This window comes from Bacillus sp. LJBS17 (assembly GCF_019334685.1).
In the GTDB taxonomy this organism is placed as follows: domain Bacteria; phylum Bacillota; class Bacilli; order Bacillales; family Bacillaceae; genus Bacillus; species Bacillus subtilis.
The window spans coordinates 2,180,441-2,403,614 of sequence record NZ_CP079759.1 but is presented as its reverse complement, the minus strand read 5'-3'; the positions used below and the strand labels follow the sequence as shown (position 1 = coordinate 2,403,614).

Annotated in this window: 259 protein-coding genes, 2 other RNA genes, 1 pseudogene and 3 riboswitches (2 of these 265 cut by a window edge); of the genes and pseudogenes, 208 read left to right on the top strand and 54 right to left on the bottom strand. The window is 42.8% G+C overall.

Going from position 1 to position 223,174, the window contains the following annotated elements:
- From spoIIAB to lysA, 10 genes are all read left to right on the top strand, one after another.
- A protein-coding gene (gene spoIIAB, locus KXZ66_RS12350) for an anti-sigma F factor (RefSeq protein WP_003230452.1) crosses the window boundary here: on the top strand, window positions 1-142 show its end. Its footprint begins 299 nt before the window's first position; 142 of the gene's 441 nt are visible here — the last part of the coding sequence; its start codon lies beyond the left edge, outside the window; the stop codon is at window positions 140-142.
- Window positions 143-153: 11 nt separating this feature from the next.
- Entirely contained in the window at window positions 154-921 is a 768-nt protein-coding gene (sigF, locus tag KXZ66_RS12345; protein WP_003230458.1) for an RNA polymerase sporulation sigma factor SigF, read from the top strand.
- Between the two features lie 126 nt (window positions 922-1,047).
- A complete protein-coding gene (gene spoVAA / locus KXZ66_RS12340) occupies window positions 1,048-1,668 on the top strand; it encodes a stage V sporulation protein SpoVAA (RefSeq protein ID WP_015714205.1) in 621 nt (206 codons plus the stop codon).
- Entirely contained in the window at window positions 1,658-2,083 is a 426-nt protein-coding gene (spoVAB, locus tag KXZ66_RS12335; RefSeq protein WP_003230463.1) for a stage V sporulation protein SpoVAB, read from the top strand. Before spoVAA ends, spoVAB begins: the two co-directional genes overlap by 11 nt.
- Before the next feature lie 12 nt (window positions 2,084-2,095).
- Window positions 2,096-2,548 carry a stage V sporulation protein AC gene (gene spoVAC, locus KXZ66_RS12330; protein WP_003223947.1) on the top strand — a complete coding sequence of 151 codons (453 nt, stop codon included), beginning with the start codon at window positions 2,096-2,098 and terminating at the stop codon, window positions 2,546-2,548.
- Between the two features lie 12 nt (window positions 2,549-2,560).
- Window positions 2,561-3,577, top strand: a complete 1,017-nt coding sequence (gene spoVAD, locus KXZ66_RS12325) for a stage V sporulation protein AD (RefSeq protein ID WP_003230465.1) — start codon at window positions 2,561-2,563, stop codon at window positions 3,575-3,577.
- Window position 3,578: 1 nt separating this feature from the next.
- Window positions 3,579-3,929, top strand: a complete 351-nt coding sequence (gene spoVAE / locus KXZ66_RS12320) for a stage V sporulation protein AE (RefSeq protein ID WP_003230467.1) — start codon at window positions 3,579-3,581, stop codon at window positions 3,927-3,929.
- Between the two features lie 7 nt (window positions 3,930-3,936).
- Window positions 3,937-4,548, top strand: a complete 612-nt coding sequence (gene spoVAEA, locus KXZ66_RS12315) for a stage V sporulation protein SpoVABEA (RefSeq protein WP_003230469.1) — start codon at window positions 3,937-3,939, stop codon at window positions 4,546-4,548.
- On the top strand, window positions 4,499-5,980 hold the full coding sequence (gene spoVAF, locus KXZ66_RS12310) for a spore germination protein SpoVAF (RefSeq protein ID WP_120028334.1): 1,482 nt from the start codon (window positions 4,499-4,501) through the stop codon (window positions 5,978-5,980). Before spoVAEA ends, spoVAF begins: the two co-directional genes overlap by 50 nt.
- Window positions 5,981-6,085: 105 nt before the next feature.
- Complete coding sequence (lysA, locus tag KXZ66_RS12305) at window positions 6,086-7,405, top strand: diaminopimelate decarboxylase (RefSeq protein ID WP_004398851.1); 1,320 nt, start codon at window positions 6,086-6,088, stop codon at window positions 7,403-7,405.
- A 29-nt stretch (window positions 7,406-7,434) separates the two neighbouring features.
- On the opposite strand, the gene KXZ66_RS12300 is transcribed toward lysA, so the two are convergent.
- The gene (locus KXZ66_RS12300) at window positions 7,435-8,307 is read right to left on the bottom strand and encodes a DUF1002 domain-containing protein (protein ID WP_219144577.1); all 873 of its coding nucleotides are present in this window, start codon (window positions 8,305-8,307) and stop codon (window positions 7,435-7,437) included.
- A gap of 256 nt (window positions 8,308-8,563) precedes the next feature.
- On the opposite strand from KXZ66_RS12300, the gene KXZ66_RS12295 reads away from it, so the two are divergent.
- A complete protein-coding gene (locus tag KXZ66_RS12295) occupies window positions 8,564-8,995 on the top strand; it encodes a peptidylprolyl isomerase (protein ID WP_219144576.1) in 432 nt (143 codons plus the stop codon).
- Between the two features lie 135 nt (window positions 8,996-9,130).
- Here KXZ66_RS12295 and KXZ66_RS12290 read toward each other — a convergent pair whose 3' ends face one another.
- Window positions 9,131-9,343 (bottom strand): spore germination protein, encoded by a 213-nt coding sequence (locus KXZ66_RS12290; RefSeq protein ID WP_003230479.1) that lies wholly within the window; start codon window positions 9,341-9,343, stop codon window positions 9,131-9,133.
- 163 nt (window positions 9,344-9,506) lie between these two features.
- Between KXZ66_RS12290 and KXZ66_RS12285 the strand changes: the two genes are divergently transcribed.
- A complete protein-coding gene (locus KXZ66_RS12285; protein WP_021481576.1) occupies window positions 9,507-9,713 on the top strand; it encodes a zinc ribbon domain-containing protein in 207 nt (68 codons plus the stop codon).
- Here KXZ66_RS12285 and KXZ66_RS12280 read toward each other — a convergent pair.
- Complete coding sequence (locus KXZ66_RS12280; protein ID WP_219144575.1) at window positions 9,656-9,892, bottom strand: hypothetical protein; 237 nt, start codon at window positions 9,890-9,892, stop codon at window positions 9,656-9,658. The two genes, KXZ66_RS12285 and KXZ66_RS12280, sit on opposite strands and share 58 nt — an antisense overlap.
- A gap of 267 nt (window positions 9,893-10,159) precedes the next feature.
- Between KXZ66_RS12280 and sipS the strand changes: the two genes are divergently transcribed.
- The 7 genes from sipS to ribT all read left to right on the top strand — a co-directional run bounded on the left by sipS (window position 10,160) and on the right by ribT (window position 15,623).
- Window positions 10,160-10,711 (top strand): signal peptidase I sipS, encoded by a 552-nt coding sequence (gene sipS, locus KXZ66_RS12275; protein ID WP_219144574.1) that lies wholly within the window; start codon window positions 10,160-10,162, stop codon window positions 10,709-10,711.
- Between the two features lie 234 nt (window positions 10,712-10,945).
- On the top strand, window positions 10,946-11,290 hold the full coding sequence (locus tag KXZ66_RS12270; protein ID WP_003230488.1) for a hypothetical protein: 345 nt from the start codon (window positions 10,946-10,948) through the stop codon (window positions 11,288-11,290).
- 120 nt (window positions 11,291-11,410) lie between these two features.
- Window positions 11,411-11,555: riboswitch (FMN riboswitch) on the top strand.
- A gap of 129 nt (window positions 11,556-11,684) precedes the next feature.
- The gene (gene ribD, locus KXZ66_RS12265) at window positions 11,685-12,770 is read left to right on the top strand and encodes a bifunctional diaminohydroxyphosphoribosylaminopyrimidine deaminase/5-amino-6-(5-phosphoribosylamino)uracil reductase RibD (protein WP_213419097.1); all 1,086 of its coding nucleotides are present in this window, start codon (window positions 11,685-11,687) and stop codon (window positions 12,768-12,770) included.
- A gap of 10 nt (window positions 12,771-12,780) precedes the next feature.
- Window positions 12,781-13,428 (top strand): riboflavin synthase subunit alpha, encoded by a 648-nt coding sequence (ribE, locus tag KXZ66_RS12260; RefSeq protein ID WP_014480161.1) that lies wholly within the window; start codon window positions 12,781-12,783, stop codon window positions 13,426-13,428.
- 14 nt (window positions 13,429-13,442) lie between these two features.
- On the top strand, window positions 13,443-14,639 hold the full coding sequence (locus tag KXZ66_RS12255) for a bifunctional 3,4-dihydroxy-2-butanone-4-phosphate synthase/GTP cyclohydrolase II (RefSeq protein WP_219144572.1): 1,197 nt from the start codon (window positions 13,443-13,445) through the stop codon (window positions 14,637-14,639).
- A gap of 32 nt (window positions 14,640-14,671) precedes the next feature.
- Window positions 14,672-15,136 carry a 6,7-dimethyl-8-ribityllumazine synthase gene (gene ribH / locus KXZ66_RS12250; RefSeq protein ID WP_003223915.1) on the top strand — a complete coding sequence of 155 codons (465 nt, stop codon included), beginning with the start codon at window positions 14,672-14,674 and terminating at the stop codon, window positions 15,134-15,136.
- Window positions 15,137-15,248: 112 nt separating this feature from the next.
- Window positions 15,249-15,623 (top strand): GNAT family N-acetyltransferase RibT, encoded by a 375-nt coding sequence (gene ribT / locus KXZ66_RS12245; RefSeq protein WP_003223910.1) that lies wholly within the window; start codon window positions 15,249-15,251, stop codon window positions 15,621-15,623.
- A 215-nt stretch (window positions 15,624-15,838) separates the two neighbouring features.
- On the opposite strand, the gene KXZ66_RS12240 is transcribed toward ribT, so the two are convergent.
- Window positions 15,839-16,363 carry a DUF309 domain-containing protein gene (locus tag KXZ66_RS12240; protein ID WP_187001796.1) on the bottom strand — a complete coding sequence of 175 codons (525 nt, stop codon included), beginning with the start codon at window positions 16,361-16,363 and terminating at the stop codon, window positions 15,839-15,841.
- A gap of 280 nt (window positions 16,364-16,643) precedes the next feature.
- On the opposite strand from KXZ66_RS12240, the gene scpA reads away from it, so the two are divergent.
- From scpA to aroD, 15 genes are all read left to right on the top strand, one after another.
- Complete coding sequence (scpA, locus tag KXZ66_RS12235; protein ID WP_003246108.1) at window positions 16,644-17,399, top strand: segregation/condensation protein A; 756 nt, start codon at window positions 16,644-16,646, stop codon at window positions 17,397-17,399.
- Window positions 17,389-17,982, top strand: coding sequence for an SMC-Scp complex subunit ScpB (gene scpB, locus KXZ66_RS12230; protein WP_003223904.1), 594 nt, complete (start codon window positions 17,389-17,391; stop codon window positions 17,980-17,982). The genes scpA and scpB overlap by 11 nt, the downstream gene beginning before the upstream one ends.
- A gap of 54 nt (window positions 17,983-18,036) precedes the next feature.
- Complete coding sequence (locus tag KXZ66_RS12225; RefSeq protein WP_014477219.1) at window positions 18,037-18,576, top strand: YpuI family protein; 540 nt, start codon at window positions 18,037-18,039, stop codon at window positions 18,574-18,576.
- A gap of 122 nt (window positions 18,577-18,698) precedes the next feature.
- Window positions 18,699-19,847: a D-alanyl-D-alanine carboxypeptidase DacB gene (gene dacB, locus KXZ66_RS12220; protein ID WP_014480157.1), complete on the top strand. Its 1,149-nt coding sequence runs from the start codon at window positions 18,699-18,701 to the stop codon at window positions 19,845-19,847.
- Entirely contained in the window at window positions 19,835-20,425 is a 591-nt protein-coding gene (gene spmA, locus KXZ66_RS12215; RefSeq protein ID WP_004398980.1) for a spore maturation protein SpmA, read from the top strand. The genes dacB and spmA overlap by 13 nt, the downstream gene beginning before the upstream one ends.
- A gap of 4 nt (window positions 20,426-20,429) precedes the next feature.
- Window positions 20,430-20,966 carry a spore maturation protein SpmB gene (gene spmB / locus KXZ66_RS12210; RefSeq protein WP_003230509.1) on the top strand — a complete coding sequence of 179 codons (537 nt, stop codon included), beginning with the start codon at window positions 20,430-20,432 and terminating at the stop codon, window positions 20,964-20,966.
- A gap of 91 nt (window positions 20,967-21,057) precedes the next feature.
- Window positions 21,058-21,792, top strand: a complete 735-nt coding sequence (gene rluB / locus KXZ66_RS12205) for a 23S rRNA pseudouridine(2605) synthase RluB (protein WP_004398815.1) — start codon at window positions 21,058-21,060, stop codon at window positions 21,790-21,792.
- Window positions 21,793-21,886: 94 nt separating this feature from the next.
- Window positions 21,887-22,426 (top strand): thiol-disulfide oxidoreductase ResA, encoded by a 540-nt coding sequence (resA, locus tag KXZ66_RS12200; RefSeq protein ID WP_003230513.1) that lies wholly within the window; start codon window positions 21,887-21,889, stop codon window positions 22,424-22,426.
- Window positions 22,423-24,051, top strand: coding sequence for a cytochrome c biogenesis protein ResB (gene resB / locus KXZ66_RS12195; protein ID WP_038429221.1), 1,629 nt, complete (start codon window positions 22,423-22,425; stop codon window positions 24,049-24,051). Before resA ends, resB begins: the two co-directional genes overlap by 4 nt.
- A 19-nt stretch (window positions 24,052-24,070) precedes the next feature.
- Window positions 24,071-25,246, top strand: a complete 1,176-nt coding sequence (gene resC / locus KXZ66_RS12190) for a cytochrome c biogenesis protein ResC (RefSeq protein ID WP_032726062.1) — start codon at window positions 24,071-24,073, stop codon at window positions 25,244-25,246.
- Between the two features lie 80 nt (window positions 25,247-25,326).
- Window positions 25,327-26,049, top strand: coding sequence for a DNA-binding response regulator ResD (gene resD, locus KXZ66_RS12185; RefSeq protein ID WP_128747152.1), 723 nt, complete (start codon window positions 25,327-25,329; stop codon window positions 26,047-26,049).
- On the top strand, window positions 26,046-27,815 hold the full coding sequence (resE, locus tag KXZ66_RS12180; protein ID WP_021481567.1) for a sensor histidine kinase ResE: 1,770 nt from the start codon (window positions 26,046-26,048) through the stop codon (window positions 27,813-27,815). Before resD ends, resE begins: the two co-directional genes overlap by 4 nt.
- A gap of 203 nt (window positions 27,816-28,018) precedes the next feature.
- Window positions 28,019-28,603 (top strand): RNA polymerase sigma factor SigX, encoded by a 585-nt coding sequence (gene sigX / locus KXZ66_RS12175; RefSeq protein ID WP_003230521.1) that lies wholly within the window; start codon window positions 28,019-28,021, stop codon window positions 28,601-28,603.
- A complete protein-coding gene (gene rsiX / locus KXZ66_RS12170) occupies window positions 28,539-29,645 on the top strand; it encodes an anti-sigma-X factor RsiX (protein ID WP_219144571.1) in 1,107 nt (368 codons plus the stop codon). The genes sigX and rsiX overlap by 65 nt, the downstream gene beginning before the upstream one ends.
- 111 nt (window positions 29,646-29,756) lie before the next feature.
- Entirely contained in the window at window positions 29,757-30,524 is a 768-nt protein-coding gene (gene aroD / locus KXZ66_RS12165; RefSeq protein ID WP_219144570.1) for a type I 3-dehydroquinate dehydratase, read from the top strand.
- Window positions 30,525-30,565: 41 nt separating this feature from the next.
- Here the strand turns inward: aroD and serA are convergent, their stop codons facing one another.
- Window positions 30,566-32,143: a phosphoglycerate dehydrogenase gene (gene serA, locus KXZ66_RS12160; protein ID WP_219144569.1), complete on the bottom strand. Its 1,578-nt coding sequence runs from the start codon at window positions 32,141-32,143 to the stop codon at window positions 30,566-30,568.
- Window positions 32,144-32,351: 208 nt separating this feature from the next.
- Window positions 32,352-32,486, top strand: a riboswitch (FMN riboswitch).
- 153 nt (window positions 32,487-32,639) lie between these two features.
- Between serA and fmnP the strand changes: the two genes are divergently transcribed.
- Window positions 32,640-33,212, top strand: coding sequence for a riboflavin transporter FmnP (gene fmnP / locus KXZ66_RS12155; protein ID WP_219144568.1), 573 nt, complete (start codon window positions 32,640-32,642; stop codon window positions 33,210-33,212).
- A 39-nt stretch (window positions 33,213-33,251) separates the two neighbouring features.
- On the opposite strand, the gene KXZ66_RS12150 is transcribed toward fmnP, so the two are convergent.
- On the bottom strand, window positions 33,252-33,500 hold the full coding sequence (locus KXZ66_RS12150) for a ferredoxin (RefSeq protein ID WP_003225461.1): 249 nt from the start codon (window positions 33,498-33,500) through the stop codon (window positions 33,252-33,254).
- A gap of 265 nt (window positions 33,501-33,765) precedes the next feature.
- On the opposite strand from KXZ66_RS12150, the gene KXZ66_RS12145 reads away from it, so the two are divergent.
- The 17 genes from KXZ66_RS12145 to fni all read left to right on the top strand — a co-directional run bounded on the left by KXZ66_RS12145 (window position 33,766) and on the right by fni (window position 49,629).
- Window positions 33,766-34,824, top strand: coding sequence for a YpbB family protein (locus tag KXZ66_RS12145; protein ID WP_219144977.1), 1,059 nt, complete (start codon window positions 33,766-33,768; stop codon window positions 34,822-34,824).
- A complete protein-coding gene (locus tag KXZ66_RS12140; protein ID WP_017695904.1) occupies window positions 34,817-36,307 on the top strand; it encodes a RecQ family ATP-dependent DNA helicase in 1,491 nt (496 codons plus the stop codon). Before KXZ66_RS12145 ends, KXZ66_RS12140 begins: the two co-directional genes overlap by 8 nt.
- 26 nt (window positions 36,308-36,333) lie before the next feature.
- Entirely contained in the window at window positions 36,334-36,936 is a 603-nt protein-coding gene (locus tag KXZ66_RS12135; protein WP_014477208.1) for a CPBP family intramembrane glutamic endopeptidase, read from the top strand.
- Entirely contained in the window at window positions 36,887-37,618 is a 732-nt protein-coding gene (locus tag KXZ66_RS12130; protein WP_161621655.1) for a LysM peptidoglycan-binding domain-containing protein, read from the top strand. The genes KXZ66_RS12135 and KXZ66_RS12130 overlap by 50 nt, the downstream gene beginning before the upstream one ends.
- 62 nt (window positions 37,619-37,680) lie before the next feature.
- Window positions 37,681-38,124, top strand: coding sequence for a YpbF family protein (locus KXZ66_RS12125; protein WP_003230531.1), 444 nt, complete (start codon window positions 37,681-37,683; stop codon window positions 38,122-38,124).
- An 86-nt stretch (window positions 38,125-38,210) separates the two neighbouring features.
- Complete coding sequence (locus tag KXZ66_RS12120; RefSeq protein WP_003230532.1) at window positions 38,211-38,990, top strand: metallophosphoesterase; 780 nt, start codon at window positions 38,211-38,213, stop codon at window positions 38,988-38,990.
- A 158-nt stretch (window positions 38,991-39,148) separates the two neighbouring features.
- Window positions 39,149-39,733 carry a genetic competence negative regulator gene (locus tag KXZ66_RS12115; protein ID WP_003230533.1) on the top strand — a complete coding sequence of 195 codons (585 nt, stop codon included), beginning with the start codon at window positions 39,149-39,151 and terminating at the stop codon, window positions 39,731-39,733.
- A gap of 155 nt (window positions 39,734-39,888) precedes the next feature.
- Window positions 39,889-41,163 (top strand): NAD-specific glutamate dehydrogenase, encoded by a 1,275-nt coding sequence (gene gudB, locus KXZ66_RS12110; protein ID WP_003230536.1) that lies wholly within the window; start codon window positions 39,889-39,891, stop codon window positions 41,161-41,163.
- 108 nt (window positions 41,164-41,271) lie between these two features.
- On the top strand, window positions 41,272-42,246 hold the full coding sequence (locus KXZ66_RS12105) for a YpdA family putative bacillithiol disulfide reductase (RefSeq protein ID WP_038828568.1): 975 nt from the start codon (window positions 41,272-41,274) through the stop codon (window positions 42,244-42,246).
- A gap of 119 nt (window positions 42,247-42,365) precedes the next feature.
- Window positions 42,366-43,022: a glutamic-type intramembrane protease PrsW gene (gene prsW / locus KXZ66_RS12100; protein ID WP_014480144.1), complete on the top strand. Its 657-nt coding sequence runs from the start codon at window positions 42,366-42,368 to the stop codon at window positions 43,020-43,022.
- Between the two features lie 138 nt (window positions 43,023-43,160).
- Window positions 43,161-44,078, top strand: a complete 918-nt coding sequence (gene sleB, locus KXZ66_RS12095; RefSeq protein WP_015714181.1) for a spore cortex-lytic enzyme — start codon at window positions 43,161-43,163, stop codon at window positions 44,076-44,078.
- 34 nt (window positions 44,079-44,112) lie between these two features.
- Window positions 44,113-45,465 (top strand): germination protein YpeB, encoded by a 1,353-nt coding sequence (gene ypeB, locus KXZ66_RS12090; protein ID WP_029726759.1) that lies wholly within the window; start codon window positions 44,113-44,115, stop codon window positions 45,463-45,465.
- 93 nt (window positions 45,466-45,558) lie between these two features.
- Window positions 45,559-46,212, top strand: a complete 654-nt coding sequence (dgrA, locus tag KXZ66_RS12085; RefSeq protein ID WP_041849975.1) for a cyclic di-GMP receptor DgrA — start codon at window positions 45,559-45,561, stop codon at window positions 46,210-46,212.
- Window positions 46,213-46,256: 44 nt separating this feature from the next.
- Complete coding sequence (locus KXZ66_RS12080; protein WP_021481556.1) at window positions 46,257-46,433, top strand: YpfB family protein; 177 nt, start codon at window positions 46,257-46,259, stop codon at window positions 46,431-46,433.
- Window positions 46,434-46,511: 78 nt separating this feature from the next.
- Complete coding sequence (gene cmk / locus KXZ66_RS12075) at window positions 46,512-47,186, top strand: (d)CMP kinase (protein WP_041849974.1); 675 nt, start codon at window positions 46,512-46,514, stop codon at window positions 47,184-47,186.
- A gap of 232 nt (window positions 47,187-47,418) precedes the next feature.
- Window positions 47,419-48,567: a 30S ribosomal protein S1 gene (gene rpsA, locus KXZ66_RS12070; protein ID WP_014477197.1), complete on the top strand. Its 1,149-nt coding sequence runs from the start codon at window positions 47,419-47,421 to the stop codon at window positions 48,565-48,567.
- A 12-nt stretch (window positions 48,568-48,579) separates the two neighbouring features.
- Window positions 48,580-49,629: a type 2 isopentenyl-diphosphate Delta-isomerase gene (fni, locus tag KXZ66_RS12065; protein ID WP_041850191.1), complete on the top strand. Its 1,050-nt coding sequence runs from the start codon at window positions 48,580-48,582 to the stop codon at window positions 49,627-49,629.
- Window positions 49,630-49,671: 42 nt separating this feature from the next.
- Here fni and KXZ66_RS12060 read toward each other — a convergent pair whose 3' ends face one another.
- On the bottom strand, window positions 49,672-49,803 hold the full coding sequence (locus tag KXZ66_RS12060; protein WP_003225499.1) for a YpzI family protein: 132 nt from the start codon (window positions 49,801-49,803) through the stop codon (window positions 49,672-49,674).
- A gap of 77 nt (window positions 49,804-49,880) precedes the next feature.
- On the opposite strand from KXZ66_RS12060, the gene KXZ66_RS12055 reads away from it, so the two are divergent.
- The 36 genes from KXZ66_RS12055 to ypjB all read left to right on the top strand — a co-directional run bounded on the left by KXZ66_RS12055 (window position 49,881) and on the right by ypjB (window position 81,690).
- A complete protein-coding gene (locus KXZ66_RS12055) occupies window positions 49,881-50,480 on the top strand; it encodes a YphA family membrane protein (RefSeq protein WP_003230560.1) in 600 nt (199 codons plus the stop codon).
- Window positions 50,477-51,370 (top strand): YIEGIA family protein, encoded by an 894-nt coding sequence (locus KXZ66_RS12050; protein ID WP_003230562.1) that lies wholly within the window; start codon window positions 50,477-50,479, stop codon window positions 51,368-51,370. Before KXZ66_RS12055 ends, KXZ66_RS12050 begins: the two co-directional genes overlap by 4 nt.
- The gene (locus KXZ66_RS12045; RefSeq protein ID WP_038828580.1) at window positions 51,367-51,561 is read left to right on the top strand and encodes a capping complex subunit for YIEGIA; all 195 of its coding nucleotides are present in this window, start codon (window positions 51,367-51,369) and stop codon (window positions 51,559-51,561) included. Before KXZ66_RS12050 ends, KXZ66_RS12045 begins: the two co-directional genes overlap by 4 nt.
- 153 nt (window positions 51,562-51,714) lie before the next feature.
- A complete protein-coding gene (gene engA / locus KXZ66_RS12040) occupies window positions 51,715-53,025 on the top strand; it encodes a ribosome biogenesis GTPase Der (protein WP_021481550.1) in 1,311 nt (436 codons plus the stop codon).
- A 17-nt stretch (window positions 53,026-53,042) separates the two neighbouring features.
- A complete protein-coding gene (locus tag KXZ66_RS12035) occupies window positions 53,043-54,080 on the top strand; it encodes an NAD(P)H-dependent glycerol-3-phosphate dehydrogenase (RefSeq protein ID WP_049141265.1) in 1,038 nt (345 codons plus the stop codon).
- A gap of 337 nt (window positions 54,081-54,417) precedes the next feature.
- Window positions 54,418-54,621 (top strand): DUF2768 domain-containing protein, encoded by a 204-nt coding sequence (locus KXZ66_RS12030; protein WP_014480133.1) that lies wholly within the window; start codon window positions 54,418-54,420, stop codon window positions 54,619-54,621.
- Between the two features lie 21 nt (window positions 54,622-54,642).
- Entirely contained in the window at window positions 54,643-55,377 is a 735-nt protein-coding gene (locus KXZ66_RS12025; RefSeq protein ID WP_032726047.1) for a hypothetical protein, read from the top strand.
- 180 nt (window positions 55,378-55,557) lie between these two features.
- Window positions 55,558-57,036, top strand: coding sequence for a stage IV sporulation protein A (gene spoIVA, locus KXZ66_RS12020; protein ID WP_014480131.1), 1,479 nt, complete (start codon window positions 55,558-55,560; stop codon window positions 57,034-57,036).
- 373 nt (window positions 57,037-57,409) lie between these two features.
- Window positions 57,410-57,688, top strand: a complete 279-nt coding sequence (gene hbs, locus KXZ66_RS12015) for a non-specific DNA-binding protein Hbs (RefSeq protein ID WP_003153447.1) — start codon at window positions 57,410-57,412, stop codon at window positions 57,686-57,688.
- A gap of 187 nt (window positions 57,689-57,875) precedes the next feature.
- Window positions 57,876-58,448, top strand: a complete 573-nt coding sequence (gene folE / locus KXZ66_RS12010) for a GTP cyclohydrolase I FolE (protein WP_003225516.1) — start codon at window positions 57,876-57,878, stop codon at window positions 58,446-58,448.
- Window positions 58,449-58,469: 21 nt separating this feature from the next.
- The gene (gene mtrB, locus KXZ66_RS12005) at window positions 58,470-58,697 is read left to right on the top strand and encodes a trp RNA-binding attenuation protein MtrB (protein WP_003230576.1); all 228 of its coding nucleotides are present in this window, start codon (window positions 58,470-58,472) and stop codon (window positions 58,695-58,697) included.
- A 163-nt stretch (window positions 58,698-58,860) separates the two neighbouring features.
- Entirely contained in the window at window positions 58,861-59,616 is a 756-nt protein-coding gene (gene hepS, locus KXZ66_RS12000) for a heptaprenyl diphosphate synthase component 1 (RefSeq protein ID WP_219144976.1), read from the top strand.
- Between the two features lie 6 nt (window positions 59,617-59,622).
- The gene (gene menG, locus KXZ66_RS11995; protein WP_003230580.1) at window positions 59,623-60,324 is read left to right on the top strand and encodes a demethylmenaquinone methyltransferase; all 702 of its coding nucleotides are present in this window, start codon (window positions 59,623-59,625) and stop codon (window positions 60,322-60,324) included.
- Between the two features lie 25 nt (window positions 60,325-60,349).
- Window positions 60,350-61,312 (top strand): heptaprenyl diphosphate synthase component II, encoded by a 963-nt coding sequence (gene hepT, locus KXZ66_RS11990; protein ID WP_003246013.1) that lies wholly within the window; start codon window positions 60,350-60,352, stop codon window positions 61,310-61,312.
- Between the two features lie 115 nt (window positions 61,313-61,427).
- Window positions 61,428-61,877, top strand: coding sequence for a nucleoside-diphosphate kinase (gene ndk, locus KXZ66_RS11985; protein ID WP_010886554.1), 450 nt, complete (start codon window positions 61,428-61,430; stop codon window positions 61,875-61,877).
- 236 nt (window positions 61,878-62,113) lie between these two features.
- Complete coding sequence (gene cheR / locus KXZ66_RS11980; protein ID WP_014477188.1) at window positions 62,114-62,884, top strand: protein-glutamate O-methyltransferase CheR; 771 nt, start codon at window positions 62,114-62,116, stop codon at window positions 62,882-62,884.
- 74 nt (window positions 62,885-62,958) lie between these two features.
- Entirely contained in the window at window positions 62,959-64,131 is a 1,173-nt protein-coding gene (gene aroC, locus KXZ66_RS11975; RefSeq protein ID WP_049141273.1) for a chorismate synthase, read from the top strand.
- Window positions 64,131-65,219 (top strand): 3-dehydroquinate synthase, encoded by a 1,089-nt coding sequence (gene aroB / locus KXZ66_RS11970; RefSeq protein WP_021481545.1) that lies wholly within the window; start codon window positions 64,131-64,133, stop codon window positions 65,217-65,219. Before aroC ends, aroB begins: the two co-directional genes overlap by 1 nt.
- A complete protein-coding gene (gene aroH / locus KXZ66_RS11965) occupies window positions 65,216-65,599 on the top strand; it encodes a chorismate mutase (RefSeq protein WP_219144567.1) in 384 nt (127 codons plus the stop codon). Before aroB ends, aroH begins: the two co-directional genes overlap by 4 nt.
- A gap of 216 nt (window positions 65,600-65,815) precedes the next feature.
- Window positions 65,816-67,363 (top strand): anthranilate synthase component I, encoded by a 1,548-nt coding sequence (trpE, locus tag KXZ66_RS11960; RefSeq protein WP_049141275.1) that lies wholly within the window; start codon window positions 65,816-65,818, stop codon window positions 67,361-67,363.
- Entirely contained in the window at window positions 67,335-68,351 is a 1,017-nt protein-coding gene (gene trpD, locus KXZ66_RS11955) for an anthranilate phosphoribosyltransferase (RefSeq protein ID WP_014480124.1), read from the top strand. Before trpE ends, trpD begins: the two co-directional genes overlap by 29 nt.
- Window positions 68,344-69,096 (top strand): indole-3-glycerol phosphate synthase TrpC, encoded by a 753-nt coding sequence (gene trpC, locus KXZ66_RS11950; protein ID WP_219144566.1) that lies wholly within the window; start codon window positions 68,344-68,346, stop codon window positions 69,094-69,096. The genes trpD and trpC overlap by 8 nt, the downstream gene beginning before the upstream one ends.
- A 4-nt stretch (window positions 69,097-69,100) precedes the next feature.
- A complete protein-coding gene (locus KXZ66_RS11945; protein WP_163116763.1) occupies window positions 69,101-69,748 on the top strand; it encodes a phosphoribosylanthranilate isomerase in 648 nt (215 codons plus the stop codon).
- Entirely contained in the window at window positions 69,729-70,931 is a 1,203-nt protein-coding gene (trpB, locus tag KXZ66_RS11940; protein WP_021481540.1) for a tryptophan synthase subunit beta, read from the top strand. Before KXZ66_RS11945 ends, trpB begins: the two co-directional genes overlap by 20 nt.
- Window positions 70,924-71,727: a tryptophan synthase subunit alpha gene (gene trpA / locus KXZ66_RS11935; protein ID WP_021481539.1), complete on the top strand. Its 804-nt coding sequence runs from the start codon at window positions 70,924-70,926 to the stop codon at window positions 71,725-71,727. The genes trpB and trpA overlap by 8 nt, the downstream gene beginning before the upstream one ends.
- 10 nt (window positions 71,728-71,737) lie before the next feature.
- On the top strand, window positions 71,738-72,820 hold the full coding sequence (hisC, locus tag KXZ66_RS11930) for a histidinol-phosphate transaminase (RefSeq protein ID WP_219144565.1): 1,083 nt from the start codon (window positions 71,738-71,740) through the stop codon (window positions 72,818-72,820).
- Window positions 72,821-72,868: 48 nt separating this feature from the next.
- Entirely contained in the window at window positions 72,869-73,984 is a 1,116-nt protein-coding gene (locus KXZ66_RS11925) for a prephenate dehydrogenase (RefSeq protein ID WP_014480118.1), read from the top strand.
- Between the two features lie 10 nt (window positions 73,985-73,994).
- The gene (gene aroA / locus KXZ66_RS11920; RefSeq protein ID WP_219144564.1) at window positions 73,995-75,281 is read left to right on the top strand and encodes a 3-phosphoshikimate 1-carboxyvinyltransferase; all 1,287 of its coding nucleotides are present in this window, start codon (window positions 73,995-73,997) and stop codon (window positions 75,279-75,281) included.
- A 334-nt stretch (window positions 75,282-75,615) separates the two neighbouring features.
- Window positions 75,616-76,887 carry a tetratricopeptide repeat protein gene (locus tag KXZ66_RS11915; RefSeq protein WP_021481536.1) on the top strand — a complete coding sequence of 424 codons (1,272 nt, stop codon included), beginning with the start codon at window positions 75,616-75,618 and terminating at the stop codon, window positions 76,885-76,887.
- 71 nt (window positions 76,888-76,958) lie between these two features.
- On the top strand, window positions 76,959-77,498 hold the full coding sequence (locus KXZ66_RS11910; protein WP_015251820.1) for a ReoY family proteolytic degradation factor: 540 nt from the start codon (window positions 76,959-76,961) through the stop codon (window positions 77,496-77,498).
- Between the two features lie 54 nt (window positions 77,499-77,552).
- On the top strand, window positions 77,553-77,999 hold the full coding sequence (locus tag KXZ66_RS11905) for a YpiF family protein (protein ID WP_014480115.1): 447 nt from the start codon (window positions 77,553-77,555) through the stop codon (window positions 77,997-77,999).
- Between the two features lie 142 nt (window positions 78,000-78,141).
- Window positions 78,142-78,645: a Rieske (2Fe-2S) protein gene (locus KXZ66_RS11900; protein WP_003230627.1), complete on the top strand. Its 504-nt coding sequence runs from the start codon at window positions 78,142-78,144 to the stop codon at window positions 78,643-78,645.
- A gap of 1 nt (window position 78,646) precedes the next feature.
- Complete coding sequence (qcrB, locus tag KXZ66_RS11895; RefSeq protein ID WP_003225560.1) at window positions 78,647-79,321, top strand: menaquinol-cytochrome c reductase cytochrome b subunit; 675 nt, start codon at window positions 78,647-78,649, stop codon at window positions 79,319-79,321.
- Between the two features lie 34 nt (window positions 79,322-79,355).
- Complete coding sequence (locus KXZ66_RS11890; RefSeq protein ID WP_003225562.1) at window positions 79,356-80,123, top strand: menaquinol-cytochrome c reductase cytochrome b/c subunit; 768 nt, start codon at window positions 79,356-79,358, stop codon at window positions 80,121-80,123.
- Between the two features lie 110 nt (window positions 80,124-80,233).
- Window positions 80,234-80,827: a lipoprotein heptaprenylglyceryl N-acetyltransferase LhaT gene (locus KXZ66_RS11885; RefSeq protein ID WP_021481535.1), complete on the top strand. Its 594-nt coding sequence runs from the start codon at window positions 80,234-80,236 to the stop codon at window positions 80,825-80,827.
- Window positions 80,828-80,895: 68 nt separating this feature from the next.
- Window positions 80,896-81,690 (top strand): sporulation protein YpjB, encoded by a 795-nt coding sequence (ypjB, locus tag KXZ66_RS11880; RefSeq protein WP_219144563.1) that lies wholly within the window; start codon window positions 80,896-80,898, stop codon window positions 81,688-81,690.
- Window positions 81,691-81,731: 41 nt separating this feature from the next.
- Here the strand turns inward: ypjB and KXZ66_RS11875 are convergent, their stop codons facing one another.
- On the bottom strand, window positions 81,732-82,604 hold the full coding sequence (locus KXZ66_RS11875) for a YitT family protein (protein WP_003230635.1): 873 nt from the start codon (window positions 82,602-82,604) through the stop codon (window positions 81,732-81,734).
- Window positions 82,605-82,743: 139 nt separating this feature from the next.
- On the opposite strand from KXZ66_RS11875, the gene KXZ66_RS11870 reads away from it, so the two are divergent.
- From KXZ66_RS11870 to KXZ66_RS11785, 18 genes are all read left to right on the top strand, one after another.
- Window positions 82,744-83,079: a nucleotide pyrophosphohydrolase gene (locus tag KXZ66_RS11870; RefSeq protein ID WP_004398044.1), complete on the top strand. Its 336-nt coding sequence runs from the start codon at window positions 82,744-82,746 to the stop codon at window positions 83,077-83,079.
- An 11-nt stretch (window positions 83,080-83,090) separates the two neighbouring features.
- Complete coding sequence (gene dapB, locus KXZ66_RS11865; RefSeq protein WP_003230638.1) at window positions 83,091-83,894, top strand: 4-hydroxy-tetrahydrodipicolinate reductase; 804 nt, start codon at window positions 83,091-83,093, stop codon at window positions 83,892-83,894.
- A gap of 15 nt (window positions 83,895-83,909) precedes the next feature.
- A complete protein-coding gene (mgsA, locus tag KXZ66_RS11860; RefSeq protein WP_014477171.1) occupies window positions 83,910-84,323 on the top strand; it encodes a methylglyoxal synthase in 414 nt (137 codons plus the stop codon).
- A complete protein-coding gene (gene bshB1 / locus KXZ66_RS11855) occupies window positions 84,316-85,026 on the top strand; it encodes a bacillithiol biosynthesis deacetylase BshB1 (protein ID WP_015383958.1) in 711 nt (236 codons plus the stop codon). Before mgsA ends, bshB1 begins: the two co-directional genes overlap by 8 nt.
- Window positions 85,023-86,156 carry an N-acetyl-alpha-D-glucosaminyl L-malate synthase BshA gene (bshA, locus tag KXZ66_RS11850; protein ID WP_219144561.1) on the top strand — a complete coding sequence of 378 codons (1,134 nt, stop codon included), beginning with the start codon at window positions 85,023-85,025 and terminating at the stop codon, window positions 86,154-86,156. The genes bshB1 and bshA overlap by 4 nt, the downstream gene beginning before the upstream one ends.
- 4 nt (window positions 86,157-86,160) lie before the next feature.
- Complete coding sequence (locus KXZ66_RS11845) at window positions 86,161-87,354, top strand: CCA tRNA nucleotidyltransferase (protein ID WP_021481532.1); 1,194 nt, start codon at window positions 86,161-86,163, stop codon at window positions 87,352-87,354.
- A complete protein-coding gene (locus KXZ66_RS11840) occupies window positions 87,339-88,316 on the top strand; it encodes a bifunctional biotin--[acetyl-CoA-carboxylase] synthetase/biotin operon repressor (RefSeq protein ID WP_003230650.1) in 978 nt (325 codons plus the stop codon). The genes KXZ66_RS11845 and KXZ66_RS11840 overlap by 16 nt, the downstream gene beginning before the upstream one ends.
- Window positions 88,317-88,561: 245 nt before the next feature.
- Window positions 88,562-89,395 (top strand): 3-methyl-2-oxobutanoate hydroxymethyltransferase, encoded by an 834-nt coding sequence (panB, locus tag KXZ66_RS11835; RefSeq protein WP_003230652.1) that lies wholly within the window; start codon window positions 88,562-88,564, stop codon window positions 89,393-89,395.
- A 1-nt stretch (window position 89,396) separates the two neighbouring features.
- Window positions 89,397-90,257: a pantoate--beta-alanine ligase gene (gene panC / locus KXZ66_RS11830; protein ID WP_024571841.1), complete on the top strand. Its 861-nt coding sequence runs from the start codon at window positions 89,397-89,399 to the stop codon at window positions 90,255-90,257.
- Window position 90,258: 1 nt separating this feature from the next.
- Complete coding sequence (panD, locus tag KXZ66_RS11825) at window positions 90,259-90,642, top strand: aspartate 1-decarboxylase (protein ID WP_003225586.1); 384 nt, start codon at window positions 90,259-90,261, stop codon at window positions 90,640-90,642.
- Window positions 90,643-90,767: 125 nt separating this feature from the next.
- Window positions 90,768-93,563, top strand: a complete 2,796-nt coding sequence (dinG, locus tag KXZ66_RS11820; protein WP_219144560.1) for an ATP-dependent DNA helicase DinG — start codon at window positions 90,768-90,770, stop codon at window positions 93,561-93,563.
- A gap of 142 nt (window positions 93,564-93,705) precedes the next feature.
- Window positions 93,706-93,876 carry a YpmA family protein gene (locus KXZ66_RS11815; protein WP_003225588.1) on the top strand — a complete coding sequence of 57 codons (171 nt, stop codon included), beginning with the start codon at window positions 93,706-93,708 and terminating at the stop codon, window positions 93,874-93,876.
- An 8-nt stretch (window positions 93,877-93,884) separates the two neighbouring features.
- Window positions 93,885-94,370 carry a cell wall elongation/penicillin-binding protein regulator TseB gene (tseB, locus tag KXZ66_RS11810; RefSeq protein WP_014477164.1) on the top strand — a complete coding sequence of 162 codons (486 nt, stop codon included), beginning with the start codon at window positions 93,885-93,887 and terminating at the stop codon, window positions 94,368-94,370.
- 22 nt (window positions 94,371-94,392) lie between these two features.
- Window positions 94,393-95,574: an aspartate transaminase AspB gene (gene aspB, locus KXZ66_RS11805; RefSeq protein ID WP_003230667.1), complete on the top strand. Its 1,182-nt coding sequence runs from the start codon at window positions 94,393-94,395 to the stop codon at window positions 95,572-95,574.
- A 143-nt stretch (window positions 95,575-95,717) separates the two neighbouring features.
- Complete coding sequence (gene asnS, locus KXZ66_RS11800; protein ID WP_004398777.1) at window positions 95,718-97,010, top strand: asparagine--tRNA ligase; 1,293 nt, start codon at window positions 95,718-95,720, stop codon at window positions 97,008-97,010.
- Between the two features lie 92 nt (window positions 97,011-97,102).
- The gene (dnaD, locus tag KXZ66_RS11795; protein WP_004398499.1) at window positions 97,103-97,801 is read left to right on the top strand and encodes a DNA replication protein DnaD; all 699 of its coding nucleotides are present in this window, start codon (window positions 97,103-97,105) and stop codon (window positions 97,799-97,801) included.
- 18 nt (window positions 97,802-97,819) lie between these two features.
- The gene (gene nth, locus KXZ66_RS11790; RefSeq protein ID WP_077671383.1) at window positions 97,820-98,479 is read left to right on the top strand and encodes an endonuclease III; all 660 of its coding nucleotides are present in this window, start codon (window positions 97,820-97,822) and stop codon (window positions 98,477-98,479) included.
- Entirely contained in the window at window positions 98,476-98,970 is a 495-nt protein-coding gene (locus KXZ66_RS11785; protein WP_219144559.1) for a YpoC family protein, read from the top strand. Before nth ends, KXZ66_RS11785 begins: the two co-directional genes overlap by 4 nt.
- A gap of 75 nt (window positions 98,971-99,045) precedes the next feature.
- Here the strand turns inward: KXZ66_RS11785 and KXZ66_RS11780 are convergent, their stop codons facing one another.
- Window positions 99,046-101,787 (bottom strand): PBP1A family penicillin-binding protein, encoded by a 2,742-nt coding sequence (locus tag KXZ66_RS11780; RefSeq protein ID WP_219144558.1) that lies wholly within the window; start codon window positions 101,785-101,787, stop codon window positions 99,046-99,048.
- 21 nt (window positions 101,788-101,808) lie between these two features.
- Window positions 101,809-102,429 (bottom strand): Holliday junction resolvase RecU, encoded by a 621-nt coding sequence (gene recU / locus KXZ66_RS11775; RefSeq protein WP_219144557.1) that lies wholly within the window; start codon window positions 102,427-102,429, stop codon window positions 101,809-101,811.
- Between the two features lie 40 nt (window positions 102,430-102,469).
- Here recU and KXZ66_RS11770 point away from each other — a divergent pair, with 40 nt between their 5' ends.
- Window positions 102,470-103,432, top strand: coding sequence for a DUF2515 domain-containing protein (locus KXZ66_RS11770; RefSeq protein WP_021481527.1), 963 nt, complete (start codon window positions 102,470-102,472; stop codon window positions 103,430-103,432).
- Window positions 103,433-103,456: 24 nt separating this feature from the next.
- On the opposite strand, the gene sspM is transcribed toward KXZ66_RS11770, so the two are convergent.
- A complete protein-coding gene (gene sspM / locus KXZ66_RS11765) occupies window positions 103,457-103,561 on the bottom strand; it encodes an acid-soluble spore protein SspM (RefSeq protein ID WP_003225606.1) in 105 nt (34 codons plus the stop codon).
- A gap of 198 nt (window positions 103,562-103,759) precedes the next feature.
- Here sspM and KXZ66_RS11760 point away from each other — a divergent pair, with 198 nt between their 5' ends.
- Window positions 103,760-104,005, top strand: coding sequence for a DUF5446 family protein (locus tag KXZ66_RS11760; protein ID WP_021481526.1), 246 nt, complete (start codon window positions 103,760-103,762; stop codon window positions 104,003-104,005).
- Window positions 104,006-104,050: 45 nt separating this feature from the next.
- Complete coding sequence (locus KXZ66_RS11755) at window positions 104,051-104,422, top strand: YppE family protein (protein ID WP_021481525.1); 372 nt, start codon at window positions 104,051-104,053, stop codon at window positions 104,420-104,422.
- A 38-nt stretch (window positions 104,423-104,460) separates the two neighbouring features.
- Here the strand turns inward: KXZ66_RS11755 and KXZ66_RS11750 are convergent, their stop codons facing one another.
- On the bottom strand, window positions 104,461-104,649 hold the full coding sequence (locus KXZ66_RS11750) for a YppF family protein (protein ID WP_003230690.1): 189 nt from the start codon (window positions 104,647-104,649) through the stop codon (window positions 104,461-104,463).
- A gap of 187 nt (window positions 104,650-104,836) precedes the next feature.
- Between KXZ66_RS11750 and KXZ66_RS11745 the strand changes: the two genes are divergently transcribed.
- Window positions 104,837-105,214: a YppG family protein gene (locus tag KXZ66_RS11745; protein WP_004398696.1), complete on the top strand. Its 378-nt coding sequence runs from the start codon at window positions 104,837-104,839 to the stop codon at window positions 105,212-105,214.
- A gap of 20 nt (window positions 105,215-105,234) precedes the next feature.
- Here KXZ66_RS11745 and KXZ66_RS11740 read toward each other — a convergent pair whose 3' ends face one another.
- On the bottom strand, window positions 105,235-105,654 hold the full coding sequence (locus KXZ66_RS11740; RefSeq protein WP_219144556.1) for an Hsp20/alpha crystallin family protein: 420 nt from the start codon (window positions 105,652-105,654) through the stop codon (window positions 105,235-105,237).
- Window positions 105,655-105,791: 137 nt separating this feature from the next.
- Here KXZ66_RS11740 and KXZ66_RS11735 point away from each other — a divergent pair, with 137 nt between their 5' ends.
- The 9 genes from KXZ66_RS11735 (at window position 105,792) to KXZ66_RS11695 (ending at window position 113,157) form a co-directional block, all read left to right on the top strand.
- Window positions 105,792-106,298 (top strand): PTS sugar transporter subunit IIA, encoded by a 507-nt coding sequence (locus tag KXZ66_RS11735; protein WP_120028600.1) that lies wholly within the window; start codon window positions 105,792-105,794, stop codon window positions 106,296-106,298.
- 102 nt (window positions 106,299-106,400) lie between these two features.
- A complete protein-coding gene (gene mrfA, locus KXZ66_RS11730) occupies window positions 106,401-108,650 on the top strand; it encodes an ATP-dependent helicase MrfA (protein WP_219144554.1) in 2,250 nt (749 codons plus the stop codon).
- A gap of 15 nt (window positions 108,651-108,665) precedes the next feature.
- Window positions 108,666-109,907 (top strand): metal-dependent exonucleaseMrfB, encoded by a 1,242-nt coding sequence (mrfB, locus tag KXZ66_RS11725; RefSeq protein ID WP_219144553.1) that lies wholly within the window; start codon window positions 108,666-108,668, stop codon window positions 109,905-109,907.
- A 100-nt stretch (window positions 109,908-110,007) separates the two neighbouring features.
- Window positions 110,008-110,136: a hypothetical protein gene (locus KXZ66_RS11720; protein ID WP_003230707.1), complete on the top strand. Its 129-nt coding sequence runs from the start codon at window positions 110,008-110,010 to the stop codon at window positions 110,134-110,136.
- 83 nt (window positions 110,137-110,219) lie between these two features.
- Window positions 110,220-110,447, top strand: coding sequence for a spore coat protein CotD (cotD, locus tag KXZ66_RS11715; protein WP_010886551.1), 228 nt, complete (start codon window positions 110,220-110,222; stop codon window positions 110,445-110,447).
- A gap of 88 nt (window positions 110,448-110,535) precedes the next feature.
- Window positions 110,536-111,081 carry an SLOG family protein gene (locus KXZ66_RS11710; protein WP_038828609.1) on the top strand — a complete coding sequence of 182 codons (546 nt, stop codon included), beginning with the start codon at window positions 110,536-110,538 and terminating at the stop codon, window positions 111,079-111,081.
- A 75-nt stretch (window positions 111,082-111,156) separates the two neighbouring features.
- On the top strand, window positions 111,157-111,453 hold the full coding sequence (gpsB, locus tag KXZ66_RS11705; protein ID WP_003225629.1) for a cell division regulator GpsB: 297 nt from the start codon (window positions 111,157-111,159) through the stop codon (window positions 111,451-111,453).
- 65 nt (window positions 111,454-111,518) lie between these two features.
- An RNA gene (rnpB, locus tag KXZ66_RS11700) (RNase P RNA component class B) lies at window positions 111,519-111,899 on the top strand.
- Window positions 111,900-111,999: 100 nt separating this feature from the next.
- Window positions 112,000-113,157: a THUMP domain-containing class I SAM-dependent RNA methyltransferase gene (locus tag KXZ66_RS11695; protein ID WP_021481520.1), complete on the top strand. Its 1,158-nt coding sequence runs from the start codon at window positions 112,000-112,002 to the stop codon at window positions 113,155-113,157.
- Window positions 113,158-113,209: 52 nt separating this feature from the next.
- Here the strand turns inward: KXZ66_RS11695 and KXZ66_RS11690 are convergent, their stop codons facing one another.
- On the bottom strand, window positions 113,210-113,362 hold the full coding sequence (locus KXZ66_RS11690) for a YpzG family protein (RefSeq protein WP_010327933.1): 153 nt from the start codon (window positions 113,360-113,362) through the stop codon (window positions 113,210-113,212).
- Window positions 113,363-113,525: 163 nt separating this feature from the next.
- Between KXZ66_RS11690 and KXZ66_RS11685 the strand changes: the two genes are divergently transcribed.
- Window positions 113,526-113,717: a hypothetical protein gene (locus KXZ66_RS11685; RefSeq protein ID WP_003246090.1), complete on the top strand. Its 192-nt coding sequence runs from the start codon at window positions 113,526-113,528 to the stop codon at window positions 113,715-113,717.
- 102 nt (window positions 113,718-113,819) lie between these two features.
- On the top strand, window positions 113,820-115,745 hold the full coding sequence (locus KXZ66_RS11680) for an ATP-dependent DNA helicase (RefSeq protein WP_014477152.1): 1,926 nt from the start codon (window positions 113,820-113,822) through the stop codon (window positions 115,743-115,745).
- Window positions 115,746-115,786: 41 nt separating this feature from the next.
- On the opposite strand, the gene kduD is transcribed toward KXZ66_RS11680, so the two are convergent.
- Both kduD and kduI read right to left on the bottom strand, forming a co-directional pair.
- The gene (gene kduD / locus KXZ66_RS11675) at window positions 115,787-116,551 is read right to left on the bottom strand and encodes a 2-dehydro-3-deoxy-D-gluconate 5-dehydrogenase KduD (RefSeq protein ID WP_049141306.1); all 765 of its coding nucleotides are present in this window, start codon (window positions 116,549-116,551) and stop codon (window positions 115,787-115,789) included.
- A 1-nt stretch (window position 116,552) separates the two neighbouring features.
- Window positions 116,553-117,380: a 5-dehydro-4-deoxy-D-glucuronate isomerase gene (gene kduI / locus KXZ66_RS11670; protein WP_015251844.1), complete on the bottom strand. Its 828-nt coding sequence runs from the start codon at window positions 117,378-117,380 to the stop codon at window positions 116,553-116,555.
- Window positions 117,381-117,601: 221 nt separating this feature from the next.
- On the opposite strand from kduI, the gene kdgR reads away from it, so the two are divergent.
- The 14 genes from kdgR (at window position 117,602) to exnP (ending at window position 132,240) form a co-directional block, all read left to right on the top strand.
- The gene (kdgR, locus tag KXZ66_RS11665) at window positions 117,602-118,621 is read left to right on the top strand and encodes a pectin utilization transcriptional regulator KdgR (protein WP_015383935.1); all 1,020 of its coding nucleotides are present in this window, start codon (window positions 117,602-117,604) and stop codon (window positions 118,619-118,621) included.
- A 37-nt stretch (window positions 118,622-118,658) separates the two neighbouring features.
- Window positions 118,659-119,633, top strand: a complete 975-nt coding sequence (gene kdgK / locus KXZ66_RS11660) for a 2-dehydro-3-deoxygluconokinase (RefSeq protein WP_015251846.1) — start codon at window positions 118,659-118,661, stop codon at window positions 119,631-119,633.
- Window position 119,634: 1 nt separating this feature from the next.
- Window positions 119,635-120,225, top strand: a complete 591-nt coding sequence (eda, locus tag KXZ66_RS11655; RefSeq protein WP_029726795.1) for a bifunctional 4-hydroxy-2-oxoglutarate aldolase/2-dehydro-3-deoxy-phosphogluconate aldolase — start codon at window positions 119,635-119,637, stop codon at window positions 120,223-120,225.
- Window positions 120,226-120,269: 44 nt separating this feature from the next.
- Entirely contained in the window at window positions 120,270-121,262 is a 993-nt protein-coding gene (kdgT, locus tag KXZ66_RS11650; RefSeq protein WP_015714144.1) for a 2-keto-3-deoxygluconate transporter, read from the top strand.
- 112 nt (window positions 121,263-121,374) lie between these two features.
- Window positions 121,375-122,880 (top strand): carboxypeptidase, encoded by a 1,506-nt coding sequence (gene ypwA / locus KXZ66_RS11645; RefSeq protein WP_219144551.1) that lies wholly within the window; start codon window positions 121,375-121,377, stop codon window positions 122,878-122,880.
- Between the two features lie 141 nt (window positions 122,881-123,021).
- Window positions 123,022-123,121, top strand: a riboswitch (purine riboswitch).
- Window positions 123,122-123,211: 90 nt separating this feature from the next.
- Window positions 123,212-123,796, top strand: a complete 585-nt coding sequence (xpt, locus tag KXZ66_RS11640) for a xanthine phosphoribosyltransferase (RefSeq protein WP_032726019.1) — start codon at window positions 123,212-123,214, stop codon at window positions 123,794-123,796.
- Window positions 123,793-125,109, top strand: a complete 1,317-nt coding sequence (gene pbuX / locus KXZ66_RS11635; RefSeq protein ID WP_029726797.1) for a xanthine permease PbuX — start codon at window positions 123,793-123,795, stop codon at window positions 125,107-125,109. The genes xpt and pbuX overlap by 4 nt, the downstream gene beginning before the upstream one ends.
- A gap of 72 nt (window positions 125,110-125,181) precedes the next feature.
- Window positions 125,182-126,279, top strand: a complete 1,098-nt coding sequence (gene bpsA / locus KXZ66_RS11630) for a type III polyketide synthase BpsA (protein WP_015714140.1) — start codon at window positions 125,182-125,184, stop codon at window positions 126,277-126,279.
- A gap of 3 nt (window positions 126,280-126,282) precedes the next feature.
- On the top strand, window positions 126,283-126,789 hold the full coding sequence (gene bpsB / locus KXZ66_RS11625) for an alkylpyrone methyltransferase (protein WP_004398552.1): 507 nt from the start codon (window positions 126,283-126,285) through the stop codon (window positions 126,787-126,789).
- Window positions 126,790-126,859: 70 nt separating this feature from the next.
- Window positions 126,860-126,949, top strand: coding sequence for a Fur-regulated basic protein FbpC (gene fbpC / locus KXZ66_RS11620; RefSeq protein WP_100069434.1), 90 nt, complete (start codon window positions 126,860-126,862; stop codon window positions 126,947-126,949).
- A 175-nt stretch (window positions 126,950-127,124) separates the two neighbouring features.
- Window positions 127,125-130,706, top strand: coding sequence for a dynamin GTPase (gene dynA, locus KXZ66_RS11615; protein WP_219144549.1), 3,582 nt, complete (start codon window positions 127,125-127,127; stop codon window positions 130,704-130,706).
- A gap of 64 nt (window positions 130,707-130,770) precedes the next feature.
- Window positions 130,771-131,028, top strand: coding sequence for a YpbS family protein (locus KXZ66_RS11610; RefSeq protein ID WP_219144548.1), 258 nt, complete (start codon window positions 130,771-130,773; stop codon window positions 131,026-131,028).
- 74 nt (window positions 131,029-131,102) lie between these two features.
- Window positions 131,103-131,249 carry a hypothetical protein gene (locus KXZ66_RS11605; RefSeq protein WP_219144547.1) on the top strand — a complete coding sequence of 49 codons (147 nt, stop codon included), beginning with the start codon at window positions 131,103-131,105 and terminating at the stop codon, window positions 131,247-131,249.
- 100 nt (window positions 131,250-131,349) lie between these two features.
- Window positions 131,350-132,240 (top strand): 5'-3' exonuclease ExnP, encoded by an 891-nt coding sequence (gene exnP, locus KXZ66_RS11600; protein WP_003230763.1) that lies wholly within the window; start codon window positions 131,350-131,352, stop codon window positions 132,238-132,240.
- Window positions 132,241-132,247: 7 nt separating this feature from the next.
- On the opposite strand, the gene sspL is transcribed toward exnP, so the two are convergent.
- From sspL to KXZ66_RS11585, 3 genes are read right to left on the bottom strand one after another with little or no spacing between them, the layout of a single operon-like run.
- The gene (gene sspL / locus KXZ66_RS11595; protein ID WP_003218255.1) at window positions 132,248-132,376 is read right to left on the bottom strand and encodes a small, acid-soluble spore protein L; all 129 of its coding nucleotides are present in this window, start codon (window positions 132,374-132,376) and stop codon (window positions 132,248-132,250) included.
- A 41-nt stretch (window positions 132,377-132,417) separates the two neighbouring features.
- The gene (locus KXZ66_RS11590; protein WP_015251853.1) at window positions 132,418-132,816 is read right to left on the bottom strand and encodes a reverse transcriptase-like protein; all 399 of its coding nucleotides are present in this window, start codon (window positions 132,814-132,816) and stop codon (window positions 132,418-132,420) included.
- Window positions 132,816-133,505: a queuosine precursor transporter gene (locus KXZ66_RS11585; protein ID WP_014477139.1), complete on the bottom strand. Its 690-nt coding sequence runs from the start codon at window positions 133,503-133,505 to the stop codon at window positions 132,816-132,818. Before KXZ66_RS11585 ends, KXZ66_RS11590 begins: the two co-directional genes overlap by 1 nt.
- Window positions 133,506-133,587: 82 nt before the next feature.
- Between KXZ66_RS11585 and KXZ66_RS11580 the strand changes: the two genes are divergently transcribed.
- Together KXZ66_RS11580 and KXZ66_RS11575 are read left to right on the top strand one after the other, a co-directional pair.
- The gene (locus tag KXZ66_RS11580) at window positions 133,588-134,268 is read left to right on the top strand and encodes a ribonuclease H family protein (protein WP_021481511.1); all 681 of its coding nucleotides are present in this window, start codon (window positions 133,588-133,590) and stop codon (window positions 134,266-134,268) included.
- On the top strand, window positions 134,261-134,443 hold the full coding sequence (locus KXZ66_RS11575) for a zinc-finger domain-containing protein (protein WP_004399003.1): 183 nt from the start codon (window positions 134,261-134,263) through the stop codon (window positions 134,441-134,443). The genes KXZ66_RS11580 and KXZ66_RS11575 overlap by 8 nt, the downstream gene beginning before the upstream one ends.
- 27 nt (window positions 134,444-134,470) lie before the next feature.
- Here the strand turns inward: KXZ66_RS11575 and KXZ66_RS11570 are convergent, their stop codons facing one another.
- Complete coding sequence (locus KXZ66_RS11570; RefSeq protein ID WP_004398863.1) at window positions 134,471-134,740, bottom strand: DUF2564 family protein; 270 nt, start codon at window positions 134,738-134,740, stop codon at window positions 134,471-134,473.
- Window positions 134,741-134,894: 154 nt separating this feature from the next.
- Between KXZ66_RS11570 and degR the strand changes: the two genes are divergently transcribed.
- A complete protein-coding gene (degR, locus tag KXZ66_RS11565) occupies window positions 134,895-135,077 on the top strand; it encodes a transcriptional regulator DegR (RefSeq protein ID WP_003230774.1) in 183 nt (60 codons plus the stop codon).
- A 51-nt stretch (window positions 135,078-135,128) separates the two neighbouring features.
- On the opposite strand, the gene cspD is transcribed toward degR, so the two are convergent.
- From cspD to metA, 4 genes are all read right to left on the bottom strand, one after another.
- On the bottom strand, window positions 135,129-135,329 hold the full coding sequence (gene cspD, locus KXZ66_RS11560; RefSeq protein WP_003153604.1) for a cold-shock protein CspD: 201 nt from the start codon (window positions 135,327-135,329) through the stop codon (window positions 135,129-135,131).
- A 15-nt stretch (window positions 135,330-135,344) separates the two neighbouring features.
- Complete coding sequence (locus KXZ66_RS11555; RefSeq protein WP_120028300.1) at window positions 135,345-135,491, bottom strand: hypothetical protein; 147 nt, start codon at window positions 135,489-135,491, stop codon at window positions 135,345-135,347.
- A gap of 80 nt (window positions 135,492-135,571) precedes the next feature.
- The gene (locus KXZ66_RS11550; protein ID WP_003246153.1) at window positions 135,572-136,720 is read right to left on the bottom strand and encodes a diglucosyl diacylglycerol synthase; all 1,149 of its coding nucleotides are present in this window, start codon (window positions 136,718-136,720) and stop codon (window positions 135,572-135,574) included.
- 230 nt (window positions 136,721-136,950) lie between these two features.
- Window positions 136,951-137,856 (bottom strand): homoserine O-acetyltransferase MetA, encoded by a 906-nt coding sequence (metA, locus tag KXZ66_RS11545; protein WP_064671093.1) that lies wholly within the window; start codon window positions 137,854-137,856, stop codon window positions 136,951-136,953.
- A gap of 341 nt (window positions 137,857-138,197) precedes the next feature.
- Between metA and KXZ66_RS11540 the strand changes: the two genes are divergently transcribed.
- The 10 genes from KXZ66_RS11540 to KXZ66_RS11495 all read left to right on the top strand — a co-directional run bounded on the left by KXZ66_RS11540 (window position 138,198) and on the right by KXZ66_RS11495 (window position 146,519).
- Entirely contained in the window at window positions 138,198-138,680 is a 483-nt protein-coding gene (locus tag KXZ66_RS11540) for a glutathione peroxidase (RefSeq protein WP_015251858.1), read from the top strand.
- A gap of 15 nt (window positions 138,681-138,695) precedes the next feature.
- On the top strand, window positions 138,696-139,313 hold the full coding sequence (gene hdhQ, locus KXZ66_RS11535) for an Mn(2+)-dependent (deoxy)ribonucleoside pyrophosphohydrolase (protein WP_064671094.1): 618 nt from the start codon (window positions 138,696-138,698) through the stop codon (window positions 139,311-139,313).
- A 59-nt stretch (window positions 139,314-139,372) separates the two neighbouring features.
- Complete coding sequence (locus KXZ66_RS11530; protein ID WP_160244935.1) at window positions 139,373-140,506, top strand: conserved virulence factor C family protein; 1,134 nt, start codon at window positions 139,373-139,375, stop codon at window positions 140,504-140,506.
- Between the two features lie 288 nt (window positions 140,507-140,794).
- A complete protein-coding gene (ilvD, locus tag KXZ66_RS11525; RefSeq protein ID WP_043857695.1) occupies window positions 140,795-142,471 on the top strand; it encodes a dihydroxy-acid dehydratase in 1,677 nt (558 codons plus the stop codon).
- 106 nt (window positions 142,472-142,577) lie between these two features.
- Window positions 142,578-143,012 carry a bacilliredoxin BrxA gene (gene brxA / locus KXZ66_RS11520; RefSeq protein WP_003230794.1) on the top strand — a complete coding sequence of 145 codons (435 nt, stop codon included), beginning with the start codon at window positions 142,578-142,580 and terminating at the stop codon, window positions 143,010-143,012.
- 41 nt (window positions 143,013-143,053) lie between these two features.
- Window positions 143,054-143,827, top strand: a complete 774-nt coding sequence (locus KXZ66_RS11515; protein ID WP_014480074.1) for a class I SAM-dependent methyltransferase — start codon at window positions 143,054-143,056, stop codon at window positions 143,825-143,827.
- Between the two features lie 259 nt (window positions 143,828-144,086).
- Entirely contained in the window at window positions 144,087-144,698 is a 612-nt protein-coding gene (locus tag KXZ66_RS11510) for a YpjP family protein (protein ID WP_049141327.1), read from the top strand.
- Window positions 144,699-144,715: 17 nt separating this feature from the next.
- Complete coding sequence (locus tag KXZ66_RS11505) at window positions 144,716-145,249, top strand: phosphatidylglycerophosphatase A family protein (protein ID WP_003230797.1); 534 nt, start codon at window positions 144,716-144,718, stop codon at window positions 145,247-145,249.
- A gap of 142 nt (window positions 145,250-145,391) precedes the next feature.
- Window positions 145,392-145,898 (top strand): dihydrofolate reductase DfrA, encoded by a 507-nt coding sequence (gene dfrA / locus KXZ66_RS11500; RefSeq protein WP_049141329.1) that lies wholly within the window; start codon window positions 145,392-145,394, stop codon window positions 145,896-145,898.
- Window positions 145,899-146,519: a lysophospholipid acyltransferase family protein gene (locus KXZ66_RS11495; RefSeq protein WP_049141331.1), complete on the top strand. Its 621-nt coding sequence runs from the start codon at window positions 145,899-145,901 to the stop codon at window positions 146,517-146,519. It abuts the gene before it with no gap.
- A 39-nt stretch (window positions 146,520-146,558) separates the two neighbouring features.
- Here KXZ66_RS11495 and KXZ66_RS11490 read toward each other — a convergent pair whose 3' ends face one another.
- Window positions 146,559-147,200: a PAQR family membrane homeostasis protein TrhA gene (locus KXZ66_RS11490; protein ID WP_049141332.1), complete on the bottom strand. Its 642-nt coding sequence runs from the start codon at window positions 147,198-147,200 to the stop codon at window positions 146,559-146,561.
- A 20-nt stretch (window positions 147,201-147,220) separates the two neighbouring features.
- The gene (locus KXZ66_RS11485) at window positions 147,221-148,216 is read right to left on the bottom strand and encodes a sigma 54-interacting transcriptional regulator (protein ID WP_004399025.1); all 996 of its coding nucleotides are present in this window, start codon (window positions 148,214-148,216) and stop codon (window positions 147,221-147,223) included.
- A 248-nt stretch (window positions 148,217-148,464) separates the two neighbouring features.
- Here KXZ66_RS11485 and ilvA point away from each other — a divergent pair, with 248 nt between their 5' ends.
- From ilvA to KXZ66_RS11450, 7 genes are all read left to right on the top strand, one after another.
- The gene (ilvA, locus tag KXZ66_RS11480; RefSeq protein ID WP_003230803.1) at window positions 148,465-149,733 is read left to right on the top strand and encodes a threonine ammonia-lyase IlvA; all 1,269 of its coding nucleotides are present in this window, start codon (window positions 148,465-148,467) and stop codon (window positions 149,731-149,733) included.
- A gap of 85 nt (window positions 149,734-149,818) precedes the next feature.
- Window positions 149,819-150,070: a DUF2535 family protein gene (locus KXZ66_RS11475; RefSeq protein WP_014480066.1), complete on the top strand. Its 252-nt coding sequence runs from the start codon at window positions 149,819-149,821 to the stop codon at window positions 150,068-150,070.
- Between the two features lie 147 nt (window positions 150,071-150,217).
- Window positions 150,218-150,799 (top strand): cytochrome c oxidase assembly accessory protein ScuA, encoded by a 582-nt coding sequence (gene scuA, locus KXZ66_RS11470; RefSeq protein ID WP_003245947.1) that lies wholly within the window; start codon window positions 150,218-150,220, stop codon window positions 150,797-150,799.
- Between the two features lie 77 nt (window positions 150,800-150,876).
- Entirely contained in the window at window positions 150,877-151,644 is a 768-nt protein-coding gene (locus KXZ66_RS11465) for an SGNH/GDSL hydrolase family protein (protein ID WP_003245956.1), read from the top strand.
- Between the two features lie 9 nt (window positions 151,645-151,653).
- Window positions 151,654-152,217 (top strand): YpmS family protein, encoded by a 564-nt coding sequence (locus KXZ66_RS11460; RefSeq protein ID WP_015251867.1) that lies wholly within the window; start codon window positions 151,654-151,656, stop codon window positions 152,215-152,217.
- Window positions 152,218-152,229: 12 nt separating this feature from the next.
- Window positions 152,230-152,424: a protein YpmT gene (gene ypmT / locus KXZ66_RS11455; RefSeq protein WP_014480063.1), complete on the top strand. Its 195-nt coding sequence runs from the start codon at window positions 152,230-152,232 to the stop codon at window positions 152,422-152,424.
- A 71-nt stretch (window positions 152,425-152,495) separates the two neighbouring features.
- Window positions 152,496-153,833, top strand: a complete 1,338-nt coding sequence (locus KXZ66_RS11450) for an MATE family efflux transporter (protein ID WP_049141338.1) — start codon at window positions 152,496-152,498, stop codon at window positions 153,831-153,833.
- Window positions 153,834-153,882: 49 nt separating this feature from the next.
- Here the strand turns inward: KXZ66_RS11450 and KXZ66_RS11445 are convergent, their stop codons facing one another.
- A complete protein-coding gene (locus KXZ66_RS11445) occupies window positions 153,883-154,308 on the bottom strand; it encodes a MarR family transcriptional regulator (RefSeq protein WP_004398634.1) in 426 nt (141 codons plus the stop codon).
- A gap of 131 nt (window positions 154,309-154,439) precedes the next feature.
- Here KXZ66_RS11445 and msrA point away from each other — a divergent pair, with 131 nt between their 5' ends.
- Window positions 154,440-154,973 carry a peptide-methionine (S)-S-oxide reductase MsrA gene (msrA, locus tag KXZ66_RS11440; RefSeq protein ID WP_014477117.1) on the top strand — a complete coding sequence of 178 codons (534 nt, stop codon included), beginning with the start codon at window positions 154,440-154,442 and terminating at the stop codon, window positions 154,971-154,973.
- Window positions 154,974-155,408: a peptide-methionine (R)-S-oxide reductase MsrB gene (msrB, locus tag KXZ66_RS11435; protein ID WP_049141340.1), complete on the top strand. Its 435-nt coding sequence runs from the start codon at window positions 154,974-154,976 to the stop codon at window positions 155,406-155,408.
- A 43-nt stretch (window positions 155,409-155,451) separates the two neighbouring features.
- Here msrB and KXZ66_RS11430 read toward each other — a convergent pair whose 3' ends face one another.
- Window positions 155,452-156,477: an SDR family NAD(P)-dependent oxidoreductase gene (locus tag KXZ66_RS11430; protein ID WP_021481497.1), complete on the bottom strand. Its 1,026-nt coding sequence runs from the start codon at window positions 156,475-156,477 to the stop codon at window positions 155,452-155,454.
- A 370-nt stretch (window positions 156,478-156,847) separates the two neighbouring features.
- Here KXZ66_RS11430 and KXZ66_RS11425 point away from each other — a divergent pair, with 370 nt between their 5' ends.
- Window positions 156,848-157,996, top strand: coding sequence for a phytase (locus KXZ66_RS11425; protein ID WP_038828637.1), 1,149 nt, complete (start codon window positions 156,848-156,850; stop codon window positions 157,994-157,996).
- A 70-nt stretch (window positions 157,997-158,066) separates the two neighbouring features.
- On the opposite strand, the gene cgeB is transcribed toward KXZ66_RS11425, so the two are convergent.
- Both cgeB and cgeA read right to left on the bottom strand, forming a co-directional pair.
- A complete protein-coding gene (cgeB, locus tag KXZ66_RS11420; protein WP_049141341.1) occupies window positions 158,067-159,020 on the bottom strand; it encodes a spore maturation protein CgeB in 954 nt (317 codons plus the stop codon).
- Between the two features lie 6 nt (window positions 159,021-159,026).
- A complete protein-coding gene (cgeA, locus tag KXZ66_RS11415; RefSeq protein WP_032726000.1) occupies window positions 159,027-159,428 on the bottom strand; it encodes a spore crust protein CgeA in 402 nt (133 codons plus the stop codon).
- Between the two features lie 249 nt (window positions 159,429-159,677).
- On the opposite strand from cgeA, the gene cgeC reads away from it, so the two are divergent.
- The 14 genes from cgeC to KXZ66_RS11345 all read left to right on the top strand — a co-directional run bounded on the left by cgeC (window position 159,678) and on the right by KXZ66_RS11345 (window position 170,064).
- A complete protein-coding gene (cgeC, locus tag KXZ66_RS11410) occupies window positions 159,678-159,938 on the top strand; it encodes a spore maturation protein CgeC (protein WP_161619433.1) in 261 nt (86 codons plus the stop codon).
- 64 nt (window positions 159,939-160,002) lie between these two features.
- The gene (cgeD, locus tag KXZ66_RS11405; RefSeq protein WP_163136302.1) at window positions 160,003-161,283 is read left to right on the top strand and encodes a spore maturation glycosyltransferase CgeD; all 1,281 of its coding nucleotides are present in this window, start codon (window positions 160,003-160,005) and stop codon (window positions 161,281-161,283) included.
- Between the two features lie 28 nt (window positions 161,284-161,311).
- A complete protein-coding gene (gene cgeE / locus KXZ66_RS11400) occupies window positions 161,312-162,091 on the top strand; it encodes a spore maturation N-acetyltransferase CgeE (RefSeq protein ID WP_128441667.1) in 780 nt (259 codons plus the stop codon).
- Between the two features lie 43 nt (window positions 162,092-162,134).
- Window positions 162,135-162,284 carry a YjcZ family sporulation protein gene (locus KXZ66_RS22595; RefSeq protein WP_015251877.1) on the top strand — a complete coding sequence of 50 codons (150 nt, stop codon included), beginning with the start codon at window positions 162,135-162,137 and terminating at the stop codon, window positions 162,282-162,284.
- Entirely contained in the window at window positions 162,278-162,433 is a 156-nt protein-coding gene (locus tag KXZ66_RS11390; RefSeq protein WP_015714119.1) for a hypothetical protein, read from the top strand. Before KXZ66_RS22595 ends, KXZ66_RS11390 begins: the two co-directional genes overlap by 7 nt.
- On the top strand, window positions 162,414-163,748 hold the full coding sequence (locus KXZ66_RS11385; RefSeq protein WP_161621643.1) for an aspartate aminotransferase family protein: 1,335 nt from the start codon (window positions 162,414-162,416) through the stop codon (window positions 163,746-163,748). Before KXZ66_RS11390 ends, KXZ66_RS11385 begins: the two co-directional genes overlap by 20 nt.
- Window positions 163,749-163,754: 6 nt before the next feature.
- A complete protein-coding gene (locus tag KXZ66_RS11380; protein ID WP_032725995.1) occupies window positions 163,755-164,444 on the top strand; it encodes a CoA transferase subunit A in 690 nt (229 codons plus the stop codon).
- Window positions 164,429-165,082 carry a 3-oxoacid CoA-transferase subunit B gene (locus KXZ66_RS11375; protein WP_219144546.1) on the top strand — a complete coding sequence of 218 codons (654 nt, stop codon included), beginning with the start codon at window positions 164,429-164,431 and terminating at the stop codon, window positions 165,080-165,082. Before KXZ66_RS11380 ends, KXZ66_RS11375 begins: the two co-directional genes overlap by 16 nt.
- 8 nt (window positions 165,083-165,090) lie before the next feature.
- Window positions 165,091-166,401: a peptidase gene (locus tag KXZ66_RS11370; RefSeq protein WP_010886532.1), complete on the top strand. Its 1,311-nt coding sequence runs from the start codon at window positions 165,091-165,093 to the stop codon at window positions 166,399-166,401.
- The gene (gene ablB, locus KXZ66_RS11365) at window positions 166,379-167,206 is read left to right on the top strand and encodes a putative beta-lysine N-acetyltransferase (RefSeq protein WP_021481488.1); all 828 of its coding nucleotides are present in this window, start codon (window positions 166,379-166,381) and stop codon (window positions 167,204-167,206) included. Before KXZ66_RS11370 ends, ablB begins: the two co-directional genes overlap by 23 nt.
- A gap of 28 nt (window positions 167,207-167,234) precedes the next feature.
- Window positions 167,235-168,650 (top strand): lysine 2,3-aminomutase, encoded by a 1,416-nt coding sequence (gene ablA / locus KXZ66_RS11360; RefSeq protein WP_004399420.1) that lies wholly within the window; start codon window positions 167,235-167,237, stop codon window positions 168,648-168,650.
- On the top strand, window positions 168,647-168,925 hold the full coding sequence (locus tag KXZ66_RS11355) for a YokU family protein (RefSeq protein WP_004399539.1): 279 nt from the start codon (window positions 168,647-168,649) through the stop codon (window positions 168,923-168,925). Before ablA ends, KXZ66_RS11355 begins: the two co-directional genes overlap by 4 nt.
- Window positions 168,926-169,011: 86 nt before the next feature.
- Window positions 169,012-169,236: a YozE family protein gene (locus tag KXZ66_RS11350; RefSeq protein WP_003231160.1), complete on the top strand. Its 225-nt coding sequence runs from the start codon at window positions 169,012-169,014 to the stop codon at window positions 169,234-169,236.
- A gap of 147 nt (window positions 169,237-169,383) precedes the next feature.
- Window positions 169,384-170,064, top strand: coding sequence for a hypothetical protein (locus tag KXZ66_RS11345; protein WP_014480050.1), 681 nt, complete (start codon window positions 169,384-169,386; stop codon window positions 170,062-170,064).
- On the opposite strand, the gene KXZ66_RS11340 is transcribed toward KXZ66_RS11345, so the two are convergent.
- Window positions 170,061-170,204, bottom strand: coding sequence for a hypothetical protein (locus tag KXZ66_RS11340; RefSeq protein WP_003231164.1), 144 nt, complete (start codon window positions 170,202-170,204; stop codon window positions 170,061-170,063). The genes KXZ66_RS11345 and KXZ66_RS11340 overlap by 4 nt on opposite strands.
- Before the next feature lie 118 nt (window positions 170,205-170,322).
- Between KXZ66_RS11340 and KXZ66_RS11335 the strand changes: the two genes are divergently transcribed.
- The 3 genes from KXZ66_RS11335 (at window position 170,323) to yodL (ending at window position 171,562) form a co-directional block, all read left to right on the top strand.
- On the top strand, window positions 170,323-170,499 hold the full coding sequence (locus tag KXZ66_RS11335) for a YozD family protein (protein WP_003231166.1): 177 nt from the start codon (window positions 170,323-170,325) through the stop codon (window positions 170,497-170,499).
- 76 nt (window positions 170,500-170,575) lie between these two features.
- Window positions 170,576-171,187 (top strand): phosphatidylglycerophosphatase PgpB, encoded by a 612-nt coding sequence (gene pgpB / locus KXZ66_RS11330; protein ID WP_004399336.1) that lies wholly within the window; start codon window positions 170,576-170,578, stop codon window positions 171,185-171,187.
- A gap of 60 nt (window positions 171,188-171,247) precedes the next feature.
- A complete protein-coding gene (yodL, locus tag KXZ66_RS11325) occupies window positions 171,248-171,562 on the top strand; it encodes a shape determination protein YodL (protein WP_004399431.1) in 315 nt (104 codons plus the stop codon).
- Between the two features lie 39 nt (window positions 171,563-171,601).
- Here the strand turns inward: yodL and KXZ66_RS11320 are convergent, their stop codons facing one another.
- Window positions 171,602-171,727, bottom strand: a complete 126-nt coding sequence (locus tag KXZ66_RS11320; RefSeq protein WP_003231174.1) for a hypothetical protein — start codon at window positions 171,725-171,727, stop codon at window positions 171,602-171,604.
- 202 nt (window positions 171,728-171,929) lie between these two features.
- Between KXZ66_RS11320 and deoD the strand changes: the two genes are divergently transcribed.
- Window positions 171,930-172,631, top strand: coding sequence for a purine-nucleoside phosphorylase (gene deoD, locus KXZ66_RS11315; protein ID WP_003241589.1), 702 nt, complete (start codon window positions 171,930-171,932; stop codon window positions 172,629-172,631).
- 82 nt (window positions 172,632-172,713) lie between these two features.
- Window positions 172,714-173,535 carry an LD-carboxypeptidase LdcB gene (gene ldcB / locus KXZ66_RS11310; RefSeq protein WP_163136304.1) on the top strand — a complete coding sequence of 274 codons (822 nt, stop codon included), beginning with the start codon at window positions 172,714-172,716 and terminating at the stop codon, window positions 173,533-173,535.
- A gap of 70 nt (window positions 173,536-173,605) precedes the next feature.
- Here the strand turns inward: ldcB and KXZ66_RS11305 are convergent, their stop codons facing one another.
- Together KXZ66_RS11305 and KXZ66_RS11300 are read right to left on the bottom strand one after the other, a co-directional pair.
- Window positions 173,606-173,857 (bottom strand): hypothetical protein, encoded by a 252-nt coding sequence (locus tag KXZ66_RS11305; protein WP_014477099.1) that lies wholly within the window; start codon window positions 173,855-173,857, stop codon window positions 173,606-173,608.
- An 87-nt stretch (window positions 173,858-173,944) separates the two neighbouring features.
- Entirely contained in the window at window positions 173,945-174,646 is a 702-nt protein-coding gene (locus tag KXZ66_RS11300) for a class I SAM-dependent methyltransferase (protein WP_014480045.1), read from the bottom strand.
- 152 nt (window positions 174,647-174,798) lie between these two features.
- Between KXZ66_RS11300 and ctpA the strand changes: the two genes are divergently transcribed.
- Window positions 174,799-176,199, top strand: coding sequence for a carboxy-terminal processing protease CtpA (gene ctpA / locus KXZ66_RS11295; protein ID WP_219144545.1), 1,401 nt, complete (start codon window positions 174,799-174,801; stop codon window positions 176,197-176,199).
- A 33-nt stretch (window positions 176,200-176,232) separates the two neighbouring features.
- Here the strand turns inward: ctpA and KXZ66_RS11290 are convergent, their stop codons facing one another.
- Both KXZ66_RS11290 and KXZ66_RS11285 read right to left on the bottom strand, forming a co-directional pair.
- The gene (locus KXZ66_RS11290) at window positions 176,233-177,723 is read right to left on the bottom strand and encodes a sodium:solute symporter family protein (RefSeq protein ID WP_124073014.1); all 1,491 of its coding nucleotides are present in this window, start codon (window positions 177,721-177,723) and stop codon (window positions 176,233-176,235) included.
- Entirely contained in the window at window positions 177,723-177,923 is a 201-nt protein-coding gene (locus tag KXZ66_RS11285; RefSeq protein WP_003231189.1) for a DUF3311 domain-containing protein, read from the bottom strand. The genes KXZ66_RS11290 and KXZ66_RS11285 overlap by 1 nt, the downstream gene beginning before the upstream one ends.
- 183 nt (window positions 177,924-178,106) lie before the next feature.
- Between KXZ66_RS11285 and KXZ66_RS11280 the strand changes: the two genes are divergently transcribed.
- Together KXZ66_RS11280 and KXZ66_RS11275 are read left to right on the top strand one after the other, a co-directional pair.
- Window positions 178,107-179,018, top strand: coding sequence for a ring-cleaving dioxygenase (locus tag KXZ66_RS11280; RefSeq protein ID WP_049141178.1), 912 nt, complete (start codon window positions 178,107-178,109; stop codon window positions 179,016-179,018).
- Window positions 179,019-179,033: 15 nt separating this feature from the next.
- Window positions 179,034-179,636 (top strand): alpha/beta hydrolase, encoded by a 603-nt coding sequence (locus KXZ66_RS11275; RefSeq protein WP_003231194.1) that lies wholly within the window; start codon window positions 179,034-179,036, stop codon window positions 179,634-179,636.
- Between the two features lie 42 nt (window positions 179,637-179,678).
- On the opposite strand, the gene KXZ66_RS11270 is transcribed toward KXZ66_RS11275, so the two are convergent.
- Window positions 179,679-180,287 (bottom strand): nitroreductase family protein, encoded by a 609-nt coding sequence (locus KXZ66_RS11270; RefSeq protein ID WP_021481484.1) that lies wholly within the window; start codon window positions 180,285-180,287, stop codon window positions 179,679-179,681.
- Window positions 180,288-180,416: 129 nt separating this feature from the next.
- On the opposite strand from KXZ66_RS11270, the gene yodB reads away from it, so the two are divergent.
- Window positions 180,417-180,755, top strand: coding sequence for a transcriptional regulator YodB (gene yodB, locus KXZ66_RS11265; RefSeq protein WP_004399427.1), 339 nt, complete (start codon window positions 180,417-180,419; stop codon window positions 180,753-180,755).
- Between the two features lie 406 nt (window positions 180,756-181,161).
- Here yodB and KXZ66_RS11260 read toward each other — a convergent pair whose 3' ends face one another.
- Window positions 181,162-181,551 (bottom strand): tautomerase family protein, encoded by a 390-nt coding sequence (locus KXZ66_RS11260; RefSeq protein WP_021481482.1) that lies wholly within the window; start codon window positions 181,549-181,551, stop codon window positions 181,162-181,164.
- 369 nt (window positions 181,552-181,920) lie between these two features.
- Here KXZ66_RS11260 and KXZ66_RS11255 point away from each other — a divergent pair.
- Together KXZ66_RS11255 and KXZ66_RS11250 are read left to right on the top strand one after the other, a co-directional pair.
- Window positions 181,921-183,253 (top strand): annotated as a pseudogene (locus tag KXZ66_RS11255) (gluconate:H+ symporter).
- 84 nt (window positions 183,254-183,337) lie between these two features.
- On the top strand, window positions 183,338-183,574 hold the full coding sequence (locus tag KXZ66_RS11250) for a hypothetical protein (RefSeq protein WP_004399366.1): 237 nt from the start codon (window positions 183,338-183,340) through the stop codon (window positions 183,572-183,574).
- Window positions 183,575-183,607: 33 nt separating this feature from the next.
- Here the strand turns inward: KXZ66_RS11250 and gerT are convergent, their stop codons facing one another.
- On the bottom strand, window positions 183,608-184,081 hold the full coding sequence (gene gerT / locus KXZ66_RS11245) for an Hsp20/alpha crystallin family protein (protein WP_049141177.1): 474 nt from the start codon (window positions 184,079-184,081) through the stop codon (window positions 183,608-183,610).
- A gap of 98 nt (window positions 184,082-184,179) precedes the next feature.
- Between gerT and rarD the strand changes: the two genes are divergently transcribed.
- From rarD to bshB2, 4 genes are all read left to right on the top strand, one after another.
- Complete coding sequence (gene rarD / locus KXZ66_RS11240) at window positions 184,180-185,076, top strand: EamA family transporter RarD (protein ID WP_021481479.1); 897 nt, start codon at window positions 184,180-184,182, stop codon at window positions 185,074-185,076.
- 75 nt (window positions 185,077-185,151) lie between these two features.
- A complete protein-coding gene (locus KXZ66_RS11235; RefSeq protein WP_049141176.1) occupies window positions 185,152-185,430 on the top strand; it encodes a hypothetical protein in 279 nt (92 codons plus the stop codon).
- Window positions 185,427-185,777 carry a YojF family protein gene (locus KXZ66_RS11230; RefSeq protein ID WP_003231213.1) on the top strand — a complete coding sequence of 117 codons (351 nt, stop codon included), beginning with the start codon at window positions 185,427-185,429 and terminating at the stop codon, window positions 185,775-185,777. Before KXZ66_RS11235 ends, KXZ66_RS11230 begins: the two co-directional genes overlap by 4 nt.
- Before the next feature lie 18 nt (window positions 185,778-185,795).
- Window positions 185,796-186,461 carry a bacillithiol biosynthesis deacetylase BshB2 gene (gene bshB2 / locus KXZ66_RS11225; protein WP_003231215.1) on the top strand — a complete coding sequence of 222 codons (666 nt, stop codon included), beginning with the start codon at window positions 185,796-185,798 and terminating at the stop codon, window positions 186,459-186,461.
- Window positions 186,462-186,486: 25 nt separating this feature from the next.
- On the opposite strand, the gene rsbRC is transcribed toward bshB2, so the two are convergent.
- Window positions 186,487-187,335, bottom strand: coding sequence for an RsbT co-antagonist RsbRC (gene rsbRC, locus KXZ66_RS11220; protein WP_070547459.1), 849 nt, complete (start codon window positions 187,333-187,335; stop codon window positions 186,487-186,489).
- Between the two features lie 15 nt (window positions 187,336-187,350).
- Window positions 187,351-188,709, bottom strand: a complete 1,359-nt coding sequence (locus KXZ66_RS11215) for an MATE family efflux transporter (RefSeq protein ID WP_021481475.1) — start codon at window positions 188,707-188,709, stop codon at window positions 187,351-187,353.
- Window positions 188,710-188,974: 265 nt separating this feature from the next.
- Between KXZ66_RS11215 and cdaS the strand changes: the two genes are divergently transcribed.
- The 8 genes from cdaS (at window position 188,975) to odhB (ending at window position 200,597) form a co-directional block, all read left to right on the top strand.
- Window positions 188,975-189,598: a cyclic di-AMP synthase CdaS gene (gene cdaS, locus KXZ66_RS11210; protein ID WP_072174170.1), complete on the top strand. Its 624-nt coding sequence runs from the start codon at window positions 188,975-188,977 to the stop codon at window positions 189,596-189,598.
- A gap of 235 nt (window positions 189,599-189,833) precedes the next feature.
- Window positions 189,834-191,051, top strand: coding sequence for a macrolide family glycosyltransferase (locus KXZ66_RS11205; RefSeq protein WP_041849927.1), 1,218 nt, complete (start codon window positions 189,834-189,836; stop codon window positions 191,049-191,051).
- 381 nt (window positions 191,052-191,432) lie between these two features.
- The gene (cwlS, locus tag KXZ66_RS11200; RefSeq protein ID WP_041849926.1) at window positions 191,433-192,677 is read left to right on the top strand and encodes a D-gamma-glutamyl-meso-diaminopimelic acid endopeptidase CwlS; all 1,245 of its coding nucleotides are present in this window, start codon (window positions 191,433-191,435) and stop codon (window positions 192,675-192,677) included.
- A 92-nt stretch (window positions 192,678-192,769) separates the two neighbouring features.
- Window positions 192,770-193,360, top strand: a complete 591-nt coding sequence (locus tag KXZ66_RS11195) for a superoxide dismutase family protein (RefSeq protein WP_021481471.1) — start codon at window positions 192,770-192,772, stop codon at window positions 193,358-193,360.
- A 63-nt stretch (window positions 193,361-193,423) separates the two neighbouring features.
- Window positions 193,424-194,338 (top strand): AAA family ATPase, encoded by a 915-nt coding sequence (locus tag KXZ66_RS11190; RefSeq protein ID WP_072174166.1) that lies wholly within the window; start codon window positions 193,424-193,426, stop codon window positions 194,336-194,338.
- Between the two features lie 10 nt (window positions 194,339-194,348).
- Window positions 194,349-196,265: a nitric oxide reductase activation protein NorD gene (locus KXZ66_RS11185; protein ID WP_049141173.1), complete on the top strand. Its 1,917-nt coding sequence runs from the start codon at window positions 194,349-194,351 to the stop codon at window positions 196,263-196,265.
- A 228-nt stretch (window positions 196,266-196,493) separates the two neighbouring features.
- Window positions 196,494-199,328: a 2-oxoglutarate dehydrogenase E1 component gene (gene sucA, locus KXZ66_RS11180; RefSeq protein WP_049141172.1), complete on the top strand. Its 2,835-nt coding sequence runs from the start codon at window positions 196,494-196,496 to the stop codon at window positions 199,326-199,328.
- A 15-nt stretch (window positions 199,329-199,343) separates the two neighbouring features.
- Entirely contained in the window at window positions 199,344-200,597 is a 1,254-nt protein-coding gene (gene odhB / locus KXZ66_RS11175; RefSeq protein ID WP_014480026.1) for a 2-oxoglutarate dehydrogenase complex dihydrolipoyllysine-residue succinyltransferase, read from the top strand.
- Window positions 200,598-200,646: 49 nt separating this feature from the next.
- Here the strand turns inward: odhB and KXZ66_RS11170 are convergent, their stop codons facing one another.
- A complete protein-coding gene (locus KXZ66_RS11170) occupies window positions 200,647-201,612 on the bottom strand; it encodes a bile acid:sodium symporter family transporter (protein WP_021481467.1) in 966 nt (321 codons plus the stop codon).
- Window positions 201,613-201,830: 218 nt separating this feature from the next.
- Between KXZ66_RS11170 and KXZ66_RS11165 the strand changes: the two genes are divergently transcribed.
- On the top strand, window positions 201,831-203,168 hold the full coding sequence (locus KXZ66_RS11165) for a sodium-dependent transporter (RefSeq protein ID WP_004399312.1): 1,338 nt from the start codon (window positions 201,831-201,833) through the stop codon (window positions 203,166-203,168).
- 32 nt (window positions 203,169-203,200) lie between these two features.
- Here KXZ66_RS11165 and KXZ66_RS11160 read toward each other — a convergent pair whose 3' ends face one another.
- The 3 genes from KXZ66_RS11160 to dhaS form a co-directional block, all read right to left on the bottom strand.
- Window positions 203,201-204,046, bottom strand: coding sequence for a superoxide dismutase (locus KXZ66_RS11160; protein ID WP_049141171.1), 846 nt, complete (start codon window positions 204,044-204,046; stop codon window positions 203,201-203,203).
- Complete coding sequence (sqhC, locus tag KXZ66_RS11155; RefSeq protein WP_049141170.1) at window positions 204,036-205,934, bottom strand: sporulenol synthase; 1,899 nt, start codon at window positions 205,932-205,934, stop codon at window positions 204,036-204,038. The genes KXZ66_RS11160 and sqhC overlap by 11 nt, the downstream gene beginning before the upstream one ends.
- Before the next feature lie 100 nt (window positions 205,935-206,034).
- On the bottom strand, window positions 206,035-207,522 hold the full coding sequence (gene dhaS / locus KXZ66_RS11150) for an aldehyde dehydrogenase DhaS (RefSeq protein WP_015714095.1): 1,488 nt from the start codon (window positions 207,520-207,522) through the stop codon (window positions 206,035-206,037).
- Window positions 207,523-207,751: 229 nt separating this feature from the next.
- Here dhaS and KXZ66_RS11145 point away from each other — a divergent pair, with 229 nt between their 5' ends.
- Both KXZ66_RS11145 and KXZ66_RS11140 read left to right on the top strand, forming a co-directional pair.
- Window positions 207,752-207,955, top strand: coding sequence for a DUF6501 family protein (locus tag KXZ66_RS11145; RefSeq protein WP_003231245.1), 204 nt, complete (start codon window positions 207,752-207,754; stop codon window positions 207,953-207,955).
- Between the two features lie 355 nt (window positions 207,956-208,310).
- Entirely contained in the window at window positions 208,311-208,655 is a 345-nt protein-coding gene (locus tag KXZ66_RS11140) for a PH domain-containing protein (protein ID WP_003220141.1), read from the top strand.
- A 93-nt stretch (window positions 208,656-208,748) separates the two neighbouring features.
- Here the strand turns inward: KXZ66_RS11140 and KXZ66_RS11135 are convergent, their stop codons facing one another.
- On the bottom strand, window positions 208,749-208,982 hold the full coding sequence (locus KXZ66_RS11135) for a hypothetical protein (RefSeq protein ID WP_003231251.1): 234 nt from the start codon (window positions 208,980-208,982) through the stop codon (window positions 208,749-208,751).
- Window positions 208,983-208,987: 5 nt separating this feature from the next.
- Entirely contained in the window at window positions 208,988-209,251 is a 264-nt protein-coding gene (locus KXZ66_RS11130) for a hypothetical protein (RefSeq protein WP_004399338.1), read from the bottom strand.
- A gap of 66 nt (window positions 209,252-209,317) precedes the next feature.
- Here KXZ66_RS11130 and yocM point away from each other — a divergent pair, with 66 nt between their 5' ends.
- A complete protein-coding gene (yocM, locus tag KXZ66_RS11125; protein WP_049141169.1) occupies window positions 209,318-209,794 on the top strand; it encodes a salt stress-responsive protein YocM in 477 nt (158 codons plus the stop codon).
- Here yocM and KXZ66_RS11120 read toward each other — a convergent pair.
- On the bottom strand, window positions 209,781-210,005 hold the full coding sequence (locus tag KXZ66_RS11120; protein WP_219144544.1) for a hypothetical protein: 225 nt from the start codon (window positions 210,003-210,005) through the stop codon (window positions 209,781-209,783). The two genes, yocM and KXZ66_RS11120, sit on opposite strands and share 14 nt — an antisense overlap.
- A gap of 77 nt (window positions 210,006-210,082) precedes the next feature.
- Here KXZ66_RS11120 and KXZ66_RS11115 point away from each other — a divergent pair, with 77 nt between their 5' ends.
- From KXZ66_RS11115 to KXZ66_RS11090, 6 genes are all read left to right on the top strand, one after another.
- Window positions 210,083-210,415 (top strand): hypothetical protein, encoded by a 333-nt coding sequence (locus KXZ66_RS11115; protein ID WP_014480020.1) that lies wholly within the window; start codon window positions 210,083-210,085, stop codon window positions 210,413-210,415.
- Window positions 210,416-210,489: 74 nt separating this feature from the next.
- Window positions 210,490-210,981: a TraR/DksA family transcriptional regulator gene (locus KXZ66_RS11110; protein ID WP_049141167.1), complete on the top strand. Its 492-nt coding sequence runs from the start codon at window positions 210,490-210,492 to the stop codon at window positions 210,979-210,981.
- A 151-nt stretch (window positions 210,982-211,132) separates the two neighbouring features.
- On the top strand, window positions 211,133-211,759 hold the full coding sequence (azoJ, locus tag KXZ66_RS11105) for an FMN-dependent NADH-azoreductase AzoJ (RefSeq protein ID WP_003231260.1): 627 nt from the start codon (window positions 211,133-211,135) through the stop codon (window positions 211,757-211,759).
- A 236-nt stretch (window positions 211,760-211,995) separates the two neighbouring features.
- Window positions 211,996-212,182, top strand: a non-coding RNA gene (ssrS, locus tag KXZ66_RS11100) — 6S RNA.
- Between the two features lie 141 nt (window positions 212,183-212,323).
- Window positions 212,324-214,099, top strand: coding sequence for a DNA helicase RecQ (gene recQ / locus KXZ66_RS11095; RefSeq protein WP_049141166.1), 1,776 nt, complete (start codon window positions 212,324-212,326; stop codon window positions 214,097-214,099).
- Between the two features lie 247 nt (window positions 214,100-214,346).
- A complete protein-coding gene (locus tag KXZ66_RS11090) occupies window positions 214,347-215,210 on the top strand; it encodes a LysM peptidoglycan-binding and 3D domain-containing protein (protein ID WP_021481459.1) in 864 nt (287 codons plus the stop codon).
- A gap of 607 nt (window positions 215,211-215,817) precedes the next feature.
- On the opposite strand, the gene desR is transcribed toward KXZ66_RS11090, so the two are convergent.
- From desR to KXZ66_RS11065, 5 genes are all read right to left on the bottom strand, one after another.
- Window positions 215,818-216,417: a two-component system response regulator DesR gene (gene desR / locus KXZ66_RS11085; RefSeq protein WP_004399356.1), complete on the bottom strand. Its 600-nt coding sequence runs from the start codon at window positions 216,415-216,417 to the stop codon at window positions 215,818-215,820.
- A gap of 18 nt (window positions 216,418-216,435) precedes the next feature.
- Window positions 216,436-217,548, bottom strand: coding sequence for a two-component sensor histidine kinase DesK (gene desK / locus KXZ66_RS11080; RefSeq protein WP_015251908.1), 1,113 nt, complete (start codon window positions 217,546-217,548; stop codon window positions 216,436-216,438).
- 119 nt (window positions 217,549-217,667) lie between these two features.
- Entirely contained in the window at window positions 217,668-218,726 is a 1,059-nt protein-coding gene (gene desE / locus KXZ66_RS11075; RefSeq protein ID WP_004399588.1) for a Delta(5) desaturase DesA, read from the bottom strand.
- A 161-nt stretch (window positions 218,727-218,887) separates the two neighbouring features.
- Window positions 218,888-219,865, bottom strand: a complete 978-nt coding sequence (locus KXZ66_RS11070; RefSeq protein ID WP_072174096.1) for a S66 family peptidase — start codon at window positions 219,863-219,865, stop codon at window positions 218,888-218,890.
- Between the two features lie 63 nt (window positions 219,866-219,928).
- Entirely contained in the window at window positions 219,929-220,426 is a 498-nt protein-coding gene (locus KXZ66_RS11065; RefSeq protein WP_038829952.1) for an N-acetyltransferase, read from the bottom strand.
- 170 nt (window positions 220,427-220,596) lie between these two features.
- Between KXZ66_RS11065 and KXZ66_RS11060 the strand changes: the two genes are divergently transcribed.
- Window positions 220,597-221,379 (top strand): VLRF1 family aeRF1-type release factor, encoded by a 783-nt coding sequence (locus KXZ66_RS11060; protein WP_015251912.1) that lies wholly within the window; start codon window positions 220,597-220,599, stop codon window positions 221,377-221,379.
- A 136-nt stretch (window positions 221,380-221,515) separates the two neighbouring features.
- The gene (locus KXZ66_RS11055; protein WP_003231280.1) at window positions 221,516-222,052 is read left to right on the top strand and encodes a DUF420 domain-containing protein; all 537 of its coding nucleotides are present in this window, start codon (window positions 221,516-221,518) and stop codon (window positions 222,050-222,052) included.
- 89 nt (window positions 222,053-222,141) lie between these two features.
- Here KXZ66_RS11055 and KXZ66_RS11050 read toward each other — a convergent pair whose 3' ends face one another.
- The gene (locus tag KXZ66_RS11050) at window positions 222,142-222,819 is read right to left on the bottom strand and encodes a lysozyme family protein (protein ID WP_003231283.1); all 678 of its coding nucleotides are present in this window, start codon (window positions 222,817-222,819) and stop codon (window positions 222,142-222,144) included.
- Between the two features lie 194 nt (window positions 222,820-223,013).
- On the opposite strand from KXZ66_RS11050, the gene czrA reads away from it, so the two are divergent.
- A protein-coding gene (gene czrA, locus KXZ66_RS11045; protein ID WP_003231284.1) for a Zn(II)-responsive metalloregulatory transcriptional repressor CzrA crosses the window boundary here: on the top strand, window positions 223,014-223,174 show its 5' end (the start). It continues 163 nt past the right edge of the window; only the first 161 of its 324 coding nucleotides appear in the window; it begins with the start codon at window positions 223,014-223,016; its stop codon lies beyond the right edge, outside the window.

Here is a 223,174-nt window from a genome sequence, read left to right as displayed (position 1 = left end):
GCCTGAGCTTGAGCGCTCTGGAATGGGCTTTACCATTATGGAAAATTTCATGGATGATGTCAGTATCGATTCATCGCCTGAAATGGGAACAACGATTCGCTTAACAAAGCACTTATCAAAAAGCAAAGCGCTTTGTAATTAAGGAGATTTGTTATGGATGTGGAGGTTAAGAAAAACGGCAAAAACGCTCAGCTGAAGGATCATGAAGTAAAGGAATTAATCAAACAAAGCCAAAATGGCGACCAGCAGGCAAGAGACCTCCTCATAGAAAAAAACATGCGTCTTGTTTGGTCTGTCGTACAGCGGTTTTTAAACAGAGGATATGAGCCTGACGATCTCTTCCAGATCGGCTGCATCGGGCTGTTAAAATCTGTTGACAAATTTGATTTAACCTATGATGTGCGTTTTTCAACGTATGCAGTGCCGATGATTATCGGAGAAATCCAACGATTTATCCGTGATGATGGAACCGTAAAGGTATCAAGGTCATTAAAAGAGCTTGGAAACAAAATCCGGCGCGCGAAGGATGAGCTTTCGAAAACACTGGGCAGAGTGCCGACGGTGCAGGAGATCGCTGACCATTTGGAGATTGAAGCTGAGGATGTTGTACTGGCCCAAGAGGCGGTAAGGGCTCCATCTTCGATTCACGAAACCGTTTATGAAAATGACGGAGATCCGATTACCCTGCTTGATCAAATCGCTGACAACTCAGAAGAAAAATGGTTTGACAAAATTGCGCTGAAAGAAGCAATCAGCGATTTGGAGGAAAGGGAAAAACTAATCGTCTATCTCAGATATTATAAAGACCAGACACAGTCCGAGGTGGCTGAGCGGCTCGGGATCTCTCAGGTGCAAGTTTCCAGGCTTGAAAAGAAAATATTAAAACAGATCAAGGTTCAAATGGATCATACGGATGGCTAGTCTGCAGTGCAGGCTAGCTTTTTTGTGTGCAAAAGCGTGGTAATTTATGGTCTTTTCGAGCGGATGAATGAGAACAAAATCGAACCACATACTACATATATAACCACCGAAAGATGGTGATCAATGATGGAACGACGAATATTTATCCGGCTTCGCCACCGGGTGCTGGCACATCCAGGGGATATTATTACCGTTGGAGATGCCGCGCAAATAGAAGGGCAGCTTCAGCTGAAAAAGAAACTTTCGGCTATGCCGCTTTATCAGGTGAGCGAAAAAGATAAAAATATCGTAATTCTGGATATCATACAAGTCCTCAGAGCCATTCATTTACAAGATCCGACACTTGATGTTCAAACCGTAGGCGGAGCAGAAACCATTGTTGAAATTCAATATCGAAAGCGAAATTTATCAACGGTTCTATTTATCGGTGTCTGGCTGCTTCTGTTTATTGGATCGTGTCTTGCCATCATGAACTTTCATGAGGATGTAAGCATGAGAGATGTTCATATCGCACTATATGAAATCATAACCGGAGAGAGGAATGACTATCCATATTTGCTTCAAATCCCATACAGCATCGGTTTGGGACTGGGGATGATCGTGTTTTTTAACCACATATTTAAAAAGCGCCTAAATGAAGAGCCCAGCCCGCTGGAGGTTGAGATGTTTAACTATCAGCTTGATCTCGATCAATATGTGGCCATGCATGAGAATCAAGAAACCATAAAGGATCTGCATGATCGTTAGTGTATTGTTCATTATTTTTGTCGGGCTCGGCGGAGGCATAACGGTGGGGGCGGGTTTCGTTGCTTTTTTAACCGTAATGGGAATCATTCCGCGGCTGATGCAGCTCACCAAAACAATGAGATTTGTTCAGGCTTATGAAGCGGCTGTTATTCTTGGCGCGGTTTGCGGGGGATGGGAGACGCTTCATATGAATCATCTTTATCTAACAAAATGGATAGCTGTGCCGGTCGGGCTTCTGGCAGGTTTGTTCGTCGGGATGCTAGCGGCTGCTCTTACAGAGGTTTTAAATGTCCTGCCAATTTTGGCAAAACGAATCGGGCTCAGAAGTAAAATCATTATTCTGTTAATGGCCATCGTGATTGGGAAAATCGCGGGATCCTTATTTCATTGGCTGTACTTTATTGACCATTCATAAGGAGGTTTCAAGATGACAAACATAAAAGAAAATTACAAATCAAAAGTGAAAACATATCAGCCTAAGCCGCCTTACGTCTGGAACTGTGTAAAAGCCTTTTTAGTGGGCGGACTGATTTGTGCAATCGGGCAAGGTCTGCAAAATTTTTATATCCATTTTTTTGATTTCAATGAAAAAACTGCGGGGAATCCAACAGCTGCAACGCTGATATTAATTTCTGCCCTGCTTACAGGGTTCGGCATCTATGACAGAATCGGACAATTCGCAGGCGCAGGTTCAGCCGTACCTGTCACAGGTTTTGCCAACAGTATGGCAAGCGCGGCTCTTGAATATAAAAGCGAAGGATTAGTGCTTGGAGTAGCGACAAATATGTTTAAACTGGCAGGAAATGTTATTGTTTTCGGAGTTGTAGCTGCATACATCGTTGGAATGATTCGGTTTGCTTTTGAGAAACTGATGTCATAGGAGGAGAAGAAAATGAAATTAACAGGAAAGCAAACCTGGGTATTTGAACATCCCATATTTGTCAACTCAGCGGGAACGGCAGCAGGACCAAAGGAAAAAGACGGACCGCTCGGCTCTTTATTTGATAAAACCTATGACGAAATGCATTGTAATCAAAAAAGCTGGGAAATGGCGGAACGGCAGCTGATGGAAGACGCTGTTAATGTTGCGCTTCAAAAAAACAATCTGACAAAAGATGATATTGACCTATTGCTGGCAGGCGACTTGCTGAACCAAAACGTGACGGCTAACTATGTGGCAAGACACTTGAAAATCCCATTTCTTTGTATGTTTGGCGCCTGTTCAACATCAATGGAAACAGTGGCTGTCGCATCAGCCTTAGTTGATGGCGGGTTTGCCAAAAGGGCACTCGCTGCCACCAGCAGTCACAATGCAACTGCGGAAAGACAGTTTCGCTATCCGACAGAATACGGAGGCCAAAAACCGGACACTGCTACCTCCACTGTAACCGGAAGCGGTGCAGTTGTCATCAGTCAGACACCGGGTGATATCCAAATCACAAGTGCGACTGTCGGAAAGGTTTCTGATTTAGGAATTACAGACCCTTTTGATATGGGATCGGCTATGGCTCCGGCTGCAGCTGATACGATTAAGCAGCACTTTAAAGATCTCAACCGGACAGCGGATGATTATGATCTAATCCTGACAGGTGACCTGTCAGGCGTCGGTTCTCCAATCGTAAAAGACATCTTAAAAGAAGATGGATATCCAGTCGGCACAAAGCATGATGATTGCGGGCTTCTGATTTACACTCCGGATCAGCAGGTCTTTGCCGGGGGGAGCGGCTGTGCTTGTTCAGCGGTTGTCACCTACTCTCATATTTTTAAGCAGCTGAGAGAAGGAAAATTAAACCGTGTATTTGTCGTAGCGACCGGGGCACTATTAAGCCCGACAATGATCCAGCAAAAAGAAACCATCCCGACTATCGCCCACGGGGTTGTATTTGAGCGTGCAGGAGGTGCATCTTAACATGGACTACCTTTTGGCTTTTGTCTGCGGCGGGGCCATTTGTATCGTCGGCCAGCTGCTCTTGGATATTTTTAAATTGACGCCAGCTCATGTCATGACATCATTTGTTGTAATCGGTGCAATATTAGATGGTTTCGGCATTTACGATAAATTTATTGAATTTGCCGGAGGAGGCGCCACCGTTCCGATCGTCAGCTTCGGTCACAGTCTTCTGCACGGCGCCATGCATCAGGCGCATATACACGGATTTATCGGAATCGGCATGGGGATTTTTGAGCTGACCTCGGCCGGTATCTCAGCCGCTATTCTTTTCGCCTTTATCGTAGCTGTTATTTTCAAACCGAAAGGATAATGCCGACATGACGACAAAACGCAAGGTCATACTGGTAACAGACGGGGATGTTTATGCCGCTAAAACAATTGAATACGCCGCAAGCAAAGTGGGAGGTCGATGCATTTCACAATCAAAAGGGAATCCTTCCACCCGCAGCGGCGCCGAGCTTGTCAAGCTGATCGCCTCAGCACCGTATGATCCTGTATTTGTCATGTTTGACGACTCCGGCCTTCAAGGAGAGGGTCCGGGAGAAGCCGCTCTAACCTATGTCGCAACCCATCCGTCTATTGAAGTGCTCGGTGTGATTGCGGTCGCGTCAAAAACACATCAGGCTGAATGGACCAGGGTCGATGTAAGCATTGACCGCAATGGAGAAATAACTGAATACGGCGTCGATAAAGTCGGGGAAAGAGAATTTGATGACCACAGAATGAGTGGAGATACAGTCTATTGCCTTGATAAACTTGATCTCCCGCTTATTGTCGGTATCGGGGATATCGGCAAAATGGGCAGAAAAGACGATATCTCAAAAGGGTCGCCAATCACCATGAAAGCGGTCGAGTTTATTTTAGAAAGGAGCGGGTATCATGCCGGACCACAAGGAAGAGAAAATTCGGGTTTATCGGAATCCAGCTAAAAATGAAGAGTATTTCAAAAACCGTGTTGGGATGGGGACGAGCTATGATGTAGGTGTTCGCAAGCTCACGATTTTAGATAGAGAGATCCAGCTTTACTATCTAAATGGATTATGCGATACAGCCTATATTATTCATTTAATGAGAGAGCTTGTGGCCATTAACAATCGGAAAGAAGACCCTGAAGAGCTGGTCGACATCGTCGAAAACAGGCTGCTTAACGCCCAGGTCGAAAAAGTAAAAACCTTGGATGAAACCACCGACCAAGTGCTGTCTGGGCTCGTCGCTGTCATTGTTGAAGGTGCAGGCTTCGCATTTATAATTGACGTCAGAAGCTATCCGGGCAGAAACCCGGAAGAACCTGATACGGAAAAGGTAGTCAGAGGAGCCAGAGACGGATTTGTTGAAAATATCGTCGTCAATACGGCCCTTCTCAGAAGGCGGATCAGAGACGAGCGCCTTCGAGTCAAGATGACTAAAGTTGGTGAGCGGTCAAAGACGGATTTAAGCATTTGTTATATAGAAGATATAGCTGATCCGGATCTGGTTGAGATCGTAGAAAAAGAAATTGCATCCATTGATGTCGATGGATTAACAATGGCAGACAAAACTGTCGAGGAATTCATTGTTAATCAAAGCTATAATCCTTTTCCGCTCGTGCGCTATACAGAAAGACCGGATGTGGCCGCAAATCATGTTCTAGAAGGCCATGTCATCATTATAGTGGACACATCGCCGAGTGTGATCATTACCCCGACGACTTTATTTCACCATGTGCAGCATGCTGAAGAATATAGGCAGGCGCCTTCAGTCGGGACCTTTTTAAGATGGGTAAGATTTTTCGGTATTCTTGCTTCTACTTTATTTCTTCCGATCTGGTTTCTCTTTGTGCTTCAGCCTGATCTGCTCCCGGACAATATGAAATTTATCGGTTTAAATAAAGATACGCATATCCCGATCATCCTGCAGATATTTTTAGCTGACTTAGGAATCGAGTTTCTCAGAATGGCTGCCATTCACACCCCGACGGCTTTATCGACAGCAATGGGTTTAATTGCCGCTGTTCTGATCGGGCAGATTGCGATTGAGGTCGGCCTTTTTTCTCCTGAGGTAATTCTGTACGTCTCACTTGCGGCGATTGGAACCTTTACGACGCCTAGTTATGAATTAAGCTTGGCAAACAAAATGAGCCGTCTTGTCCTCATGATACTCGTTGCCTTATTTCATATAAAAGGGCTCGTCATCGGATTTACAGTGCTAATTATTGCCATGGCAAGCATCAAATCCCTTCAGACACCGTACTTATGGCCGCTGATTCCCTTTAACGGAAAGGCGCTGTGGCAGGTTCTTGTCCGCACAGCGAAACCTGGCGCAAAAGTAAGACCCAGTATCGTTCACCCCAAAAATCGTTTAAGACAGCCTACCAATTCATAATCGCATTGAAACTGACTGAAGAGTATGATAATGTATGTCTTAATTATGAAGGGACAGTCCATAAAACTGTCCTTTCATCCATAAGCGGAGAAAGAGGGAATGACATTGTTCTTACACGGCACAAGCAGACAAAATCAACATGGTCATTTAGAAATCGGAGGTGTGGATGCTCTCTATTTAGCGGAGAAATATGGTACACCTCTTTACGTATATGATGTGGCTTTAATACGTGAGCGTGCTAAAAGCTTTAAGCAGGCGTTTATTTCTGCAGGGCTGAAAGCACAGGTGGCATATGCGAGTAAAGCATTCTCATCAGTCGCAATGATTCAGCTCGCTGAGGAAGAGGGACTTTCTTTAGATGTCGTATCCGGAGGAGAGCTATATACGGCTGTTGCGGCAGGCTTTCCGGCAGAACGCATCCACTTTCATGGAAACAATAAGAGCAGGGAAGAACTGCGGATGGCGCTTGAGCACCGCATCGGCTGCATTGTGGTGGATAATTTCTATGAAATTGCGCTTCTTGAAGACCTATGTAAAGAAACGGGTCACTCCATCGACGTTCTTCTTCGGATCACGCCCGGAGTAGAAGCGCATACGCATGACTACATTACAACGGGCCAGGAAGATTCAAAGTTTGGTTTCGATCTTCATAACGGACAAACTGAACGGGCCATTGAACAAGTATTACAATCGGAACACATTCAGCTGCTGGGTGTCCATTGCCATATCGGCTCGCAAATCTTTGATACGGCCGGTTTTGTGTTAGCAGCGGAAAAAATCTTCAAAAAACTAGACGAGTGGAGAGATTCATATTCATTTGTATCCAAGGTGCTGAACCTTGGAGGAGGTTTCGGCATTCGTTATACGGAAGATGATGAACCGCTTCATGCCACTGAATACGTTGAAAAAATTATTGAAGCTGTGAAAGAAAATGCTTCCCGTTACGGTTTTGACATCCCGGAAATTTGGATCGAACCGGGCCGTTCTCTCGTGGGAGACGCAGGCACAACCCTTTATACGGTTGGCTCTCAAAAAGAAGTGCCGGGTGTCCGCCAATATGTGGCTGTAGACGGAGGCATGAACGACAATATTCGTCCTGCGCTTTACCAAGCTAAATATGAAGCTGCGGCAGCCAACAGGATCGGAGAAGCGCATGACAAAACGGTATCAATTGCCGGAAAGTGCTGTGAAAGCGGAGATATGCTGATTTGGGATATTGACTTGCCGGAAGTAAAAGAAGGCGATCTTCTTGCCGTTTTTTGTACAGGCGCTTATGGATACAGCATGGCCAACAATTATAACCGTATTCCGAGACCCGCCGTTGTATTTGTCGAAAACGGTGAGGCTCATTTAGTCGTGAAGCGAGAAACATACGAAGATATTGTAAAACTTGATCTGCCATTTAAAACGGGTGTAAAGCAATAAAAGAAAGCGCCGATTTTTCGGCGCTTTTCTTATTTGAATATAGATACAATCGCATTCCAGGTAGATACGAAGAAATCAATGACTTTCTGGATGAAGTTTTTGCCTTCATCTGATTCTATGAATTTCGTAATCTTATCTTTGGCTTTATCAAGCTGGTCACTGACTTGTCCCCAGTCAATGTCAGCATTTTTCATCTTATTGAATAGGGAGACAAGCTGATTCTTTTGGCTGTCAGTAAGTGTGACGTTTAAATCAGAAGCTGCGTCGTCCACTTGTTTTTCGATGTCAGCTTTATTATCAGGCACCCCGTTTTTAGCAAACTCTTCTTTGATTTTTGCAATTAGGGCTGATGCATTTTCGTTACCGATTTTGTCTCCAAGCTCTGATGTCGTGACAAGCTCTTGGTTGGCGACTTGTTTAACATCCTCCGAGATCGCTTCGTCTGAAGAAACTTCATACGCCTTAATCAATCCAGTTAAAGCCGCAGTCCCGGATACTTCAAACGGTGCTGTAACATACACCTTCGCATCTTTCACACCGGCTGTCATCAGTGCATTCAGGTACATTTCATCTGTGATGCCGCTGATATTATGGGTCTCAACATTCAATCCGGAGCCTTTTTTGGCAATGGTGATTGACGAAGAAGAAATCGCTCTCGACCCGATTTGCGCGTTTGATATATATTTTCCTAAATATTCATGTTCTTCTTTATTGGTCACGGTTACCGTTGTGGCATTATCAGGGACATTCATTTCATCAAGCACTTTTTGTTTGTCGGATTCTGACAAATCAGCACCCAGTGTTACAATGACATCTCCAACTGCGGCATCCGCGAGACTGACCTTCGGAACCGTCAGCAGCAAAACGGCCGCTGCCAGCATTCCAATCCAAATTTTCTTCAAAGCAGTTTGACCTCCTTCAATTTCACAAGCAGCTGGATAGTGCTGCTTTGTGAGGACCTGAATCATGAAAAATACAGTTCCGTTAGGTTAGACGGAGATAAAGAGATTCAGGTTTCATTTTTATTTTTTAGTAAAGCCCGGGAGATTCGTTTTCCCCCGAAAGGTGTGGTATAATAGCCGCGACAAGGAGAGACAGGCTATAACCTATCATACATAATCTCCTTTGAAAATTAAAATAAAGAAAGTAGGCATACAATTGAAAACAGGTTACTTTGTATTAGAAGACGGGAACAAAATTGAATTTGAACTTTATCCTGAAGCTGCACCTGGAACTGTTGCAAACTTTGAAAAGCTTGCAAACGAAGGCTTTTATGACGGGCTTACATTCCATCGAGTGATCCCTGGCTTCGTCAGCCAAGGCGGATGCCCGCACGGAACTGGTACTGGCGGCCCAGGATACACAATCAAATGTGAAACAGAAGGAAACCCGCATACACATGAGGCGGGCGCACTTTCTATGGCACATGCCGGAAAAGACACTGGCGGCAGCCAATTTTTCATCGTTCATGAGCCACAGCCTCATTTGAACGGTGTTCACACTGTATTTGGTAAAGTAACAAGCGGATTAGAATTCGCGAAAAACATGTCTAATGGCGACGTCATGAAAGAAGTTCGTGTAGAAGGCTAATCGGCAGGCAAAAGGCTTCCTCTTAGAGAGGAAGCTTTTTTTATTGGCCAAAAATGTTCAATAAAAAACCGCCGAATGCTGATGGCGGTTGGCAAAACCAGGTGTTTAGTTAGTGACCCCCGTGTATTGAATACATTAAAAAGTTTTGGTGACGTTCTGATCAGTAAATTGATGATTAATCATTTTAGCCTTGCTTACAAAGTTATTTTCAAAGACAATTCCTGTGTTTAAACCTCCGGAGCCAAACACAGATTTGGACAAAGTTAAAGGCCTGATCATAAAAGCGCCGCCTACGTTAATTACGCTGTTCCCGGAAACGTTGTTTATATTAATAGGATAATCAATCATACTATTAAGTCTCCTTTCATATCATTCTATTTTTTATATGTATTAGTGCTAGAGTTGATTAGCGTAAACTTAATGGCAAAAATATTTAGGAGATGTCTGTTCGTTGGTATTTTGTGGTAAAATAAATCAAATAAACGTGATGTAATGAAAAGGAGATCGCGATATGGACAACAAAGGCTGTAGAAAATGCGGCAGTACTGAAGCAGGACAAAAAGAAATAGCCACAACCGGCACGGGATTATCAAAGCTGTTTGACGTGCAGCATAACCGATTTCTAGTGGTTTACTGTAAGAACTGCGGATATTCAGAGTTTTATAATAAAGAGTCTTCAACTGCCGGGAATATATTCGATTTATTTTTTGGAGGCTGATCCATGTTTTCGAGCTTGAATGATTTTAAACATATTATGAAAGCAAAAAACGGGGTGCGGTTATCACCTGTGAAATAGGTTGCCGCAAACATTCCAGTAACCTTCATGACGTGAATTGTTTTGTCAAGTGCCATGGGTATCATGTACTGGGAGATCAATGGAATGCAGTAAATGAACAAACTGTTCCTAACCTCATGCCTTATAAACGATCTAAAGATTTAGCATATGAGAACTCTCTTTCTTCTGAGTCCATCGCTTCTGAATTATGCGATTCATTTCCTTCAATATTTGCAGGCCTGGTTATGATCGACAAGAAAAAAATGGGCATGATGTGGGAAGAAGATGAAGATTAACAGTTTTTAAAATCACTTCAATGGTCCTAATGGGATTTTTTTTTGATTCGTGATAACATAAATTGAAGACCGTTGTTTATTGGAGGAAATCAGTTGAAATCAGAAAATGTTTCGAAGAAAAAAACAATATTAGAATGGGCAAAAGCAATTGTGATTGCTGTCGTTCTTGCTTTGCTCATCCGCAACTTTATTTTTGCGCCGTATGTCGTTGACGGTGAATCCATGGAACCTACACTTCACGATCGTGAAAGGGTCTTTGTCAATATGACAGTCAAATACATCGGCGAGTTTGATAGAGGGGACATTGTCGTGTTAAACGGAGATGATGTTCACTATGTCAAACGTATTATCGGCCTTCCCGGCGATACGGTTGAGATGAAAAATGACCAGCTCTATATCAACGGGAAAAAGGTGGACGAACCTTATTTGGCAGCTAATAAAAAGAGAGCGAAACAGGACGGTAAACCTTTGACCGATGATTTCGGCCCGGTTAAAGTGCCTGATAACAAGTATTTTGTGATGGGTGACAATCGTCGGAATTCCATGGACAGCCGTAACGGACTTGGCCTCTTCACGAAAAAACAAATTGCGGGTACGTCAAAGTTTGTTTTCTACCCGTTTAATGAAATGCGCAAAACAAATTAGGATCAAGCAGTTTCCCATTGGGGCTGCTTTTTTTATATCTTTTTTACGGTCATCCCCTAAAAACAGAACATAAATTCGTATATCTATAGAAAAGAAATTTTTGCAGAAATGTGAAACATATTCCCGTTATGCATCGTTATATTAATAATTTACGAGAATTTACGGTTTTTTATTCATGAAAAAAAGGAATAACTCATATGAATGAATAGATTCATATTGGCTGGAGGTTTAGAAATGGGAAGAATAAAAACCAAGATTACCATTCTGTTAGTGCTTTTGCTTTTACTTGCAGGCGGTTATATGTACATAAATGATGTTGAGCTGAAGGATGTTCCGACAGCAATTGGACAAACCTTGTCCTCGGAAGAAGAGGAATACACCATCCAGGAATATAAAGTGACGAAAATTGACGGCTCAGAGTATCATGGAGTAGCAGAAAACGGAACGAAAATCATCTTCAACGGAAAAAAATTAAATCAGGATTTATCTGATATAAAAGAAGGTGACAAGATTAAGGCTTACTTCAGCAAATCAAAGCGGATCGACGGATTAATCAAGGTTGCAAAAGTGAATGATTAACAAAACATCACCTTTCGGATCGAAGGGTGATGTTTTGTTTTTCTCAAATTGTAAGTTTATTTCATTGCGTACTTTAAAAAGGATCGCTATAATAGCCAATAAGGACAAATGAATAAAGATTGTATCCTTCGGGGCAGGGTGGAAATCCCGACCGGCGGTAGTAAAGCACATTTGCTTTAGAGCCCGTGACCCGTGTGCATAAGCACGCGGTGGATTCAGTTTAAGCTGAAGCCGACAGTGAAAGTCTGGATGGGAGAAGGATGATGAACCGCTATGCAAATGGTTCAAAAATGCATAGTGCTATTTCCTATTGCGTAAAATACCTAAAGCCCCGGATTTTTTATAAATTCGGGGCTTTTTTGACGGTAAATAACAAAAGAGGGGAGGGAAACAAATGGAAGAGTATTATATGAAGCTGGCATTAGATCTTGCGAAGCAGGGCGAAGGACAGACCGAATCCAATCCGCTCGTCGGCGCTGTTGTCGTAAAGGACGGACAAATTGTCGGAATGGGCGCCCATTTAAAATATGGTGAAGCTCATGCAGAAGTTCATGCCATCCATATGGCAGGAGCACATGCAGAGGGTGCCGACATTTACGTTACACTTGAACCGTGCAGCCATTACGGAAAAACACCGCCATGTGCAGAATTGATTATCAACTCTGGCATCAAAAGAGTGTTCATGGCGATGAGAGATCCTAATCCGCTTGTGGCTGGAAGAGGGATCAGCATGATGAAAGAAGCCGGCATTGAGGTAAGGGAAGGCATCCTGGCAGACCAGGCGGAGAGGCTGAATGAAAAATTTCTGCACTTTATGAGGACAGGCCTTCCGTACGTCACGCTAAAAGCGGCTGCCAGCCTTGACGGCAAGATAGCTACCAGCAAGGGTGACAGCAAATGGATCACGTCAGAGGCTGCAAGACAGGATGCTCAGCAATACAGGAAAACACACCAAAGCATTTTAGTCGGAGTTGGCACAGTGAAAGCCGACAATCCGAGCTTAACCTGCAGACTGCTGAATGTAACAAAACAGCCGGTTCGGGTCATACTTGATACCGTACTCTCGATTCCTGAGGACGCTAAAGTGATTTGCGATCAAATAGCGCCGACATGGATTTTTACGACGGCACGCGCAGACGAGGAAAAGAAAAAACGGCTTTCAGCTTTCGGAGTGAACATATTTACACTTGAAACCGAGCGCATTCAAATTCCCGATGTTTTGAAGATCCTAGCGAAAGAAGGCATCATGTCGGTGTATGTGGAAGGCGGTTCAGCTGTTCACGGAAGCTTTGTCAAAGAAGGCTGTTTTCAAGAAATCATCTTCTATTTTGCCCCTAAACTAATCGGAGGAACGCATGCTCCCAGCTTAATCTCCGGTGAAGGTTTTCAATCAATGAAAGATGTCCCCTTATTACAATTCACTGATATAACCCAAATCGGCCGTGATATCAAACTGACGGCAAAACCGACAAAGGAATAGGATGGTGACCATGTTTACAGGAATTATCGAAGAAACAGGCACAATCGAATCCATGAAAAAAGCAGGGCATTCAATGGCCTTAACTATTAAATGCTCAAAGATTTTAGAGGATGTTCATCTTGGCGACAGCATTGCAGTGAACGGCATTTGTCTGACTGTCACTGATTTTACAAAAAATCAATTCACAGTGGATGTTATGCCTGAAACAGTCAAAGCTACGTCACTGAATGATTTAACAAAAGGAAGCAAAGTAAATCTGGAAAGAGCGATGGCGGCAAACGGCCGTTTCGGAGGCCATTTCGTCTCAGGCCATGTCGACGGAACTGCGGAAATCACACGAATTGAAGAGAAAAGCAACGCAGTTTACTATGATTTAAAAATGGACCCATCATTAACAAAAACATTGGTTTTAAAGGGATCAATTACTGTGGATGGCGTGAGCTTAACCATATTCGGCCTGACAGAAGACACAGTGACGATCTCCTTAATACCGCATACAATCAGCGAAACGATCTTTTCAGAAAAAACGATCGGCTCTAAAGTGAATATCGAATGCGATATGATCGGAAAATATATGTATCGATTTTTGCATAAAGCCAATGAAAATAAGACCCAACAAACCATTACAAAAGCCTTCTTAAGCGAAAACGGCTTTTAGAGAGGAAGATTTGCATGTTTCATCCGATAGAAGAAGCACTGGACGCTTTAAAAAAAGGCGAAGTCATCATCGTTGTAGATGATGAAGACAGAGAAAATGAAGGAGACTTTGTGGCTCTTGCCGAGCATGCAACGCCTGAAGTCATTAACTTTATGGCGACACATGGGAGAGGACTGGTCTGCACGCCGCTCAGTGAGGAAATCGCAGACAGGCTTGATCTTCACCCTATGGTTGAGCATAATACAGATTCTCACCACACTGCATTTACCGTAAGCATAGACCATCGTGAAACGAAAACAGGTATCAGCGCTCAAGAAAGATCTTTTACCGTTCAAGCATTGCTGGACAGCAAATCCGTGCCATCTGATTTTCAGCGTCCGGGGCACATTTTTCCGCTGATTGCGAAAAAAGGAGGTGTCCTGAAAAGAGCGGGCCATACAGAAGCTGCTGTTGATCTTGCTGAAGCTTGCGGATCTCCAGGAGCCGGCGTCATTTGTGAAATTATGAATGAAGACGGAACGATGGCGAGAGTGCCTGAGCTTATTGAAATTGCGAAAAAGCATCAATTAAAAATGATCACCATTAAGGATTTGATTCAATACCGTTACAATCTGACAACACTTGTCGAGCGTGAAGTTGACATTACGCTGCCTACTGATTTTGGGACATTTAAGGTTTATGGATACACAAATGAGGTAGATGGAAAAGAGCATGTCGCATTTGTGATGGGAGATGTGCCGTTCGGAGAAGAACCGGTATTGGTCCGGGTGCATTCAGAATGTCTCACAGGTGACGTGTTTGGCTCTCATCGCTGTGATTGTGGACCGCAGCTGCACGCCGCGCTGAACCAAATTGCCGCAGAAGGCCGTGGAGTGCTTCTGTACTTGCGCCAAGAAGGACGAGGCATCGGTTTAATCAATAAATTAAAAGCTTATAAGCTTCAGGAACAGGGTTATGACACCGTAGAAGCCAATGAGGCGCTTGGATTCTTGCCGGATCTTCGCAACTATGGCATCGGAGCACAAATTTTACGCGACCTCGGTGTCCGGAATATGAAGCTTTTGACGAATAATCCGCGAAAAATCGCAGGCCTTGAAGGCTACGGACTCAGTATTTCAGAAAGAGTGCCGCTTCAAATGGAGGCGAAAGAACACAATAAAAAATATTTGCAAACCAAAATGAACAAGCTAGGTCATTTACTTCATTTCTAATCACAAATATCACAAAAAAGGATGGGAATCATATGAATATCATACAAGGAAATTTAGTTGGTACAGGTCTTAAAATCGGAATCGTAGTAGGAAGATTTAATGATTTTATTACGAGCAAGCTGCTGAGCGGAGCAGAAGATGCGCTGCTCAGACATGGCGTAGACACAAATGATATTGATGTGGCTTGGGTTCCAGGCGCATTTGAAATACCGTTTGCTGCGAAAAAAATGGCGGAAACAAAAAAATATGATGCTATTATCACATTGGGCACTGTCATCAGAGGCGCGACGACACATTACGATTATGTCTGCAATGAAGCTGCAAAAGGCATCGCGCAAGCAGCAAACACTACTGGTGTACCTGTCATCTTTGGAATTGTAACAACTGAAAACATCGAACAGGCTATCGAGCGTGCCGGCACAAAAGCGGGCAACAAAGGTGTAGATTGTGCTGTTTCTGCCATTGAAATGGCAAATTTAAACCGCTCATTTGAATAATTTGCTGAAAACAGTTTAAAAATATGGCGAAAATGATATAATGTGAGAAAACGGATCACCTATTCGTATCCGTTAATAGCAGACTGGACATTTTGGATATAGAGGGGTTTTTATGCTAATTCGTTATAAAAAATCGTTTGAAAAGATTGCGATGGGGCTTCTTTCGTTTATGCCGAATGAAAAAGACCTTAAGCAGCTTCAGCAGACAATTAAGGACTACGAAACGGATACAGACCGCCAGCTCTTTCTTTGGAAAGAGGACGAGGATATCGTCGGAGCAATCGGAGTCGAAAAAAAGGATTCTGAGGTTGAGATCCGGCATATCAGTGTGAATCCTTCTCATCGCCATCAAGGAATCGGAAAACAGATGATGGATGCTTTAAAGCATTTATTCAAAACGCAAGTACTGGTTCCAAATGAATTAACGCAGAGCTTTTTCGAACGTTGTCAAGGTCAGCAGGATCAAGACATTTCATACAATAATTAAGCAGAGGCTGTAATCAGCCTCTGCTTTAGTTTGATGACAAAATCCGAAAACAGTTTTGTTTTAGGTTTTTGTCATCCTTTCAGCGCGATTGAAAACCCTTGAAGTCTAGGAAAGCTGAGCATTGGAGCGGAGCGAATGTTTTCATTCGTGAGCACCAACGCACAGGCTTGACAACGAATGCGAGGGTTTGTCGACACGCTGAGCAGAGGCTGTCATCAGTCTCTGCTTTTTTTTCTGCGTTCTATTTCTTTTTCACGTTCACGGATGACGTCAGTCCGATCCCGCAAACGGTGTTTGTCGATAAGAAATATGTTCCTGAGTGCACTGGGCTGTCCCCATGTATACTTTTTTTTCCTGCATTCGATCCTGCATGCTTCCTCCAGTTTCTCATCTTTGATTGGCAGCATAATGCTTTTATAGGCAGAGCCCGTCTCGATTTGTTCGTAAACCGATTGCATAAGTTCGAGCAAACGGCCATGATCAAGCCCTAAGTCTTCGACTGCCCGGTGTTCTGCTTGAAGAATCCGGATGCTGTTCGCCATCAGTCTTTTTGCCCCGGCTGTATTCTGCCTTCTGTGATGATATAAAGCCACTGCAAGCTGAATAAAGCCCACCCAATAGCGTTTTCGTTTCTTTGGCGGATCTTCCTTCCAATATTCTTCTAATATTTCATGGCATTCAAAATAATCCCGTGTCGCGTGAAACTCAACGAGATAATCTATATAAGCTTTCGGATACAAGGTGTTTCCTCCTTTAATGTGCTTTTAGTGTACCATAGAAGGGATAAAAGGAAAAAAGAACGCTCGGCCTCTATTGCTTCTTAGAAAGGAAAACCAGAAGCTAAGGCTTTTTCTCCCGCTTCTGCGCTCCGAGCAAACACCTCTCGTGTTTTGAATATTCTGTACAAACTTGTTCAAAACAGGAAATGAAATAGTATTGGACGAGAGCTTTTTGGTGGCTTATACTATAGGGTAGCCAGTTTTTCCGGCAATGAGAGTGATACTTGAAAATGGTGAGATGATGGAAGAATATCAAGTGAAAATTGATACGTTTGAGGGCCCATTGGACCTGCTGCTTCATTTAATCAATCGTCTTGAAATTGACATATATGATATACCTGTGGCGAAGATCACTGAACAATATTTATTATATGTACATACGATGCGTGTGCTTGAGCTCGACATTGCCAGCGAGTATTTGGTTATGGCTGCCACGCTGCTCAGCATTAAAAGCAGAATGCTGCTCCCGAAGCAAGAGGAGGAGCTTTTTGAAGATGAATTACTTGAAGAAGAAGATCCGCGGGAGGAACTGATTGAAAAGCTGATTGAGTATCGAAAATATAAAGATGCGGCGAAGGATTTAAAAGAACGGGAAGAAGAAAGACAAAAATCGTTCACGAAACCGCCGAGTGATTTGAGTGAATATGCAAAAGAAGTAAAACAGTCTGAGCAAAAGCTCTCTGTCACGGTCTATGATATGATCGGAGCTTTTCAAAAAGTGCTGAAACGCAAAAAAATAAACAGGCCGATGGAAACAACAATTACAAGACAGGACATACCAATCGAAGCCAGAATGAACGAAATCGTGCACAGCTTGAAATCTAGAGGAACGAGAATCAACTTTATGGATCTGTTTCCATATGAGCAAAAAGAACATTTAGTAGTGACCTTTCTAGCTGTTCTCGAGCTGATGAAAAATCAGCTGGTCCTCATTGAACAGGAGCACAATTTTTCAGATATTTACATTACGGGGAGTGAATCCATTCATGGGGCTTGATATCGTGAATTGGAAAGCTATTGTGGAAGCCCTTCTTTATGCGGCAGGCGATGAAGGGCTTACAAAAAAGCAGCTGTTAACAGTGCTTGAAATCGAAGAGCCTGAACTGAACACGATCATGGCGGATGTGGCGGACGAATACCGCGGAGATACACGAGGGATTGAACTTATTGAGTATGCAGATACGTACATGCTCTCTACCAAAAAAGACTTTGCGCCTTACTTGAAAAAACTGATTGAAGTGCCGTCAAAGGGCCTTTCTCAAGCATCTTTAGAAGTACTGGCCATTGTTTCATACAAACAGCCAATTACGAGAGCAGAAATTGAAGAAATCAGAGGAGTAAAATCAGAGCGGATTTTACACAGTCTTGTCGCGAAGGCGCTATTGTGTGAAGTAGGGCGTGCCGATGGTCCGGGGCGGGCCATTTTATACGGTACTACGCCGACTTTTCTTGAACAATTCGGTCTGAAAACGCTGGACGAGCTTCCGCCGCTGCCTGAAAATGCGGAAGAAGACGTTCTTCAAGAAGAAGCAGATTTATTTTTTGAAAACTTTAACCAAACCTTCGAAGATATAAAATAGAAGTTTAATGAATCGCGCTTTTTCATCATCATAAGATATAAGGAAGAAGCTATCATGAAAGAAGCAAAATGTGAGAGACAAAGACATGAGGGGAAGATACCAAACGAAATGGGACATTCGATTGTGCGAGCGCAGACTCAAAAAACAGGCGAATTCTTATCAATGGTTGTCAATACCGTGAACGATTACCTAAATCAAACGACGCTTGAGTCCTTACAGGCTGAATTGCCTATTGAAAAAGGATACTGCTGTGATGTGCTGAGCACTCTGAGAAGAATGGCAGTATTTTGTGAAGGAGGCGCAGAAGCGTGCCGCCGTCTCCTGATGCAGGAGCCTTTTCAGGAAGCCAGAGCGGAAAAAACACTTTATAATGTGTATCACCAATGCATTGAAGAGTTCTTTATGCCGAAAAAAGACACGTGGTGTGAAAATAGCCGGGCGTCTTATACCGGGGTCAGCGCAATTGAGTTTTATCATGCTGTTCCTGCGTCGCTTGAGCAATTATTATTGCCGTTGAGCGCGGCCTTTCTGAAGATGAGGGAAGAGCTGGCTCATTACGAAGCGTCCGGATCAAGCATGGCGCCAATCAGATAACGTTTACTCTCCCTTTTTCAGGGAGAGTTTTTTTATGTTTGCTTCCAGAAATATAATTGTTATTCATAACTGATGGACATGCGCATAAACTTGTACAAACCACCACAAGGACGTGAGCAAACATGCGCATTTTCAAAAAAGCAGTATTCGTGATCATGATTTCTTTTCTTATTGCAACCGTAAATGTGAATACAGCACATGCTGCTATAGATGTCAGTGCAAAAAGCGCGATCATTATTGACGGTGCGTCAGGCAGAGTGTTATATGCCAAGGATGAGCATCAAAAAAGGCGGATCGCGAGCATCACAAAAATTATGACCGCCGTCCTCGCCATCGAATCCGGCAAAATGGATCAAACGGTGACGGTTTCGGCAAATGCTGTCAGAACAGAAGGCTCCGCCATTTATTTAACAGAAGGTCAAAAAGTGAAGCTAAAAGATCTTGTGTATGGCCTGATGCTAAGATCAGGAAACGACGCCGCTGTCGCGATTGCTGAGCATGTCGGTGGGAGCCTCGATGGGTTTGTTTATATGATGAATCAAAAAGCCGAGCAGCTTGGTATGAAAAACACCCGTTTTCAAAACCCGCACGGATTGGACGACCATGAAAATCATTATTCAACAGCCTATGACATGGCCATTTTAACTAAGTATGCTATGAAGCTGAAAGACTATCAAAAGATTTCAGGCACAAAAATATACAAAGCGGAAACGATGGAAAGCGTATGGAAAAACAAAAATAAACTGCTGACCATGCTATATCCGTACAGCACAGGAGGAAAAACAGGCTATACAAAACTTGCAAAACGGACACTGGTCTCTACGGCTTCAAAGGACGGCATTGACCTGATAGCCGTCACCATTAATGACCCTAATGATTGGGATGACCATATGAAGATGTTTAACTATGTGTTTGAGCATTATCAAACCTATTTAATTGCAAAAAAAGGGGATATTCCAAAGCTGAAAGGCACATTTTATGAATCGAAGGCTTTTATCAAACGTGATATCACCTATTTGCTGACTGAAGAGGAAAAAGAAGATGTGAAAATTAATACCACACTGCTCAAGCCGAAAAAAGCATGGGAAAAAGATGCCTCGAAAATCCCTGACATCGTAGGGCACATGGAGATCATGTTCAACGATGCAACCATCGCAAAAGTGCCGATCTATTATGAAAATGAGCGGCATCAAAAACCGAAGAAACAATTTTTTGAAACGTTTAAATCAATCTTTCTGAATGCGGCAGGCGGAGCAAAATGGTCAATATAATTTGGGTCAGTTTAACCGTGATCGGACTCGTTTTTGCGATGTGCAACGGAACTCTGCAAGATGTAAATGAAGCCGTGTTTAAGGGTGCGAAAGAAGCGATTACGATTTCATTTGGATTGATGAGCGTGCTTGTTTTCTGGCTTGGCTTAATGAAAATCGCCGAGCAGTCAGGGCTTTTGGATATTTTCAGCCGGATGTGCAGGCCTTTTATATCTAAACTGTTCCCTGATATACCGCCGGATCACCCGGCGATGGGCTATATTTTATCTAATCTTATGGCGAATTTCTTCGGCCTCGGAAATGCAGCAACTCCGCTTGGCATTAAAGCAATGGAACAAATGAAAAAGCTGAATGGAAACCGATCGGAAGCAAGCCGGTCAATGATTACTTTTTTAGCTGTTAATACGTCCTGCATCACACTCATCCCGACAACGGTGATCGCTGTCCGAATGGCTTATTCCTCCAAAACGCCGACAGATATCGTCGGGCCAAGCATTTTGGCAACGCTTATTTCCGGAATCGGTGCCATTATCATTGATCGGTATTTTTATTACCGCCGCAAAAAGAAGGGAAGGTGAGCGGATGGAAATCATCAACTGGCTGTCTTTAGCCATGATTCCAATCATTATTGCCGGAATTCTTCTTTATGGAACGATCAAAAAGGTTCCAACATATGAATCGTTTGTCGAAGGCGGGAAAGAGGGGATAGAAATTGCCTTTTCCATTATCCCCTATTTAGTCGGAATGCTTGTCGCTATAACTGTTTTCAGATCATCAGGCGCGCTTGATTTTATAATGGATCTTTTAAAACCGGCTTTCTCCGCTATCGGCATTCCTGCTGAAGTAGTGCCGCTTGCTCTGATCCGCCCGATCTCCGGTACGGCCGCTCTCGGAATGACGACCGATTTAATTGCAGTATACGGGCCCGATTCCTTTATCGGCAGGCTGGCTTCCGTCATGCAGGGATCTACAGATACAACGCTTTACGTACTGACTGTGTATTTCGGAGCAGTGGGCATTAAAAAAATGGGTGATGCATTAAAGGTGGGACTTCTTGCAGATTTAATCGGCGTAGTTGCATCTATCATCATCGTTACGTTATTATTTGGGAGCGCCTGAAAACGGCGTTTTTTTTAGATTTGGCATAGGAATTTGAAAAAGCTTGTTTGTTAAGGTTGAAAAAAGTAAGATAATACTTGAGGTGAAAGACATGGAAAGACTGCAAAAAGTGATTGCTCATGCCGGAGTTGCGTCGCGCAGAAAGGCAGAAGAGCTGATTAAAGAAGGAAAAGTAAAGGTGAATGGCAAAGTAGTAACAGAGCTAGGTGTTAAGGTCACCGGTTCTGATCAGATTGAGGTAAACGGGTTAAAGGTTGAACGCGAAGAGCCGGTTTACTTTCTCTTATATAAACCAAGAGGCGTTATTTCCGCAGCGCAAGATGATAAAGGACGCAAAGTGGTGACGGACTTTTTTAAAAATATTCCGCAGCGCATTTATCCGATTGGGCGTCTGGACTATGATACGAGCGGTCTTTTGCTTTTAACCAATGACGGCGAATTCGCCAATAAGCTGATGCACCCTAAGTATGAAATAGACAAAACATACGTGGCGAAGGTGAAAGGAATCCCGCCTAAAGAGCTGCTCAGAAAGCTGGAGCGCGGAATTAGGCTGGAGGAAGGCAAAACAGCGCCTGCTAAAGCGAAGCTGCTGTCCTTGGATAAGAAAAAGCAGACAAGCATTATTCAGCTGACGATCCATGAGGGACGCAACAGACAGGTGCGCCGCATGTTTGAAGCGATCGGACATGAGGTAATCAAGCTGAAGCGTGAGGAATACGCGTTTTTAAACCTGCGAGGCCTGCACACGGGCGATGCCAGAGAGCTTACGCCTCACGAAGTAAAAAGGCTCAGAGCACTGGCGGATCACGGTAAAAACGCTTTCTAAATTTCACATAACCTTCAAAAAGTAAGAAATGTGAAATGAACGTGCAATGATATAATTGAATGGATCTGCAATAGGGGGAAGGGGGCAGTGGACAATGAAGAAAAAAAGGCGTTTATTCATTCGGACCGGCATCCTTCTCGTTTTAATCTGCGCACTCGGCTATACCATTTACAATGCTGTATTTGCCGGCAAAGAGAGTATATCCGAAGGGTCCGACGCACCGAATTTTGTCCTTGAGGATACGAATGGGAAACGTATCGAGCTCAGTGACTTAAAAGGGAAAGGTGTTTTTTTGAATTTCTGGGGTACATGGTGTGAACCGTGCAAAAAAGAGTTTCCTTATATGGCAAACCAATATAAGCATTTTAAAAGCCAAGGTGTTGAAATTGTCGCTGTAAATGTTGGGGAGTCAAAGATAGCAGTACATAATTTTATGAAATCCTACGGAGTCAATTTCCCGGTTGTTCTGGATACAGATCGCCAAGTGCTTGATGCCTATGACGTATCTCCGCTTCCGACAACCTTTTTGATCAATCCGGAAGGAAAAGTTGTCAAGGTGGTGACCGGCACTATGACAGAAAGCATGATACACGATTATATGAATCTCATAAAACCCGGAGAGACTTCGGGATGAAGCAAGTCAAATGTGAATGCGGACATATAAACCCGGTCGGAACCGTTTTATGCGAATCGTGCGGAAGAGCTCTTCAGGAAACTCAACCTCCGCTCGCTGATATGAGATATGACGGAAGCGCAAGACGTTCGCAAACCTATAACAAAACGATCATCGATAAAATTTGGAATTTCTTTTCCTCGGTTAAGGTGGGAATATGGCTTATCGTCATAACCCTTGCCGCATCAGCGTTCGGCACCATTTTTCCCCAGGAAGCCTATCTGCCTCCGGGCGCACAGGCTGATACTTATTACAAGGAGCAGTACGGCACGTTCGGCCAGCTTTATTATTTGCTCGGGTTTCATCATTTATATGGTTCTTGGTGGTATTTGCTGCTCATTGCCTCGATCGGCATTTCACTTGTGATTTGCAGCCTTGATCGGGTCATTCCGTTGTACAGAGCGTTAAAAAACCAAGGCGTCAGAAGGAGCCCGGCTTTTTTAAGAAGGCAGCGCTTGTTCAGTGAAACAGTTACAGTACTGAACGGGGAATCGAAAGAAAAGATAGTTGCTCTATTAAAGAAAAAACATTATAGAATCAGAGAAAAAGAGGGCAGCATTCTTGCTGAAAAAGGACGCTTTTCCCGCTGGGGCCCGTATGTCAACCATATTGGATTGATCATCTTTCTGATTGGTGCGATGCTGAGATTTGTGCCTGGCATGTACGTCGATGAGACGCTTTGGGTCAGAGAAGGCGAAACCGCAGCAATTCCGGGTACAGACGGAAAATATTATTTAAAAAACAATCAATTCAGCGTAGAGACCTATAACAGCAAAACGGAAAAAAAGGTATTTGCAGATGCCATTGACAGAGTCGGGGACGGTAGAGTGGCAAAGAACTTTCAAACCGATGCCGTACTCTACAAGAGAGAAGGAAAAATTGTTTATGGCGAGAAGCCGAAGCTGAAAAAAGTAACAGAAGAAGACATCCGTGTCAATCAGCCGCTGCGTTTTGATTCTTTTTCCGTTTACCAGGTGGATTACAAAGAGAATCAGCTTGACCAGATGGTGTTCCAGCTGATTGATAAAAAAACAAAAAAATCCTTTGGGAGCCTGAAGATCAACCTTCTGGATCCAGATTCGGTCTATGATCTTGGCAACGGTTACAAGGTGGAAATCGCCAGCTACCTGCCTGACTTCTATTTTAATCAGGACGGAGAGCCGAGCACAAAAACAAAGATCCCTAACAATCCGGCTTTTGTCTTTAATATTATAACGCCGGACAAACCGAAAGGCGAAAAGAGCTTTGTCGCCATCCAAGAAACCATCGAAGGATCAGGCAATAATAAATACAAGCTGAAATTTGACCATGTCGAAACGAAAAACATTACTGGGCTTACAGTCAGAAAGGATCTGACACTCTGGGTGCTTGCTGTCGGCGGAGCCATTTTTATGATCGGTGTTATTCAAGGTATGTACTGGCAGCATCGAAGAATTTGGCTGCACTCACAGGACGGTGCAGTTATGGTAGCGGGGCATACCAATAAAAACTGGTTTGGCCTGAAGAAGGATTTAGCATTTATATTGGCTGATTCCGGACTGACTGAACCGGTGGACCAAAAAGAATTAATCAAAACACAGAAATAGGCGAAAAGGGAGTGATGTCATGGCAGAGCTGAGCGGAAATTTTCTTTATGCGGCCTTTCTTGTGTATTTAATCGCTGTCCCGATCTTCGGCGGGGCCATACGCGGGAATAAAGATAAAAAGGGCAAGCCAAACCGATGGGCCAACATTGGAATCACCCTTTCTATTGTCGGTTTTTTCTGCCACCTTGGATATTTCATCACAAGGTGGGCTGCCAGCGGCCATGCGCCGGTCAGCAATATGTTTGAATTCACCACCGCTTTTGGCATGATGCTTGTTTTGGCGTTTATCATTCTTTATTTTCTCTATAGATTGCCTTCATTAGGCCTGTTTACGCTGTCAATTGCTTTATTGCTGATTGCCTACGCCAGCATGTTTCCGACAGATATCTCGCCTTTAATTCCTTCGCTCCAAAGCAACTGGCTGTATATTCATGTAACAACGGCCGCGCTTGGGCAAGCTATACTTGCCATCAGCTTTGTCGCTGGTGTCATCTTTCTTTTGAAGCATGTAGACCAGACAAAGCCAAGCAAAAAGACCTTCTGGCTTGAAGCGATTATGTTTATCCTGGTCACAACCGTCGCCTTTATTGCAATCACATCAGCATTTCGTCTTGCAGGCTATGAAGCGGAGTTTAACTGGGTGGACAAAAGTAAAGAAAAAAGCGTGATGGTGTACGAAATGCCCGCGCTTGTCGGTCCGCATCAGGGAGAGCTTTTGACCGAAGGAAGAATGGAACCGCTTGTTGATCTTCCCGCGCTTTTCTCAGGCAGAAAAGTGAACACTGTCATTTGGTCATTTGGAGCAGGTCTTGTGTTGTATGGGGCTCTCCGTCTGATCATCAGAAAAAGAATCAGCGCTCTATTACATCCGCTGGTGAAAAACGTCAATCTTGATCTGGTGGATGAGGTTGGGTACAGGGCCGTATCAATCGGATTTCCGATCTTTACACTCGGCGCGCTGATCTTTGCAATGATTTGGGCTCAGCTTGCGTGGACCAGGTTTTGGGGCTGGGACCCTAAGGAAGTATGGGCGCTGATCACATTTTTGTTCTATGCCGCTTACTTGCATTTAAGACTGTCAAGAGGCTGGCACGGTGAGAAGTCAGCATGGCTGGCCGTAATCGGTTTTGCTATTATTATGTTTAATTTAATATTCGTAAATCTTGTGCTTGCCGGACTTCATTCTTATGCATAGTCCTTTGAAAGCGACACAGTTCTCAAACTTTCTCGCGATTTGATAAAATGAAAGTAACAGAAGGAAAGCAGGGGGAAAACATGGACCAAACGAACGAAACAAAAATATTAGTAGTTGATGACGAAGCCAGAATTCGCCGCCTTTTAAGAATGTATCTTGAACGTGAAAATTATGCTATAGATGAAGCTGAAAATGGTGATGAAGCCATTGCCAAAGGGCTTGAATCCAATTATGATTTAATTTTGCTTGATCTGATGATGCCGGGGACTGATGGAATTGAAGTGTGCCGGCAAATTCGTGAAAAAAAAGCGACACCCATTATCATGCTGACCGCAAAAGGAGAAGAAGCAAACCGGGTGCAGGGGTTTGAAGCGGGAACAGATGATTATATTGTTAAGCCGTTCAGCCCGAGAGAAGTCGTGCTGCGTGTAAAGGCCCTTTTGAGAAGAGCATCCCAAACCTCTTATTTCAATGCCAATACACCGACGAAAAATGTGCTCGTGTTTTCACATCTGTCAATAGACCATGATGCTCACCGCGTAACAGCTGATGGAACAGAAGTGAGCCTGACGCCAAAAGAGTATGAGCTTCTATATTTCTTAGCGAAAACGCCTGACAAGGTGTATGATCGGGAAAAGCTTCTGAAAGAAGTGTGGCAATATGAGTTTTTTGGTGATTTACGCACAGTGGACACTCACGTCAAACGCTTGAGAGAGAAGCTGAACAAGGTATCTCCGGAAGCTGCGAAAAAAATTGTCACAGTATGGGGTGTAGGTTATAAATTTGAGGTCGGCGCTGAATGAAATTTTGGAAAAGCGTAGTAGGCAAGCTGTGGTTTACGATCCTTTCACTCGTTTTGATCGTATTGTTCATTTTAACGGTTCTTTTGCTGGAGTTTATTGAAAACTACCATGTGGAAGAAGCCGAGAATGATTTAACACAGCTTGCGAATAAAGTTGCTGTCATCCTAGAAAATCACGAGGACCAGGCATTGGCAAGGTCAATCACTTGGGAGCTCGCTGATAACTTAACAAGCATTGCCATCATCCAGGATGAGAAGAACCACTGGTATTCTCCGAATGATAAAAATCGCCTGTCGTCTATTACGGTTGAGCAAATACAGCATGACAAAGACTTAAATAAAGCTCTCAAAGACCATAAAAAAGTAAGCAAACGGACGGGACTGAGCGATACAGACACGGATAATGAACGCCTGATTGTAGGTGTCCCATATGAAAAAGACGGAAAGAAAGGCATGGTCTTTTTATCCCAGTCTTTGCTTGCCGTTAAAGATACAACAAAACATACTACCCGCTATATTTTTCTTGCCGCTGGAATTGCGATTGTGCTGACCACATTTTTCGCATTCTTTTTATCAAGCAGGGTCACGTACCCTCTCCGAAAAATGAGAGAAGGCGCGCAGGATTTGGCGAAGGGCAAGTTCGATACAAAAATCCCGATTTTAACTCAGGATGAAATCGGTGAACTGGCGACCGCTTTTAATCAAATGGGCCGGCAGCTTAACTTTCATATCAATGCGCTCAATCAAGAAAAAGAGCAGCTTTCTAACATTTTGAGCAGTATGGCTGACGGGGTTATTACCATTAATATTGACGGTACGATTCTTGTGACCAACCCGCCGGCTGAACGTTTTCTTCAGGCTTGGTATTATGAACAGAACATGAATATCAAAGAAGGCGACAACCTTCCGCCTGAAGCAAAAGAGCTGTTTCAAAACGCTGTCAGCACTGAAAAAGAACAAATGATTGAGATGACGCTGCAAGGCAGATCATGGGTGCTTTTGATGTCGCCGCTTTATGCGGAATCGCATGTCAGAGGAGCGGTTGCCGTACTGCGTGACATGACAGAAGAACGCCGCCTTGATAAGCTGCGGGAGGACTTTATCGCAAATGTCAGTCATGAGCTGAGAACACCAATCTCCATGCTTCAAGGATACAGTGAAGCAATTGTCGATGACATTGCAAGCTCTGAAGAAGACCGGAAAGAAATTGCCCAAATCATTTATGACGAATCGCTCCGAATGGGCCGTTTAGTTAATGATTTGCTTGATTTAGCCCGAATGGAATCAGGCCATACAGGCTTACATTATGAAAAAATCAATGTGAATGAGTTTTTAGAAAAGATCATTCGGAAGTTTTCCGGTGTTGCGAAAGAAAAAAATATTGCTTTACATCATGACATTTCTCTCACAGAAGAGGAATTTATGTTTGATGAAGACAAGATGGAGCAGGTATTTACCAATTTGATCGATAACGCGTTGCGGCATACTTCATCCGGTGGCAGTGTCTCCATTTCAGTCCATTCTGTGAAGGATGGATTGAAAATTGATATCAAAGACTCCGGGTCCGGCATACCGGAAGAAGATCTGCCATTTATCTTTGAGCGGTTTTATAAGGCAGATAAAGCGCGGACAAGGGGCAGAGCAGGAACCGGGTTAGGGTTGGCTATCGTTAAAAATATCGTGGAAGCCCACAATGGATCAATTACTGTGCACAGCCGAATAGATAAAGGAACAACATTTACTTTTTATATTCCGACAAAACGGTAAAATCGAGTCTGAATTTGCCGAAGAATCTTGTTCCATAAGAAACACCCGCTGACTGAGCGGGTGTTTTTTTAATAGCCAACATTAATAAAATTTAAGGATATGTTAATATAAATTCCCTTCCAAATTCCAGTTACTCGTAATATAGTTGTAATGTAACTTTTCAAGCTATTCATACGACAAAAAAGTGAACGGAGGGGTTTCAAATGGAAGAAACCTTTCAATTATTATATGATACATATCATCAAGATTTGTACCAATTTTTATTTTATATGGTAAAGGATAAAAACCAGACAGAAGACCTTCTTCAAGAGGTTTATATCCGGGTATTAAATTCTTATCATACGTTTGAAGGAAGAAGCAGTGAAAAAACATGGCTTTTGTCTATCGCACGCCATGTTGCGATAGACTGGTTTCGTAAACAGCAAACAATCAGACAGCGTATACTCGGTACATTTGACTGGGATACACAGGATGTCAGGGATCAGCAATTGCTCCCGGACGAACTTGCGGTTCAACATGAAAATGTCCGGGAAATTTATGCTGCGCTTGATCAATGTACAATCGATCAAAGAGCTGTGATTATCTTGCGGTTTATTCAGGGATATTCAATACAGGAAACAGCCAAGGCTCTGCGCTTCTCGGAAAGCAAAGTAAAAACGACCCAACACAGAGGGCTCAAAGTACTTCGGAAACATATGGAGCTTTTGAGGGAGGAGCTAATGGATGATGAAGTCAGAATGGAACGAAGAACAGATAAAGGAGTTGTTAAGTCAACTTCCGGCAGTTAAAGACCATCGTTCGCCTCAGGATATTTACAAGCGGCTGACGATGGCAAAGCGTAAAAATAAGCCCGCTGTCAGGTGGATTGGCCCCGCGTGTGCCGCTGCAATTGCGGTTTATATCGCCTTCATTATTTCTCCTCATTTCTTTGATCAGGCACAGCCTCAACAAAAGGAAGCGTCCCAAGAGAACGCAGTAACGAAAACTGAGACAGAAGACAGCCCAAAAGCTGCATCATCCCTGGATCATACATCGTTTGTTGTACCTGAAAAGGAACAAGACAATTACATCACTGTAGCAGTTGCTGATGCCGATACATCTGCAATCATACCCGTCAGCATTCAAAAAACAAATGCATACCAAACGATCCAGGACATGCTGACTGTAAGTAGTGAATTGGATATCTTGGATCATGCCATTACAATTCCATCCTTCATAGATGAAGTAGAAATAAAAGAAAAACCAAAGCAGAAGGAATTAAGTATACGAATCCATCAGCCAGCTACGGCATTTTCTGTAAAAGATGATACACTGTTAAAAAAATTGCTTAAAGAATCCTTAAAATGGAGTCCTTATGAAAAAGTCAAATTTTTATCGGATCAAAATGAGACTGGGGTTCGGATTGGCTCATATGGCACTTTTACGGAAATTTCGATTCCAAAACAGTCAAAACGATCCTACTACTTGTACCAAAATAAACAAGGACAAGACTTTCTCGTTCCGTCAAATAATTCTTTTGATACGGTAAAAGAAGCGATTAATGAAATGGAATCGAGCAGTCAAAAAGATACAACACCGCTTATTCAAGCGGGTACTGTCCAATCTGTAACGAAGAAACAGAAGCACTTATATATCCGTTTCTCAAAGGACTCAGAAGTTGAGGATTCTATTGCCAGTATTTTAATGATTGAGGGACTTCTTTTAACCGCAAAAGAGTTTGGCTTCACAGAAGTGACCTTTACCGAAACAAGAACAAACAAAATCGGCAAATATGACGTATCAGATGCAATTCCGGTACCGGCTGCTCCAAATCCGATTTTCTTAAACTAAAATGGGCCCTTTGAGGCTCTTTTTTAGTTGCTATTCATATAATAGAAATTTTCAAAAAAAAGTTGTGCGTGTATAATAAAACAAGGTAACGATTGAAAGGATTTGAGATGAGTGAACGTGTTAACAATTAAAGGAGTTTCCATCGGGGAAGGAATGCCGAAAATCATCGTTCCGCTGATGGGAAAGACGGAAAAACAAATTCTGAATGAAGCAGAGGCAGTAAAATTACTGAATCCGGACATTGTTGAATGGAGAGTCGACGTATTTGAAAAAGCGAATGACAGAGAAGCGGTCACAAAGCTCATTTCTAAGCTTCGTAATTCTTTAGAAGACAAGCTATTTCTTTTTACATTCAGAACCCACAAAGAGGGCGGGAGCATGGAGATGGACGAAAGCTCCTATCTTGCTTTGCTGGAATCGGCAATCCAAACAAAAGACATCGATCTGATAGACATCGAATTATTTTCAGGAGATGCACATGTAAAAGCGTTAGTATCGATGGCGGAAGAAAACAACGTCTATGTGGTGATGTCAAATCACGACTTTGAAAAAACGCCTTCGAAAGATGAGATTCTTTCAAGACTTCGGAAAATGCAGGATTTAGGGGCACATATTCCCAAAATGGCTGTTATGCCGAATGATACTGGAGATCTCCTAACGCTGCTTGATGCGACGTATACAATGAAAACAAAATATGCAGACCGCCCCATTATTACAATGTCAATGGCTGCAACAGGGCTCATCAGCAGGCTGAGCGGTGAGGTTTTTGGATCGGCTTGTACTTTTGGAGCTGGAGAAGAGGCGTCCGCACCAGGTCAAATACCTGTTTCTGAGCTAAGGAGTGTCTTAGATATTTTGCATAAAAACACACGAGGATAGAACAATAAAAAAACTCAAGCTATATAGCTTGAGTTTTTTTATTATGGCAGATCAATGAGCTTCACAGACACAATATCAGGGACATTTGTTAGTTCTTTCACAATTTTATCTTCCAGATGTCTGTCAAAGGAAAGCATCATGATGGCTTCTCCGCCTTTTTCCTTACGGCCAACCTGCATAGTTGCAATGTTAATATCGTTATCTCCGAGAATACGTCCTACTCGGCCGATGACACCTGTTGTATCTTGATGCTGGATATACACCAAGTGACCTGTCGGATAAAAATCAATATTAAATCCATTGATCTCGACAATTCGTTCTCCGAAATGAGGAATATGCGTAGCCGTTACAGTAAAGGTGCTGCGGTCTCCTGTCACTTTTACGCTGATGCAGTTATCGTATCCAGATTCAGAAGAGGAAATTTTTTCACTGAAGCTGATGCCGCGTTCTTTTGCGACACCCCCGGCATTGACCTCGTTAACAGTAGAGTCAACGCGCGGTTTTAAAAAGCCTGACAGAAGGGCTTTTGTAATGAACGATGTTTCAAGTTTAGCAATTGTGCCTTCATATTGAATGGCAACATCCTGTACTGGTTCTTTCATGCACTGTGATACAAGGCTGCCAATTTTTCCTGCAATTTGATGGTAGGGCTTAATTTTAGCAAATTCATCTTTTGTCATGGCAGGCAGGTTGATAGCTGACATGACAGGCAGGCCTTTTGCGAACTGCAGAACTTCTTCTGACACTTGGGCGGCGACATTGAGCTGTGCTTCTTTCGTTGATGCTCCTAAGTGAGGAGTGGCAATGACTAATGGATGATCAACAAGTTTGTTGTCAACTGGCGGTTCAACTTCGAAAACGTCAAGAGCCGCTCCCGCAACATGCCCGTTTTCCAAAGCTTCGAGAAGTGCTGCTTCATCGATAATTCCGCCTCGCGCACAGTTAATTAAGCGAACGCCTTTTTTCGTTTTTGCAATCGTTTCTTTATTCAATAAGCCTTTTGTTTCTTTTGTTAAAGGCGTGTGAACGGTAATGATATCCGCACTTTCAAGCACTTCTTCAAATGTACGGCTGTTTACGCCGATTTTTTTCGCTCTTTCTTCCGTTAAGAAAGGATCAAAAACGTGCACTGTCATACCGAACGCTCTCGCACGCTGTGCAATTTCACTTCCGATTCGGCCTAATCCTACAATACCAAGCGTTTTTCCATAGAGCTCTGAACCCACATAAGCTGTGCGGTTCCACTCTCTGGATTTCACTGAGATATTAGCCTGCGGAATGTGTCTCATTAAAGAAGAGATCATTGCAAATGTATGCTCAGCTGTCGAAATGGTGTTGCCGTTCGGAGCATTGATCACGATTACCCCGTGTTTCGTAGCCTCATCAATATCGATATTATCGACACCGACACCGGCTCTTCCGACAATTTTTAAAGAAGTCATTTTGTTGAAAAGGTCTTCTGTTACTTTTGTCGCACTTCGCACCAAAAGAGCATCAAAAGTATGTAATTCATCTTCTGCATCTGCTACGTTTTTTTGAACGATTTCAATAAAGTCTGATTCAATAAGTGGCTGTAAACCGTCGTTGCTCATTTTGTCTGAGACCAATACTCGAAACATCGTTAGATTTCCTCCTAAATTGACAAACTAAATATCTGATAATTTAACATATTCTCAAAAGAGTGTCAACGTGTATTGACGCAGTAAAGGATAAAAGTAAAGCCTAATAAATCAATGATTTGACAGCTTGCAGGTAATATATATAATTTGAAGCAATTCTCTATACAGCCAACCAGTTATCGTTTATAATGTAATTAAATTTCATATGATCAATCTTCGGGGCAGGGTGAAATTCCCTACCGGCGGTGATGAGCAAATGGCTCTAAGCCCGCGAGCTGTCTTTACAGCAGGATTCGGTGAGATTCCGGAGCCGACAGTACAGTCTGGATGGGAGAAGATGGAGGTTCATAAGCGTTTTGAAATTGAATTTTTCAAACGTTTCTTTGCCTAGCCTAATTTTCGAAACCCCGCTTTTATATATGAAGCGGTTTTTTTATTGGCTGGAAAAGAACCTTTCCGTTTTCGAGTAAGATGTGATCGAAAAGGAGAGAATGAAGTGAAAGTAAAAAAATTAGTTGTGGTTAGCATGCTGAGCAGCATTGCATTTGTTTTGATGCTGTTAAATTTCCCGTTTCCGGGTCTTCCGGATTATTTAAAAATCGATTTTAGCGACGTTCCCGCTATTATTGCCATTCTGATTTACGGACCTTTGGCGGGTATTGCCGTAGAAGCGATAAAAAATGTTCTTCAGTATATCATTCAGGGAAGCATGGCCGGAGTTCCTGTAGGGCAAGTTGCGAATTTTATTGCAGGAACACTCTTTATATTACCGACTGCTTTCTTATTTAAAAAACTCAACTCAGCAAAGGGCTTGGCTGTCAGCCTGCTTTTGGGAACTGCAGCGATGACCATTTTAATGAGTATTTTAAATTATGTTCTGATTCTTCCGGCATACACGTGGTTTTTACATTCACCGGCATTATCCGACAGCGCGCTAAAAACAGCAGTCGTCGCAGGTATCCTGCCGTTTACCATGATAAAAGGTATTGTAATTACGGTTGTATTCTCACTAATTTTTATCAAGCTTAAGCCATGGATTGAGCAGCAGCGAAGTGCACATATCCATTAAATAAAAAAGCTCCCGTTCGGGAGCTTTTTTTAGTTACTTCTATTCAAATTTAAGCGGATCGCCTTCAAATGGCTCATCCGCCACTTTGATGGAATCAGTAGGGCATCCTTCAAATGCGTCAATCATATCTTCTTCCAGTACCTCAGGAACTTCGACAACACCTTTGTTTTCATCAAGCGTTACGAACGCGATGCCTTCATCATCGTAATCGTAAATGTCTGGTGCAGCAGCTCCGCAAGCGCCGCATGCAATACATGTATCTTTGTCTACGATTGTGTACTTTGCCATGAATAAAACCTCCCAGATTGTTCTTGGTGGAACAAATGGATCAATCTTTATATTTAATCAATTTAACACCTATTCCTCTTACTTATTGTAATGATGTTGCTGCCACATTTCAACAGAAAAATGATTGAGAATGCTTATCACATAAGGGGTTATCTACATAACATCCCCCTTAATGATGACTTTAAACGTCGATTTCTGTTTGAAATCTGTTAAAATAAAAAGAGCAAATCAACGATTTTTGTCAGGAAGAATGTAGGTGGATAGGTTGTCATTAAATTACTTCGATATTATGGTTCTCGATTGCCTTTGCAAAATAAACGGGGAACGGTCGGGAAGCGCTGTTTTTCACCTATTCAAAGGCAAGAGATCGTCACAGACCATTCAAGATGCCGGCTTATTTCAGACTGCAAAATACTTTGGAATGGCGGCAAAATGTTCGAGAAGCGATATTTCTGCGTCGCTTGACAAGCTTGAAAAGCATTCATATCTCGCGCCAATGTCTGAAACAGATACATACAAAGTGACAGACAGCGGCGCAGCAGTTTTGAGACATTCCCTTAGCGAGCGGCCGTGGCCCGTTTATTGTCACGGTGCTCATTATCAGCAGGCTGCCCGCGTGCTTTGGAAAAGGCTTTCGCTGCTTGTGCAGGTCCTATCCCATAAACAGCAAGGGAGCAGGCAGTATATCCCTGTCACAAAGGATCATAAGACACTCCACTGGGTAAAGAAATACCTGTCCCGGCATACGGATCATATAGAGATGGCAAAAAGCCTTTTTGCCATGCTTGAGACACATTTGAAAAAGATTGAAAACAAAGCAGCGCAAATTTTTGTCTACTCCTTAACCTCGCACCATCGGATCGGTTATACGAGCAGGCAGCTTGCTGATACGCTGGAAGAAGATGAATGGTATGTCTATATCATGTTTTGGGCTTCAGTACATTATTTTATTCATTCTCTTCCGGAGTGTGAAGATGCTTTGTTAAAGGATCTCCTTTCTGATGTGCACTTAGATAATGCCCTGACAGAGTCGACGAGGAAAACATGGCAGATGGTCAAACAAGGGTTTCCGATACATCGAATTGCTGAAATCAGAAAGCTGAAAACAGCGACGATTGAAGACCACATTGTCGAGATTTCTCTCCATGAGCCTGCGTTTATGATTAATGATTATGTATCAGCAGAAGACCAGCTCCAAATCGCAGAGTTTGCCAAACGGATGCGGACGAATAAAATCAAACAAATTCGCGACGGGCTGGAACAGCGGTTCAGCTACTTTCAAATCAGACTGGCATTGACAAAGCAGGTGCAGCAATATGACTAAATTACAGCAAACGTTATATCAGTTTTTTGGTTTTACTTCCTTTAAAAAAGGGCAGCAGGACATTATTGAAAGCATACTCAGCGGGAAGGATACCATTGCAATGCTCCCGACTGGGGGAGGGAAATCGCTTTGCTACCAGCTGCCTGGTTATATGCTTGACGGCATGGTATTAATCGTTTCTCCACTGCTTTCTTTAATGGAGGATCAGGTGCAGCAGCTGAAAGCCCGGGGGGAAAAGCGTGCTGCAGCTTTGAACAGCATGCTTAACAGGCAGGAAAGACAATTTGTTTTAGAACATATTCATCGATATAAATTTTTGTACTTGTCTCCTGAAGCTTTACAGTCTCCATATGTATTGGAAAAATTGAAAAGCGTCCCGATTAGCCTATTTGTTATTGACGAAGCGCATTGTATTTCTGAATGGGGACACGACTTCAGGCCTGATTATTCAAAGCTCGGACAGCTGAGAAAAAAACTTGGACACCCGCCCGTTCTGGCATTGACCGCCACGGCTACAAAGGAAACGCTGCAAGATGTCATGAACCTGCTGGAGCTGCAGCATGCTGTACGCCATCTCAACTCAGTCAACCGCCCAAACATCGCACTGAGGGTTGAAAATGCGGCGGATACTGCCGAAAAAATAGATAGGGTCATTCAGCTGGTTGAAAACCTGCAAGGCCCGGGAATTGTTTATTGTCCCACACGGAAATGGGCTGAGGAATTAGCGGGTGAAATTAAAAGCAAAACGAGCAGCAGAGCCGACTTTTACCATGGCGGTTTGGAGTCAGGGGACAGGATTTTAATTCAGCAGCAGTTTATTCATAACCAGCTTGATGTGATATGTTGTACGAATGCGTTTGGAATGGGTGTCGATAAACCTGATATCAGATATGTGATTCATTTTCACCTCCCGCAGACGGCAGAAGCTTTTATGCAGGAAATCGGCAGAGCGGGACGCGACGGAAAGCCGAGTGTCAGCATTTTGCTGCGGGCGCCAGGGGATTTTGAATTGCAGGAACAGATTATCCAGATGGAGAGTGTCACAGCTGAAGAAATCGCCGACGTAATCCGTGTGCTAGAGAAGACGGAGGAGCGGGATGAGAGAAGGCTGCGTGACGTATTACTTCAGTATGGCGTCGGAGAGACACAGGCCCGTATGATGATTCATCTCTTTATGCAGGGAAAAACATCAGTTGAACTGATGAAGAAAGAAATTTCATATCGCATGGAGCTGAAGCTGGAAAAAATGTACCGTGTATCATTTTTGCTTCAGCGTGACGGCTGTTTAAGGCAAGCACTGTTAACCTACTTTGATGAATCATACGAGCCTGATGACGGAAACCTCCCGTGCTGTTCACATTGCGGTTTTGATTTATCCTTGTATGAACAAAAAGGGGAACGGAGTAAAATGGCGCCATTAGACAGCTGGAGTTCGGAATTGCACCGGATATTCAGCTTGCAGACTGTAGGTGAGCTGAACTGAAACAGCAAAAAGATTATATTCAGCATATGACTGACCGTGATATGCTGAAGCAGTTATATTTGACGCAGCTACTCATCATCTTTGCCGCTGCTGCTGCAGGACTGTTCTTTTTTGAGGATGTACGGGACGTATTAAAGCTCTGGGACATTCGCGATATGCGAATCATCTGGTATGGTGTTTCTATAGCTGTTATTGTTATTTTAGCCGATATGGCAGTAATGAAATGGTTTCCGTCTCATTTATATGATGACGGCGGAATCAATAAAAAAATATTCAGTAAGAGGTCAATCCCTCATATTATATTTTTAACGCTTCTGATTGCTTTCGCGGAAGAAATGTTATTCAGAGGAGTGCTGCAGACTCATATCGGTTTATGGGCGGCCAGCCTTATATTTGCCGCTCTGCACTTTCGGTATTTGTCAAAATGGCTGTTATTTATTATGGTGACAGCAATCAGCTTTTTGCTCGGTCTGATGTATGAATGGACCGGCAACTTATTTGTTCCGATGACGGCGCATTTTATCATTGATGCCGTGTTTGCCTGTCAGATTCGTTTTGAACATGTGAGGAGGGATAAACATGACGAACATGTCGAGAGTAGAGAGAAGAAAAGCCCAGAATCTTTATGAAGATCAAAACGCCGCATTGGCGGACGATTATGTCGATGATGGAGAAAGCCTTCCGACAAGACAATCTGTAAAAAATCAAAGAGAACAGAAAAAAAAGCAAGGCAAAACAAAAACGCCATTATTCACAGTACTCGCAGTAATATTTGTATTTGTGCCGGTTATCGTTTTAGTCACCTTATTTTATCTAAAGAGCCACCCGGATAATCATGACGATTATGAAGATGTTTTTATTGACAGCAGCCAAAGCAAATATGAGGTTGTGCCGAAATCAGAGGATAAAAACGATACCGCAGACACTAAAGAAACCGCACTGCAGAAGGAGTCAAAAAAAGAGCCAGAAGATTCCAAGCCAAAAGAGCAAACAGCTGCTGATAAGAAACAGACTGCTGTAGCGGAAAAAGAAGACTCGGCAAATAAGGAGGAAGCAACCGCCGCGGCTGCTTCCTCTTCCCAATCAACAGTACAACAGCAAGAACCGCAACCGCAGCCGGCTGAGCCAGTTCAAAATGTGCCGAATCGCGTTGTCAAGCACACCGTCCAAAAGAAAGAAACGCTATACCGCATTTCCATGAAGTATTATAAAAGCCGGACAGGAGAAGAAAAAATTCGAGCGTATAATCATCTGAATGGAAATGATGTTTACACCGGACAAGTTTTGGACATCCCCTTAATGGATGAATAGGGTATTATTTTTATTTTACGTTCATATATTGTAGCAATGAAAATGGACAAGGTGTGAAGCGTATGGAATCCTTATGGAATCAGCTGGATCAGTTTACAGACGCGCCGACCAAACAGATGCTTCAAGCGCTGGTAAAACGAAAACAAAAATTCGAAAATTATGCAGCACAATGCCGCAGATGGCGATGGGCTTCACTTATCTGCCTAGGCTTATTATGTGTTATGATCATGATCAAAAGCCCGGAGCCTCAGCTTATACTTCAAGAAATACTTAGCCATACCTTTTATTTATTTTGGATGCTGGCAACCGCTTTTGCCTACTGCACTTCATATTATTTCAAGAAAAAGGAAGAAAAATCCGAGACTGATTTCCATAAACTGAGGTGTGAAATTATTCAGAAAAGCACTGATCTCTGGCCGCAGCCCGATAAATGGAAGGCGAGAGAGTCTGTTTTTCATATGATGAAGCACAAATATGACATTAATCTATATTTTGAAAGTAAATAAAATGGGGCGTTTTCTCAAACGATAGAAACGTCTTTTTTTTATTGTCCGTCTTATTGATAAGTTCTAAAAAGAATGGAGAGTTTTTTATGAAGCTATCAGTGAAAATTGCCGGTGTACTAACTGTTGCGGCAGCGGCAATGACGGCAAAAATGTATGCAACAGCAAAAGGCAATCATTTGAAGACACATACGTTTCCTTTATCAAAGATGAAGGGCAAGCCGCCTCTGACAATCTTTTTTATTTCAGACATTCACAAACGTCTCATCGATCAAGACCTTTTAGAAAAAGCGCGAAGCCATGCCCCCCACTTGGTTATAATCGGCGGTGATTTAGCTGAGGGCGGGGTGCCCAGTGCGAGAATCGAGGAAAACATCAAAAGGCTCGTACATTTCGGGGTCCCTATCGTGTTTGTGTGGGGGAATAATGATTATGAAGTCAGGCAGCATAAGCTGTATTCCATATTTAAAGCGCACGGCGTCATCACTCTGAGAAATGAGTCAGTCCCGTTTTCATACAATGGGCATACAATTGCGATTGCGGGGGTTGATGATATCAGGATGGAGATGGATCATTATGAGGAAGCCATCAAAGAACTTGATGAAAGCCAGCTGAATATTCTGGTTTGCCATAATCCGGAGATTCATGAACAAATCAATGAAGATGACGGTATTGATGTGATACTCAGCGGACATACCCATGGAGGCCAGATCAGGTTTGGAAAATTTGGCCCTTATGAACTGGGGAAAACAGGTATTGTTAAAAACGCGGCATATCTGATCAGCAACGGCTACGGCACGACAAAAGTGCCTCTTCGTTTAGGTGCTGAGCCTGAAACACACATTGTGACTCTTTGCGGGCCAGAATAACTTCTAAAAAGCAAAAATCCATATGGCAATAAAAACTGCATTGTGCTTGTCTTACTAGTGAACTCAGTGTAAACTGATAACAATTAAGAACCTATGACTCATCATCTCATATAATGTGTTATATGATTTGTGTGCAAGTAGAGGCAGGAGGGAACGTTATGCGGCTTGAGCGTCTGAATTATAATAAGATCAAAATCTTTTTAACCCTCGATGATTTGACAGACCGGGGATTGACAAAAGAAGACCTCTGGAAGGACTCATTTAAAGTCCACCAGTTATTTAAAGATATGATGAATGAAGCAAATACAGAGCTCGGCTTTGAAGCGAATGGACCGATTGCAGTGGAAGTGTATTCTCTCCAAGCACAAGGGATGGTCGTGATTGTAACAAAGAACCAAGACGCCGATTCAGAAGACGATGAGTATGATGATGATTACATCGAAATGCAAGTCAAGCTTGATGAAAGCGCGGACATCATATATCAATTCCATTCCTTTGAAGATATCATTCAGCTTTCAGAAAGCTTACAGCGAATCGGTATCACAGGGGGAACTGTCTACCACTATGACGGGCAGTACTTTTTAAGCCTTGAAGATCTAGGGTCACATACGGCTGAAGGGGTTGTGGCGGTTCTGGCTGAATACGGCAATCCGACAACTTTAACGATTTATCGCCTGCAAGAGTATGGTAAGCTCATTATGGACGGTAATGCCGTAGAAACGATACAAACTCATTTTTCATAAAAATGCAACGGAAAACTGCTGATTTCAGCAGTTTTTTTTCGTTAAAAAACATGGAAAAACATAACGTTTATTCTATGCACAGATCATATGAAGGTGTATACTATTCTCTGAAAGGGAGCATGTGAGAAACAGAAGATTCTAGGAGGTTAACTCAAATGGCAGCCGATCGAAACACCGGTCATACAGAAGAGGACAAACTTGATGTATTAAAATCAACCCAAACCGTAATACATAAGGCTCTGGAAAAATTGGGATATCCCGAAGAGGTATACGAATTGTTAAAAGAGCCGATGAGATTATTAACGGTAAAAATACCTGTTCGTATGGACGACGGTTCAGTAAAGATTTTCACAGGATATCGTGCGCAGCACAATGACTCTGTCGGTCCAACGAAAGGCGGGATACGTTTTCACCCGAACGTAACAGAAAAAGAGGTGAAGGCGCTTTCAATTTGGATGAGTTTAAAATGCGGCATAATTGATCTTCCATATGGCGGTGGTAAAGGCGGAATTGTTTGTGATCCAAGGGATATGTCGTTTAGAGAGCTGGAGCGTCTGAGCAGAGGGTATGTCAGAGCGATCAGCCAAATTGTCGGCCCGACAAAAGACGTGCCGGCACCGGATGTATTTACAAACTCACAAATCATGGCTTGGATGATGGATGAGTATTCAAGAATTGATGAATTTAATTCGCCTGGATTTATTACAGGCAAACCGCTTGTGCTTGGCGGATCTCACGGGAGAGAATCTGCGACAGCAAAAGGTGTTACCATCTGTATTAAAGAAGCGGCTAAGAAGAGAGGCATCGATATTAAAGGTGCGCGTGTCGTTGTCCAAGGCTTCGGAAACGCGGGAAGCTATTTGGCAAAATTTATGCATGATGCGGGGGCAAAAGTTGTCGGCATCTCAGATGCGTATGGCGGACTTTATGATCCGGAAGGCCTTGATATCGATTATTTACTCGACCGACGCGACAGCTTCGGTACCGTAACAAAGCTTTTCAACGATACCATTACCAACCAAGAGCTGCTGGAGCTGGATTGTGATATTCTTGTTCCTGCTGCGATTGAAAATCAAATTACAGAAGAAAATGCCCATAATATCCGGGCTAAAATTGTCGTTGAAGCAGCTAATGGGCCAACAACGCTTGAAGGAACAAAGATTCTTTCAGACCGGGACATTCTGCTTGTACCAGACGTGCTGGCAAGTGCCGGTGGCGTAACAGTTTCTTATTTTGAATGGGTTCAGAATAACCAAGGCTTCTACTGGAGTGAAGAAGAGGTAGAAGAAAAATTAGAAAAAATGATGGTCAAATCATTTAACAATATTTATGAAATGGCTAACAACCGAAGAATTGACATGAGGCTCGCTGCATATATGGTCGGCGTTCGCAAAATGGCTGAAGCTTCGCGTTTTAGAGGCTGGATATAAGTTGATGATTTGCATAAAAATAAAAAATCTCCTATGATAAAATAGGAGATTTTTTTATTCGGAAATAGAAAATATGAAGTGAAATGCCAATCGCAGGAGTTGACAGAAATGATTCAAGAAAAAGCAATTATTATAGGCGGAGGACCTTGCGGACTATCTGCTGCCATTCACCTAAAACAAATTGGCATTGATGCCCTCGTCATCGAAAAAGGCAATGTCGTTAACAGTATTTACAATTATCCGACGCATCAAACCTTTTTCAGCTCAAGTGAAAAGCTCGAAATCGGAGATGTCGCATTTATTACAGAGAACAGGAAGCCTGTCAGAATCCAGGCTTTATCGTATTACCGTGAAGTCGTTAAACGGAAAAACATCCGTGTTAATGCGTTTGAAATGGTGCATAAAGTGACTAAAACGCAAAAAAACACATTCGTTATTGAGACGTCAAAAGAGACCTACACGACGCCATATTGTATCATCGCCACAGGCTATTATGATCATCCAAACTATATGAATGTACCCGGTGAGGATTTGCCGAAAGTATTTCATTATTTTAAAGAAGGTCACCCGTATTTTGATAAAGATGTTGTTGTTATCGGGGGGAAAAATTCAAGCGTGGACGCTGCCCTTGAACTCGTGAAATCTGGAGCGCGTGTCACAGTTTTATATAGGGGCAATGAGTATTCTCCAAGCATTAAGCCGTGGATTCTGCCGGAATTTGAAGCCCTCGTCAGAAACGGTACAATCCGTATGGAATTTGGCGCTTGTGTCGAAAAAATCACCGAGGATGAAGTTGTGTTTCGCTCCGGAGAGAAAGAACTCATTACCATTAAAAATGATTTTGTATTTGCCATGACAGGCTATCATCCTGATCATCAATTTCTTGAAAAAATTGGTGTTGAAATTGATAAAGAAACAGGGCGTCCATATTTCAACGAAGAAACGATGGAAACGAACGTTGAAGGTGTCTTTATTGCCGGTGTTATTGCTGCGGGAAATAATGCAAATGAAATATTTATTGAAAACGGCAGGTTTCACGGGGGGCATATCGCAGCGGAAATCGCCAAAAGAGAAAACCATTAAAGATGAGGAGCATATGATGCATTCGTATGCTCTTTTTGTTTTTTTAAGTGCAGACAGATGTAAAATTTTAAACAACATGGTAGGATAGACGTAGGAATATAAAGGAAAGAGGTTGCCTGATGTTTGCAATCATCTCTGCAGGAATTGCCCCCGGCATCGCGTTATTAAGTTATTTTTATTTAAAAGATCAGTATGATAATGAACCTGTACATATGGTGCTACGGTCGTTTTTTCTCGGGGTTGTTCTTGTATTTCCCATCATGTTTATCCAGTATGTACTTGAAAAAGAGAATGTAGGAGGCGGAAGCTTTTTCGTTTCTTTTTTATCTTCGGGGTTTTTGGAGGAATCATTAAAATGGTTTATACTGATGATCAGTGTTTACCCGCACGCCCACTTTGATGAGCATTATGACGGGATTGTGTACGGTACAAGTGTATCACTCGGTTTTGCAACCCTCGAAAATATTCTTTATTTAATTGGCCACGGCGTAGAGCATGCGTTTGTCAGGGCGCTGCTGCCTGTTTCATGCCATGCCTTGATTGGCGTTATAATGGGATTTTATCTTGGAAAAGCCCGTTTTTCCGCTGATAAGGCGCGTGTAAAGTGGCTTACTCTTTCTTTAGTTGTCCCATCCCTTTTGCATGGATCATATGATTTTATCCTAACAGCGCTTAGCAATTGGATTTATTATATGCTTCCATTTATGGTATTTTTATGGTGGTTTGGTTTGCGTAAAGCGAAAAAAGCCCGTTCCGTTAATATGATGCAAGTATAGAAGCCGCACAGCAACCGTGCGGCTTTTTTGTGTGCAGTTTTTATGTTCTGAGGGATAACAAGGAAAGAGTGTATAAAAATAACCTCGTTACAGAAAATACGATTACACTTAAAAATTTGCAGTAGGAGGCTTGAAAAGATGAAGTCCAAAGGATCGATTATGGCATGTCTCATCCTTTTTTCCTTTACAATAACGACGTTTATTAATACTGAAACGATCTCTGCCTTTTCGAATCAGGTCATTCAAAGAGGGGCAACCGGGGATGATGTGGTCGAGCTTCAGGCGCGTCTTCAATACAACGGATATTATAACGGAAAAATTGACGGGGTTTATGGATGGGGGACGTACTGGGCAGTTCGGAATTTTCAGGATCAATTCGGGTTAAAAGAGGTTGACGGCCTTGTAGGAGCTAAAACAAAGCAAACCTTAATATGTAAATCAAAATACTATCGTGAATATGTTATGGAACAGCTCAATAAAGGGAATACATTCACGCATTACGGAAAAATCCCGCTGAAGTATCAGACGAAACCGTCAAAAGCAGCAACACAAAAAGCAAGACAGCAAGCGGAAGCGAGGCAGAAACAGCCTGCGGAAAAAACAACGCAGCAGCCTAAAGCGAATGCGAATAAACAGCAAAACAATACACCAGCAAAAGCAAGAAAACAGGATGCGGTAGCAGCGAACATGCCTGGTGGATTTTCCAACAACGATATCAGGCTGCTTGCTCAAGCGGTTTATGGCGAAGCCCGGGGCGAGCCGTACGAGGGGCAGGTTGCTATTGCAGCAGTCATTTTAAACCGTTTGAACAGCCCGTTATTTCCAAATTCAGTAGCGGGGGTTATTTTTGAGCCGCTTGCCTTCACAGCAGTAGCCGACGGACAAATTTACATGCAGCCGAATGAAACGGCCCGAGAAGCAGTGCTGGATGCCATCAATGGCTGGGACCCATCAGAGGAAGCACTTTACTACTTTAATCCGGATACGGCTACAAGTCCGTGGATTTGGGGGCGTCCACAGATTAAAAGAATCGGTAAACACATTTTCTGTGAGTAGCAGATATGAGAAAGCATAAAAAGAGGTGTGATAAATGATCAGAGGAATTTTAATCGCCGTGCTTGGTATTGCAATAGTCGGTACAGGCTACTGGGGATACAAAGAACACCAGGAAAAAGACGCAGTTCTTCTTCATGCTGAAAATAACTATCAGCGGGCGTTTCATGAGCTTACCTATCAGATGGATCAGCTTCATGATAAAATCGGAACAACACTTGCCATGAACAGCCAAAAATCACTGTCGCCTGCATTGATCGATGTGTGGAGGATTACATCAGAAGCTCATAACAGTGTCAGTCAGCTGCCGCTTACATTAATGCCGTTTAATAAAACTGAAGAGCTATTATCAAAGATCGGCGATTTCAGCTATAAAACGTCAGTCAGAGATTTGGACCAAAAGCCGCTTGATAAAAACGAGTATACATCACTAAATAAGCTATATCAGCAGTCCGAAGATATACAAAACGAATTGCGTCATGTTCAGCACCTTGTCATGAGCAAAAACCTTCGCTGGATGGACGTAGAAATGGCCCTGGCTTCTGACGAAAAACAAAGTGATAATACGATTATCAACAGCTTTAAAACAGTCGAAAAAAATGTTGGTGCATTCTCCACTGGCACTGATCTTGGCCCGAGTTTCACCAGCACGAAAAAAGAAGAGAAAGGCTTCAGCCATCTGAAGGGAAAACAAATTTCCGAACAGGAAGCAAAACAAATTGCTGAGCGCTTTGCCCCAGATGACAATTATTCAATTAAAGTGGTAAAGAGCGGAAAAAAAACAAATCGCGATGTATATAGCATCAGCATGAAAGACCCAGACCATAAAGCAGTGATTTATATGGATATTACGAAGAAGGGCGGGCATCCGGTATATTTGATCCAAAACAGAGAAGTGAAAGATCAGAAAATCAGTTTGAATGACGGATCGAACCGAGCGCTTGCATTTTTAAAGAAAAACGGATTTGAAACAGATGATTTGGAAATTGATGAAAGTGCCCAATATGATAAAATCGGTGTATTTTCATATGTTCCTGTTGAAAATAAAGTCCGGATGTACCCAGAGGCAATTCGTATGAAAGTGGCCTTGGATGACGGTGAAGTTGTCGGCTTTTCAGCAAGAGACTTCCTCACATCTCACAGAAAAAGAACCATACCTAAGCCTGCAATTACTGAAGCAGAGGCAAAGTCTAAATTAAATAAAAATGTACAAGTGAGAGAAACAAGGCTCGCTTTGATTACAAATGAACTAGGTCAAGAAGTGTTATGCTACGAAATGCTTGGGACAATTGAAAATGACACATTCAGAATGTATATCAATGCCAAAGACGGGTCGGAAGAAAAGGTTGAAAAACTAAAAAATGCAGAACCTATATATAAAGACCTATAAAAAACAGGAGGAAAGGACTAAATGTCTTTTCCTTTTTTTCATTACGTGCTTTAATAAAAACGTGAGTATATTGAATGCGAAAGAGTGAAGTCAATGATAGAGATTGGAGAAAATGTACTTTTAGAATATATAGAAGAAAATGAATTGAAAAAGGCAAAAAGCAAGGCGGTCAGCATTGAAAACAATGAACTTTTGATCGCGTATCCTGTTGATGTAGTTACAGGGCGAACTGTGATTTTACATAACGATATGGAAGTAACGGTAGAGTTTGTGGGAAAAGACGAAGTTCCTTATCGCTTTATAAGCCGTATAAAAGGTAAAGTGAAGGACAAACTTCAAATGATCTGTCTTGAAATGCCTCCCCGTGAAAAAATGAAAAGAATCCAGCGCCGCCAATATGTAAGAACTGATGCGGTATTAGATGTGCAAATTCAGCCGGGAAATGAAGAAGAGTTCCGCACACTATCCTATAACATCAGTGCAGGCGGCATCGCCGTGGTTTTAAATGATGGCCTTTCTTTTCAATCGGGGGAATCATTGCGCCTGATCATCCGTCTTCCTGAAGAGGAGCACACACGTCAAATAGAAACAGAAGCAGTTGTCAAACGAATCTTTAATGACCCCAAGTCAGGAAAACGCAAAATGACTTTAGAGTATTCAGAAATTGCAGCAGGTGACCAGCAGGCTTTGCTTCAATACTGCATCAGGCGCCAGTTAAATAAGAGAAGAAAGGCCCGAATGGAATAAACATCGGCAAACACTTCCATACTATTTGTAATGGAGGTGCTCCAATGAAAACATTTGAACGGCTGCTGATCAAATTATTGTTCATTCAGGCCATCATTTTATTTGGTGTCCAATTTCTTTTTCACTATCAGCATATTGAACCATACGTATCAAAAGTGATTCAATATGAAGGGGTGGATAACATGGAGGGGGACAATAAGATTGAAACCTTCAAACATTAATTATTCATCAATTTTTCACCCTTTTTCATAAAGTTCGTGATACAATCCATAGAGGAGAAAAGAGCAAGGAGAGGAATTATGGAAAAGAAATTATCGATTGCAATTGACGGCCCGGCAGCTGCAGGGAAAAGCACCGTTGCCAAAATTGTGGCTGAGAAAAAATCGTACATATATATTGATACAGGAGCAATGTATCGAGCGATTACGTACGCGGCTTTACAAGAAAACGTTGAGCTGACAAATGAAGAAAAACTGGCTGAGCTGCTAAAGCGGACAGACATTGAGCTGATTACAACAAAAGATGGACAAAAAGTGCTTGTAAACGGCACCGATGTAACTGATGCGATCAGAACAGATGAAGTCAGCAACCAAGTTTCAATTGCGGCCAAGCACAGAAGTGTCAGAGAAGAAATGGTGAAACGCCAGCAGCAGCTTGGGGAAAAAGGCGGCGTCGTCATGGATGGTCGTGACATCGGGACGCATGTGCTGCCAAATGCAGAAGTAAAAATCTTTCTTTTGGCATCTGTTGAAGAGAGAGCGAAACGCCGTTATGAAGAAAATGTGAAAAAAGGCTTTGATGTCAACTACGAAACATTAATTGAGGAAATTGCAAGAAGAGACAAGCTTGATTCAGAGCGCGAAGTATCTCCGCTGCGTAAAGCAGAAGACGCTATTGAAATCGACACGACATCGCTTTCCATTCAAGAGGTAGCTGATAAAATCCTCGAGGCTGTGGAGCAAAAGTCCCGCTGAGGATGGCAAATGCCACTTTTTTTGAATTTTTCAACGAAGATAGAATGTTATTGCTTGACAAACCTGTCCTTTTATTAGAAGTTAATACTAATAAAACTTTTTATTGATCATTCAAAAAACTTTTTTGGATGATTCTTTAATACATATTCGGCTAAAAGCGGGCATGTTATATGTTCAGCTTTCAAACCGTTTTAATTAAGCTGTGTAGGTTTGGACCAAGGAGGTTATTCAAATGACAGAGGAAATGAATCAAATTGATGTTCAAGTGCCAGAGGTTGGAGATGTAGTTAAAGGGATTGTGACAAAGGTAGAAGACAAACATGTAGATGTAGAAATTATCAATGTCAAACAATCCGGTATTATTCCAATCAGTGAATTATCAAGTCTTCATGTAGAGAAAGCATCGGATGTTGTTAAAGTAGACGACGAGCTTGACCTGAAAGTAACAAAAGTGGAAGACGATGCTTTGATTTTATCTAAACGTGCTGTTGATGCAGACCGCGCTTGGGAAGACCTTGAGAAAAAATTTGAAACAAAAGAAGTGTTTGAAGCTGAAGTGAAAGATGTCGTGAAAGGCGGCCTTGTCGTTGATATCGGCGTTCGCGGTTTTATTCCGGCATCACTTGTTGAAGCACATTTCGTTGAAGACTTCACTGACTATAAAGGAAAAACACTGTCACTGCTCGTTGTAGAGCTTGACCGTGATAAAAACCGCGTGATCCTTTCACACCGTGCTGTTGTTGAAAGTGAACAAGCGAATAAAAAACAAGAACTTCTTCAGTCTCTTGAAGTTGGAAGTGTACTTGATGGCAAAGTACAGCGCCTGACTGATTTTGGCGCGTTTGTTGATATCGGCGGCATCGATGGACTTGTACACATTTCACAGCTTTCCCACTCTCATGTAGAGAAGCCGTCTGACGTTGTTGAAGAGGGACAAGAAGTAAAAGTGAAAGTGCTATCGGTTGACCGTGATAATGAACGTATTTCTTTATCAATCAAAGATACACTGCCTGGACCTTGGAGCCAAATCGGCGAAAAAGTGAAGCCTGGCGATGTGCTTGAAGGAACCGTACAGCGTCTTGTAAGCTTCGGTGCCTTTGTTGAAATCCTTCCAGGTGTTGAAGGTCTCGTTCATATTTCTCAAATTTCCAATAAACACATCGGCACGCCGCATGAAGTTCTTGAAGAAGGACAGACTGTAAAAGTGAAGGTTCTTGATGTGAATGAAAATGAGGAGCGCATTTCATTAAGCATGCGTGAACTTGAAGAAACGCCTAAAGCTGATCAGGAAGATTACCGTCAATATCAAGCGAAGGAAGAAACAAGCACTGGCTTCCAGCTTGGAGATTTGATCGGAGATAAGCTGAATAAACTAAAATAATTGGTGATAAACGTGACTCGAGCAGAACGGAAAAGACAACACATCAATCATGCCCTGTCCACCGGCCAAAAGCGGGAAACAGGTCTTGATGATATTACGTTTGTTCACGTCAGTCTGCCCGATCTTGCATTAGAACAAGTAGATATTTCCACAAAAATCGGCGAACTTTCAAGCAGTTCGCCGATTTTTATCAATGCAATGACTGGCGGCGGCGGAAAACTTACATATGAGATTAATAAATCGCTTGCGCGAGCGGCTTCTCAGGCTGGAATTCCCCTTGCTGTGGGATCGCAAATGTCAGCATTAAAAGATCCATCAGAGCGTCTTTCCTATGAAATCGTTCGGAAGGAAAACCCAAACGGGCTGATTTTTGCCAACCTGGGAAGCGAGGCAACGGCTGCTCAGGCAAAGGAAGCCGTTGAGATGATTGGAGCAAATGCGCTGCAGATCCACCTCAATGTGATTCAGGAAATTGTGATGCCTGAAGGAGACAGAAGCTTTGGCGGCGCACTGGAACGTATTGAACAAATTTGCAGTCATGTCAGTGTACCAGTCATTGTGAAAGAAGTCGGATTCGGTATGAGCAAAGAATCAGCAGGAAAGCTGTATGAAGCTGGTGCTGCAGCTGTTGACATTGGCGGTTACGGGGGAACAAATTTCTCGAAAATCGAAAATCTCCGAAGACAGCGGCAAATCTCCTTTTTTAACTCGTGGGGCATTTCGACAGCTGCAAGTTTGGCGGAAATCCGCTCCGAGTTTCCTGCAAGCACCATGATCGCCTCTGGCGGTCTGCAAGATGCACTTGACGTGGCAAAGGCCATTGCGCTTGGGGCCTCTTGCACCGGAATGGCAGGGCATTTTTTAAAAACGCTGACTGACAGCGGTGAGGAAGGACTGCTTGAGGAGATTCAGCTGATCCTTGAGGAATTAAAGATGATTATGACCGTGCTGGGCGCCAGAACGATTGACGATTTACAAAAGGCGCCCCTTGTGATCAAAGGTGAAACCCATCATTGGCTCACAGAGAGAGGGGTCAATACATCAAGCTATAGTGTGCGATAAATGATAAAAGCCCAAAACCATATGTGGTTTGGGCTTTTTGTGTTATGATTTTCGCTTTTTGAATCTTCCGTTTTGTTCAAGGCTTGTCGCTCCGTCATAGTGAATGGACTGGTCGCGGTCTGATTCGACTCTGCCTGAAGCTTTGAGTTTTTTCTCTTGTCTGTCTTTTCCCATGATCATACTCCTTAATGTGAGATCGATTGTTTAAAAAATGTGCTTGAACTCCATACTGGGAATATGGAGGAAGTAAAATGGAACAATTTTATTACTATTGGTCAATGTGGTTTCTGTGGGTTCTGACAACATTTATTTTTGAAAAGACGAAAAGACGAATTGCCGTCTCTGTCTTTATTTTAACTAATATTATTCTAAGCATACATGACATCGCTTTATATTTTTCCCTGAATGCTGCATATTTGATGTTTTTCGTTTGCGGATGTGTCTATGCCGGGTATTTGGGAATGTATCGTTTTCGTTATATCATGGTCTATCTGACGCTTGTTGCCGCGTATGCGTTTGTTTATCTTTTTGCATTATATGACCCGGTTTGGTTCATCATAAAACCTGAGTGGGCTGCTGTTATATTAATAGTGCTTTTAACAGCTTCTGTTGAAAGGAATTTTGAGAAGCAGCTTGTCTTATTTGTCCTAGGGATGTGCCAAGGCGAACTGGTGTATTCATTTGTGATCCAGAAGTTGGCCGGGGCTATGGCTGTCGGCGGCTTTCAATGGCTGAATGCGTGTTCTGCGGGGATGATATTGCTGTTTGGCATATCTAAATACGAACACCTCGCAAGCCAGATTGGTCAGAAAAGCAAAAGATCAAACAAAGGAGCTACCAAAATGTCATGAGTGATTACATCTATCCGATTATTGCTGGGGTCATTGCCGGAATTGCGACAAGGCTTTATATGCTGAAAACGGATTACCGCCAGTATCCGACCTATGTTCATGGGAAAGTGATTCACATCGCGCTGGGGTTGATAGCGGCTGGTTTAGGTGCAATTATTATGCCGGCGCTTTTGCAGGAGGAATTTACGGCCATCACATTTTTAACATTGGCAGCGACGCAATTTAGAGATGTCCGAAACATGGAGCGGAACACATTGACGCAAATGGATTCGTATGAACTTGTCTCAAGGGGAAGCACATATATTGAGGGGATTGCCATTGCGTTTGAAAGCAGAAATTATATTGTGATCTTTACAGCGCTTTTGACAACCTCTGCGTATGTGTTTTTATCCATCTGGGCTGCTGTCATAGCGGCTGTCGTTTGTTTTTTACTGGCCATGAAATTTATGTCGGGCAGTGTGTTGAAGGATATTGTAGACATCGAGTACATAAAGCCGCGCTTTGACGGTCCGGGACTGTTTGTTGATAATATTTATATGATGAATATCGGGCTTCCAGAGAAACAGGAACTGATTTTAAAGCATGGCATGGGCTTTATTTTAACGCCAAAAAACTTTAATTCAGCAGCGACGATAGCAAATTTAGGGCAGCGTCAGGCCATTTTATTTGATGTTTCCAATGTGCTCGGGGTTTATCGGGATTCAGGAGAGCCATCTTTGACACCAATTGCAAAACGGGATTTAAATGATGGGAGAGTGGCGGTATTTGTTCTCCCGCAAATTCACCATCCCGAAACGGCTGTTCAAATTATTAGCAATGTTCCAACCCTGGAAAATGCGATTAGAATGCCGACTGAATTTATCAAGAATCAGGATAAGGTGATAGGATGAGTGAATCTCTTACGAAAGTGATTTTGTCTGTAATCACGACAAATCCAAACCGGGCTGCAGGGGGAGCACCTGTCTTTTTTTGCAATGACCAAAAGGAGATGGAGCTTTTCGCTAAAAATCTTGAGGCGATCCTTGATGGAATAGCACACAGAATCGGAGATGACGTGTATTTGATCGTGAAACATTTTTAAGAATAGTTGTGATCCCAGTAAAAACTGATATAATAAATGAGTTAAGCCCTTCCTCTGAAGGGTTTCTTTTCATAAAAGTGAATGAAATGATTTTAATAACCGGTTGAAAATTTATGTAAAAATGAAAGCGGCTGGATTGAAAGGAAGGGTACTATGGGTAAACCTGTCGTAGCCATTGTCGGGAGACCAAATGTAGGAAAATCCACAATCTTTAACCGGATTGCGGGAGAAAGAATTTCAATAGTAGAAGATACCCCTGGCGTGACAAGGGATCGGATATACAGCTCGGCTGAATGGCTGAATTATGATTTTAATTTGATTGATACGGGCGGTATTGATATCGGTGATGAGCCGTTCTTAGCGCAGATTCGCCAGCAGGCTGAAATCGCCATGGATGAAGCGGACGTGATTATTTTTATGGTGAACGGCCGTGAAGGCGTGACAGCTGCTGATGAAGAAGTGGCGAAAATTTTGTACCGCACAAAAAAGCCTGTTGTTTTAGCGGTTAATAAACTGGATAACACAGAAATGAGAGCGAATATGTATGATTTTTATTCGCTAGGCTTTGGTGAGCCGTATCCAATTTCGGGAACACACGGACTCGGACTGGGTGATTTACTGGATGCCGTTGCAGAGCATTTTAAAAACATTCCAGAAACGAAATACAATGAGGAAGTTGTTCAATTCTGTCTGATCGGACGTCCGAATGTCGGAAAGTCTTCACTTGTGAACGCAATGCTCGGCGAAGAACGCGTTATTGTCAGCAACGTGGCTGGAACGACAAGAGATGCTGTTGATACGTCATTTACTTACAACCAGCAGGAGTTTGTCATTGTCGATACTGCAGGTATGCGAAAAAAAGGGAAAGTCTATGAAACGACTGAGAAGTATAGTGTACTGCGGGCGCTGAAAGCGATTGACCGCTCAGAAGTCGTGGCGGTTGTGCTGGATGGCGAAGAAGGCATTATTGAACAGGACAAGCGTATCGCCGGTTATGCACACGAAGCGGGCAAGGCCGTCGTAATCGTCGTAAACAAATGGGATGCTGTTGACAAAGATGAGAGCACAATGAAAGAATTTGAAGAAAATATTCGTGATCATTTTCAATTTCTGGATTATGCGCCAATCCTATTTATGTCTGCCTTAACGAAAAAACGGATTCATACGCTGATGCCTGCGATTATTAAAGCAAGTGAAAATCATTCACTTCGAGTTCAGACGAACGTCTTAAATGATGTCATCATGGATGCTGTGGCAATGAACCCGACACCGACTCATAACGGTTCTCGTTTGAAGATTTACTATGCGACTCAAGTGTCGGTAAAGCCGCCAAGCTTCGTTGTGTTTGTAAACGATCCGGAATTGATGCATTTTTCATACGAACGGTTTTTAGAAAACCGAATCAGAGACGCGTTCGGTTTTGAGGGGACACCAATCAAAATATTTGCAAGAGCTAGAAAATAAAAAGGTGTGAAGCAAATATGAAAAAAGTCACAATGCTCGGAGCGGGGAGCTGGGGAACAGCACTGGCTTTAGTGTTAGCTGATAATCATCACGATGTAACCATGTGGGGGCACCGTGCAGATCTGATCCATCAAATCAATGATCAGCATGAAAATAAAGATTATTTGCCGAACGTCAAGCTTCCAGAATCAATAGAGGCAACAACGGATATGAAGACAGCTGTTTCAGACGCGGATTTCATTATTGTTGCTGTTCCAACAAAAGCAATTCGGGAAGTGCTGAGACAGGCTGTCCCTTTTATAACGAAAAAGGCAGTCTTTGTTCATGTCAGCAAAGGTATTGAGCCGGATTCACTTCTGCGCATTTCTGAAATTATGGAAATTGAGCTCCCGAGTGATGTCAGAAAAGGTGTCGTTGTCCTTTCCGGCCCGAGTCATGCGGAAGAGGTAGGGCTGCGGCACCCCACAACTGTTACTGCATCTTCAAAGAGCATGAGGGCAGCAGAAGAGGTGCAGGATCTATTTATTAATCACAATTTTCGGGTGTACACAAATCCTGACATTATCGGAGTTGAAATCGGAGGGGCTTTAAAAAATATTATTGCCCTTGCTGCAGGAATTACAGATGGTTTAGGGTACGGCGACAATGCCAAAGCTGCTTTGATTACACGCGGACTTGCCGAAATCGCGAGACTCGGAACGAAAATGGGCGGAAATCCCTTGACGTTCTCTGGATTGACAGGAGTAGGCGATCTGATTGTGACGTGCACAAGTGTTCATTCCAGAAACTGGCGTGCGGGCAATTTGCTCGGAAAAGGGTACAAGCTTGAAGATGTTCTTGAAGAGATGGGAATGGTAGTCGAAGGCGTCCGCACGACGAAAGCGGCTTACCAGCTTTCGAAGAAATATGATGTTAAAATGCCGATTACAGAAGCTCTCCATCAGGTCCTATTCAACGGACAAAAAGTGGAAACCGCTGTTGAATCTTTAATGGCGAGAGGGAAAACCCACGAGATGGAGGATTTGGTAAATACGTTTGAAAATCAAGTGAAGTAAAAGTGTCAATCAAATGATGGATCGCATATCTTAATTGAACGAAAGCCCGAAAAACAGAAGAACACCCAAGTCTTGGGATCTCCTGAAACATTTTGCCGATTTAGGCAATAGAGGATGCATCTGTATGCCATGTCGCATACTATAGCATCGAAGTCCAAGAGAGTGTTTCTTAAACGTGCAGGTGAATATAGTCAAGTTGACTGAAGCGAAGGTCCCCCTCTTTGCTTCAGTTTTTTTGTTCTATCAAAGGATGGAAAATCCGGTTGATCTTTTCCGGCGCTGTATATTAAAATATAATATAACGCTTACATCATACATATCGGGGAGGCGCACGTCATTGAATCTGGCATTGATGAAAATGTGGTTTGCTCTAGGGTCCATGGGTCTGATGTTTCTGGCTGTAGCTTCCATCTATTTAAGCCGCTTTAAGTGCCAAAACCGTTTTTTGAAGATTACGATTTCATCATTCGCATACATGTGTATGCTCATATCTGGAATTATTGTGTTTGTCGTGGTTTTTAGCGGCCCTGTCAATGAATAAAGCTGTAAAAGGAAGTGCTGTATGGGTAAACTGAAGTGCGCAATCATTTTTGCGGCAGTCGTGTTTTTATCCGGATGTTTATATCCAAATGAACGGAAAAGCAGTGTGCATGCCATTCCTTATCAAGACCAGCTAAAGCAGGTTCAATCTGCTGTTGATGAATTTCAAAAGGCAAATGGAGGGCTGCTTCCCATTCAAACAAAAGATATGTCGACACCGCTATATCAAAAATATCCGATAGACTTTAACCGGTTAGCGCCAAGATACATAGCTGAACCTCCAAGTACGGCATTTGAAAGCGGGGGAGACTATCAATATGTGCTTGTTGACGTAGAGAACGATCCGACTGTTAAATTAATTGATCTAAAGATGGCAGAAAAAATTCGCGATGTGAAATTGCGCATCCAAATGTATCGTCAGGAGCATCAATATCCGCCTTACAAGGATGTGCTATCTCGCGATTTATTTACACTCGATGAGAAGAAGCTTGGGGATGGAAGCTCTCTTACAGTGACAAGCCCAATCTCAGGGAATTCCTTGCCGCTTATGATTGACGGAGACGGAGAAATATATGCTGATTACCGGACTGAGCTGGCTTCTTGCCTCAAAAAAAGCAAAAAAACGTTTAAACCCGGGACTGAAATCCAGGATATGATTTGGGAGGAAACCCCCTTTGTCCCCGCGTTTTCTGTAAAATATACGGTAAATGACAAACAGGAACCTGTTTTTTTAGAAAATGATATGAAAAAGGAATGAACCTTTCTCCCTTGCATACAAATAGGGAGAAAGGTTTTTTTATATTAATAGATTGAGGATGAGAAATTTTCTAAAGATGTCATATTCAAATAGGACAACGTCATACACATATAGTGTCCTGTGTTTGATTGAAAGAGCTTAATAAAATTGAAAAGGATAGGAAGTCCGGGAGGGGATCACTTGGAAAAGGTCGATATTTTCAAGGATATCGCTGAACGAACAGGAGGCGATATATACTTAGGAGTCGTAGGTGCTGTCCGTACAGGAAAATCCACGTTCATTAAAAAATTTATGGAGCTTGTGGTGCTCCCGAATATCAGTAACGAAGCAGACCGGGCCCGAGCGCAGGATGAACTGCCGCAAAGCGCAGCCGGCAAAACCATTATGACTACAGAGCCTAAATTTGTTCCGAATCAGGCGATGTCTGTTCATGTGTCAGACGGACTCGATGTGAATATAAGATTAGTAGATTGTGTAGGTTACACAGTGCCCGGCGCTAAAGGATATGAAGATGAAAACGGGCCGCGGATGATCAATACGCCTTGGTACGAAGAACCGATCCCATTTCATGAGGCTGCTGAAATCGGCACACGAAAGGTCATTCAAGAACACTCGACCATCGGAGTTGTCATTACGACAGACGGCACCATTGGAGATATCGCCAGAAGTGACTATATAGAGGCTGAAGAAAGAGTCATTGAAGAGCTGAAAGAGGTTGGCAAACCTTTTATTATGGTCATCAACTCAGTCAGGCCGTATCACCCGGAAACGGAAGCCATGCGCCAGGATTTAAGCGAAAAATATGATATCCCGGTATTGGCAATGAGTGTAGAGAGCATGCGGGAATCAGATGTGCTGAATGTGCTCAGAGAGGCCCTCTACGAGTTTCCGGTGCTAGAAGTGAATGTCAATCTCCCAAGCTGGGTAATGGTGCTGAAAGAAAACCATTGGCTGCGTGAAAGCTATCAGGAGTCCGTAAAGGAAACGGTTAAGGATATTAAACGGCTCCGGGACGTAGACAGGGTTGTCGGCCAATTCAGCGAGTTTGAATTCATTGAAAGTGCCGGATTAGCCGGAATTGAGCTGGGCCAAGGAGTGGCAGAAATTGATTTGTACGCGCCGGATCATCTATATGATCAAATCTTAAAAGAAGTTGTGGGCGTCGAAATCAGAGGAAGAGACCATCTGCTTGAGCTCATGCAAGACTTCGCCCATGCGAAAACAGAATATGATCAAGTGTCTGATGCCTTAAAAATGGTCAAACAGACGGGATACGGTATTGCAGCGCCTGCTTTAGCTGATATGAGTCTCGATGAGCCGGAAATTATAAGGCAGGGCTCGCGATTCGGTGTGAGGCTGAAAGCTGTCGCTCCGTCGATCCATATGATCAAAGTCGATGTCGAAAGCGAATTCGCCCCGATTATTGGAACGGAAAAACAAAGTGAAGAGCTTGTACGCTATTTAATGCAGGACTTTGAGGATGATCCGCTCTCCATCTGGAATTCCGATATCTTCGGAAGGTCGCTGAGCTCAATTGTGAGAGAAGGGATTCAGGCAAAGCTGTCATTAATGCCTGAAAACGCACGGTATAAATTAAAAGAAACATTAGAAAGAATCATAAACGAAGGCTCTGGCGGCTTAATCGCCATCATCCTGTAATACCGGTAGACCTCTTTATAGAATGGGAGGTCTTTTTTCTTTGCTCTTAATAATGGAAAAGGATCAAGGAATAGGATGAAAAAAGGAAAAAAAGGAATATTTGTTCGGTAAATCACCTTAAATCCTTGACGAGCAAGGGATTGACGCTTTAAAATGCTTGATATGGCTTTTTATATGTGTTACTCTACATACAGAAATTCTTCACTTTGTTGGACAAACATTCCTCAGAGTGCAGTTTTTCTTAAAAAGCCGTTTAATTGTCTTTCTCTTGCCTGCTCTCATTTTTTTGTGAGACAGGTTTAGAATCAGACTGAACTGTGAAGAAATGATAATAAACGAACTGAATGTATCCTTTTGGGAGGAGGTGAAAGGCATGAACAAAACAGAACTTATCAATGCGGTTGCTGAAGCAAGCGAATTGTCTAAAAAAGACGCTACAAAAGCAGTTGACTCTGTTTTTGATACGATCTTAGATGCACTTAAAAACGGTGATAAAATCCAACTGATCGGTTTTGGTAACTTCGAGGTGCGTGAACGTTCTGCACGTAAAGGACGCAACCCTCAAACAGGTGAAGAAATCGAAATTCCAGCAAGCAAAGTACCTGCTTTCAAACCAGGTAAAGCGCTTAAAGACGCAGTTGCCGGAAAATAATTGTGAATATAGATCGTGTATGCATCTAGCTTACATACACTTTATTTCTTCACAGAAAAGCCCCTTTCTAAGGGGCTTTTCATATTTCAAGAGCATGGGCTTCCTGACAGGGCATTCACTTTGCTTTTAGCGGGACATATGTGCTAGAATCGAAATTAAATGTATTCATTGGTGGAGGACATAGAACATGAAAGAAGTTAATAAAGAGCAAATCGAACAAGCTGTTCGTCAAATTTTAGAAGCGATCGGAGAAGACCCGAATAGAGAAGGGCTTCTTGATACTCCGAAAAGAGTCGCAAAGATGTATGCCGAAGTATTCTCCGGCTTGAATGAAGATCCAAAAGAACATTTCCAGACTATCTTCGGTGAAAACCATGAGGAGCTTGTTCTTGTAAAAGATATCGCGTTTCATTCTATGTGTGAGCATCACCTTGTTCCCTTTTATGGAAAAGCACATGTTGCATATATCCCGCGAGGCGGAAAGGTCACAGGACTCAGCAAACTGGCACGTGCCGTTGAAGCCGTTGCAAAGCGCCCGCAGCTTCAGGAACGCATCACTTCTACAATTGCAGAAAGCATCGTAGAAACGCTTGATCCGCATGGCGTAATGGTAGTGGTTGAAGCGGAACACATGTGCATGACGATGCGCGGTGTAAGAAAACCGGGTGCGAAAACTGTGACTTCAGCAGTCAGAGGCGTTTTTAAAGATGATGCCGCTGCCCGTGCAGAAGTATTGGAACATATTAAACGCCAGGACTAATAAAGATAGAGGGTGCTATAAATGAACCAAAAGCATTCAAGTGATTTTGTCGTCATTAAAGCCGTTGAGGACGGAGTGAATGTGATCGGCCTGACAAGAGGAACAGACACAAAGTTTCACCATTCCGAAAAACTCGACAAGGGAGAAGTGATCATCGCTCAGTTTACAGAGCATACTTCTGCCATTAAAGTCAGAGGAGAGGCACTGATTCAAACCGCGTACGGAGAAATGAAAAGCGAAAAAAAATAAGCTGGCTGTCCCCGCTGTTAAAAGCAAATGCTCGCAAACAGCGGGAGGATACAGCCAATTTCTTTTTTTTATGCTATAATGATACCTGCGTAAGCGAATGAAAAGATAAAACTCATACATAGATTAAGAAATAAATGTGAATTTGGGGACAAGGGTGATATTTTTGCAAGACATCTACGGAACTTTAGCCAATCTGAACACGAAATTAAAACAAAAGCTGTCTCATCCTTATTTAGCGAAGCATATTTCTGCGCCGAAAATTGATGAGGATAAGCTTCTTCTTTTTCATGCTTTATTTGAAGAAGCTGACATAAAAAACAACGACAGAGAAAATTATATTGTAACAGCGATGCTTGTACAAAGCGCCCTTGATACCCATGATGAAGTGACGACAGCTAGAGTCATAAAACGAGACGAAAACAAAAACCGCCAATTGACTGTTCTCGCGGGCGATTATTTCAGCGGGCTGTACTACTCTTTACTATCTGAAATGAAGGATATCTACATGATTCGGACGCTTGCTACAGCCATTAAAGAAATCAACGAACATAAAATTCGTCTGTATGACCGTTCTTTCAAGGACGAAAACGATTTTTTCGAAAGTGTCGGCATCGTTGAATCAGCTTTATTCCATCGTGTGGCGGAACACTTCAGCCTCCCGCGCTGGAAAAAGCTGTCGAGTGATTTTTTTGTATTTAAGCGGCTTATGAACGGAAATGATGCATTTCTGGATGTGATCGGCAGTTTTATACAGCTGGGAAAAACAAAAGAAGGGATATTAGAAGATTGTTTTAAAAAAGCGAAAAACAGCATTGAGTCACTTCTGCCTCTAAATTCACCTATTCAGAACATTTTAATAAACCGTCTGAAGACAATCAGCCAAGATCAAACCTATCATCAGAAAGTGGAAGAAGGGTAAACCATTATGCAGGACTCAAAAGAACAGCGCGTACACGGAGTATTTGAAAAAATATATAAAAACTATGACCAAATGAACTCTGTCATCAGTTTTCAGCAGCATAAAAAATGGCGCGACAAAACGATGCGCATCATGAATGTAAAAGAAGGCGCAAAAGCACTTGATGTCTGCTGCGGAACGGCTGACTGGACGATCGCTCTTGCAAAAGCGGCCGGCAAAAGCGGCGAGATCAAGGGCTTGGATTTCAGTGAAAATATGCTGAGTGTCGGCGAGCAGAAAGTAAAAGACGGCGGATTCAGCCAAATTGAACTGCTGCACGGAAATGCGATGGAGCTTCCTTTTGATGATGATACATTTGATTATGTCACCATTGGCTTCGGACTCCGCAATGTCCCTGATTACTTGACTGTACTGAAAGAGATGAGACGTGTAGTGAAGCCGGGTGGGCAGGTGGTATGTCTGGAAACGTCCCAGCCGGAAATGTTCGGATTCAGACAGGCTTACTTTATGTACTTTAAGTATATTATGCCGTTTTTCGGGAAACTGTTTGCGAAGAGCTATAAAGAATATTCTTGGCTTCAAGAATCAGCCAGAGATTTCCCTGGAATGAAGGAACTGGCAGGCCTGTTTGAAGAGGCGGGCCTGAAAAATGTTAAATATCATTCGTTTACTGGCGGAGTCGCTGCCACGCATATCGGATGGAAATGAAAACACAGATGTTTGGGTGAATGATATGAAATTTAAAATGGCCTACTCTTTTTTAAATGACGATATTGATGTAATCGAAAGAGAACTGGAACAAACCGTACGTTCCGATTACCCGCTTTTAAGCGAGGCAGGTCTTCACCTGCTGCAGGCCGGAGGGAAACGTATTCGGCCTGTTTTCGTGCTGCTTTCCGGCATGTTTGGCGATTACGATATTAATAAGATTAAATATGTCGCCGTCACTCTGGAAATGATTCACATGGCATCTTTGGTCCATGATGATGTCATTGATGATGCGGAGCTTCGCCGAGGAAAACCGACAATCAAAGCAAAGTGGGACAATCGTATTGCGATGTACACAGGCGATTATATGCTTGCGGGATCTCTTGAAATGATGACAAGAATTAACGAACCGAAAGCCCATAGGATTTTGTCACAGACGATCGTTGAAGTTTGTCTAGGGGAAATTGAGCAGATCAAAGACAAATACAACATGGAACAAAATCTCAGAACGTATCTCCGCCGTATCAAAAGAAAAACGGCTCTCTTGATCGCGGTCAGCTGCCAGCTTGGTGCCATTGCGTCTGGAGCTGATGAGAAGATTCATAAGGCATTGTACTGGTTTGGGTATTACGTCGGCATGTCTTATCAGATTATTGATGATATTCTTGATTTTACTTCAACTGAAGAAGAACTGGGTAAACCCGTTGGAGGAGATTTGCTTCAAGGAAACGTCACATTGCCAGTGCTGTATGCCCTGAAAAATCCTGCATTAAAAAACCAGCTTAAATTGATTAACAGTGAGACAACGCAGGAACAACTTGAACCAATCATTGAAGAAATCAAAAAAACAGATGCAATTGAAGCATCTATGGCAGTAAGCGAAATGTATCTGCAGAAAGCTTTTCAGAAATTAAACACGCTTCCTCGAGGGCGCGCACGCTCGTCTCTTGCAGCCATCGCAAAATATATCGGTAAAAGAAAATTTTAATTTTTGTAGATATTAAGAAATTTCTCCGCCCCGGATTGATTAATTATCAGAAAGATGTTACGATTTCGGTGTGCAGTGTGAAAGCCTATACATACATAATGATGGGGTGGAGAATATGATGGAAAAGACTTTTATCATGGTGAAACCAGACGGTGTCCAACGTCAGCTCATTGGGGACATTTTATCTAGATTCGAACGTAAGGGCTTACAATTAGCTGGTGCCAAGTTAATGAGAGTGACTGAACAGATGGCTGAGAAACACTACGCCGAACATCAAGGAAAGCCTTTCTTCGGAGAGCTCGTTGAGTTTATTACTTCAGGACCTGTATTCGCAATGGTGTGGGAAGGCGAAAATGTCATTGAAGTGACGAGACAGCTGATCGGGAAGACAAACCCTAAAGAAGCTTTACCTGGTACGATTCGTGGGGATTATGGCATGTTTGTCGGAAAAAACATCATCCACGGCTCTGATTCTCTCGAAAGTGCAGAACGAGAGATTAACATTTTCTTTAAGAATGAAGAATTAGTATCATATCAGCAGCTTATGGCAGGCTGGATCTATTAATCATTGTGAAAATAAGTAACAGAGCCGGCATCATATAACGCCGCCGGTTTTTGATCTGTTTTGTAAAGGTTTACATTAAAGTGAATAAAGGGTTGATTGGCAGTGTGCATCAGACCTCTGCCTTTCCCAACGATCTAAAATCAGCTGAAAAGCTGATTTTTTTATTGAAACAATACAATTTCCTGATAAAACAAGCTATACTAGGACAAAAAGACAGCGAGACTGGGAGAGTAGAGATGGATACATACAGCGTATTTACAACGAAATGGAAACAATTAACCGGAGTCGATTTAACACTATATAAAGAAGCACAAATGAAGAGAAGGCTAACGTCACTTTATGAGAAAAAGGGGTTCCAAAGCTTTAAGGACTTTGCTGCGGCATTGGAAAAGGATCAAGCTCTCTTAAATGAAACATTGGACAGAATGACGATCAATGTTTCAGAATTTTATCGTAATTATAAAAGATGGGAAGTTCTTGAGACTGCAATTCTGCCCTTAATCAAGACCTCTAGGCCTTTAAAGATTTGGAGTGCCGCCTGCTCAACGGGTGAGGAGCCATACACGCTTGCCATGCTTTTGGACCAGCAAAAAGGTCTTCCGGGCTATCAGATTTTGGCGACGGATATTGATGAAAAAGCATTGGAAAAAGCGAAAAAAGGTGTTTATCAGGAGCGGTCTTTACAGGAAGTGCCGCTATCTGTGAAAGATCGTTATTTTACGCAAAACGCAAATAGAAGTTATGAAGTGAAACCGGAAATCAAAAAGAATATTACATTCAAAAAGCACAATTTGCTGGCGGATCGTTATGAACAAGACTTTGACTTAATCGTGTGCCGCAATGTATTTATTTATTTTACAGAAAGCGCGAAGGAAGAGCTGTATTTAAAAATGGCACATAGCTTGAAGAAGAATGGAGTTCTTTTTGTCGGCAGCACCGAGCAAATCTTCAATCCCGAGAAATTTGGCCTAGTCCCAGCCGATACATTCTTTTATCAAAAAAGATAGACTGACTTTTTGCTGAAAAATATGTTATAGTAGTCTTACTTAAAAGCGTTAATGCGATGAAGGGAGAAGAAGTCATGAGATATTTAACAGCCGGAGAATCACACGGCCCCCAACTGACAACCATTATTGAGGGTGTACCTGCCGGGCTTTACATAACGGAGGAAGATATCAATTTTGAGCTTGCCAGACGCCAAAAAGGACACGGCCGCGGCCGCCGCATGCAGATCGAAAAAGACCAGGCCAAAATTATGAGCGGGGTGCGCCATGCACGTACACTCGGTTCACCAATTGCTCTCGTAGTTGAAAATAACGATTGGAAGCATTGGACAAAAATCATGGGCGCCGCTCCAATTACAGAAGATGAAGAAAAGGAAATGAAGCGCCAGATTTCCAGACCTAGACCTGGGCACGCTGACTTAAACGGTGCAATTAAATATAATCATCGTGATATGAGAAATGTGCTTGAGCGTTCTTCAGCAAGGGAAACAACTGTCAGAGTGGCGGCAGGGGCTGTAGCTAAAAAGATTCTTTCTGAGCTTGGCATTAAGGTGGCGGGCCACGTGTTGCAAATTGGCGCTGTTAAAGCTGAAAAAACAGAATATACGTCAATTGAAGACCTGCAGCGCGTAACGGAAGAGTCTCCTGTCAGATGCTACGATGAAGAGGCAGGCAAAACAATGATGGCTGCCATTGATGAAGCAAAGGCAAACGGAGATTCCATCGGCGGAATAGTAGAAGTCATTGTCGAGGGAATGCCGGTAGGCGTGGGCAGCTATGTCCATTATGACCGCAAGCTGGATAGCAAGCTTGCTGCCGCTGTACTGTCAATTAATGCATTTAAAGGTGTGGAATTCGGGATCGGATTTGAGGCGGCAGGCCGAAATGGAAGCGAAGTCCATGACGAGATCATTTGGGACGAGGAAAAAGGATACACCCGTGCTACTAACAGACTTGGCGGACTGGAAGGCGGCATGACGACAGGGATGCCGATTGTTGTCCGCGGAGTCATGAAGCCGATTCCGACTTTGTATAAACCGCTGAAAAGTGTCGATATTGAAACGAAAGAACCGTTTTCTGCCAGCATTGAACGTTCAGACAGCTGTGCTGTTCCTGCGGCAAGTGTAGTCGCTGAAGCGGCTGTCGCTTGGGAAATTGCGAACGCAGTCGTTGAACAATTCGGATTAGATCAAATTGACCGCATTAGAGAAAATGTGGAGAATATGAGAAAACTGTCGAGGGAATTTTAATGAAGACACTGCATGTTCAAACTGCTTCCTCGTCATATCCTGTTTTTATCGGACAAGGTATCAGAAAAAAGGCTTGCGAACTATTAACCTCTTTAAACAGGCCTTTAACAAGGATTATGCTTGTCACGGATGAAGAAGTGGACCGCCTGTATGGTGATGAAATGCTCCATTTGCTGCAAGAAAAATGGCCTGTGAAAAAAGTGACGGTACCGAGTGGAGAGCAGGCAAAATCCATGGACATGTACACAAAGCTGCAGAGTGAAGCGATTCGATTTCATATGGATCGCTCCTCATGCATCATTGCTTTTGGAGGCGGTGTTGTAGGAGATCTTGCTGGGTTTGTGGCAGCCACTTTTATGCGCGGCATTGATTTCATTCAAATGCCTACGACGCTCTTGGCGCATGACAGCGCAGTCGGAGGAAAAGTAGCCGTGAACCATCCGCTTGGAAAAAATCTAATCGGTGCGTTTTATCAGCCGAAAGCCGTGCTCTATGATACAGATTTCCTGCGTTCTCTGCCTGAAAAAGAGCTTAGGTCCGGAATGGCAGAAGTGATTAAACACGCGTTTATCTATGACAGAGCGTTTCTGGAGGAGCTGCTGAATATCCACTCACTGCGTGATATCACCAATGATCAGCTGAATGACATGATTTTTAAAGGCATTTCAATTAAAGCGTCTGTCGTTCAGCAGGATGAAAAAGAAGAGGGGATAAGAGCTTACTTAAACTTTGGGCATACGCTCGGTCATGCCGTTGAGGCGGAATATGGATACGGGCAGATCACTCACGGTGATGCCGTAGCCCTCGGAATGCAGTTTGCTTTATATATAAGCGAAAAGACTGTAGGCTGTGAAATGGACAGAAAACGTTTGGTCAGCTGGCTAAAAAGCCTGGGTTATCCAAGTCAAATCAGAAAAGAGACGGAAACTTCGGTTCTCTTGGACCGTATGATGAATGATAAGAAAACCCGTGGCGGGAAGATTCAGTTTATTGTGCTCAACGAATTAGGGAAAGTTGCTGATCATACATTTTCCAGAAATGAACTTGAGAGCTGGCTGAACAAATGGCGATTGGAGGAGACATCATGATGATTCGCGGAATTCGCGGAGCAACTACAGTTGAACGGGATACTGAAGAAGAAATTTTACAAAAAACAAAACAGCTGTTAGAGAAAATCATAGAAGAAAATCATACAAAACCGGAAGATGTTGTTCAAATGCTTCTTTCGGCTACACCTGATTTGCACGCTGTTTTCCCGGCAAAAGCTGTTCGTGAGCTTTCAGGATGGCAGTATGTACCGGTAACATGTATGCAGGAAATGGACGTAACAGGCGGTCTGAAAAAGTGCATAAGAGTCATGATAACCGTCCAGACAGATGTCCCTCAGGATCAGATCAGACATGTATATTTAGAAAAAGCCGTCGTATTGAGGCCCGATTTATCATTGACAAAAAATACTGAATTGTAATACGATAAGAATAGCTTAGAAATACACAAGAGTGTGTATAAAGCGATTAGAATGAGTTGAGTTAGAGAATAGGGTAGCAGAGAATGAGTTTAGTTGAGCTGAGACATGTATGTTTATTCTACCCAAAAGAAGTCTTTCTTTTGGGTTTATTTGTTATATAGTATTTTATCCTCTCATGCCATCTTCTCATTCTCCTTGCCATAAGGAGTGAGAGCAATGAATTTCCAATCAAACATTTCCGCATTTTTAGAGGACAGCTTGTCCCACCACACGATACCGATTGTGGAGACCTTCACAGTCGATACACTGACACCCATTCAAATGATAGAGAAGCTTGACAGGGAGATTACGTATCTTCTTGAAAGCAAGGACGATACATCCACTTGGTCCAGATATTCGTTTATCGGCCTGAATCCATTTCTCACAATTAAAGAAGAGCAGGGCCGTTTTTCGGCCGCTGATCAGGACAGCAAATCTCTTTACACAGGAAATGAACTAAAAGAAGTGCTGAACTGGATGAATACCACATACAAAATCAAAACACCTAAGCTTGGCATTCCTTTTGTCGGCGGAGCTGTTGGGTACTTAAGCTATGATATGATCCCGCTGATTGAGCCTTCTGTTCCTTCGCATACCAAAGAAACAGACATGGAAAAGTGTATGCTGTTTGTTTGCCGGACATTAATTGCGTATGATCATGAAACCAAAAACGTTCACTTTATCCAATATGCAAGGCTCACTGGAGAGGAAACAGAAAACGAAAAAATGGATGTATTCCATCAAAATCATTTGGAGCTCCAAAATCTCATCGAAAAAATGATGGACCAAAAAAACATAAAAGAGCTGTTTCTCTCTGCTGATTCATACAAGACACCCAGCTTTGAGACGGTATCTTCTAATTATGAAAAATCGGCTTTTATGGCTGATGTAGAAAAAATCAAGGGCTATATAAAAGCAGGAGATATCTTCCAGGGTGTTTTATCACAAAAATTTGAGGTGCCGATAAAAGCAGATGCTTTTGAGTTATACCGAGTGCTTAGGATCGTCAATCCTTCGCCGTATATGTATTATATGAAACTGCTAGACAGAGAAATAGTCGGCAGCTCTCCGGAACGGTTAATCCACGTTCAAGACGGGCACTTGGAAATCCATCCGATTGCCGGTACGAGAAAACGCGGTGCAGACAAAGCTGAAGATGAGAGACTGAAGGTTGAGCTCATGAAGGATGAAAAAGAAAAAGCGGAGCATTACATGCTCGTTGATCTTGCCCGAAACGATATCGGCAGAGTAGCAGAGTATGGTTCTGTTTCTGTGCCGGAGTTCACAAAAATTGTTTCCTTTTCACATGTCATGCACATTATCTCGGTGGTTACAGGCCGATTGAAAAAAGAGGTTCATCCTGTCGATGCACTGATGTCTGCTTTCCCGGCGGGGACTTTAACAGGCGCACCCAAAATCCGTGCCATGCAGCTTTTGCAAGAGCTCGAGCCAACACCGAGAGAGACATACGGAGGATGTATTGCCTACATTGGGTTTGACGGGAATATCGACTCTTGTATTACGATTCGCACGATGAGTGTAAAGAACGGCGTTGCATCGATACAGGCAGGTGCTGGCATTGTTGCTGATTCTGTTCCGGAAGCCGAATACGAAGAAAGCTGTAATAAAGCCGGTGCGCTGCTGAAAACGATTCATATTGCAGAAGACATGTTTCATAGCAAGGAGGATAAAGCTGATGAACAGATTTCTACAATTGTGCGTTGACGGAAAAACCCTTACTGCCGGTGAGGCTGAAACGCTGATGAATATGATGATGGCAGCGGAAATGACTCCTTCTGAAATGGGTGGTATATTGTCTATTCTTGCTCATCGGGGGGAGACGCCAGAAGAGCTTGCGGGTTTTGTGAAGGCAATGAGGGCACACGCTCTTACAGTCGATGGACTTCCTGATATTGTTGATACATGCGGAACAGGGGGAGACGGTATTTCCACTTTTAATATCTCAACGGCCTCGGCAATTGTTGCCTCGGCAGCTGGCGCGAAAATCGCTAAGCATGGCAATCGCTCTGTCTCTTCTAAAAGCGGAAGCGCTGATGTTTTAGAGGAGCTAGAGGTTTCTATTCAAACCACTCCCGAAAAGGTCAAAAGCAGCATTGAAACAAACAACATGGGATTTCTTTTTGCGCCGCTTTACTATTCGTCTATGAAACATGTAGCAGGTACTAGAAAAGAGCTAGGTTTCAGAACGGTATTTAATCTGCTTGGGCCGCTCAGCAATCCTTTACAGGCGAAGCGTCAGGTGATTGGGGTCTATTCTGTTGAAAAAGCTGGACTGATGGCAAGCGCACTGGAGACGTTTCAGCCGAAGCACGTTATGTTTGTATCAAGCCGTGACGGTTTAGATGAGCTTTCAATTACAGCACCGACCGACGTGATTGAATTAAAGGACGGAGAGCGCCGGGAGTATACCGTTTCACCCGAAGATTTCGGTTTCACAAATGGCAGACTTGAAGATTTACAGGTGCAGTCTCCGAAAGAGAGCGCTTATCTCATTCAGAATATTTTTGAAAATAAAAGCAGCAGTTCCGCTTTATCTATTACGGCTTTTAATGCGGGTGCTGCGATTTACACGGCGGGAATTACCGCCTCACTGAAGGAAGGAACGGAGCTGGCGTTAGAGACGATTACAAGCGGAGGCGCTGCCGCGCAGCTTGAACGACTAAAGCAGAAAGAGGAAGAGATCTATGCTTGAAAAAATCATCAAACAAAAGAAAGAAGAAGTGAAAACACTGGTTCTGCCGGTAGAGCAGCCTTTCGAGAAACGTTTATTTAAGGAGGCGCTGGCAAGCCCGAATCGGTTTATCGGGTTGATTGCCGAAGTGAAGAAAGCATCGCCGTCAAAAGGGCTTATTAAAGAGGATTTTGTGCCTGTGCAGATTGCAAAAGACTATGAGGCTGCGAAGGCAGATGCGATTTCCGTTTTAACAGACACCCCGTTTTTTCAAGGGGAAAACAGCTATTTATCAGACGTAAAGCGTGCTGTTTCGATTCCTGTACTTAGAAAAGATTTTATTATTGATTCTCTTCAAGTAGAGGAATCAAGAAGAATCGGAGCGGATGCCATATTGTTAATCGGCGAGGTGCTTGATCCCTTACACCTTCATGAATTATATCTTGAAGCAGGTGAAAAGGGGATGGACGTGTTAGTGGAGATTCATGATGCACCAACGCTAGAACAAATATTGAAAGTGTTCACACCCGACATTCTCGGCGTAAATAATCGAAACTTAAAAACGTTTGAAACATCTGTAAAGCAGACAGAACAAATCGCATCTCTCGTTCCGAAAGAATCCTTGCTTGTCAGCGAAAGCGGAATCGGTTCTTTAGAACATTTAACATTTGTCAATGAGCATGGGGCGCGAGCTGTACTTATCGGTGAATCATTGATGAGACAAACTTCTCAGCGTAAAGCAATCCATGCTTTGTTTAGGGAGTGAGGTTTTGAAGAAACCGGCATTAAAATATTGCGGTATTCGGTCACTAAAGGATTTGCAGCTTGCGGCGGAATCACAGGCTGATTACCTAGGATTTATTTTTGCTGAAAGCAAACGAAAAGTATCTCCGCAAGATGTGAAAAAATGGCTGAACCAAGTTCGTGTCGAAAAACAGGTTGCAGGTGTTTTTGTTAATGAATCAATAGAGACGATGTCACGTGTTGCCAAGAGCTTGAAGCTCGACGTCATTCAGCTTCACGGTGATGAAAAACCGACGGATGCTGCTGTTCTTCGCAAGCTGACACGCTGTGAAATATGGAAGGCGCTTCACCATCAAGATAACACAACTCAAGAAATAGCCCGCTTTAAAGATCATGTTGACGGCTTTGTGATTGATTCATCTGTAAAAGGGTCTAGAGGCGGAACTGGTGTTGCATTTTCTTGGGAATGTGTGCCGGAATATCAGCAGGCGGCTATTGGTAAACGCTGCTTTATCGCTGGCGGCGTGAATCCGGATAGCATCACAGGCCTATTGAAATGGCAGCCAGAAGGAATTGACCTTGCCAGCGGAATTGAAAAAAACGGACAAAAAGATCAGAATCTGATGAGGCTTTTAGAAGAAAGGATGAACCGATATGTATCCATATCCGAATGAAATAGGCAGATACGGTGATTTTGGCGGAAAGTTTGTTCCGGAAACACTCATGCAGCCGTTAGATGAAATAGAAACAGCATTTAAACAAATCAAGGATGATCCCGCTTTTCGTGAAGAGTATTATAAGCTGTTAAAGGACTATTCCGGACGGCCGACTGCATTAACATACGCTGATCGAGTCACTGAATACTTAGGCGGCGCGAAAATCTATTTGAAACGAGAAGATTTAAACCATACAGGTTCTCATAAAATCAATAATGCGCTAGGTCAAGCGCTGCTTGCTAAAAAAATGGGCAAAACGAAAATCATTGCTGAAACCGGTGCCGGCCAGCATGGCGTTGCCGCTGCAACAGTTGCAGCCAAATTCGGCTTTTCCTGTACTGTGTTTATGGGTGAAGAGGATGTTGCCCGCCAGTCTCTGAACGTTTTCCGCATGAAGCTTCTTGGAGCGGAGGTAGTGCCTGTAACAAGCGGAAACGGAACATTGAAGGATGCCACAAATGAGGCGATCCGGTACTGGGTTCAGCATTGTGAGGATCACTTTTATATGATTGGATCAGTTGTCGGCCCGCATCCTTATCCGCAAGTGGTCCGAGAATTTCAAAAAATGATCGGAGAGGAAGCGAAGGACCAGTTGAAACGTATTGAAGGCACTCTGCCTGATAAAGTAGTGGCATGTGTAGGCGGAGGAAGCAATGCGATAGGTATGTTTCAGGCATTTTTAAATGAAGATGTTGAACTGATCGGCGCTGAAGCAGCAGGAAAAGGAATTGATACGCCTCTTCATGCCGCCACTATTTCGAAAGGAACCGTAGGGGTTATTCACGGTTCATTGACTTATCTCATTCAGGATGAATTCGGGCAAATTATTGAGCCCTACTCTATTTCAGCCGGTCTCGACTATCCTGGAATCGGTCCGGAGCACGCATACTTGCATAAGAGCGGCCGTGTCACTTATGACAGTATCACTGATGAAGAAGCGGTGGATGCATTAAAGCTTTTGTCAGAAAAAGAGGGGATTTTGCCGGCAATCGAATCTGCCCATGCGTTAGCGAAAGCATTCAAACTCGCCAAAGGAATGGATCGCGGTCAACTCATTCTCGTCTGTTTATCAGGACGGGGAGACAAGGATGTCAACACATTAATGAAGGTATTGGAAGAAGAGGTGAAAGCCCATGTTTAAATTGGATCTTCAACCATCAGAAAAATTGTTTATCCCGTTTATTACGGCGGGCGATCCAGTTCCTGAGGTTTCGATTGAACTGGCGAAGTCACTCCAAAAAGCAGGCGCCACTGCATTGGAGCTTGGTGTTGCATACTCTGACCCGCTTGCAGACGGTCCGGTGATCCAGCGGGCTTCAAAGCGGGCACTTGATCAAGGAATGAATATCGTAAAGGCAATCGAATTAGGCGGAGAAATGAAAAAAAACGGAGTGAATATTCCGATTATCCTCTTTACGTATTATAATCCTGTGTTACAATTGAACAAAGAATACTTTTTCGCTTTACTGCGGGAAAATCATATTGACGGTCTGCTTGTTCCGGATCTGCCACTAGAAGAAAGCAACAGCCTTCAAGAGGAATGTAAAAGCCATGAGGTGACGTATATTTCTTTGGTTGCGCCGACAAGCGAAAGCCGTTTGAAAACCATTATTGAACAAGCCGAGGGCTTCGTCTACTGTGTGTCTTCTCTGGGTGTGACCGGTGTCCGCAATGAGTTCAATTCATCCGTGTACCCGTTCATTCGGACAGTGAAGAATCTCAGCACTGTTCCGGTTGCCGTAGGGTTCGGTATATCAAACCGTGAACAGGTCATAAAGATGAATGAGATTAGTGACGGTGTCGTAGTGGGAAGCGCGCTCGTCAGAAAAATAGAAGAATTAAAGGACCGGCTCATCAGCGCTGAAACGAGAAATCAGGCGCTGCAGGAGTTTGAGGATTATGCAATGGCGTTTGGCGGCTTGTACAGTTTAAAATGAGGTGACTGATTTGCGTATCAAAGAACATTTAAAACAGCTGAAGCCTTATCAGCCTGGAAAGCCGATTGAAGCAGTGAAATCAGAATATGGCTTGGACAAAGTTGTGAAGCTTGCTTCAAACGAGAATCCTTACGGCTGTTCAGAGGCTGCAAAAGAGGCGCTTCATCATGAGATTCAACAGCTTGCCCTTTACCCGGACGGCTATAGTGCCGCTTTGCGGGCAAGGCTCAGTAAGCACCTCAATGTCAACGAAACATCACTTATTTTCGGCAATGGTTCTGATGAAATCATTCAGATCATCTGCCGAGCATTTCTAAACAATAAAACCAATACGATCACTGCTGCCCCGACTTTTCCGCAATATAAACATAATGCGGTTATTGAAGGTGCTGAAGTACGTGAAATTGCACTTCGTCCCGACGGCTCACATGATTTAGACGCCATGTTAGAAGCCATCGACGAACAGACACAAGTCGTTTGGATATGCAGCCCGAATAATCCGACTGGCACTTATACATCTGAAGGAGAATTACTCGCATTTCTGGAGCGCGTTCCTTCACGTGTCCTTGTTGTTCTTGACGAAGCATATTATGAATATGTAACAGCAGAGGATTACCCGGAAACCGTGCCGCTCTTAAGCAAGTATTCCAATTTGATGATTTTGCGCACATTTTCAAAGGCATACGGTCTGGCAGCGCTCAGAGTCGGATACGGAATTGCTGACGAGAGCCTGATTCGCCAGATTGAGCCGGCGAGAGAGCCGTTTAATACGAGCCGTCTGGGCCAGGCTGCGGCGATTGCCGCTCTTGATGATCAAGCGTTTATTGCTTCCTGTGTTGAGCAAAATAATGCAGGCCTTCAGCAGTATTATGATTTTGCAAAAACTCATGGTTTAAAGTGCTACCCTTCACAGACAAATTTTGTGTTAATTGACTTTAAACGTCCTGCTGATGAACTGTTTCAGGCTCTGCTGGAAAAAGGCTATATCGTCCGGTCAGGAAATGCATTAGGTTTCCCGACATCACTCCGGATTACGATCGGAACAAAAGAGCAAAATGAAGAAATACTTGCCATTTTAGCTGAAATTTTATAAGAGGTGATCAAATATCACCTCTTTAGTCTATAAACCAGGTGATGACGTATGAATCAAATGAAAGATACAATATTGCTCGCCGGTCTCGGATTGATAGGCGGTTCGATTGCCCTAGCCATCAAAAAAAATCATCCCGGCAAACGGATTATCGGAATCGACATCTCTGATGAACAGGCGGTAGCGGCATTAAAATTAGGTGTGATAGACGATCGTGCTGATTCGTTTATTAGCGGTGCGAAAGAGGCAGCTACAGTAATCATTGCGACACCTGTTGAACAAACACTGGTTATGCTTGAAGAGCTGGCTCATTCAGGAATTGAACATGAGCTTTTGATTACGGATGTAGGAAGCACAAAGCAAAAAGTGGTTGATTACGCTGATCAAGTGCTGCCTAGCCGCTATCAATTTGTCGGAGGGCATCCGATGGCGGGTTCACATAAATCGGGAGTGGCCGCTGCGAAGGAGTTCCTGTTTGAAAATGCATTTTATATTTTAACCCCAGGCCAGAAAACGGACAAACAAGCTGTGGAACAGTTAAAAAACCTGCTGAAGGGGACGAATGCCCATTTTGTGGAAATGTCGCCGGAGGAGCATGATGGCGTTACAAGTGTAATCAGTCATTTTCCGCATATTGTAGCAGCCAGTCTTGTTCACCAAACCCATCATTCGGAAAACCTGTATCCGCTTGTTAAACGTTTTGCTGCCGGCGGGTTCAGAGATATTACAAGGATTGCATCAAGCAGCCCGGCAATGTGGCGGGATATTTTATTACATAATAAAGATAAAATCTTAGACCGTTTTGATGAGTGGATTCGTGAAATTGACAAGATCCGTACATATGTAGAACAAGAAGATGCGGAAAATCTATTTCGTTATTTTAAAACAGCCAAGGATTATCGCGACGGGCTGCCGCTTCGGCAGAAGGGAGCGATACCTGCATTTTATGATTTATATGTGGATGTACCCGATCATCCGGGTGTAATATCCGAGATAACAGCGATCTTAGCTGCGGAGCGCATCAGTATCACGAATATCCGCATTATCGAAACACGAGAGGATATTAACGGGATTTTAAGGATCAGTTTTCAGTCTGATGACGACCGCAAAAGGGCAGAACAATGCATTGAAGCCCGGGCGGAATATGAAACTTTTTATGCTGATTGAGGTGGAAAAAATGAAACGAGAAAAGGTGCAGACCTTACATGGAGAAATACATATTCCCGGTGATAAATCCATTTCTCACCGCTCTGTTATGTTTGGCGCGCTAGCGGCAGGCACAACAACAGTTAAAAACTTTCTGCCGGGAGCAGATTGTCTGAGTACGATCGATTGCTTTAGAAAAATGGGTGTTCACATTGAGCAAAGCGGCAGCGATGTCGTGATTCACGGAAAAGGAATCGATGCCCTGAAAGAGCCAGAAAGCCTTTTAGATGTCGGAAATTCAGGTACAACCATTCGCCTGATGCTCGGAATATTGGCGGGCCGTCCTTTTTACAGCGCGGTAGCCGGAGATGAGAGCATTGCGAAGCGCCCAATGAAGCGTGTGACTGAGCCTTTGAAAAAAATGGGGGCTAAAATCGACGGCAGAGCCGGCGGAGAGTTTACACCGCTGTCAGTGAGCGGCGCTTCATTAAAAGGAATTGATTATGTATCACCTGTTGCAAGCGCGCAAATTAAATCTGCTGTTTTGCTGGCCGGATTACAGGCTGAGGGCACTACAACTGTCACAGAGCCCCATAAATCTCGGGACCACACTGAGCGGATGCTTTCTGCTTTTGGCGTTAAGCTTTCTGAAGATCAAACGAGTGTTTCCATTGCTGGTGGCCAGAAACTGACAGCTGCTGATATTTTTGTTCCTGGAGACATTTCTTCAGCCGCGTTTTTCCTTGCTGCTGGCGCGATGGTTCCAAACAGCAGAATTGTATTGAAAAACGTAGGTTTAAATCCGACTCGGACAGGTATTATTGACGTCCTTCAAAACATGGGGGCAAAACTTGAAATCAAACCATCTACTGATAGCGGTGCAGAGCCTTATGGAGATTTGATTATAGAAACGTCATCTCTAAAAGCAGTTGAAATCGGAGGAGATATCATTCCGCGTTTAATTGATGAGATCCCTATCATCGCGCTTCTTGCGACTCAGGCGGAAGGAACTACCGTTATTAAGGACGCGGCAGAGCTAAAAGTGAAAGAAACAAACCGTATTGATACTGTTGTTTCTGAGCTTCGCAAGCTGGGTGCTGAAATTGAACCGACAGCAGATGGAATGAAGGTTTATGGCAAACAAACGTTGAAAGGCGGCGCTGCAGTGTCCAGCCACGGAGATCATCGAATCGGAATGATGCTTGGTATTGCTTCCTGTATAACGGAGGAGCCGATTGAAATCGAGCACACGGATGCCATTCACGTTTCTTATCCAACCTTCTTCGAGCATTTAAATAAGCTTTCGAAAAAATCCTGAAGTTTTACTTCAGGATTTTTTATGCAGATCATAATTCGAGGCGAAAAAACATAGCTTGTCTTATAGAGGGGATAGAAAAACAAAAAGGGGGGATGTGCTTTACTTACAAGCCGGCAGGTCAAAGAGCTGCTTTACTGTACAGAGGGCGATCTTCCTTTTTTCATTTTCTATCTCAAGATCTTTTGGTAAACTAATAAGACTCAATAATTCCCTTACGTACAGAAGCATCTTATTTGCCGGGGGCATTCGTCTGAATTATGATAAGATTAACCCGAACAAATAAAGCTTTTTTGTATGGTTGATGTTGTATAGGAAAAGAAAGGACCGGTCCGATTTGAATACATTGATTCAAGAAGCCATAAAATTAGTTGAAGCAGGTGAAACAGAAAAAGGCCTCAACACGCTCTCGAAGGCTGAAAAACAGCTGCATGATGAAGATAAAGCCATTGCAGCCCAGCTCTATTACGAGTGGGGCGATGTAGAAAAAGCAATTTCACTGATTAGTGATCTACATGATTTATATCCAAATGAAACAGAACTGACGAATTTCTACGCTGAACTTTTAATAGATATTGACGAAGAAGAAAAAGCCCTCGCTGTGCTGGAGACTATTCCGGAAACAGATCCATCATATCCGGAAAGTTTGCTGCTTATGGCGGATCTTTATCAGATGCAGGGGTTATTCGAAGTCAGTGAACAAAAGCTTTTACAGGCAAAGTCCATTCTGGACAATGAACCTGTTATTGATTTTGCACTGGGAGAACTTTACTTTGCTCAGGGAGCCTATGCAAAAGCGGTTCAATATTTTAAAACAACGGCTGAGGAGCAGAGTGAGATCGGAGGCGTTAATGTCCATCAAAGACTGGCAGAATCGTTAAGTGCCTCAGGTGAATTTGAGGATGCCATTCCATGGTACGAGAAAGCTGTCGATGAGAATCCTGATCCTAATACGATTTTCGGCTATGGTTTTACAGCCTTACAGGCGGGGCTTGTGAAAACAGCTATTAAGCAGCTGTCTGATTTAAAGGAGCTTGATCCATCTTATACTTCACTTTATATGCCGCTCTCGAAAAGCTATGAAGCTGAAGGAATGTATGAAGAGGCATTAAAAACGGCAAAAGAGGGGATCAGATATGATGAATATAACAAAGAACTTTTCCTTTATGCCGCCAAAATGGCCTTAAAAATCGGGAAGTCAGAAGAGGGAAAAAAGCTGCTTCAGGAGGCGCTTGCGCTTGATCCGGGCTTTGTCGAGGCGCTTCATACACTTCTTGCCGTGTATCACAAAGAAGAGGATTATGATCAGATCATTGATCTTATTCAAGAGGTTCGAAGCTACGGTGAAGAAGATCCGAAATACAATTGGTATCTTGCAAGCGCATATACTGAATTAGAGCAATACGAGGAAGCAAAACAATCCTTTGAGGCTGCCTATCTTCATTACCGGGAGGATAGAGATTTCTTATATGAATACGCAAGCTTCCTATTAGAAGAAGGCCTTCAAAAAGAAGCGCTGCCGCTTTTGAAAAAGGTTCTTGAAATGGACGGAGCCAATGAAGAGCTGGAAGAAACGATTTTGCGAATCGAGGATGAATTTTCTAGATAAGCAGGAATATTAACCATTCATGTGGAACATATAAGTATATAGATTATACGAACGATAGAGGAGGGAATTACATGCAGACCCCTGTTTCTGTCAATGAGAAAAAAGATTTTATCCGTTGGTTTTTAAACCATTATCAGTTAAAGCGCCGAGAGTGCGTTTGGATCTTGAACTACTTAATGAGCCATGATTCTCTCATGGAGAAGGTTCATTTTGTGGAGCAGGCTGAATTTTGCCCGAGAGGCATTATAATGTCAACACATTGTGTTGAAGAAGTTCCGTTCCGGTTCTATAAAGAGAACGTCATGACTACCGACGCGGAAAAATCTTTTCATGATATTAGATTAAATAAACAGCAGGATTTGTTTATCCAGCTTAATTTCCGTTCGGCTTACAGCTCACCTGAATATGCGGCGGTGCTGGAGTCCAACCCGCATATTCCGAAAAACCTTTTTGAGAATAAAAAAGATCAGGGATTGGCGGAACAGATTTTAGAGCACGCTATTTCCACATTCCAAAGAGAAAAATTATTAAAAGACATTGACGAGGCGTTAGATCGTCATGATAAAGAGGCATTTGAACAATTATCGCGCCAATTAAATCAGCTCACATAATATGACCAGCCTTGCAGTGAATTGCAAGGCTTGTTGCCGTAAAGGGGGAGAACGATGAGGTGGAGAATCACTGATGCCAAGGACTATTTACAAGCTAAGGATTACATTGATACCGCTGTCATACCATTAATTAACATAAGGGTTAATAACCATTTTAAAATGGCGGCGGAGAAAGGCGAGTTTACGCAGCTTCTCTCAGAAGAACTTGAAAGGCAGTTAAAGGGACGGGTATATTTACTTCCGCCTTATACATATGTTGATAGAAATGAAATAACCGTTCAAGGGCTTAAGGATTTGCGGGAAGAGCTGATAACGGAATTTCCGCATGTTGTCCTGCTCACATCTGACGAAAGTTGGAGAGCTGAGGATGCGTTAGGCAAAATGATTGTTACACCTTCTGTTCCATTAGAGCATTTAAATGACTCTTTAAAAAGAAAAATATTGGATGAACGCACTGCTGAAATTTTGAACGTTTTGTTACAGTTATGGAGCACTTCATAAAAACACTTACATTTCCTTATGAACAATATTTTGGCTATATTGACCTTGCTGAGAGATTCATATATTATGAGGGTGTCTAGAGTTATTGCAATATTTTCTATTTTAGTCAGATTGCAGGGGTGACCTAGAGGGGGGAGAAGAGATGGGCGGAAAACATGATATATCCAGACGTCAATTTTTGAATTACACGCTCACAGGCGTAGGAGGTTTTATGGCGGCTAGTATGCTCATGCCTATGGTTCGCTTCGCACTCGACCCGGTATTAAAATCGACAGGGAAGCAGGATATGGTTCAGGTTGTCAGCGTTGATGAGTTGACAAAAGAGCCGCAGCGCTTTGATTTTAAAATTAATCAAGTCGATGCCTGGTATGAGTCAGAAGAGTCAAGATCAGCCTGGGTCTTCAAAAACGGGGATGAAATTGTAGCACTTTCGCCAATTTGTAAACATTTAGGGTGTACGGTGAACTGGAATAGTGATCCTAAAAACCCGAATAAATTCTTTTGTCCATGCCATTACGGACTCTATGAAAAGGACGGCACCAATGTCCCTGGCACGCCGCCGCTTGCGCCTCTTGATCATTATGAGCAAGAAGTAAAAGACGGCTTCCTGTATCTTGGAAAAGCAAAGCCTAAGGGGGAAGGGTGACATGCTGAACAAAATTTATGACTGGGTAGACGAGCGGCTTGATATTACACCGATGTGGAGGGATATTGCCGATCACGAAGTACCGGAACATGTGAATCCCGCCCATCATTTCTCTGCGTTTGTGTATTGCTTTGGGGGACTGACGTTTTTTGTAACCGTTATCCAAGTATTATCTGGAATGTTTTTAACGATGTATTATGTGCCTGATATCAAAAATGCCTGGGAATCGGTATATTATTTGCAAAATGAAGTGGCATTCGGCCAGATTGTCAGGGGGATGCACCACTGGGGTGCGAGCCTGGTCATTGTGATGATGTTTTTACATACGCTGAGGGTCTTTTTCCAAGGCGCGTATAAAAAACCGCGCGAGCTGAACTGGATTGTCGGTGTGCTGATCTTTTTTGTTATGCTCGGTCTTGGCTTTACAGGCTACTTGCTTCCTTGGGATATGAAGGCTCTGTTTGCAACAAAAGTCGGGCTGCAGATCGCCGAAGCCACGCCTTTGATCGGAACGCAAGTTAAAACGCTCCTTGCAGGGCATCCGGATATTGTAGGCGCCCAAACGCTGACTAGGTTTTTTGCGATCCATGTATTTTTTCTTCCTGCCGCATTGTTCGGGCTGATGGCTGCACATTTTATTATGATCCGGAAGCAGGGCATTTCAGGACCGCTTTAAACTCTTGATCTGCGAATAAAAGGGAGGGGATGACATGCACCGGGGCAAAGGGATGAAATTTGTAGGCGACTCAAGGATACCGGCTGAAAAAAAGCCGAATATACCGAAGGATTATTCGGAGTATCCCGGTAAAACAGAGGCTTTCTGGCCAAATTTCTTGTTAAAGGAATGGATGGTTGGAGCTGTCTTTCTCATCGGTTTTCTCGTTTTGACGATTGTGCATCAGCCGCCTTTGGAGCGGATGGCGGACCCGACTGATACTGGTTATATTCCGCTGCCGGATTGGTATTTTCTTTTCTTATACCAGCTGTTGAAGTATGAATACGCCGCCGGAAGCTTTACAGTGGTCGGCGCCATGATTATGCCAGGTCTCGCTTTTGGGGCCCTGCTATTGGCTCCATTCCTAGACAGAGGGACAGAAAGAAGGCCGTGGAAGCGTCCGGTCGCTGTCGGTATGATGCTTCTGGCCATTTCCGCTGCTGTATTTTTGACGTGGCAGTCAGTTGCTACTCATGACTGGGCCAAGGCAGAAGAACAGGGGAAAATTACAAAAGAAGCCGACATTGACACCAATGCAGAAGGATATAAGGTCTTTAAGGAACAGGGCTGTATTTCTTGCCATGGGGATAACCTTCAGGGAGGAGCGGCCGGGCCTTCATTGGTTGACAGCGGGCTGAAACCGGATGAAATCAAAAAAATAGCTGTAGAAGGGAAAGGCAAAATGCCGGCGGGTGTGTTCAAAGGAAATGATAAGCAACTCGAAGAACTTGCAAAATTTATTTCTGAAACAACCGCAAAATAACGTATTGTGAATTGTCAAATGGAAGGATATACTTTTATTATCAAAAGCTGACCCGGCGTCAGCTTTTTTATATGGACATATAATTTTTACAGACTGAGAGTTGATTCGATGTGAAATGGTTTCAATATGTATTAGGGCAGCGGCCGATGCTTATTCTTGTCTTAGCCATTAATTTTCTGGGAACGGTTTACGGCTACTATTGGTACTTGCCGCAGCTTTTGGAGACACCGGCCCGTTTCCTGATTTTTGTTCCTGACAGTCCGACAGCAACGTTTTTCTTTCTGTTTGTGCTGCTTGCCTTTCTCATGAAACGGAATGCTCCGTTCTTTGAGGCGCTTGCGCTAGTTACCCTCGTAAAGTATGGCCTATGGGCGGTGGCTATGAATTTTCTTGTGCTTGCAGTAACTGGTGACTTGCCGTGGGAGGGCTACATGCTAATTGCTTCGCATTTTGCAATGGCTGTTCAAGGCGTATTATACAGTCCGTATTTTCGTTTTTCATTTTGGCATCTTGCAATTGCTGCAGTCTGGACACTGCATAACGATGTCATTGACTACTTGTTTGATATGATGCCGCGGTATTCAATGCTTTCTGATTATATGACTGAAATAGGATACGGAACATTTTGGCTAAGCATCTTCTCAATCGCGCTTGCTTACTTTCTTGTGGTCTCAAAAAAGCAAACGAAGCTTGAGCTGATGTAAAGACAATGTTGGTCTATCCTTGTCCCTTTCTTCATATTCTGTAAGGAGAGAGAGTGGGAGGGACCTGCATGAAACGAAAGCTGACGATCTGTTTGTTGATTGCACTTATTTTTTATAATGGAAATGCCAAGGCTGCAGAGCGGGGAAGCCTCGAGGAATTGAATGATTTATCCGATACAGTCTTTCAAATGACCCGACAGGCAAAATATGAAGAGGCGCTTCAAGTCTTGGAGTATTTTGAAAAAACATTAAAATCCGCTGAGAAAAAACAGCAAGACCCCATGCTAACTGGAGCCCAAATCCGTCAAATCACACTGGGCTATAACGATATGGTACGGAGTTTAAAGCAGGCTGATACATCAGATACACAAAAACTCAGAGCAGCCGCGCAGTTCAGAATGCTGATGGACGCAGTTGACAATCGATCTGATCCGCTTTGGGGCTCACTGGAGAGACCGATTATGGAAGCCTTTGCTGAACTGAAGCAGGATGTCCAAAAGAATGAAAGTACGAGCTTTCATGAAAAATGGAATGAATTTATCAGTCTATATGATTTGATTTACCCCAGTCTTACAATCGATGTATCAGAGGATCAGCTTGAAACAGTCGGGAAACATATAGACGTCATTGAGCAAGAGGAATTTCAGCAAATGACAGAGAGCACGAAGCTTGAACGGCTTTCCCTTCTTCAGCATGACCTGAAAAATGTGTTTGACAGGGTGGAGGAGGATGATGCCGATCCGTCTTTACTCTGGGTGATGATTACAACCGGCAGTATCATCATTACTGCTCTTACCTATGTCGGTTACAGAAAGTACAAGGCGGAAAAAAACAAGCTGAAAAAAAGGGACTACCCTAAATAAGGATGAGGGGCGGCGGTCAGCCGCCTTTTTTCTATTACATGTCAGCGCGGAAGCGGATTTTTATTTTCATCAAGCGTAAATCCTTCTCCGAGCACATCGTGAACATCGCTTACCGCTACAAAGGCATGGGGATCAATGGAGTTAATCACGCTTTTCAGCATCACCAATTCGTTTTTCGGCACCACACAATAAAGTACATCTATATCCTCTTTTGTGTAGGAACCTTGTCCTTTCAAAATGGTGACGCCCCGTTCCATTTCTTCAAGAATCTTTTTCTGAATCAGGTCGTTTTTCGAAGAGATGATCGTAGCGCCTTTAGCAGCGTATCCGCCTTCCTGAATAAAATCGATTAATCTTGCCGCTACAAATACAGCTACCAGCGTATACATCGCTTCTTTATAGGAGAGATAAGTAAGCAAAGACAAAATGATGACACAGGCATCGAAAGCAAACATCGTTCTGCCCATCGGGATCCCAAAATACTTATTCACTAAACGTGCGATGATATCAACACCGCCTGTTGTACCGCCGAACTTAAAAATAATACCCAGTCCGGCTCCGATGAATACGCCGGCAAATAAAGCGGCGAGCGCTAAGTCGTGCTGAAGGGGCATATGGATTTCATATCGCTGAAAGATGCTGAGGAACAAAGACAAGGCTACAGTGCCGACAAGGGTATAAACAAACATTGTCCTGCCGAGCAAACGCCAGCCAATAAAAAAAATCGGAATGTTCAACACCAGGTTCGAGATAGAGGGGCTGATGTGGAAAAGGGCATAAAGCAAAAGTGTAATACCTGTAAAACCGCCCTCAGCCAGATTGTTCTGCATATTGAAATGAACCAAGCCAAATGAAAAAATTGCCGCTCCGATTAAAATAAAAAATATGTTTTTTAATCTAATTTCTCCAAGCATCACACAAAACCCCTTTTCCTTCCATTAGATAGCGTTTATATTATAGTGGATGAAAAAGAAAACAGCAAACGTGCTTAAACATTTGTCAAACGTATCTGAATTAGCTAACATGTAAGAGGATGATAGGAGGTTTCGTTCAGTGAGTGATAAAACAATGAAAGACATACAGGCTGAAGTAGACCGTTACATCGGCCAATTTAAAGAAGGATATTTCAGCCCGCTGGCCATGATGGCGAGGCTGACTGAAGAACTGGGCGAGCTTGCCAGAGAAGTGAATCACCGTTATGGAGAAAAACCAAAAAAAGCGACTGAAGATGATAAAAGCATGGAAGAGGAAATGGGCGATGTGCTATTTGTATTGGTTTGTTTAGCCAACTCCCTTGATATCTCTTTAGAGGAAGCCCACGACCGAGTCATGCATAAATTTAATACAAGAGATAAAGATCGCTGGACCAGAAAAGAAGAAGGAAAGTAGAGGAGATCGAGATGTCAAACGAAACAATTAAAGTAGTCATTGCGGGACCGCGTGGAAGAATGGGGCAGGAAGCTGTTAAATTGGCAGAACGAACACCTCATTTTGACCTTGTCGGGGCCATAGACCATACATACGATCAGCAAAAATTATCTGATGTGATGCCTGTTGAGTCAGATGCTTTCATTTACACAGATATCCATGCCTGTTTTACAGAAACACAACCGGATGTTTTGATTGATTTAACAACGCCCGAAATCGGAAAAGTACATACAAAAATTGCATTAGAGCACGGAGTCCGTCCAGTTGTCGGAACAACCGGTTTCTCAGAAGCTGATTTAAAAGAGCTCACGTCTTTAACAGAAGAAAAAGGGATCGGAGCCATCATTGCGCCAAATTTTGCGCTCGGTGCGATACTGATGATGAAATTTTCAAAAATGGCTGCCAACTATTTTGAGGATGTTGAGATTATTGAGCTTCATCATGACCAGAAGCTTGACGCACCAAGCGGAACTGCGCTTAAAACAGCGGAAATGATTTCAGAAGTCCGTAAAGAAAAGCAGCAAGGACATCCGGATGAAAAAGAAATTCTCCCAGGAGCAAGAGGAGCGGAGCAAAACGGCATTCGCTTGCACAGCGTCCGTCTTCCGGGACTGATCGCGCATCAGGAGGTCATGTTCGGCATGGATGGCCAAACGCTTCAGATACGCCATGATTCTTATAACCGCGCTTCTTTCATGTCAGGCGTTAAACTGTCAGTCGAACAAGTCATGAAGATTGATCAGCTTGTGTACGGTTTAGAAAATATCATTGATTAGACGGGGGGATAAACAATGAAAATTGCTTTGATCGCGCATGACAAGAAAAAACAGGATATGGTTCAATTTACGACTGCCTATCGGGATATTTTAAAGAATCATGATCTATACGCAACCGGAACCACAGGGTTGAAAATTCAAGAGGCGACAGGTCTTCAAATTGAACGTTTTCAATCCGGCCCTTTAGGGGGAGACCAGCAAATCGGTGCACTGATCGCTGCCAATGCACTCGATCTTGTCATTTTTTTGCGCGACCCGCTGACCGCGCAGCCGCATGAACCGGATGTCTCGGCATTAATCCGGTTATGTGATGTGTATTCCATTCCGCTCGCCACAAATATGGGTACTGCGGAAATTCTCGTCCGCACACTTGATGAAGGTGTTTTCGAATTCCGTGACCTTCTTCGGGGAGAAGAGCCGAATGTATAATGCTGACGTTCTTGCTTTTGGCGCCCACAGTGATGATGTCGAGATCGGAATGGGCGGCACAATAGCGAAGTTTGTCAAACAGGAAAAAAAAGTAATGATATGCGATTTGACAGAAGCGGAACTCTCTTCTAACGGTACGGTCAGTTTGCGTAAAGAAGAAGCAGCTGAAGCAGCCCGCATATTAGGCGCAGATAAAAGAATTCAGCTAACGCTTCCAGACCGCGGCCTAATAATGAGTGATCAGGCAATTCGGTCGATTGTCACTGTCATCAGAACCTGCCGCCCAAAAGCGGTTTTTATGCCGTATAAAAAGGATCGCCATCCGGATCACGGCAATGCGGCTGCACTGGTGGAAGAAGCGATCTTTTCCGCCGGGATCCATAAATATAAAGACGAAAAAAGCCTTCCGGCGCATAAAGTCAGCAAGGTTTACTATTATATGATAAATGGTTTTCATCAGCCGGATTTTGTTATTGATATCTCGGATACAATAGAGGCAAAGAAACAAAGCCTCAACGCCTACAAAAGCCAGTTTATCCCGTCAAAGGATTCCGTTTCTACTCCTCTGACGAATGGGTATATTGAGATCGTTGAAGCGAGAGAAAAGCTTTACGGTAAAGAAGCGGGCGTGGAGTATGCCGAAGGTTTCTTTTCCAAACGGATGCTGATGCTTGATCATGATGTGCTTGGGGGCGAACAATGAGAAAACTAAAAATAGGAATCACATGCTATCCGAGCGTTGGAGGCTCAGGTATCATTGCGACAGAACTGGGGAAGCAGCTTGCTGAAAAGGGACATGAAATCCATTTCATCACATCAAGCATTCCGTTTAGACTGAATACATATCATCCCAATATTCATTTTCATGAAGTTGAGGTTAATCAATATGCTGTTTTTAAGTATCCTCCGTATGATTTGACATTGGCAAGCAAAATCGCTGAGGTGGCGGAACGTGAGAATTTAGACATTATCCATGCTCACTATGCTCTCCCGCATGCCGTTTGCGCCTATCTTGCAAAACAAATGCTGAAACGCAATATCGGCATTGTTACCACTTTGCATGGCACGGATATCACGGTGTTAGGTTATGATCCGTCTCTAAAAGATCTGATCCGTTTTGCTATTGAGTCATCAGACAGGGTGACGGCCGTCTCCTCAGCGCTTGCGGCTGAAACATACGATTTAATTAAACCGGAGAAAAAAATTGAAACGATTTATAACTTTATAGACGAGCGCGTGTATCTGAAGAAAAACACAGCGGCAATTAAAGAGAAACATGGAATTTTACCAGATGAAAAAGTCGTCATCCATGTGTCCAACTTCAGAAAGGTTAAACGCGTGCAGGATGTCATCCGGGTGTTCCGCAATATCGCTGGCAAAACGAAAGCGAAGCTGCTTTTAGTCGGAGACGGTCCGGAGAAATCGACAGCCTGCGAGCTTATCAGAAAATATGGCTTGGAAGACCAAGTCTTAATGCTTGGAAATCAAGACCGTGTTGAAGAGCTTTATTCTATTAGCGATTTGAAGCTGCTGCTATCTGAAAAAGAAAGCTTTGGTCTTGTCCTGCTTGAAGCGATGGCTTGCGGAGTGCCTTGTATCGGAACAAATATTGGCGGTATCCCTGAGGTTATAAAAAACAATGTGAGCGGATTTTTGGTGGATGTCGGTGATGTTACGGCCGCAACAGCCCGCGCGATGAGCATTTTAGAAGATGAACAGCTAAGCAATCGTTTTACAAAGGCGGCAATAGAGATGCTTGAAAATGAATTTTCTTCCCAAAAAATTGTCAGCCAGTATGAACAGATTTATGGCGATTTAGCAGAACCGGAGTGATCACATGGAAAAAGTTTTTATCAAAGCACTTCCCGTGCTCCGCATCTTAATCGAAGCGGGCCATCAGGCTTATTTTGTCGGGGGCGCAGTTCGTGACAGCTATATGAAACGAACGATCGGAGATGTCGATATCGCGACAGATGCGGCACCTGATCAAGTAGAACGGCTGTTTCAACGAACTGTTGATGTAGGCAAAGAGCACGGGACCATTATTGTGCTCTGGGAGGATGAAACCTATGAAGTCACGACATTCCGGACTGAATCTGATTATGTTGATTTCAGAAGACCGTCAGAAGTGCAATTTATCTCATCATTAGAAGAGGATCTAAAACGAAGAGATTTAACGATCAATGCGATGGCCATGACAGCGGACGGGAAGGTGCTTGATTATTTTGGCGGCAAGAAAGATATTGATCAGAAAGTGATTCGAACCGTTGGAAAGCCTGAGGATAGATTTCAAGAGGATGCGCTTCGTATGCTGAGAGCCGTACGCTTTATGAGTCAGCTTGGCTTTACGCTTTCACCGGAAACAGAAGAAGCCATTGCGAAAGAAAAATCACTCCTCTCCCATGTTTCAGTCGAACGAAAAACTATAGAGTTCGAGAAATTGCTGAAGGGAAGAGCTTCTCGCCAGGCGCTTCAAACGCTCATTCAAACGAGATTGTATGAAGAGCTTCCTGGTTTTTATCATAAACGAGAAAACCTGATTTCAACGAGTGAGTTTCCATTCTTCTCTTTAACATCCCGTGAGGAGCTTTGGGCTGCTCTTTTAATTAACCTTGGCATAGTTTTAAAAGACGCGCCCCTTTTCCTGAAAGCCTGGAAGCTCCCGGGAAAAGTGATCAAGGAAGCCATTCACATTGCCGATACGTTTGGCCAGAGCCTTGACGCAATGACAATGTACAGAGCTGGGGAAAAAGCACTGCTCTCAGCGGCCAAAATATCGCAGCTTCGTCAAAACGAAAAACTGGATGAAAAGAAACTGAAGGACATTCAGTACACTTATCAAAACCTGCCGATCAAAAGCCTTAAGGATCTTGATATCACGGGTAAGGACTTGCTTGCGCTTCGAAACCAGCCGGCCGGAAAATGGGTGTCGGAAGAATTACAGCGGATCGAGCAGGCTGTTGTGACAGGGAAGCTCTCCAATCAAAAGAAACACATAGAGGAGTGGCTGAAGACATGCGGTCAACATTAAGAAAAGACCTTATTGAATTATTTTCTCAGGCCGGCAATGAATTTATTTCCGGCCAAAAAATCAGTGATGCTCTCGGCTGTTCAAGAACTGCTGTGTGGAAGCATATTGAAGAGCTTCGGAAAGAGGGTTATGAAGTAGAAGCCGTTAGAAGAAAGGGATATCGGCTCATCAAAAAGCCCGGAAAACTCAGTGAAAGCGAAATTCGTTTTGGATTAAAAACGGAAGTGATGGGCCAGCATCTTATTTACCATGACGTTCTTTCAAGCACGCAAAAAACGGCTCATGAGCTCGCGAATAATAACGCACCGGAAGGCACCCTCGTGGTGGCTGACAAACAAACAGCCGGAAGGGGCCGAATGTCTAGGGTATGGCATTCTCAAGAAGGAAACGGTGTTTGGATGAGCCTGATTTTGCGGCCTGACATTCCGCTCCAAAAAACACCGCAGCTGACTCTTCTTGCTGCAGTAGCTGTTGTGCAGGGAATAGAAGAGGCAGCAGGCATCCAAACGGATATTAAATGGCCAAATGATATTTTGATTAACGGAAAAAAAACAGTCGGTATTCTAACGGAAATGCAGGCTGAAGAAGACCGCGTACGTTCAGTGATCATTGGGATCGGCATTAACGTTAACCAGCAGCCTAATGATTTTCCAGATGAATTGAAGGACATCGCGACAAGCCTCAGCCAAGCTGCTGGGGAAAAAATTGATCGGGCCGGCGTCATCCAGCATATTTTACTATGCTTTGAGAAACGGTACCGGGATTATATGACGCACGGATTTACGCCGATTAAGCTTTTATGGGAAAGCTATGCGCTCGGTATTGGCACTAATATGAGAGCCAGAACGTTAAACGGAACCTTTTACGGGAAGGCGTTAGGTATAGATGATGAAGGCGTTCTGCTTTTAGAAACGAACGAAGGCATTAAAAAAATCTATTCTGCCGATATCGAATTGGGCTAATGTGTTGGTACAAGCCCGTTGATTTTGGTATACTTCCATTGGGCAGTATCGCCTGCGAACTGCACCTATTATTAAAATAGATAGACATTGCAGCAGTCTGCCTTGATCCAAAAAAGGACTGGGACAGAGGGATGAAACTCGCCGAACTTTAGAAAGTGAAGAATCCTTCTCGTTGTAACGGAAGGTTTTTTGGCTTGCAGAAGAAAACGGCAGATCATCTCCTCTAAACATGAGGAGGAGAAAACATGAAAACAAAACTGGATTTTCTAAAAATGAAGGAGTCTGAAGAACCGATTGTCATGCTGACCGCTTATGATTATCCGGCAGCTAAACTTGCTGAACAAGCGGGAGTTGACATGATTTTAGTCGGTGATTCACTTGGAATGGTCGTCCTCGGCCTTGATTCAACTGTCGGTGTGACAGTTGCGGACATGATTCATCATACAAAAGCCGTTAAAAGGGGTGCGCCGAATACCTTTATTGTGACAGATATGCCGTTTATGTCTTATCACCTATCTAAGGAAGATACGCTGAAAAATGCAGCGGCTATCGTTCAGGAAAGCGGAGCTGACGCACTGAAGCTTGAGGGCGGAGAAGGCGTGTTTGAATCCATTCGCGCATTGACGCTTGGAGGCATTCCAGTAGTCAGTCACTTAGGTTTGACACCGCAGTCAGTCGGCGTACTGGGCGGCTATAAAGTACAGGGCAAAGACGAACAAAGCGCCAAAAAATTAATAGAAGACAGTATAAAATGCGAAGAAGCAGGAGCTATGATGCTTGTGCTGGAATGTGTGCCGGCAGAACTCACAGCCAAAATTGCCGAGACGCTAAGCATACCGGTCATTGGAATCGGTGCTGGTGTGAAAGCGGACGGACAAGTTCTCGTTTATCATGATATTATTGGCCACGGTGTTGAGAGAACACCTAAATTTGTAAAGCAATATACGCGCATTGATGAAACCATCGAAACAGCAATCAGCGGATATGTTCAGGATGTAAGACATCGTGCTTTCCCTGAACAAAAGCATTCCTTTCAAATGAACCAGACAGTGCTGGACGGCTTGTACGGGGGAAAATAAGATGAGACAGATTACTGATATTTCACAGTTGAAAGAAGCCATAAAACAATATCATTCAGAGGGCAAGTCAATCGGATTTGTCCCGACGATGGGGTTTCTGCATGAGGGCCATCTAACCTTAGCAGACAAAGCAAGACAAGAAAACGACGCCGTTATTATGAGTATTTTTGTGAATCCTGCACAATTCGGCCCTAATGAAGATTTTGAAGCATATCCGCGCGATATTGAGCGGGATGCAGCTCTTGCAGAAAACGCCGGAGTCGATATTTTATTTACGCCAGATGCTCATGATATGTATCCCGGTGAAAAGAATGTCACGATTCATGTAGAAAGACGCACAGACGTGTTATGCGGGCGCTCAAGAGAAGGACATTTTGACGGGGTCGCGATCGTACTGACGAAGCTTTTCAACCTAGTCAAGCCGACTCGTGCCTATTTCGGTTTAAAGGATGCGCAGCAGGTAGCTGTTGTTGATGGGTTAATCAGTGACTTCTTCATGGATATTGAATTGGTTCCTGTCGATACGGTCAGAGAGGAAGACGGCTTAGCTAAAAGCTCTCGCAATGTATACTTAACAGCTGAGGAAAGAAAAGAAGCGCCTAAGCTGTATCGGGCCCTTCAAACAAGTGCGGAGCTGATCCAAGCCGGTGAAAGAGATCCTGAAGCGGTGATAAAAGCTGCAAAAGAAATCATTGAAACGACTAGCGGAACCATAGACTATGTAGAGCTTTATTCCTATCCGGAACTCGAGCCTGTGAATGAAATTGCTGGAAAGATGATTCTCGCTGTTGCAGTTGCTTTTTCAAAAGCGCGTTTAATAGATAATATCATTATTGATATTCGAGAAATGGAGAGAATATAATATGTATCGAACAATGATGAGCGGCAAGCTTCACAGGGCAACTGTTACGGAAGCAAACCTGAACTATGTGGGAAGCATTACAATTGATGAAGATCTCATTGATGCTGTGGGAATGCTTCCTAATGAAAAAGTACAAATTGTGAATAATAATAATGGAGCACGTCTTGAAACGTATATTATTCCTGGTAAACGGGGAAGCGGCGTCATATGCTTAAACGGTGCAGCCGCACGCCTTGTGCAGGAAGGAGATAAGGTCATTATTATTTCCTACAAAATGATGTCTGATCAAGAAGCGGCAAGCCACGAGCCGAAAGTGGCTGTTCTGAATGATCAAAACAAAATTGAACAAATGCTGGGGAACGAACCAGCCCGTACAATTTTGTAGAAGAAAAGCCCCCTTTATCGGGGGTTTTCTTTTAAGATTTTGAGAGTAAAACGGTTTTGCCGCTCCATTTCCGTACAAAACGTGTTACACTTTTGTCGTATGCAAGAATTGAGGTGTCCATTTTAATGAATAAGCAACGGTTCGTTGTTATAGATGTAGAGACAACAGGGAATTCGCCGAAGAAAGGCGATAAAATCATACAAATCGCAGCGGTTGTAATCGAAAATGGACAAATTACTGAGCGGTTTTCAAAATACATTAATCCAAATAAATCAATCCCTGCTTTTATTGAGCAGCTTACTGGAATCTCTAATCAAATGGTCGAGAATGAACAGCCATTTGAAGCAGTTGCTGAAGAAGTATTCCAATTGCTTGACGGCGCTTATTTTGTCGCACACAATATCCATTTTGACCTTGGATTTGTCAAGTATGAGCTACATAAGGCGGGCTTTCAGCTCCCAGATTGTGAAGTGCTTGATACTGTCGAGCTCTCACGTATTGTTTTTCCGGGATTTGAAGGGTATAAGCTGACGGAATTAAGCGAGGAGCTTCAGCTGCGGCATGATCAGCCGCACCGGGCTGACAGCGATGCTGAAGTGACAGGGCTTATTTTTTTGGAAATCCTTGAAAAGCTGCGGCAGCTTCCTTATCCGACATTAAAGCAGTTAAGAAGGCTTTCGCAGCATTTCATCAGTGATCTGACGCATTTGTTGGATATGTTCATTAATGAAAACAGACATACCGAGATACCGGGCTATACGCGCTTTTCTTCGTTTTCTGTCAGAGAACCTGAAGCTATCAATGTTCGTATAAATGAGGACGAGAACTTCTCATTTGAGATCGAAAGCTGGGAAGCGGGAAATGAAAAAGCGCTGTCAGAGTTAATGCCTGGGTATGAAAAAAGAGACGGCCAAATGATGATGATGAGAGAGGTGGCTGATGCGTTTGCCAATCGTGAGCATGCGCTGATTGAAGCTCCTCCAGGCATCGGAAAAACGATTGGCTATCTTATTCCGGCTGCGCTTTTTGCCAAGAAATCAAAAAAGCCGGTCATAATCAGCACGTATTCGACGCTTTTACAGCAGCAGATTCTCACAAAGGATTTGCCGATTGTCCAAGATCTGTTTCCATTTCCGGTAACAGCGGCGATTTTAAAAGGGCAATCGCATTATTTATGCCTGTATAAATTTGAGCAGGTGCTTCATGAAGAAGATGATAATTATGATGCCGTACTGACAAAGGCACAGCTTCTCGTTTGGCTGACAGAGACAAATACAGGAGATGTAGCGGAACTGAATTTGCCTTCAGGCGGAAAATTGCTGTGGGACAGATTGGCTTATGACGATGACTCCTATAAAAGAAGTCGCAGTGAGCATGTGATCGGTTTTTACGAGCGGGCCAAACAGATTGCTATGCGTTCCGATTTGGTGATCACCAATCATTCTCTTTTGCTGACCGATGAAGGCAGCCAGAAAAAAAGGCTTCCCGAAAGCGGCACATTTATTATTGATGAAGCACACCATTTTGAACGTGCGGCAAGCGAACATTTAGGGAAAAGAGCCACGTACATAGAATTGCATACGAAATTAAGCAGAATCGGCACTCTGAAGGAGCAGGGACTTCTAAAAAAGATGAGACAGCTATTCCAGCGAAACAGCCTGCCGGTTGATTCATTTTTCGAATTGGAAGAGTGGCTTCAGCATGTTCAAGCAGAAAGTGATGCTTTCTTCAGCTCTGTACATTCTTTTGTCAAACGAAGAAAACCTAAAGAAGACTTAAACCGTCTAGTGTTTAAGGTGAACAAAGAAAGCCAGGATAAAAGCTGGTCGATCTTAACAGATGGTGCGGAGAGGCTTTGTTCCATGCTGACACATTTGCAGCAGCTTTTTGAGGCGCAGTCATCCCTGATGGAAAAACATTTGAAGGGTATGAAGAGCAAAACCGTCTTTTTAGCCGATGAATACCAAAGAAGCATGAAAGGCTTGCAGCATTACTGTCAGACGTTGCAGAAGCTCTTCTTTGGGTCTGATGACGATGAAGCGGTTTGGATTGAAATAGATGCAAAGGGTGCGAAAAATGCAGTGGCCATTTACGCACAGCCTCTTGAACCTGGTGAACTTCTGGCTGATCAGTTTTTCGCGCGCAAAAATAGTGTGGTGCTGACATCTGCAACCCTTACAGTCGAAGGTTCTTTTCAATTTATGATTGAACGACTGGGACTGAGTGACTTTTTCCCGCGGACAATGAGAATTGAGTCACCTTTTTCTTACGATGAGCGTATGCAGGTGATGATTCCAAAGGAAATGAAATCAATTCAGGATACCGGGCAACCTGAATTTATACAGGATACAGCCCGTTATATCGAACTGATGGCAAAGGAAAAACAGCCTAAAATTCTTGTGCTGTTTACATCCCATGATATGTTGAAAAAGGTTCACCAGGAGCTCAAGCATAACATGAGTGCTTCCGGCATTCAGCTCTTGGCACAAGGGATTACAGGCGGAAGTCCCGGCAAACTGATGAAGACTTTTAAAACATCCAATCAGGCGATCCTGCTCGGAACAAATCATTTTTGGGAAGGCGTTGATTTCCCTGGTGATGAACTGACAACAGTAATGATCGTGAGGCTCCCATTCCGGTCCCCTGATCACCCGCTTCATGCTGCAAAATGTGAGTTTGCCCGCAAAAAAGGAAAGAATCCGTTTCAAACAGTGTCATTACCGGAAGCTGTGCTGACCTTCAGGCAAGGAATCGGACGCTTGCTGCGTTCTGCGGGAGACAAGGGAACGATTATGATATTGGACAGACGGATTAAAACCGCTGGTTACGGCCGGCTGTTTCTTGATGCCTTGCCGACAACCTCAGTATCCGAAATGACTGACAGCGAGCTTGAAGCTTATGTTGCAGGGGAAAAAGAATAAAAGCCGCATAAAGCGGCTTTTGCGGTGTGGGAGTAGGATGGTGTTTTATTTAAAAGCGGATTTCCCGCTCTGTGATACTAGTATGGCGTGTCCTGAAATGGAGTATGACTAACAATATTTGTTCAAACTGGAGGATGAAAAAATGGAAAGTAAAATCGAAATTCTTTCAACAATTAATGTAGAGCATTCTGATGATCTGTATAAAATTGTGGACACATTGAATCGTACATTGAAAAGAGACAATCTGATGTTCGGCCTTGCGCTGGATGAAGAAAACAAAAACCAAGCCGTTTTTACCATTTATCGTACGTAGGTGAGAAGATGAGAAAAAAAGCATTAATATTTACCGTCATTTTTGGTATTATTTTTTTAGCAGTACTTCTTGTCTCGGCAAGCATTTATAAATCAGCCATGGCACAAAAGGAAGAGGGGCACGAAGCAGCAGCTGCTGAAGCTAAAAAAGAAACCGATCTCGCCAATGTTGATCAAGTCGAAACATTTGTCGGAAAAGAAAAATATTATGTTGTAAAGGGAACGGATAAAAAAGGCACTGCATTATATGTCTGGGTTCCTGCCGATAAAAAAGCAAAAATTCTCTCAAAAGAAGCGAAAGAGGGAATCTCTGAAGACAAAGCGGCGAAAATCATAAAGGATGAAGGGCTGGTTTCAAAGCAAAAAGAGGTTCATCTGGCAAGAGAAGGAAACGTCCTGCTTTGGGAAGTGACGTACTTAGACAAAGAAGGGCAATACAGTTTAAGTTATGTGGACTTTACAACTGGAAAGATTCTCAAAAATATCACGCCTTAAGACGAATTAGGGGGAGTTCAAGTTGAAACTGGCAAAAAGAGTATCCGCATTAACACCATCAACCACACTGGCAATCACAGCGAAAGCGAAAGAACTGAAAGCCGCAGGCCATGATGTCATCGGCTTAGGAGCAGGCGAACCTGACTTCAATACACCGCAGCATATTATTGATGCCGCTGTGCGTTCGATGAACGAGGGCCATACGAAATACACGCCTTCCGGTGGTTTGGCTGAACTGAAAAACAGCATTGCAGAGAAATTTAAACGCGACCAGAATATTGAATACAAACCGTCTCAAATTATTGTCTGCACTGGTGCCAAACATGCTCTGTATACCCTTTTCCAAGTGATTTTGGATGAAGAAGATGAAGTTATTATTCCAACGCCTTACTGGGTAAGCTACCCGGAGCAGGTGAAACTCGCTGGCGGAAAGCCTGTTTATGTAGAAGGGCTTGAGGAAAATCACTTCAAAATTTCGCCTGAGCAGCTGAAAAATGCAATTACGGAAAAAACAAAAGCAATCGTTATTAACTCTCCAAGCAACCCGACTGGTGTCATGTATACGGAAGAAGAACTATCTGCGCTCGGTGAAGTGTGCCTTGAACATGATATCTTGATTGTGTCAGATGAAATTTATGAAAAACTTACATACGGCGGAAAGAAACATGTTTCCATTGCACAGCTGTCAGACAGACTGAAAGAGCAAACGGTCATTATAAACGGCGTATCGAAGTCCCACAGCATGACAGGCTGGAGAATCGGTTATGCGGCAGGCTCTGAAGACATTATTAAAGCGATGACGAACCTTGCAAGCCACAGCACGTCAAACCCGACATCAATCGCACAATACGGAGCGATTGCTGCTTATAACGGGCCTTCTGAGCCATTGGAAGAAATGAGAGAAGCATTTGAACATAGATTAAATACGATCTATGCAAAGCTCATAGAAATCCCAGGGTTCAGCTGTGTGAAGCCGGAAGGTGCTTTTTACTTGTTCCCAAATGCAAAAGAGGCAGCTCAATCTTGCGGTTTCAAAGATGTAGATGAATTTGTTAAAGCGCTTCTCGAGGAGGAAAAAGTTGCGATTGTTCCAGGATCCGGATTTGGCTCTCCTGAGAATGTCCGTCTTTCTTATGCAACATCGTTAGATCTTCTTGAAAAAGCCATTGAAAGAATCAAGCGTTTTGTAGAAAAACATAGCTAACAGATCAAAAAGCGGCTGACAGAAAAGCCGCTTTTTATCTGCATTGACCCGGTTAGTTAAGAGCGGGTATAATAAAGTGATGATAAAAGAGTTCGCGGGGCAATGAGCTTCCGAATGTCTTTCTTGTTTTGGAGGGAAATATGTTGAAAACAACAATCAACCAAGTGTACAAGCACGTAGGTGAGGAAGTAACGATCGGAGCTTGGGTCGCTAATAAGCGTTCAAGCGGGAAAATTGCGTTTTTACAGCTTCGGGACGGTACCGGTTTTATTCAGGGTGTCGTAGTAAAAGCGGAAGTGGAAGAAAGCATTTTCCAAACAGCTAAATCAGTGACGCAGGAAACGTCGCTCTATATAAAAGGGATTGTCAAAGAGGACGAGCGTTCTCCGCTTGGATATGAACTTGCTGTGACAGATATTGAAGTCATTCACGAAGCGACCGATTATCCAATTACACCAAAAGAACACGGAACGGAATTTTTGATGGATCACAGACATTTATGGCTGCGTTCAAAGCGCCAGCATGCGATCATGAAAATCCGTAATGAAATCATTCGCGCGACTTACGAATTCTTTAATAACGAAGGCTTCGTAAAAGTGGATCCGCCGATTTTGACTGGAAGCGCACCTGAAGGTACAACAGAACTCTTTGCGACAAAGTACTTTGATGAAGATGCGTATCTGTCTCAAAGCGGCCAGCTCTACATGGAAGCTGCGGCAATGGCTTTAGGAAAAGTATTCTCTTTCGGACCGACATTCAGAGCGGAAAAGTCTAAAACAAAGCGTCACTTAATCGAATTCTGGATGATCGAACCGGAAATGGCGTTTGTAGAATTTGAAGAAAACCTTCAAGTACAGGAAAATTACGTTTCTTTCATCGTACAATCAGTTCTTAAGAATTGTAAAATTGAATTAAACACATTGGGAAGAGACACGTCAAAACTTGAGCAAATCAAAGCCCCGTTCCCAAGAATCACGTATGATGAAGCGATTGAATTTCTGAAAGAAAAAGGCTTTGACGATATCGAGTGGGGAGATGATTTCGGAGCGCCTCATGAAACAGCGATTGCTGAACATTATGACAAACCGGTATTCATCACTCGCTATCCGACGTCCTTAAAACCGTTCTATATGCAGCCGGCTTCTGACCGTGAGGACGTTGTGCTTTGCGCTGACTTGATTGCGCCGGAAGGCTATGGAGAAATCATCGGCGGGTCTGAACGGATTCACGATATGGAACTTTTGGAATCGCGTCTTAAAGAACATGGACTGGATTCTGACGCATATAAATGGTATGCTGAACTTAGAAAATATGGATCAGTTCCTCATTCCGGCTTCGGCCTTGGATTAGAGCGGACAGTAGCTTGGATCAGCGGAGCGCCTCACGTTCGTGAAACGATTCCGTTCCCAAGACTGTTAAACCGTCTGTATCCGTAATACATTCAAATGAAACAAAAAAGAGTCTCCTGCAAGGGAGACTTTTTACAGTAAAGGGGCAATCACAATCCTTTACAGTAAGAGGTGTGACGATGAAAAAACAGCAATTTATTGATATGCAGGAGCAGGGAACATCAACCATCCCCAATCTTCTGCTTACGCATTATAAACAGCTTGGGCTTAATGAAACAGAACTTATTCTGCTGTTAAAAATTAAAATGCATTTAGAAAAAGGATCATATTTTCCTACACCGAATCAGCTGCAGGAAGGTATGTCAATTTCTGTTGAAGAATGCACAAACAGATTGCGGATGTTTATTCAAAAAGGCTTTCTGTTTATTGAAGAATGCGAGGATCAAAACGGCATCAAATTTGAGAAATATTCTCTTCAGCCTTTATGGGGGAAACTGTACGAGTATATTCAGCTTGCACAGAATCAAACACAGGAAAGAAAAGCAGAAGGGGAACAAAAAAGCCTTTATACCATTTTTGAGGAAGAGTTCGCAAGGCCGTTATCGCCTTTGGAGTGTGAAACGCTGGCGATCTGGCAGGACCAGGATCAGCATGACGCACAACTGATCAAACACGCGTTAAAAGAGGCTGTACTATCAGGAAAACTCAGTTTCCGCTACATTGACCGGATTTTGTTTGAATGGAAGAAAAACGGGCTTAAAACTGTGGAGCAGGCAAAAATACACAGCCAAAAATTCCGGCGTGTACAAGCAAAGCAGAATGAACCGCAAAAAGAGTATAAAAGGCAGGTTCCTTTTTACAATTGGCTTGAACAATAAAGTGAAAAGGTGACAATCGTGTTAAATCTAAAACAAATTGAATTCTGTTTAGACAAGATAGGTGACATGTTTCCTCATGCGGAGTGTGAACTGGTTCATTCCAATCCTTTTGAATTAGTGGTGGCTGTTGCTTTATCTGCGCAATGTACAGATGCACTTGTAAACAGAGTGACCAAAACATTATTCCAAAAATACAAACGGCCGGAAGACTATTTGGCTGTTCCGCTGGAAGAGCTTCAGCAAGATATTAAATCAATCGGTTTATATCGTAATAAAGCGAAAAATATTCAAAAGCTGAGTAAAATGATTATTGAAGATTATGGCGGAGAAGTGCCGAGAGACCGCGATGAGCTTGTCAAACTGCCAGGGGTCGGGAGAAAGACCGCAAACGTAGTGGTATCCGTTGCGTTTGGCGTGCCGGCCATAGCCGTAGATACCCATGTGGAGAGAGTCAGCAAACGATTGGGCATTTGCAGGTGGAAGGACTCGGTTCTGGAAGTTGAAAAGACGCTGATGCGCAAGGTTCCCAAAGAAGACTGGTCCGTTACGCATCACCGGCTTATTTTCTTCGGCAGATATCACTGTAAAGCCCAATCTCCGCGCTGTGCGGAGTGTCCGCTGCTTTCTTTGTGCAGAGAAGGGCAGAAGAGGGATAAAAAAGGAATGGTGAAACGATGACGCAAGCAAAAGAAGTGTTGGCTTCCTATGAGCAATACTTGCGCAGTCTTGGCCAGAAGAGTTCCTCGGATATGAAGAAAACCTTGCAGACCAATCCCGTGTATTTTGATATCTGCACGGAATTACAAGGCGATTTGCCATGGGAGGACAGCGGGAAATACGTTCCGCTTTTATTTGAAGTGTGGGATGACATCAAAGCATCACTTCTCCCAGTCTTTCAAACACGAAAATCGAGATGTGACCAAAACGAAATGTTAAAGGGCATTGTGTGTTTGCTGGCTTCGTTACATTGGACAGCAGGTGAGCCGGTGAAATCGCTCAATTGGCAAGAACTGCGGGAGAAATCGTATCCCGCAAAGCCGATTAATTGGGCTGAACGAGTGGAATTTATTCTTCTTAAGCCGACCCAATACCATTGCTTTATTCAGCTTGACGAGCTGATTACCGAAATGAAAAAGCAATTTTATAAATATCATGCGATGAATCGATAAAACCTCCTGTTAAAACGGGAGGTTTTTTATTGTGTACCAAAAAAGCCATCACCCCAAAGGTGACGGCTTTTTTGGTTAATTTGTTTTTTCAATTGATGATGAGTTTGTTTGTGTTTTATTAGATGTGTCTGTTTTATTTTTATTCGTGTCAGTACCTGTTGAGTCATTCGTATCTGAGTTCGAATCACCATCCGACGTATCCTGGTTATTACTGTTATTGTTATTACTATTGTTAGATTGGTCTTGGTTACTGTTGTCAGACGGATTGGTGTTCGTGTTGTCTTGTTTTTTGTCTTGATCATTTGTTGAATCATCTGTCTGATCTTGATCCGTCTGACCGTCATCTTTTTGAGAATCATCAGTTTGTGTATCATCCTGAGTCTTCTCATCTTGTTTTTCATCATCCGTTTGTTGCTGGTCTTTTTTATCTTCATCGTCTTCAGCTTTTGGCACCTCATAAGATGTGGAAGCTGTACTTTTGCCATCATCACTGACGGCTGTTACTTCGAATTTGTACACAGATCCTGGCTGCACACCCGAAATGACTGCCTCTTTTGCAGAGCTGTTTTGAATTTCCGAGTAGCTGCCGCCGTCAACAGATTGCTTAACAGCAAAGGTCGCATCACCGTCGTAATTCCAGCTTAACGTTAAAGATTGATTGTCTTTATCGTATTTCACGTTTAAACCAGACAGTTTAGCTGTTTCCTCTTTTTCTTCTTTCTCATATGTTTTAGAAACAGTAGAAGGAGCTGTGCCTTTAACAAAGTACTCTGTGAGCTTCTTATCGCTTGGCGTATTTGGCCCTGCCAGTTTTGCAGGGTTTGAGCCTTTTTCTACAGAGGCTTCCACTACGCTGTCAGGTTTCTCAAATGATCCGCTTCCGTCATCGACATCGGCGATGAGTTGGGCGAAGATGCGCTTTGCAACTTTTTGCTCTTCAGCTGAAAGTGATTTCTTTCCAGCTTCGTTTTCTCCCATACCCGTCCAGACGGCAGCTGTATATTGCGGTGTGTAGCCAACGAACCAAGAATCTCGGGCGCCACCGCTAGCGATATTGTACCTTTTGACTTCATTATCATCAAAGTTAGTCGTTCCTGTTTTTCCTGCAACTTCTACACCAGGTACTTGTGCAAGCTGTCCAGTACCTGTCTTCACAGCTGTTTTCAGCATATCTGTAATCATAAACGCAGTATAATCACTCATGGCTGATTTTGATTTTGGTGTTAAGTCAAGCTTCGTGCCATCGTTAAATTCGATAGATTTTACAAAATGCGGTTCATTATACGTTCCGTTATTTCCAAACGCGCTGTATGCACCTGCCATTGTCAGAGGAGAAACACCATCGTTCCCACCGAAACCGCCAATAGAATAGGCCTCTGTTACATTATCTTTTGTTAAACCAAGGCCAAGTCCATTTGCAAAGTCTACAGCAGTATCTTTACCGACTGCCTGGAATGCTTTTAAAGCAGGTATATTTCTTGATTGGGCCAGAGCGTAACGCATTGAGATAGGCCCTAGATATTTGCGGTCCCAATCACGAATCGGTTTTCCGTTAGAATACGTATAAGCTGAGTCATCAATTTGTTCGTATGTGGACCATTTCTTATTTTCAATAACTGGTCCGTAGTCCAAAATCGGTTTTATGGTTGAACCAGGCTGTGCCTTAGTTTGAGTAGCATAGTTAAAGCCTCCGACAGGCTGATTGCGTCCCGCACCAATCGCTCGGACTTCTCCGTTTTTGGTATCGAGAAGCGTCACACCGCCCTGCATGCCTTCAGTAAATCCGACAGTGTCTCCGTCCATTAATTCATCTAGTTTGTCTTGTGCTTTTGTATCTAATGTTGTATAAATCTTTAATCCGTCAGTACCTGGATTGACATCAGATTTTTCTTCAATTTCTTTCATGACTTCTTCAACAAACGCGCTGTATTTGTTTGAATTGTTTTTTTCATATTCCTTTTGTGAAACAACGCCTTCGTCTTTCACTGCCACTTTTTTCGCTTTGTTGTATTGAGAATCAGAAATAAATCCTTGCTTTTTCATCAGACTGAGTACGATGTTCCGTCTTTTTTCCGCTTTATCCGGGTTTTTAACGGGGTTGTACGCTGTCGGGCTTTGCGGCATACCCGCGAGTGTCGCAGCTTGTTCCACAGTCAATTTGCTTAAATCTGTGACGCCGAAAAATTCTTCCGCCGCTTTTCCGATTCCGTATGCTCTAGGAGAAAAATAAATCCGGTTTAAATACATTTCTAAAATTTCATCTTTAGAGTAATTGCGCTCCAGCTGAATTGAAAGCCACACTTCCTGTACCTTCCGTTTTAATGTCTTCTGATGTGAAAGAAGGGAGTTTTTGACGACCTGCTGGGTGATCGTACTTCCGCCTTCAGCTCCGAAGCCGTCTTTAAAGTTGGCGACAAGGGCACCTCCGATACGGACAGGGTCAATCCCGTGGTGTTCGTAAAAACGTGCGTCTTCTGTCGCGATAAAGGCTTCTTTTACGACATCAGGTATTTCATCTATTGAGACGTAGGACCGCTTTTCGGAACCGTATTCAGCAATTTCTTTTCCGTTTTTATCATAAATCGTTGATGAATAAGGCGTCTTCAATTTGCTTTCGTCTAGTGAAGGCGCATCTGAAACCATAACGGCAAATGTAACAGCACCGCCGACTACGCCTAAAACAAACAGAATGAGTAAAGTGAAAAGGGTCTTTTTAAACAATCCGCCCTTTTTTCGTTTCTTGCCTTTTTTCGGTGAAGGACTCGACTTGCTGTTCGCTTTTCGTCGAGCTTCACGGCTGTTAAATTGATCTGACATAACATCTCAACCTTTCGTTAATCAACCTTTCGCACCAGATGATGGCGAAAAATAAAGCTGTTCAATAATACTAATATAATCAATTCTGGGTGCGTATCCAAGAGAAATCGGATAAGCTGTTTCTTCCAACTCATCTTTTCGAATTGATTTTCTGCCGTTTTTTTCTTTTCTGTCCCAGAAATAAAACAGCTTATCGGCTTCCAAAAAATAAACCTGGTCGAAAGCGGATATAATAACAAAACAAATACCGTCTTGAGCCTTTACCTGCTTCATATGCTCGATTTGATGGTCATGAAAATTCTGCAGGGGGAAAGAGGTCTTGTTTTTCGTTTCTTTCGCCTCAAAATCAATATACCGCCCTTTGTAAATCCCATTGTAGTCTGTTGTCGATGATTGTTTAAAGTAAGCTTCTTTAATCACTGCGGCACTTCTTTTTGGATAATGGACATTTACAATTTGAACAGGTGTCGGCTTTTTGTGTATAACGGCAATTTGGTTTGTCAGATAATACTTATTCGTTTCGTTTAAGTCATCTTCGAGGGTCATTCCGCGATTACTGTAAGACGGGGCCCTTTTCCGACTGTTTTGGGATGAAACCGAATGTTTCGGCTGAAATGTTTTTCCGTTAGGATACCGAATCACTTTCTCATCCTCCTTATTAAACTAATCATGACGGAAGTGAATGAACGTGCAAGAACAACAGACCATCAGAAAGCTTCTGAGCCGAATTGAGCGGCAGACAAAAATAAAAAACGCGGATAACATTTCAAGAACAAATGCTTATAAAGCATTTTACGACCGTCATCCGGAAATCAAATGGTCGCTTTTGGCTTCTTTCGTTTCTCGTAATGCCGGCTGGTCAATGACTGACTTAAAAGGCAGTCTGTTTCAGCTTGGACTCCGTGAGAGACAGCAAAAATGGTTCTTTTTAGCCTATGAAAGAGCGAACTGGCTTATATTTTCGGATGCCTATCCGCAGCTTCTATTATACCAATGGTCAAAAAGAGTCGGGAAACCGCTGTTTCATCTGCTGCATGTGTTTGGCGTCTCACAATTTATGACGGAAGAATGGACCCGTTTTTGGCATGAGCGAAATACGGAGCGGCTAATGTATGCCCTCATTATAAATGAACAAAACACTATCCAAACACCTATTATACAAAATCCTTCGTTTAAAAAGAATGTTTTTGACACGATTCCTTTTTATTTAAGTGATTGGTTACATTTTAACACCGTTATTTTTCCTTCCTCAAATGGGTTTCTTTACGGCATTTCAGTGAAACGCTTTTCAAAGGCGGAGGAAAGGATAAGGCTGGGAAAGCAGCTGTCTCAATTGCTGTTCAAGCCAGAATTGTTCTCCTCTTTTTATCACTTTTTGCACACAGTGCCGCACACAGGTTCCCGTTTTGATATGGAAAAGATAATCGGGATTACAAAAAGAACATCTCCTATGCTAAGGACATGCTACCCTGAGTTAATCCACTCATTAGACGGAACGAAAACAGATTGGTTTCATGGAAAGATAAAGAAAACGTTCTTTAGGCGCGAGGAATTGCCGAAGCAGATTGAATTGACAGACTGGTATTTACATAAAAAGCGCCAGCTTCATGCGCTTTTTGCGGTGGAGCAGTGGCTGAAAAAATAAAGAAGCAAGGAAATTCCTTGCTTCTTACGTAGAAGGGCGGTTCGGGCCGCCTAATTTTTTATCTAAAGAATCGATTGCCTTTGATTCAGTCTTTTTTTGCTGGCCGGCTTTTTTCGGTCTTGTTTTCATACGGCACCTCCTCACAAGTATCGTTTGCATTAACGAGGAGGATCATACAATTTTTGCGGGTGTTTTTGTCGAAAACTTCAGCTTTTCGTGGAATACCTGTTTGTTTGGCGATTTGCTTCTAGTTTTGTCATGAGGAAGGAAAGAGCCTTGAGAGCAAAGAATTTTAACCGGGAGAGACGAGGAAAGGGAGGTACACGAATGTCCGGTTATGTTAGCAAGACAGATATTCTCCGTATGCTTTCTGATATAGAAGATGAATTAACGCGAGCTGAGCAAAGCCTGAATCATTCTGTAAATGCATTAGAGGCTGAGATGCGGGAAACGGAAAACGATCGCCTGAGTGTGCTGGAAGAAGAAATCATAGATCTTCATATTTGTATAAATGAGCTGTATCAATCGCCTGAACACAGGTATGCGTTTGAGAAGGTATACCGCATCGGCTGAATTTGCGAGTGAAATTTGGTACGATAGGCATTGAGGTGAAAGATATTGCTATCACAAACTTTGCTGGAAATGACCGAGCAAATGATTGAAGTTGCTGAAAAAGGCGCTGATCGGTATCAGGAAGGGAAAAACAGTAATCATTCTTATGATTTTTTTGAGACGATAAAGCCTGCAGTTGAAGAGAATGATGAACTGGCCGCTCGCTGGGCAGAGGGTGCTCTTGAATTGATAAAAGTCCGCCGGCCTAAATATGTGCATAAAGAGCAAATTGAGACCGTAAAGGATAATTTCCTGGAATTGGTCCTTCAATCATATGTTCATCATATTCATAAAAAACGGTTCAAGGACATCACTGAGTCAGTCCTTTATACATTGCACGCAGTAAAGGATGAAATTGCAAGAGAAGACAGCCGGTAAAAGGCTGTCTTCTTTTCTTTTTTATAGGGGGCCGGGCGTTAATTCATCTCATATGCCGGGCTTTCTGCTCCATTTGCTTCGAGAACCTTCATACTGTTACGAAACTCAGTTATGCTGAGATGTCCTTGAATATAGAGGAACTTGGCAAAGTCCATCAGTTTATTCATACAGTCTGTTTCATATTTCTTCATTTCTGCAAAACGTTTGCTTAAGTATGATACGTTCATTATGGTGCATCCCCTCTCATCTGTATTGAAAATATGGTACCATAATGATTCGACTTTTTTCTGTTTTTAAAAAATTTAAACTTTCGACACAATTTGACAAATGCTAATCATCACTTGTGACACAAACAATAGAAGTCATTCATACATATATAGAAGAGAAATATGTTGTGTTTAGGGGGGAATCGCAATGAACGGGAGCTCTCGAAGCTATCCTCGGCAAATGGGCTATTATTATCCTCAGCATATGCAAGGATATTATCAGCAGGCTGCACCCGGTTATTTAGAGCAACAACTGCCTCAGCAGCATTATGGACAGCAGGATTACTATCAGCCTTATGCTCCGATCCAGCCTATGCCTATGCAGCCGCCTGTATTTTCTAACCCTTATCCTATCCCAAGGCCTAATCAACAGCAGCCTTCGCAATTTCAAAGCATTATGTCGCAGTTCAAAAAAGCCAATGGGCAATTTGATTTTAATAAAATGATGGATACGACAGGTCAAGTAATGAGTGCAATGAATCAGGTCGGATCTTTAATAAAGGGATTTACCAGCTTTTTTAAATGATAGAAGCATGAATGAATCGTTCATTCATGCTTATTTTTTGGAAAGAAAAGTGTCATTGTCTGCTCGTTCCAAGACGTTTCCATATCTTCTTGGCGAACTTCATAAGGCAGCTGAACCGTTCTTGTCATGCTTGTAAAGGTAGCCTCATTTTGGTGTTTCTGTTTTTCGTGGAGTGTTACATGGAGATACCTCGATTTAACATCAACGACGATCTCGCCATCTCGAAACGTCGCCGGTATGGTAATATCGATATACAGCCCAGTATCTTTTTCTCTGACATGTATGGTCGTCTGCACATCCTTTAAACTCGAGTTGATCAGGTTCTGAAATCCGTTTATAAGGTTGCCGAACGCTGAGGATTGGAAAAGAGTGTCGATTGCCTCCGTTATGATTTCTTCTTTCTTTTGCAGTTCGTTCTTTTTGTCATCATAGAATTCCAATTTCGCCACCGCCTTTTTTAACCAGATTATGCGTCTATGCCAGATGTTGTTATAAATTGAAGCAAAATTGAAAGTGTGGTTAAATAGTGGTGAATGAAGGGATAACGGTTGAAGTGAATGAGAAGGGAGAAAATACATTGCTGAAAAAATTATTCGGAATGGGCAAAACTCAGGAAAAGGTGACAGAAGAGGTTATTTATTCTCCGGCAGACGGTACAGTAATGGACCTGTCAGATGTGCCGGACCCTGTTTTTTCACAGAAAATGATGGGAGAAGGAATAGCGGTGGAACCTTCTAGCGGTGAAATCGTATCTCCCGCTGAAGGTGAAGTCATTCAGATTTTCCACACTAAACACGCCGTTGGCATTCGGACTCGCTCGGGAATTGAGCTGTTAATTCATGTCGGGCTGGAGACAGTCAATATGAACGGAGAAGGATTTACTGCCCACATTAAAGAAGGGGATAAAGTGAAGGTCGGTGACCCGCTGATTACATGTGATTTGGAATTAATAAGAGAAAAAGCGAGCAGCACAGTCATCCCAATCGTTATAATGAATGGTGAGGCTGTAGGATCAATGGTACCGGCAGGCGAAAAGGCCGCTCGTAAAGGCGAATCAAAGCTCCTTACAATAAAAGCGAAATAAGCAGGGCGTATGCCTTGCTTTTTTTATTCAACTGTATAAAATTTGCACCTAGCCATGCAAACAAATATTCGGTAAACTGTACTTGACAAAGAGGTGTAAAGAATGAAAAAGAAATCACTGACTGAACTCATTTCTGATTTAAAAGGAAATGAAAACGTTGTGAATTGGCATGAAATTGAGCCTCGGGAAGCAAAAACAAGGCCTATGCCCGAAAGTATAGACGAGAGAATCAAAGCGGCCCTTTCGAAAAGGGGCATTGATGAATTATATACTCACCAATATTCCGCTTTTCAATATGTGCAAAAAGGAGAGAGCATCGTTACCGTAACGCCAACAGCATCAGGAAAAACGTTATGCTACAACCTCCCAGTCCTGCAGTCCATCGCCCAATATGAAACAAACCGGGCGTTATATTTATTTCCGACTAAAGCGCTGGCACAAGACCAAAAGAGCGAGTTAAATGAAATTATTGATGAAATGGGCATTGATATTAAAAGCTTTACATATGACGGGGATACGTCTCCGGCAATCAGACAAAAGGTGAGAAAAGCAGGTCATATTGTCATTACAAACCCCGATATGCTGCATTCTGCCATTCTACCGCATCATACGAAATGGGTCAGTTTGTTTGAAAACCTTAAGTATATCGTCATCGATGAGCTTCATACGTATCGAGGTGTGTTCGGCAGCCATGTAGCAAATGTGATCCGGCGGCTAAAGCGGATCTGCCGGTTTTATGGAAGTGATCCGGTTTTTATTTGTACTTCCGCAACAATTGCCAACCCAAAGGAATTGGGAGAGCAGCTGACAGGCAAACCGATGCGGCTGGTCGATGACAACGGCGCACCGAGCGGACGCAAGCATTTTGTGTTTTACAATCCGCCAATTGTGAACAAACCGCTGAATATTAGAAGGAGCGCAACCGCAGAAGTGAATGAACTGGCGAAAGAGTTCCTTAAAAACAAAGTGCAGACCATTGTTTTTGCCAGAAGCAGAGTTCGGGTGGAAATTATTTTAAGCCATATTCAGGAGCTTGTGAAAAAAGAGATTGGAACAAAATCAATCAGAGGCTATCGGGGAGGCTATCTGCCGAAAGAGCGAAGAGAAATCGAAAAAGGACTGAGAGAAGGCGACATTTTAGGAGTGGTCAGTACGAATGCATTAGAGCTTGGTGTTGATATCGGCCAGCTGCAAGTGTGTGTAATGACGGGGTATCCCGGAAGTGTTGCAAGTGCTTGGCAGCAGGCGGGACGAGCCGGCAGAAGACACGGTGAATCTTTGATTATCATGGTAGCCAATTCAACACCGATTGACCAATATATTGTGCGGCATCCTGAATATTTCTTTAATCGTTCGCCGGAATCTGCAAGAATCAATCCGGAGAATTTGATTATTTTAGTAGACCACTTAAAGTGTGCGGCTTATGAGCTTCCTTTTAGAGCTGATGAAGAATTTGGAGCCATGGAAGTCAGTGATATTCTTGAGTATCTTCAGGAAGAGGCTGTTCTTCACCGCAACGGCGAACGGTACCATTGGGCAAGTGAGTCGTTCCCTGCTTCAAACATCAGTTTGCGTTCCGCCTCCCAGGAAAATGTCGTTATAGTTGATCAGTCGGATATTGCAAATGTAAGGATTATCGGTGAAATGGACCGTTTTAGTGCGATGACGCTTTTACATGATGAAGCAATTTATTTGCATGAAGGCGTTCAGTATCAAGTTGAGAAGCTCGATTGGGAGCATAAAAAGGCGTATGTCAGAAAAGTCGATGTCGAATATTATACGGATGCAAACCTGGCAGTTCAGCTGAAGGTATTAGAAATCGATAAAACGAAAGAAAAAAGCCGTACGTCATTGCACTACGGAGACGTCACTGTCAATGCCCTGCCGACCATTTTTAAAAAAATAAAAATGACCACTTTTGAAAATATTGGGTCTGGACCTATTCATTTGCCGGAAGAAGAACTGCATACAAGTGCAGCTTGGCTCGAAATCAAAACAGCGGATGAGGACATCGGGGAAAAGACACTGGAACAGCTGCTTCTTGGCATCTCGAATGTGCTGCAGCATATTGTCCCTGTGTATATCATGTGTGATCGAAATGATGTTCATGTTGTTTCTCAAATCAAAGCAGCCCATACCGGATTGCCAACCATATTTTTATATGATCATTATCCGGGCGGTATCGGTTTGGCGGAGGAAGTCTTTAAACGTTTTTCAGACATTAATGAAGCGGCGAAACAACTGATTACACATTGTCCTTGTCATGACGGCTGTCCGTCTTGTATAGGTACGGAAATAGAAGGGATAAAAGCAAAGGAAAGAATTTTGCAGCTGTTGGATCAAATGTCGTAAGGAGGGAGACCGGATATGTCATTAAAAGGGAAACTCCAGCGGATGAAAAAGCACATGGTGCTCGATGAAGGAGAACAAAAAATAGAAGCAGGCAAACAAGAAAACCACTTTGATGACATCCCGTTTTTAGAAGAGTGGGAGGCTTTTGGCATGAAGCCTTTCATCTTCGAAGATGAATATTGCCTCATCAGAGAAGTAGAATATCCGCTTTCTCACCGCCATGGGTTATACAGCTTTTCTGAGCTTGAGGAAGTGATCACACTGTGGAATCAAAGCGGCCTGTCGCATACGTTGTCAGCAAAAGGGTATAACAAAAACAACCTCTTTTTCTTTGATACAGAAACAACCGGTCTTGGGGGTGGAGCTGGGAATACCATTTTTTTGCTTGGGCATGCGAGAGTATATGAAGACCGAGTGACAGTCAAACAGCATCTTTTGCCCAAACCGGGGAACGAAGTCGCCTTGTACCAAAGCTTTTTAAGCGAGGTTGACATTACATCACTTGTGACCTACAACGGCAAAGCCTTTGATTGGCCGCAGGTGAAAACAAGGCACACCTTGATCCGTGACAGACTTCCGAAGCTTCCGGAGTTTGGCCACTTTGATCTTTTGCATGGAGCTAGACGCCTGTGGAAACACAAAATGGACCGCGTATCTCTTGGCACGGTTGAAAAAGAGGAGCTCGGCATCCGCAGACTAGAAGACACACCGGGCTACTTGGCGCCAATGCTTTACTTTCATTTTATCAAGGCGCAAGAGCCGGATCTTTTAAAAGGTGTCCTGCATCATAATGAAATGGATGTGTTATCACTCATTTCATTGTACATCCATATGTCTAAAAAAATCCTTTCAGAATCACATGCGCCAAAAGAACACAGTGAAGCCTATGCTATGGCGAAATGGTTTATGGCTCATAAAGAAACGGATCAAGCGATCAAGCAGTTGGAAAGGCTTATAGAAAAATCGTTTGAGAATCAGGACAGTGCACGGCTGGATTTATCGCTCCTGTACAAAAAACAAAACCGCTTGGAAGAAGCAGTGCCGCTTTGGGAAAAGCTGTCCCGCTCGCAAAACCAGAAGTGCAGATACGCTGCTGTAATAGAGCTCGCGAAATATTTTGAGCATAAGAAAAAAGAATTCGGAAAAGCATTGCAAATAGCAGAGCAATTGCTTAGCGATGCGGCATGCTTATCAAAGAAAGAAACTGAAAAACTGCATGTGAGAATTGCCCGGCTGAAGAGGAAATATTCCTCTTAAATATTCCCCGGGAAAGCGCAAAAGACGACTTGTTTCGCCATGAATTTTTTTTGCTGAATTCACATTGATTTTGTTGTAGAATAGCGGCGAATCCTGTAAAATGACGTTAGTTATTTTTAAAGGGAGAGTTGGTATGTATAAGGGTGTTTTTTACTTGTTCTTTGTTGTGGTATTTTTGATTGCTTTTGTGTTTTCAAACTTTAAAGACAGCTTAATTGCACACTTTTAAAATAGGTCTTTGCATCAGAACATGTACCCCTTATTTTTCATAGCTTAGTATTGTAATAAAGTTTATGGAAAGGGGATTTTATCATGCATCACTGCAGACCGCATATGATGGCGCCAATTGTCCATCCTACTCATTGCTGTGAACACCATACGTTTTCGAAGACTATCGTGCCGCACATTCACCCACAGCATACAACAAACGTAAACCACCAGCATTTTCAGCACGTTCACTACTTTCCACACACTTTCTCAAATGTTGACCCGGCTACGCATCAGCATTTTCAAGCAGGAAAACCTTGCTGCGACTACTAGTATGGAAAACGTGCAGCTTGATGGTGTAAACAATGCAGCACAACAAATGGGGCCCACGGGAGCCCCATTTTTTAAAGCAGGTGAAATGATGAAAGTACTGGCAATTACGGGCTATAAACCGTTTGAACTCGGGATATTTAAGCAGGATGACAAGGCGCTGTATTACATAAAAAAAGCCATTAAGAACCGGCTGATTGCTTTTTTGGATGAAGGATTAGAATGGATTTTAATTTCGGGCCAGCTTGGAGCGGAGCTGTGGGCGGCAGAAGCTGCATATGATTTGCAGGAGGAATACCCTGACTTAAAGGTAGCTGTCATCACACCATTTTACGAGCAGGAAAAGAACTGGAAAGAACCGAATAAGGAACTGTATGAAGCAGTTCTGGCTCAGGCAGACTATGAAGCAAGCCTGACTCACCGTCCTTATGAAAGCCCGCTTCAATTCAAACAAAAAAATCAGTTCTTCATTGATAAGTCCGACGGGCTTCTGCTTTTATATGACCCGGAAAAGGAAGGCTCCCCTAAGTATATGCTTGGGACAGCGGAAAAAAGGCGCGAAAAGGATGGCTATCCCATCTACTTTATTACAATGGATGACTTGAGAGTGACAGTAGAGGAAGACAGCTACTCATAGCAATAAGAGAAATTTGACAACCGTACAGATTTCTGAAAAAATATATGTGATGATTCACGATACGAGGTGAAAAAGATGCTTGCTGATAAAGTAAAGCTTTCTGCGAAAGAAATTTTGGAAAAAGAATTTAAAACAGGCGTTAGAGGCTACAAGCAAGAAGACGTTGACAAATTTTTAGATATGATTATTAAGGATTATGAAACCTTCCATCAAGAAATTGAAGAACTGCAGCAGGAAAATCTGCAGCTGAAAAAACAGCTTGAAGAAGCAAGCAAAAAACAGCCTGTGCAATCTAACACAACAAACTTTGATATTTTAAAACGGCTGTCTAACTTAGAAAAACACGTTTTTGGCAGCAAGCTTTATGATTGATCACGCTTGAAAAAAATGGCGCTTGTAAATTGTAATCAGTTGTTATATAATAATTCATGTTCTTAACGTTCGGGTAATCGCTGCAGATCTTGAATCTGTAGAGGAAAGTCCATGCTCGCACGGTGCTGAGATGCCCGTAGTGTTCGTGCCTAGCGAAGTCATAAGCTAGGGCAGTCTTTAGAGGCTGACGGCAGGAAAAAAGCCTACGTCTTCGGATATGGCTGAGTATCCTTGAAAGTGCCACAGTGACGAAGTCTCACTAGAAATGGTGAGAGTGGAACGCGGTAAACCCCTCGAGCGAGAAACCCAAATTTTGGTAGGGGAACCTTCTTAACGGAATTCAACGGAGAGAAGGACAGAATGCTTTCTGTAGATAGATGATTGCCGCCTGAGTACGAGGTGATGAGCCGTTTGCAGTACGACGGAACAAAACATGGCTTACAGAACGTTAGACCACTTACATTTAAAATGATGAAAACAAGCTCTCCCGTATAAGGAGAGCTTTTATCTTGAAAAGAGAAAAGTTTTAAAAGACAGGGTGATACGATGAAGAAGTATACACTAATTGCAACGGCGCCGATGGGCATTGAAGCTGTTGTCGCAAAGGAAGTACGAGATTTAGGATACGAATGCAAGGTTGATAACGGGAAAGTTATTTTTGAAGGTGATGCACTTGCCATCTGCCGTGCGAACCTTTGGCTTAGAACAGCCGACCGCATAAAGGTTCAGGTTGCTTCTTTTAAAGCGAAAACATTTGATGAACTGTTTGAAAAAACGAAAGCGATTAACTGGCGCTCATTTATACCTGAAAACGGGAAATTCCCTGTCATCGGAAAATCGGTAAAATCAACACTTGCAAGCGTTCCCGACTGTCAGCGGATCGTCAAAAAAGCAATTGTCGAAAAACTCAAGCTGCAGTCCGGCAAAGCCAATGATTGGATTGAAGAAACAGGTGCCGAGTATAAAGTCGAAATTTCTTTATTGAAAGATCAGGCTTTGATTACACTGGACTCATCAGGGACAGGCCTTCACAAACGAGGATACCGTGTCGATCAGGGCGGTGCGCCGATTAAAGAAACACTTGCTGCCGCTTTGGTGCAATTAACCAATTGGACGCCTGACCGCCCGTTTGTTGATCCTTTCTGCGGCTCCGGAACAATCGCGATAGAAGCGGCGCTAATCGGCCAAAACATCGCCCCGGGATTCAATCGCGATTTTGTTTCAGAGGATTGGGAATGGATCGGTAAAGATCTGTGGAACAAAGCGCGGCTTGAAGTCGAAGAAAAGGCAAATTATGATCAGCCGCTTACAATTTTCGCTAGCGACATAGACCACCGCATGGTTCAAATCGCAAAAGAAAATGCAGAGGAAGCAGGATTGGGAGATCTAATCCAGTTCAAACAGATGCAGGTCAAAGACTTTACCACAAATCTGGAATTTGGCGTAATTGTCGGCAACCCGCCATATGGAGAGCGTCTCGGCGAGAAAAAAGCCGTTGAGCAGATGTACAAAGAAATGGGGAAGGCGTTCGAGCCGCTTGATACTTGGTCTGTGTATATGCTGACATCAAATGAAAACTTTGAGGAAGCATATGGCAGAAAAGCAACGAAGAAACGAAAGCTCTTTAACGGGTTTATTAAAACGGATTATTATCAATATTGGTCAAAAGTAAGGCCGCAGCGAAAGAAAACAGAAAACGCATAAAAAGAAGACGCTCTGCATGCGTCTTCTTTCATCTTTCAGCCCTATTCTATCGTTACCAACGGTGAGCTTTCGCGTTGCTTCTCAATATAATGTTGGTTTGGGACATTTCAGTGTGACCGTTTACTTGAGACTTAGAACGTTTAGGCCGCGTCCAATTGTGATGAAACAGTTCAGAATGCTGATCTAATCGGTTTCTATAACTCATGTCAACATCACTCCCTGATAGAATATTGTTGATAAGACGGATAATCCGGAGACGGAATATCAAGTGTAGTTTGTGCATGTTTCGGTGATAACATGCGGTAAAGCATGTATATAAAATGAAAAGTTCGCATACAATGATGATTATTTCCATCAGAGGTGATCTCATGCTGAACAGCGAACATTTTAATCTTATTCAAAGGGCGCTTGACGCAACAGCAAACGAGCTGAAGGAGCTCGGGACTGATTCGTCTCCGTCTGTGATTTCGCATGCGCAAACTGATTTAGAAAAAGCGGTAGAACATATTTATTCAACAGACCATCCTTTTTTATCGTCGCATGTGATCAATCGTAAGTAAACTGCAAAAAACTTGGCATTGCCAAGTTTTTTTATTGTATTCATCAGCGGAAAATGATATTATTGGTGGTCTGAATGTCGAATAGTTGGGGGTTGGAACTAGGTGACAACATCACGTTTGCCTTTTTCTTTAACGAAAACAAAGAATTTTTATGAAGAATTGAACAATTGGATTGGTGACGTGTTTTACGATATCCTTCCCGAAAAAGGGTTTGATCTTCGGGACGAGCAAGTATTTATGGCTTTTCAGCTGGAGCGGGCGTTTAAAGAGAAAAAAGTCATGTTCGCCGAAGCTGGAGTGGGAACGGGGAAAACGCTGGTTTATCTTCTTTTTGCAATCAGCTATGCAAGGTATGTCGGCAAACCCGCCATCATCGCTTGTGCAGATGAAACATTAATTGAACAGCTGGTGAAAAAAGAGGGCGATATTTCTAAGCTGGCTGAGCATCTTGATCTGAAAATTGATACAAGGCTGTCAAAATCACATGAGCAATATTTATGCTTGAAGAAGCTTGAAAAAACAATGCAGCGTTCTGATGATGATAAATGGCTGGATCTTTATGAGTCGTTACCGTCATTTGTCCACGAGTCACAGGCGATGCAGCGCTTTTATCCGTATGGCGACCGTAAGCAGTACGCAAATCTATCGAATGAAGAGTGGTCTGACGTAAGCTACGACTCGTTTCAGGACTGTCTGACTTGTGATATGAGACACAGATGCGGTCTGACACTTTCCAGAGATTACTACCGCAAGTCAACGGACTTAATCATTTGTTCCCATGATTTTTATATGGAGCATGTGTGGACGGAAGAATCACGCAAACGAGAGGGCCAGCTGCCGCTCTTGCCTGATCATAGTGCAGTTGTATTTGATGAGGGGCACTTGTTAGAGTTTGCTGCGCAAAAAGCGCTAACCTATAGAGTGAAGCAGTCTACTCTTGAATTGTTTTTAGAACGATTGCTGCAAAATGACATCAGAGAAGAGTTTGCAGAATTGATTGAAGATGCGCTTCTCGCAAACGACGAATTTTTCTATGTTCTTTCTGAAGAATCAAAGGAAGTAGCCGGTTCACACCGTTTAGAAATAAAAAATGACCAGCGTGTCAAAAAGGCGGCGGACGAGCTTTGCCGTTTACTTGATAAAATCGGTGAGGCACTTGTATTTGAGTCTGAAATGTATACGATTGATCAATACGAGCTGTCAGTAGTGGAAGAATATGTTGAACAAATGGCGTATTCATTATCTCTATATCAAAAGGATGCGATCAGCTGGCTGGAGAAAAAGGAAGCAGAATCAACTTTTGTCGTGATGCCGAGAACGGTAGCAGAAGTACTTGGCGAAAAAGTGTTTTCTAAGAAAATTCCTTATATCTTTTCTTCTGCTACGCTGTCAGAAGGCGGTTCGTTTGATTATATTGCCGACAGTCTTGGGATTCATGATTATTTGTCATTAACTGTTGATTCCCCTTATGATTATGACGAGCAAATGAGTATTAATCTATACGCAAAAACAGATATGGCCGCTGAACAAAAAACGGCTGAAACGATTGAAACAATCAAACGTTACAAAGGAAGAACGCTGGTGCTTTTCCCTTCTTTTGAAGAATTAAACGAGTTTAAAGAGCTGTCGGCGGCATGGGAGCTGCCGTATCCAATTTTCTTCGAAGGTGATGAGGAAATCAGCAGCTTAGTAGAGAAATTCCAAGAGGAAGAGGAAACAGTACTTTGTTCAGTTCACTTATGGGAAGGACTCGACATTCCCGGTGACGCATTGAAGAATGTTACCATTTGGTCATTGCCGTTCCCGCCACACGATCCTGTATTTACAGCGAAGCGCAACGGAGCGAAAAAAGATCCGTTCGAAGAAGTTGATCTGCCATATATGTTGTTACGTGTACGGCAGGGCATCGGGCGCCTGATTCGCTCGAATCAAGACAGCGGCTCGATTCACATTTACGCTGGCGGAGAAAATGAACGCATCATTGATGAGGTCAAAAAGGTCTTGCCTGTTGAACCGCACATGATGTAATGGAAAAAAGCTGACGGTCGTTCGTCAGCTTTTTTTATTTGTCAGCGGGATAGCCAGCCGCCATCAACTGCTAAAATATGTCCATTTACATAATCTGAAGCACGTGATGCCAAAAAGACTGCAGTCCCCCCGATATCATCCGCTTGGCCCCAGCGGCCGGCAGGAATTCTCTTTAAAATGTCCTCATTTCGCTTTTCGTCATCCCGAATAGGCTTTGTATTCGCAGTAGAAATATAGCCTGGGGCGATTGCGTTGACCTGAATACCGGACGCTGCCCACTCATTTGCAAATGATTTTGTCAAACCGGCAACAGCGTGTTTGCTCGCGGTGTAAGCCGGAACGAGGATGCCGCCTTGAAAAGACAGGAGAGAGGCAATATTAATAATCTTTCCATGACCTCTTTTCAGCATGTGCCTGCCAGCAAGCTGTGTCAGAATAAACAGGCTGTGTAGATTGACATTCAGTACGTGCTGCCAGTTCTCTTCTGAAAAATCTTCCGCTTTTTCCCGATGAATAATGCCGGCATTATTGACAAGGATGTCGATCTGCCTGTTTTCAAACAGGTCAGCTGCAGAATCCTTTATCGCTTCCGGCTTGCTCATGTCCAATGTAAAAGATGTAAATATCCGGCCTTCCTGTTCCACAAGCTGCTGTGTTTCAGACAGGCTGCTTGTATGTGATGTGCCGATAATATCAGCGCCAGCCCCGGCTAGGGCTTTGGCAATACCTTGACCGATCCCTGTTCCCGGGCCTGTCACCAGCGCTGTTTTTCCTTCTAATGAAAAGGCGTCATGTAGATAACCCATCTTATTTCAGCCCATCCATCGGAACGAGATCCATGTCCGTAAATGTGTAATTTTCTCCAGCCATCGCCCACACAAAGCTATAGTTTGATGTTCCTGCGCCAGAATGAATAGACCAGGCGGGAGAAAGGACAGCCTGCTCATTTCCAACAACAAGATGGCGTGTTTCGTCCGGCTGGCCCATGAAATGAAATACCTTTGAGTCCTTTTCAAGATCCAGATAAAGATAAGCCTCCATCCGACGGTCATGAACGTGTGCTGGCATGGTATTCCAGTTGTTGTTTTGATCTAACATCGTTATTCCCATCATCAGCTGACAGCTTTTAATGCCATCCTGATGAATGACTTTGTACAGACTTCTGACATTAGACGCTGCATCATCACCAAGGCGGTCCGGTGTCAGTTCAGCTAGGGCGGCTTTTTGTGTCGGATAGCTTTTGTGGGCGCAAGCGGAGACGAAGTAAAACTTCGCTTTTTCACCGTTCAGGCTTGAAAATGATACATCCTGATTACCCATTCCGATATAGAGAAAATCCTTTGTTTGAAGCACATATTCATCATCGCCGACTCTAACGGCACCAGGCTGGCCGACATTAATAATCCCGATTTCACGCCGTTCCAAAAAGAAGTCTGTTTTTAGAAAATCACCTGCATCAAGCTTCAGTTCACTTTGCCCTGGAGCCGCTCCGCCGATGACAACCCGGTCTTCATGTGAGTAATACATCGTAAGTTTGTTTTCTGTAAATAAAGGATCCATTAAGAAATGACTGCGAAGCTCCTCTGTTGTAAAGCGTTTTACTTGTTCAGGATGTACAGAATAACGATTTTCCATTATATTTCCCCCTTGGTTAGGATTTCAGCAACACTTGAATGAAAATATTTTGGTAACGGTTTCAAAGAAAATTTTAGGATAAATAGTGAAAAGAGTCAACGGAAAAATAATGAATTGACACATTATTAAAAAAACTCTTTCCAAATTCTAAAATTATGGTATCCTTTTGTTGTAACGGTTTTGAAATCGGTTTCAAATATATGAGATACAGGAGCACTTGAATGAAAAAGAAAACAACAGGCCATACAACCATCAAAGATGTAGCTGAATGTGCAGGAGTTTCGAAATCGACAGTTTCCCGCTATATTAACGGAAAAATTGACGCGATTTCTCCTGAAAAAGTGAAAAACATTAAAAAGGCAATCGCAGAATTGAATTATCGGCCGAGTAAAATGGCACAAGGTTTGAAAATAAAAAAAAGCAAGTTAATCGGATTTGTTGTGGCTGACATTACAAATCCTTTTTCAGTCGCTGCTTTCAGGGGAGTCGAAGAGGTTTGTGATCAATATGGATACAGCATTATGGTGTGCAATACAGATAACAGTCCTGAAAAAGAGCGGGAAATGCTCTTAAAGCTAGAAGCCCATTCGGTTGAGGGCTTGATTTTAAACGCAACAGGGGAAAACAAGGATGTACTCCGCGCTTTTGCTGAACAGCAAATTCCAACAATCTTAATTGACCGGAAACTGCCGGATCTGAAACTGGATACCGTAACGACTGACAACAGATGGATCACAAAAGAGATTCTTCAGAAGGTGTACAGCAAAGGGTATACTGATGTCGCGCTGTTTACCGAACCGATTTCCTCTATCAGCCCTCGTGCAGAAAGAGCAGCTGTGTATCAGGAAATGGCTTCGGTTCAAAATGTGAACGGGCTTGTCAGATTGCATGAAATTGACGTAAAGGACAAGGAGCAGCTTAAGGCGGCGCTTCGTTCTTTTCACAAGGAAATGCCGGAGCAAAAAAAAGCGATTCTGGCTTTGAATGGCTTGATTATGCTGAAAATCATCAGCTGTATGGAAGAGCTTGGCCTGCGCATCCCTCAAGATATAGGGATTGCAGGATTCGATGATACGGAATGGTATAAACTGATCGGTCCAGGTATTACAACGATCGCCCAGCCGTCACATGATATGGGCAGGACGGCGATGGAACGTGTATTAAAAAGGATTGAAGGTGACAAAGGAGCGCCTCAAACCATTGAATTAGAGGCAAAAGTCATCATGAGAAAGTCACTTTAATCCTAGGTGCCCTCAACTAAGAGGAGGTTGGGAAGAGATGAAGCTTGATGCGGTGACATTCGGGGAATCAATGGCCATGTTTTATGCAAATGAGTATGGAGGCCTTCATGAAGTATCCACTTTTTCTAAAGGGCTTGCCGGAGCAGAAAGCAATGTCGCCTGCGGCCTTGCCAGACTCGGATTCCGAATGGGATGGATGAGCAAGGTCGGCAATGATCAGCTCGGAACGTTTATTTTACAAGAGCTTAAAAAAGAGGGAGTGGATGTGTCCCGCGTGATCCGCTCGCAGGACGAAAATCCCACCGGGCTGCTGCTGAAGTCAAAAGTGAAAGAAGGCGACCCGCAAGTTACCTACTATAGGAAAAACTCAGCTGCAAGCACATTAACTTCAGCTGAATATCCAAGAGATTATTTTCAATGCGCAGGCCATTTGCATGTGACAGGCATTCCGCCTGCTTTATCAGCCGAGATGAAAGACTTCACGTATCATGTCATGAACGACATGAGAAACGCAGGGAAGACCATTTCATTCGACCCTAATGTAAGACCTTCGCTTTGGCCTGATCAAGCAACAATGGTACACACAATCAATGATCTGGCTGGGCTTGCAGACTGGTTTTTCCCGGGTATCGCAGAGGGAGAGCTATTGACCGGAGAAAAAACACCTGAAGGCATTGCCGACTATTATTTGAAAAAAGGTGCCAGCTTTGTTGCTATTAAACTTGGAAAAGAAGGCGCTTACTTTAAAACGGGGACAAGTGAAGGATTTCTAGAAGGCTGCCGGGTCGACCGGGTGGTTGATACGGTCGGCGCCGGAGACGGATTTGCAGTCGGTGTAATCAGCGGTATCCTAGACGGTTTGTCGTACAAGGATGCGGTGCAAAGGGGAAATGCGATTGGCGCTTTGCAAGTGCAGGCACCGGGGGATATGGACGGTTTGCCGACCAGGGAGAAATTAGCTTCTTTTTTATCTGCTCAAAGAACGGTTCACCAAAAGAAAGGGGATTATTAATATGGAGTCCAAAGTCGTTGAAAACCGTCTGAAAGAAGCAAAGCTGATTGCAGTCATTCGTTCAAAGGATAAGCAGGAGGCCTGTCAGCAGATTGAGAGTTTATTAGATAAAGGGATTCGTGCAGTTGAAGTGACGTATACGACCCCCGGGGCATCAGATATTATCGAATCCTTCCGTAATAGGGAAGATATTTTAATTGGCGCGGGCACGGTCATCAGCGCGCAGCAAGCTGGGGAAGCTGCTGAGGCTGGCGCGCAGTTTATTGTCAGTCCGGGTTTTTCAGCTGATCTTGCTGAACATCTATCTTTTGTAAAGACACATTATATCCCCGGAGTCTTGACTCCGAGCGAAATTATGGAAGCGTTGACATTCGGGTTCACGACATTAAAGCTGTTCCCAAGCGGTGTGTTTGGCATTCCGTTTATGAAAAATTTAGCGGGTCCTTTCCCGCAGGTGACCTTTATTCCGACAGGCGGGATACATCCGTCTGAAGTGCCTGATTGGCTTAGAGCCGGAGCTGGCGCCGTCGGAGTCGGCAGCCAGTTGGGCAGCTGTTCAAAAGAGGATTTGCAGGCTGTTTTCCAAGTGTAAGTGGAATTGTTTTTTCATAACCGGAGGATGGGAGAATCCACAATATGAAAATCAAGGCGACAATTGAACGGGTACCTGGCGGAATGATGATTATTCCGCTATTTCTTGGAGCGGCGCTCAACACGTTTGCGCCTGGAACAGCGGAGTTCTTTGGAGGGTTTACGGGTGCTTTGATTACCGGAACGCTGCCGATACTGGGTGTTTTTATCTTTTGCGTAGGAGCAACGATTGATTTTCGTTCTTCAGGCTATATCGCAAGAAAAGGAATCACGTTATTATTGGGGAAGATCGGATTTGCGGCGCTGCTCGGCGTGATCGCAGCGCAATTTATCCCTGACGAAGGCATACAATCCGGCTTTTTTGCAGGCCTTTCTGTTTTAGCAATTGTCGCGGTAATGAATGAAACGAACGGCGGACTGTATTTAGCGCTCATGAACCATATGGGAAGAAAAGAGGATGCGGGCGCTTTCGCCTTTATCAGTACAGAATCTGGTCCTTTTATGACCATGGTGACGTTTGGTGTGACGGGACTTGCCGCATTCCCATGGGAAACGCTGGCAGCGACAGTCATCCCGTTTTTACTTGGATGTATACTTGGAAATCTGGATCATGATCTCAGAGACTTATTCAGCAAGGTTGTGCCGGCGATCATTCCATTTTTCGCCTTTTCGCTCGGCAATACCTTGAATTTTGGAATGCTGATCCAATCAGGGCTGCTCGGCATTTTTATCGGAGTTTCTGTCGTCATTTTATCGGGCAGTTCCTTGTTTTTGCTTGATCGTTTTATTGCGCGGGGAGATGGTGTGGCGGGAGTGGCCGCTTCTTCTACGGCAGGGGCGGCTGTAGCCGTGCCATATGCATTAGCGGAAGCGAATGCCTCATTTGCGCCAGTTGCTGAGTCGGCAACTGCAATTATCGCGACAAGCGTTATTGTCACCTCGCTCTTAACCCCGCTGGCAACAGTGTGGGTAGATAAAAAAATCAAGCAGAAAAAGCGGAGAACACCTCCGCCAAAAAATCAAATGACGATCAACTGAATAAAAAGGCTGCCATAAAAACATACCGGCAGCCTTTTATACAAACAATTTGACTTTCATACCCCCTTCCATTAGCCTGTAATGGAACGGCTAGAATAGGGAGGGAATGGATATGGAGATACATACATATGAAAAAGAATTTTTTGATCTTTTAAAAAGAATCTCACATTACAGCGAAGCAGTTGCGTTAATGCACTGGGACTCCAGAACAGGCGCGCCGAAAAACGGCTCAGAGGATCGTGCCGAAAGTATCGGCCAGCTTTCAACAGATATATTCAATATCCAAACATCAGATCGAATGAAGGAGCTTATCGATGTCCTGTATGAACGATTAGATGACTTGTCGGAAGATACGAAAAAAGCAGTGGAACTGGCGAAAAAAGAGTATGAAGAGAATAAGAAAATCCCTGAGGCTGAATACAAAGTATACGTGATTCTGTGTTCAAAGGCAGAAACAGCGTGGGAGGAAGCGAAAGGAAAATCTGATTTCAGCTTGTTTTCTCCTTATTTAGAACAGCTGATTGAATTCAATAAACGTTTTATTACGTATTGGGGATATCAAGAGCATCCTTATGATGCATTGCTTGATTTGTTTGAGCCCGGCGTCACGGTAAAGGTGCTTGATCAGCTGTTTGCTGAGCTGAAGGAAGCGATTATCCCTCTTGTTAAACAGGTGACAGCTTCCGGAAATAAACCAGATACAAGCTTTCTTACAAAAGCGTTCCCGAAAGAAAAGCAAAAAGAGCTCAGTCTGTATTTTTTACAGGAGCTTGGCTACGATTTTGATGGCGGAAGACTTGATGAAACCGTTCATCCGTTTGCAACTACGCTGAATCGGGGAGACGTTCGGGTCACGACGAGATATGATGAAAAAGATTTCCGGACGGCGATCTTTGGCACCATTCATGAGTGCGGGCACGCGATTTACGAGCAAAATATTGATGAAGCACTCAGTGGCACGAACTTGTCAGACGGCGCATCAATGGGAATTCATGAATCGCAATCATTATTTTACGAGAATTTTATCGGCCGCAACAAGCATTTTTGGACTCCGTACTATCAGAAGATTCAAGAAGCATCACCTGAACAGTTCAAGGACATCTCCCTGGATGATTTTGTCCGGGCAATCAATGAATCAAAACCTTCATTTATCAGGGTCGAAGCGGATGAATTGACGTATCCTCTTCATATCATCATCCGTTATGAAATTGAAAAAGCGATTTTCAGCAATGAAGTGTCTGTGGAAGATCTGCCGTCGCTTTGGAATCAAAAATACCAGGATTATTTAGGGATTACACCGCAGACCGACGCAGAGGGGATTTTACAGGACGTCCATTGGGCAGGTGGTGATTTCGGCTACTTCCCATCCTATGCGCTCGGCTACATGTATGCGGCTCAGCTGAAACAAAAAATGCTTGAGGATCTCCCTGAATTTGACGCTCTCTTGGAAAGAGGAGAGTTCCATCCGATAAAGCAATGGCTGACGGAAAAGGTGCACATTCACGGAAAACGGAAAAAGCCGTTAGACATTATTAAAGATGCAACAGGAGAAGAGCTGAATGTTCGCTATTTAATTGATTATTTATCAAACAAATATTCAAATCTCTATCTGTCATAATCAAAAGCCTGGCGGCGCGGTCGTCAGGCTCTTTTATATCGTATACCCTTGAAATACGAATGATATCTAAAAAAACAAAAATAAAGTTCGGGAATTTTTATTTTCAGCCTATGCAAGAGATTAGAATCTTGATATAATTTATTACAATATAATAGGAACACTCATATAATCGCGTGGATATGGCACGCAAGTTTCTACCGGGCACCGTAAATGTCCGACTATGGGTGAGCAATGGAACCGCACGTGTACGGTTTTTTGTGATATCAGCATTGCTTGCTCTTTATTTGAGCGGGCAATGCTTTTTTTATTCTCATAACGGAGGTAAGACAGGATGGAAGCACTGAAACGGAAAATAGAGGAAGAAGGCGTCGTATTATCTGATCAGGTATTGAAAGTGGATTCTTTTTTGAATCACCAAATTGATCCGCTGCTTATGCAGAGAGTTGGTGACGAATTTGCGTCCAGATTTGCAAAAGACGGTATTACCAAAATTGTGACAATCGAATCATCAGGTATTGCTCCCGCTGTAATGACGGGCTTGAAGCTGGGTGTGCCAGTTGTCTTCGCGAGAAAGCATAAATCGTTAACACTCACCGACAACTTGCTGACAGCGTCTGTTTATTCCTTTACGAAGCAAACAGAAAGCCAAATCGCAGTGTCTGGGACCCACCTGTCGGAACAGGATCATGTGCTGATTATCGATGATTTTTTGGCAAATGGACAGGCAGCGCACGGGCTTGTGTCGATTGTGAAGCAAGCGGGAGCTTCTATTGCGGGAATTGGCATTGTTATTGAAAAGTCATTTCAGCCGGGAAGAGAAGAACTTGTAAAACTGGGCTACCGAGTGGAATCTTTGGCAAGAATTCAGTCTTTAGAAGAAGGAAAAGTGTCCTTCGTACAGGAGGTTCATTCATGAGAAATGGATTCGGCAAAACGCTGTCTTTAGGGATTCAGCATGTTCTCGCCATGTATGCCGGCGCCATTGTCGTTCCTCTGATTGTCGGAAAAGCAATGGGACTGACCGTCGAGCAGCTGACTTACTTAGTATCAATTGATATTTTTATGTGCGGTGTGGCTACACTTCTGCAAGTGTGGAGCAACCGATTTTTTGGGATCGGGCTTCCGGTAGTGCTTGGATGTACCTTTACAGCTGTATCGCCAATGATTGCGATTGGATCTGAATATGGGGTTTCAACAGTTTACGGCAGCATTATCGCTTCAGGCATTCTTGTCATTCTTATTTCATTTTTCTTTGGAAAGCTCGTATCGTTTTTTCCGCCGGTCGTGACAGGCTCTGTTGTTACGATTATCGGTATTACACTGATGCCGGTTGCCATGAATAACATGGCCGGCGGAGAAGGAAGTGCAGATTTCGGAGATCTCTCCAACCTTGCTCTTGCTTTTACCGTGTTGAGTATCATTGTGCTTCTGTACCGTTTTACAAAAGGCTTTATCAAGTCCGTCTCGATTTTGATCGGTATTTTGATTGGCACCTTCATCGCTTATTTTATGGGGAAAGTTCAATTTGATAATGTTTCGGACGCGGCAGTTGTTCAAATGATTCAGCCATTTTACTTCGGCGCGCCGTCTTTTCATGCAGCGCCTATCATTACGATGTCCATCGTTGCAATTGTCAGCCTTGTGGAGTCAACTGGTGTTTACTTTGCTTTAGGTGACCTGACAAACCGCCGTTTGACAGAGAAAGATTTGTCTAAAGGCTATCGAGCTGAAGGACTGGCTGTGCTTCTGGGAGGTATTTTTAACGCTTTTCCTTACACGGCATTCTCTCAAAACGTCGGGCTTGTTCAGCTCACAGGGATCAAAAAAAATGCCGTCATTGTGGTCACAGGTGTGATCCTAATGGCATTTGGGCTGTTTCCAAAGATCGCTGCTTTCACGACCATTATTCCATCCGCTGTTTTGGGCGGTGCAATGGTGGCGATGTTTGGAATGGTGATTGCTTACGGAATTAAAATGCTCAGCCGCATTGATTTTGCGAAACAGGAAAATCTGCTGATTGTTGCTTGCTCAGTGGGATTGGGGCTCGGTGTGACCGTTGTGCCGGATATTTTCAAACAGCTTCCGAGTGCCTTAACGCTGCTTACAACGAATGGCATTGTGGCGGGCAGCTTTACTGCAGTCGTCTTAAATATTGTATATAACGTTTTTTCTAAAGCTAAAAAAACAGAACAAGAAGCTGACCTCGCTGAACAAAAAACAGCAGTCTAACTCCGCCGCGGCGGAGTTTTTTTGCATATAAAAAAGATTGTTGCGGCACAATGTATGCAAAGAGGTGATCGCATGGCGTTTATTTTATCCATTGGAACAAGTCTTCCTGCGTATAATGTAAACCAAGAGAAAGCGGCCGAGTTCGCCCGCTATATGTTTCAGCATTCTTTTAAGGATATTGACCGGCTGTTATCCTCCTTTAAAAACGGGCAAATCCATTCGAGACAGTTTGTTAAGCCGATTGAATGGTATAAAGAGGGGCACAGCTTTGAAGAAAAAAATCAAATATACATAGAAGAAACACTTAAACACAGCAGAGCGGCTGTTCGTGAGTGCCTCTCTCATCCGGAATTTTTTCAAGAAGCCATTCCTTATGAGAAAGTGGAAGCTGTTTTTTTCGTCTCCAGTACAGGTCTTTCCACACCGAGTATCGAGGCGCGGCTTATGAATGAACTTCCGTTTTCTCCATATACGAAGCGGATCCCGATTTGGGGGCTTGGCTGTGCAGGAGGAGCCAGCGGACTTGCGCGTGCAGCCGAATACTGCAAAGCGTATCCTGAGGCTTTTGTTCTTGTCATTGCTGCCGAGCTGTGCAGCCTGACATTCCAGCCGGAAGATAAAACAAAAAGCAATCTGATCGGCACCTCGCTTTTTGGTGACGGCATTGCTGCAGCTTTATTATGCGGAGAGAAGGCGGACCGCAGGATGTCAAAGCTGAAGCTTGCGCCGAAGATAATGGACGCCCAATCTGTTTTGATGAAACAATCAGAAGATGTCATGGGCTGGGACTTTACCGATCAAGGATTCAAAGTCATTTTCTCACGAGACATTCCGACCTTGGTGGAAAAATGGCTCAAAACAAATGTACAGATTTTTTTGGACAAACATAAGCTGTCATTCCATGATATCAGTGTTTTTTTGGCGCATCCAGGCGGAAAAAAAGTGATCGATGCATACATCAAAAGTCTCGGGCTGTCGTCAGAAAAGCTTTCATCTGCGCAAAGCATTTTGCAAAAGCACGGAAATATGTCTTCAGCCACAATCTTGTATGTGATCAAAGACCATCTGCAGAACGGACATAAAAAGGAAGCTGAACGAGGACTGATTGGCGCATTAGGGCCGGGTTTCTCATCAGAATTGCTGTTATTCAGCTGGGAAAAGGGGGCCTGACTCATGTTTTGGTTGTTGATCGCCATTCTCATTGTTCAAAGAGCAGCAGAAATGGCAGTGGCCAGGCAAAACGAACAAAAGGTAAAGAAGCAAGGAGCAATTGAATTTGGCGAGAGCCACTATCCGTATATCATTACGATGCATATCCTTTTTTTCCTGTCCTTAATTGCCGAGGTGCTGCTGATGAATAAACAGCCGTCCAGCTGGTGGCTCGGTATCGCTGCAGTTATTTTAAGCGTACAGATCGTACGGTATTGGGCGCTTTGTTCCTTAGGGGCATATTGGAATACGAAAATCCTTGTTGTTCCAGGTGTAGAGCTTGTAAAAAAAGGTCCATATAAATGGATGAAACATCCAAACTATGCCGTTGTTATACTCGAAATTTTGCTGATTCCGCTGCTTTATCAAGCATACGTCACCATGTGTCTGTTTTCCATTTTCAATGCCGTGTTGTTAAGCGTCAGAATTCGCGCAGAAGACAAAGCATTACAGGAATACAGCGTAAAATAGCGATTGAAAATCATTCTCAACCATGTTAAAATGGATTTGAAAAAGATTCTCAATCAGGATGGTGAAGCAAATGACAATGCTGTTTTTGCTTGGAGCGGTTTGTACATATAGTGTATTAATTGGTTTTGTATTAAAAGGAATCTCTAATAAATCTGTTTGATGAATCTGGAACTTGTAAAAGTTGCAGATTTTCTTTTATAGAAGCTGCCGTAATGGCGGCTTTTTTCTATTCACCTAAAGAAATTTGGTTTATTCTTGTGTAAAATGAAAAGGGAATGAATTCAGATCTTTCGAAAAAGGTTCACAATTGAAACGGCACAAAGGGGTTCAGACTTATGACAGATCAAAACAGAAAAGAGCTTTTGCATAAAACCGGGGAACTTTATAAGCAATTTATTGAGAATCAAGATGAACAAAGGGCTGCTAAACTGGCTGCGGTCATGAAAAAAGCGGCTGATGAAGAGGTTTATATCGCGTTTACCGGGCATTATTCAGCGGGGAAATCGTCACTGCTGAACTGCCTGTTAATGGAGAATATTTTGCCGACAAGCCCGATTCCGACAAGCGCTAACCTTGTTGTGATCAGAAACGGGGAAAAGCGAGTTCGGCTTCATACAACAGACGGAGCGTGTGCTGAGCTGGAAGGGCCTTACCAGAAAGACAAGGTGCAGCAATATTGTAAAGACGGGGAACAGATTGAAATCGTCGAAATTTTTGACAGATATACTGAGATCGATTCCGGGGTTGCGTATATTGATACTCCAGGGATAGATTCAACAGATGATGCGCATTTTCTATCGGCTGCTTCTATTCTTCACCAAGCGGATGCGCTGTTTTACGTCGTTCACTATAATCACGTGCACTCTGAGGAAAATGTAAAGTTTCTCAGATCAATAAAAGAAAGCATTCCGAATGTGTATTTTATCGTCAATCAAATTGACCGCCATGATGAGACGGAGACGAAATTTGGAGACTATAAAGCGCAGGTAGAGGAGATGCTTTGCAATGAAGGGATTTCAAAGGAAGCGCTCTATTTTACGTCAGTAACAGAACCGAACCACCCGTTCAATCAGATGGGGGCCCTGAGAGAAGAGTTAAGAAGAATAGAACAGCAATCAAAAAGCAATATGCAGGCTTTAACCGTTCAAAAAGTCCGTAATCTGCTAAAGGAACATACGGAAATGCTGAAGAAAGACGAAACAGGCGCTCCGAGTTTCGCTGAACAGCTTAATATCCAAACTGGACTGGTCCAATCGCTGCGTGATCAATTGGATGAGGCCGAAAAACAAACGACTGAGGCAGAGAAGAGGATGCAGGAAGAAATCAATCGTATTTTAAAAAACGCCAACCTGACGCCTTTTGAAATGCGTGAATTGGCGGCTGCATTTTTAGAATCACAAAAGCCTTCTTTTAAAACCGGCTTTTTCTTTTCTAAAGCGAAAACTGCACAGGAAAGAGATAAAAGGCGGAATGCTTTTTTCTCTGATGTGGCAAAACGAACAGAGGCCGAAGCGGATTGGCATATGATAGACACGCTTCATAAACTCGCCAAGGCATTTGATGTCTATACCGCTGAAAGTGAAAAGCTGATTCAGGCCTATCGCACACCGCTTGATATAAGCATCATTGAACGCGCGGTCAAGCATGGTGCAGCCTTTTCATCTGAATATGTATTGCAATATACAAAAGACTTGGCAGAGCTCATCCGGAAAGAGGCGAAAAGAGAAGCCGCAGACATCATAAAGGTGCTCTCCGCTATGGTGAAAGAGCGTGTTTCCAAAGACGTGCAAACGATTAACGACCGGCTCGTCCAAGAATCAGAAAAACTTGTCTTTCTTCAAGAACAGGCGCGTTTAGAGAATTATGCCCGAGAGAAAACCGATCGCCTGTGGGCCATTTGGGAAGAAGAGTCCGCATGCCCAATGCATATAGACACAGAATGGTTTAAATCGAAGAAAACAAGAGTGGCGGCTCCAGAGCAGAAACAAGGCCGAAGCCAGCTGACGGCGCAGCCGATGCCGAAATCAGAAATCAAAATGGAACAAGAAATGCCGCTTCAAGACCAAATCAAACGCTTTTACACTTTGTCTGACCTTTTAGGCGAATGCAGCATGTTGTTAAAGCAAACTTCAGCGTTTCGTGAAAGGGTGAAAAGGCTTGAGGAACGGAAATTTACACTCGCTCTTTTTGGAGGCTTCAGCTCGGGGAAATCATCATTTGCCAATGCGCTTGTCGGCGAAAGAGTGCTGCCATCCTCACCAACGCCAACCACAGCGACAATTAACAAGATCACAATGCCAATCAATGGCAACTTAAACAAAACAGCGGATGTAGTGTTTAAGACAGAGGATGCCATAACGGCTGAAATTTTGCAGCTCACCGGAATACCAAAGGAACCGGCAGGCCGTTCCTTCACAGAGAAGTGGGAAAAGGCAGTCAAAAAAAACAGGCTGCAGGAAGAACAAGTGAAATTGATCAGCAATTTCCTGCTTGCATATGAGAAGTATCAGCAGTATATACAGGAACAGAAGAAATTAACGATTCCGCTATCTGAATTAAAGCCGTATGTAGCAGAGGAAACAACGGCCTGTGCTGTAAAAGAGGTAACGGTCTACTATACATGCCCGCTCACTGAAAAAGGGATTACGATCGTTGATACACCCGGCGCGAGCAGCATGAATAAACGGCATACAGAACTGGCATTCCAATATATCAAAGATGCCGATGCATTTTTTTATATGACTTATTATCAGCACTCTTTTTCAAAAGGAGACCGTTCATTTTTGCGAAAGCTTGGACTTGTGAAAGAATCGCTCAGCATGGATAAAATGTTTTTTATTATTAATGCTGCAGACCTTGCAAAAGATAAAACAGAACTCGAAACAGTGACCGATTATGTCAGCGCAGAGCTTGTAAAAGAAGGGGTTTATGAGCCGCAGCTCTTTACCGTATCAAGTAAGGAGGAACTGGTGGGAAAACCGGAGTCATTTTATAATCAGTTCCCGAAAGTAAGAAAACACTTAGACCGGTTTATCGAAGTGGATGTAAAAAAAGCGTCAGCAGCGCAGCTCAGTTCGGAGGCAGACAAACTATGCGAAACTGTTTTTCAGCTTCACCAATCCCAGCATCAGTCCCGAGAAGAGAAGGAAGCGCAGAAACAGCGCCTTATGCTGTCATTTGAGCGGACAGCGGCCGATATCGAGAAACGTCGGAACTCAGAAACCATCATTGAAAAAGTAAAAAAAGATACAAGAGAGCAGCTATATCACATTACACAGCGATTATCATATTTTGCAAATGATTTATTAAAATCGGCATTTCATCCCGGGCTGCAAAACGGGGATTGGAAAAAGAACGTCAGTAAGGCGATGACAACAGCCTTACATGAATATCAATTTGAATATATTCAGGAAATCAAAACGCTTGATGTTCGTATGAGCGGTTTCATCGAACGGCATATCAATGAAGAATGGCTGGATCAATTTCAAAAAACATTAAACGAGGACGGCTATTTTTCCGTTTATGCGGGTGATCAGCATTCAAACGGCATACAGTTGAAGGAAGTTGAACCAGAAATAGAAGAACGTGCTTTTGAGCAGGAACTAAAAGAGGTCAAATCACCGAAGCAGTTTTTTGAGCAGAAAGGAAAATCGGCCTTTATCGAAGCTGTACGGATGAAACTTACGAAAATCACAGAGGCATGGATAAAAAATGAAGAAGAAAGCCTGATTTCTCATTACACAGCTCACCTCAGACGCTTACAGGAAGATATGGGCGAAAAAGCAATCGCGCAAATAACGGATCAAAAAGAGACATATTTAAGAGGATATGCGGAAGGGGAACATGCGAAAGAGATTGAAATAGCGTACCAGGCGTGCATCTCCTGGAAAAATTCAGACAATACAATAAAAATGTAAAATTCAGTTGGCTTGTATTTCAAGTCATGGTAGACTAAATAGAAAAAAGCGAGATGAACGATTAATGTCAGAGGTACATACAGCAATTTCAGCACATTCATCAAAACAGCACGAGCATATCAAAGCATTTATGCGTCTTGAAAATATGCGTGAATTGGCGATTGAAGAAGCTGTTGCTAAATGCAAAAACGATGAGCCTTATACTACAGATGCAATTAATGAAATTACCGAGCAAATGAATCAGCTCGCTAAAAAAGGCATCGTCCCGACAAGACGGCTTGTATCAAAAGAAATGGTCAGAGAATACGTAAGCCGCATGTAAGCTGGATGATCCTGTCGCGAGTGAACCTCCTGCCGGAAGCATATACTATATGCATCCGACGTAAGGGGGGATTCATGTTGGGCAGAACAAAGCTCGGAAACAGAAATGCACAGGCGAATAACAATGCCAAAAAGAAAAACGGATTTCAAACCCATTTTGACTCTTACGCAGGACGCGAAGCTGAAAAGCTGATCGTCAGCAACAAAAGACACAACGATTGATAAATATCCAAACAGTATCTCTGATTAAAGAGATACTGTTTTTTATTTTTGGGCTGCTTTATGATAAAATAGAAGGAATGAAAGAAAAGGGAGTTATTTGATGAATAATAATAAACTATTGCTGGTTGACGGCATGGCTCTTTTATTCCGGGCCTTTTTTGCCACGGCCGTACATCGCAACTTTATGATAAATGACAGCGGGGTGCCGACGAACGGCGTCAACGGCTTTTTAAAGCATTTGATTACAGCTGTGGAAACATTCCAGCCGACACACGTCGTCTGCTGCTGGGACATGGGGAGCAAAACGTACCGAAATGATTTGTTCCAAGATTATAAGGCCAACCGCAGCGCGCCGCCTGTGGAGCTGATTCCGCAGTTTGATTTGGCAAAGGAAGCAGCCGCAGAGCTTGGAATCATGAATATTGGCTTTGCCGGTTATGAAGCGGATGACTGTATCGGTACTCTTGCCGATTTATTTGCGAATGAAGCGGACATTACGGTCGTAACAGGAGACAGAGATTTACTTCAGCTGTTAACGGATAAAGTAAGCGTTGCTTTGCTTCAAAAAGGAATCGGAAATTATAAAGTCTATACAAAAGAGACTTTTTATGAAGAAACAGGCGTAATGCCGAAGGCTTTGATTGATATTAAAGCGCTTATGGGAGATTCCAGTGATAACTATCCCGGAGTCAAAGGGATTGGAGAAAAAACAGCCTACAAACTGATTCGTGAATACGAAACGATTGACCGTTTATTGGAAAATCTTTCTCTTCTTCCAAAAGGACAGCAGGGAAAAATTCAGCAAGGTTTAAGCGATTTGGAGATGTCGAGGAAGCTTGCGGAAATTCATTGCTCAGTGCCGCTGGCCTGCACACTGAAAGACGCTTTATTTACTTTGCAAATGGAGCAGGCGGCTGACATGCTTCGCCGCCACCAAATCAAAGGAATTGAGCGTATGCTTGAAAAGCTGAACGCTAGAGAGATCGTTTAGATCTTCTCTAGCGTTTTGTATTGCTTTTTTTTGCTCTCTCCTCAAGCTCTGTTTTAGGGTCATTATGTGTATTGCCTTCCAGGTCGCCTTGCGGAGTAACACCGCCGGTCAGCCGGCCTTTATCTTTCTTTTTCATGTTAGTTCACCTCGCCATTAGGATGAACCAATCATCAAGATTTAATTCTTTTCATTCAGCCGAATCGCTTCTTTTGCCAGAAGATCGGCTTTTTGGTTTTGCTTGCCCGGTATCCATTTGATGAAAAAAAGAGGGAATGCCGCTTTTAATCGGATGATTTCTTCTACGAACGGTTGAAACGTTTTATTTTTAACCATTTCAAGCTCAGTGGCGCGTTCCACAATATCTGAATCGGTTCGAAAGGAAACCGATTGATACCCGCGCGTTGCACATAGCTTCATCCCTTCAATTAATGCAAGAAATTCCGCTTCCTGATTTGTATGCACTCCGATTGGAATAGAGAAGGATTCTGCTGTTCCCTCATGTTTGATAAAAATGCCGATACCCGAAGGCCCGGGATTACCAGCGCTTGCGCCGTCTACGTATATTTCTGTAGGCATTATGAACTCCTTTCATCTTTAGGTATCATTTTTTTGGCTGCATAAGCATAAGGCAATGAAATCAAAGATACCGCAAACTTAATCAAATATGTAGAAATAAAAATATGAAGCCACACGCCTGCCGGATAAATGCCGAGAAAGGCGACTGCAGTGAATATGAATGTATCAAACAGCTGGCTGACTGCTGTACTGCCGCCGTTTCTGAGCCATAAAAGCCGATCAGAAGGAAATATCCTTCTAATTGCCGAATATACATAAACATCCAGCGTTTGGCTGAAGATAAAGGCAAGCAGACTTCCTAACGCAACTCGCGGAAGGAATCCGAAGATCGTTTCCAGCGCTGTTTGTGATATGTCGCTGGAAGCCGGTTCGAAAAGCAGCACACCCTGCATGACAAATGTCAGCGTCAGGAGCGTTGAGAATCCGAGCCATACCGCTTTTCTGGCTTCAGCTGGTCCGTATTTTTCATTCAGCACATCTGTCGCAAAAAAGATTGTGCCATACATCACATTTCCGAGTGTCGCTGTTAAGCCAAACAGTTCGACTGTTTTGACGACTTGGAGGTTGGCGCAGACTGTCGCAAAACCGATCCAAACAAACAGTCCCATTTTGCCAAATCCTTTATAAAATAAAAGAACAATGATAAAATGAATGATCGCAAAAAAGATCCAAAACGAATTATTAAACAAGATGAAAAAGCTTCCTTTCCGGGGTAAGATTGGTTTGATTATAGCATAAGCCCGGCAACTAATGAATGGTAAGGTGATTGTAATGAAGCTCAGACCGCATTTGAAAATAGAAGCAAAAGGCACGGGATCCGTCTCATTTTTTAGCGAAGACTGGCTGACAGCACAGCAGGCACGTATGCTCGCCAGAGAACTTGGTCGTTTTCCATACATGAAAGAGCTAGAGTTCGAAGACGAGAAAGGCGGCAGCTGGACGCTGAAGGAATTGGAAAAGCTGACAGAGGAGCTTGCTCAAGAGCCTGATGACATTACTGTTTATTTTGACGGCAGTTTCGATAAGGAGAGCGAACTGGCCGGTCTCGGGATCGTCATCTATTATTCATTGGGAGGAATCCGGCATCGCTTGAGAAAAAATAAAAGCTTCCGGCTGAAAACCAATAATGAAGCTGAATACGCAGCGCTTTATGAAGCAATAAGAGAAGTAAGAGAGCTTGGGGCAAGCAGAAATTCAATTACAATCAAAGGGGACTCGCTTGTTGTGCTGAATCAGCTTGACGGCAGCTGGCCTTGTTATGATCCATCTCATAATGAATGGCTTGACAAAATAGAAGCACTCCTTGAATCGCTGAAGCTTACTCCAACCTACGAAACAATACAACGAAAAGACAATCAGGAAGCTGACGGCCTCGCTAAAAAAATTCTATCCCATCAATTCGTAGAAAGCCACACGAAATTAGACCGTAACGGAGATGACGATATTGGATAAGAAAATGATCTTTAAAGAACTGACAGAACTGCACGATGAATATTGCAAGGACTGTTTTATTAAGAAGCAGTTTCGCAAAGAATTTGGCAAAACTTATGCGCATTCATTTTGTATCAATAAATGTACGGTTGGTGAAAAGCTGAAACAATACGGAGATGTCTTAACCAATCACTAAAAATAAAAACCGCAGAAGCTGCGGTTTTTATTCTTTGAATTCATCCAGCTGATGCTCGCTGTCATCTAGCAGTTGCTGTTGCTGCTTTACAAATTCAGGATCATCGAGAGCTGCCAGCTCTTCAGATTGTGACAGTTCTCTAGCATCCTCAATGGCTTGGTATGCAGAGTCAACTAATGTTTTGCTTTGGCCTCTCGTCGCAGCTCCTGTTGTTTTCTGCGCTGTTTCCACCGCTAGTTCCAGCTGCCGCTTATCCGTAAAGCCAGTCTGATCCTCATTATGAAATTCTGAAGTCACCAAAAACACCTCCGCCATTATTTTGCAGAGTTTTTTTGAAATTTATGTACCAAAATAGAAAAGAAAATAAAAATAAGCCGATATAACTATTGAACCAGAATAAATAGGACTGTTTTACTATTTGGGTATCTTGATAGAGAAGGGGAACGCAGCTATGGATGATAAAGACTTGAAGTTGATCCTTCACAAAACATTTATAGAAATATACAGTGATTTAGAAGAACTGGCGGATATTGCGAAAAAAGGAAAACCGTCAATGGAAAAGTATGTTGAAGAGATTGAACAGAGGTGCAAACAAAACATTTTGGCGATTGAAATCCAGATGAAAATCAAATAGGAGAGGCGAATGCCTCTCCTCTATTTGTCATCTCATCATCATGTATTGAGTTTAGAGTTTTACAACATTAGAAGCTTGAGGTCCACGATTACCTTCGACAATTTCAAAAGAAACTTCTTGTCCTTCTTCTAATGATTTGTATCCTTCTCCTTCGATAGCTGTGAAGTGAACAAATACATCGTCTCCGCCTTCAACTTCAATGAAGCCGAATCCTTTTTCGTTGTTGAACCATTTTACTTTACCGTTTTGCATATTGCTTAATTCCTCCTAGTACTGTAGCACCCATGTGCTAAAAAAAATTTTGTCATCATTTAACTTTGATTCATTGTTAAATGATGGTTCAACTATACACCATCTGGGAGCACCCGTCAAGTTGCGAAACGGCTTATTTTTCAAAAGAAGGGCAAGTTCCATAAAAAAATGTAACCGCTTTTATTGATGGCTGAATATAAATAAAAAGAGCACACGATTTTCGTATGCTCTCAAGTACGCCATTACGATAGCACTTTGGCTTTTTGTTTGGCAGTCATCATTTCTGATTCCTTCAGGATATCCTCTAAAATCACTTCAGAGGAGTTTGCTAAATGAAGGTCCTTAATGTTTTTCTTCATGCGATGCAAGGTATCTTCATCTGCAAGAAGGGAAGTGACTGATTCGAGAATCTCTTCATGACGGTTCACAACGATGGCAGCTCCGCGGTCTTCAAAGAAGTTTGCATTTTCTTTTTCCTGGCCAGGCACGGGTTTGTACAGAATGACAGGCACTCCAATGGCTGTGGCTTCTGTCAAAGTAATGCCGCCGGGCTTGGTAATCATGCAATCTGTGATCCGAAATAGCTCATCAATGCGCTCCACATAGCCCAGAACTTTTAATTTGTCACCATTTTCCGCCTCAAGCGCACTCAAAGATTCTTTTAAAGCCGTATTTTTCCCGCACACGACAACCACTTGCACTTGGTCATCCTTGACAAGGTTTTCGCACAGCTCTTTTACGTTCTTTAATACACCGTGAGCACCTGCCATGATCAGAAGCACTTTTTTGTTTGGTGAAAGATTGTACTTTTTATATATCGGGCCAACCGGCATGGATTCTTCAAATTGCGGCCTGATTGGAATTCCTGTGATTTTTACATTGCTTGGATGAGTGCCGATCTCCAGCAGTTTTTCCTTCACGTAATCTGTTGCCACATAATATTTATCCACGTTTTCGTGAACCCAAATTTTATGAAGACAAAAATCAGTCATAACGTTGAAGGTAGGAATGACTCTTCCAGTTCGGCGTCTGTATTCCGGCACGACGATCATCGGAAATGTATTAATAATAATATCGGGCTGATGTTCATCGACAAGTTCGCCCAATCTTTTATTACCCATTTTAAAGTAAATATTGAATTTACGTTTATTATAGATTTTGTCAACTCCGTAATAAAACAAACGATAAAACTGTTTCCCGATTGAGAAGCTTTTTAAATAAAGGTATTGAGTTACCTCTGAAACAATCGGATTTGACTCTTGGTACAAATTAGAAACTGTTACATGCTGAAAGCCGAGCCGTACACATTGTTCATAAAGTGTTTTGGCTACCTGCACATGTCCATTTCCGTAATTTGCAGTCAAAATTAATACTCTTTTATTGGTATTCAAGTAAATTCACCTCAATGTAATCAACAACAAGCAAGCTTCATGCATCGTAAGGAGTTATTGTCTATACATAAACATAACACAAATACATAATCGAATTATTAATGCAGTGAAAAAGTTAAGCTAATTTTAAATGATTTGGATTCCAGTATTTTAAATTTTTGTTATACGCAGACTGAATCAGATGTATTTTATCATATTTTTTGCTCAGCGTATCACTAAAAAAAGAAAAATTAGTCCCATTCATAAGGAGTTTCTTGGTAAACGTAATAATTCAGCCAATTCATAAACAATAATGTGGCATGCGCTTTCCAGCGATTCACTGGCTCGTTGCTGCCTTTTGCAAAATAATGTTTAGGCTCCTCGACAGTAGAAAGGTTTCGTTCCAAATCTCTTTCATACTCTTGAAGAAGCGTATTTGTATCATATTCAGGGTGCCCTGTCAAAAAGACTTGTTTTTCGTCTTTTGACACAATTAAGCAAACCCCGGCTTCCTTTGATGCGGTAAGAATGTTTAAATCGGGCACTGCTTGAAGCTGTTCCATATTTATATCTGTATGCCGGGAATGCGGCACGTAGTATAGCTCGTCAAAACCTCTTACCAATCTTTCGTGTTTTGAAAGAACGGTATGTTCGAACACACCGAAGATTTTTTTCGGCATTTGAATTTTTTCCACACCGTAATGGTAATACAAACCTGCTTGAGCACCCCAGCAAATATGCAAGGTTGAAGTGACATTTGTTTTGCTCCACTCCATGATTTCCTTGAGCTCTTCCCAATATGAAACCTCTTCAAACGCCAAATGCTCGATCGGCGCACCGGTGATAATCATGCCGTCAAACCTCTTGTGACGGATATTGGAAAAAGTCGTGTAAAATTCGTCAAGGTGTTCTCTCGCAGTATTTTTCGGCGTGTGTGTGCTTGGGATTAAAAATGTGAAATGAACCTGTAAAGGCGAATTTCCAAGCAATCTGAGAAGCTGAGTCTCTGTTTGGATTTTTTTCGGCATCAAATTTAATATAATAATTTTTTGCGGCCGGATATCCTGATGAAATGCTCTGCTTTCATCCATTACAAATATATGTTCACTTTCAAGCACCTGTTTTGCCGGCAGGTGTGTTGGTATATTAATAGGCAACGTGCCACCTCCATTATTTCCCCGTTTAATTTTCTTCATTATAGGAATTTTCACGCCAATTTTCAATCTATCTATGCGTGTTGAGGGGAAACAACAGAAAACTCTTTAAATAAAACGCACTGACACGCCTTTTGGTTTCACAGTAAAATGATTTTCCATGATGTCAGAGGGAATTGTAATGTTTTATAGAATGATAAGATAAAAAATGAGCCATATGAATTGATAATGAACGGACGCTCATATCGTTAGGTTTCTTATGAGTTCTTAATTGATGTTTACATTTTGAATTGCGATTTAAAAAAGGTAAAATAATCAGCACTAGGGACATAGGAGGGACTTACATGTCTATTTATCATATGAAGGTACGTACAATCACAGGGAAAGACATGACACTTCAGCCTTTCGCGGGAAAGGTACTGATGATCGTGAATACAGCAAGTAAGTGCGGTTTTACTCCTCAATTAAAGCAGCTGCAGGAATTATATGATACATATCAGCAGGAGGGGCTGGAGATCTTAGGGTTCCCCTGCAATCAATTCATGAACCAAGAGCCTGGTGAAGAGGCTGACATACAGGAATTTTGTGAAACAAATTACGGTGTTACATTTCCTATGTTTTCAAAAGTGGATGTAAACGGGAAAAACGCCCACCCGCTGTTTGTGTATTTGACAGAACATGCGAAAGGGATGCTGGGAACTAAGGCGATCAAGTGGAATTTCACGAAATTTATAGTGGATAGAAATGGAGAAATCGTTGGCCGTTATTCACCAAATACAAATCCGAAAGAGCTGGAAAACGATATCGTGAAGCTATTAGAGCAATAAAAAGAGGGTGTTTTTGTGAAGGAATTGAAGCAGGCAGAGCAAATCAGGACATGGGTTCAATCTATCCTGACTGACGAAAGCTCTGGACATGACTGGCATCATGTATCAAGAGTAGCAGATCTTGCAGCGTATATTGGAGAAAAGGAAAAAGCGGATTTGTTCATTGTTGAAACGGCGGCTTTGGTTCATGATTTAATTGATGTGAAGCTGCCTGACACGGTCAGGCTTTCTGTGAGCGAAGTATATGATCAGCTCGTTTTTTTCGGAGTAGGAAAAGAGAATGCTGACAGGGTGATTCATATTATAACAAGGATGTCCTTTCGGGACAGGGGGAAATTGGCGAAGGAGCCGCTCTCAATTGAAGGAAAAGCTGTACAGGATGCTGACAGACTTGATGCGATTGGTGCTGTCGGCATTGCGAGAGCTTTCATGTTTGCGGGCGCAAACGGGCATGGCCTTTATGGAGATGAGCAAAGCGCCTACGCTCATTTTTTTCATAAGCTGCTGCGGCTGAAAGATATGATGAATACAGACACTGCACGGGAACTGGCAGAAGAAAGACACAATTTTATGCTTCAGTTTGTCCGCCAATTAGAAAAAGAAATACCCGGGATTGATGCCAAAACGTCGTAATAGAAGGCTTGGAGCGACTATGATAGAATAAGTCACAGATATGCTATAGGAGGACGATCATGAAGATAAAATCAATTGAACCTACACCAAGCCCGAATACAATGAAAGTCATCTTAACGGAAGAGCTTCCGGCGGGCAAAAGCAATAACTATAAACCTGAGCAAGCAGAAGGCGCACCGCCTGTTATAGCGGAAATTCTTAAAATAGATGGAGTTAAAGGGGTATATCACGTCGCAGATTTTCTTGCTGTTGAACGGAATGCAAGATACGACTGGAAAGACATTTTACCGCAAGTCCGCACTGCATTTGGGATGGAAAGTGCTGAAAGCGGAGAAGAAAATCGTTCTGATCAAGAATCTTTTGGAGAGGTAAAAGTTTTTGTGCAGATGTTCAGCGGCATTCCTATGCAAGTTAAATTAACCGATGGAGAGCGGGAAGAACGCTTCGGCTTACCTGAACGCTTTCAGCAGGCGATCTTAAAACTTAGATCTGAAGCTTCCAATGTTGTGTTTGAGCGGGCTTGGAAAGAACAAGGTGTCAGATTCGGTGACTTTGATGAAATCGGCCATGACGTGACAGAAGAGCTTCAGGCGGCATACAGTGATGAACGGCTGAAACGACTGACTGAAGCAGCCGCTCAAGGAAAGGGCGAAGCAAAACAAGCTGTACAGCGCAAAGCGTATAAAGTAACGCTTGACATGCTGGATGATGAGGACTGGAAAAAGCGTTATGCACACTTGGAACAGATGGATCCGAAAGAAGAGGATATCCCGGTTTTACAGAAGGCATTGGATGATCCAAAGGTGTCCATCAGAAGACAGGCTGTTGTGTACTTAGGAATGATTGAAACACCTTGTGTTCTTCCTCTATTGTATAAAGCACTTGAGGACAAAGCTGTATCAGTCAGAAGAACGGCCGGAGACTGCCTGTCTGATATCGGCGATCCTCAAGCCATTCCTGCTATGATCAAGTCGTTAAGCGACTCCAGCAAGCTTGTTCGCTGGCGTGCGGCCATGTTCCTGTACGAAGTCGGGGATGAAAGTGCAATTGAAGCTTTGCGCGCTGCCGAAGATGACCCCGAATTTGAGGTCAGCCTTCAAGTCAAAATGGCGCTTGAACGTATTGAGCATGGAGAAGAAGCAAAAGGTTCTGTTTGGAAACAAATGACGGAAAGCAGAAAAAAAGGCGAATAGAAATAAAAAAGGTGCAGATCATGCACCTTTTTTATGTGAATTCACTTTTTATAAAAATTATTTCGAATATTGTTGAAAAATATCCGAAAACTATTTATAGTAAGTAACAATATTAATAGTTGGAGGGTTCAAATCGAAAGAAAGCTATATAAATATAAAAATACGAAAGAACAAAACAAGGTGAGGGCGGCCTGTATTTATCTTATTTGCAAAAACAGCCCATAAATAAACTGAAAATTGTCAAAATAAAATCCAATCAAACAATTGGAAGAATTTAGGAGGATCACCATGGCAGAATTACGCAGTAATATGATCACACAAGGAATCGATAGAGCTCCGCACCGCAGTTTGCTTCGTGCAGCAGGAGTAAAAGAAGAGGATTTCGGCAAGCCGTTTATTGCGGTGTGTAATTCATACATTGATATCGTTCCCGGTCATGTTCACTTGCAGGAGTTTGGGAAAATCGTAAAAGAAGCAATCAGAGAAGCAGGGGGCGTTCCGTTTGAATTTAATACCATTGGGGTAGATGATGGCATCGCAATGGGGCATATTGGTATGAGATATTCGCTGCCAAGTCGTGAAATTATCGCAGACTCTGTGGAAACGGTTGTATCCGCACACTGGTTTGACGGAATGGTCTGTATTCCGAACTGCGACAAAATCACACCGGGAATGCTTATGGCGGCAATGCGCATCAACATTCCGACGATTTTTGTCAGCGGCGGACCGATGGCGGCAGGAAGAACAAGTGACGGGCGAAAAATCTCTCTTTCCTCAGTATTCGAAGGGGTAGGCGCCTACCAAGCAGGGAAAATCAACGAAAACGAGCTTCAAGAACTAGAGCAGTTCGGATGCCCAACGTGCGGGTCTTGCTCAGGCATGTTTACGGCGAACTCAATGAACTGTCTGTCAGAAGCACTTGGTCTTGCCTTGCCGGGTAATGGAACCATTCTGGCGACATCTCCGGAACGCAAAGAGTTTGTGAGAAAATCGGCTGCGCAATTAATGGAAACGATTCGCAAAGATATCAAACCGCGTGATATCGTTACAGTAAAAGCGATTGATAACGCGTTTGCACTCGATATGGCGCTCGGAGGTTCTACAAATACCGTTCTTCATACCCTTGCCCTTGCAAACGAAGCCGGCGTTGAATACTCTTTAGAACGCATTAACGAAGTCGCTGAGCGCGTGCCGCACTTGGCCAAGCTGGCGCCTGCATCGGATGTGTTTATTGAAGATCTTCATGAAGCGGGCGGCGTGTCAGCGGCTCTGAATGAGCTTTCCAAGAAAGAAGGAGCGCTTCATTTAGATGCGCTGACTGTTACAGGAAAAACTCTTGGAGAAACCATTGCCGGACATGAAGTAAAGGATTATGACGTCATTCATCCGCTGGATCATCCATTCACTGAAAAGGGTGGCCTTGCTGTTTTATTCGGTAATCTAGCTCCGGACGGCGCTATCATTAAAACAGGTGGCGTACAGAATGGGATTACAAGACACGAAGGGCCGGCTGTCGTATTCGATTCTCAGGACGAGGCGCTTGACGGCATTATCAACCGAAAAGTAAAAGAAGGCGACGTTGTCATCATCAGATATGAAGGGCCAAAAGGCGGACCTGGCATGCCGGAAATGCTGGCGCCAACATCCCAAATCGTTGGAATGGGACTCGGACCAAAAGTGGCATTGATTACGGACGGACGTTTTTCCGGAGCCTCCCGTGGCCTCTCAATCGGCCACGTATCACCTGAGGCAGCTGAGGGCGGGCCGCTTGCCTTTGTTGAAAACGGAGACCATATTATCGTTGATATTGAAAAACGTATCTTGGATGTACAAGTGCCAGAAGAAGAGTGGGAAAAACGAAAAGCGAACTGGAAAGGTTTTGAACCGAAAGTGAAAACCGGCTACCTGGCACGTTATTCTAAACTTGTGACAAGTGCCAACACCGGCGGTATTATGAAAATCTAGACAGCTGGGGACACTTCCTTTTATTTTAAGGTGTGAACATTTGAAATCCGGCCCTCTCTATAGTATCCTTTACTTCAGATGAAGGATACTAGAGGGGGCTTTTTTTATGTCAATGGCTTATGAAGAATACATGCGCCAGCTTGTCGTACCGATGCGCCGCGAGCTGACTGGAGCAGGTTTTGAAGAGTTAACAACAGCGGAAGAAGTAGAAAACTTTATGGAAAAGGCAGAGGGCACAACTCTTGTAGTCGTTAACTCTGTATGCGGCTGCGCGGCAGGCCTTGCGCGTCCTGCGGCTACACAGGCAGTCCTTCAGAATGACAAAACACCTGACAATACGGTGACTGTTTTTGCGGGCCAAGATAAAGAAGCTACTGCGAAAATGCGTGAGTATTTTACTGGCCAGGAGCCTTCTTCACCATCAATGGCTCTTTTGAAAGGCAAAGAAGTCGTACATTTTATTCCGCGTCATGAAATTGAAGGACACGATATGGAAGAAATCATGAAAAATCTGACTGCTGCCTTCGATGCGCACTGCTAAATGCCCGTTCTCCGGGCATTTTCTTTTTGGGAGTACAGAAGATGATAACAACAAGCTATAGACCGTCTGAACACACCATAAAAACCGCAAAGCAGCTTTCTAAAGAGCTAAATATGCCATACTGCGGCCGGAATAAACAAACGGTTGAACACCTGCTGAAGTCAGCTGAACGCGATTTGCTTGTGGTCGGCAAAGAGCGGTTTGAGCTGTATACGAAACAAGGTGCCAAATTCTTTTTTCATCCGAATACAGCGATGTTTAGAGCCAAACGCTTCTTACAGGGAGAGCAAGAGCCTATGCTTCGGGCTGCCGGCTTATCTGAAGGGGATGCGTTTTTAGATTGCACACTCGGGCTGGGGTCAGATGCCATTATCGCAAGTATGGCAGTAGGCGAAACGGGTTCTGTTGTTGGGATTGAAAAAAACCATCTTGTGTCTGTTTTAGTGAGGATGGGGCTGCATTCATGGGAAACGGGTATAGAAGAGCTTCAAGCTGCGATGAGAAGAATCCAGGTGAAGAATGGTGATTGCTTAGAATACATCAAGCAGCTTCCTGACAACTCTGTTGATGTGGTTTATTTCGATCCAATGTTTCATGAACCTGTAGAGACCTCTGACGGCATCGCGCCTTTACGTGATTTGGCAGAGGATTCCGTTTTGCACGAAGGATGTATCAATGAAGCGGTACGAGTCGCCAGAAAAAGCGTTGTGCTAAAAGACCACTGGAAAAGCCCGCGGTTTGAACAGTTTGGTTTTAACGTCATGAAAAGAAAAACAGCACTGTTCCATTATGGCGTCATTCAAACAAGCCCGTGATTCATATCACGGGCTTTCTGTTAATCGGTGACCTCCATGACGACAAAGTATAATAATGTTAAGAGTGAAACTGTGGCAAACAGAGCGTCAATCATGCGGAAAGCCTCCTTTCATGGAATATTGTAAGCGTTTTTACGCAAAGTGCATAGCAACGAATCTCCTAATTTGCATATCAGTTTCATATAGTACATGACTTGCATGTTTTGGATGTGCTAAAATAAGAGAAACATGACAATAAAATAGAGAGGAATAAGCAGTCATGAAATTGTGGATGAGAAAGACCCTTGTGGTTTTATTTACCATTGTAACGTTCGGGCTCGTATCTCCTCCGGCTGCCCTTATGGCGGACAAGCCTTCCGGACAGCCGAGCAGTCTTGAGCAGAATGATTACACCGCTTTTTATGATGAGCATGACCTGTACGATGATGAGTCGGATGACAGGCGAGATCCTGAACTGCTTTTTCAATCGTACAAGGAACAGCTCCTTGACAGCGCTGAGGATCAGTCCTTTTTAAAATTCGGCAGCAGAATCACTCCTGTCATTGAGGATGACTATCGGAAAGAGATCCTGCCAAAAATCGAAAATGTGATTAGTGATTATTTAGCGACATTGCAAGATGATGAGGCGTACCAAGATGTTGTGATCTCAAGCATGCCTTCAGCGGGCAAAACGGAAAAAATTTTCAACGTTTACAATCGGACAACTGGAGAAGATCTTCTCAGATTCCATGTGCGAAGAGACCACCCGCCTCATGACGGCTACTGGTTTAATTTTCATTATCATACAGCAGAAGATGGATTTCAATCACATCATGAGCTTGGGAGCATTTACTGGGACCGCAACACGCCTCCCAACTGGATGAGTGCCTAAAGGAGATGCCATTAGACATGAAAAAGTACACAATGAATGAAATGGTCGATATAACAAAGGATATGCTGAACAAACGGGGCGTTATGATAGAAGATATTGCACGGATTGTTCAAAAACTTCAGGAAAAATACAATCCAAATCTGCCGCTCAGTGTTTGCATGGAGAATGTAGAAAAAGTCCTGAACAAACGTGAAATTATTCATGCTGTTTTGACAGGCCTTGCACTCGATCAGCTTGCAGAACAGAAGCTTCTCCCCGAACCGCTGCAGCACCTTGTTGAAACGGATGAACCGCTTTACGGCATAGATGAAATTATCCCGCTTTCCATCGTTAATGTGTACGGGTCGATCGGTTTGACCAATTTCGGTTATTTGGATAAAGAGAAGATTGGAATTATTAAGGAACTTGATGAAAGTCCAGACGGTATTCACACCTTTTTGGATGATATTGTGGCAGCTCTTGCTGCAGCAGCGGCGAGCAGAATTGCACATACGCATCAGGATCTGCAAGATGAAGAAAAAGAACAGGATGAAAAGCCTGTCGTCAGCTGACTATAAAAAAATCATTTCTGGGTTCAGAAATGATTTTTTATTGTGTTACACTACTAGAAGACTACTTTTAAAGGATGAAAAAAATGAAACAGTATAAGGATTTATGCAGACATGTTTTAGAGCAAAAAGGGGCGGTCAGCGTATGATTTCATTCATTTTTGCGATGGATGCCAACAGGCTTATCGGCAAAGATAATGATTTGCCGTGGCATTTGCCCAATGATCTTGCATACTTTAAGAAAGTAACATCGGGCCATTCAATCATTATGGGCCGAAAAACATTTGAATCGATCGGACGTCCGCTTCCAAATCGGAAAAATATTGTCGTTACCTCAGCGCCGTCTTCAGAATTTCCGGGATGCACGGTTGTCGGTTCATTAAAGGATGTACTGGACATTTGTTCGGGCCCTGAAGAATGCTTTGTGATCGGAGGGGCTCAGCTCTATACGGACCTTTTCCCTTATGCGGACAGACTGTATATGACGAAAATTCATCACGAGTTTGAGGGTGACCGTCACTTCCCTGAATTTGATGAATCCAATTGGAAGCTGGTTTCTTCTGAGCAGGGGATCAAAGACGAAAAAAACCCGTATGATTACGAATTTCTAATGTATGAAAAAAAGAATTCTTCTAAAGCGGGAGGATTTTAATTGGTTCGCTACAGCCTTCTAGTGGTTTATATTGTGTACATGCTGTTAAAAAATATGAAACAATTATTTAATCAAACAATGCTCGATCCCCGTCTGTCATACAAAAAACAGATGACTCTTGTGTACGAACAGCCAAAGGCGTTTTTGGAAGGCTGTATCGGCATCTCCGGTTCAGTTGTGACGATCCATCAGCCAGAGCCAATACCACACGGTCCTGTTTTGTATGTGCATCCCCGTTTGCGTTTGGCTGAACTGGCCTTAATTGCTGGATATATTGAGGAACCGGCCGGCTTTATCGCCAACCCAAAAGTGTTCCGCTTGCCTTTTATCGGGCAATGGCTGGATCGGATGGATGTGATTTCAGACGGTGATTCAGAAAAGGTATATGAAGATGTGACAAAACAGCTGGAAAAGGGACAAAGCCTGATTCTTTCACTAGATGGTTCTATTGATCCTGAAGAACTTGCGGCCCGCTATCATCTTCCGTTGGTGATGGTGGAAACGAAAGGAACAGATAACATGCAAACGGGCTCGTTTTTTAAACGCTTAAAACCGGCAGACATTGAATTGTCCTTTTCAAAAGCTTATATACCTGCCAATGAAAAACAATTACGTGCATAAAAAAAGCGCAGTCGTGAAGTCTGCGCTTTTCTGTTACTGTTACGAAAGGAACGGCACCTTTACACAATAGAAGAGCACGCAGAAAAACATGGCAGCGCTCCCGCCCAATACAAAGCTGTGCCAAATGGCGTGATGGAAGGGGATCTTTTTCCAAATGTAAAAGATGGTTCCGACAGAGTATAAAATGCCGCCGAGAAAAAGGAGGCTGAATCCCGCTCCGCTCAGTGAAGCATATAAAGGTTTAACTGCAATAATCATCAGCCACCCCATGACTAAATACACGAAGGTTGACAATAGGATAAACCGTTTCACAAAGAAAATTTTAAAAACGATTCCGCCTAGGGCAAGTGACCATACGGTAACCAACAGGGTAAAGCCGAGTGTGCCTTTCAGCGGCCCAAGCAAAAAAGGCGTGTAGGTTCCGGCGATGAGTACGTAAATCGCGCTATGATCAATAATCTCCAAAATGTCCTTCGTTTTTTTATGTGTGATGCTGTGAAGCAGGGTGGAGCTCAAATATAACAGCAGCATAGAGACACCGAATATTGTAAAGCTGACAATGTCCCATGCAGACCCGTAATTAGCCGCAAATATGATTAGAAACACTAATGCTGGGATGGATAAGAGGACACCGATGCCGTGTGTAATCGCATTGGCGATCTCTTCTTTGATTGTAAACAAGTGCATTCTCCTTTCGATCGCTAGATCATTTGATTTTTTAACGTCTCTATAAAGCTCAAGCCCTCAAAGGTAATTTTTGTGCCTGCGCGTCCGCGGCTTTTGGTGACATAATCTTTTTTCTCCAAATAGTCGAGACGGCTTCTGACCTGCTGAGGAGTTAACGAGGTTTGGGTATTTTTGCTGTGTTCAGAAATGATCCGTCTGCTGGCAGGTTCTCCTTTTTCGTTCAATACTTTTATTGTTTCCAAAATAAACAAAAACTCAGCTTTTTCCATTAAAGTCAGCAGTTTCGCTTTTTTCTTCGACGTTTTTCCGTCTATCGTGCCTCTAATATACGGCGGCAGGTCATATGGCTGAATCGTTCCCCCGCTTGATACTGCCGCCATATAATCTGCAGCGTTTTTTAATTCCCTGACATTGCCTTCAAATGCATGCTTCTCAAGCACGGGAAAAACGGAGGGATCGATTAACAATTGCTGACCGGAATTTGAGAGAAAATGCTGTGTCAAAAGCGGAATATCGCTTTTTCGTTCCGATAATTCGGGCAGTGTGAGCGTTAAAATGTTCAGTCTGTAGAATAAGTCTTGCCTGAATGTATGTTCCACGGATCGGTCTGCAGAAGCACAGATCATTCGCGGTTTCTCCGTGTCTGAATCAAGCGCTTTTAACAGCTGAGCTTGTACAGAAGCAGGCATGCGCCATACATCATCAAGAAAAAGGGTTCCTCGTACCGCTTTTTGAAAAACACCTGTGTTTCCGTTAGGGCCAAAAAGCTCATGAATAAGGGTTTCTTCCGAATGGGTGCTGCAATTGACGCTTATAAACGGTTCATTGCTTCTCGAAGATTCCAAGTGTATGGCATGTGCGAAGTGATTTTTGCCTGTTCCGATTTTTCCTGTTATTAAGACAGGAAGCTCCGATAACGAGAACTGCTTGGCGATTCGCTTCGCTTCCAGGAAAGTTTGATGTTCTCCGATTAGATGTTGAAATGTATTGAGTTTTGGTGCACTATTCATCAATTGGCTCCTTTTGGTTCTAATTGGTTTCATTATATCATGCCTTTTGGTTGAAAACACCCTTTATTTTACGATCATCTTTTTTCTTGGCTCTGCAGGATAATGGTTGAACAGAAGTTACCACAAGATGTGGTGGACATAGACTGTATTTTTTTAATTATTAAATAAAAATAATTGTCTTATTTTTTGAATATTCATGTTATAATGGCATATTAAATAGGGATTTAAAACAAGAAAGGAATCTGTACATGAAACCGTTGCTTAAAGAAAACTCTCTCATCCAAGTGAAAGACATTTTGAAGGCTCACCAAAACGTAAAGGACGTTGTCATTCACACACCTTTGCAGAGGAATGACAGACTTTCTGAGAGATATGAATGCAATATCTATTTAAAACGCGAAGACTTGCAAGTTGTCAGATCTTTTAAGCTCAGAGGGGCTTATCATAAAATGAAACAGCTTTCCAGCGAGCAGACAGAGAACGGAGTTGTATGTGCAAGTGCCGGAAACCACGCTCAAGGTGTGGCATTTTCGTGTAAACATCTTGGCATTCACGGGAAAATTTTTATGCCGTCTACTACACCGAGACAAAAAGTATCTCAAGTTGAACTATTCGGAAAAGGATTTATCGATATTATTTTGACAGGCGATACGTTTGACGACGCGTATAAAAGCGCTGCTGAATGCTGTGAGGCGGAATCTCGGACGTTTATCCATCCGTTCGATGATCCGGATGTGATGGCCGGACAGGGAACGCTCGCAGTCGAGATTTTAAACGACATTGATACAGAACCGCATTTTCTTTTTGCAAGTGTCGGAGGCGGCGGCCTTCTCTCTGGGGTAGGTACATATTTGAAAAACGTGTCTCCTGATACAAAGGTAATTGCTGTTGAGCCGGCGGGAGCGGCATCCTACTTTGAATCAAACAAAGCTGGGCATGTCGTCACACTTGATAAAATTGATAAGTTTGTAGATGGTGCGGCTGTTAAAAAAATTGGCGAGGAAACCTTCCGGACGCTGGAAACTGTCGTTGATGACATTCTCCTTGTGCCTGAAGGAAAAGTATGTACATCCATTCTTGAATTATATAACGAATGTGCGGTTGTTGCTGAACCGGCTGGAGCTCTTTCTGTCGCAGCGCTTGATTTGTACAAGGATCAAATTAAAGGGAAAAACGTGGTGTGTGTGGTAAGCGGGGGCAATAACGATATCGGAAGAATGCAGGAAATGAAGGAGCGTTCCTTGATTTTTGAAGGTCTTCAGCATTATTTTATCGTCAATTTTCCGCAAAGAGCGGGGGCGCTCCGCGAATTTCTTGACGAAGTCCTCGGGCCGAATGATGACATTACAAGGTTTGAATATACGAAGAAAAATAATAAAAGCAACGGACCTGCTCTTGTCGGCATCGAGCTGCAGAACAAAGCCGATTATGGGCCGCTGATTGAACGGATGAACAAAAAACCGTTTCATTATGTAGAGGTGAACAAGGATGAGGACTTGTTCCATTTGCTAATCTAATTTTTTTACACAACCGCGCAAAATGACAGACAGCCCGGCTGGCATCATATATAATAGAAGAAAAACAAAAAAGAGGATTGATAGCTTGTTACTCAAAAGCCTAGAGTTCAAACGCGATGACGGGATTCAGGTGAAAGTGACAGAAATACCTGTATTAAAGGAAGATGAGCACTATTTCTTTATGTTACATCACCATTTGCAATTCTACTTAAAAGAAGTGTTTTCATCAAACAGCAGGGCAAAAGTGTATTCTTTCCGACATTATATGAAGCGCCGGATGAAGTGGGCAGATTATCAGGCTGTATTTCATCAAGAGGTGTTAAAGCACAACGCGTAACATGCCGTTTTTTACCTGCATGCCCTCCTTTGTAATCGTTAATGGGGAGGCATGCAGGATTTTTTTTGCTCAGTATCGAATACAAACATGGGACAGTAAGGACGGTTTTAGAAAGCGTTTTTATGCTGGCTGGAAAGGATGGATGTCATGAAGGTTATCAAGGGGTTAACGGCTGGGCTGATTTTTCTGTTTTTGTGTGCATGCGGAGGACAGCAGATTAAAGATCCGCTCAATTACGAGGTGGAGCCTTTTACATTTCAAAACCAAGACGGCAAGAACGTTTCTTTAGAGAGTTTAAAAGGAGAAGTATGGCTGGCGGATTTTATTTTTACCAATTGTGAAACTATATGTCCGCCAATGACCGCTCATATGACCGATCTGCAAAAAAAATTGAAAGCCGAAAATATAGATGTCCGCATCATATCATTTAGTGTTGATCCAGAAAACGATAAGCCGAAACAGCTGAAGAAATTTGCCGCAAATTATCCATTATCTTTTGATAACTGGGATTTTCTCACGGGATACAGCCAGAGTGAGATTGAGGAGTTCGCACTTAAGAGCTTTAAAGCGATCGTAAAGAAGCCGGAGGGAGAGGACCAAGTGATTCATCAATCTTCTTTTTATTTGGTAGGTCCGGACGGTAAGGTGCTGAAAGATTACAATGGAGTGGAGAATACACCGTACGATGATATCATTTCCGATGTGAAGTCAGCCAGTACACTCAAGTAAGCTAAGAGACTAGGCATTTGCAAATCTTCTAAAACATGATACACTTTCCACTAGTAGAATGGGAAGGAGCAACAAGATTGAAGCTGCGCATTTTTTCAATCATGGCCAGTTTGATTTTGCTTCTTACTGCGTGTACGAGCATACGTACATCATCTGAGGGAAAACAAAAAGCCCATGAAACGAAAACAAAAGAACACATTGTCATAGCGGCTGTCGGAGATTCGCTGACAGAAGGAGTCGGAGATCCCGACGGAAAGGGATATGTCGGCAAGGTGGCGGATTCTATCCGGTCAGATAAACAAGTCAAAACGGTCGACGTGAAAAATTATGCCGTAAAAGGGAACCGTTCGGATGATTTATTAGAAAAACTAAAAGATAAAAAGGTTCAAAAAGGCATAAAGGACGCAGATTATGTCTTTTTTACAATTGGCGGTAATGATTTGATGAAAATCCTTCGCCAAAACTTTCTGCAATTAACCGTTGAACCGTTTCAGGAAGCGGAAAAACCGTACGAAAAGCGCTTTGAAAAAATCATTTCTGAAATTCGCGAGCTGAATGATCACGCTGAGCTGATTTATGTCAGCATGTACAATCCGTTTACGTTTACATTATCAGAACTAAATGAAATAAATGGTGTCGTCACGGATTGGAACCATATTGCTGAAAAAGAGCTGAAAAAAGATAAACATGCAAAAATCGTTCATATCGAAGATTTGTTCAATCAAAAAAGTGACAGCAGCCGAATTTCTGAGGAAGATGATTTTCATCCTAATGGTACGGGTTATTCTCTTATCGCAAAGCGCGTCTATCAAGCCATTAAAAAAGAAGGATTACCGAAAGAGTAGGGTGACAGCATGAATAAGTGGAAGCGACTGTTTTTTATATTGCTTGCAATCAATTTTATCCTCGCCGCCGGGTTTGTGGCACTTGTTTTGCTCCCGGGGGAACAGGCTCAGGTGAAAGATTCATCTGAGAGCGAGTATGGATTTCAAGTGACAAGCACAAAAGAATCATTAGCTGCGTTTGTTAACTCATATTTAAACGACAAAGCATCAAACAAGCTTGATTATAAAGTAGAGATTGATGATGATGTTCATGTCGCAGGGAAAATCAAGGCATTTTCCACGTCTATTGATGCGTTTATCGCTTTTGAGCCGACCGTGAAAAAAAACGGTGATGTAGAGCTGAATGTCACGAAATTTTCGTTAGGGAAATTGAGTATACCAATTAGCTTTGTGTTAAATTATATGGACAGCTTTTATGAATTGCCGTCATTTGTCCATGTTCACCCCGGAGATAAAAGCATTGAAGTGCGTTTGTCAGAAATGCCTTTAACGAATGGAATGTATGTCAAAGCGGATAAGATAAATTTAGAAAAAGATGAAATTGAGTTTTCCTATTACCATCCCAAACAATAGAGGTGACTGAAAATGAAACGGATTTACCAGTATTTCAGTTTATTATCCTTTACATTTTCCCTGTACTTCGGCTGGCTTGCTTATCATCATCTGGCTGCTGAAGACATGGATCAAATGTATTTGAATGTTTCCTATTGTGCCTTGTTCCTAAGTGTGATGGTGTTTACATTCGGTATGCGAGACCGAAAAAAACCCGATAAGTCATGAAAAAAGAGACATGAAACAACGTCTCTTTTTTCGTGCGGTCGGAAGAAAATTTGAGAACACAAGGAGAAAAGATGAAAGCATACGATTTTACACAGGGGAACGTGCTGAAACAGCTTATACTGTTTTCAATGCCTATTATGCTCGGAAACGCATTGCAGGTTTCCTTTCAATTTATAGACAGCTTGTGGATCGGCAATTTACTGGGGGCAAAGGCCCTTGGGGCAGCCGCGGTATCAAGCACGATTGTTTTGACCGTGCTGTCTTTTATTTTGGGCCTTAACAATGCGACGTTAACAATTTTATCTCAGCAAAAAGGAAAAGATGATGTAAAAGGAATGGCGTCGTATATTAACGCTTTTGTTGTTTTATTAACAGGCCTAAGCATCGGATTCGGCGCGGCCGGTTTTTTTCTCTCAGAGCTTTTGCTGCGTCTTCTAAAAACGCCGGAGTCAATGATACCGCTTGCTGAGACGTATTTACAGATTCAATTTATCGGCATTTTATTTTTGTTTGGTTATAACTTTATCAGTACTGTGCTTCGTGCGCTGGGTGACAGCAAGACACCTCTCCGGTTTATTGCGTTTGCTGTTGTACTGAATACAGTGCTTGCGCCGCTCTTTATTTCTGTGTTCCGCATGGGAATAGCGGGAGCGGCTTATTCAACGATTTTGTCACAGGGCATTGCGTTTTTGTATGGGTTGTTTTATGTCGTCAAACACAAGCTTGTGCCATTCTCAATTCCGAGAATGCCCAAGTGGGAAGAGTCCGCGCTGATTTTGAAACTCGGGATTCCGGCAGGTCTGCAGATGATGGTGATTACAGGCGGTATGATGGCGATTATGAGTGTTGTTAACTCATACGGGGATCACGTGGTATCAGGCTTTGGCGCGGTGCAGCGGCTTGATAGTATCATCACGCTTCCAGCAATGGCTGCCGGTACGGCCGTCAATAGTATGGCAGGGCAAAATATTGGAATCGGAAACGAAAAAAGAGTGGGAACAATTGCAAGGCTAGGTGTGATAGCTGTTATTTCCTGCATGCTGGTGATTGCGGTTATGATTTGGGTATTTGGTAAATATCTCATAAGGTTATTTATCAGTGAGCCCGATGCGGTCGCATTTGGTGAACAATATTTGAAGTGGATCGCGTTTTTCTACCCTTTTATTGGGATTAATTTTGTGCTGAACGGAATCGTCAGGGCCGCGGGAGCGATGCTGCAGGTTCTGGTATTAAATTTGATCTCGTTTTGGGTGTTGAGATATCCTTTCACAGCTCTATTTTCAGCTTGGCTTGGACAAAAAGGAATCGGGCTTGGAATCGGAATGAGTTTTTTATTTAGCAGCTGCGCGGCATTTTTGTATTATAGATATGGCCGCTGGAAAGCAATGAAGCTGTTTACTGAAAAATAAGTGAAGCACTGCGAAAAGCACATACCTATATATCGGTATGTGCTTTTTTTCACCGTTTTTTATCAAGTTTGCTGAAGAGCTCGATTAACGTGGCAAGTTCAGCATCAGTGTAGCAGTCAAAGCGTTTAAAGAAATATTCCGTTTTTTTCTCGTTAAAGTGCTGAAGGACTTTTTCGCCCGCTTCAGTGATATGAATGCGGATGATGCGTCTGTCTTCCTTCGATCTGATTCTCGTAATCCATTCCTTTTCTACCAGCGCATCGGTCACAGCCGTAATGTGGCTTGCCGATACCTCTAAAATAGGCGCAAATTCAGTGACTTTTTTAGGCCCTTGTTCACTGAGGATCCGAAGAATGGTGAATTCATTCCGCGACAGCTCTTTATCTAAAATTTCATTGATTTCATTGCGTATTTGTTTAAAGACTTTACGGAGTAAAGTTTCCATATCGTACATCATCTGTGTTCTTACTTTCAAATTTGTGAACCTCCATTACATAAGCATATTGCTTAAAACCTATAGATTTTATTGAAAAGCAGAATCATTTTCATTCTATTTTTACATGCTATAATATAATAATACCACGTATTAACAAAGGAGGCACCAGTATGTCTGAAAAAAAAGAAATCGCCACATTTGCAGGAGGCTGTTTTTGGTGTATGGTTAAACCTTTTGACGAACAGCCGGGAATTGAAAAAGTGGTGTCCGGGTATACAGGCGGCCATACTGAAAACCCTACGTATGAAGAGGTGTGCAGTGAAACGACGGGACATCGTGAAGCCGTTCAAATCACGTTTAATCCTGATGTATTCCCTTATGAAAAACTGCTTGAATTATTTTGGCAGCAAATCGATCCGACAGATGCCGGGGGGCAATTTGCTGATCGCGGCAGTTCCTATCGCGCAGCCATTTTTTATCATAATGATAAACAAAAGGAGCTTGCGGAAGCTTCCAAGCAACGTCTGGCTGAAAGCGGCATCTTTAAAGATCCGATTGTAACGGACATTTTAAAAGCTGAACCTTTCTATGAAGCGGAAGGCTACCATCAGCATTTTTATAAAAAGAATCCAGCACATTATCAGCGCTACCGGACAGGTTCCGGACGAGCGGGATTTATCAGCGAGCATTGGGGGGCTAAATAAATGGCGTACAATAAAGAAGAAAAAATAAAGTCATTAAATCGCATGCAATATGAAGTAACGCAAAATAACGGCACGGAGCCGCCATTTCAAAATGAATATTGGAATCATAAGGAAGAAGGGTTGTATGTAGACATTGTGTCAGGCAAGCCATTGTTTACATCCAAGGATAAATTTGATTCCCACTGCGGCTGGCCAAGCTTTACAAAGCCGATTGAAGAAGAAGAAGTGGAAGAAAAACTGGACACGAGCCACGGCATGATTCGCACAGAAGTAAGAAGCCGGACTGCTGATTCTCATCTTGGCCATGTATTTAATGACGGACCAGGGCCAAACGGGCTTCGTTACTGCATAAATTCAGCAGCGCTGCGGTTTGTTCCGAAACATAAGCTGAAAGAAGAAGGATACGAAAGCTATCTGCATCTCTTTAATAAATAAAATGTTAAAAACAGGCCTGCCTAATGGATAGACAGGCTTGTTTTTATGCCTTTTTCTCTTGATGCAATTCTTCAATAATCTGAGCAATTCTTTCTTTCGTAATGAGCGGGGCTTGATCTGATTGATACCCAGGCAGATTGACTTTGCGAAAGTCAGGATGTTTTTCCGGCTCTGGAAGGATTGCATAAAGGTTGCCCCATTCATACAGTGATTCAATTTCATGTGGAGATGTTAATTCTTCGTGAAGCTTTTCACCTGGACGCTTGCCCACTTCTACTGCAACCGGCCGCGGGAGCCCGTGCTGCGATGCATATTCTTCAAACCCATGAATCAGTTCTTCAAGTTTCAGTGATTCCATTTTGAAAATAAAGGTTTCTCCGCCTTTTGTAATAGCAGCCGATTGTAATGTCAATGTAGCTGCATCGTCTATTGACATGAAAAATCTGGTCATGTTTTTGTCTGTGATGGTCAGAGGTTCACCCTCCATCATCTGTTCAAATAATATGGGGATGACCGAACCTCTGGAACCGAGAACATTTCCAAAGCGGACCGAACAAAACAAGGTTCCTTTGTTTTGGACGTGGCGGTTTGCTTGATGAAACAGCTTTTCAGATAACAGCTTGGTGGCACCCATTGTGTTCACAGGAGATACAGCTTTATCTGTACTGATATTAATGACATGCTGCACTCGGTGTGAAAGGGCAGCTTCCACCACATTTTGTCCGCCGATGAGATTGGTCTGGATCGCTTCAAATGGATGGTCCTCACATGTCGGAACCTGTTTCAACGCAGCCGCGTGAAAGACGATATCGACGCCTTTCATCACCTGATTCACCCTTCTGTGATCGCGTACATCTCCGAGTACAAATAATAGCCGCTTATCCTCCGCATACTTTTGGCTCATGACATACTGTTTACTGTCGTCTTTGCTGAATACAATCACCTGTTTAGGTGTAAGCAGCAAAAGGCGTTTGACAATTTGACTCCCGATTGAACCCGTTCCGCCAGTGACTAAAACTGTTTTGTTATGGAAAAATGGTTTTAGTTCTGCTGTTTGCTGTTTAGGCATGGCTTATCCTCCAACTCTCGTTTCTCTACCATGCATCATATGTTCAACTTTGTAATCGAATTAATGAAAGCAACCAATAAAACAAAATTTAGGGGAATGATCATGTCACAAAGTGTTCTTTTTTAATAGAAAATGGAAAAATGGACGTAACTAGGGAACGACAAAACTAAATAAACAATGTACTAAATATTCAACATATTTTTATTTCGCTCCGCAAAAGCAAATCTGGCAAAGTCATCTCACGTACCTCTTTGGGGAATAAGTTGTTTATGAGTCAGAAACCCTATAAAAAAAGGTTCATTTTCCTCACGGTAATCACCTGTATATATTTTACAATAGTAGTGATAGTGATAAAAGAGGAGGGTACCAAATGAAGGTTTCAAAAACAATGCTGCTAAGCACTGCCGCGGGTTTATTGCTTAGCCTGACAGCAAACTCAGTGTCGGCTCATTATGTGAATGAGGAACATCATTTCAAAGTGACTGCACACACGGAGACAGATCCGGTCGCATCTGGCGATGACGCAGCAGATGACCCGGCCATTTGGGTTCATGAAAAACACCCGGAAAAAAGCAAGTTGATTACAACAAATAAGAAGTCAGGGCTCGTTGTGTATGATTTAGACGGAAAACAGCTTCATTCTTATGAGTTTGGCAAGCTCAATAATGTCGATCTGCGCTATGATTTTCCATTGAACGGCGAAAAAATTGATATTGCTGCTGCATCCAACCGGTCCGAAGGAAAAAATACAATTGAAGTATATGCAATAGACGGGGATAAAGGAAAATTGAAAAGCATTACAGATCCGAAACATCCAATTTCCACCAATATTTCTGAGGTTTATGGATTCGGCCTGTATCACAGCCAGAAAACAGGAGCATTTTACGCATTAGTGACAGGCAAACAAGGGGAATTTGAGCAGTATGAAATTGTTGATGGTGGAAAGGGTTATGTAACAGGGAAAAAGGTGCGTGAATTTAAGTTGAATTCTCAGACCGAAGGCCTTGTTGCGGATGATGAGTATGGGAACCTATACATAGCAGAGGAAGATGAGGCCATCTGGAAATTTAACGCTGAGCCCGGCGGAGGGTCAAAGGGACAGGTTGTTGACCGTGCGACAGGAGATCATTTGACAGCTGATATTGAAGGACTGACAATATATTATGCACCAAATGGCAAAGGATATCTCATGGCTTCAAGTCAAGGAAATAACAGCTATGCAATGTATGAACGGCAGGGGAAAAATCGCTATGTAGCCAACTTTGAGATTACAGATGGCGAGAAAATAGACGGTACTAGTGACACGGATGGTATTGATGTTCTCGGTTTCGGACTTGGCCCAAAATATCCGTACGGGATTTTTGTGGCGCAGGATGGCGAAAATATCGATAACGGACAAACCGTCAATCAAAATTTCAAAATTGTATCGTGGGAACAAATTGCACAGCATCTCGGCGGAATGCCTGATCTTCATAAACAGGTAAATCCGAGGAAGCTGAAAGACCGTTCTGACGGCTAGAATAGAAAGCAGCTTGTGCAGCTGCTTTTTTCTATGAATAAAAAAATCGTTCATAGCAATGAACGATTTTTCAAGAAAGCGCCAGATGAATCGCTTTTAGTTTTGCAGGAAGCTCATCAAACGTAAATGCGGGTACGGTCTCTTTATAATTGGCTGCTGCAGCTTTTTGCCGTTCTTCAGGATGGTTGATATAGAAAGCGGCTTTTTCCTTAAAGTCGTTCATGCCGTGATAAGAAATAAAGGATGAAAAAGGATGCGCCGCGGGTAAATCTGTTAATTGAAATGCTTCGCATGCAGCAATATCAAACGTTCGGTTATTAAAACTGGCATTTTTGATGCGCATAGTATTTTGGTTGAAAGCAAAATGATAGGGACGATGCGCATTAATTACGATGTCTGCCCCATTATAATAATGAACGGCCTGTTCGGGTGGAACCCATGTGCTGACGACATCAATATGCGGCTGTTTGAGCACTTTTTTAGGCAGATATTTTCTCCATTCCTTGCCGATTACCCGAACCGTGAATGGCAGATGGACCGCTTCTTTCATAAGCTGAACCCGATTAGGGTAAGGGTAGCCGATGATTAACAGATTTGAATGATAGGAATGTTCGGTGCCCATTTTTTTAAACAGCCGATGATTAACTGGTATCGGAACATAATAGACGTGCTGGTAGCCGAGCCCTTGATAATAGAGAACGGCATTTTGTTCAATCGTTAATATGGCGTCAGCGAGCTTGATTACCTGTAGGCTGATATCCATATAAAATGGGTCTTCGGTCAGCCAAACATATACGGGGATACCCTTACCCTTTAACCAGGTCAGCCAGTCGTGAGGAACGCGGTCTCCAACCATCAAGAGTGCGAAGTCCGGCTGAAACGTTTCGATCTTCACCAAAGTTTCTGCTTCAAGTGTATCTGCAGACATATACTCTGTATGAGTGTTCCGAAAACATTCTTCAGCCCAGCGATCAAAATAACAATATATTCCTCCGTATCCCGACTGGATATACAACACTTTCATCGGATGTTATGAAAAGAACGTAACGCTTTCTACTTTGTCTACATCAATTAATGTTGTAGCTTGGCCTGCTGGAGTGACGGAGCTTTCCTGTGTTACAAATACGATCCCGTGAACCTGATCGAAAGCAACGAAGACAACCGGCCCGATCATGTCTCCCGAATCGGTTACAATGCTGATTGTCGTGCCTGGCGTAACTCTGGCAAAAATCCATCTTGCCGGAAGGGAAGGGTCTAAAAGAGATTCTGCCGTAACCATCTCACTTTCATCTACTCTTTGATCGATGGCAGCTTCAAGCAAGTCTTTAAGGTTACTATCCATGTTTTCTCCTCCTTCTGTTGCAGTTGGAAATAAAGGGCTTAAAACGGCTTTAATTAAATCCTTTTTTAACTGTGCATTTTCAGAGCTCATTACACACACCTCCTATTCGATAGTGAACTCACGTTAATCATATTCTTCCGGCTGTTATTTGGTATGAGTCGAACGCCGTACCTGATCTAATTTTCATCTATTTAAGGAAAATGCTGATTTTTTAATGGAGTGGACATAGCCTATACCATAAATCGGAGTCGCACATATTGTGAAACAGAGATAAGGATAAGGGAGAGGGATGATTTGGATTTAGAGAAACAAGTGGATCGAGAAGAAAATTAAGATGAACTGCATTTTATTTTGCTTTTGCTGATTTTGCTGATACGTCAATCGTTTTCTGAAGGAAATCCATCTGACCTCAGACGCCAGCTTGTTTTTGCAAAAGAGCTGGGCGTACCGGTTTCAAAAGTCAATTTGATTAACGGAGATACACTTCAAAATGTCATCGTAAAAGAAGTTCTGACTGATTTGGTTATTTTCCAAAACCCGTTAAATAACATGAGATCTCATGTTTCACTCTCAAGTGTTGTAAGCTGGGGTGCTTTTTAAAAGATGACAGAGGCTCTGCTTGCTGCGGAGCCGTTTTTATGTTTGACGGCGGGAGGCGGTATAGATGGGAGAGAAAGTGTCTATTATTTTAACAAGTTACAACAAACCCGATTATTTGCAAAAAGCGATCGAAAGCGTGATACAGCAAACGCATGATCTTTGGGAGCTTTTTATCATGGATGATCATTCGAATGCAGAAACAACTGCGGTGATTCACAAGTATCTCCATGACCGGCGCATTCAATATCATAACAGTTTCGTGCATCCTGCAGATCGATTAAAAACAGCCCGTTATGCCACATTAATTAACAGTGCGCTCCCATTTGCAGACGGCGATTACATTTCCTATCTTACTGACGACACTGTTTATCATCCTGAGCGGCTGAGCCGTATGGTGCAAGAGTTTTCACATAAGCCTGAAGCGCAGGCGGTCTATTCAAAACAAAAAGTTGTACATGTAAACGAAAGGGGAGAGGAAATCTCACATTTCTACAGAAATGCCAATGCAGTGCTTGATCAGGCCGCTTTTCAAGTTGATCATTGCTCCGTTATGCATCGCCGTTCGTTACTTAATCTCATCCACCATAAATTTGGAGGCTACTGGGATGATGATATGAAGCATTGGAATCATGGCGACGCAATTTTTTGGGCGAGACTCAACAACTTTACCCCATTTCTGCCGATAAATGAAGTATTAGACACAACCTATAAAACCCCAAATTCATTTCAAAATGCATATCGGTTTCTGCCCGCCGATTTGATTGACGGCTCTTTTGTAAAAGGTTCAGATCAAAATGTGTATTTTTTTGATCAGGGTGTAAGGCACCCTGTTGGAGAAAAGTGGGGTTTTTTGTATCTAAATCGGACTGTCGCTGTTCCAGACCCATATTTATTCCAATATAGGATTGGAAAAATTTTAAACATTCCGAATTATATTTTAGTAAAGGAAGCTGACCATCCTGCAATATTTTATATCGAAGCCGGAAAAAAAAGGCGAATTGTGGACCAGTATGCGTTTCAATTTTATCAATTTCAAAGAAAAGACATAGTGACAATTGGAAAAGAAGAGATGGAGACGCTTCCGGAAGGGCCGCCGATTACGTGGAAACGATCTGAATCGATCAAAAATCCGCCTGGCCGACGTCTGTTTTTCATCGAACGCGAGCCGTTTTTGTTTCTAAACGGCGTCTTTCACCCGATTAGTGAACAAGTAACAAGGAAGTTTTTTTTACATCAGAAGCCAATCTCCGCTTCTTTCCGAAATATTCAGCAATTTCCAATTGGAAAGCCGTTTTATCCGGTGTACGATGAGATTATAAAGAAATTGAATATTGCAACAGAGTAAAGGTATAGGTCATAAAAAGGAGACGTTCATGACAGGACATTATTCAAAAACGGAACATCAATATATATTGTTAACGTCTGAATCGGCATCGTTTGATCATTACAGCGTATACAGAGATCCGCAGCTTCCGCAAATTTTTTCTCATAACTTTGTTCAGCTCCATGATACGTTTCCATTGGAGCGGTTACTTAACTTTTTACCCTCCGTACCAAAGCTGCTTGATGCGAATTATCTCCATTTAAAAGCATCGCCGCAGCATGTTTTTCCGCTCGGTTTGAAGCAGTCGCTTGTAAAAAGCGGTTTTGTCGTCGAGGATGAGCTACTATATGACATGAAGCTTAGTGACTGGAAGGGGCAGATGGGACATCCTTTAACCGCATGGGGGACGACAAAAAGTCTTTGCGACGGATCTTCTATTATGAAAATTTACGATTCCATTTATATTGGAGAAGCAATCGCTGAACAAAAATTAAAAAGAAAATATCCTTTCTATGAAGCAGGTATAATCATTCTTGTTGTTTGTTACAGCGACCAGGCACAGAAAGTTCCCATTGGGTGCGGCGAGCTGTTTATCGATCATCAAGAGAAAACGGCTAAAATCGAAGAAGTGGCAATTTTAGATCAGTTTCAAAGGAAGGGCTACGGCAGTATCTTAGTGAAAGAAATGCTGTCGATCGCCAAATCACTAGGAATGGAAGCAGCCTACTTAGTGGCTGCAAGCACTGACGGTGCAACTCAGTTTTACGAAAAGCTGACGTTTAAAAAATATGAGCGGGTGCATACTGTATTTCATTATTTCCTTACATGAAATAGGCGTTTGCACAAACCATTTGGGACTTGGCCCGCATAAAATGCCGTATATCGTGATAAGAAAGGATGAAAACAGCATGTATGGATACTCTGGGTACGGTTACGGATTTGGCTGCGGGACAAATACATTTGTGTTAATTGTTGTCTTGTTCATTTTATTAATTATTGTTGGAGCCGCTTTTATTTGCTAGATGCTGAAATTCCAAAAGAGCCTTCCCTATTAGGAAGGCTCTTTTTATGTGAAAAAGTTTTTGCGGGGAACGTCATGCCGCCATTTGGACACTCATACAATATGGTAAAAGGGGTTTTGAGGTGGGAGCATGAGCAGTTATTTGATTAAGCCAGAGCTTAGCTCGGCCTATCCGGTTGTCAGTTATGCGAAGGGTTCATATGTTTATGATCAGACCGGAAAAAAATATCTCGACGGCTCGTCAGGTGCGGTGACATGTAATATCGGCCACGGAGTTCGTGATGTGACTGAGAAGCTGAAAGAACAGCTTGATCAGGTGTCTTTTGCTTACCGCTCACAGTTTACGAGTGAGCCCGCCGAGCAATTAGCCGCTCTCTTGGCACAGGAGCTGCCCGGAGATGTGAATTGGTCTTTTTTTGTCAACAGCGGATCAGAAGCGATAGAAACAGCTATGAAAATCGCCATTCAGTATTGGCAGGAAAAAAAGCAAACACAAAAATCCATCTTTTTGTCTCGATGGAGCAGTTACCACGGAATAACTTTGGGAGCGCTTTCATTATCTGGTTTTTATGAAAGGAGATACCGGTTCACCCATCTCATTGAGCGGTATCCAGCTATCTCAGCTCCACATATTTATCGGCTGAATTATGAGACGGAAGAAGACTTTGTTCAGACTGCAGCTGATGAACTGGACACTATGATCAAAAGAATCGGAAGCCAATTCATCGCCGGCTTTGTGGCTGAGCCTATTATTGGTGCTGCAGGAGCAGCGATTACTCCGCCTCCGGGATATTATGAGAGATTAAGTGAGGTATGCCGCACACACGATGTGCTTTTTATTGCAGATGAAGTGATGACGGGGCTTGGGAGAACAGGAAGGATGCTCGCGACAGAGCATTGGGACACCGTACCTGATATTGCTGTACTGGGGAAGGGACTCGGTGCGGGGTATGCACCTATTGCCGCTGCCGTCGTATCTGATTCTATTATTGAAACGATAAAACAAGGGTCAGGTGTGATTATGAGCGGTCACACATATAGTGCACATCCCTATTCAGCCAAAGCTGCTCTTGAAGTTTTGCGATATGTGTTAAAGCACGGCTTGATCAAACAATCAGAAAAAAAGGGCGCTGTGCTGAAGAAAAAGCTTGATGAGGCGGCATCTCAAAGCGGCATTATAGGTGATGTGCGCGGAAAAGGACTGCTATTAGGCATTGAATTTGTGACAGACCAAAAAACGAAGAAAGTGTTTCCGCCAGAGCAGGCGGTAACCCAGCTTATTGTCAGCGAGGCGAAAAAACGCGGGCTGATTGTTTATCCTTCCAAAGCTGGAATAGACAGTGGAGAAGGAGATGCTGTCATTATTGCTCCTCCTTTTACCATTTCAGACGATGAAATGGAAGAGCTTATCTCTATTTTTTCAGAAACAGTTGCAGCGGTCGAAAAAAACTTAAAAAAGGATTGACATTAAATGGCGCCATTTCAAAAAGCAATCAGCATTGACACAGCAATTGCAGATGTTCGGGATGGATCGGTTCTGATGTTTGGCGGTTTTGGGGGAGTCGGGTCGCCTCCTTCATTGATTGAAGCGATATTGGACAGCGGTGTAACGGATTTAACTGTGATTTGCAATGACGCCGGTTTCCCGGATATCGGGATCGGCCCGCTTATTGTTAATCAACGGGTCAAAACCCTGATCGCCTCGCATATCGGTTCCAATCCTGTAGCCGGAAAACAGATGACAGAGGGGACGTTAGAGGTTCAATTTTCACCTCAGGGAACGCTTGCGGAACGGATTCGCGCCGGCGGAGCGGGACTTGGCGGTATTTTAACCGATGTGGGCATTGATAATCCAATGGTTTGCGAAAAAAAGGACATCGTAACAGTGGCGGGAAAACGATACTTGATTGAAGAGGCGCTGACGGCTGATTTTGCTTTTATCAATGCTTACATTGCAGATGAATTCGGCAATCTAACGTATGACAAAACCGCGCGCAATATGAATCCGCTTATGGCAATGGCCGCCAGGAGAACCTTTGCCGAAGCTGAGCGTATCGTTCCGATGGGGGAGATTTCTGAAGAAATGATTGTCACACCGGGGGTTTTTGTTGAGGGGGTTGTACGAAGCGAGGGAGTGAAGTGGAAATGGGCTTGGGAGTAGCAGAAAGAGAACAGATTGCAAAACGCGCTGCTACTGAAATTAAGCAGGGCATGATTGTGAATCTCGGTATCGGTATCCCATCCTTGGTACCGAACTTTTTGAAGCCTGACATGCAGGTCATGTTTCAAGCGGAAAACGGTGTCCTTGGCATTGGAGAAAGTCCCGAAAAGGGAGAAGAGGATGCGCATTTATGCAACGCCGCGGGATATCCTGTCCGCGCTGTAAAAGGGGCGTCTTATTTTGATACAACCATGTCTTTTGCAATGATCAGAAAAGGCAAAATTGACATTACGATTTTAGGCGCCCTGCAGGTGAGCCAATCAGGAGATTTGGCAAATTGGCTTGTTCCGGGAAAAAAGGTGCCTGGTATGGGCGGGGCGATGGAGCTTGCCCAAAAAGCGAAAAAAGTGGTTGTCGTCATGAGTCATACAGATCAAAAGGAAAGGCCTAAATTAACAGAAAGATGTACGCTGCCATTAACTGCTGCAGGCTGTGTAGATTTGATTATTACCGAAAAAGCGGTTCTTGAGGTCGATAGCCATCACTTCATTTTAAAAGAGCTGATGAATGGCTCGACAATAGATGAGGTGACGAGGCTGACAGAAGCTGAAATCAAAATAGATATGCCTTTTTCTTAAGAGGGGGAATGAGGATGCAAGACATTGAAAGAAAAGTAATCGAGTGGCTTGATCAGCATTCGGCCAAAGCCATTCGTCTTCTCAAAAGGCTGATTGGGGAAAAAAGCACATTGGGGTCAGAGTTTAACGCCCAAGCTGTTGTGCTTGAAAAGCTGCGGCAATTTCATATGGACATTGATGTATGGGAGCCAAGCATAAAGCAATTAAAACAGCATCCCTACTTTAAATCTAACCGATCCGATTTTCATGAGAGCCCGAATATCGTGGCTAAAAAAACGGGAGCCGGCGGAGGCAGGTCCCTGATTTTGAACGGCCATATCGATGTTGTGCCTGAAGGAAGCGTAAAGGATTGGAAGTATGAACCGTATCAAGCTGTCGAAGAAAACGGTAAAATATACGGCCGCGGCTCAACGGATATGAAGGGAGGCAATACAGCCCTTCTTTTTGCTTTAGAAGCCCTGCACGCCTGCGATGTCAAACTGAAGGGAGATGTATTGTTTCAGAGTGTTGTAGATGAAGAGTGCGGCGGCGCCGGTACACTGTCCGCCATCATGAGAGGCTATCGTGCTGACGGGGCGCTGATTCCTGAACCGACGAATATGAAACTATTTATTAAGCAGCAGGGTTCAATGTGGTTTCGGATCACTGTGAAGGGATTATCCGCACATGGGGGCACACGCTACGAAGGGGTAAGCGCGATTGAAAAAAGCATGCACGTTATCACAGCGATACAAGAGCTGGAGAAAGTCCGCAATGCGAGAATTTCAGATCCGCTGTATGACAATATCCCAATACCGGTACCGGTGAATATCGGCACCATCTCGGGCGGTGCCTGGCCATCTTCAGTTGCAGACCGTGTCGTCATAGAAGGGAGATGCGGAATTGCTCCCCATGAGAAACCAGAAGCTGTAAAACTTGAATTGGAAAACTGGCTGAAGGATTTAGAATACCATGACGAATGGTTTAAACGCCATCCCGTACAAGTCGAATGGTTTGGCGCTCAATGGCTGCCGAATGATTTACCTGATGATCACCCTTTAATTTCTGTGCTGCAATCAGCCTATCAAAAAATGAAACAGACAGAGCCGATTATTGAGGCTTCCCCGTGGGGAACGGATGGAGGGCTTTTGTACCATGCAGGAGATACACCAGTGATCGTTTTCGGGCCGGGGGAAACAAAAACGGCTCATCAGGCCAATGAATACATTGAGGTTGAAGCCATGATAGAATCTGCTAAAATTATTGCACTTTTTGTCATGGATTGGTGCGGGCTTCATACAGATGGGGAGGATGCGGATGCTCAAGTCAATAAAGAGTAGCGGTGTCACAGCAGTTTTGGACCATGACGGTTTTAATAAACGAATCAGAGTGGTCCGTTATGACGGAGCCATTGAGAAGGCCCTGCCGGATATCGTGGCAGCGGCAAAAGAAGAGAATGCAGAAAAAATCATCGTCTATGCGAAGCAGCATGATGAGCCAATGCTTGTCAAACAATTATTTGCGCCTGAGGGCTATCTAAAGGGCTATTATCTCGGCCATTCGGCTTGTGTCATGGTACGTTATCTGTCAGAAAGCCGAAGACAAACAGATTCTTATACAGAGGAACAGGAGATCATCGAAGCCATATATCGCACAGCGCCCCGTCTTCGCAACGACAGTACACCCGTTTTTACGATGAGAAAAGCAGAAACAAACGACATGTACCAGCTATCGATGCTGTATAAAAAAGTATTCCGCACGTACCCAACCCCAGTATTTGACCCCGCTTATATTGAAAAGACGATGAATGCAAATACGGTGTATTATATCATGCTTGATCATGACCGCCTGATCAGCGCAGCAAGCGCAGAAATCAATCCAGAGCTTGGGCATGCAGAAATAACCGATTGCGCTGTGCTGCCGGAATATCGCGGCCATTCGTTAACAAGCTTTTTAATCGAGGCGTTAGAAAAAGAAATGGCTGGAAAGGATATCTTTCATGTGTTTTCTCTCGCCCGTGCTTCGTCTTTTGGGATGAATGCTGTGTTGTACCATTCAGGTTATCAGTATGGCGGAAGGCTGATCAATAATTGCTTTATAGCCGAAGGCCTTGAAAACATGAATATTTGGTGCAAGCAACTGTAAGTCAAAATATGCGCGAGGAGGAGTTCGTTTGAAAAACAAATGGTATAAACCGAAACGGCATTGGAAGGAGATCGAGTTATGGAAGGACGTTCCGGAAGAGAAATGGAACGATTGGCTTTGGCAGCTGACACACACTGTAAGAACGTTAGATGATTTAAAGAAAGTCATCAATCTGACCGAGGATGAAGAGGAAGGCGTCAGAATTTCTACCAAAACGATCCCCTTAAATATTACACCTTACTATGCTTCTTTAATGGACCCCGACAATCCGAGATGCCCGGTACGCATGCAGTCTGTGCCGCTTTCTGAAGAAATGCACAAAACAAAATACGATCTGGAAGACCCGCTTCATGAGGATGAAGATTCACCGGTACCCGGTCTGACACACCGCTATCCCGACCGTGTGCTGTTTCTTGTCACGAATCAATGTTCCATGTACTGCCGCTACTGCACTAGAAGGCGCTTTTCCGGACAAATCGGAATGGGAGTCCCCAAAAAACAGCTTGATGCTGCAATTGCTTATATCCGGGAAACACCTGAAATCCGCGATTGTTTAATTTCAGGCGGTGATGGGCTGCTCATCAACGACCAAATTTTAGAATATATTTTAAAAGAGCTGCGCAGCATTCCGCATCTGGAAGTCATCAGAATCGGAACAAGAGCGCCCGTCGTCTTTCCGCAGCGCATTACCGATCATCTGTGCGAGATATTGAAAAAATATCATCCGGTCTGGCTGAACACCCATTTTAACACAAGCATCGAAATGACAGAAGAATCCGTTGAGGCATGTGAAAAGCTGGTGAACGCGGGAGTGCCGGTCGGAAATCAGGCTGTCGTATTAGCAGGTATTAATGATTCGGTTCCAATTATGAAAAAGCTCATGCATGACTTGGTAAAAATCAGAGTCCGTCCTTATTATATTTACCAATGTGATCTGTCAGAAGGAATTGGGCATTTCAGAGCTCCTGTTTCCAAAGGTTTGGAGATCATTGAAGGGCTGAGAGGTCATACCTCAGGCTATGCGGTTCCTACCTTTGTCGTTGACGCACCAGGCGGCGGCGGTAAAATCGCCCTGCAGCCAAACTATGTACTGTCACAAAGTCCTGACAAAGTGATCTTAAGAAATTTTGAAGGTGTGATTACGTCATATCCGGAACCAGAAAATTATATCCCCAATCAGGCAGACGCCTATTTTGAGTCCGTTTTCCCTGAAACCGCTGACAAAAAGGAGCCGATCGGGCTGAGTGCCATTTTTGCTGACAAAGAAGTTTCGTTTACACCTGAAAATGTAGACAGAATCAAAAGGAGAGAGGCATACATCGCAAATCCGGAGCATGAAACATTAAAAGATCGGCGTGAGAAAAGAGATCAGCTCAAAGAAAAGAAATTTTTGGCGCAGCAGAAAAAACAGAAAGAGACTGAATGCGGAGGGGATTCTTCATGAAAACATGCGAATGGTGCGGCGAGCTTGAAGCGGTGCCCGGCAGGAACACGGTGTACTGGGAGCTCCCTGATGGAACGAGGGCTATAGAACTGACAGACACCCCTGCCATGGTATGTTCTTCCTGCGGTATGACCTATCAAGAGGAAAACACGGTTAAGGAGATTGAGGATCAGCTGCTTTTAATTCAAACAAAAAAACTGCCTGAAAGCCTGACATATCAGCAGCTCATGGAGACAGAAAGAATTTTGAAACGCAACTATTTTGACTTCTCCTGAGTCATGTTTCAGTATTCTTTTGTTGTAATTTTACACTTGAACTGTATAATAGAACAACAAAAGACAGACACCAGGAGGGGAAACCCATGAAATCCTTTTATCACTATTTATTGAAATACAGACACCCTAAGCCGAAGGACAGCATCAGTGAATTTGCCAATCAGGCGTATGAGGATCACAGCTTTCCAAAAACATCAACCGATTATCATGAAATCAGTTCATATTTGGAGCTGAATGCTGATTACCTTCACACGATGGCGACGTTTGATGAAGCTTGGGATCAATACGAGTCTGAAGTGCACGGCAGATAATAGCTGTTTCATCCGCAGATCACTGCGGATTTTTTTATGTCCCCCATACCATAATTGGATATTTCCTTTGGTTTTCATGCCCATGCGAATTGGCTTCACCCGGCATACGATAGCGTATGAGAAATGTTGCGGCGAGGGGGAGACACCATGAAGCAAAATAAACCGAAATTCCAAGTAGGGGATATCGTAGTCGTCATTATGTATGGAACAGTCGGCACCATCACAAAAGTACACCAAATTGATAAACACTATCTTTATGAAGTCAATCATAACGAAGTTTTATACTTTGAATCATCTATTCAGCTTTATAAAGATTATGAGGGTGTCATTGTCGACATGGAGAAGCTTGATATTGAATATGAATTCCTTATTGGGGACGTTGTTTATGTAAAAGATTATGGAAAAGAACTCTTTCGCATTATCGGCCATAGAACAGAGATTTGGAGATATTTAGAAGATGGCTGGGAAGATATCATTTATGAGCTGACCCGTTTAAAGGATGGAGAGTGGCTTGAAACGGAGGAAGAGGATCTCACGCTGGTGCTTAGAAAATATGAAATGGACCAGTTTGTGCATCAGCTGTTGTTTGTCCATTATGTCGGAGAAACTGGCCATGAGATCGGCGAAGATATCGCATCGTCTGCTCTTCTTCAGTTTGAAGGCGATGATGAAGATCAAGATACCCTTCACATCCTTGCTGTGTCAATTGTTGATGAGCTTCTGGATATTTATAATGACTACAAAATTCTGTACGAAATGTTTCATGATGAAGAATATAAAGACATGATGATGTTTGTTTTGGAAAGTTTAAAAGAGCATTTCAGTTAGTTTGTGAACATACGGATCAAGACATATAAAAAATATGGCAGACAGCCCCAAATCATCACACGCGTCATTCCTTTGAGCGTTTTTTCCATTATGATATCAAATCTTTCTCCGTCCAGTGCTTCCATCATTTTAGCAATCATAGCGTCAGCCTCCCATGGCTCGTTTTTTATTCAATATATGACTGAAAGAATTGTTTAGAACACCGGGTATAATTCAGCCTGTTTTTTCATAAAACATAAAAAAGGAGGCGGTACGGAGATGAAAGAAATAGATCTTGTGATTGATACGGAAGAAATCGCTGAATTTTTTTACAGAGAGCTTGCAAGACGGGGCTACATACCGAGTGAGGATGAGCTGTTTGAAATCGCTGATATCACCTTTGATTATTTGATAGAAAAATGTATGATAGATGAAGAGCTGGATGAAGATGAATGAGGCTTAAAACCGGAGTTGTCAGCTCCGGTTTTATTATTCATGTTCTATGACTTCTGTGAAAATTGAGGTGGTTAAATTGTACAAGCCCGTTAGTTTGTTTCTTTTCTTTCTCATTCTAGCTGCGGCCATTCATACAAATGCTGTTCAATCTGCAGATGAAGCAATAAGCAAGGCAGCTGTTTTGATCCGTCAGCCATGGCTTAATGAAGTCATGACGGGGATCACGCATCTTGGTGCTTCTTCTTTTCTGCTCCCTCTAATTGTCATCATTGGAGCAGGCATGTTTTTCTACAGAAAAACATGGGACGGCCTGTTGATGCTCTTAGTATTCGGCACAGATCGGCTGTTAAACAAAGTCTTAAAAGAATGGATCGAAAGAGTGAGGCCTGATTTTGCACCGCTGGTTCATGAATCATCCTTCAGTTTTCCGAGCGGCCATTCCATGAATGCTGCTTGTGTCTATCCTGTTATTGCTTACTTTTTAGTGAAACACCTCCCGTTTTTGTCCAAGCATAAAAAAATGGTATATATCATAGCCGGTGTAATTGCTGTTTTGGTCGGCATAAGCAGAGTCTATCTGGGGGTTCATTTTGTGACAGATGTGTTAGGCGGCTTTAGCCTCGGCTTGCTTCTGTTTTTCCTAGTAAAAGGTTTTGACGAAAAGATTAAGCGGTTTCGACAAAAATAGAGAGAGGAAAACACAGCAAAAACGCCAATATGTTAAAGAAATAAAAGGGAGGGGATCTTGATGATGTTATCCGTGTTTAAAAAGAAGTCTTGTTCCTATGACGTGACAATATTTCAGACACCCCGGTTTGGCGAAAAAAAGGGCTACAGAGCCGTCTATCGAACTGAACTGAACGGGAGCGATCATCAAGACGTGCTGAAAAGAGCATTCTCTTTGTTTAATGTATTCGACACTGTTCCGAGTGATTATGATGCAAGATTTATGGCCACAGGGGACGTGATCCTGATTGATGAAGGCAGAAAAGGGAAAACATATTATCAACTGCTTCCCGCCGGCTGGAGGAAAATCAATCGTCTGATTGTACAAACGACATAATGAAAAGAAAACTGCGGAAACCCGCAGTTTTCTGCAGTTTTAAGGCTTGCGTTTGGCAGCGGAATATTCTTTCCCGTGTGCTTCTTCAGCTGCAATGATATCTTTTTCAGGTATATGATTGTTCTTTTTTTGGCCTGTGATCCGGTTGCGATGTTTTTTACCCATGTCCCACCCCTCCTTCCTGCGGTTAGGTTTTCAAATTAACACCCCGATTATCCGTTTTTCTGAGGAAGTGCCTAACAGATCCTCGAACATTTCTTTTTTCGACATATTCCTTTATAATCAATGCTGAAGTTTGTTTCATCATGACATTCGTTGTAAAATGGACGGGGCTGGATGATAATTTAGATTTACAGGAGGATATGAGATGAGTGTACATATAGGTGCTGAAAAAGGACAAATTGCGGATACAGTGCTTTTGCCGGGAGATCCTCTCAGAGCAAAATTTATTGCAGAAACGTATCTTGAAAATGTAGAATGCTACAATGAAGTAAGAGGCATGTATGGATTTACGGGTACATATAAAGGTAAAAAAATCTCAGTACAAGGCACGGGAATGGGTGTTCCGTCTATTTCAATTTATGTGAATGAATTAATTCAAAGCTACGATGTGCAAAATCTAATAAGAGTCGGTTCTTGCGGCGCTATTCGTAAAGATGTCAAAGTGCGAGACGTCATTTTGGCGATGACCTCCTCAACTGATTCACAAATGAACAGAGTCGCTTTTGGAAGCATTGATTTTGCGCCTTGCGCAGATTTCGAGCTTTTAAAAAATGCCTATGATGCCGCAAAGGATAAAGGTGTGCCGGTGACTGTAGGAAGCGTATTTACAGCTGACCAGTTCTACAACGACGATTCGCAAATTGAAAAACTTGCAAAATACGGTGTGCTTGGCGTTGAAATGGAAACAACTGCATTGTATACATTAGCAGCGAAGCACGGAAGAAAAGCCCTGTCAATTCTCACCGTGAGTGATCACGTATTAACAGGAGAAGAAACGACAGCGGAAGAGCGTCAAACGACATTTCATGATATGATAGAAGTGGCTTTACATTCCGTATCACAATAAAATATATCAAGAGGCGTGCTGGGTGCCGGCAGCCTCTTCTTTATGAATGCGGAAACGATTGATAAAAGGAAGGTAATGTAATATGAAAAAGTCCGGTAAATGGTTCTCACTGGCTGCCGCTCTGAGTGTAACGGCAATAGTCGGAGCCGGCTGCAGCATGTTGAACGGAGATGCTCAAAAGGATACGAAAACCACAGCAGAAACAAAGCAAACAGAACAAAAAACAGCTGACAGCAAAAAATCAAACACTCAAAACAGTGAGTTTTCATTGGAAAGCCAGTATTTCAATGATATTAAAAAAGTCGATGGTCTGGAAACCATTCAAAATCCAGAAAATATACTCGCGCTTGTCAATAAACAATATGCACTGCCCGGAAACTATGAACCTAGCGATCTTGTCATACCTGATGTAGAGTTTTCTTTTGAAGAAAAGATTCAAAAACGTTACATCAGAAAAGAAGCGGCCGACGCATTAAAAACAATGTTCGATGCTGCCAAAAAGGAAGGCTATGAACTGGCAGCTGTCTCAGGGTACCGTTCGTATGACAGACAGAAAGTCATTTTTGACAATGAAGTAAGCCTAAAAGGGGAAAAGAAGGCAATGGAAGCGGTCGCTTACCCGGGTGAAAGCGAGCATCAAACAGGCCTTGCGATGGACATTTCGAGCCGGAGCAATGGCTTTGAGCTAAATGAAGCGTTCGGAAGCACGGCAGACGGGAAATGGGTGCAGGACAATGCTTATAAATATGGCTTTATCATTCGCTATCCGAAAAATAAAGAAGATATCACGAAATATGAATATGAGCCATGGCATCTGCGCTATGTAGGCAAAAAAGCCGCAAAGGTCATCCAAGATAATGATTTAACGCTTGAAGAGTACTTTGAAAAAGTGAAGAAAATTTAAAATGAAAAGCCCGCTTACACTAGATAAGCGGGCTTCATTGTGTCTGGTGAATCTAGCATTTGTTCTATGCTTACCAGAAGAATAAACCAGCAAGAGCGACCCCTGTAATTAAACCGAGGGAAATACCGTAAGCCGCTCCGTATCCCCAATAACCGCCCCAATATCCGTAACCGAAACCTCTTGGCCCTCCGCCGGTCGGAGCTATAAAAACTCTGTCTCTTGTTACACGGGTAATTCTGCCGACGTGAACTCTCCCGCCTCTCTCTGTAATTCTGACGACTTTACCTTGATGGTTTTTGCAAAGATGATAATATCTCTCCAATATTGTTCCCCTCCTATCCTGACTTTCTATCAGCATATGATAGATAGGAAAAAAAGGTTGGACGAAAACAGGGGGCGATACGCCGTTTTACTTGTACGCGATAAAAATACAATGACCCATGTACTCACTATATAACTGCATGAGCTGATAATGTGTTTGAAGCGTATCGTAATAGATGGGATCAATCGTTTGCGATAAATCCATTTCTGTGGTTGGTTCAAATTCCATGTCTTCCGGAAGAAGTGTCATCGCTTCTGTTTTTTGAAAGCCATAGGATCTTAGGAGTTTATGCCATTCGCTTTCTTCATGTAAGCAAGTAAATCCGTAAAAATCCATCATTTGCTTCTTTTCTGCAGGGGGCATCGGTTTTTTTAAAGCAGCTTCGATACCAATCAGCATCCCGCCGGGTTTTAAAACTCTTGAAATTTCTTGAAGAGAGGATGTCAGGCGTGAAAAACTGAGGACCGATTCTGACAGGACACAGGAAAAGGACTCAGAAGAAAACGGGAGATGTTCCAGCTCCGCCTGATATGCAGGGATGGCAAGCCCTTCATTCGCAAATCTTTTTTTCGCTTTCTCAAGCATAATAGGATCTTTATCAACGACTGTTACAGGATACAGCAAATGTCCTAAATAAGCCGCCGTTTGTCCTGTTCCGCATCCGGCATCAAGAATCGGCTGATTCGGAGAGGGTGCAGCCTTTTGCAAGACCGCTTTTGAAAAAGCCAGCCCGCCTGGGTGCGCCCCTGCGACACCGAATAAGGACAGCATTTCTAAATATCGGCTCAATATCGAATCCTCCTTTTTCCTTATCATATGTCGTATAAATACATAGGTTTATGAAAAGCAAAAGAAGGGCGTTTCTCTTTCATTTCTGCTCCGAGTTGACGAATAAGAATTCGTCCATGATAATAATGTAAGAAGAAAAAGGTGGTGTTTAATTGAAACGGCAATTAAAACTGTTTTTTATTGTGCTGATCACTGCAGTTGTCGCTTCGGCGCTTACTTTATTTATTACGGGCAATTCCAGTATCCTGGGCCAAAAATCAACAAGCACAGGAGACAGCAAGTTCGACAAATTAAATAAAGCGTATGAGCAAATCAAAAGTGATTATTACCAAAAAACAGATGATGACAAATTAGTAGACGGAGCAATTAAAGGAATGATTCAATCACTGGATGATCCGTATTCTACATATATGGATCAAGAGCAAGCGAAATCATTCGACGAGACGATTTCAGCATCTTTTGAAGGAATCGGAGCCCAAGTAGAGGAGAAAGACGGAGAAATCCTTATTGTATCCCCAATTAAAGGTTCACCTGCTGAAAAAGCCGGTATCAAACCGAGGGACCAAATCATTAAGGTAAATGGAAAAAGCGTAAAAGGCATGAATGTAAATGAAGCCGTCGCTTTAATCCGAGGCAAAAAGGGCACAAAGGTGAAGCTTGAACTGAACAGAGCGGGAGTGGGGAATATCGATCTTTCCATTAAGCGCGATACTATTCCTGTAGAGACTGTCTATTCAGAGATGAAAGACAACAACATCGGAGAAATTCAAATCACTTCTTTCTCTGAAACAACAGCTAAAGAGCTGACAGATGCGATTGACAGTTTAGAGAAAAAAGGCGCCAAAGGCTATATTTTAGACTTGAGAGGCAACCCGGGCGGCTTAATGGAACAGGCGATTACGATGAGCAACCTGTTCATTGATAAAGGGAAAAACATCATGCAGGTTGAATACAAAAACGGTTCAAAAGAAGTCATGAAGGCCGAAAAAGAACGGAAAGTGACCAAGCCGACCGTCGTTTTAGTAAATGACGGTACAGCAAGCGCAGCCGAAATTATGGCCGCTGCCCTTCATGAATCGTCAAACGTACCGTTAATCGGCGAGACGACATTCGGAAAAGGTACAGTGCAAACGGCAAAAGAATATGATGATGGCTCTACTGTCAAACTGACAGTTGCCAAATGGCTGACTGCTGACGGCGAATGGATTCACAAAAAAGGCATCAAGCCTCAAGTGAAAGCAGAGCTGCCTGATTACGCGAAGCTGCCGTATTTGGACGCAGATAAAACGTACAAATCAGGTGATACAGGCACAAACGTCAAAGTGGCTCAGAAAATGCTCAAAGCACTTGGTTACAAGGTAAACGTTAACAGTACGTATGACCAGGATTTTGTATCTGTCGTCAAACAGTTCCAGAAAAAAGAGGAGCTGAAAGAAACAGGCATACTGACTGGCGATACAACAACGAAATTAATGACAGAACTTCAAAAGAAGCTGTCTGATAATGATACGCAAATGGAAAAGGCAATTGAAACACTGAAAAAAGAAATGTAAAAAAACCATACGCGGCTGCCGCGTATGGTTTTTTTATGCACCCTTTTGATTTGGATTAGCGTCTTGTTTTTTGCCAAATAAACCTTCAATGACAGGATTGGATCTCGCGTTTTTAACGAACAGCGGATTCAGGATCACCACAGCGATCATGTTGGCGGCCAATCCCCAGAATCCTTCATAAATGCCATGTGCGGATTGAGTGGTATACACAATAAACGTAACCGCAAGGCCGACTAATAATCCGATAACTGTCGCTTCTTTCGTTTGACGCTTCCAGAATAGACTGACAGCAATCGCAGGGAAAATTTGCACCATGCCGGATACACCTAATAGCTGGAGTGTCACTAAGGCAGTTGGGAACAGCATTCCAAACAGCAGCGCGAGACCGATGACAACAAAGACCATTGAACGTGTGACAAGAGTAAGCTTGCTTTGCGACACATTCGGATGAATCAAATCCCGGTATAGGTTGTTGGCGAATAAATTCGATGCGCCGATTGCCATAATGGAACAAGGTATTAATGAAGCAAGAGCGATAGTGGCATATGCAAAACCTTGTGCCACGCCGCCGTAAGATGTTTGAATCAAATGCAGAAGCGCGAGTCTTGGATTTGTATCTTCCGGCAGAACAAGAAAGGCGATAAAGCCAAGAAAAATGACCAAAATTAACACAATATTGTAAAGGGGTAAAAACATGCTGTTTTTTCTTACTGCATCAGCGCTTTTCGCCGTGAAAACACCTGTAGCGGCATGTGCCCACATAAAAAGTGCCAGAGCGGAAACAATAGATGCTGTGATAAACCAAGGAATGCCTTTTGGCCCTTCTGACGGTATCGTCAACATTTGCGGCGCTTCCTTCACTAACGTGTCAATCATTGGCGTCCAGCCGTTAAAATGAATGAGAGGGAGGGACACCACCATAAACAGCATAATGACCCATACTAAAATGTCCTTAATGATGGCTGTATATGTGGGCCCTTTAATCCCGCTGAAAAATGTGTAAAGAGCAACAAGAATAAATGAAATGATCACAACGAATTTTACGTTAATATAGCCAGTGCCGGCAACCTGAAGCGTGTCTTGAATGCCGCTCAGCTGAAGGCATATGTACGGAATAAGCATGAGTACCCCAACGATGGCAACGAGGCTTGCCAAAAGCTTACTGTTAAAACGTTCCCGGGCATAATCCGCGAGTGTTGTTAATTTATGAATTTTCGCAACTTTCCAAAGTTTTGGCAAGAAGAAGTAGGCGATAAAGTAGGCCAACACAGAATAAGGAATGGCGAAAAATGCAACACTTCCGCCTGTAAAAGCAGTACTGGTCAACCCTAAGAAAGTATAGGCCGTATAAAGGTCAGCGCCTACTAAAAACCAGACGAGAAGACCGCCGAAGCGTCTGCCGCCGACAGACCATTCTTCCACAGAAGTGCGCGAGGATTTGTCTCTTCCGGCGAGAAAGCCGATACAGACAACGGTTAAAACAATAATAGAAGTAATGAGAAGTGCAGTCAGATTCCCTTGCATTATTCAAGTCCTCCATCTTTTTTTTGCATCTGATAAATGCCAAACGAGCATAACGGCGTAACAATAATCCACAGCAGCAGCCAAAAGTGGAAAAACGGCAGGCCGAACATAATCGGTTCTATTCGATTCACAAGCGGCAAAAGCGCGAGCTGAACGAATGGCAAAAGAATGAGAATAACAATAAGTGCTTTTTTAACCATTTACTTTCCTCCTGAAACATGATAATGCTCACTATAATAGCAGTTGTTAGAAAAGATCACAAGATAATTATTAGAAAAAAATGATTTTTTCAATTATTTAAACAAAACACATGGTTTGCATCCTTTTCAATAAAGGTTTAAAATAATAAATATCTTGAAATCGAGATAAATAGGAGTGAGAAAATGAAAACAGAAGGATTGCACCATGTCACAGCATTCGCCAGAGATCCGCAAGAAAACTTGCGATTTTATACAGAAGTGCTTGGGCTCAGACTTGTTAAAAAAACAGTAAACTTTGATGATCCCGGGACGTATCATTTTTACTTTGGGAATCAAAACGGAGATCCCGGTACAATAATGACCTTTTTTCCGTTCCAAGGAAGCGGACAGGGAACGGTAGGAAAAGGCCAAGCGGGCCGGGTGTACTTTTCAGTTCCCTCAGGCTCCCTGTCTTTTTGGAAGGGGCGTCTTGAGAAAAGCGGGCTGAGCCTAGAGGAAAAAACGTTGTTTGGTGAAAAAGGTCTTATTTTTGATGATACAGAAGACCTTCCGCTGGCGATCATGGAGGATGCGAAAAGCGGCAAAAGCGAGTGGACGCCTGACGGGATCACAACAAATGAAGCAATTACGGGAATGAAAGGTGTGCTGCTATATTCCTATGACCCGCAGGCGACCATACAATTGTTAACGGAAAGCTTTGGATACACCAAAGTGGCTGAAGAAGACCAGATTGTCAGACTGGCTACCTCAGCGGCCGTCGGCGGTGTCATTGATGTCCATTTACACCCTGAAAAAAGAGGAGTCGGAGGATATGGTACGGTACACCATGTAGCGTTTCGGACTAAGAAAAAGGAACAGGCGAAATGGCTGCCGATTATTGCTGAAAACCATCTGCCTTCGTCAGAAATTCTCGACAGGGAATACTTTACATCAGTTTATTTCAGGGAGAAAGGCGGTATCTTATTTGAAATTGCCACAGATGAACCGGGCTTTATGACAGATGAAACGTTTGCTGATCTAGGAACTTCCTTAAAACTGCCTGAATGGCTGGAGAAACATAGACAACAAATTACAGACGTTTTACCTGAACTTTAAAAGGGGGAATTTATAATGAAGCATATTTATGAAAAAGGAACATCTGACAACGTACTTTTGCTGTTGCATGGCACGGGCGGTAATGAACACGATCTGCTTTCATTGGGGCGGTTTATAGACCCTGATGCCCATTTGCTTGGTGTCAGAGGATCGGTGCTTGAAAATGGAATGCCGCGATTTTTCAAACGTCTGAGTGAAGGAGTTTTTGATGAAAAGGATCTTGTGGTGCGGACAAGAGAATTGAAAGATTTTATCGACGAGGCTGCAGAAACGCATCAGTTTAATCGCGGCCGAGTGATTGCAGTCGGTTATTCAAACGGCGCAAACATTGCGGCAAGCCTGCTTTTTCATTATAAAGATGTGTTAAAAGGGGCTATTCTGCATCATCCAATGGTTCCGATTCGGGGTATCGAGCTGCCTGATATGGCGGGGCTCCCTGTTTTTATCGGTGCCGGGAAATACGATCCTCTTTGCACGAAGGAAGAATCAGAAGAGCTTTACCGCTATTTGCGTGACAGCGGGGCATCAGCCTCCGTTTACTGGCAGGACGGGGGCCATCAGCTGACTCAGCATGAAGCTGAACAGGCTCGTGAATGGTACAAAGAGGCGATTGTATAAAAAAACCTTAGTCCGTATTTCGGACTAAGGTTTTTCATATCCTTACAGCCAAGTTGATACTTTTGAAAGCGGCAGACGGTTGCTTTGATGCGCAGGCTTCACTGCTTTGCCGATTGAAATAAGCATAACCGGAACATAGCGCTTACTGATATCAAATTGCTTTTGGAACTGCTCTTTGTTAAATCCGCCAATTGCGCAAGTGTCATAACCTTTTGCTTTTGCGGCAATCATAAGCTGCATAGCAGCTAAAGAAGCATTTAAGAAAGCGGAATCACGTGCGAATTGCTCGCTTTGGTAAGCACCGTTGATTTGGCCGAGTAATGTTTGTTTGATTTCATCCGTAATATAGCCTTGGCTTGCTAATTCAGCATAAACTTCTTCACCGTTTTCATTTGCCTTTAAATCGCCTAAAATGGCAACAACAGCAGAAGACTCAACGATTTGTTTTTGATTATACGCTACAGGAAGAAGCTCCGCTTTTGATTCATCGCTGTGGAATACTGTAAAATGCCAATGCTGAAGGTTCCAAGCGGAAGGCGCTTTAGCGGCAAGGTCTAATAGCTCAGTCAGCTCCTCCTTAGAGATCGGGGCATTTGTATCATATTCCTTTACAGATGCACGTGCTTTTAAAACATCCAGAGTATTCGTCATAGTGTTTCCTCCTTCGGATAAACGTGGTATGATAATAGAAAAGTTAGAAGCTTACTAAATGTAACTTGAAAGATTATTGTAATGGATCATTGAATACATGTCAATCAATAGATGAAGGGATGAAGACTTGTGGGAAATACGATGTGCCCTAAAATGGAATCCGCATTCTCATTGCTGGGAAAACGATGGAACGGTCTGATCATCCATGTGCTAATGGATGGGCCGAAACGGTTTAAAGAGATAACGGAAACAATACCGATGATCAGCCAAAAAATGTTGGCAGAGCGCTTGAAGGAGCTTGAACAAAACGAGATTGTCGAACGGCAGGTTCTCCCTGAAACGCCGGTCAAAGTCATCTACACGCTGACTGAAAAAGGAACAGCGCTTCAAGCTGTATTTCAAGAGATGCAGGCATGGGCCGATCAATTTTGCGAGCCTGGTGACACAGTGTGTGAAGAAGAGAAATAAGGAAAGCGGCGTCTGAAAAAGCGCTCTTGTTTCCATGGTGAGTCATGTAAGTACGGTTCACACCCGTTTACATGACTTTTTATATTTGTCAGATTGACATTTCCGGATTGGCAAAAGTGTCATGTGCATATGAAGGGGATATATAAAATAGGAAATGATCAATAAGCTATAACATCCAACCTATTGTAAATGGGGATTATGATGTATCTTATTATGCAAATCAGCAAAATTTTATATTTTCGGCCAAAACCCAGTCAGCTTCCAATTGGCATTTAAACCGGATATAAAAGGAAATCCAGGTTTTTCGTATTGCTGGATGCTTCTATACTGATGACTTCCGCATTTATGAAAAAAGAGAGAGCTTCATTGGAGCTCTCTCTTCTTTTTTTTGTGGGGAGACGAAATCTTATAGTTTTCCATTCAAAAATTGCGCCTCACCGAGACCAAAACTCCAGTCTGCGTCACCATTCTCAGTAATAGATACCATGAGGTCTTCAGGGGAAATTCCGCATTTTTCTTCTAGCCTTTCAGCAAGCAGAGCATACAATTTTTCCTTTTGGCTTTCGGTTCTTGCTTTGCTTGTCATGCTAATGATGACCATATCCTTGGTTCTCTGAAACCCTAATCCCGTATCTTGGATTATAAGCTCGTTTGCGGGATGCTGATGGACAATTTGATAACGGTCTCTTTCCGGAACACCAAACGCTTCAACCATCGCTTGGTGAGCAGTATCTAATAACAATTGCAGCGATTTTTCGTCACGGCCTTCAATTACATCAAAACGCAATAATGGCATGTGTACTCCTCCTCTTGTGAAGTTGTTATCCGTCTGTTCTCATATTGTCTCGTTTGCTTTCAGACAATGGAGAGATATAATGATTGGCAGTCAACTTTAAAAAACATAACATATAACCAAAAGTTAATCAACATATAACTAATGAATCATTACATTAGGTTAGGCGGTAGATAATCGAGACAAGCTCATAAAAACGATTGACAGTCATTGATTAGGAGATTAGTATGAACATATTAGTTGATCAAAAGATAACAATCATATAACCAAGACGTTTTTAGTTATTAATGAAAGCGCTTTCTGTTTATCTAGGCATGAAAAGCGCCAAAACATTGTCGCGAGAATCATATAAAACACTTTTGGAGGGGTACCATGCCGATTTTAATTGTAGCTGTCGGAGTGCTGATTCTGTTATTTCTCATTATTAAAGTAAAATTAAATACCTTTGTCTCACTGATTGTCGTTTCATTTTTAGTAGCCATCGGACTTGGAATGGATATCAATAAAATTGTTCTTTCAATTGAGGCTGGAATTGGCGGGCAGCTGGGGCATTTAGCTTTAGTGTTTGGACTTGGCGCGATGCTTGGGAGGCTTGTCTCTGATGCTGGGGGCGGCTACCGGATTGCCATTACGCTGATTGACAAATTCGGGAGGAAACGAATACAGGCGGCGGTTGTAGTTGCCTCTTTTATCATCGGTATTGCGCTGTTTTTTGAAGTGGGTCTTGTTCTGTTGATACCGATTGTTTACGCGATTGCTAAAGAATTAAAAATGCCTTTTCTGTATCTGGGAATCCCGATGGCCGCCGCCTTAAATGTTACTCACGGATTTTTGCCCCCGCATCCTGCTCCAACTGCTATCTCAGTTGCATACGGTGCCCATATTGGCCAGGTGCTGCTTTTTGGAATCATCATAGCTGTTCCGACAACTGTGATTGCCGGGCCTTTATTTAATAAATTTGCGATGAAACGGTTTCCTGGTGCGTATCAAAAGCATGGAAACTTATCGGGGTTAGGACCGAGGAAAGAATTTCAGCTGGATGAAACACCGGGCTTTGCGATCAGTGCTGTCACGTCTTTATTCCCGGTTATCTTTATGGCAATGGCAACAGTTTTTTCTTTATTATTGAATGAACATTCAAAAGGAAAAGACATTATAGAATTTATCGGCACTCCGGGAACGGCAATGCTCATTTCGCTGTTGCTTGCACTCTATACGATGGGATATGCCCGTAAAATATCTATGCAGGAACAGCAGATCTATTTCAGAATCAATTTCGCAAATTGCGATGATGCTGCTCATCATAGGAGGGGGAGGAGCGTTTAAACAGGTGCTGATTGACGGCGGGGTCGGCGATTATGTCGCTGATTTTTTCCGCCAAACAAACATGTCGCCGCTATTCGTTACATGGACCATCGCCGCGGTTCTGCGTCTGTGTCTAGGCTCTGCTACCGTGGCTGCGCTTACCACAGCGGGAATGGCAGCTCCGCTTATGGAGGCTGGCAGTGTAAACCCCGCGTTAATGGTGCTTGCAACAGGAGCCGGCAGTGTCATTGCGTGTCATGTAAATGATGCAGGATTTTGGATGGTAAAGGAATTTTTCGGCTTGAGCATGAAAGAAACATTTCAAACCTGGACGCTGCTTACAACAGTTCTTTCGGTTACAGGACTCGGCTGTGTGTTATTGGCAGAGCTTGTGATGTAACAATCATAGACAGTCCGTAGCCCAATCGTTTTTCTTCCTTGCTGAATACTTTACGTATAGGCAGACATAAAGGAGGAAAAAATCATGTACCCTCATCATTCGTATTTACGCGGAATCCCAGGTCCAGCCGGATATCCGGCGCGTAGTCCTTTTTTGTTTGGCGCTCCTCTAGTCGGCGGTTTATTAGGCGGTTTTCTCGGGAGTGCGCTGTTTAACTATTCTCGTCCCTATGCCTATCCTCCTGGCCCTTATGGATACGGAGGCGGACCGTACGGTTTTGGTGCCGGCGTGCCATACGGGGGATATCCCGGCTTCTATTAATAAAAACGGCCTGCATCGATTGCAGGCCGTTTTTTATCGGATGATTTCTACCTCGGACATATTGTAGTCTTGCTGTTTTTGAAACATGACTTCCAGAAGGCCATCCTTATAGACGGCTTTTGTTCCTTTGCGTTTGACTAAACAAGGAAGGTTTACTTTTTTCGGATGATCTGATCTTGGGAAGTTTTCCAACCATAATTCGTGAGATGTGTGTTTGATTCTTACTTGTTCCAGCCATTCTTCGCTGATTGGCACCTTTACAAACACATGGTCTGCGGTTTCGAATATATCAATATCAGGTTTGACATCAGGTTTTGCATCAGGTTTGGCGGGCTGTTCTTTTTGGGGGAGAGGATCGCGGAAAGGAAATTGAGCCGCATAATCACTTCCGAACACACTTTCCATCACACGATTGACATACGTTTCAACTTCTTTCGGATCAGCTTTTTTTAATGCTTCTTTAGAAAATTGATTGTGGAAAGGAAAGTACTTGTTCCACTCAAACATTGTCTTCACATCCTTTCTTCACGGACAAAATAGTATATGCCCGCCAGATCTTTCACGTGATATAATATAAGATGCTCTAAAGAAAGGCAGGGATATAAATGCAATATTCAGAAACAAAAAAAGGCGTTATTTACACAGCCGTTTCCTTTATCATGTGGGGCCTGTTTCCGCTCTATTGGAAGCTTCTCGAACAGCTGCCGGCTCTTGATATTTTGGCTCATCGTATTATATGGTCTTTTGTTTTTATGTGTATCGTACTTTTTTTCTTGCGGCAATGGAAAATAGGATGGCAGGAGCTGCGCTCTCTGAAAAAGAACGGAGGGATCCTCTCTTTATTTCTTGCTTCTATCCTGATTTCGATCAACTGGTTTGTATACATATGGGCTGTAAACCATGGCTTTTTGCTTGAGGCTAGTCTTGGCTATTACATTAATCCGCTTGTATCAGTGCTCCTTGGGATTTTATTTTTAAAGGAAAAACTGAATCGCCTGCAATTAGTGGCCGTTTCGATTGCGGCAGCCGGTGTCATCATCTCGGCGTTCCAATACGGCTCCATTCCTTATGTTGCGCTTCTCCTCGCATTCAGCTTTGGGCTGTACGGGTTAAGCAAAAAAAGAACAAGCCTGCCGAGCGCCATCGGTTTAACGCTGGAAACATTCATGATTATGCCGATTGCATTAGGGTATTTGCTGTTCAGCGGACATGTTCAGCCAGCGGGTGCAGAAAGCGGAGGGACGTGGCTGCTTCTCTTTTTGGCCGGTGTGTTTACGGCTTTGCCGCTCTTATTGTTTGCGGAAGGAGCGAAACGGCTGCCACTGTATCAAGTCGGTATCTTACAATATATTGCGCCGACCATTACCCTTCTGATCGGGCTGTTTGTTTACAATGAGCCATTTTCAAGCTCGAAGGCTTTTACATTCAGCTGTATATGGGCTGCGCTGATCTTGTTTACGTTTTCACAAGTGAAGTGGAAACGGGCGTCAAAAAGCCATTGAGGCCTTTGGCTTTTCAGCTGATGCATATATTATGTATAATCATTTCATGTATGTAAGACATAAAGGAGCAAGACGATGGACAATGATAAAGAGATAGTGAAAGCCTATGCTTCACTTTGGAATAACCGATCTCTCGCACATGATGACGCAGAAGCGGTAGCAGAGGCGATTGATCTTGAGCTCTTGGATAAACGAACACATCCAAGACTCCGAAAACCGATGCTGGAAAAATATTTTGCCGCGATTCAGCGCATTGTGAATTCACAGCTCGAACCGGCTGTGAAATATCAGCTGGTCAAATTACATACAGAACGTGCAGAGTATTTAAAACAAGAAAGAGGGGAGCAATCATGAAAGCGATCATAAAAGAAGATGTGCAAGCATCTTTAGAACGATATGCGGACCGCCCTGTATATATCCACTTAGAAACCACCACAGGTTCTTATTCAGCGCACTTAAATGAAAAGAACATGACGGTTGTTGCGTATATCCGCAATGCAAAAGTCACTTATCATCAGGCAAAAATCAAAGGCAACGGGCCTTACCGCGTTGGCTTGAAAACAGAAGAAGGCTGGATTTATGCTGAAGGCTTGACTGAATACACGGTAGATGAAGAAAACCGTTTATTAATGGCGGGACACCTGCCGGGCGGTAAACTGGCTATTTCTCTGCAAATCAGCGAAAAACCGTTCACAGTTTAAAGAAAAGGGTGAATAATAATGAAAGAACATGTACTAGTAATCCTGCCTCACCCTGATGATGAATCATATGGAGTGGCAGGCCTCATTGCCTTAAACAGAAAAAAAGACATTCCCGTTACGTATGCCTGCGCCACTTTAGGTGAAATGGGCAGAAATATGGGCGATCCATTTTTCGCGAACCGGGAAACGTTGCCGCTATTAAGAAAACAAGAGCTCATCAATGCTTGCAAAGAAATGGATATCAATGACCTTCGTATGCTTGGACTCCGTGACAAAACGCTCGAATTTGAAGACGATGAGTATTTAGCTGATATCATGGAAGAGATCATAGATGATGTAAAACCAAGTTTAATTGTCACATTTTATCCCGGACACGGTGTGCACCCTGACCATGATGCATGCGGGGAAGCGGTTATCCGTGCATTATATCGCAAAAAGAAAGAAGACCGTCCGCGTACAATCTGCATGGCCATTACCCGCAACAGAGAAGAGGTTCTCGGCGAAGCTGATGTCGTACTTGATATCAAAGAAGTAGCTGATATTAAAATGAATGCGTTAAGAGCTCACCGCACACAAACAGAAGGCATGCTCAGAGAGCTTGAAGAGAAATTGAAAAATAATGAACCTGTTATGGCAACATGGTTTGAAGAAGAAATATATTGGACGTATCAATGGAATGATTAATCAAAAAGGTATAAGGCCTTAAGCCTTATACCTTTTTTAATTTTAAGTCCGATGCAATTGCTGAAGCGAGAGTGGATCTCAAGGAAATACCTTCGAAAGACAAACCTAGCTGAACCGCTGTTTGCGCGATTTCCGGACGGATTCCAGACAAAGTTGAAGAAACACCGATTAAACGAAGCGCCTCAATCAGACTGAACAGCTGATGGGCAACCATCGTATCAATCACAGCTACTCCTGATAAATCAATATACAGTTGTGTCACCTTTTTTTTCGCACATTGATGCAGTGTGTTTTCCATAATCAGCTTGGCGCGGACTGTATCAATATCTCCGATTAAAGGCAGCAGTCCGACGCTGTGAAACAGCACGATGACCGGAGCGCTCAATTCAGTAATCATATCTTTTTGGGCCTGAAGCTGAAGGCTTGTGTTTTTGTACATTTCTTCTATAAAAATATGAATCACAAGATCAAACGCTTTTATAAGGGCGTGATACAGGTCTTCGGCTTCTTCGTTTTTCACAGTATCCTGATTGAGATGGACAAATTCTTTCACATAGGAAACATATAAATCTCTCACTCTGACAAACTCCCGAATAATATAGTGGATAGGAGTTTTTAAATGCTCTTGATCCTGTGTGACTTCAAAAGCCCATTCTTTCAGTATAGGCAAGTATACGTCCTCATCATCTATAAAAATACGGTTTATTTTATAGTTAAAGGCAAGATTCTGGCTCTTTAAATTGTGAATGACAACAGGGTCTGTTGAGGCATAAATGGAATTGGGGTCAGTCTCCTCGATTGTTTCATACCACGTTGAACTGATGGTTTCCGCATGCTGGGAAAGATACTCGAATAATTTTTTGTTTTTTGCCATGATTGATCACCTCTTTTAAATGTGTTGTTTTTGCGAATAACGTTTTTGCAGTTTTGCCAGCCTGAAAAATAGCCCAACTGCTCCGGCGGCGAGTCCTGCTATTAATCCAATCCAATAGCCGAATGCACCGAGGCTTGTAAACGTACCGACCATATAACCGACCGGAAGGCCAATGACCCAGTAAGAGACAAAAGCGGCCGCAAGCGTATAGTTCACATCTTTGTACCCTCTGAGTGCTCCCTGGATCGGTGCGGCAACAGCATCGGAAAGCTGAAAAAATAGCGCATAAATTAAAAAGTGCTGTGTCAGCCGGAGCACATCGGGGTCAGAAGTGTACATGCCCGCAATTTGCTCTCTGAATAAAAGGATACAGGCGGCAGTGAACAAAGAAAAGCCGATTGCCATCATGATGCCGATTAAGCTATATGAGCGTGCATCCTTAAAACGGGCTGCACCCGCTTCAAACCCGACAACAATTGTTAGAGCCATGGACACGCTGAGCGGCAGCATATATAAAAGAGACGCAAAATTCATGGCTGCCTGGTGGGACGCGATGGTCACTGTATGAAAATGGCTCATTAGAAGCGTGACAGCTGCGAAAATGCTCGTTTCAAAAAACACGGCGAACCCAATAGGCAGCCCGATTTTGAGCAAATTTTTGCATGCTTTCCAAGAGAACTTATACATGGTAAGGAAAATCCCGTATTCAGAAAACGGTGCGTTTTTATGAATAATGAAAAAACTGATGATGCAGATACACCAATAAGTTAAAGCGGATGCCAGCCCCGCGCCGACACCCCCAAGTGCCGGCATTCCGAACTTCCCGAAGATAAATACATAATTCAATACAAAATTGATCGGAAGAGAACTGAGTGTAATCATCATGGTGACTCTCGTTTTTCCTAATGAGTCGATGAATGATCTCAACACGGTGTAAACAAATAAAGGGAAAATTCCCAGTGATAAAAAGCCTAAAAAGTGTTTAGCAATCTGATGCACGTGAATATCAAGGTTCAATCGGCCAAGAATAAGGTCAACTGCAGCATATCCAATCAATAAAACGGCGATGCTAAGTAGCGCGGCCACGTATACAGCCTGTAAAACAGTAAAGGGGATCTTCTGTTTTTTCTCTGCGCCTAATAGCTGAGCGACAATCGGGGTGACCGCCATTAATATACCTGCAAGTCCTGTGTAAACAGGGGTCCAAAGGCTTGAGCCAATCGCGACACCCGCTAAATCAGCGGGGCTGACTTTCCCTGACATCACCGTATCTAGAAAAGTCATAAGAGAAAGCCCCGCCTGGGTAATGAATATCGGTATTAAAATGTGCAAGAGCTGTTTGATTTTTTCCCGGGCATTTTGAGTTTCTTTCATACATTGATCTCCGTTTCTTTTTCATAACGAGAGAAATTATAACATTTTATGTATAAAAAGCAATGAACGCCGGGCCTATTCTTTTTTTGTCGGTTTCGTTTTTCTAAACATTTGGGCATAAATAAAAGAAAGCGAAATCACGCCTAAAAAGGTGCAAATATACTGAATGATTCTTTCGATTTCCATTCTTTACATCCCTCCTTTACCAATAGAATGTGCATCAATAAGATAAGCATTCGTGAAAAGTTGGAAATTTGAACAGGAGATGAAGATTATGCGCTATGAGCAGATATCAGAAAATGCGTTCAAGGGGAAAATACAGGTATACCTAGAGCAAATATTAGGTGATGCATCTCTAATCTTGAAAACGCTTCACGAAAAAGACCAGTGTCTCCTTTGTGAATTAGATGAATTAGGGCACATTTTTCAGGACATGCAGGGGATTGCATCCTCCTTTTATTTGCAATCATACATTGAGGAATTTACGCCGGCATTTATTGAGCTGGCCAAGGCGATTAAAGCCTTATCGGAACATAAGCATGGAGCTTTAATTGTGATTGAAAGAGCGGACCCGGTTGAACATTTTATTCAAAAAGGCACCTCCCTACACGCCGAGATCAGCTCTTCATTAATTGAAAGCATCTTTTTCCCCGGAAACCCTCTTCATGACGGCGCTTTGTTAGTGAGGGAAAACAAACTCGTGTCAGCAGCCAATGTGCTCCCGCTGACGACGAAGGAAGTGGATATCCATTTGGGAACCCGGCACCGGGCGGCTCTCGGTATGTCGGGCTATACGGATGCACTGGTGCTCGTGGTTTCAGAGGAAACAGGGAAGATGTCGTTTGCCAAAGACGGTGTATTATATCCGTTAATTTCACCAAGAACGTAAAAATAATAAAAAGGGCCTGATTAAGAATCCTATCATGAGACAAAATGACTGAATTCGCATCTTTATTAAAGCATTCGCTTCAAGCTGAATGCTTTTTGTCTTGAAGACAGGGAATATAAACTGGTAGAAAAGTTATATATGATGAATATTAATTAAGTGAAATACTTTACCTGTTTATGCATTTATAGTACCGTATAAAATATTACATAAATTCTCAAAGGAAGGGTGCTGCCGCATGGCTAATGTATTAATGATCGGTTTCCCCGGTGAAGGGCATATTAATCCCTCTATCGGTGTGATGAAGGAGCTGAAATCCCGGGGAGAAAACATTACGTACTACGCAGTGAAGGAATATAAAGAAAAAATCACAGCTCTTGATATAGAGTTTCGTGAGTATCATGATTTCAGAGGAGATTACTTCGGGAAAAACGCAACCGGCGATGAAGAAAGAGATTTCACAGAAATGCTCTGCGCTTTTTTGAAAGCCTGTAAGGATATCGCGACTCATATTTATGAGGAAGTCAAACATGAATCGTATGATTATGTCATATATGATCACCATCTTCTCGCGGGTAAAGTCATTGCCAACATGCTGAAGCTGCCAAGATTTTCATTGTGTACAACCTTTGCGATGAATGAGGAATTTGCGAAGGAAATGATGGGAGCGTACATGAAAGGATCACTTGAAGATTCGCCTCATTATGAATCATACCAGCAGCTTGCAGAAACTTTAAATGCTGATTTTCAAGCAGAGATCAAGAAGCCATTTGATGTTTTTTTAGCTGATGGTGACTTGACAATTGTCTTTACATCAAGGGAATTTCAGCCACTGGCTGAGCAATTTGGCGAGCGATATGTATTTGTCGGTCCTTCCATTACAGAAAGAGCCGGAAACAATGATTTCCCATTTGATCAGATTGACAATGAAAACGTGCTGTTTATTTCAATGGGAACCATTTTTAATAATCAAAAGCAGTTTTTTAATCAATGCCTTGAAGTGTGTAAGGACTTTGACGGTAAAGTTGTGCTTTCCATCGGCAAGCATATTAAAACAAGTGAGTTAAACGACATTCCGGAGAATTTCATTGTACGCCCGTATGTCCCTCAGCTTGAGATCTTGAAAAGAGCCAGCTTATTTGTGACCCACGGCGGAATGAACAGCACAAGTGAAGGTTTGTATTTTGAAACCCCGCTCGTTGTCATTCCGATGGGAGGCGACCAATTTGTTGTCGCAGATCAGGTAGAAAAAGTCGGCGCAGGAAAAGTAATTAAAAAGGAAGAATTGTCTGAAAGCCTACTGAAAGAGACGATACAAGATGTAATGAATAATCGTTCGTATGCTGAAAAGGCAAAAGAAATTGGACAATCACTGAAAGCGGCAGGCGGCTCTAAAAAAGCGGCCGATAGCATTCTTGAAGCTGTAAAACAAAAAACTCAATCAGCAAACGCATAGTGTAAAAGCCTGTTCTTATCGAAAGAACAGGCTTTTTGCCATTTCATAAGAATGCAGAGGAAGGGATTTGATACGCCGATAGAGAATTGATTAGAAAAATAGACAAGAAAGGAGGAGAAACTGCTTCGTTCATCAATAGAAAACCATCATTTTACCCTCACTTAAATAGTTCCTTAGACTTTCGAAAAACATATCGTGCTTATGTAAAATGTTAGATGTTTATTTGAAGGTTTAAAGGTCGAACGATGCTGAAAATGCTGCGCCAAATGTTTGAAAAGGGTTTAACTTGCTGAAAAATTGACGATAAAACAGTTGTGTGCCATTTTTGGAAACAAAATACTAGCTGTTTTTACAAAAAAAACAGTTTAGGAGGTTGAATGAATGAAAAAGAAGATTGTAGCCGGCTTGGCTGTTTCTGCAGTTGTTGGGTCGTCGATGGCCGCAGCACCCGCGGAAGCAAAAACGATAAAAGTAAAAAGCGGTGACTCTCTTTGGAAACTTTCCCGCCAGTATGATACGACAATATCAGCTCTGAAATCCGAAAACAAATTGAAATCAACGGTGCTTTATGTCGGACAAAGTCTTAAGGTTCCTGAAAGCAGCAAAAAAAGCACGACATCCCCATCTAATTCAAGCAAAACGTCAACATACACAGTTGCATATGGTGATTCCCTATGGATGATTGCTAAAAATCATAAAATGAGTGTTTCTGAGCTTAAAAGCTTAAACAGCCTGAGCAGTGACCTGATTCGTCCGGGGCAAAAGCTTAAGATCAAAGGGACAAGCAGTTCAAGCGGATCAAATGGATCAAAGAAAAACAGCGGTTCCAATTCTTCAGGTTCTTCAAAAAGTACATATACGGTCAAGCTTGGTGACTCACTGTGGAAAATCGCAAACAGCTTAAATATGACTGTAGCCGAATTAAAAACCTTAAATGGCTTAACATCAGATACACTTTATCCTAAACAGGTGCTCAAAATAAAAGGAAGCAGTTCGCCTAAGAACGGAAACAGCGGTTCCAAAAAGCCGTCAAACTCCAATCCCTCAAAAACAACGACGTACAAGGTAAAAGCAGGCGATTCGCTGTGGAAAATTGCAAATCGGCTCGGAGTCACTGTCCAAAGCATCCGTGATAAAAACAATTTATCATCGGATGTGCTGCAAATCGGGCAGGTTCTGACTATTTCTGGAACATCAAAATCTAATCCTTCACATCCGACAAAGCCAACAAAGCCAAAAGATAACTCAGGGTCAAACATTCAAATAGGCTCGAAGATTGACAGAATGATCACGGAAGCGAAAAAATATGTCGGAGTGCCTTACCGATGGGGCGGAAACACGCCTGCCGGTTTTGATTGCAGCGGCTTCATTTATTACCTCATTAATAATGTATCATCTATATCAAGATTGAGTACGGCAGGATATTGGAATGTCATGCAGAAAGTCAGCCAGCCGTCAGTAGGAGACTTTGTCTTCTTTACCACATATAAATCCGGCCCGTCTCATATGGGGATTTATCTAGGCGGCGGTGATTTTATTCATGCAAGCTCATCGGGCGTCGACATTTCCAATCTCAGCAATTCGTATTGGAAACAGCGGTACTTGGGCGCAAGAAGTTATTTTTAAAAATGAGTATGACAAAAAGCCTTTTATAGGCTTTTTTGTTTATACCAGACAATGATTGACCACACTGTTAGAAAAAACAAGGGGGAGACAGTATGCACCGTCTCTTGCTGTTGATGATGCTGACGGCACTGGGAGTTGCCGGATGCGGACAAAAAAAACCTCCAGACCCTCCTAACCGGGTGCCGGAAAAAAAAGTGGTTGAAACGTCAGCGTTTGGTCATCATGTCCAACTGGTCAATCGTGAAGGGAAAGCAGTCGGTTTTATAGAGATCAAAGAATCAGATGATGAAGGCCTCGATATTCATATTTCCGCAAACAGCCTGCGTCCAGGTGCTTCTCTCGGTTTTCATATTTATGAGAAAGGTTCTTGTATCAGGCCGGATTTTGAATCAGCGGGCGGTCCCTTTAATCCGCTGAACAAAGAACACGGCTTCAACAATCCGATGGGGCATCATGCCGGAGATCTGCCGAACCTTGAAGTCGGTGCTGATGGAAAGGTAGATGTCATAATGAATGCGCCTGACACTTCACTGAAAAAAGGAAGTAAACTAAATATTCTCGACGAGGACGGAAGTGCATTTATTATTCATGAACAAGCGGACGATTATCTGACAAACCCAAGCGGCAATTCCGGTGCGCGTATTGTCTGCGGAGCCCTTTTGGGAAATAACGAGAAGCAGTAATATCATCCAAGCCCTTTTGTATTGAGCATACAGGGGCTTTTTTAGTATACTCGTTAATGGAATATGAATAGGAAAGGGAATCTGTCTATGACAACTCAACTACAGCACTTAACATTGCCGGAAGATATACAACAAAAGCTTTTATCATATAAAGAGCAGCCTATTTCCCCGGAGTTTCAATCGCTTATAGGAACATCAGGCTATGAGGCGGAGGATGAAGCCATTTTATTTGACGCCATTATTGCATTAGCCATGGGGAAAAATGTCCTGCTGAAAGGGCCTACAGGTTCAGGAAAAACAAAGTTGGCAGAAACATTGTCCAGCTATTTTCATAAACCGATGCACAGTGTCAACTGTTCAGTCGACTTGGACGCTGAGGCATTGGTCGGTTATAAAACGATTGAAAATCAATCTGGCCAGGCGACAATCGAGTTTGTTTCAGGACCTGTTACAAAGGCAATGAAGGAAGGCCATTTTCTTTATATAGATGAAATCAATATGGCGAAGCCGGAAACACTGCCTATTTTAAACGGTGTATTAGATTACAGAAAAATGATGACAAATCCGTTTACAGGCGAGGTCATACGGGCTAAAAGCGGTTTCGGAGTCATTGCAGCCATCAATGAAGGCTATGTCGGAACTGTTCCTCTGAATGAAGCGTTGAAAAACCGTTTTGTCATCATTGATGTGCCTTATATTAAAGGCGAGCTGCTGAAACAAGTGCTCATGTCTCAGTCAGCCCTGAAAGACGATAAATTGATTGACAGATTTATCACGCTTTCCTCTGACTTGATCGTTCAGGCCAATAACGGACAGGTGTCTGAAGAAGCGGCGTCCATCAGAGCTTTAATCGATACATGTGATTTAGCTGCTTATATTCCGCCGCGTCGTGCCATTGAGCGAGGAATTGTAGAAAAGCTTGATGATGATCGGGAAAAAGCGGCCGTCCGAAATATTGCAGAAACTCTGTTTGAATGAGGGGGCTGCGATGAAATTTATCAAATTTAACGACAGCACGATTGATTCATTTTTATTTATGATGCTGACTGATTTGGCCAAAACACTCACCAAGAGTGAAGCGGTAGAAGTGGAGTATGGCGTTCAGTCCTATTACAATCCATTTGAAAAGAAAATCTATATGAGCCACTTTTGGAAAGACAGGGCAGCTGAGGACATGGAAGCGGGTCTGAAAAGCGACGTCTACCTGCGTTCAGTCGGAACAAGATATAGCTCGCTGCATGAGTTTGCGAACTTTTTGAATGATACCCATCGTCATCTCACCTTTAAAAGTTTTGCCAAGCAGCTCTTTATGCTGCTTGAAGACATTAGGATCGAAGAATGCATCAAACGTGAGCGTCCGGGTACGAAACATGTATTTGCGAAGCGAAAAGACATGTACAGAAAACATTTCTCAACCCAGCTGACCTTAAATTTGGAACGAAGCATTTTTACCGATGCGCTCTTTTGCGCGATCTATGTCAAGCTCACAGCGGAATCGCCGCTCGAGACCCTTCCATCCATGCGTGAAGATATCGATCTGATGCGCCCGTTTATTGAGCAGCAGCTCTTGCGTGTGTATGAAGCAGATTCGACACGGCAGGTTCTGAAAATTGTTGAGGACCTCATGGACGGACTTGAAGAGGTACTCGATAAAGACATGTTGAACACCTACTTCTTTTTGCCTGAGCTTGATTACGCAAAAGCTGCAGAACAGCCGTTATTTGAAGAAGAGAAAAAAGCGCCGAAGCTGAGTGATGACATCACGCTTCCAAAACAATCAGACGGTGATGAGGATATCCATGAAGAAGAAATGCCGACATGGCACCGGGAAACAGAAGCACCGTCTAAAAGCTTCCTTCAATTTGATATTGAACACGGCGCAAAATCAGATTTAGGAAAAGATGCTTCAAGGGAAGGCGACGATGGAGATCAGGCCCTTGGCTCTGTTCAAGGATCAGCCAGACAAACGAAACGGAAAGACTATTCCAAGCTGGAAGCGCTGGAGTCCCAAAAAGACCAGCCGAACGGAGCGGGTATGGCTGACGGCAAAGAAAATAAATATGCATTTCCAATTTATAAAGAACCGCAGCCGGCAACCAGTGAAGTAGAGCTTTCTTATAAACAGCAGGCAAAAACGATTGAATCGTATCAAAAGCGTTTGAAACAAATGATTCAAAAAACGCTGGAGCATAAAAAAACATTGCCGAGAACAGACCTTCATGCCGGGAGACTGAACAATAAGCTTCTTCGTTACTTCACTGAGCGAAATCCGCGCCTGTTCTACAAAAAGCAAGAACCATCTTCAGAAATCGACGCAGTTTTTACATTGCTGGTCGATTGTTCAGCCAGCATGTTCGACAAAATGGACGAAACAAAACGAGGAATCGTGCTGTTTCACGAAGCGTTGAAATCGGTAGCGGTTCCGCATCAGATTGTCGGTTTCTGGGAGGACACAAATGATGCGACCGAAACAAGCCAGCCAAACTATTTCAATACGGTTATTCCCTTCCAATCATCATTAAGACAAGATTCTGGACCGGCCATTATGCAGCTTGAGCCAGAAGAAGATAACCGTGACGGGTACGCAATTAGGCAGATGACGAAAAAAATGCTGCATCGCAGCGAGGCGCAAAAGTTCTTAATTGTTTTCTCAGATGGAGAGCCGGCCGCATTTGGCTACGAACAAAATGGGATCGTTGATACAAGTGAGGCGGTTATCGAAGCCCGAAAAAGAGGAATAGAAGTGATAAATGTTTTTCTCTCCAACTCAGAAATAGAAGAATCGCAAATGAAGACGATCCAGGATATGTACGGAAAATTCAGTATATTTGTCCCGGATGTTGATCAGCTACCGGATGTTTTGTATCCGCTGCTGAAAAAACTGCTTCATAAAAGCATAGGATAGCCCTTAATCCTATGCTTTTTGGCGTTTGTTTTTTCGAATGATTAAATTTTTTGTTTTTTATAAAGGTTTTTTACTATTTTGTGAACAATCAAGGTAGAATCAAATTGCAAACAGTGGTAAAATATCGTTGGAAGCGTTTTTATTACATAATTTTGGACACAGCGTTCGAAAGTTATTTCAAGATAGTGAATCAATCACTTGATTATTTAAGTTGGGGGTAATATTCAAATGTTTCAAAATAGTATGAAACAACGAATGAATTGGGAAGATTTTTACGGTCCGAACCTCGGCTATGCGCTGGAGCTTTACGATCAGTATACCCAGGATCCGAACAGCATTGACCCGGATTTGAAGGAAATGTTCGACGAGCTCGGTGCTCCGCCAAGCGATATAAAAGAGGCCTCGGGAACAAAAGAAAAGGGACGTGTTACAGCCGATCTGATTCAAAAGATCGCATCCGCAGTCAGACTTGCAGAAGATATCCGAACCTATGGCCATTTGAACGCTTCCGTCAATCCGCTCAGAAAGGATGAGAAAAAGAGCGAACTTTTTCCATTATCCGATTACGGGCTAACAGAAGAGGAAATAAAAGCAATACCTGCGTCTGTCATCTGCAAAGACGCTCCTAAAAACATTTCGAACGGTTTAGAAGCCATTCAGTATTTACGAAATACGTATAAAAGAACGATCTCATTTGAATTTGACCATGTGCATGACTTCAAAGAGCGCGAGTGGCTGACAAGAAAGATTGAATCTGGCGAGCTGTTCCAGAAGAACTCAGCTGAAAAGCTGTCAGCTGTGCTGGAAAGATTGACAGAAGTAGAGGGCTTTGAGCAGTTTTTGCACCGCACATTCGTCGGGCAGAAGCGCTTTTCCATTGAGGGTCTGGACGCTCTTGTTCCAGTGCTTGATGACATTATTGCACAATCTGTCAAATCAGGCACGACAAGTGTCAACATCGGGATGGCGCACAGGGGACGCCTGAATGTCTTGGCACATGTGCTCGGCAAACCGTATGAAATCATCTTCTCTGAATTCCAGCATGCGCCGAACAAAGATCTTGTACCGTCTGAGGGATCCATTGGAATCAGCTACGGATGGACAGGGGATGTCAAATACCATTTGGGGGCGAATCGGGAGCTTCAAGACGCTGAAACAAAATCAGCGCGCATTACGTTAGCGAACAACCCGAGCCACTTGGAATTTATCAATCCGATTGTTGAAGGCAGCACAAGAGCGGCACAGGAAACGCGAACACAAAGCGGATACCCGGTACAAGATGAAACAAAATCGCTGGCCATTTTAATCCATGGAGATGCTGCATTCCCTGGGGAAGGAATTGTAGCTGAAACATTGAATTTAAGCTCTTTAAAAGGGTATCAAGTAGGCGGTGCGATTCATATTATCGCCAATAACATGATCGGATTCACAACAGAAAGCGCTGAATCCAGATCGACAAAATATGCCAGTGACCTGGCCAAGGGTTATGAAATTCCGATTGTTCACGTGAATGCGGACGATCCTGAAGCTTGTCTCTCAGCTGTTAAGTTTGCAGTCGAATACCGAAAAACATTCAACAAGGATTTTCTGATTGATTTGATCGGGTACAGACGCTATGGACACAACGAAATGGATGAACCGTCAACCACTCAGCCAATGCTGTATGATGCTGTCAGAAAGCATCCGACAGTCAAACAAATTTTCGCTGAAAAGCTGGTAAAAGAAGGCGTGCTTACCGAGGAAGTCGTTCAAAACATCGAAAAATCGGTAACGAAGCGCATTGAGGATGCATATCAGAAAGTTCCGTCTAAAAAGGAACACACTGCCTGTGAAATTGAACTTCCAGAGCCTGTATCAAACGGTTTCCCAGATGTGGACACTTCGATTGATTTTGATGTGCTCCGCAAGCTGAATGGCGAATTGATCAACTGGCCGGAGTCATTTAATGTTTTCGGCAAGCTAAAACGCATTTTAGAAAGACGCGCCAAGGCGTTCGATGATGACAGAAAAGTGGAATGGTCTTTGGCAGAATCACTCGCGTTTGCTTCAATTTTGAAAGACGGAACACCGATTCGTTTAACAGGACAGGATTCCGAGCGCGGAACGTTCGCCCAAAGAAACCTTGTGCTTCATGACAGTGAGACGGGCAAAGAATTTGTGCCGCTTCATCACTTATCTGACTGCAGCACATCATTTGCTGTTCATAACAGCCCGCTGTCTGAAGGATCGGTTCTCGGTTTTGAATACGGCTATAACGTGCATTCACCGGAAACGCTTGTTTTGTGGGAAGCACAGTACGGAGATTTTGCCAACGCTGCTCAAGTGTATTTTGACCAATTTATTTCTGCCGGACGCGCGAAATGGGGCCAAAAATCCGGATTAGTCATGCTGCTCCCGCACGGTTACGAGGGACAGGGGCCTGAGCACTCAAGCGGAAGAATCGAGCGATTCCTGCAGCTTGCAGCGGAAAACAACTGGACGGTTGCCAACCTGACAAGCGCGGCACAGTATTTCCATATTTTAAGAAGACAGGCTAAAATGCTGCTTCGTGAAGAAATCAGACCGCTCGTCATTATGACGCCGAAGAGCCTTCTTCGCAACCCAAATACGGTGTCGGAAGTGCAGGAGCTCAGCGAAAGCCGCTTCCAGCCTGTTTATGAACAGTCGGGACTTTCTCATGACTATGAAAAAGTAACCAGACTTGTCTTATCCAGCGGTAAAGTGTCTATAGACATCAGTGATCATTTTAATAAGTTAGAAGACGGTAAAGAGTGGCTTCACATTGCGAGAATCGAACAGCTGTATCCATTCCCGGCAAAAGGAGTCAAAGAATTATTTGCAAAACTTCCGAACCTGAAAGAAATCGTTTGGGTGCAGGAAGAGCCGCAGAACATGGGGGCTTGGGGTTATATCAGCCCGTATTTGACAGAGATTGCACCAGAGGGAGTAAGCGTTCAATATATTGGACGAAGAAGACGATCCAGCCCTGCAGAGGGAGATCCGACAGTTCATAAAAAAGAACAGGAACGTATTGTATCTGATAGCTTGACTCGCAAAAACTAAGGGGGAAATGAAAAAATGGCGGAAATTAAGGTACCTGAATTAGCAGAATCAATCTCAGAAGGAACAATAGCCCAATGGTTAAAGCAGCCTGGTGACTATGTAGAACAGGGTGAATATCTGCTTGAACTAGAAACGGATAAAGTGAATGTTGAATTGACAGCAGAAGAATCGGGTGTACTTCAAGAGGTATTGAAAGATTCGGGTGATACCGTCCAGGTCGGAGAAATTATCGGTACGATTTCAGAAGGCGCGGGTGAAAGTTCTGCCCCTGCTCCTACAGAGAAAGCAGAAAGCAAGGAAAGCGTAAAAGAAGAGAAACAGGCTGAACCAGCTGCACAAGAGGTGAGCGAGGAAGCACAATCTGAAGCAAAATCAAGAACAATTGCTTCTCCGTCGGCCCGTAAGCTGGCGAGAGAAAAAGGAATTGACCTGTCTCAAGTTCCAACTGGAGATCCGCTTGGAAGAGTGCGCAAGCAGGATGTCGAAGCGTACGAAAAACCGGCATCAAAACCAGCTCCTCAGCAAAAGCAGCAGCCTCAGGCTCAAAAAGCACAGCAAAGCTTTGAAAAACCTGTTGAAGTGCAAAAAATGTCACGCCGCAGACAAACGATTGCAAAACGCCTTGTAGAGGTGCAGCAAACATCGGCGATGCTGACTACATTTAATGAAGTGGACATGACGGCTGTTATGAATCTCAGAAAACGCCGCAAAGATCAATTCTTTGAGCAAAATGAAGTGAAGCTCGGCTTTATGTCTTTCTTCACGAAAGCGGTCGTGGCTGCATTGAAAAAATATCCGCTGTTGAATGCAGAAATTCAAGGCGATGAGTTGATCGTTAAAAAATTCTACGATATCGGAATCGCTGTTGCTGCTGATGAAGGCCTTGTCGTTCCGGTTGTGCGGGATGCGGATCGCCTGACATTTGCAGGAATCGAAAAAGAGATCGGCGAGCTTGCGAAAAAAGCAAGAAACAATAAATTAACCCTTAGCGAGCTTCAGGGGGGCTCCTTCACGATTACAAACGGAGGGACTTTCGGTTCATTGATGTCAACTCCAATTTTAAACAGCCCGCAAGTCGGTATACTGGGCATGCATAAGATTCAGCTGCGCCCTGTAGCCATTGATGAAGAGCGTTTCGAAAACCGTCCGATGATGTATATCGCTTTATCTTATGATCACCGAATTGTAGACGGTAAAGAAGCGGTTGGTTTCCTCGTGACAATCAAAAATTTACTGGAAGATCCTGAACAGCTTTTATTAGAAGGATAATAAAAAAGGGTACATCACGATAAAGTGATGTACCTTTTTTGATGCATATTTAAAGTGATAGATTGCTGCTTTTGGATCTAGCTTGTTTCTTTTTCACTTTTTTTGACCAATATGTTGCAAGCATAGAACCTGAAAGGTTATGCCACACACTGAATATTGCGCTTGGTACGGCAGATAGCGGTGAGAAATGAGCCGTGGCAAGTGCAGCCCCAAGCCCGGAGTTTTGCATGCCGACTTCGATTGCAATCGCTTTTTGAGACGGGTAATCCATTTTTAAAAGCTTTGCACAAAGAAACCCCAGTAAATAACCGATACCGTTATGCAGGATAACAACTGAAAAAATGAGCAACCCCGATTGAAGCAGATTTTCCCGATTGCCGCTGACGACAGCTGAGACAATCGCAACGATGCCAATGACAGAAACAAGCGGAAGGGCATGTACGGCTTTTGCCACTTGTTTTTTGAAAAACATTTTGACAATCAGACCTGCAATGATCGGAAATAAAACCGCCTGTAAGATTGAGATAAACAAAGACCCCGGCGAGACAGGAAGCCATTCTTTGGCAAACAGCATAATCAACAACGGTGTTACAACAGGTGCCAATAAGGTAGAAATTGTCGTAACCGCAACAGAAAGGGCAGTATTTCCTTTTGCTAAGAATGTCATAACATTAGATGCAGTTCCCCCGGGACAGCAGCCGACAAGAATAACACCAACTGCGATTTCAGCTGGAAGATGAAGCCCAAATGCGAGGCCGAAAGCAACGAGCGGCATGATCGTATACTGAGCTATTACTCCAATAATAACTTGCCAAGGCTTTCTGACCAGCTCTTTGAAATCATCGGCTTGCAGTGTAAGGCCCATCCCAAACATGATAATGCCAAGAAAAATCGTAATATAAGAACTGATCCACGTAAATAAAGATGGGAAAGAAAATCCCAGCACTGCAAAAACAATGACCCATATGCCAAAGGTTTGTCCTGCAAAATGACTTATTTTTCTAATGATGTCCATAAAAACACTCCTAACACACTTATCAAGAACTTCAGCAGAAATTCTTACAAATTTCATAACATTCTCTTATTATAAATAATTTTCTGAATAATTCAATATTAGTTTTTGGCAGATGTCTATAGATATATGATGTAAACTAATTAAAATGTTCTTGACTATATAGGAAGATATTCTTACAATGAACCTTTATAATGGTTAGATCAAATAGGAGTGATACGGTGAAGGAAGCAAATCAATGGTCTTCGAAGCTCGGCTTTATTTTAGCCGCGGCAGGATCAGCTATCGGGCTTGGTGCGATATGGAAATTCCCATATGTTGCCGGAACCAGCGGAGGAGGCGCATTTTTACTTATTTTTATTTTATTTACGGTTTTAATCGGACTGCCTTTATTGTTAGGTGAATTCATCATAGGCAGAAGAACACAGAAAGATGCCGTTCAGTCCTATAAAACACTTGCTCCAGGAACGAAGTGGCATTGGATCGGTTATTTAGGCATGGTGACGTGCTTTATTCTTCTATCTTTCTACAGTGTCGTAGGCGGATGGATTTTAATTTATATTATAAAAGGCTTCACTGGCGGTTTATCGCAAACATCTGGTTTTGATACGATATTTGCAAGTACCATTTCAAATCCTTATTTGGCTGTAGGAGGCCAGCTGCTCTTTATGGTGGTAACAATTTTAGTTGTTGCAAAAGGGGTAAGCAGCGGAATTGAAAAAGCAAGCCAAGTATTAATGCCGGCGCTTTTTCTATTATTCATCATTTTAATGGTGCGTTCGGTTACACTTGATGGCGCGATGGAAGGAATCAAATTTTTCCTCATGCCTGATTTAACTGCAATTGATGCCAATACCATTTTATATGCAATGGGACAATCCTTTTTCTTATTAAGTGTCGGTGTATCTGTCATGGTAACGTATAGCGCTTATTTAGAGAAACAGGAAAATCTGGTACAGTCCGCTGTATCTGTAACTGTTATGAACATGCTTGTTGCTGTAATGGCCGGAATTGCGATTTTTCCAGCTGTCTTTTCATTCGGCCTCAAGCCAGACCAAGGCCCGGTTCTGTTATTTAACGTTCTGCCGACTGTGTTTAATCAAATGCCGTTCGGAATTATCTTTTTATTAGCATTTTTACTTCTATTTTTATTTGCTGCATTGACATCTGCTTTTTCAATGCTGGAAATTTTGGTCGCAGTACTGTCGAAAGGCGATATCAATAAGAGAAAACGATTCGCTTGGTTAGGCGGTATTGCTATTTTTATTGTCGGTGTGCCGTCTGCATTATCATACGGTGTCTTAAGTGACGTCACTATATTTCATCTGTCTATTTTTGATGCGGCTGACTATCTTGTGAGCAATATTTTAATGCCGTTAGGTGCGTTACTGATTTCGATTTTTGTTCCGCTAAAAATACCGAAACAGGATTTGTTTGACGAGCTGAAAAGCGGTTCCAATCTCAAACGAAAGTGGTTTGCGGTTTGGCTGCTGCTCATTCGATATTTATCTCCTGTTGCCATCATCATCGTGTTTTTGCATGTGATAGGCATTTTTTAATACACGAAGCCCCCGAGGAAAGGGGGCTTTTTTTAATAGAGCTTCCAAACGACTTCTTTTGCCTGCTCAAAACGTTTTTCAGCCTCGCGCCAATCCACGACATTCCACCAGTGATCGACATAGCTGGCCCGGTCATTTTTGTATTGCAAATAGTAGGCATGCTCCCATACGTCAAGCGGTAAAAGGGGGATCACATCCCATTGGCTAAAGAGCTGGTGTTTTTCTGCCGTTAAAATCTCCAGCCGTCCTGATCGAGGTGCCCAGACCAGAATGGCCCAGCCGACGCCTTCCACTTTTTTAGCGGCCTGGGTAAAATGTTCTTTAAAAGCGGAATAGCTTCCAAATGAAAGGTCTATCATTTGGAACAATGCCCCTGTAGGACGCCGTTTTCCGTTTGGATGCATAGAAAACCAAAAAATACTGTGCAAATAATGGCCTGCTCCATGGAACGCAAGCTCTCTTTCCCAATGAGTGATTAAGTCATAATTCTTTGTTGCTCTCACTTTTTTAAGCTCTGATTCTGCTTTGTTCAGGCCATCGACATAGCTTTGATGATGTTTTGTATGATGAAGGACCATAATATCGCGTGAAATATAAGGTTCTAAGGCGGAGTATTTGTAAGGAAGCTTTGGCAGCACGTGTTTCCCTATAGGGACATATGCGCGTCTTTCACTTGTATCATCTGATTCTGTAATATCCCGGTAAAGGGCAGCGGCCTGTTTATACCAATCTTCTTCTGTTGTTTGGTCATCTTCCAGAGCCTCAATCATCTTGTCGATTTGATCTTCAAACTGGTCAAGCTGTCCTCGCTTTTGAATCTGATCTTTCAGGGCTTCACACCAATTGAACATCTCCGTTTGATAAGATTCACGTTTCATTTGCTGTCTCCTTTTCAATAGAATCTAAATATTTCCCGACAGCCAGCAAAGAGAATACATATGGATAACTGTGATAGCGAATATAAAATTGCTTCGGCAATCCGATCCCTGCTGGATACGCGAGGCTATCGGCGCTATGCGAACTGCTGTCGGTAAGGTATTGCATGCCTTTCACAACTGACGGATGTTCGGAATTTTCATATGTGAGCAAAGCGTCTAAAGCCCAGGCCGTTTGTACAATGGTTCCTCTATGAAGCGGTACATATGTTTTGATTTCGGCGCTTTTGCAGGATTCTCCCCAGCTTCCGTCATCATTTTGTATGGATTTGAGCCAACGCAGAGCCTTTTGTATACCGGGATGCTTTCGGTCAACCCCGCATGCATGCATACCAGTAAGAGCAGCCCAAGTGCCGTAAATGTAGCAAACACCCCATCTGCCGTACCAAGACCCATTTTGTTCCTGATGTTCGAAAAGCCACTTCACTGCGCGTTGAATATGTTGATGTTTTTCTGTGAAGCCAACTTTCTCGCCTAAAAAGTGCAGTACACGTCCGGTGAGGTCGGCGGTTGAAGGGTCAACTGCAGCGTCCTCGGCGGATTCAAGCGGCAGAAGGCGGATCAGTGGGTGGTTCACGTTTTTTTCGAAAGCAGAAAATCCGCCGTCATTGTTTTGCATCGATAAAAGCCAAGATACCCCTCGCTCCCATGCTGCAGGAGAATGATTGCGGGGAATCGCTTTTAAAACAGCTGCAGTGTCGTCACAGTCAGGGTTATTTGTATTAATGTTTGAAAACCCCCAGCCGCCAGGAACTGAATTTGGATTTTTGACAGACCAATCTGCTATTTTGGTATGCTGGCGTTCTAGCAAAAAGTCGGCTGCTTTTGTAACAGAGCCATCCGTTTCGGTCACACCATTTTTTTGAAGGGCATAGCTGATTAGAGCTGTATCCCAAACAGTTGATGTAGAGTTTTCCAGATAAGGAATCCCGTTGCATTTAGTCACCAGTGATTTAATGCCGGTAATCGCCCTCCTGATAACAGGGGAATAGCGTGACACACCAAGTGACAGAAGGCTGTAAACCATAAATATGGTTGCGCTCGCATAGCTGTATAATGTTCCATCTTTTTCAATCCGGTCCAGCATATACGTTTTAGCTGTCTGTAGGCCCAGCTGCTGAAAAGCAAATGGTGCATGAAAAACGCGTTTCCAATGTGACAAAATAGACGTGAGATCTCTTTCTTCGAAAGCATCAGACCGAAGCCAAGTGAAAGGATTTTTTGTCATGTGCGGATCGAGATGGTGAAGAGATGAAATATTGCGGTTAATAAGGACGAATCGCTGATTGAGTGTTACAGCCATAGGAGCAAAATGAATACGGGCATATGAGCTGAACTGATAGAAATGAATCGGCAATGTTGGGGGGAGCGCCATGAGTGATAATGGTAAATACAAAGCAGGCCAAGGATAAAGCCCGTTCGCGGCAAGCATCCATTTTGTCATAAAATGAACATGTCTTAAACCGCCATGTGAGATGATAAATTGTTCAGCTTTCTTCATGTGCGGCTCAGATCTGTGAAAACATCCTGAAGCCAGCATCCCGACATATCCTTGGACGGTAGCCGTTAGATTTCCGCGCGTTTCATCGGGATAGTTGATAAATGTGCCGTCTGGCTGCTGTTTTGCATGAATGCCGGCTGCAAGGGATGATATCAGTTCTTTTTCATTTTCGCCTTCATCTAGTGAGGTAAGGAGCAAAATAAAAAAGGAATTTGTCAAGATTGGTCCTTCAAAGCAAAATGTCCATGAACCATCAGCATTTTGCATGTCTCTTAACTCGGTAATGGTTTTCTTTTGAAAACGCCTCACTTTCTCCTGAAGTGTGCCCATCACGCTCAACTCCTTCAGAAGCATATATATTCAGCGTCTTTTACTGCCATTACAGAAAGAAAAAAACTGCTGGCATGCAGCAGTTTTTTAAAAATACATGTTAGTCTTCAAGGTTTATCCATACACTTTTGACTTCTGTGTAATTATCCAAGGCATATGATCCCATTTCTCGTCCGAGTCCTGACTGTTTATAACCGCCAAATGGAGACGCCGCGTCAAACACATTATAGCAGTTCACCCAAACGGTTCCGGCTTGAAGTCGGTCCGCGATATAGTGAGCCTGCTTGACGTTCTCTGTCCATAGTCCGGCCGCAAGCCCATATTCTGAATGGTTTGCCCGTTCAATAACTTCATCGACAGTTTCGTACGGAATTGCAGTCAGCACAGGTCCGAAAATTTCTTCTTTTGCGATGGTCATTTCGTCTTCAACATTCGCAAACACAGTCGGTGCGACAAAATATCCTGCTTCAAAAGGACAGCTTCCGCCGGTCACTGCTTTTGCTCCTTCATCTTTTCCTTTTTGAATATAGGAAAGAACGCGCTCATGCTGTTCCTTGCTTACGAGAGGCCCGATTTGAGTATCTTTATGAAGTCCCGCTCCTTGGCGGAGTGACTCAGCATAGGACGCCATTTCATCAACAACTTCATCATATTGGTCTTTATGAATGAAGACACGTGAGCCCGCACAGCAGACTTGGCCCTGGTTAAACATCACACCGTTTAAAGCGCCCGGGATGGCTTTTTTCAAATTCGCATCCGGCAGAAGAATATTAGGTGATTTTCCGCCCAGCTCCAATGTAACACGCTTAATGCTTTTCGCTGCGGTGGACATGATTTTCTTTCCGATTTCAGTGGAACCGGTAAAGGCAATTTTATCAACCGCTTCGTGGTTCGTCAGCGCTTCTCCCGCATCTTCACCGAATCCCGGGATGATGTTGATTACACCGGCAGGGAAACCGGCTTGGTCAATTAATTCTGCCAAATAAAGAGCTGAAAGCGGTGTTTGTTCAGCCGGTTTGAGGACGATTGTACAGCCTGTTGCAAGTGCCGCGCCCATTTTCCACATCGCCATCAGGAGCGGGAAATTCCATGGAATGATCTGGCCGACGACACCGACAGGCTCATGACGCGTATAATTAAAATAAGCGCCGGAAACCGGAATCGTCTGTCCTGTTATTTTTGTACACCAGCCGGCGTAATAGCGCATATGCTCAATAGCCAGCGGAATATCTCCATTAGTCGTTTCATTGATCGGTTTCCCATTATCAAGTGTTTCAAGCTGAGCAAGCTCAGTTTTATGCTCTTCCATTAAGTCCGCCAGCTTATACATCAGTCTGCTTCTCGAAGCTGGAGACATTGTTCTCCATTCACCTTGGTCAAAGGCTTTCCGGGCAGCTTTAACCGCTTTGTCCACATCCGCAGCCTGGGCTTCATACAGCGTCATCAAGGTTTCGCCGGTCGCCGGGTTTGGAGTGTCAAAGGTTGCCCCTGAGGCACTCGGAACAAACTTACCGTCAATATAAAGCTTCTTTGTTCCCTGTAAAAATGTCTCCAGCCTTTTCGTCACTTGCATCGTTAAAGAACTCATCCGTAACAAACCTCCAGTCATTTTTTATGGTCTGTTCTGAGATTCTTGGTGATAGCACATTGATTCCTGGAATGAATAGCAGAAATAAGCTGTGATAGTTACTTCAAACGTAAGCGTATACAAACATTCTATAATAGAAATCAAGGCAAAATCAATGAATAACCGATATTGCAATTTACAAAAGAAAAAAGCTACAATAAGCTTATAGATAAGAAAAGGAGATTTCATCATGATTCATAAAAATTGGCTTGAAAAAGAAACAATTAAAAAAGTAAAGTGTGTGCAGACAAACGCAAAAAAATATATCGTAAACCGCGTTTTAACGCCGGGAAAAGAATATGAAGTAAAAAATGAAACAGAGGAGTTTCTCTTTGTGGTCGACAATACGAATAAAGTCGGCGGCTATTATAAAGAATACTTCGAAGAGATGTAATGCTTCCTTGAATAATCAGGAATATTTTGTTAAAAGTGGTCGATCCACAAAACCGCAGCTCAGCTGCGGTTTTTTTGTGGTTAAAACAGGAAATATAAAACAAGAATAAAAAATCATTAAAAACCACTTTTTTATAAAAACATTGCTGAATATTGAAACTTTTTTCTCTATATGTGCGTATTACTTGATGACAACAGCTTAAAAGCCAAAAAACAAATCAAAAATTTGAAAAATGTAATCTGTTCGTAATGGTTTAAATGTCTTCTATGTCGTATTCTTATATAGGGATAAAGGACTTATTTTTATGTAGTGAATGATAAAACAAATAGATAAATGCAGAAAGAGGGGTTCTTCATTGGGTATTTTTTCTGTTAGCAGATCAACGGACGCAAAGAAGCTTGAGGCTTTGCTCGTTGAAGGGGAAAGAATAGAATCGATTTATAAGCTCCGAGTGGACCAAATTTGCTTTACAAATAAGCGGATCATTTTCTTTGACAATAAAATGTTTTCTAAAAAGAAGGTTCGTGTATTTCTTCCATATAAAACAATTGAAAGCTTTGCCATCCAAGAAGCGGGAATGTTTGATCCGGACACTGGGCTTTTATTGATGACAAGAAGCAAAACGTTCGAATTAGAATTTGCGAAAGACACCGATTTAAGCGAGGTTCAGGCGGTGCTGACAAAGCATTTGTGCAGCTGAATATTTGATGAGCCAGCCGTTCAAAAAATGGTTAGGCTTTTTTTTATATATAAAAACAAGAACAGGGCATGTGCGCCCTGTTCTTATTACTTATTACACCACACTGTTTTTCGCTGAGTTCGAATCAACAAGATCTGCATCTAATACATTTGAAATCGGTACGACAAGAGGAGTAAAGTCGCCATTTTCTTCTCCAAATCCTTGATTTATTTTAGCTGATAAAAAGTAATCGACCTGCTGATACGGACCGAGTGTTAAAGAGGAACCACGGTCCATTGTATTGATTTTAAATCCGCCGACATTCACGACGGAGGGAGAAAAGAACATCTCATTCACTTCCTTTTGATTGAGGAGTTAACCGCTTCACTTTCAAAAGAGGCCGGAGAATCAATTTGGTCTCTGTCATCCACATGGCTTCTCGTGCCCATAAATCCGCTCGCATCTCCAAAATTCTGTCCGTAGCCTTGATTTTTTTTATCTGAATTTTGCCATTCTGCCAATAAATTTTGTCCTACGTTAACCGCTGAAGCATTTTCAAAGGAATTAATTTTCAGCATGAAAATATTAATATTGATATACGGAGTTGGTTGAACCACAGGCAAACCTCCTTTCTATAGTTGTATGCTGGCGGTTATAAAGTATGTTAAGACAGGGGGCTTCAAATGGATTTCGAAAAGATGAAGCAGTGGATGGAATTCGCACAGCAGATGTACGGCGGTGACTTTTGGAAACAGGTATTTGATGAAGACCAAAAAACCCCTTTTATGACAAATGGCCAATCTCCGTTTCCGTTTGCGCAGCAAGATCAGCGAGGGAAAGGAGATACTTCATTTCCGAGCATGGATATTGTAGATACCGTTACGGAAGTACAATTTTTAATTTATCTTCCAGGCTACCGTAAACAAGACGTTCACATATTATCGTACGGAGATTATTTAGTGGTAAAGGGGCAGCGCTTTTCCTATTTTAATGAACAGGACTTTCGCCAAAAAGAAGGGAGATACGGAAGTTTTGAAAAGAAAATTCCGCTTTCCGATCATCTTCATGGAAAGATGAATGCCATTTTTAAAGACGGAATCCTATACATCACTATTCAAAAAGACGAAGGTCAAGCGAAAACCATTGTTATTGATGATTGATTTTCATACTGAGTGCATCTGCCCCATCACGATCAATTGATTCAATCGGAATGACCATGACAATAACATCTGCATTTTGTTCCCCAAAACCGTTATTTCTTTTGATAGAAGAGCGCCTGTTCCTTAACTCCGCAGAACCAAAGGTAAGGGATGAGCCGGTGCCTATCGAGTTAGTCTTGAGATGAGAAATATTGATGTTAGTCGGAAGCATGAAAACCTCTCCTTTCTATGGGATATACCTCATTATATATGTAGACGAAAGAGGAGTATGCAAAGGGTCGTGATGTCATGAAAAAAATGTTCCGGTCGCTGATCAGGCATTGCTTGAAACCAGAACTTGACAAACTGCGTGAATGTGAAGAAAGACTCTCAGTGATTGAGAAACAAAAACAAAGCAGCAAACAGGAGTCTGAAGAAACCTATATACATATTGAAACGCTGAATGTCGAAAAAATTGACTATCATCTTGAATTCGGCGAGCTGACCATTGATGAACTGAGCGGCAGATTAAATATAGGCGCAACCTATTATATACCGCCAGAAGAGAAGGACAAAAAGTGCCAACGAAAACCCGAAGCACCATCGACGCCAGCGGTCACGATCCGTTCAAAAAGGCAGTAGCTCATCTTTCCATCGATGTTCCCATGTTTGACAGAAGGCAAAACGGGAAACAGGATAGAAAGGAGAGGATATACATGGCACTGACAAAAGAACAAACACAGCATCTCTATCATAAATTGCTCGATATGCAAAAAGAATTGTCTGGCGAGAAAAAGGAAACAGAATCAATGATGGAAGAAGTGGGGGAGCTTTCCAATGGGGTTGACAACCATATGGCAGACCACGGGACGCTCGTCACAGACCGGATGACAGACCAAACAGTGAGAGAGATTGACCGGGAGCTGTTAGAGGAGGTCAACCGTGCATTACAAAAGATGAAAGACGGAACTTACGGCGTGTGTGAAAAAACCGGCCAAGAGATTCCTTACGAAAGACTTGAAGCTGTTCCTTATGCAAGAATGACAGTTGAGGCCCAAGCTGATGTGGAGGATGATCTGGAGACAGATGCTCCTTCTTATGAAAGAGAGTTTCATGAACGGGTAAAAGACTTATCCAACAAAGAAACAATTGATCAAAAAAGCTCGCAGACGTATGAAATCTTGGATCGTGAACAAGATTCGAAGTAAAAATGCCAAGCAAGTACACCGATATTAGATGTACTTGCTTTTTTTTTGAAAAAAAATCTCATATTCAAAATAAAGTGATTGACTTTGCGTAAAAAAGAAAGTAACATACTATTTGTAAGTAAATATAAAAAGTTTACCGGGAGGAATACAGATGTCTACAGTTTTATTTGTAAAATCAAGCGACCGTACAGCTGAAGAAGGCGTTTCAACTAAACTTTACGAAGCTTTCTTAGCTGCTTATAAAGAAAACAACCCTAATGATGAAGTGGTTGAATTAGATCTTCATAAGGAAAACCTTCCTTACCTTGGCAGAGATATGATTAACGGAACATTTAAAGCAGGTCAAGGAATGGAAATGACAGAAGATGAGAAAAAACAAGCAGCAATTGCTGACAAATATCTGAACCAGTTTGTAAAAGCTGACAAAGTTGTTTTCGCATTCCCGCTTTGGAACTTCACAGTGCCAGCAGTGCTTCATACTTATGTTGATTATCTGTCTCGCGCAGGCGTTACATTCAAATACACACAAGAAGGACCAGTCGGTTTAATGGGCGGCAAAAAAGTTGCGCTTCTTAACGCTCGCGGCGGTGTCTACTCAGAAGGACCAATGGCTGCACTTGAAATGTCATTAAACTTCATGAAAACAGTTCTTGGTTTCTGGGGTGTTCAAGACTTGCACACAGTTGTCATCGAAGGACATAACGCAGCACCTGATCAAGCGCAAGAAATCGTTGAAAAAGGTTTACAAGAAGCAAAAGATCTTGCTGCAAAATTCTAATAAAGCCAAGACTCCTATCGTTACAAATAGGAGTCTTTTTGTATATACACATTAATATAGAAGAAAATAATCATTCGCTTTTAGCGAAAAAGGCTGTTTTTTTTATTGTAATATATTTTTTGTTTGTCGAATTGTCAGGTATTTTGGAGAAAAAGCAGTTTTATTCACTGGAAAAAGTTTTTCTAAACAATTGTTCTGACCTCTTGATTAAAACCGCCTGATGGTGTACTATATTAAAGAAGCTACTTTGTGCGTATTGTTAATTAAGTTTTAACCTTTAAGCTGTAATAGGGAGTTTTATATCGAAGCCGGAATGTCATGCCTCCATTGCAGAGGACGACAGGAACGTTTCTGCAAACACCCACTTTGAGGAGTGGTGGTTTAAAACTTTCTTACTTGCATACGGCAAGACGTAGCGAAAGCCATTTCCTTTTCGGAAATGGCTTTTTATTTTATCTAAAAAGGTTTGGTATAGTGAATATTCCATTTTTGTGTGAATGAAATGAAGGCCGCTTTTTTATGATATGATGGGAGAAATTCAAGGAAAAGCGAGGTTTACACGTTATGTTACATAGAGCCCAATCCCTTCTGGCTCATTATTTTGGTTATGAGAAGTTTCGGAGCGGCCAAGATGAAGCGATCCGCTTGGTGACGGAAGCGAGGCAAAATACGGCCTGCATTATGCCGACGGGAGGCGGCAAATCGATTTGCTATCAAATTCCGGCATTAATGTTTGAAGGGACGACGATCGTCATATCACCGTTGATTTCCTTGATGAAGGATCAAGTTAATGCGTTAGAAGAAGCGGGGATTAACGCCGCCTACATTAACAGCACACAATCCAATCAGGAAATATATGAGAGGCTGAACGGACTCAAAGAAGGGGCTTATAAGCTTTTTTACATTACACCAGAGCGACTAACGTCCACAGAGTTTATCCGGATTTTGCAGGGCATAGATGTTCCTTTGGTCGCAATAGACGAGGCGCACTGTATTTCTCAATGGGGCCATGATTTCAGGCCAAGCTACAGGAATATTGAAATCTTGTTCCGTGAATTACACGACAAGCCAGTCATCATGGCGTTAACAGCAACAGCCACACCCGAGGTTCATGATGATATTTGCAAACAGCTGCATATTCAAAAAGAAAACACGGTATATACCGGATTTTCCCGAGAGAATTTAACCTTTAAAGTAGTAAAAGGAGAAAATAAAGATCGGTTTATAGACGAATATGTGCAAAACAACAGGCATGAAGCAGGAATTGTCTATACAGCGACCAGAAAAGAAGCTGATCGGATATATGAGAGATTGAAACGAAATCAGGTCAGGGCAGGCCGGTATCATGGAGGTTTGGCTGATGATGAGAGAAAAGAGCAGCAGGAAAGGTTTCTTAATGATGAGCTTCAAGTGATGGTGGCAACCTCTGCTTTTGGAATGGGTATTGATAAATCAAATATTAGATTTGTTCTGCATGCACAAATTCCGAAAGATATGGAAAGCTATTATCAAGAGGCAGGACGAGCTGGACGGGACGGCCTTGCCAGTGAATGTGTTCTCCTGTTTTCACCGCAGGATATTATGGTGCAGCGCTTCTTAATTGAGCAATCAGAACATGAAGAGAAACAAAAGCAGGATTTAAAAAAGCTGAGACAAATGGTCGACTACTGTCATACCGAAGATTGTCTGCAGCGTTTTATCCTTATGTATTTCGGAGAAAAGGAGCCTGATGCGTGCGGACAGTGCGGAAACTGTACCGATACAAGAGCGGCCCATGACGTGACGCGGGAGGCGCAAATGGTCTTATCTTGTATCATTCGCATGAAAGAACGGTTTGGCAAGACGATGGTTGCCCAGGTGCTTGCCGGCTCCAAAAATAAAAAAGTTCTTGAAAACGGCTTTTCAGACCTTTCAACATACGGGATATTAAAACACCAATCCGTTGGCGAAATCAGCGATTTTATCGAATTTCTTATTTCTGACGACTTCATCAGGATGTCAGACGGAACGTTTCCGACTCTTTTTGTCAGCAGTAAAGGAAGGAATGTGCTGAAAGGAGAATTATCAGTAGCGAGAAAAGAAGCGTTAAAAGCGGCAGCGATTACTGAAAATGACGAGCTATTTGAACGATTGCGCATGGTTCGGAAAGAAATTGCGGCTGAGCAGGGTGTTCCGCCATTTGTTGTTTTCTCTGACCAAACGTTAAAAGAAATGTCAGGAAAACAGCCCGTAAATGATGATGAACTTTTGTCTATAAAAGGAGTCGGAGAACAAAAAAGAGCAAAATACGGCCGGCTTTTTTTACAAGAAATACAAGCTTATGCAAGGATGACAGACTAAAAAAACAGAAAAACAATCTTTTTTTCTATAAAAAACACATTTTATTTTCTCTGTTTCGCCTCAAAATAAAAAGACCTGCGAAGCCTATTATATCAAGGGTTCAGCAAGTCTTTCCATCAGAGAGAAATCCTTCATGTAAAGGAACTGTAATCTAAATCATATCTTTTTGTTATTGATTTGACATTTACGTGTGTTACGATATCACCTGTTAGCCGCCAATAAAAAGCTAACAAGGGAGGATTTACTTATGAAGAAGACGATTATGTCCTTTGTGGCAGTTGCTGCACTTTCAACAACTGCATTCGGAGCTCACGCTTCTGCAAAAGAAATTACGGTGCAAAAGGGTGATACGCTCTGGGGAATCTCTCAGAAAAATGGAGTGAACCTAAAGGACTTAAAAGAATGGAACAAGTTAACTTCTGATAAAATCATTGCAGGAGAAAAACTGACCATTTCTTCAGAAGAAACAACCACTACTGGGCAATATACAATTAAAGCGGGAGATACGCTTTCTAAGATTGCTCAAAAATTCGGAACGTCAGTCAACAACCTTAAAGTTTGGAATAACTTAAGCTCTGACATGATCTATGCTGGATCAACTCTTTCAGTAAAAGGTCAGGCAACAGCAGCAAACACAGCTACTGAGAATGCGCAAACAAACGCACCTCAAGCTGCGCCAAAACAAGAGGCTGTGCAAAAGGAGCAACCTAAACAAGAAGCTGTACAACAGCAACCTAAACAAGAAACAAAAGCTGAGGCAGAAACTTCTGTTAACACAGAAGAGAAGGCTGTTCAATCAAATACAAATAATCAAGAAGCTTCAAAAGAACTAACAGTTACTGCTACTGCTTACACTGCTAACGACGGCGGCATTTCCGGCGTTACAGCTACAGGCATTGACTTAAATAAGAACCCGAACGCGAAAGTTATTGCGGTTGATCCTAATGTGATTCCGCTAGGTTCTAAAGTCTATGTTGAAGGCTACGGGGAAGCAACAGCAGGAGACACTGGCGGCGCTATTAAAGGAAATAAAATCGACGTATTTGTACCAAGTAAAAGTGATGCATCTAATTGGGGCGTCAAAACTGTAAATGTTAAAATCTTAAACTAATAATATAGATTGTGGTAAAAGACATGAGCTTTTGGCTTGTGTCTTTTTTTCGTTCTGCTTAGAGCTGTTTATATCATATGCTGATAAAAGAAAGTGGTCCCGTTTTTCTCTTTATGTGCGATTCAGGGGCTCTCGGGTTAAAAGATTGATTCCACATTACAGAGACATTCGGCATCATGACATTTATAGCTGGTTGTTACTATCTTTGATCAGCGAAACGAGCTGGTGTTGTATCTTTTTTGGCAGATAATAAGCAGTTGGATGTAGCAGATGCCATTGACGGATTCGGATTGATTTCAGACGGTTCTTTATTGTGTTATTAGGCTCTTGCAGTTGGGCATGGCAGCTTCGGGAGCGAAGTGGCACAACTTTGTCATACTGAAAATACAATATAATCAATATCAGAAATTCTGCTGATGTGCAATGGCCGACCATTTTAACAGGGATATCATTCAATCCAGTCTTTTATTGGGCTGTTAACCAAGCAATCGTTCAGCGGGCATAGGAGCGAGGATATGGAACAGTTTAATTCTTCTGGTTGCGGCGAGGTTCTCAAACGGGAATTTCAGGTTAAAAAAAGGATCCTGGCAGATGCCAAGATCCTTTTTTATTTAAACCAGCCTTTTTCCTTTGACCGGGTAATGGCTTCAATTCGATTTTTCACTTCAAGCTTTTCTAGAATCATTGAGATATAATTCCGCACCGTCCCGCTTTTGATGCTGAGTTCCTGAGCGATTTCTTTTGTGTTTTTACCGTCAGCCACAAGTTCAAGCACTTCTTTTTCTCTATCTGTAAGAGGGTTAGCTTCGCTGTATAAGTCCTCCATCAGCTCAGGTGCATAGATGCGTTTTCCGTTCATGACGCTACGGATGGCGTTGGCCAGCTCTTCACTCGGACTGTCTTTTAACAAATAGCCTTTAACGCCAGCTTTAATAGCTCTCTGAAAGTAACCGGGTCTGGCGAAGGTGGTTAAGATGATAATTTTGCAGCCTGTATCTTTTAGCTCCTCAGCAGCTTCAAGCCCTGTTTTTCCGGGCATTTCAATGTCCATAATACATACATCAGGCTGGCGTTTTTTGACAAAATCAACAGCATCTTGGCCGGTTGTACCTTTGCCTACGACTTCCATATCGTCTTCGAGGTTTAGAAGTGATCCTAAAGCGCCCAGCAGCATTTGCTGATCTTCTGCAATAAATATACTAATCATATAAGCCATCCTTTATGTTTATTTTGAATTATTAGGAATTGCCATGGTAAGCTTGGTTCCGTTTTCGGTATCGATGTGAAGGCTTCCGTTTGCAAATTCAAGCCGTTCTCTCATCCCGAGTAAGCCATGTCCTTTTGAAAAGGAATTTTCTTCTCCTTTGAATGTTCCATCGTCAGACACTGTTATCACAACTTCCTTCCAGAGCTGCTGAATGTCAACTCGGCAAGTTTTAGCCTGGCTGTGTTTGACGACATTTGTGACAGCTTCCTTTAAGCACATGCTCAAAATGTTTTCATTCAGCAATGAGATATTTTCGGGCCATTTCTCTTCTTCATAGATAAACATAATGTCAGCTGCTTCGAGAATTTGTTTGATGTTGATCAATTCATCCTTGAGCCGTATGCCCTTCATAGAGGAAACGATTTTTCTTACTTCATTTAAAGAAGTTCGCGCTGTTTGCTGAACACTTTTCAGTTCACGAGCTGCTTGTTCGGGATCTTTGTATATCAATTTTCTTGCTAAGTCGCTTTTTAAACCGATAAGAGAAAGCTTTTGCCCAAGCGTATCATGGAGATCGCGGGCAATTCGCTGACGTTCTTCTAATTTTACCAGTTCTGCAATCCGTTCATTTGCATCCTCGAGCTTTTCTTCAAGCCGTTCGCGCTCCTTGCGGCTTCTTATACTAAAGGGCAATAAAATTGCGCTGATGAGGGTTATGACGACAAAAGGAATTTGTGTCAGAAAGAATTCCTTCTTTAATACGAGACTGAAATTGGCTGCGACGGCTGCGCTTATTAAATGGACATAATATAAAATATGAAAAGGGACGCGTTCCTTAATGTTTCCTATAAAATACGCGATAAAAAAAGCAAAATAAATATAACTGAACAGAGTAATGGAGGCGGTTGAAATGCCAATTAATAAAAATCCCCACAAATAAATGGTCCAGCCTTTTGAGACAAAAGCAAATCGATATACCGAAAAAAATAAAAGCGTCAAAATGATGCCGACAATAATAACAAATGTAGATGATGATTTCCATATAAAGTAGAAGGGGAGGATGAAAAATATCGTCCATATATAGGGCGTAATCCCGTTTAGTTTTTGAAATGTAAAATGATTTTTAATCATGATCTTACCTCATTTTCAGCTTTTCATCTTACTTGTAACTTTATCATTGTGAAAGCCAGAATGCACCCTCCAACAATAAAAAGGAAGCCTTCTAGTATATTAGAAGACCTCCTTTATCATCAGGCATTCTTCCGCAGCTTCTGTTTTTCTGGTGAATCAGGCGGAAGGCTTACAGGTATATGTTTTATAGCCCGAAATGACACAAACTGTTTGTTATCTTCATCCCATAGACGGAACGCAAGTGATTGCAGGCTTGTTTTTAAGGTGATTGTCGGTACGTTTTTTAAAGGTTCGTGATGTTCATGAGCAACTTCAAGCTTATAGTTAGGCACCTTTGGACTCAAATGATGAACATGGTGGTAACCAATATTGCCTGTTAGCCATTGAAGCAGTTTCGGGAGTTTATAAAATGAACTGCCTTCAACAGCAGCCTGAACGTAGCTCCAGTTTTCATCCGCTTCAAAATAAGAATCTTCAAAGGTATGCTGCACATAAAACAGCCAAACACCGATTGAACCTGAAATCAGAAATATCGGGCCTTGCACCAGTAAAAACGATTGCCAGCCAAAGATCAGACAGCAAGCAGCAGCCAACGCGACAATTGCCAGATTCGTAAGGTATGTGTTTACACGTTCCTTGCGTCTTGCGCCTTTTTTGTTAAAACGGTTCGTGATCAGAAAAACATAAATCGGTCCGAGAATAAACATGATAAACGGGTTTCTATAAAGTCTGTATGCAAGCTTTGTTCGTCTGGATGCAGCTTTATATTCGTTTACTGTTAACATCCAGATGTCTCCTGTTCCGCGTTTATCCAGATTGCTGCTAGTCGCATGATGAATCGAATGGCTGTGCTGCCATTGAAGATACGGGAATAAAGTCAGGACACCTGTCAGAAAACCGAGAATGTGGTTATAGCGTTTTTGTTTGAAAAAAGATTGATGGCAGCAGTCATGGAAGATGATAAAAATTCTTGTCAGAAAACCTGCGGCAATCACCGTTAATGCTAACGTAAGAAGATAGGAGACATCGAGGCTGAGATAAGCAAGAAACCATAGGCCGAAGAATGGGATAAACGTGTTTAAAAGCTGAATCAGGCTGTTTTTTGTTTCAGGCTGAGCAAATGCAGCGACTTGCTTTGTCAGCTGTTTTTGTTTATGTGCAATGGTTTGTTCAGTCATAGTAAGTATCCTCTCATTGTGTGTCTCGGTTCAGTATACGCTAATGAGAGAAGTCTTTTGTAGTAGCACACATCATGCCTCCTATATGACATTTGTCATGTCTCGTGCGGCATGCATAACCGATTGCGCTAAAAAAGCTTGTAAAAAAATTTACAAGCTGATTAATGTTTATCAATCCATATTCGTGATGTACCCGAAATAGCTTCAATCCTGCATGTTCCTCCTATAGGGAACGTGGCAATTGGCGAGGTATGTCCGGCATTTATATTTGCGATGATCGGGATGCCGGATAATTCTTTTTTTGTTTCGATCATGGCTTTTACAAGATCCATTGATACGTTTGATGCTTTCTGAAATCTGCCGATCAAAATCGCCTTTACATGTGAAAAAGCGGGGAGGTGGATGAGTGATTGCAGATCGCGGTCAAACATGTGGATGTCTGACATATAATCATCTTCAATCAATAAAATAGTATGTTCTGTTTCAGGAAAATACTCCGTACCCTGCAGCAAATTAAGCGTGCATAAGTTTCCGCCAATTAAAGTGCCTTCCGCATAACCTTCTTGGATTACTACAGGGCCGTTATTAGGATAAAAACGCCTGTTTTCTTGATCCAAAAACCAGCGATCATCGCTCCACTCACTTGAAGGAAGAATTTCAAACGGGTCGTCCGAAGCGCAGCAAGAAAGAAAATACTCCTCTGTATAATCAAGCCCTTTTTTCATTGCAAATGTTGAAAAGAAGGGGCCTGAATACGTAACAAGACCCGTTTTTCGATAAATTGCGTTGCAAAGAGCGGTTATATCGGAATAGCCGCACAGAATTTTTGGATGTCGTTTGATTTTCTCGTAATCAAGATAACGCAGCAGCTGATTTGAATTAAACCCTCCGAGTGTCGTTAAAATCGCTTTGACGCCTGGATCAAAAAAGGCAGCGTGCAGATCATGGACTCTTGACTCGATAGAGGATGAATCAAATTCGTTACATTCATTTGCGTGTTCAGCGATGGTTACCCGATAACCTAAGCGTTCTAACGCCGTTTTTGCTTGGATTTTTGCTTCATTTGATAATATAGACATGCTGGTCGCGGGAGACACGATCCGGATTTCGTCTCCCTTTTTCAGTTTTGAGGCGTACATAGAACCCTCCATCAATGGTTTTATACCATTACAGCATATCTTGGCTCTTTCTTCCAGACTTTTTTACAAATCAACCCACTTAATGCTGCCGGATTGGGTATCATGATCGATACATACTTTGAATTGATGTTTTTCATAAAAGTGAATCAGCCGGTCTACATGATTCCAATCCCGTTTGGCGATGTCTCCGGTGACTTTCGGTATATTGTGGTCTCTTGCAATATCTTTTAAATATTTCATGCAAATGGAGCCAAACCCGTGATTCGGAGGGCCTTTTATATCCCCTATATGAATGGCATCGTTCTTGTAAGACGCTACAAGTGAAAAACAGCCTTTTCCTCGGTATGCCGTTTTACAATCAGTTAGCATAATTTTGCATGTTTGGCCATCATCAATCGAGGAAACAATCATCCACTCATCATGTTTCGATTGATCAATACCAAGCACTTTGGCATCTTTAGATAAATCCTTCATATTCTCCTGCATGCGATAAATTTGAAATTCTAAATCATTTAGTTCTTCTTCAAGCTCTTGACGATTTTTTTCTTTAATAGTAAACAAGATCAAACTCCTTTCAAAAATCAGCTTAGAAACACAGTTACCAATTGTATTAGAAGAGCGGCGTATTGTAAACAACAATTCCATTATTACTAGAAATTAGCGGAAAGTCAGGTTTGATCGTTTTTAAGAGAGGAAAAAGAAAACTAACCTGTGAAAAAGGAGGAATCGGAATGGCGATTGATTCATTGATTAACAAATTACAGTATGTCCAATTGGAACCGCCGGATAAAATTCTCTCTCTGTATCTCAATACAGACATGAGAGATCCAGAGCAGCAGGGGGGAGAATGGAAGATTGCCCTAAAGTCAGGATTCAGCCGATTAAAAGAGTATTTGGCAGCTAGTGATCCAGAGGAGGAAAAGTGTCTGGATGGAATCAGGGCTAAAATGAATCAATACTTGAATGCAATGGGAAAAGACATGCCCCGCAGTCTCGTGTTTTTTGTTTCCGACAGCGGCATATGGGAACCTATTAAGCTTCAAGTCCCTGTAGATACAAGATTTTACTGGGAAGAAACAGCTGTCCTGGATCAGCTAAAGGGTTTGCGCCAGGCATACCCAAGTACAGCGTTTATTTTAACTCAGCAGCATGAAGTGAAAATTATTGAAACCGTATTAGGAAAAATTGAGGCGGTGGAGCGTTATGAGTATGATATGATCAATGAGTCTTGGAAGAATAGCCATTCCGCTGTAGACAAAGCGCCACCATTTGAAGAGAACCGGATGAGGGAACATGTAACAGAGAACCAATCGAGACTGTATAAGCGGCTGGCTGCCAGCCTTGATCAAAAAGCTGCCGCGAAAAGATGGGAACGAATGGTTATTGCCGGGGATAAAGAAACGGCCGATATCTTGGATCAGCATATGAATAAACCCATTCATTCGAAAATTCAAAAGAACCTGCTGAATGAAAACGAACATAAGGTCATTGAACATTTGATAAAAGAGGCGTAAACCTAACAGGCCGGGGCTAATAGCCTCCGGCCTTTGAAGTGTGTCTAATTTCTGACGAAGCAATCGAAACCGTTGACATCTTCTTTGAATTTGCATACGATTTGGATAGCCAGTACAAATTAGGAGAGGTCACCAAATGAACCAAACAGAAAATAAACCGAAAAATTACACGGGGATTGTCCTTACGCTGACAGTTCTGATTAACGGTTTAATCGCAGTGCTGTTTTTTATGCCTAAATTAGATCAGTTCAGCCATGCGAATATTCACATTTTGCCAATGCTGAATGCGATATTCAACAGCTTTACGTTTATCTTCTTATTGGCCGCGCTGATTATGATTAAACAGAAAAATATCAAAGCTCACAAACGCTTTATTTTGGCCGCATTCACAACAACATTACTATTTTTGATTTGCTATGTGACGTACCACTCGATTGCGGAAAACACGCTCTATGGCGGAGAAGGTATTATGCGCCCGATTTATTTCTTTATTTTAATTACACATATCTGCCTTTCTGCAATTATTGTGCCGCTTGCGCTGTTTACGCTGATCAGAGGCTTCAGCATGCAGGTGGAGCGCCACAAAAAAATTGCGAGATGGACAATGCCTCTATGGCTGTATGTAAGCCTTACAGGCGTTATTGTATATTTGATGATTTCACCGTATTATTAAAAGCCATACTCAGTATGGCTTTTTTTACATGTAAACATGGCAAAAGCCCAAATTCATTTTTGGGCTTTTGTCAGTAAATTGATAGACTCTTATTCATGAGCCTTGGATTCCATGGTTTCAAGTGTTGCAACCTGCAAAGATTCTTCAACAGTTTTTGTTTTTTCTTTTACTTTTTCTGCATACGTATAATCACCGTAGCAATACGGATAGCGGAAATTTTTCGCATTTCCCCCGCAAGTATACAGATCAGGATTTTTTTTGACTTGCTGCTCGGAGTATTGTTTTGCCAATTCCTCAGTATGCGTTCCTCCATGTTCAGCTACAAAATCAATGTAACCTGCCCCCATGTTGTAGCTTTGAATAATGGTATCCAAATCCACGCCTTTTTCCTTACCGGTCTTGTACATGAGGGTAAATTGCTTGATGCCTTGTTTAACACTGAGTTGAGGGTCTGTTATCTCATTGCGTTTTAACCCCAGAGATTCAGAGGACTGCATGGGATCATTGCCTTTTCCTTTTGACTCCTGATACATCATGCCTAATATGAGTGATGTATAATTAGAGAGTCCTTGGCTTTCAAGCTCTTCTTCCACCAAGGGTTTGTAATCGGTTAAACGTTCCAAAACAATCGTTTTCGTATCGATCGGAAGTTTTTTGATTAAATCCCGGTTGAAAAAAAGCAGGACCAATAAAAAAGAGGCGATGACAAAGACAAAAATCATCATAAAACCCGCAGCAGCGAAACAGCCTTTTCTCTTTTTCTTCACTGTGTTTCACCCTCAATGTTTGGAGCAGTATGACCTTTTTTATTATGACATAAGACAGTATATCAGACCAAGTAAAAACCTGATTTGAAACATAAATTTAAACTATGAGATTGAAATGGAATACAAGCAGGCTGGTTTGCACTCAAGCGCATTTGTTATAAGATAAAACTATGAATAAAGAAAGGTGATACCATATGACTGAATTTAGAGAAACGGAACAATCGGCTGCTGATCTGGACGAGGAGACGCTGTTTCTAGTCGCGCAAACATTCAAAGCGCTTTCTGATCCAACCCGAATCAGGATTCTCCATTTATTGTCCCAGGGAGAACATGCTGTAAACGGAATTGCAGAAAA

What these genes read in the sequence shown, in the direction of transcription:
- KXZ66_RS11555 (WP_120028300.1), bottom strand. Translation starts at nt 135,491, where the DNA reads ATGGAACTTGCCCTTCTTTTGAAAAATAAGCCGTTTCGCAACTTGACG.
- KXZ66_RS12140 (WP_017695904.1), top strand. Translation starts at nt 34,817, where the DNA reads ATGACTAAATTACAGCAAACGTTATATCAGTTTTTTGGTTTTACTTCC.
- KXZ66_RS11505 (WP_003230797.1), top strand. Translation starts at nt 144,716, where the DNA reads ATGAAAAAGTACACAATGAATGAAATGGTCGATATAACAAAGGATATG.
- KXZ66_RS12025 (WP_032726047.1), top strand. Translation starts at nt 54,643, where the DNA reads ATGGGTAAACTGAAGTGCGCAATCATTTTTGCGGCAGTCGTGTTTTTA.
- dgrA (WP_041849975.1), top strand. Translation starts at nt 45,559, where the DNA reads ATGATAGAGATTGGAGAAAATGTACTTTTAGAATATATAGAAGAAAAT.
- KXZ66_RS11750 (WP_003230690.1), bottom strand. Translation starts at nt 104,649, where the DNA reads ATGAACGTATCATACTTAAGCAAACGTTTTGCAGAAATGAAGAAATAT.
- trpD (WP_014480124.1), top strand. Translation starts at nt 67,335, where the DNA reads ATGAACAGATTTCTACAATTGTGCGTTGACGGAAAAACCCTTACTGCC.
- KXZ66_RS12115 (WP_003230533.1), top strand. Translation starts at nt 39,149, where the DNA reads ATGCGGCTTGAGCGTCTGAATTATAATAAGATCAAAATCTTTTTAACC.
- ribT (WP_003223910.1), top strand. Translation starts at nt 15,249, where the DNA reads ATGCTAATTCGTTATAAAAAATCGTTTGAAAAGATTGCGATGGGGCTT.
- KXZ66_RS11815 (WP_003225588.1), top strand. Translation starts at nt 93,706, where the DNA reads ATGGAAAGTAAAATCGAAATTCTTTCAACAATTAATGTAGAGCATTCT.
- eda (WP_029726795.1), top strand. Translation starts at nt 119,635, where the DNA reads ATGGAGTCCAAAGTCGTTGAAAACCGTCTGAAAGAAGCAAAGCTGATT.
- trpB (WP_021481540.1), top strand. Translation starts at nt 69,729, where the DNA reads ATGTATCCATATCCGAATGAAATAGGCAGATACGGTGATTTTGGCGGA.
- KXZ66_RS11170 (WP_021481467.1), bottom strand. Translation starts at nt 201,612, where the DNA reads ATGGACATCATTAGAAAAATAAGTCATTTTGCAGGACAAACCTTTGGC.
- KXZ66_RS12135 (WP_014477208.1), top strand. Translation starts at nt 36,334, where the DNA reads ATGACTGACCGTGATATGCTGAAGCAGTTATATTTGACGCAGCTACTC.
- KXZ66_RS22595 (WP_015251877.1), top strand. Translation starts at nt 162,135, where the DNA reads ATGCCGTATATCGTGATAAGAAAGGATGAAAACAGCATGTATGGATAC.
- rsbRC (WP_070547459.1), bottom strand. Translation starts at nt 187,335, where the DNA reads ATGGCAAAAAACAAAAAATTATTCGAGTATCTTTCCCAGCATGCGGAA.
- KXZ66_RS11370 (WP_010886532.1), top strand. Translation starts at nt 165,091, where the DNA reads ATGAGGATGCAAGACATTGAAAGAAAAGTAATCGAGTGGCTTGATCAG.
- KXZ66_RS12105 (WP_038828568.1), top strand. Translation starts at nt 41,272, where the DNA reads ATGATTCAAGAAAAAGCAATTATTATAGGCGGAGGACCTTGCGGACTA.
- exnP (WP_003230763.1), top strand. Translation starts at nt 131,350, where the DNA reads ATGAATAATAATAAACTATTGCTGGTTGACGGCATGGCTCTTTTATTC.
- pbuX (WP_029726797.1), top strand. Translation starts at nt 123,793, where the DNA reads ATGAGAAATGGATTCGGCAAAACGCTGTCTTTAGGGATTCAGCATGTT.
- bshB2 (WP_003231215.1), top strand. Translation starts at nt 185,796, where the DNA reads ATGAAAGAACATGTACTAGTAATCCTGCCTCACCCTGATGATGAATCA.
- qcrB (WP_003225560.1), top strand. Translation starts at nt 78,647, where the DNA reads ATGCTGAACAAAATTTATGACTGGGTAGACGAGCGGCTTGATATTACA.
- gudB (WP_003230536.1), top strand. Translation starts at nt 39,889, where the DNA reads ATGGCAGCCGATCGAAACACCGGTCATACAGAAGAGGACAAACTTGAT.
- KXZ66_RS11355 (WP_004399539.1), top strand. Translation starts at nt 168,647, where the DNA reads ATGAAAACATGCGAATGGTGCGGCGAGCTTGAAGCGGTGCCCGGCAGG.
- aroH (WP_219144567.1), top strand. Translation starts at nt 65,216, where the DNA reads ATGATGATTCGCGGAATTCGCGGAGCAACTACAGTTGAACGGGATACT.
- yocM (WP_049141169.1), top strand. Translation starts at nt 209,318, where the DNA reads ATGGATTTCGAAAAGATGAAGCAGTGGATGGAATTCGCACAGCAGATG.
- msrB (WP_049141340.1), top strand. Translation starts at nt 154,974, where the DNA reads ATGGCGTACAATAAAGAAGAAAAAATAAAGTCATTAAATCGCATGCAA.
- KXZ66_RS12045 (WP_038828580.1), top strand. Translation starts at nt 51,367, where the DNA reads ATGAGTGAATCTCTTACGAAAGTGATTTTGTCTGTAATCACGACAAAT.
- dynA (WP_219144549.1), top strand. Translation starts at nt 127,125, where the DNA reads ATGACAGATCAAAACAGAAAAGAGCTTTTGCATAAAACCGGGGAACTT.
- KXZ66_RS12060 (WP_003225499.1), bottom strand. Translation starts at nt 49,803, where the DNA reads ATGGGAAAAGACAGACAAGAGAAAAAACTCAAAGCTTCAGGCAGAGTC.
- engA (WP_021481550.1), top strand. Translation starts at nt 51,715, where the DNA reads ATGGGTAAACCTGTCGTAGCCATTGTCGGGAGACCAAATGTAGGAAAA.
- KXZ66_RS11260 (WP_021481482.1), bottom strand. Translation starts at nt 181,551, where the DNA reads ATGCCATTATTGCGTTTTGATGTAATTGAAGGCCGTGACGAAAAATCG.
- bpsA (WP_015714140.1), top strand. Translation starts at nt 125,182, where the DNA reads ATGGCGTTTATTTTATCCATTGGAACAAGTCTTCCTGCGTATAATGTA.
- KXZ66_RS11580 (WP_021481511.1), top strand. Translation starts at nt 133,588, where the DNA reads ATGAAGCTCAGACCGCATTTGAAAATAGAAGCAAAAGGCACGGGATCC.
- sleB (WP_015714181.1), top strand. Translation starts at nt 43,161, where the DNA reads ATGAAGTCCAAAGGATCGATTATGGCATGTCTCATCCTTTTTTCCTTT.
- dnaD (WP_004398499.1), top strand. Translation starts at nt 97,103, where the DNA reads ATGAAAAAACAGCAATTTATTGATATGCAGGAGCAGGGAACATCAACC.
- cwlS (WP_041849926.1), top strand. Translation starts at nt 191,433, where the DNA reads ATGAAAAAGAAGATTGTAGCCGGCTTGGCTGTTTCTGCAGTTGTTGGG.
- msrA (WP_014477117.1), top strand. Translation starts at nt 154,440, where the DNA reads ATGTCTGAAAAAAAAGAAATCGCCACATTTGCAGGAGGCTGTTTTTGG.
- kdgK (WP_015251846.1), top strand. Translation starts at nt 118,659, where the DNA reads ATGAAGCTTGATGCGGTGACATTCGGGGAATCAATGGCCATGTTTTAT.
- KXZ66_RS11190 (WP_072174166.1), top strand. Translation starts at nt 193,424, where the DNA reads ATGAATAGGAAAGGGAATCTGTCTATGACAACTCAACTACAGCACTTA.
- KXZ66_RS12150 (WP_003225461.1), bottom strand. Translation starts at nt 33,500, where the DNA reads ATGGCAAAGTACACAATCGTAGACAAAGATACATGTATTGCATGCGGC.
- KXZ66_RS11275 (WP_003231194.1), top strand. Translation starts at nt 179,034, where the DNA reads ATGAAGCATATTTATGAAAAAGGAACATCTGACAACGTACTTTTGCTG.
- scpB (WP_003223904.1), top strand. Translation starts at nt 17,389, where the DNA reads ATGGGGCTTGATATCGTGAATTGGAAAGCTATTGTGGAAGCCCTTCTT.
- desE (WP_004399588.1), bottom strand. Translation starts at nt 218,726, where the DNA reads ATGACTGAACAAACCATTGCACATAAACAAAAACAGCTGACAAAGCAA.
- kdgR (WP_015383935.1), top strand. Translation starts at nt 117,602, where the DNA reads ATGAAAAAGAAAACAACAGGCCATACAACCATCAAAGATGTAGCTGAA.
- KXZ66_RS11195 (WP_021481471.1), top strand. Translation starts at nt 192,770, where the DNA reads ATGCACCGTCTCTTGCTGTTGATGATGCTGACGGCACTGGGAGTTGCC.
- KXZ66_RS11060 (WP_015251912.1), top strand. Translation starts at nt 220,597, where the DNA reads ATGGCGATTGATTCATTGATTAACAAATTACAGTATGTCCAATTGGAA.
- desR (WP_004399356.1), bottom strand. Translation starts at nt 216,417, where the DNA reads ATGATTAGTATATTTATTGCAGAAGATCAGCAAATGCTGCTGGGCGCT.
- spoVAF (WP_120028334.1), top strand. Translation starts at nt 4,499, where the DNA reads ATGCCGGACCACAAGGAAGAGAAAATTCGGGTTTATCGGAATCCAGCT.
- KXZ66_RS11120 (WP_219144544.1), bottom strand. Translation starts at nt 210,005, where the DNA reads ATGCTTCCGACTAACATCAATATTTCTCATCTCAAGACTAACTCGATA.
- KXZ66_RS11425 (WP_038828637.1), top strand. Translation starts at nt 156,848, where the DNA reads ATGAAGGTTTCAAAAACAATGCTGCTAAGCACTGCCGCGGGTTTATTG.
- ndk (WP_010886554.1), top strand. Translation starts at nt 61,428, where the DNA reads ATGATGGAAAAGACTTTTATCATGGTGAAACCAGACGGTGTCCAACGT.
- KXZ66_RS11875 (WP_003230635.1), bottom strand. Translation starts at nt 82,604, where the DNA reads ATGCTTGGAGAAATTAGATTAAAAAACATATTTTTTATTTTAATCGGA.
- folE (WP_003225516.1), top strand. Translation starts at nt 57,876, where the DNA reads ATGAAAGAAGTTAATAAAGAGCAAATCGAACAAGCTGTTCGTCAAATT.
- ypjB (WP_219144563.1), top strand. Translation starts at nt 80,896, where the DNA reads ATGAAACGAAAGCTGACGATCTGTTTGTTGATTGCACTTATTTTTTAT.
- KXZ66_RS12080 (WP_021481556.1), top strand. Translation starts at nt 46,257, where the DNA reads ATGAAAACATTTGAACGGCTGCTGATCAAATTATTGTTCATTCAGGCC.
- KXZ66_RS12225 (WP_014477219.1), top strand. Translation starts at nt 18,037, where the DNA reads ATGAAAGAAGCAAAATGTGAGAGACAAAGACATGAGGGGAAGATACCA.
- resE (WP_021481567.1), top strand. Translation starts at nt 26,046, where the DNA reads ATGAAATTTTGGAAAAGCGTAGTAGGCAAGCTGTGGTTTACGATCCTT.
- rpsA (WP_014477197.1), top strand. Translation starts at nt 47,419, where the DNA reads ATGACAGAGGAAATGAATCAAATTGATGTTCAAGTGCCAGAGGTTGGA.
- ablB (WP_021481488.1), top strand. Translation starts at nt 166,379, where the DNA reads ATGCTCAAGTCAATAAAGAGTAGCGGTGTCACAGCAGTTTTGGACCAT.
- cmk (WP_041849974.1), top strand. Translation starts at nt 46,512, where the DNA reads ATGGAAAAGAAATTATCGATTGCAATTGACGGCCCGGCAGCTGCAGGG.
- KXZ66_RS11905 (WP_014480115.1), top strand. Translation starts at nt 77,553, where the DNA reads ATGAGGTGGAGAATCACTGATGCCAAGGACTATTTACAAGCTAAGGAT.
- KXZ66_RS11230 (WP_003231213.1), top strand. Translation starts at nt 185,427, where the DNA reads ATGAAAGCGATCATAAAAGAAGATGTGCAAGCATCTTTAGAACGATAT.
- sspM (WP_003225606.1), bottom strand. Translation starts at nt 103,561, where the DNA reads ATGAAAACAAGACCGAAAAAAGCCGGCCAGCAAAAAAAGACTGAATCA.
- deoD (WP_003241589.1), top strand. Translation starts at nt 171,930, where the DNA reads ATGAGTGTACATATAGGTGCTGAAAAAGGACAAATTGCGGATACAGTG.
- gpsB (WP_003225629.1), top strand. Translation starts at nt 111,157, where the DNA reads ATGCTTGCTGATAAAGTAAAGCTTTCTGCGAAAGAAATTTTGGAAAAA.
- KXZ66_RS11845 (WP_021481532.1), top strand. Translation starts at nt 86,161, where the DNA reads ATGGAAAAAGTTTTTATCAAAGCACTTCCCGTGCTCCGCATCTTAATC.
- spoVAE (WP_003230467.1), top strand. Translation starts at nt 3,579, where the DNA reads ATGGACTACCTTTTGGCTTTTGTCTGCGGCGGGGCCATTTGTATCGTC.
- brxA (WP_003230794.1), top strand. Translation starts at nt 142,578, where the DNA reads ATGTCAATGGCTTATGAAGAATACATGCGCCAGCTTGTCGTACCGATG.
- KXZ66_RS11840 (WP_003230650.1), top strand. Translation starts at nt 87,339, where the DNA reads ATGCGGTCAACATTAAGAAAAGACCTTATTGAATTATTTTCTCAGGCC.
- cgeD (WP_163136302.1), top strand. Translation starts at nt 160,003, where the DNA reads ATGGGAGAGAAAGTGTCTATTATTTTAACAAGTTACAACAAACCCGAT.
- rsiX (WP_219144571.1), top strand. Translation starts at nt 28,539, where the DNA reads ATGATGAAGTCAGAATGGAACGAAGAACAGATAAAGGAGTTGTTAAGT.
- ribD (WP_213419097.1), top strand. Translation starts at nt 11,685, where the DNA reads ATGGAAGAGTATTATATGAAGCTGGCATTAGATCTTGCGAAGCAGGGC.
- ilvA (WP_003230803.1), top strand. Translation starts at nt 148,465, where the DNA reads ATGAAACCGTTGCTTAAAGAAAACTCTCTCATCCAAGTGAAAGACATT.
- KXZ66_RS11890 (WP_003225562.1), top strand. Translation starts at nt 79,356, where the DNA reads ATGCACCGGGGCAAAGGGATGAAATTTGTAGGCGACTCAAGGATACCG.
- KXZ66_RS11785 (WP_219144559.1), top strand. Translation starts at nt 98,476, where the DNA reads ATGACGCAAGCAAAAGAAGTGTTGGCTTCCTATGAGCAATACTTGCGC.
- KXZ66_RS11320 (WP_003231174.1), bottom strand. Translation starts at nt 171,727, where the DNA reads ATGGGTAAAAAACATCGCAACCGGATCACAGGCCAAAAAAAGAACAAT.
- KXZ66_RS11090 (WP_021481459.1), top strand. Translation starts at nt 214,347, where the DNA reads ATGAAGAAGACGATTATGTCCTTTGTGGCAGTTGCTGCACTTTCAACA.
- ribE (WP_014480161.1), top strand. Translation starts at nt 12,781, where the DNA reads ATGTTTACAGGAATTATCGAAGAAACAGGCACAATCGAATCCATGAAA.
- resD (WP_128747152.1), top strand. Translation starts at nt 25,327, where the DNA reads ATGGACCAAACGAACGAAACAAAAATATTAGTAGTTGATGACGAAGCC.
- KXZ66_RS11270 (WP_021481484.1), bottom strand. Translation starts at nt 180,287, where the DNA reads ATGACGAATACTCTGGATGTTTTAAAAGCACGTGCATCTGTAAAGGAA.
- panB (WP_003230652.1), top strand. Translation starts at nt 88,562, where the DNA reads ATGAAAACAAAACTGGATTTTCTAAAAATGAAGGAGTCTGAAGAACCG.
- serA (WP_219144569.1), bottom strand. Translation starts at nt 32,143, where the DNA reads ATGTTTCGAGTATTGGTCTCAGACAAAATGAGCAACGACGGTTTACAG.
- bpsB (WP_004398552.1), top strand. Translation starts at nt 126,283, where the DNA reads ATGTTTTGGTTGTTGATCGCCATTCTCATTGTTCAAAGAGCAGCAGAA.
- prsW (WP_014480144.1), top strand. Translation starts at nt 42,366, where the DNA reads ATGTTTGCAATCATCTCTGCAGGAATTGCCCCCGGCATCGCGTTATTA.
- cgeB (WP_049141341.1), bottom strand. Translation starts at nt 159,020, where the DNA reads ATGAAAGTGTTGTATATCCAGTCGGGATACGGAGGAATATATTGTTAT.
- sqhC (WP_049141170.1), bottom strand. Translation starts at nt 205,934, where the DNA reads ATGGGCACACTTCAGGAGAAAGTGAGGCGTTTTCAAAAGAAAACCATT.
- resA (WP_003230513.1), top strand. Translation starts at nt 21,887, where the DNA reads ATGAAGAAAAAAAGGCGTTTATTCATTCGGACCGGCATCCTTCTCGTT.
- spoVAEA (WP_003230469.1), top strand. Translation starts at nt 3,937, where the DNA reads ATGACGACAAAACGCAAGGTCATACTGGTAACAGACGGGGATGTTTAT.
- ypmT (WP_014480063.1), top strand. Translation starts at nt 152,230, where the DNA reads ATGAAACGGATTTACCAGTATTTCAGTTTATTATCCTTTACATTTTCC.
- kdgT (WP_015714144.1), top strand. Translation starts at nt 120,270, where the DNA reads ATGAAAATCAAGGCGACAATTGAACGGGTACCTGGCGGAATGATGATT.
- KXZ66_RS11290 (WP_124073014.1), bottom strand. Translation starts at nt 177,723, where the DNA reads ATGCAAGGGAATCTGACTGCACTTCTCATTACTTCTATTATTGTTTTA.
- cspD (WP_003153604.1), bottom strand. Translation starts at nt 135,329, where the DNA reads ATGCAAAACGGTAAAGTAAAATGGTTCAACAACGAAAAAGGATTCGGC.
- KXZ66_RS11910 (WP_015251820.1), top strand. Translation starts at nt 76,959, where the DNA reads ATGCAGACCCCTGTTTCTGTCAATGAGAAAAAAGATTTTATCCGTTGG.
- KXZ66_RS11350 (WP_003231160.1), top strand. Translation starts at nt 169,012, where the DNA reads ATGAAATCCTTTTATCACTATTTATTGAAATACAGACACCCTAAGCCG.
- cdaS (WP_072174170.1), top strand. Translation starts at nt 188,975, where the DNA reads ATGAAGATTATGCGCTATGAGCAGATATCAGAAAATGCGTTCAAGGGG.
- KXZ66_RS11070 (WP_072174096.1), bottom strand. Translation starts at nt 219,865, where the DNA reads ATGTACGCCTCAAAACTGAAAAAGGGAGACGAAATCCGGATCGTGTCT.
- KXZ66_RS11340 (WP_003231164.1), bottom strand. Translation starts at nt 170,204, where the DNA reads ATGATTGCTAAAATGATGGAAGCACTGGACGGAGAAAGATTTGATATC.
- KXZ66_RS12055 (WP_003230560.1), top strand. Translation starts at nt 49,881, where the DNA reads ATGGAACAATTTTATTACTATTGGTCAATGTGGTTTCTGTGGGTTCTG.
- menG (WP_003230580.1), top strand. Translation starts at nt 59,623, where the DNA reads ATGCAGGACTCAAAAGAACAGCGCGTACACGGAGTATTTGAAAAAATA.
- KXZ66_RS11695 (WP_021481520.1), top strand. Translation starts at nt 112,000, where the DNA reads ATGAAGAAGTATACACTAATTGCAACGGCGCCGATGGGCATTGAAGCT.
- KXZ66_RS11345 (WP_014480050.1), top strand. Translation starts at nt 169,384, where the DNA reads ATGAAGCAAAATAAACCGAAATTCCAAGTAGGGGATATCGTAGTCGTC.
- spoVAC (WP_003223947.1), top strand. Translation starts at nt 2,096, where the DNA reads ATGACAAACATAAAAGAAAATTACAAATCAAAAGTGAAAACATATCAG.
- azoJ (WP_003231260.1), top strand. Translation starts at nt 211,133, where the DNA reads ATGTCTACAGTTTTATTTGTAAAATCAAGCGACCGTACAGCTGAAGAA.
- KXZ66_RS11685 (WP_003246090.1), top strand. Translation starts at nt 113,526, where the DNA reads ATGCTGAACAGCGAACATTTTAATCTTATTCAAAGGGCGCTTGACGCA.
- KXZ66_RS11460 (WP_015251867.1), top strand. Translation starts at nt 151,654, where the DNA reads ATGAATAAGTGGAAGCGACTGTTTTTTATATTGCTTGCAATCAATTTT.
- spmB (WP_003230509.1), top strand. Translation starts at nt 20,430, where the DNA reads ATGGAAATCATCAACTGGCTGTCTTTAGCCATGATTCCAATCATTATT.
- ypeB (WP_029726759.1), top strand. Translation starts at nt 44,113, where the DNA reads ATGATCAGAGGAATTTTAATCGCCGTGCTTGGTATTGCAATAGTCGGT.
- trpA (WP_021481539.1), top strand. Translation starts at nt 70,924, where the DNA reads ATGTTTAAATTGGATCTTCAACCATCAGAAAAATTGTTTATCCCGTTT.
- sspL (WP_003218255.1), bottom strand. Translation starts at nt 132,376, where the DNA reads ATGAAAAAGAAAGATAAAGGCCGGCTGACCGGCGGTGTTACTCCGCAA.
- KXZ66_RS11515 (WP_014480074.1), top strand. Translation starts at nt 143,054, where the DNA reads ATGATAACAACAAGCTATAGACCGTCTGAACACACCATAAAAACCGCA.
- spoVAA (WP_015714205.1), top strand. Translation starts at nt 1,048, where the DNA reads ATGGAACGACGAATATTTATCCGGCTTCGCCACCGGGTGCTGGCACAT.
- KXZ66_RS11720 (WP_003230707.1), top strand. Translation starts at nt 110,008, where the DNA reads ATGACGTTAGTTATTTTTAAAGGGAGAGTTGGTATGTATAAGGGTGTT.
- cheR (WP_014477188.1), top strand. Translation starts at nt 62,114, where the DNA reads ATGGATACATACAGCGTATTTACAACGAAATGGAAACAATTAACCGGA.
- KXZ66_RS11115 (WP_014480020.1), top strand. Translation starts at nt 210,083, where the DNA reads ATGAAAAAAATGTTCCGGTCGCTGATCAGGCATTGCTTGAAACCAGAA.
- sucA (WP_049141172.1), top strand. Translation starts at nt 196,494, where the DNA reads ATGTTTCAAAATAGTATGAAACAACGAATGAATTGGGAAGATTTTTAC.
- resC (WP_032726062.1), top strand. Translation starts at nt 24,071, where the DNA reads ATGGCAGAGCTGAGCGGAAATTTTCTTTATGCGGCCTTTCTTGTGTAT.
- spmA (WP_004398980.1), top strand. Translation starts at nt 19,835, where the DNA reads ATGGTCAATATAATTTGGGTCAGTTTAACCGTGATCGGACTCGTTTTT.
- aroB (WP_021481545.1), top strand. Translation starts at nt 64,131, where the DNA reads ATGAAGACACTGCATGTTCAAACTGCTTCCTCGTCATATCCTGTTTTT.
- dacB (WP_014480157.1), top strand. Translation starts at nt 18,699, where the DNA reads ATGCGCATTTTCAAAAAAGCAGTATTCGTGATCATGATTTCTTTTCTT.
- KXZ66_RS11770 (WP_021481527.1), top strand. Translation starts at nt 102,470, where the DNA reads ATGAACGTGCAAGAACAACAGACCATCAGAAAGCTTCTGAGCCGAATT.
- dhaS (WP_015714095.1), bottom strand. Translation starts at nt 207,522, where the DNA reads ATGAGTTCTTTAACGATGCAAGTGACGAAAAGGCTGGAGACATTTTTA.
- dapB (WP_003230638.1), top strand. Translation starts at nt 83,091, where the DNA reads ATGTCAAACGAAACAATTAAAGTAGTCATTGCGGGACCGCGTGGAAGA.
- KXZ66_RS11450 (WP_049141338.1), top strand. Translation starts at nt 152,496, where the DNA reads ATGAAAGCATACGATTTTACACAGGGGAACGTGCTGAAACAGCTTATA.
- KXZ66_RS11380 (WP_032725995.1), top strand. Translation starts at nt 163,755, where the DNA reads ATGGCGCCATTTCAAAAAGCAATCAGCATTGACACAGCAATTGCAGAT.
- tseB (WP_014477164.1), top strand. Translation starts at nt 93,885, where the DNA reads ATGAGAAAAAAAGCATTAATATTTACCGTCATTTTTGGTATTATTTTT.
- panD (WP_003225586.1), top strand. Translation starts at nt 90,259, where the DNA reads ATGTATCGAACAATGATGAGCGGCAAGCTTCACAGGGCAACTGTTACG.
- mgsA (WP_014477171.1), top strand. Translation starts at nt 83,910, where the DNA reads ATGAAAATTGCTTTGATCGCGCATGACAAGAAAAAACAGGATATGGTT.
- trpC (WP_219144566.1), top strand. Translation starts at nt 68,344, where the DNA reads ATGCTTGAAAAAATCATCAAACAAAAGAAAGAAGAAGTGAAAACACTG.
- KXZ66_RS12255 (WP_219144572.1), top strand. Translation starts at nt 13,443, where the DNA reads ATGTTTCATCCGATAGAAGAAGCACTGGACGCTTTAAAAAAAGGCGAA.
- mrfB (WP_219144553.1), top strand. Translation starts at nt 108,666, where the DNA reads ATGTCATTAAAAGGGAAACTCCAGCGGATGAAAAAGCACATGGTGCTC.
- KXZ66_RS11335 (WP_003231166.1), top strand. Translation starts at nt 170,323, where the DNA reads ATGAAAGAAATAGATCTTGTGATTGATACGGAAGAAATCGCTGAATTT.
- cgeA (WP_032726000.1), bottom strand. Translation starts at nt 159,428, where the DNA reads ATGAGCTCTGAAAATGCACAGTTAAAAAAGGATTTAATTAAAGCCGTT.
- rarD (WP_021481479.1), top strand. Translation starts at nt 184,180, where the DNA reads ATGCAATATTCAGAAACAAAAAAAGGCGTTATTTACACAGCCGTTTCC.
- resB (WP_038429221.1), top strand. Translation starts at nt 22,423, where the DNA reads ATGAAGCAAGTCAAATGTGAATGCGGACATATAAACCCGGTCGGAACC.
- KXZ66_RS11900 (WP_003230627.1), top strand. Translation starts at nt 78,142, where the DNA reads ATGGGCGGAAAACATGATATATCCAGACGTCAATTTTTGAATTACACG.
- KXZ66_RS11510 (WP_049141327.1), top strand. Translation starts at nt 144,087, where the DNA reads ATGAAATTGTGGATGAGAAAGACCCTTGTGGTTTTATTTACCATTGTA.
- bshA (WP_219144561.1), top strand. Translation starts at nt 85,023, where the DNA reads ATGAGAAAACTAAAAATAGGAATCACATGCTATCCGAGCGTTGGAGGC.
- cgeE (WP_128441667.1), top strand. Translation starts at nt 161,312, where the DNA reads ATGACAGGACATTATTCAAAAACGGAACATCAATATATATTGTTAACG.
- KXZ66_RS11540 (WP_015251858.1), top strand. Translation starts at nt 138,198, where the DNA reads ATGTCTATTTATCATATGAAGGTACGTACAATCACAGGGAAAGACATG.
- rluB (WP_004398815.1), top strand. Translation starts at nt 21,058, where the DNA reads ATGGAAAGACTGCAAAAAGTGATTGCTCATGCCGGAGTTGCGTCGCGC.
- ldcB (WP_163136304.1), top strand. Translation starts at nt 172,714, where the DNA reads ATGAAAAAGTCCGGTAAATGGTTCTCACTGGCTGCCGCTCTGAGTGTA.
- mtrB (WP_003230576.1), top strand. Translation starts at nt 58,470, where the DNA reads ATGAACCAAAAGCATTCAAGTGATTTTGTCGTCATTAAAGCCGTTGAG.
- KXZ66_RS11605 (WP_219144547.1), top strand. Translation starts at nt 131,103, where the DNA reads ATGTTGGGCAGAACAAAGCTCGGAAACAGAAATGCACAGGCGAATAAC.
- aroA (WP_219144564.1), top strand. Translation starts at nt 73,995, where the DNA reads ATGAAACGAGAAAAGGTGCAGACCTTACATGGAGAAATACATATTCCC.
- yodL (WP_004399431.1), top strand. Translation starts at nt 171,248, where the DNA reads ATGATGTTATCCGTGTTTAAAAAGAAGTCTTGTTCCTATGACGTGACA.
- desK (WP_015251908.1), bottom strand. Translation starts at nt 217,548, where the DNA reads ATGATTAAAAATCATTTTACATTTCAAAAACTAAACGGGATTACGCCC.
- KXZ66_RS11710 (WP_038828609.1), top strand. Translation starts at nt 110,536, where the DNA reads ATGAAAGTACTGGCAATTACGGGCTATAAACCGTTTGAACTCGGGATA.
- bshB1 (WP_015383958.1), top strand. Translation starts at nt 84,316, where the DNA reads ATGTATAATGCTGACGTTCTTGCTTTTGGCGCCCACAGTGATGATGTC.
- dfrA (WP_049141329.1), top strand. Translation starts at nt 145,392, where the DNA reads ATGATTTCATTCATTTTTGCGATGGATGCCAACAGGCTTATCGGCAAA.
- KXZ66_RS11250 (WP_004399366.1), top strand. Translation starts at nt 183,338, where the DNA reads ATGTACCCTCATCATTCGTATTTACGCGGAATCCCAGGTCCAGCCGGA.
- KXZ66_RS11385 (WP_161621643.1), top strand. Translation starts at nt 162,414, where the DNA reads ATGAGCAGTTATTTGATTAAGCCAGAGCTTAGCTCGGCCTATCCGGTT.
- KXZ66_RS11145 (WP_003231245.1), top strand. Translation starts at nt 207,752, where the DNA reads ATGATTCATAAAAATTGGCTTGAAAAAGAAACAATTAAAAAAGTAAAG.
- KXZ66_RS11215 (WP_021481475.1), bottom strand. Translation starts at nt 188,709, where the DNA reads ATGAAAGAAACTCAAAATGCCCGGGAAAAAATCAAACAGCTCTTGCAC.
- aroC (WP_049141273.1), top strand. Translation starts at nt 62,959, where the DNA reads ATGAGATATTTAACAGCCGGAGAATCACACGGCCCCCAACTGACAACC.
- KXZ66_RS11610 (WP_219144548.1), top strand. Translation starts at nt 130,771, where the DNA reads ATGTCAGAGGTACATACAGCAATTTCAGCACATTCATCAAAACAGCAC.
- KXZ66_RS11185 (WP_049141173.1), top strand. Translation starts at nt 194,349, where the DNA reads ATGAAATTTATCAAATTTAACGACAGCACGATTGATTCATTTTTATTT.
- hbs (WP_003153447.1), top strand. Translation starts at nt 57,410, where the DNA reads ATGAACAAAACAGAACTTATCAATGCGGTTGCTGAAGCAAGCGAATTG.
- KXZ66_RS11280 (WP_049141178.1), top strand. Translation starts at nt 178,107, where the DNA reads ATGAAAACAGAAGGATTGCACCATGTCACAGCATTCGCCAGAGATCCG.
- KXZ66_RS11530 (WP_160244935.1), top strand. Translation starts at nt 139,373, where the DNA reads ATGAAGATAAAATCAATTGAACCTACACCAAGCCCGAATACAATGAAA.
- fbpC (WP_100069434.1), top strand. Translation starts at nt 126,860, where the DNA reads ATGACAATGCTGTTTTTGCTTGGAGCGGTTTGTACATATAGTGTATTA.
- KXZ66_RS11160 (WP_049141171.1), bottom strand. Translation starts at nt 204,046, where the DNA reads ATGAAACGTGAATCTTATCAAACGGAGATGTTCAATTGGTGTGAAGCC.
- sigF (WP_003230458.1), top strand. Translation starts at nt 154, where the DNA reads ATGGATGTGGAGGTTAAGAAAAACGGCAAAAACGCTCAGCTGAAGGAT.
- sigX (WP_003230521.1), top strand. Translation starts at nt 28,019, where the DNA reads ATGGAAGAAACCTTTCAATTATTATATGATACATATCATCAAGATTTG.
- KXZ66_RS11205 (WP_041849927.1), top strand. Translation starts at nt 189,834, where the DNA reads ATGGCTAATGTATTAATGATCGGTTTCCCCGGTGAAGGGCATATTAAT.
- trpE (WP_049141275.1), top strand. Translation starts at nt 65,816, where the DNA reads ATGAATTTCCAATCAAACATTTCCGCATTTTTAGAGGACAGCTTGTCC.
- scpA (WP_003246108.1), top strand. Translation starts at nt 16,644, where the DNA reads ATGGAAGAATATCAAGTGAAAATTGATACGTTTGAGGGCCCATTGGAC.
- dinG (WP_219144560.1), top strand. Translation starts at nt 90,768, where the DNA reads ATGAATAAGCAACGGTTCGTTGTTATAGATGTAGAGACAACAGGGAAT.
- KXZ66_RS12035 (WP_049141265.1), top strand. Translation starts at nt 53,043, where the DNA reads ATGAAAAAAGTCACAATGCTCGGAGCGGGGAGCTGGGGAACAGCACTG.
- recQ (WP_049141166.1), top strand. Translation starts at nt 212,324, where the DNA reads ATGTTACATAGAGCCCAATCCCTTCTGGCTCATTATTTTGGTTATGAG.
- KXZ66_RS11760 (WP_021481526.1), top strand. Translation starts at nt 103,760, where the DNA reads ATGTCCGGTTATGTTAGCAAGACAGATATTCTCCGTATGCTTTCTGAT.
- KXZ66_RS11590 (WP_015251853.1), bottom strand. Translation starts at nt 132,816, where the DNA reads ATGCCTACAGAAATATACGTAGACGGCGCAAGCGCTGGTAATCCCGGG.
- hepT (WP_003246013.1), top strand. Translation starts at nt 60,350, where the DNA reads ATGAAATTTAAAATGGCCTACTCTTTTTTAAATGACGATATTGATGTA.
- KXZ66_RS12125 (WP_003230531.1), top strand. Translation starts at nt 37,681, where the DNA reads ATGGAATCCTTATGGAATCAGCTGGATCAGTTTACAGACGCGCCGACC.
- KXZ66_RS12270 (WP_003230488.1), top strand. Translation starts at nt 10,946, where the DNA reads ATGGGAAGAATAAAAACCAAGATTACCATTCTGTTAGTGCTTTTGCTT.
- panC (WP_024571841.1), top strand. Translation starts at nt 89,397, where the DNA reads ATGAGACAGATTACTGATATTTCACAGTTGAAAGAAGCCATAAAACAA.
- KXZ66_RS11055 (WP_003231280.1), top strand. Translation starts at nt 221,516, where the DNA reads ATGAACCAAACAGAAAATAAACCGAAAAATTACACGGGGATTGTCCTT.
- KXZ66_RS12285 (WP_021481576.1), top strand. Translation starts at nt 9,507, where the DNA reads ATGGACAACAAAGGCTGTAGAAAATGCGGCAGTACTGAAGCAGGACAA.
- spoVAB (WP_003230463.1), top strand. Translation starts at nt 1,658, where the DNA reads ATGATCGTTAGTGTATTGTTCATTATTTTTGTCGGGCTCGGCGGAGGC.
- KXZ66_RS12120 (WP_003230532.1), top strand. Translation starts at nt 38,211, where the DNA reads ATGAAGCTATCAGTGAAAATTGCCGGTGTACTAACTGTTGCGGCAGCG.
- KXZ66_RS12290 (WP_003230479.1), bottom strand. Translation starts at nt 9,343, where the DNA reads ATGATTGATTATCCTATTAATATAAACAACGTTTCCGGGAACAGCGTA.
- KXZ66_RS11235 (WP_049141176.1), top strand. Translation starts at nt 185,152, where the DNA reads ATGGACAATGATAAAGAGATAGTGAAAGCCTATGCTTCACTTTGGAAT.
- KXZ66_RS11110 (WP_049141167.1), top strand. Translation starts at nt 210,490, where the DNA reads ATGGCACTGACAAAAGAACAAACACAGCATCTCTATCATAAATTGCTC.
- KXZ66_RS11780 (WP_219144558.1), bottom strand. Translation starts at nt 101,787, where the DNA reads ATGTCAGATCAATTTAACAGCCGTGAAGCTCGACGAAAAGCGAACAGC.
- KXZ66_RS11690 (WP_010327933.1), bottom strand. Translation starts at nt 113,362, where the DNA reads ATGAGTTATAGAAACCGATTAGATCAGCATTCTGAACTGTTTCATCAC.
- ribH (WP_003223915.1), top strand. Translation starts at nt 14,672, where the DNA reads ATGAATATCATACAAGGAAATTTAGTTGGTACAGGTCTTAAAATCGGA.
- ilvD (WP_043857695.1), top strand. Translation starts at nt 140,795, where the DNA reads ATGGCAGAATTACGCAGTAATATGATCACACAAGGAATCGATAGAGCT.
- KXZ66_RS11375 (WP_219144546.1), top strand. Translation starts at nt 164,429, where the DNA reads ATGGGCTTGGGAGTAGCAGAAAGAGAACAGATTGCAAAACGCGCTGCT.
- KXZ66_RS11925 (WP_014480118.1), top strand. Translation starts at nt 72,869, where the DNA reads ATGAATCAAATGAAAGATACAATATTGCTCGCCGGTCTCGGATTGATA.
- mrfA (WP_219144554.1), top strand. Translation starts at nt 106,401, where the DNA reads ATGAAAAAGAAATCACTGACTGAACTCATTTCTGATTTAAAAGGAAAT.
- cotD (WP_010886551.1), top strand. Translation starts at nt 110,220, where the DNA reads ATGCATCACTGCAGACCGCATATGATGGCGCCAATTGTCCATCCTACT.
- scuA (WP_003245947.1), top strand. Translation starts at nt 150,218, where the DNA reads ATGAAGGTTATCAAGGGGTTAACGGCTGGGCTGATTTTTCTGTTTTTG.
- odhB (WP_014480026.1), top strand. Translation starts at nt 199,344, where the DNA reads ATGGCGGAAATTAAGGTACCTGAATTAGCAGAATCAATCTCAGAAGGA.
- gerT (WP_049141177.1), bottom strand. Translation starts at nt 184,081, where the DNA reads ATGTTTGAGTGGAACAAGTACTTTCCTTTCCACAATCAATTTTCTAAA.
- KXZ66_RS12130 (WP_161621655.1), top strand. Translation starts at nt 36,887, where the DNA reads ATGACGAACATGTCGAGAGTAGAGAGAAGAAAAGCCCAGAATCTTTAT.
- KXZ66_RS11430 (WP_021481497.1), bottom strand. Translation starts at nt 156,477, where the DNA reads ATGCCTAAACAGCAAACAGCAGAACTAAAACCATTTTTCCATAACAAA.
- kduI (WP_015251844.1), bottom strand. Translation starts at nt 117,380, where the DNA reads ATGGAAAATCGTTATTCTGTACATCCTGAACAAGTAAAACGCTTTACA.
- KXZ66_RS11745 (WP_004398696.1), top strand. Translation starts at nt 104,837, where the DNA reads ATGAACGGGAGCTCTCGAAGCTATCCTCGGCAAATGGGCTATTATTAT.
- KXZ66_RS12050 (WP_003230562.1), top strand. Translation starts at nt 50,477, where the DNA reads ATGAGTGATTACATCTATCCGATTATTGCTGGGGTCATTGCCGGAATT.
- spoVAD (WP_003230465.1), top strand. Translation starts at nt 2,561, where the DNA reads ATGAAATTAACAGGAAAGCAAACCTGGGTATTTGAACATCCCATATTT.
- KXZ66_RS11485 (WP_004399025.1), bottom strand. Translation starts at nt 148,216, where the DNA reads ATGAATAGTGCACCAAAACTCAATACATTTCAACATCTAATCGGAGAA.
- degR (WP_003230774.1), top strand. Translation starts at nt 134,895, where the DNA reads ATGGATGATAAAGACTTGAAGTTGATCCTTCACAAAACATTTATAGAA.
- kduD (WP_049141306.1), bottom strand. Translation starts at nt 116,551, where the DNA reads ATGGGTTATCTACATGACGCCTTTTCATTAGAAGGAAAAACAGCGCTG.
- KXZ66_RS11285 (WP_003231189.1), bottom strand. Translation starts at nt 177,923, where the DNA reads ATGGTTAAAAAAGCACTTATTGTTATTCTCATTCTTTTGCCATTCGTT.
- xpt (WP_032726019.1), top strand. Translation starts at nt 123,212, where the DNA reads ATGGAAGCACTGAAACGGAAAATAGAGGAAGAAGGCGTCGTATTATCT.
- KXZ66_RS11135 (WP_003231251.1), bottom strand. Translation starts at nt 208,982, where the DNA reads ATGTTCTTTTCTCCCTCCGTCGTGAATGTCGGCGGATTTAAAATCAAT.
- ypwA (WP_219144551.1), top strand. Translation starts at nt 121,375, where the DNA reads ATGGAGATACATACATATGAAAAAGAATTTTTTGATCTTTTAAAAAGA.